Origin of the sequence: Providencia sp. PROV024, from assembly GCF_032709665.1 — a bacterium.
Lineage (GTDB): Bacteria > Pseudomonadota > Gammaproteobacteria > Enterobacterales > Enterobacteriaceae > Providencia > Providencia huashanensis.
Genome location: NZ_CP120545.1, coordinates 3,229,605 through 3,460,290 on the forward strand (window position 1 = coordinate 3,229,605; position 230,686 = coordinate 3,460,290).

Annotated in this window: 200 protein-coding genes, 1 tRNA gene and 2 pseudogenes (2 of these 203 only partly in view); 84 read left to right on the forward strand and 119 right to left on the reverse strand. The window is 39.7% G+C overall.

The window, feature by feature from the left end; all coding sequences use genetic code 11:
- The 11 genes from P3L56_RS14975 to napF form a co-directional block, all read right to left on the reverse strand.
- On the reverse strand, nt 1-1,451 hold the 5' portion of the coding sequence (locus tag P3L56_RS14975; protein ID WP_042845207.1) for a heme lyase CcmF/NrfE family subunit. The gene continues 481 nt to the left of window position 1, outside the view; 1,451 of the gene's 1,932 nt are visible here — the first part of the coding sequence; its start codon is at nt 1,449-1,451; its stop codon lies beyond the left edge, outside the window.
- A complete protein-coding gene (ccmE, locus tag P3L56_RS14980; RefSeq protein WP_042845209.1) occupies nt 1,448-1,936 on the reverse strand; it encodes a cytochrome c maturation protein CcmE in 489 nt (162 codons plus the stop codon). Before ccmE ends, P3L56_RS14975 begins: the two co-directional genes overlap by 4 nt.
- Entirely contained in the window at nt 1,933-2,145 is a 213-nt protein-coding gene (ccmD, locus tag P3L56_RS14985) for a heme exporter protein CcmD (protein ID WP_048607973.1), read from the reverse strand. The genes ccmE and ccmD overlap by 4 nt, the downstream gene beginning before the upstream one ends.
- Nucleotides 2,142-2,882, reverse strand: coding sequence for a heme ABC transporter permease (locus P3L56_RS14990; protein WP_042845213.1), 741 nt, complete (start codon nt 2,880-2,882; stop codon nt 2,142-2,144). The genes ccmD and P3L56_RS14990 overlap by 4 nt, the downstream gene beginning before the upstream one ends.
- Before the next feature lie 199 nt (nt 2,883-3,081).
- On the reverse strand, nt 3,082-3,720 hold the full coding sequence (gene napC / locus P3L56_RS14995; protein ID WP_048607975.1) for a cytochrome c-type protein NapC: 639 nt from the start codon (nt 3,718-3,720) through the stop codon (nt 3,082-3,084).
- Nucleotides 3,721-3,729: 9 nt separating this feature from the next.
- Nucleotides 3,730-4,179 (reverse strand): nitrate reductase cytochrome c-type subunit, encoded by a 450-nt coding sequence (gene napB / locus P3L56_RS15000; protein WP_210831734.1) that lies wholly within the window; start codon nt 4,177-4,179, stop codon nt 3,730-3,732.
- Nucleotides 4,176-5,039 carry a quinol dehydrogenase ferredoxin subunit NapH gene (napH, locus tag P3L56_RS15005; RefSeq protein ID WP_131680664.1) on the reverse strand — a complete coding sequence of 288 codons (864 nt, stop codon included), beginning with the start codon at nt 5,037-5,039 and terminating at the stop codon, nt 4,176-4,178. Before napH ends, napB begins: the two co-directional genes overlap by 4 nt.
- Nucleotides 5,026-5,736: a ferredoxin-type protein NapG gene (gene napG, locus P3L56_RS15010; protein WP_042845217.1), complete on the reverse strand. Its 711-nt coding sequence runs from the start codon at nt 5,734-5,736 to the stop codon at nt 5,026-5,028. The genes napH and napG overlap by 14 nt, the downstream gene beginning before the upstream one ends.
- Nucleotides 5,737-5,742: 6 nt before the next feature.
- A complete protein-coding gene (gene napA / locus P3L56_RS15015; protein WP_048607977.1) occupies nt 5,743-8,229 on the reverse strand; it encodes a nitrate reductase catalytic subunit NapA in 2,487 nt (828 codons plus the stop codon).
- A complete protein-coding gene (gene napD / locus P3L56_RS15020) occupies nt 8,210-8,488 on the reverse strand; it encodes a chaperone NapD (RefSeq protein WP_071548302.1) in 279 nt (92 codons plus the stop codon). Before napD ends, napA begins: the two co-directional genes overlap by 20 nt.
- The gene (gene napF, locus P3L56_RS15025) at nt 8,478-8,969 is read right to left on the reverse strand and encodes a ferredoxin-type protein NapF (RefSeq protein WP_129466237.1); all 492 of its coding nucleotides are present in this window, start codon (nt 8,967-8,969) and stop codon (nt 8,478-8,480) included. The genes napD and napF overlap by 11 nt, the downstream gene beginning before the upstream one ends.
- An 806-nt stretch (nt 8,970-9,775) precedes the next feature.
- On the opposite strand from napF, the gene nrfA reads away from it, so the two are divergent.
- The 9 genes from nrfA to P3L56_RS15070 all read left to right on the forward strand — a co-directional run bounded on the left by nrfA (nt 9,776) and on the right by P3L56_RS15070 (nt 19,983).
- Complete coding sequence (gene nrfA, locus P3L56_RS15030; protein WP_210856177.1) at nt 9,776-11,212, forward strand: ammonia-forming nitrite reductase cytochrome c552 subunit; 1,437 nt, start codon at nt 9,776-9,778, stop codon at nt 11,210-11,212.
- 47 nt (nt 11,213-11,259) lie between these two features.
- On the forward strand, nt 11,260-11,829 hold the full coding sequence (nrfB, locus tag P3L56_RS15035; protein ID WP_042845222.1) for a cytochrome c nitrite reductase pentaheme subunit: 570 nt from the start codon (nt 11,260-11,262) through the stop codon (nt 11,827-11,829).
- Nucleotides 11,826-12,497, forward strand: coding sequence for a cytochrome c nitrite reductase Fe-S protein (gene nrfC, locus P3L56_RS15040; protein ID WP_042845223.1), 672 nt, complete (start codon nt 11,826-11,828; stop codon nt 12,495-12,497). Before nrfB ends, nrfC begins: the two co-directional genes overlap by 4 nt.
- A complete protein-coding gene (gene nrfD / locus P3L56_RS15045; RefSeq protein WP_272686166.1) occupies nt 12,494-13,450 on the forward strand; it encodes a cytochrome c nitrite reductase subunit NrfD in 957 nt (318 codons plus the stop codon). The genes nrfC and nrfD overlap by 4 nt, the downstream gene beginning before the upstream one ends.
- Before the next feature lie 24 nt (nt 13,451-13,474).
- The gene (locus P3L56_RS15050; protein WP_210831892.1) at nt 13,475-15,349 is read left to right on the forward strand and encodes a heme lyase CcmF/NrfE family subunit; all 1,875 of its coding nucleotides are present in this window, start codon (nt 13,475-13,477) and stop codon (nt 15,347-15,349) included.
- Nucleotides 15,342-16,382: a heme lyase NrfEFG subunit NrfF gene (gene nrfF, locus P3L56_RS15055; protein WP_166685703.1), complete on the forward strand. Its 1,041-nt coding sequence runs from the start codon at nt 15,342-15,344 to the stop codon at nt 16,380-16,382. The genes P3L56_RS15050 and nrfF overlap by 8 nt, the downstream gene beginning before the upstream one ends.
- A gap of 324 nt (nt 16,383-16,706) precedes the next feature.
- Nucleotides 16,707-17,105, forward strand: a complete 399-nt coding sequence (locus tag P3L56_RS15060) for a hypothetical protein (RefSeq protein WP_166685702.1) — start codon at nt 16,707-16,709, stop codon at nt 17,103-17,105.
- Between the two features lie 490 nt (nt 17,106-17,595).
- Nucleotides 17,596-18,948, forward strand: coding sequence for a molecular chaperone (gene yegD, locus P3L56_RS15065; RefSeq protein ID WP_048607984.1), 1,353 nt, complete (start codon nt 17,596-17,598; stop codon nt 18,946-18,948).
- Between the two features lie 90 nt (nt 18,949-19,038).
- A complete protein-coding gene (locus tag P3L56_RS15070) occupies nt 19,039-19,983 on the forward strand; it encodes a phosphotransferase (RefSeq protein WP_071548304.1) in 945 nt (314 codons plus the stop codon).
- Between the two features lie 60 nt (nt 19,984-20,043).
- Here P3L56_RS15070 and P3L56_RS15075 read toward each other — a convergent pair whose 3' ends face one another.
- Together P3L56_RS15075 and P3L56_RS15080 are read right to left on the reverse strand one after the other, a co-directional pair.
- The gene (locus P3L56_RS15075; protein ID WP_071548305.1) at nt 20,044-20,523 is read right to left on the reverse strand and encodes a DUF4822 domain-containing protein; all 480 of its coding nucleotides are present in this window, start codon (nt 20,521-20,523) and stop codon (nt 20,044-20,046) included.
- Nucleotides 20,524-20,712: 189 nt separating this feature from the next.
- The gene (locus P3L56_RS15080; protein ID WP_042845235.1) at nt 20,713-21,567 is read right to left on the reverse strand and encodes a LysR family transcriptional regulator; all 855 of its coding nucleotides are present in this window, start codon (nt 21,565-21,567) and stop codon (nt 20,713-20,715) included.
- A 110-nt stretch (nt 21,568-21,677) separates the two neighbouring features.
- On the opposite strand from P3L56_RS15080, the gene P3L56_RS15085 reads away from it, so the two are divergent.
- The 4 genes from P3L56_RS15085 to dmsD all read left to right on the forward strand — a co-directional run bounded on the left by P3L56_RS15085 (nt 21,678) and on the right by dmsD (nt 24,449).
- Nucleotides 21,678-22,148, forward strand: coding sequence for a multidrug/biocide efflux PACE transporter (locus P3L56_RS15085; RefSeq protein WP_042845237.1), 471 nt, complete (start codon nt 21,678-21,680; stop codon nt 22,146-22,148).
- Between the two features lie 33 nt (nt 22,149-22,181).
- Entirely contained in the window at nt 22,182-22,349 is a 168-nt protein-coding gene (locus P3L56_RS15090) for a hypothetical protein (protein ID WP_272659445.1), read from the forward strand.
- Nucleotides 22,350-22,707: 358 nt separating this feature from the next.
- Complete coding sequence (locus tag P3L56_RS15095) at nt 22,708-23,460, forward strand: energy transducer TonB (RefSeq protein WP_306804101.1); 753 nt, start codon at nt 22,708-22,710, stop codon at nt 23,458-23,460.
- Between the two features lie 371 nt (nt 23,461-23,831).
- On the forward strand, nt 23,832-24,449 hold the full coding sequence (dmsD, locus tag P3L56_RS15100) for a Tat proofreading chaperone DmsD (protein WP_042845240.1): 618 nt from the start codon (nt 23,832-23,834) through the stop codon (nt 24,447-24,449).
- Between the two features lie 83 nt (nt 24,450-24,532).
- Here dmsD and P3L56_RS15105 read toward each other — a convergent pair whose 3' ends face one another.
- The 5 genes from P3L56_RS15105 to P3L56_RS15125 are packed head-to-tail and all read right to left on the reverse strand — an operon-like array spanning nt 24,533 to nt 29,725.
- Nucleotides 24,533-24,877, reverse strand: a complete 345-nt coding sequence (locus P3L56_RS15105; protein WP_272686164.1) for a DUF3088 family protein — start codon at nt 24,875-24,877, stop codon at nt 24,533-24,535.
- Between the two features lie 55 nt (nt 24,878-24,932).
- A complete protein-coding gene (locus P3L56_RS15110) occupies nt 24,933-26,075 on the reverse strand; it encodes a trans-sulfuration enzyme family protein (protein ID WP_166685696.1) in 1,143 nt (380 codons plus the stop codon).
- A 28-nt stretch (nt 26,076-26,103) separates the two neighbouring features.
- Entirely contained in the window at nt 26,104-27,099 is a 996-nt protein-coding gene (locus P3L56_RS15115) for a D-cysteine desulfhydrase (protein ID WP_071548307.1), read from the reverse strand.
- 15 nt (nt 27,100-27,114) lie between these two features.
- Nucleotides 27,115-28,539 (reverse strand): Na+/H+ antiporter NhaC family protein, encoded by a 1,425-nt coding sequence (locus P3L56_RS15120; RefSeq protein ID WP_272686163.1) that lies wholly within the window; start codon nt 28,537-28,539, stop codon nt 27,115-27,117.
- A gap of 40 nt (nt 28,540-28,579) precedes the next feature.
- Nucleotides 28,580-29,725: a trans-sulfuration enzyme family protein gene (locus P3L56_RS15125; protein WP_272686162.1), complete on the reverse strand. Its 1,146-nt coding sequence runs from the start codon at nt 29,723-29,725 to the stop codon at nt 28,580-28,582.
- A 551-nt stretch (nt 29,726-30,276) separates the two neighbouring features.
- Here P3L56_RS15125 and dbpA point away from each other — a divergent pair.
- Nucleotides 30,277-31,650, forward strand: coding sequence for an ATP-dependent RNA helicase DbpA (gene dbpA, locus P3L56_RS15130; protein ID WP_206227031.1), 1,374 nt, complete (start codon nt 30,277-30,279; stop codon nt 31,648-31,650).
- Nucleotides 31,651-31,708: 58 nt separating this feature from the next.
- On the opposite strand, the gene P3L56_RS15135 is transcribed toward dbpA, so the two are convergent.
- Nucleotides 31,709-32,152 carry a PACE efflux transporter gene (locus P3L56_RS15135; RefSeq protein ID WP_042845253.1) on the reverse strand — a complete coding sequence of 148 codons (444 nt, stop codon included), beginning with the start codon at nt 32,150-32,152 and terminating at the stop codon, nt 31,709-31,711.
- A gap of 100 nt (nt 32,153-32,252) precedes the next feature.
- Between P3L56_RS15135 and P3L56_RS15140 the strand changes: the two genes are divergently transcribed.
- From P3L56_RS15140 to cfa, 4 genes are all read left to right on the forward strand, one after another.
- Nucleotides 32,253-33,140 carry a LysR family transcriptional regulator gene (locus P3L56_RS15140; RefSeq protein WP_042845255.1) on the forward strand — a complete coding sequence of 296 codons (888 nt, stop codon included), beginning with the start codon at nt 32,253-32,255 and terminating at the stop codon, nt 33,138-33,140.
- Between the two features lie 157 nt (nt 33,141-33,297).
- Entirely contained in the window at nt 33,298-34,545 is a 1,248-nt protein-coding gene (gene codB / locus P3L56_RS15145; RefSeq protein ID WP_042845257.1) for a cytosine permease, read from the forward strand.
- A complete protein-coding gene (locus tag P3L56_RS15150) occupies nt 34,538-35,833 on the forward strand; it encodes a cytosine deaminase (protein ID WP_042845259.1) in 1,296 nt (431 codons plus the stop codon). The genes codB and P3L56_RS15150 overlap by 8 nt, the downstream gene beginning before the upstream one ends.
- A gap of 443 nt (nt 35,834-36,276) precedes the next feature.
- On the forward strand, nt 36,277-37,440 hold the full coding sequence (cfa, locus tag P3L56_RS15155; protein WP_042845262.1) for a cyclopropane fatty acyl phospholipid synthase: 1,164 nt from the start codon (nt 36,277-36,279) through the stop codon (nt 37,438-37,440).
- 312 nt (nt 37,441-37,752) lie between these two features.
- Here cfa and P3L56_RS15160 read toward each other — a convergent pair whose 3' ends face one another.
- On the reverse strand, nt 37,753-37,944 hold the full coding sequence (locus P3L56_RS15160; RefSeq protein ID WP_225832987.1) for a hypothetical protein: 192 nt from the start codon (nt 37,942-37,944) through the stop codon (nt 37,753-37,755).
- A 17-nt stretch (nt 37,945-37,961) separates the two neighbouring features.
- Nucleotides 37,962-38,585, reverse strand: coding sequence for an NAD(P)H-binding protein (locus tag P3L56_RS15165; protein ID WP_166685690.1), 624 nt, complete (start codon nt 38,583-38,585; stop codon nt 37,962-37,964).
- Between the two features lie 445 nt (nt 38,586-39,030).
- Here P3L56_RS15165 and P3L56_RS15170 point away from each other — a divergent pair, with 445 nt between their 5' ends.
- From P3L56_RS15170 to P3L56_RS15190, 5 genes are all read left to right on the forward strand, one after another.
- Nucleotides 39,031-39,786 (forward strand): Slam-dependent surface lipoprotein, encoded by a 756-nt coding sequence (locus P3L56_RS15170; RefSeq protein ID WP_042845264.1) that lies wholly within the window; start codon nt 39,031-39,033, stop codon nt 39,784-39,786.
- 75 nt (nt 39,787-39,861) lie between these two features.
- Nucleotides 39,862-41,316: a porin family protein gene (locus P3L56_RS15175; protein ID WP_048608007.1), complete on the forward strand. Its 1,455-nt coding sequence runs from the start codon at nt 39,862-39,864 to the stop codon at nt 41,314-41,316.
- 25 nt (nt 41,317-41,341) lie between these two features.
- Nucleotides 41,342-44,305: a TonB-dependent receptor plug domain-containing protein gene (locus P3L56_RS15180; RefSeq protein WP_272686161.1), complete on the forward strand. Its 2,964-nt coding sequence runs from the start codon at nt 41,342-41,344 to the stop codon at nt 44,303-44,305.
- A gap of 572 nt (nt 44,306-44,877) precedes the next feature.
- Entirely contained in the window at nt 44,878-46,437 is a 1,560-nt protein-coding gene (locus tag P3L56_RS15185) for a sulfatase-like hydrolase/transferase (protein WP_210831718.1), read from the forward strand.
- 122 nt (nt 46,438-46,559) lie between these two features.
- Nucleotides 46,560-47,279 (forward strand): oligogalacturonate-specific porin KdgM family protein, encoded by a 720-nt coding sequence (locus P3L56_RS15190; RefSeq protein ID WP_042845267.1) that lies wholly within the window; start codon nt 46,560-46,562, stop codon nt 47,277-47,279.
- Nucleotides 47,280-47,495: 216 nt separating this feature from the next.
- On the opposite strand, the gene P3L56_RS15195 is transcribed toward P3L56_RS15190, so the two are convergent.
- From P3L56_RS15195 to agaR, 11 genes are all read right to left on the reverse strand, one after another.
- Entirely contained in the window at nt 47,496-48,563 is a 1,068-nt protein-coding gene (locus P3L56_RS15195) for a glycoside hydrolase family 105 protein (protein WP_042845268.1), read from the reverse strand.
- An 18-nt stretch (nt 48,564-48,581) separates the two neighbouring features.
- Nucleotides 48,582-49,337, reverse strand: coding sequence for a 2-dehydro-3-deoxy-D-gluconate 5-dehydrogenase KduD (gene kduD / locus P3L56_RS15200; RefSeq protein WP_042845271.1), 756 nt, complete (start codon nt 49,335-49,337; stop codon nt 48,582-48,584).
- Nucleotides 49,338-49,413: 76 nt separating this feature from the next.
- Nucleotides 49,414-50,244 carry a 5-dehydro-4-deoxy-D-glucuronate isomerase gene (gene kduI / locus P3L56_RS15205; RefSeq protein ID WP_042845272.1) on the reverse strand — a complete coding sequence of 277 codons (831 nt, stop codon included), beginning with the start codon at nt 50,242-50,244 and terminating at the stop codon, nt 49,414-49,416.
- Nucleotides 50,245-50,282: 38 nt separating this feature from the next.
- Nucleotides 50,283-51,455 carry an N-acetylglucosamine-6-phosphate deacetylase gene (gene nagA / locus P3L56_RS15210; RefSeq protein WP_042845274.1) on the reverse strand — a complete coding sequence of 391 codons (1,173 nt, stop codon included), beginning with the start codon at nt 51,453-51,455 and terminating at the stop codon, nt 50,283-50,285.
- On the reverse strand, nt 51,452-51,883 hold the full coding sequence (gene agaF / locus P3L56_RS15215) for a PTS galactosamine/N-acetylgalactosamine transporter subunit IIA (protein WP_048608013.1): 432 nt from the start codon (nt 51,881-51,883) through the stop codon (nt 51,452-51,454). The genes nagA and agaF overlap by 4 nt, the downstream gene beginning before the upstream one ends.
- 51 nt (nt 51,884-51,934) lie before the next feature.
- Nucleotides 51,935-52,822: a PTS system mannose/fructose/sorbose family transporter subunit IID gene (locus P3L56_RS15220; protein ID WP_042845278.1), complete on the reverse strand. Its 888-nt coding sequence runs from the start codon at nt 52,820-52,822 to the stop codon at nt 51,935-51,937.
- Nucleotides 52,812-53,582: a PTS N-acetylgalactosamine transporter subunit IIC gene (gene agaW / locus P3L56_RS15225; RefSeq protein WP_042845280.1), complete on the reverse strand. Its 771-nt coding sequence runs from the start codon at nt 53,580-53,582 to the stop codon at nt 52,812-52,814. The genes P3L56_RS15220 and agaW overlap by 11 nt, the downstream gene beginning before the upstream one ends.
- Nucleotides 53,583-53,628: 46 nt before the next feature.
- On the reverse strand, nt 53,629-54,123 hold the full coding sequence (gene agaV / locus P3L56_RS15230; RefSeq protein ID WP_042845281.1) for a PTS N-acetylgalactosamine transporter subunit IIB: 495 nt from the start codon (nt 54,121-54,123) through the stop codon (nt 53,629-53,631).
- A 32-nt stretch (nt 54,124-54,155) separates the two neighbouring features.
- Nucleotides 54,156-55,340, reverse strand: a complete 1,185-nt coding sequence (locus tag P3L56_RS15235; RefSeq protein WP_042845283.1) for an SIS domain-containing protein — start codon at nt 55,338-55,340, stop codon at nt 54,156-54,158.
- Nucleotides 55,341-55,348: 8 nt separating this feature from the next.
- Nucleotides 55,349-56,632 (reverse strand): tagatose-bisphosphate aldolase subunit KbaZ, encoded by a 1,284-nt coding sequence (gene kbaZ / locus P3L56_RS15240; RefSeq protein WP_129466363.1) that lies wholly within the window; start codon nt 56,630-56,632, stop codon nt 55,349-55,351.
- A gap of 52 nt (nt 56,633-56,684) precedes the next feature.
- On the reverse strand, nt 56,685-57,461 hold the full coding sequence (agaR, locus tag P3L56_RS15245) for a transcriptional repressor AgaR (protein ID WP_042845288.1): 777 nt from the start codon (nt 57,459-57,461) through the stop codon (nt 56,685-56,687).
- 525 nt (nt 57,462-57,986) lie between these two features.
- Between agaR and P3L56_RS15250 the strand changes: the two genes are divergently transcribed.
- From P3L56_RS15250 to P3L56_RS15270, 5 genes are all read left to right on the forward strand, one after another.
- The gene (locus tag P3L56_RS15250; RefSeq protein ID WP_042845289.1) at nt 57,987-59,222 is read left to right on the forward strand and encodes an anaerobic sulfatase maturase; all 1,236 of its coding nucleotides are present in this window, start codon (nt 57,987-57,989) and stop codon (nt 59,220-59,222) included.
- 24 nt (nt 59,223-59,246) lie between these two features.
- A complete protein-coding gene (locus P3L56_RS15255; RefSeq protein WP_042845290.1) occupies nt 59,247-60,854 on the forward strand; it encodes a sulfatase in 1,608 nt (535 codons plus the stop codon).
- A gap of 64 nt (nt 60,855-60,918) precedes the next feature.
- Nucleotides 60,919-62,394 (forward strand): DUF2264 domain-containing protein, encoded by a 1,476-nt coding sequence (locus tag P3L56_RS15260; RefSeq protein WP_198860844.1) that lies wholly within the window; start codon nt 60,919-60,921, stop codon nt 62,392-62,394.
- A gap of 111 nt (nt 62,395-62,505) precedes the next feature.
- The gene (locus P3L56_RS15265) at nt 62,506-63,360 is read left to right on the forward strand and encodes a tagatose bisphosphate family class II aldolase (protein ID WP_042845292.1); all 855 of its coding nucleotides are present in this window, start codon (nt 62,506-62,508) and stop codon (nt 63,358-63,360) included.
- 29 nt (nt 63,361-63,389) lie between these two features.
- Nucleotides 63,390-63,968, forward strand: coding sequence for a DJ-1/PfpI family protein (locus tag P3L56_RS15270; protein ID WP_048608033.1), 579 nt, complete (start codon nt 63,390-63,392; stop codon nt 63,966-63,968).
- Nucleotides 63,969-64,186: 218 nt separating this feature from the next.
- On the opposite strand, the gene arsC is transcribed toward P3L56_RS15270, so the two are convergent.
- Genes arsC through P3L56_RS15295 form a run of 5 tightly spaced genes read right to left on the reverse strand, consistent with a single transcriptional unit; the run spans nt 64,187 to nt 68,479 of the window.
- Complete coding sequence (gene arsC, locus P3L56_RS15275) at nt 64,187-64,612, reverse strand: glutaredoxin-dependent arsenate reductase (protein ID WP_166685684.1); 426 nt, start codon at nt 64,610-64,612, stop codon at nt 64,187-64,189.
- Between the two features lie 10 nt (nt 64,613-64,622).
- Nucleotides 64,623-65,912 carry an arsenic transporter gene (locus P3L56_RS15280; protein ID WP_272686160.1) on the reverse strand — a complete coding sequence of 430 codons (1,290 nt, stop codon included), beginning with the start codon at nt 65,910-65,912 and terminating at the stop codon, nt 64,623-64,625.
- A 53-nt stretch (nt 65,913-65,965) separates the two neighbouring features.
- Entirely contained in the window at nt 65,966-67,717 is a 1,752-nt protein-coding gene (gene arsA, locus P3L56_RS15285; protein WP_272686159.1) for an arsenical pump-driving ATPase, read from the reverse strand.
- Nucleotides 67,718-67,730: 13 nt separating this feature from the next.
- Nucleotides 67,731-68,096: an arsenite efflux transporter metallochaperone ArsD gene (arsD, locus tag P3L56_RS15290; RefSeq protein WP_071548315.1), complete on the reverse strand. Its 366-nt coding sequence runs from the start codon at nt 68,094-68,096 to the stop codon at nt 67,731-67,733.
- Nucleotides 68,097-68,143: 47 nt separating this feature from the next.
- Nucleotides 68,144-68,479: a metalloregulator ArsR/SmtB family transcription factor gene (locus P3L56_RS15295; RefSeq protein ID WP_042845301.1), complete on the reverse strand. Its 336-nt coding sequence runs from the start codon at nt 68,477-68,479 to the stop codon at nt 68,144-68,146.
- Nucleotides 68,480-68,720: 241 nt separating this feature from the next.
- Between P3L56_RS15295 and P3L56_RS15300 the strand changes: the two genes are divergently transcribed.
- The gene (locus P3L56_RS15300; RefSeq protein WP_048608039.1) at nt 68,721-69,209 is read left to right on the forward strand and encodes an isochorismatase family protein; all 489 of its coding nucleotides are present in this window, start codon (nt 68,721-68,723) and stop codon (nt 69,207-69,209) included.
- A gap of 203 nt (nt 69,210-69,412) precedes the next feature.
- Here P3L56_RS15300 and P3L56_RS15305 read toward each other — a convergent pair whose 3' ends face one another.
- From P3L56_RS15305 to P3L56_RS15315, 3 genes are all read right to left on the reverse strand, one after another.
- Nucleotides 69,413-69,991: a cytochrome b/b6 domain-containing protein gene (locus tag P3L56_RS15305; RefSeq protein ID WP_129466254.1), complete on the reverse strand. Its 579-nt coding sequence runs from the start codon at nt 69,989-69,991 to the stop codon at nt 69,413-69,415.
- A 484-nt stretch (nt 69,992-70,475) separates the two neighbouring features.
- Nucleotides 70,476-71,159, reverse strand: a complete 684-nt coding sequence (locus tag P3L56_RS15310) for a hypothetical protein (protein WP_071548316.1) — start codon at nt 71,157-71,159, stop codon at nt 70,476-70,478.
- Between the two features lie 522 nt (nt 71,160-71,681).
- Nucleotides 71,682-72,119, reverse strand: a complete 438-nt coding sequence (locus tag P3L56_RS15315; protein ID WP_048608041.1) for a hypothetical protein — start codon at nt 72,117-72,119, stop codon at nt 71,682-71,684.
- Between the two features lie 1,528 nt (nt 72,120-73,647).
- On the opposite strand from P3L56_RS15315, the gene P3L56_RS15320 reads away from it, so the two are divergent.
- Genes P3L56_RS15320 through P3L56_RS15330 form a run of 3 tightly spaced genes read left to right on the forward strand, consistent with a single transcriptional unit; the run spans nt 73,648 to nt 76,815 of the window.
- Nucleotides 73,648-74,496: an HlyD family secretion protein gene (locus P3L56_RS15320; RefSeq protein WP_042845314.1), complete on the forward strand. Its 849-nt coding sequence runs from the start codon at nt 73,648-73,650 to the stop codon at nt 74,494-74,496.
- Nucleotides 74,497-74,499: 3 nt separating this feature from the next.
- Nucleotides 74,500-76,134, forward strand: a complete 1,635-nt coding sequence (locus tag P3L56_RS15325) for an FUSC family protein (RefSeq protein ID WP_198861458.1) — start codon at nt 74,500-74,502, stop codon at nt 76,132-76,134.
- Nucleotides 76,135-76,155: 21 nt separating this feature from the next.
- Complete coding sequence (locus P3L56_RS15330; RefSeq protein WP_129466255.1) at nt 76,156-76,815, forward strand: MarC family NAAT transporter; 660 nt, start codon at nt 76,156-76,158, stop codon at nt 76,813-76,815.
- Between the two features lie 389 nt (nt 76,816-77,204).
- On the opposite strand, the gene P3L56_RS15335 is transcribed toward P3L56_RS15330, so the two are convergent.
- Nucleotides 77,205-77,618: a hypothetical protein gene (locus P3L56_RS15335; RefSeq protein WP_071548319.1), complete on the reverse strand. Its 414-nt coding sequence runs from the start codon at nt 77,616-77,618 to the stop codon at nt 77,205-77,207.
- 171 nt (nt 77,619-77,789) lie between these two features.
- A pseudogene (locus P3L56_RS22635) lies at nt 77,790-77,879 on the reverse strand (Arm DNA-binding domain-containing protein); the annotation flags it as partial.
- A 77-nt stretch (nt 77,880-77,956) separates the two neighbouring features.
- Here P3L56_RS22635 and P3L56_RS22640 point away from each other — a divergent pair.
- From P3L56_RS22640 to P3L56_RS15345, 3 genes are all read left to right on the forward strand, one after another.
- Nucleotides 77,957-78,142: a hypothetical protein gene (locus P3L56_RS22640; RefSeq protein WP_369109835.1), complete on the forward strand. Its 186-nt coding sequence runs from the start codon at nt 77,957-77,959 to the stop codon at nt 78,140-78,142.
- Between the two features lie 315 nt (nt 78,143-78,457).
- Entirely contained in the window at nt 78,458-78,994 is a 537-nt protein-coding gene (locus P3L56_RS15340; RefSeq protein ID WP_210832003.1) for a GNAT family N-acetyltransferase, read from the forward strand.
- 38 nt (nt 78,995-79,032) lie between these two features.
- Complete coding sequence (locus tag P3L56_RS15345; RefSeq protein WP_166686111.1) at nt 79,033-79,767, forward strand: class I SAM-dependent methyltransferase; 735 nt, start codon at nt 79,033-79,035, stop codon at nt 79,765-79,767.
- A gap of 484 nt (nt 79,768-80,251) precedes the next feature.
- Here the strand turns inward: P3L56_RS15345 and P3L56_RS15350 are convergent, their stop codons facing one another.
- Complete coding sequence (locus P3L56_RS15350; RefSeq protein WP_210832132.1) at nt 80,252-80,782, reverse strand: GNAT family N-acetyltransferase; 531 nt, start codon at nt 80,780-80,782, stop codon at nt 80,252-80,254.
- A gap of 393 nt (nt 80,783-81,175) precedes the next feature.
- Nucleotides 81,176-82,471, reverse strand: a complete 1,296-nt coding sequence (locus P3L56_RS15355; protein WP_272686158.1) for a hypothetical protein — start codon at nt 82,469-82,471, stop codon at nt 81,176-81,178.
- 866 nt (nt 82,472-83,337) lie between these two features.
- Between P3L56_RS15355 and P3L56_RS15360 the strand changes: the two are divergent.
- A pseudogene (locus P3L56_RS15360) lies at nt 83,338-83,781 on the forward strand (site-specific integrase); the annotation flags it as partial.
- A 312-nt stretch (nt 83,782-84,093) separates the two neighbouring features.
- Here the strand turns inward: P3L56_RS15360 and P3L56_RS15365 are convergent.
- The 6 genes from P3L56_RS15365 to P3L56_RS15390 form a co-directional block, all read right to left on the reverse strand.
- Nucleotides 84,094-84,561 (reverse strand): hypothetical protein, encoded by a 468-nt coding sequence (locus tag P3L56_RS15365; protein ID WP_210844501.1) that lies wholly within the window; start codon nt 84,559-84,561, stop codon nt 84,094-84,096.
- Complete coding sequence (locus P3L56_RS15370; protein WP_210844500.1) at nt 84,551-84,790, reverse strand: hypothetical protein; 240 nt, start codon at nt 84,788-84,790, stop codon at nt 84,551-84,553. The genes P3L56_RS15365 and P3L56_RS15370 overlap by 11 nt, the downstream gene beginning before the upstream one ends.
- A gap of 30 nt (nt 84,791-84,820) precedes the next feature.
- A complete protein-coding gene (locus P3L56_RS15375) occupies nt 84,821-85,669 on the reverse strand; it encodes a hypothetical protein (protein WP_210844499.1) in 849 nt (282 codons plus the stop codon).
- A 183-nt stretch (nt 85,670-85,852) separates the two neighbouring features.
- Nucleotides 85,853-86,152, reverse strand: coding sequence for a helix-turn-helix domain-containing protein (locus P3L56_RS15380; protein WP_264403635.1), 300 nt, complete (start codon nt 86,150-86,152; stop codon nt 85,853-85,855).
- Nucleotides 86,153-86,282: 130 nt separating this feature from the next.
- Complete coding sequence (locus P3L56_RS15385; RefSeq protein WP_270103628.1) at nt 86,283-86,555, reverse strand: hypothetical protein; 273 nt, start codon at nt 86,553-86,555, stop codon at nt 86,283-86,285.
- Between the two features lie 671 nt (nt 86,556-87,226).
- Entirely contained in the window at nt 87,227-87,415 is a 189-nt protein-coding gene (locus P3L56_RS15390; RefSeq protein ID WP_270103629.1) for a hypothetical protein, read from the reverse strand.
- A 961-nt stretch (nt 87,416-88,376) separates the two neighbouring features.
- Here P3L56_RS15390 and P3L56_RS15395 point away from each other — a divergent pair.
- A complete protein-coding gene (locus P3L56_RS15395) occupies nt 88,377-88,796 on the forward strand; it encodes a hypothetical protein (protein WP_036983513.1) in 420 nt (139 codons plus the stop codon).
- Between the two features lie 74 nt (nt 88,797-88,870).
- The gene (locus tag P3L56_RS15400; RefSeq protein ID WP_196231757.1) at nt 88,871-89,563 is read left to right on the forward strand and encodes a tetratricopeptide repeat protein; all 693 of its coding nucleotides are present in this window, start codon (nt 88,871-88,873) and stop codon (nt 89,561-89,563) included.
- A 36-nt stretch (nt 89,564-89,599) separates the two neighbouring features.
- Here the strand turns inward: P3L56_RS15400 and P3L56_RS15405 are convergent, their stop codons facing one another.
- From P3L56_RS15405 to P3L56_RS15510, 22 genes are all read right to left on the reverse strand, one after another.
- The gene (locus P3L56_RS15405; protein WP_036983508.1) at nt 89,600-89,992 is read right to left on the reverse strand and encodes a terminase small subunit; all 393 of its coding nucleotides are present in this window, start codon (nt 89,990-89,992) and stop codon (nt 89,600-89,602) included.
- Nucleotides 89,993-90,405: 413 nt separating this feature from the next.
- Nucleotides 90,406-90,771, reverse strand: a complete 366-nt coding sequence (locus tag P3L56_RS15410; RefSeq protein ID WP_270103630.1) for a hypothetical protein — start codon at nt 90,769-90,771, stop codon at nt 90,406-90,408.
- A 184-nt stretch (nt 90,772-90,955) separates the two neighbouring features.
- A complete protein-coding gene (locus tag P3L56_RS15415) occupies nt 90,956-93,349 on the reverse strand; it encodes a hypothetical protein (RefSeq protein ID WP_270103631.1) in 2,394 nt (797 codons plus the stop codon).
- Nucleotides 93,350-93,523 carry a 3-hydroxybutyryl-CoA dehydrogenase gene (locus tag P3L56_RS15420; RefSeq protein ID WP_080675951.1) on the reverse strand — a complete coding sequence of 58 codons (174 nt, stop codon included), beginning with the start codon at nt 93,521-93,523 and terminating at the stop codon, nt 93,350-93,352.
- A gap of 202 nt (nt 93,524-93,725) precedes the next feature.
- A complete protein-coding gene (locus P3L56_RS15425; RefSeq protein ID WP_036983504.1) occupies nt 93,726-94,178 on the reverse strand; it encodes a ProQ/FINO family protein in 453 nt (150 codons plus the stop codon).
- A 408-nt stretch (nt 94,179-94,586) separates the two neighbouring features.
- Nucleotides 94,587-97,322, reverse strand: a complete 2,736-nt coding sequence (locus P3L56_RS15430; RefSeq protein WP_036983503.1) for a TOPRIM and DUF927 domain-containing protein — start codon at nt 97,320-97,322, stop codon at nt 94,587-94,589.
- Entirely contained in the window at nt 97,319-97,663 is a 345-nt protein-coding gene (locus tag P3L56_RS15435; protein ID WP_270103632.1) for a hypothetical protein, read from the reverse strand. The genes P3L56_RS15430 and P3L56_RS15435 overlap by 4 nt, the downstream gene beginning before the upstream one ends.
- A 12-nt stretch (nt 97,664-97,675) precedes the next feature.
- Complete coding sequence (locus P3L56_RS15440) at nt 97,676-98,272, reverse strand: hypothetical protein (protein ID WP_270103633.1); 597 nt, start codon at nt 98,270-98,272, stop codon at nt 97,676-97,678.
- On the reverse strand, nt 98,269-98,490 hold the full coding sequence (locus tag P3L56_RS15445; RefSeq protein WP_036983501.1) for a hypothetical protein: 222 nt from the start codon (nt 98,488-98,490) through the stop codon (nt 98,269-98,271). The genes P3L56_RS15440 and P3L56_RS15445 overlap by 4 nt, the downstream gene beginning before the upstream one ends.
- Nucleotides 98,490-98,684, reverse strand: coding sequence for a hypothetical protein (locus P3L56_RS15450; RefSeq protein ID WP_036951649.1), 195 nt, complete (start codon nt 98,682-98,684; stop codon nt 98,490-98,492). The genes P3L56_RS15445 and P3L56_RS15450 overlap by 1 nt, the downstream gene beginning before the upstream one ends.
- On the reverse strand, nt 98,684-98,857 hold the full coding sequence (locus P3L56_RS15455) for a hypothetical protein (protein ID WP_165906921.1): 174 nt from the start codon (nt 98,855-98,857) through the stop codon (nt 98,684-98,686). The genes P3L56_RS15450 and P3L56_RS15455 overlap by 1 nt, the downstream gene beginning before the upstream one ends.
- The gene (locus P3L56_RS15460) at nt 98,854-99,438 is read right to left on the reverse strand and encodes an ORF6N domain-containing protein (protein ID WP_270103634.1); all 585 of its coding nucleotides are present in this window, start codon (nt 99,436-99,438) and stop codon (nt 98,854-98,856) included. Before P3L56_RS15460 ends, P3L56_RS15455 begins: the two co-directional genes overlap by 4 nt.
- The gene (locus P3L56_RS15465) at nt 99,435-99,644 is read right to left on the reverse strand and encodes a hypothetical protein (protein ID WP_036983530.1); all 210 of its coding nucleotides are present in this window, start codon (nt 99,642-99,644) and stop codon (nt 99,435-99,437) included. Before P3L56_RS15465 ends, P3L56_RS15460 begins: the two co-directional genes overlap by 4 nt.
- Entirely contained in the window at nt 99,641-99,820 is a 180-nt protein-coding gene (locus tag P3L56_RS15470) for a hypothetical protein (protein ID WP_036983499.1), read from the reverse strand. Before P3L56_RS15470 ends, P3L56_RS15465 begins: the two co-directional genes overlap by 4 nt.
- A complete protein-coding gene (locus P3L56_RS15475) occupies nt 99,817-100,011 on the reverse strand; it encodes a hypothetical protein (RefSeq protein WP_036983497.1) in 195 nt (64 codons plus the stop codon). The genes P3L56_RS15470 and P3L56_RS15475 overlap by 4 nt, the downstream gene beginning before the upstream one ends.
- The gene (locus P3L56_RS15480; RefSeq protein WP_270103635.1) at nt 100,008-101,168 is read right to left on the reverse strand and encodes a host cell division inhibitor Icd-like protein; all 1,161 of its coding nucleotides are present in this window, start codon (nt 101,166-101,168) and stop codon (nt 100,008-100,010) included. Before P3L56_RS15480 ends, P3L56_RS15475 begins: the two co-directional genes overlap by 4 nt.
- Nucleotides 101,168-101,761, reverse strand: a complete 594-nt coding sequence (locus P3L56_RS15485; RefSeq protein WP_270103636.1) for a Bro-N domain-containing protein — start codon at nt 101,759-101,761, stop codon at nt 101,168-101,170. The genes P3L56_RS15480 and P3L56_RS15485 overlap by 1 nt, the downstream gene beginning before the upstream one ends.
- 12 nt (nt 101,762-101,773) lie before the next feature.
- A complete protein-coding gene (locus P3L56_RS15490; RefSeq protein WP_270103637.1) occupies nt 101,774-102,169 on the reverse strand; it encodes a hypothetical protein in 396 nt (131 codons plus the stop codon).
- Nucleotides 102,169-102,387, reverse strand: coding sequence for a helix-turn-helix transcriptional regulator (locus tag P3L56_RS15495; RefSeq protein ID WP_270103638.1), 219 nt, complete (start codon nt 102,385-102,387; stop codon nt 102,169-102,171). The genes P3L56_RS15490 and P3L56_RS15495 overlap by 1 nt, the downstream gene beginning before the upstream one ends.
- Nucleotides 102,388-102,504: 117 nt before the next feature.
- Nucleotides 102,505-103,419 (reverse strand): hypothetical protein, encoded by a 915-nt coding sequence (locus tag P3L56_RS15500; protein WP_270103639.1) that lies wholly within the window; start codon nt 103,417-103,419, stop codon nt 102,505-102,507.
- Nucleotides 103,420-103,637: 218 nt separating this feature from the next.
- Nucleotides 103,638-104,849, reverse strand: a complete 1,212-nt coding sequence (locus tag P3L56_RS15505; RefSeq protein ID WP_270103640.1) for a tyrosine-type recombinase/integrase — start codon at nt 104,847-104,849, stop codon at nt 103,638-103,640.
- A gap of 165 nt (nt 104,850-105,014) precedes the next feature.
- Nucleotides 105,015-105,091 (reverse strand) — tRNA-Arg (locus P3L56_RS15510).
- A gap of 187 nt (nt 105,092-105,278) precedes the next feature.
- Between P3L56_RS15510 and folD the strand changes: the two genes are divergently transcribed.
- The 5 genes from folD to fruA all read left to right on the forward strand — a co-directional run bounded on the left by folD (nt 105,279) and on the right by fruA (nt 110,597).
- Nucleotides 105,279-106,136 carry a bifunctional methylenetetrahydrofolate dehydrogenase/methenyltetrahydrofolate cyclohydrolase FolD gene (gene folD, locus P3L56_RS15515; protein ID WP_042845338.1) on the forward strand — a complete coding sequence of 286 codons (858 nt, stop codon included), beginning with the start codon at nt 105,279-105,281 and terminating at the stop codon, nt 106,134-106,136.
- A gap of 17 nt (nt 106,137-106,153) precedes the next feature.
- Nucleotides 106,154-106,366, forward strand: a complete 213-nt coding sequence (gene ybcJ / locus P3L56_RS15520) for a ribosome-associated protein YbcJ (RefSeq protein WP_071548520.1) — start codon at nt 106,154-106,156, stop codon at nt 106,364-106,366.
- A 411-nt stretch (nt 106,367-106,777) separates the two neighbouring features.
- The gene (gene fruB / locus P3L56_RS15525; RefSeq protein ID WP_166686108.1) at nt 106,778-107,950 is read left to right on the forward strand and encodes a fused PTS fructose transporter subunit IIA/HPr protein; all 1,173 of its coding nucleotides are present in this window, start codon (nt 106,778-106,780) and stop codon (nt 107,948-107,950) included.
- Nucleotides 107,947-108,891 (forward strand): 1-phosphofructokinase, encoded by a 945-nt coding sequence (fruK, locus tag P3L56_RS15530; protein ID WP_042845343.1) that lies wholly within the window; start codon nt 107,947-107,949, stop codon nt 108,889-108,891. Before fruB ends, fruK begins: the two co-directional genes overlap by 4 nt.
- 11 nt (nt 108,892-108,902) lie before the next feature.
- Nucleotides 108,903-110,597, forward strand: coding sequence for a PTS fructose transporter subunit IIBC (gene fruA, locus P3L56_RS15535; RefSeq protein WP_210831715.1), 1,695 nt, complete (start codon nt 108,903-108,905; stop codon nt 110,595-110,597).
- A gap of 1,052 nt (nt 110,598-111,649) precedes the next feature.
- On the opposite strand, the gene cysS is transcribed toward fruA, so the two are convergent.
- On the reverse strand, nt 111,650-113,038 hold the full coding sequence (gene cysS, locus P3L56_RS15540; RefSeq protein ID WP_129466312.1) for a cysteine--tRNA ligase: 1,389 nt from the start codon (nt 113,036-113,038) through the stop codon (nt 111,650-111,652).
- A gap of 269 nt (nt 113,039-113,307) precedes the next feature.
- On the opposite strand from cysS, the gene ppiB reads away from it, so the two are divergent.
- From ppiB to P3L56_RS15565, 5 genes are all read left to right on the forward strand, one after another.
- A complete protein-coding gene (gene ppiB, locus P3L56_RS15545) occupies nt 113,308-113,802 on the forward strand; it encodes a peptidylprolyl isomerase B (RefSeq protein ID WP_042848090.1) in 495 nt (164 codons plus the stop codon).
- A 10-nt stretch (nt 113,803-113,812) separates the two neighbouring features.
- Nucleotides 113,813-114,538, forward strand: a complete 726-nt coding sequence (gene lpxH, locus P3L56_RS15550; RefSeq protein ID WP_042848091.1) for a UDP-2,3-diacylglucosamine diphosphatase — start codon at nt 113,813-113,815, stop codon at nt 114,536-114,538.
- A 149-nt stretch (nt 114,539-114,687) separates the two neighbouring features.
- Complete coding sequence (purE, locus tag P3L56_RS15555) at nt 114,688-115,203, forward strand: 5-(carboxyamino)imidazole ribonucleotide mutase (protein ID WP_048608054.1); 516 nt, start codon at nt 114,688-114,690, stop codon at nt 115,201-115,203.
- Nucleotides 115,203-116,285: a 5-(carboxyamino)imidazole ribonucleotide synthase gene (gene purK / locus P3L56_RS15560; RefSeq protein ID WP_042848094.1), complete on the forward strand. Its 1,083-nt coding sequence runs from the start codon at nt 115,203-115,205 to the stop codon at nt 116,283-116,285. Before purE ends, purK begins: the two co-directional genes overlap by 1 nt.
- A 119-nt stretch (nt 116,286-116,404) precedes the next feature.
- A complete protein-coding gene (locus P3L56_RS15565; RefSeq protein ID WP_129466313.1) occupies nt 116,405-117,643 on the forward strand; it encodes a CynX/NimT family MFS transporter in 1,239 nt (412 codons plus the stop codon).
- A gap of 129 nt (nt 117,644-117,772) precedes the next feature.
- On the opposite strand, the gene P3L56_RS15570 is transcribed toward P3L56_RS15565, so the two are convergent.
- The 3 genes from P3L56_RS15570 to ybbA form a co-directional block, all read right to left on the reverse strand.
- Nucleotides 117,773-119,143 carry an esterase-like activity of phytase family protein gene (locus P3L56_RS15570; protein ID WP_198860852.1) on the reverse strand — a complete coding sequence of 457 codons (1,371 nt, stop codon included), beginning with the start codon at nt 119,141-119,143 and terminating at the stop codon, nt 117,773-117,775.
- A gap of 214 nt (nt 119,144-119,357) precedes the next feature.
- The gene (gene ybbP, locus P3L56_RS15575) at nt 119,358-121,805 is read right to left on the reverse strand and encodes a putative ABC transporter permease subunit YbbP (protein WP_048608057.1); all 2,448 of its coding nucleotides are present in this window, start codon (nt 121,803-121,805) and stop codon (nt 119,358-119,360) included.
- The gene (gene ybbA, locus P3L56_RS15580; protein ID WP_042848102.1) at nt 121,802-122,488 is read right to left on the reverse strand and encodes a putative ABC transporter ATP-binding protein YbbA; all 687 of its coding nucleotides are present in this window, start codon (nt 122,486-122,488) and stop codon (nt 121,802-121,804) included. The genes ybbP and ybbA overlap by 4 nt, the downstream gene beginning before the upstream one ends.
- Here ybbA and tesA point away from each other — a divergent pair.
- From tesA to P3L56_RS15605, 5 genes are all read left to right on the forward strand, one after another.
- Complete coding sequence (gene tesA, locus P3L56_RS15585; protein ID WP_042848104.1) at nt 122,456-123,097, forward strand: multifunctional acyl-CoA thioesterase I/protease I/lysophospholipase L1; 642 nt, start codon at nt 122,456-122,458, stop codon at nt 123,095-123,097. The two genes, ybbA and tesA, sit on opposite strands and share 33 nt — an antisense overlap.
- A 79-nt stretch (nt 123,098-123,176) precedes the next feature.
- A complete protein-coding gene (locus P3L56_RS15590) occupies nt 123,177-123,980 on the forward strand; it encodes an SDR family oxidoreductase (protein WP_210831551.1) in 804 nt (267 codons plus the stop codon).
- A 60-nt stretch (nt 123,981-124,040) separates the two neighbouring features.
- Nucleotides 124,041-124,898: a co-chaperone YbbN gene (locus P3L56_RS15595; RefSeq protein ID WP_042848109.1), complete on the forward strand. Its 858-nt coding sequence runs from the start codon at nt 124,041-124,043 to the stop codon at nt 124,896-124,898.
- Between the two features lie 13 nt (nt 124,899-124,911).
- On the forward strand, nt 124,912-125,856 hold the full coding sequence (locus P3L56_RS15600; RefSeq protein WP_042848111.1) for an SPFH domain-containing protein: 945 nt from the start codon (nt 124,912-124,914) through the stop codon (nt 125,854-125,856).
- Nucleotides 125,853-126,332, forward strand: coding sequence for an NfeD family protein (locus tag P3L56_RS15605; protein ID WP_129466316.1), 480 nt, complete (start codon nt 125,853-125,855; stop codon nt 126,330-126,332). The genes P3L56_RS15600 and P3L56_RS15605 overlap by 4 nt, the downstream gene beginning before the upstream one ends.
- On the opposite strand, the gene cueR is transcribed toward P3L56_RS15605, so the two are convergent.
- Nucleotides 126,286-126,696: a Cu(I)-responsive transcriptional regulator gene (cueR, locus tag P3L56_RS15610; RefSeq protein ID WP_129466317.1), complete on the reverse strand. Its 411-nt coding sequence runs from the start codon at nt 126,694-126,696 to the stop codon at nt 126,286-126,288. The genes P3L56_RS15605 and cueR overlap by 47 nt on opposite strands.
- Nucleotides 126,697-126,813: 117 nt before the next feature.
- Between cueR and copA the strand changes: the two genes are divergently transcribed.
- The 5 genes from copA to P3L56_RS15635 all read left to right on the forward strand — a co-directional run bounded on the left by copA (nt 126,814) and on the right by P3L56_RS15635 (nt 132,259).
- The gene (copA, locus tag P3L56_RS15615; RefSeq protein ID WP_210831550.1) at nt 126,814-129,756 is read left to right on the forward strand and encodes a copper-exporting P-type ATPase CopA; all 2,943 of its coding nucleotides are present in this window, start codon (nt 126,814-126,816) and stop codon (nt 129,754-129,756) included.
- Nucleotides 129,757-129,907: 151 nt separating this feature from the next.
- Nucleotides 129,908-130,489: an HdeD family acid-resistance protein gene (locus tag P3L56_RS15620; protein ID WP_210831549.1), complete on the forward strand. Its 582-nt coding sequence runs from the start codon at nt 129,908-129,910 to the stop codon at nt 130,487-130,489.
- A 170-nt stretch (nt 130,490-130,659) separates the two neighbouring features.
- The gene (locus P3L56_RS15625) at nt 130,660-131,457 is read left to right on the forward strand and encodes a TraB/GumN family protein (protein WP_048608060.1); all 798 of its coding nucleotides are present in this window, start codon (nt 130,660-130,662) and stop codon (nt 131,455-131,457) included.
- Nucleotides 131,458-131,486: 29 nt separating this feature from the next.
- Nucleotides 131,487-131,960, forward strand: coding sequence for a Cys-tRNA(Pro)/Cys-tRNA(Cys) deacylase YbaK (gene ybaK, locus P3L56_RS15630; protein ID WP_042848122.1), 474 nt, complete (start codon nt 131,487-131,489; stop codon nt 131,958-131,960).
- Nucleotides 131,961-131,971: 11 nt separating this feature from the next.
- On the forward strand, nt 131,972-132,259 hold the full coding sequence (locus tag P3L56_RS15635) for a hypothetical protein (protein ID WP_042848125.1): 288 nt from the start codon (nt 131,972-131,974) through the stop codon (nt 132,257-132,259).
- A 42-nt stretch (nt 132,260-132,301) separates the two neighbouring features.
- Here P3L56_RS15635 and ushA read toward each other — a convergent pair whose 3' ends face one another.
- Nucleotides 132,302-133,972: a bifunctional UDP-sugar hydrolase/5'-nucleotidase UshA gene (gene ushA / locus P3L56_RS15640; protein WP_129466320.1), complete on the reverse strand. Its 1,671-nt coding sequence runs from the start codon at nt 133,970-133,972 to the stop codon at nt 132,302-132,304.
- A 256-nt stretch (nt 133,973-134,228) separates the two neighbouring features.
- On the opposite strand from ushA, the gene P3L56_RS15645 reads away from it, so the two are divergent.
- The 3 genes from P3L56_RS15645 to P3L56_RS15655 all read left to right on the forward strand — a co-directional run bounded on the left by P3L56_RS15645 (nt 134,229) and on the right by P3L56_RS15655 (nt 138,394).
- Nucleotides 134,229-135,452 (forward strand): MFS transporter, encoded by a 1,224-nt coding sequence (locus tag P3L56_RS15645; protein WP_042848128.1) that lies wholly within the window; start codon nt 134,229-134,231, stop codon nt 135,450-135,452.
- 287 nt (nt 135,453-135,739) lie between these two features.
- Complete coding sequence (gene ybaL / locus P3L56_RS15650; RefSeq protein WP_042848129.1) at nt 135,740-137,491, forward strand: YbaL family putative K(+) efflux transporter; 1,752 nt, start codon at nt 135,740-135,742, stop codon at nt 137,489-137,491.
- A 111-nt stretch (nt 137,492-137,602) separates the two neighbouring features.
- Nucleotides 137,603-138,394, forward strand: a complete 792-nt coding sequence (locus P3L56_RS15655) for a hypothetical protein (protein ID WP_131680958.1) — start codon at nt 137,603-137,605, stop codon at nt 138,392-138,394.
- A gap of 68 nt (nt 138,395-138,462) precedes the next feature.
- Here the strand turns inward: P3L56_RS15655 and P3L56_RS15660 are convergent, their stop codons facing one another.
- The 4 genes from P3L56_RS15660 to P3L56_RS15675 form a co-directional block, all read right to left on the reverse strand.
- A complete protein-coding gene (locus P3L56_RS15660) occupies nt 138,463-138,813 on the reverse strand; it encodes a DUF1937 family protein (RefSeq protein WP_042848131.1) in 351 nt (116 codons plus the stop codon).
- 108 nt (nt 138,814-138,921) lie between these two features.
- Entirely contained in the window at nt 138,922-139,698 is a 777-nt protein-coding gene (locus P3L56_RS15665) for a DeoR/GlpR family DNA-binding transcription regulator (RefSeq protein ID WP_042848132.1), read from the reverse strand.
- 35 nt (nt 139,699-139,733) lie between these two features.
- Nucleotides 139,734-140,963, reverse strand: a complete 1,230-nt coding sequence (locus tag P3L56_RS15670) for an NAD(P)/FAD-dependent oxidoreductase (protein WP_042848135.1) — start codon at nt 140,961-140,963, stop codon at nt 139,734-139,736.
- A complete protein-coding gene (locus P3L56_RS15675; RefSeq protein WP_206227457.1) occupies nt 140,960-142,360 on the reverse strand; it encodes an NAD(P)/FAD-dependent oxidoreductase in 1,401 nt (466 codons plus the stop codon). The genes P3L56_RS15670 and P3L56_RS15675 overlap by 4 nt, the downstream gene beginning before the upstream one ends.
- 241 nt (nt 142,361-142,601) lie before the next feature.
- On the opposite strand from P3L56_RS15675, the gene P3L56_RS15680 reads away from it, so the two are divergent.
- Together P3L56_RS15680 and eutH are read left to right on the forward strand one after the other, a co-directional pair.
- Nucleotides 142,602-144,041 carry an FGGY family carbohydrate kinase gene (locus P3L56_RS15680; protein WP_042848140.1) on the forward strand — a complete coding sequence of 480 codons (1,440 nt, stop codon included), beginning with the start codon at nt 142,602-142,604 and terminating at the stop codon, nt 144,039-144,041.
- 20 nt (nt 144,042-144,061) lie between these two features.
- Nucleotides 144,062-145,306: an ethanolamine utilization protein EutH gene (gene eutH, locus P3L56_RS15685; protein ID WP_272686263.1), complete on the forward strand. Its 1,245-nt coding sequence runs from the start codon at nt 144,062-144,064 to the stop codon at nt 145,304-145,306.
- Between the two features lie 331 nt (nt 145,307-145,637).
- Here the strand turns inward: eutH and P3L56_RS15690 are convergent, their stop codons facing one another.
- The 9 genes from P3L56_RS15690 to apt all read right to left on the reverse strand — a co-directional run bounded on the left by P3L56_RS15690 (nt 145,638) and on the right by apt (nt 156,514).
- The gene (locus tag P3L56_RS15690; protein ID WP_048608064.1) at nt 145,638-146,951 is read right to left on the reverse strand and encodes an inosine/guanosine kinase; all 1,314 of its coding nucleotides are present in this window, start codon (nt 146,949-146,951) and stop codon (nt 145,638-145,640) included.
- 105 nt (nt 146,952-147,056) lie between these two features.
- Nucleotides 147,057-148,178 carry an LPS O-antigen length regulator Wzz(fepE) gene (wzz(fepE), locus tag P3L56_RS15695; protein WP_225832991.1) on the reverse strand — a complete coding sequence of 374 codons (1,122 nt, stop codon included), beginning with the start codon at nt 148,176-148,178 and terminating at the stop codon, nt 147,057-147,059.
- A gap of 123 nt (nt 148,179-148,301) precedes the next feature.
- A complete protein-coding gene (gene hemH, locus P3L56_RS15700; RefSeq protein WP_166685766.1) occupies nt 148,302-149,267 on the reverse strand; it encodes a ferrochelatase in 966 nt (321 codons plus the stop codon).
- A gap of 173 nt (nt 149,268-149,440) precedes the next feature.
- Complete coding sequence (gene adk / locus P3L56_RS15705) at nt 149,441-150,085, reverse strand: adenylate kinase (protein WP_004913624.1); 645 nt, start codon at nt 150,083-150,085, stop codon at nt 149,441-149,443.
- 192 nt (nt 150,086-150,277) lie between these two features.
- Entirely contained in the window at nt 150,278-152,146 is a 1,869-nt protein-coding gene (htpG, locus tag P3L56_RS15710) for a molecular chaperone HtpG (protein ID WP_210831665.1), read from the reverse strand.
- Between the two features lie 805 nt (nt 152,147-152,951).
- The gene (gene recR / locus P3L56_RS15715; RefSeq protein ID WP_042848149.1) at nt 152,952-153,551 is read right to left on the reverse strand and encodes a recombination mediator RecR; all 600 of its coding nucleotides are present in this window, start codon (nt 153,549-153,551) and stop codon (nt 152,952-152,954) included.
- Nucleotides 153,551-153,880 carry a YbaB/EbfC family nucleoid-associated protein gene (locus tag P3L56_RS15720; protein ID WP_004260403.1) on the reverse strand — a complete coding sequence of 110 codons (330 nt, stop codon included), beginning with the start codon at nt 153,878-153,880 and terminating at the stop codon, nt 153,551-153,553. The genes recR and P3L56_RS15720 overlap by 1 nt, the downstream gene beginning before the upstream one ends.
- 48 nt (nt 153,881-153,928) lie before the next feature.
- Nucleotides 153,929-155,851 carry a DNA polymerase III subunit gamma/tau gene (gene dnaX, locus P3L56_RS15725; RefSeq protein WP_166685765.1) on the reverse strand — a complete coding sequence of 641 codons (1,923 nt, stop codon included), beginning with the start codon at nt 155,849-155,851 and terminating at the stop codon, nt 153,929-153,931.
- Nucleotides 155,852-155,962: 111 nt separating this feature from the next.
- Nucleotides 155,963-156,514: an adenine phosphoribosyltransferase gene (gene apt, locus P3L56_RS15730; protein WP_042848155.1), complete on the reverse strand. Its 552-nt coding sequence runs from the start codon at nt 156,512-156,514 to the stop codon at nt 155,963-155,965.
- Between the two features lie 143 nt (nt 156,515-156,657).
- Here apt and priC point away from each other — a divergent pair, with 143 nt between their 5' ends.
- Complete coding sequence (priC, locus tag P3L56_RS15735) at nt 156,658-157,206, forward strand: primosomal replication protein PriC (RefSeq protein ID WP_042848158.1); 549 nt, start codon at nt 156,658-156,660, stop codon at nt 157,204-157,206.
- 27 nt (nt 157,207-157,233) lie between these two features.
- Complete coding sequence (locus tag P3L56_RS15740) at nt 157,234-157,410, forward strand: DUF2496 domain-containing protein (protein WP_042848160.1); 177 nt, start codon at nt 157,234-157,236, stop codon at nt 157,408-157,410.
- Here the strand turns inward: P3L56_RS15740 and mscK are convergent.
- The 3 genes from mscK to acrR form a co-directional block, all read right to left on the reverse strand.
- Nucleotides 157,407-160,787 carry a mechanosensitive channel MscK gene (gene mscK, locus P3L56_RS15745; protein WP_166687292.1) on the reverse strand — a complete coding sequence of 1,127 codons (3,381 nt, stop codon included), beginning with the start codon at nt 160,785-160,787 and terminating at the stop codon, nt 157,407-157,409. The two genes, P3L56_RS15740 and mscK, sit on opposite strands and share 4 nt — an antisense overlap.
- A gap of 106 nt (nt 160,788-160,893) precedes the next feature.
- A complete protein-coding gene (locus tag P3L56_RS15750; protein ID WP_042848163.1) occupies nt 160,894-161,247 on the reverse strand; it encodes a DsrE/DsrF/TusD sulfur relay family protein in 354 nt (117 codons plus the stop codon).
- Nucleotides 161,248-161,259: 12 nt separating this feature from the next.
- Nucleotides 161,260-161,910, reverse strand: a complete 651-nt coding sequence (gene acrR / locus P3L56_RS15755) for a multidrug efflux transporter transcriptional repressor AcrR (protein WP_042848164.1) — start codon at nt 161,908-161,910, stop codon at nt 161,260-161,262.
- A gap of 134 nt (nt 161,911-162,044) precedes the next feature.
- On the opposite strand from acrR, the gene P3L56_RS15760 reads away from it, so the two are divergent.
- Nucleotides 162,045-163,232: an efflux RND transporter periplasmic adaptor subunit gene (locus P3L56_RS15760; RefSeq protein ID WP_042848165.1), complete on the forward strand. Its 1,188-nt coding sequence runs from the start codon at nt 162,045-162,047 to the stop codon at nt 163,230-163,232.
- A gap of 15 nt (nt 163,233-163,247) precedes the next feature.
- Nucleotides 163,248-166,406: an efflux RND transporter permease subunit gene (locus P3L56_RS15765; protein ID WP_042848167.1), complete on the forward strand. Its 3,159-nt coding sequence runs from the start codon at nt 163,248-163,250 to the stop codon at nt 166,404-166,406.
- Between the two features lie 59 nt (nt 166,407-166,465).
- Here the strand turns inward: P3L56_RS15765 and P3L56_RS15770 are convergent, their stop codons facing one another.
- On the reverse strand, nt 166,466-172,873 hold the full coding sequence (locus P3L56_RS15770) for a TcdA/TcdB pore-forming domain-containing protein (protein WP_306804114.1): 6,408 nt from the start codon (nt 172,871-172,873) through the stop codon (nt 166,466-166,468).
- Nucleotides 172,874-173,110: 237 nt separating this feature from the next.
- Between P3L56_RS15770 and P3L56_RS15775 the strand changes: the two genes are divergently transcribed.
- Entirely contained in the window at nt 173,111-174,049 is a 939-nt protein-coding gene (locus tag P3L56_RS15775) for a filamentous hemagglutinin N-terminal domain-containing protein (protein WP_042848169.1), read from the forward strand.
- A gap of 75 nt (nt 174,050-174,124) precedes the next feature.
- On the opposite strand, the gene P3L56_RS15780 is transcribed toward P3L56_RS15775, so the two are convergent.
- From P3L56_RS15780 to mazG, 5 genes are all read right to left on the reverse strand, one after another.
- The gene (locus tag P3L56_RS15780; RefSeq protein ID WP_272686214.1) at nt 174,125-175,510 is read right to left on the reverse strand and encodes an SLC13 family permease; all 1,386 of its coding nucleotides are present in this window, start codon (nt 175,508-175,510) and stop codon (nt 174,125-174,127) included.
- A 299-nt stretch (nt 175,511-175,809) separates the two neighbouring features.
- Nucleotides 175,810-181,764: a TcdA/TcdB pore-forming domain-containing protein gene (locus tag P3L56_RS15785; protein WP_198860867.1), complete on the reverse strand. Its 5,955-nt coding sequence runs from the start codon at nt 181,762-181,764 to the stop codon at nt 175,810-175,812.
- A gap of 230 nt (nt 181,765-181,994) precedes the next feature.
- The gene (gene eno, locus P3L56_RS15790; protein ID WP_042848174.1) at nt 181,995-183,296 is read right to left on the reverse strand and encodes a phosphopyruvate hydratase; all 1,302 of its coding nucleotides are present in this window, start codon (nt 183,294-183,296) and stop codon (nt 181,995-181,997) included.
- 65 nt (nt 183,297-183,361) lie between these two features.
- Nucleotides 183,362-184,999 carry a glutamine hydrolyzing CTP synthase gene (pyrG, locus tag P3L56_RS15795; protein ID WP_042848176.1) on the reverse strand — a complete coding sequence of 546 codons (1,638 nt, stop codon included), beginning with the start codon at nt 184,997-184,999 and terminating at the stop codon, nt 183,362-183,364.
- A 569-nt stretch (nt 185,000-185,568) separates the two neighbouring features.
- Nucleotides 185,569-186,363 carry a nucleoside triphosphate pyrophosphohydrolase gene (gene mazG / locus P3L56_RS15800; protein WP_129466331.1) on the reverse strand — a complete coding sequence of 265 codons (795 nt, stop codon included), beginning with the start codon at nt 186,361-186,363 and terminating at the stop codon, nt 185,569-185,571.
- A 649-nt stretch (nt 186,364-187,012) separates the two neighbouring features.
- Here mazG and P3L56_RS15805 point away from each other — a divergent pair.
- Nucleotides 187,013-187,357, forward strand: coding sequence for a hypothetical protein (locus tag P3L56_RS15805; RefSeq protein WP_198860868.1), 345 nt, complete (start codon nt 187,013-187,015; stop codon nt 187,355-187,357).
- 60 nt (nt 187,358-187,417) lie between these two features.
- Here P3L56_RS15805 and relA read toward each other — a convergent pair whose 3' ends face one another.
- From relA to dgt, 3 genes are all read right to left on the reverse strand, one after another.
- Nucleotides 187,418-189,649, reverse strand: coding sequence for a GTP diphosphokinase (gene relA / locus P3L56_RS15810; protein WP_042848182.1), 2,232 nt, complete (start codon nt 189,647-189,649; stop codon nt 187,418-187,420).
- A 16-nt stretch (nt 189,650-189,665) separates the two neighbouring features.
- Entirely contained in the window at nt 189,666-190,997 is a 1,332-nt protein-coding gene (rlmD, locus tag P3L56_RS15815; RefSeq protein WP_166685760.1) for a 23S rRNA (uracil(1939)-C(5))-methyltransferase RlmD, read from the reverse strand.
- A gap of 173 nt (nt 190,998-191,170) precedes the next feature.
- On the reverse strand, nt 191,171-192,697 hold the full coding sequence (gene dgt, locus P3L56_RS15820; RefSeq protein WP_042848185.1) for a dGTPase: 1,527 nt from the start codon (nt 192,695-192,697) through the stop codon (nt 191,171-191,173).
- A 244-nt stretch (nt 192,698-192,941) separates the two neighbouring features.
- On the opposite strand from dgt, the gene mtnN reads away from it, so the two are divergent.
- Together mtnN and btuF are read left to right on the forward strand one after the other, a co-directional pair.
- Nucleotides 192,942-193,634, forward strand: a complete 693-nt coding sequence (mtnN, locus tag P3L56_RS15825; RefSeq protein WP_048608086.1) for a 5'-methylthioadenosine/S-adenosylhomocysteine nucleosidase — start codon at nt 192,942-192,944, stop codon at nt 193,632-193,634.
- A 71-nt stretch (nt 193,635-193,705) separates the two neighbouring features.
- Nucleotides 193,706-194,536, forward strand: coding sequence for a vitamin B12 ABC transporter substrate-binding protein BtuF (btuF, locus tag P3L56_RS15830; RefSeq protein ID WP_131680967.1), 831 nt, complete (start codon nt 193,706-193,708; stop codon nt 194,534-194,536).
- A gap of 226 nt (nt 194,537-194,762) precedes the next feature.
- On the opposite strand, the gene erpA is transcribed toward btuF, so the two are convergent.
- Nucleotides 194,763-195,107 carry an iron-sulfur cluster insertion protein ErpA gene (gene erpA / locus P3L56_RS15835; protein ID WP_042848258.1) on the reverse strand — a complete coding sequence of 115 codons (345 nt, stop codon included), beginning with the start codon at nt 195,105-195,107 and terminating at the stop codon, nt 194,763-194,765.
- A 212-nt stretch (nt 195,108-195,319) separates the two neighbouring features.
- On the opposite strand from erpA, the gene hemL reads away from it, so the two are divergent.
- Nucleotides 195,320-196,609, forward strand: coding sequence for a glutamate-1-semialdehyde 2,1-aminomutase (gene hemL / locus P3L56_RS15840; protein WP_042848260.1), 1,290 nt, complete (start codon nt 195,320-195,322; stop codon nt 196,607-196,609).
- Nucleotides 196,610-197,466: 857 nt separating this feature from the next.
- Here the strand turns inward: hemL and mrcB are convergent.
- Both mrcB and hrpB read right to left on the reverse strand, forming a co-directional pair.
- Nucleotides 197,467-199,989: a bifunctional glycosyl transferase/transpeptidase gene (gene mrcB, locus P3L56_RS15845; protein WP_048608088.1), complete on the reverse strand. Its 2,523-nt coding sequence runs from the start codon at nt 199,987-199,989 to the stop codon at nt 197,467-197,469.
- 188 nt (nt 199,990-200,177) lie between these two features.
- Nucleotides 200,178-202,658 (reverse strand): ATP-dependent helicase HrpB, encoded by a 2,481-nt coding sequence (hrpB, locus tag P3L56_RS15850; protein WP_198860870.1) that lies wholly within the window; start codon nt 202,656-202,658, stop codon nt 200,178-200,180.
- 95 nt (nt 202,659-202,753) lie between these two features.
- Between hrpB and sfsA the strand changes: the two genes are divergently transcribed.
- From sfsA to panD, 7 genes are all read left to right on the forward strand, one after another.
- Nucleotides 202,754-203,464, forward strand: coding sequence for a DNA/RNA nuclease SfsA (gene sfsA, locus P3L56_RS15855; protein ID WP_166686053.1), 711 nt, complete (start codon nt 202,754-202,756; stop codon nt 203,462-203,464).
- A gap of 195 nt (nt 203,465-203,659) precedes the next feature.
- Complete coding sequence (dksA, locus tag P3L56_RS15860) at nt 203,660-204,115, forward strand: RNA polymerase-binding protein DksA (RefSeq protein ID WP_042848193.1); 456 nt, start codon at nt 203,660-203,662, stop codon at nt 204,113-204,115.
- Between the two features lie 742 nt (nt 204,116-204,857).
- Nucleotides 204,858-206,201, forward strand: a complete 1,344-nt coding sequence (gene pcnB / locus P3L56_RS15865) for a polynucleotide adenylyltransferase PcnB (protein WP_206074972.1) — start codon at nt 204,858-204,860, stop codon at nt 206,199-206,201.
- Nucleotides 206,202-206,221: 20 nt separating this feature from the next.
- Nucleotides 206,222-206,713, forward strand: coding sequence for a 2-amino-4-hydroxy-6-hydroxymethyldihydropteridine diphosphokinase (gene folK, locus P3L56_RS15870; RefSeq protein WP_042848194.1), 492 nt, complete (start codon nt 206,222-206,224; stop codon nt 206,711-206,713).
- Nucleotides 206,714-206,771: 58 nt separating this feature from the next.
- A complete protein-coding gene (gene panB / locus P3L56_RS15875) occupies nt 206,772-207,563 on the forward strand; it encodes a 3-methyl-2-oxobutanoate hydroxymethyltransferase (RefSeq protein WP_042848196.1) in 792 nt (263 codons plus the stop codon).
- A 31-nt stretch (nt 207,564-207,594) separates the two neighbouring features.
- Nucleotides 207,595-208,458, forward strand: a complete 864-nt coding sequence (panC, locus tag P3L56_RS15880; protein ID WP_048608094.1) for a pantoate--beta-alanine ligase — start codon at nt 207,595-207,597, stop codon at nt 208,456-208,458.
- A gap of 141 nt (nt 208,459-208,599) precedes the next feature.
- Nucleotides 208,600-208,980 (forward strand): aspartate 1-decarboxylase, encoded by a 381-nt coding sequence (gene panD / locus P3L56_RS15885; protein WP_042848200.1) that lies wholly within the window; start codon nt 208,600-208,602, stop codon nt 208,978-208,980.
- 57 nt (nt 208,981-209,037) lie between these two features.
- Here panD and P3L56_RS15890 read toward each other — a convergent pair whose 3' ends face one another.
- The 8 genes from P3L56_RS15890 to P3L56_RS15925 all read right to left on the reverse strand — a co-directional run bounded on the left by P3L56_RS15890 (nt 209,038) and on the right by P3L56_RS15925 (nt 217,532).
- Nucleotides 209,038-209,580, reverse strand: coding sequence for a fimbrial protein (locus P3L56_RS15890; protein WP_166686052.1), 543 nt, complete (start codon nt 209,578-209,580; stop codon nt 209,038-209,040).
- A 9-nt stretch (nt 209,581-209,589) separates the two neighbouring features.
- On the reverse strand, nt 209,590-210,138 hold the full coding sequence (locus P3L56_RS15895) for a fimbrial protein (RefSeq protein WP_198860871.1): 549 nt from the start codon (nt 210,136-210,138) through the stop codon (nt 209,590-209,592).
- A gap of 17 nt (nt 210,139-210,155) precedes the next feature.
- Entirely contained in the window at nt 210,156-211,178 is a 1,023-nt protein-coding gene (locus tag P3L56_RS15900) for a fimbrial protein (RefSeq protein WP_166686050.1), read from the reverse strand.
- Nucleotides 211,179-211,193: 15 nt separating this feature from the next.
- Nucleotides 211,194-213,668 (reverse strand): fimbria/pilus outer membrane usher protein, encoded by a 2,475-nt coding sequence (locus P3L56_RS15905; RefSeq protein WP_233102466.1) that lies wholly within the window; start codon nt 213,666-213,668, stop codon nt 211,194-211,196.
- A 129-nt stretch (nt 213,669-213,797) separates the two neighbouring features.
- Nucleotides 213,798-214,475, reverse strand: coding sequence for a molecular chaperone (locus P3L56_RS15910; protein ID WP_233102467.1), 678 nt, complete (start codon nt 214,473-214,475; stop codon nt 213,798-213,800).
- A gap of 50 nt (nt 214,476-214,525) precedes the next feature.
- On the reverse strand, nt 214,526-215,071 hold the full coding sequence (locus P3L56_RS15915) for a fimbrial protein (protein WP_166686048.1): 546 nt from the start codon (nt 215,069-215,071) through the stop codon (nt 214,526-214,528).
- A 752-nt stretch (nt 215,072-215,823) separates the two neighbouring features.
- Entirely contained in the window at nt 215,824-216,594 is a 771-nt protein-coding gene (locus tag P3L56_RS15920) for an ABC transporter permease (RefSeq protein ID WP_042848215.1), read from the reverse strand.
- Complete coding sequence (locus P3L56_RS15925) at nt 216,591-217,532, reverse strand: ABC transporter ATP-binding protein (protein ID WP_198860873.1); 942 nt, start codon at nt 217,530-217,532, stop codon at nt 216,591-216,593. Before P3L56_RS15925 ends, P3L56_RS15920 begins: the two co-directional genes overlap by 4 nt.
- A gap of 257 nt (nt 217,533-217,789) precedes the next feature.
- On the opposite strand from P3L56_RS15925, the gene can reads away from it, so the two are divergent.
- Together can and P3L56_RS15935 are read left to right on the forward strand one after the other, a co-directional pair.
- On the forward strand, nt 217,790-218,443 hold the full coding sequence (gene can / locus P3L56_RS15930; RefSeq protein ID WP_166686046.1) for a carbonate dehydratase: 654 nt from the start codon (nt 217,790-217,792) through the stop codon (nt 218,441-218,443).
- 427 nt (nt 218,444-218,870) lie between these two features.
- Nucleotides 218,871-223,031 (forward strand): filamentous hemagglutinin N-terminal domain-containing protein, encoded by a 4,161-nt coding sequence (locus tag P3L56_RS15935; RefSeq protein ID WP_272686215.1) that lies wholly within the window; start codon nt 218,871-218,873, stop codon nt 223,029-223,031.
- Nucleotides 223,032-223,110: 79 nt separating this feature from the next.
- Here P3L56_RS15935 and hpt read toward each other — a convergent pair whose 3' ends face one another.
- Both hpt and cueO read right to left on the reverse strand, forming a co-directional pair.
- Complete coding sequence (gene hpt / locus P3L56_RS15940; protein WP_042848219.1) at nt 223,111-223,647, reverse strand: hypoxanthine phosphoribosyltransferase; 537 nt, start codon at nt 223,645-223,647, stop codon at nt 223,111-223,113.
- A 127-nt stretch (nt 223,648-223,774) separates the two neighbouring features.
- The gene (gene cueO, locus P3L56_RS15945; RefSeq protein WP_042848220.1) at nt 223,775-225,409 is read right to left on the reverse strand and encodes a multicopper oxidase CueO; all 1,635 of its coding nucleotides are present in this window, start codon (nt 225,407-225,409) and stop codon (nt 223,775-223,777) included.
- A 240-nt stretch (nt 225,410-225,649) separates the two neighbouring features.
- Here cueO and P3L56_RS15950 point away from each other — a divergent pair, with 240 nt between their 5' ends.
- Complete coding sequence (locus P3L56_RS15950) at nt 225,650-225,997, forward strand: YacC family pilotin-like protein (protein ID WP_042848221.1); 348 nt, start codon at nt 225,650-225,652, stop codon at nt 225,995-225,997.
- Between the two features lie 104 nt (nt 225,998-226,101).
- Here the strand turns inward: P3L56_RS15950 and P3L56_RS15955 are convergent, their stop codons facing one another.
- Nucleotides 226,102-227,142: an AbrB family transcriptional regulator gene (locus tag P3L56_RS15955; RefSeq protein WP_166686044.1), complete on the reverse strand. Its 1,041-nt coding sequence runs from the start codon at nt 227,140-227,142 to the stop codon at nt 226,102-226,104.
- A 185-nt stretch (nt 227,143-227,327) separates the two neighbouring features.
- Nucleotides 227,328-227,954 (reverse strand): TetR/AcrR family transcriptional regulator, encoded by a 627-nt coding sequence (locus P3L56_RS15960; RefSeq protein ID WP_042848223.1) that lies wholly within the window; start codon nt 227,952-227,954, stop codon nt 227,328-227,330.
- Nucleotides 227,955-228,334: 380 nt separating this feature from the next.
- Between P3L56_RS15960 and P3L56_RS15965 the strand changes: the two genes are divergently transcribed.
- Both P3L56_RS15965 and P3L56_RS15970 read left to right on the forward strand, forming a co-directional pair.
- The gene (locus P3L56_RS15965; protein ID WP_166686043.1) at nt 228,335-229,555 is read left to right on the forward strand and encodes a Tm-1-like ATP-binding domain-containing protein; all 1,221 of its coding nucleotides are present in this window, start codon (nt 228,335-228,337) and stop codon (nt 229,553-229,555) included.
- A gap of 12 nt (nt 229,556-229,567) precedes the next feature.
- A complete protein-coding gene (locus P3L56_RS15970) occupies nt 229,568-230,395 on the forward strand; it encodes a phosphoenolpyruvate hydrolase family protein (protein WP_042848226.1) in 828 nt (275 codons plus the stop codon).
- A gap of 56 nt (nt 230,396-230,451) precedes the next feature.
- On the opposite strand, the gene P3L56_RS15975 is transcribed toward P3L56_RS15970, so the two are convergent.
- Nucleotides 230,452-230,686, reverse strand: the end of a protein-coding gene (locus P3L56_RS15975; RefSeq protein WP_198860874.1) for a hypothetical protein. Its footprint extends 461 nt past the window's final position; 235 of the gene's 696 nt are visible here — the last part of the coding sequence; its start codon lies off the right edge, out of view — the gene reads right to left on this strand; it ends in the stop codon at nt 230,452-230,454.

The window sequence follows — 230,686 nt, forward strand, 5'->3', positions numbered from 1 at the left end:
TAACTCGGCGTTAGTTTGATTTTTTTGCTTATACGAACTTTCATTTCAGCAAAAGCTAAAATTGCAATCCAGCACGCCATCATCAAGCCAACAACGGTTAACGCCTCAATACGATCTTCCATTAATAGCGGTAAAACAAATGACAACACTAATGTCATTATCGTTGCAATAATAAGCATTTTTTTGATAGCAGCAGGGCGATCTCGCCCCCAGCGTACTAACGGCCCAATCCCCAATAGCAAGGCAAACGGCACCATCAAGGCGATAAACATAGTATTAAAGAACGGCTCACCAATCGAAATCGTCCCCAAACCAATTTGCTTATGCACTAAAGGTAATAATGTCCCTAATAAAACAACCAACATTGCTGCCGTTAAAATAACGTTATTCCCTAATAGCATGGACTCACGTGACCACAATGCGTTGTTGACCCTTGAACGAACCTTATGCCCCCTTAATGCGAACACTAATAAAGAGCCACCGACCACCAGTACCATGAAGGCAAGGATAAATAGTCCTCGGGATGGGTCTGAGGCAAAGGCGTGTACAGAAACTAGAACCCCAGAACGCACTAAAAATGTGCCAAGCAAGCACAAGGAAAAAGCAAAAATCGACAATAATAATGACCATGCTTTAAATGTGGCTCGCTGCTCAGTGACAGATAATGAGTGGATCAGAGCTGTCCCCACTAGCCATGGCATGAATGAGGCATTCTCAACTGGGTCCCAGAACCACCAGCCGCCCCAACCTAATTCATAGTAGGCCCAAGCCGAACCTAGCATAATGCCAAGGGTTAAAAAGAACCATGCCGCCATCGTCCATGGGCGTGCAAAGCGAGTGAAAGAGCTATCTAAACGCCCGCTAAGCAATGCCGCAATGGCAAAGGCAAATGCCACAGAGAAACCAACATACCCCATATACAACAATGGAGGGTGAAAAATTAGCCCAGGGTCTTGTAATAACGGGTTGAGGTCTCGCCCTTCAATCGGGAAAGCCGGCAACGTACGTGAAAATGGGTTTGAGGTGAAGATAATAAATAACAAAAAGCCAACACTGACCATCCCCATTACCGCGAGTACTCTAGCCACAATATCAAGTGGCATACGATAACTTCCTATTGCTACGGCAAAAGTCCAACCGCTCATCAACAATACCCATAGCAATAAAGAACCTTCATGAGCCCCCCATGTTGCGGCTATGCGGTACCAAATGGGTAATTGTGTGTTGGAGTTATTAGCAACATAAGTCACAGAGAAGTCGTTAACAATAAAGGCATTGACTAATACTAAAAATGCCCCTGTGACACATAAGAAAAGTAACCATGCTAATGGACGAGATGATGACATTAAGCGTGCGTCATTACGTGCCACTCCCCATAAAGGGTAAAACGACAGTAAAACCGCAATACCTAATGCTAAGCAAAGCAGAATGCTACCAATTTCAGGGATCATGATGCATTGTCCTTATAGGCAGCTGCTGGCCTGCGGTGATTTTCTTGCATCGCTTTTTCAACTTCTGGTGGAGTGTAGTTTTCATCGTGTTTCGCCAAGACTTCTTTGGCTAAAACATGGTTGTTCGCTTGTAATTCGCCTTGAACAACAACCCCCTGCCCTTCTTTAAATAAATCGGGCAAAATACCGTCATAGCTCACATCTACCTCACCTTCAGCATCATAAACCGTAAAGGTGATTTTTAATGAGTTTGGGTTTGAGTCATCGCGTACAACACTGCCTGGCATTACCATTCCACCCACACGTAAACGCTGCCCAACCTCTGGAATTTGATGGGTTTCCCGTTTACCATAAATAATTTCACCGGGTGTATAGAAGAGGTCAATACTGGAGCGTAGCGCATATAGGATCAACGCCAATGTTAAACCGACACCGACAAGTATGGAACAAATTAACCAAAGCCGGTTACGACGACGAATATTCACATCCCCTCCCTACGCGCTCTTGCCGCTTTTTGCCTTACTTCACGAGCTTGCTGTTTAAGAATTGCATTTATAATCATTTTTCTTTGAAAAAATGTATGCAAACAGAGTAACAGAATCGGTATTAAGGTTAGCGCAACAGCCAGCCATACATAAAAACCATAGCCCCCCATCGCAAAAAAATCACTCCAAGATGCAAATGCGGATGTCATGACTTGCGGCCTCCCTTATTAACTATGTCTAATACCCATGGGCGATTGCGTTCTAGAATCAATAATTGATTACGTAAACGAATTAATGTCAAAGAAATAAATAAAAATAAGTAACCCAAGATAGCTAAACGGAGTGGTGTGCGCATTGCAGGGTTAATACTTTCTTGCATACGAGTAGAAGGCTGATGCAGCGTTTGCCACCATTCAACAGAGTAATGAATGATAGGTAAATTTATCACCCCGATTAACACTAAAATAGCCGCTGCTTTGCCCGCCATACGACGATCATCAAACGCATGCCATAAAGCAATAATCCCCACATATAGAAAAAGTAAAATCAGCTCGGAGGTTAAACGTGCATCCCATACCCACCACGCGCCCCACATTGGTTTACCCCATGTTGCACCTGTCACTAATGCAATAAACGTAAACACTGCTCCTATGGGAGCCATTGCTGCTATGGCCAATTCCGACACTTTCATTTGCCAAACTAAACCCACAAAGGCCGTGATCGCCATGGCTGCGTAAATCCCCATTGACCACATTGCAGCTGGAACATGGATATACATAATGCGATAACTTTCACTTTGAACTTTATCTGTTGGTGCGAAACCAAAACCCCAAATCCAACCGACAGCTAAACAGACTACACTCAATATAATAAACCACGGTACTAGACGACCGCATAACCGGTAAAGGTTGACTGGAATGGCAAGTTGATGAAGCTTTTTCCACATAGTTTAGTTACCTTGATTTTTTATATTGTTAGTAAATTCTGCATAACAGCACATCATACAATACACGTTAAAAAAGCAAATATATTGATTTAACACAAATATAACTTAGGCTGATCATACTCAGATGTATAACCAGCCTATTTGTTAACCATTGTTTACAAATCATAGTTATAAGCAATGGTAAAACGACTCTCTAAGGTTAAAAGCCCGGTTCAACTTCACGCATATCCGGTAATTTATGTGCGATCCCTTTATGGCAATCAATACAGGTTTTACCTTCAGTTAAAGCTTGGTCATGCATTTTTGCCGCGACCCCTTTTTGCGCAGTAAAATCCATATACTCAAAGTTGTGACAGTTACGACATTCCTGAGAGTCATTATTTTTCATCCGGCGCCATTCGCTTTGTGCCATTGCCAAACGGTGGTCTTCAAATTTTTGTGGTGTATCAATAATGCCAAAAATCTTACCGTATAATTCTTTACTGGCTTGAATTTTGCGTACCATTTTGGGGCCAAATTCATGGGGTACGTGGCAGTCTGGACAAGTCGCCCTCACACCACTACGGTTCGTATAGTGAATGGTATCCATATATTCTTCATAGACATTTTCACGCATCTCATGGCAACTAATACAAAACTCTTCTGTATTCGCCATTTCCATCCCCGTATTAAAGCCTCCCCAGAAAATCACGCCACCCACAAAACCGATCAGCAATAAGGTGCCTAACGCTAAGCGACTTGGTCTACGCCACCAACGCCATATTCGTCCAATTAAGCCAAAGAGCCCTTTACGCGGCTGTTTTTCGCCATTGACCTGCTTATCATTGTTATTTGCCATGTCTCCCCCTTATTTCCCAAAGCCTTTGGATGGGGTAAATGTGTTATCAATGATAGGTGCCGTATCTGACTGCGGCACATGGCACTGTAAACAAAAATAGCGATTTGGTGCGACTTCACCAAGCACTTTACCTGTTGCATCCATAAAGTGTGTTGGACTCACTCTTGGCGCACCTGTTGTCCGGTAATTCTCAACACCATGGCACTGTAAACAGCGGTTAGTATTCGTCGTAATTTGGTAACCTTCAACGCTATGTGGGATCATCGGCGGTTGGTTCACATAGTTTAGCGCCATTCTTTCCTGTTCTTTCGGAATATGAATGCTTCCCTCTGTCGTACCAGACACTTCCGGTGATTGAGACAAATCGACACCATTAGCAGCCCAAACAAGACTACTAATAACAAGGGCCATACCTGCAATTGCGCGGCTTAGCGTCTTTTTCAGGACAGGATTTTTCATGATTTAGCTCCCGAGCTCCATCGTAGTGTTATTTTAAAAACATCCTCAGAACAGACATCAATACAACGACCGCAAGTAATGCAGTCTTTATCTGTAATCTGCGCTGGGGCTTGCTTATCTAAGACCGGGGCACGCAGTACTTGCGGCTCCGGACAAATGTGGAAACAATCCATACAGCGGCTACAATTTTGTTTATTTTCCGCTGTAACAACTAATGCGCCTTTACAACCCGCGATGCCATACAGGGCACCCAGAGGGCAAAGGTGACCACACCATCCATGTTCCACAACCAATAAATCGAATAAAAACAGTGCAACGAGGACTAATGCACCGCTACCAAAACCAAAAATTAAACTGCGCCCCATTAATGAAACTGGATTTAACCATTCCCAAAGAAGAGTCCCTGTCACCGCTGAACCAATGAGGATCACTCCGAGCAATACATAGCGGATATAACGCGGTATTGTTGCGGACTGGTTTAACTCAAACTTACGGCGCAACCAAGCTGCCGCATCCGTGATCGGATTCACAGGACAGACCCAACTACAGAAAATACGCTTACCTAATAGTGCATATACCCCGAACACAATAACTGCACCTACCAGTGCCGAAATACCGGGTAAATATCCACTTGCTAAGCTTTCTAAGGTAATGAGTGGGTCAGTCAAAGGCACAGTATCTAGCAATAAGCTGCTACTGTAGTTCCCATGTAAAACCCAAACACCGAACCATGGCCCACTGAGAAACATAGCGAGCACAAGCAATTGGCTCACACGTCGAAATACCAACCACTTATGGCTATGCCACCAGCCCTTTTTAGTCTGAGCTTCACGTCCGGCATCACGCTTACGATTTGCCATTGTTGCCCTCCAGCCAGCCAAAACGGTAATGATGACCTAATTCACCTTTCGCTAGCGACCTTGGTAATACCTTGATAGCAGCTTCTTCCAGTACACAAGCCTGTTCACACTTACCGCACCCTGTACAGTAATTGCTATTGACTGTTGGTAAGAACCTCGCATGTTTACCTGTTCGGTGGTTTTGTTCCAATTCCAAGGTGATTGCTTCATCAATAAGTGGACATACTCGGTAACAGACGTCACACCTTAACCCTTGAAAATTAAGACAGTTTTCCTGATCTAACAAAACTGCCAATCCCATTCGTGCATCATTAATTGATTCAATGTCTTTATCCAGCGCACCACTTGGACATACCTTGGCGCACGGAATGTCTTCACACATTTCACATGGGTTTTCACGGGCGATGAAGTACGGGGTTCCTGCTGCTAAGCCTGATGCTAATGTTGCTAGTTTCAACATGTCATAAGGGCAAGCTTGCACGCATTGACCACAACGTACACAAGCACTTGAAAATGCCTTTTCATCAAGAGCGCCCGGTGGGCGGAGCCTAACTCCGCTGGCCCGAGACGTTTGTTGCTGAAGCCCCAGTACCACACCAACAGCCGCTAACCCGCCCGCTGCGCGAGCAACATCACGCAAAAAACGACGGCGACTGTTCTGGGACTTAGCCTTTTGAGCTTTCGCTTTCTGGGGCATTAGCTATTACACCTTTTCTAATTTAACGGCACATTTTTTGTAATCCGTTTCTTTTGAAAGTGGGTCCGTTGCATCCAGTGTTAAGTTATTCACTAGCTGCGCAGCATCGAAGAACGCCATGTACACTAAGCCTTTCGGTGGTCTGTTACGGCCACGTGTCTCCACAATCGTCGTCACATCACCACGGCGTGAAACCACTTTGACTTTGTCTCCACGACGTAACCCTCTGTCTTTCGCATCTAATGGATGTATAAAGACTAATGATTCAGGGAAAGCTCGATGTAATTCGGGAACACGGCGAGTCATACTTCCAGTATGCCAATGTTCTAATACACGTCCGGTTGATAGCCACAGGTCATATTCTTTATCTGGAGACTCTGCCGCAGGTTCAAATGGCAATGCAAAAATAACCGCTTTACCATCTGGCTTACCGTAAAATTGATAACCAGCACCGGCTTTAACGTATGGGTCGTTCCCTTCGCTATAACGCCACATGGTTTCTTTGCCATCGACAACAGGCCAACGAATACCACGTGCTTTATGATATTCATCGAAATCAGCAAGGTCGTGACCATGACCGCGTCCAAAGCCTGCATATTCTTCAAACAAGCCTTTTTGCAAATAAAAACCAAGTTCACGAGATTCGTCGTTTAACTGGTCTTCAGCGAGTTCGCTAACAGGGAATTTAGTCACCGCTTCATTGGCAAATAACACGTCATATAAGGTTTTTCCACGTAGCTCCGGTTTTTTCGCCAATAGCTCTTCAGACCAAACCTCATCCGTTTTAAAACGTCGAGAGAACAACACCATCTGCATTAAATCTGACTTTGCTTCACCCGGTGCTTTAACTTGTTGGCGCCAAAATTGAGTGCGACGCTCTGCGTTACCATACGCCCCTTCTTTTTCTACCCACATCGCCGTTGGCAAGATCAGATCGGCGGCTAACGCACTGACTGTTGGATAGGGGTCAGAAACAACAATAAAATTACGCGGATCACGCCAGCCTGGCATGCGTTCTTCATTAATATTTGGGCCTGCTTGCATATTGTTGTTGCACATTACCCAATAGAAGTTCAGCTTACCGTCTTTGAGCGCTCGGTCTTGAGCAACAGCATGTAAACCGACTTTTTCAGGAATAGTGCCAGCAGGTAAGCCCCAAACACCTTCCACTTTTTCACGGTGTTTTTCGTTAGTAACCACCATGTCAGCAGGTAAACGGTGAGAGAATGTTCCAACCTCACGCGCAGTACCGCATGCTGAAGGCTGGCCAGTTAAAGAGAAAGGACCGCAACCAGGCTGAGAGATTTTGCCGGTCAATAAATGTAGGTTATACGCTAAGTTATTTGCCCAAACGCCACGAGTATGCTGGTTAAAGCCCATCGTCCAGTAAGATACCACTTTGGTATTCGGGTCAGCGTAAAGTTTCGCTAACTCTTCTAATTGATCTTTTGGCACACCGGTCATTTCTGCCGTTTTATCTAACGTATATTCTGCGACAAATGCCTTATACTCATCCCATGTCATTGGCTCTGATGCATCGGAACCCGCATTTTTTGCACTTTTTTCTAATGGGTGAGTTGGGCGTAATCCATAACCGATATCTGTTGCACCACGACGTAAATTCACGTGTTTATCGAGGAATTCCTGATTAACTGCATTATTTTGAATAATGTAGTTTGCGATATAGTTCAGGATCACAAGGTCAGATTGCGGCGTAAATACAATCCCGTTATCCGCCAATTCAAAACTACGATGCTTAAATGTGGAGAGTACCGCAACACGTACATCTGGATTAGATAGACGGCGGTTAGTAATGCGTGACCATAAAATTGGGTGCATTTCTGCCATATTCGAGCCCCACAGAACAAATGCATCTGCGTGCTCAATATCATCATAACAACCCATAGGCTCATCCATACCAAAAGTACGCATGAAGCCAACAACCGCAGACGCCATACAGTGGCGAGCATTCGGGTCTAAATTATTCGAGCGGAAGCCCCCTTTAAACAGTTTCGACGCTGCATAGCCTTCCCAAACTGTCCATTGACCTGAACCGAACATTCCGATGCCTTCAGGGCCTTTATCCTTCAATGTGGTTTTGACTTTTTCTTCCATAACATCAAAGGCTTGTTCCCAAGTGATTGGAGTAAACTCACCATTTTTGTCATATTCACCGTCTTTCATACGCAACATCGGCTGTGTTAAACGGTCTTTTCCATACATGATCTTCGGTAAGAAATACCCTTTGATACAGTTCAGACCACGGTTAACAGGAGCCTCAGGGTCACCTTGACTTGCTACAATACGGCCATTTTGCGTTCCCACCAGAACGCCACAGCCTGTACCGCAAAAACGGCAAGGCGCTTTGTCCCATTTGATACTTTCCTGTTGACCAACAACAGCTTTCGCAATGCTGGGTGCACCAATACCGGCCGCCGCAGCAGCGGCCGCTATCGCATTGGCTTTCATAAAGCTACGACGACTGAGTTTCATAATCTTCCTCACCTTGCTCATCCTGCTGGTGATACACCAGCGAAACATCTAGTACACCATCAATATCGCGTACTAAATCAATAGTATCTAACAATGCTCTGCTATCTTGACCTTCAACCACAACGATCAGTTTTCCGTTGTCTGGAGAACTTAACGCAACTTCACAATTCGAAAATTGTTCTATTTTTTCGGTCACAGCAGACATTCGTTCACTTTTTACTTGTACGATTAAACTGCACACTTGATAGTTACTGTGCATGTTCATGCTCCACGGTAATGGCTGATACTGGGCAACTTGCAACACAAGCTCCGCAGCCTGTACAGCCTTGCGTTTCTATTTTTGGCTGGTAAATACCTGCCAGTGACGGACGAAAAGAGATGACTTCTGGCTCACAACTGTCTTGGCAACGACGACACTCGATCGAAAGATACGCAAGGCAATTCTGGCCAATCGAAATTGAGATATCCCAAGGTTGGGAATGTTTTGATAGGAAAATAGGTTCAGGGCATGATGCCGCACATGCGTAACAGAAAGTACATTCTCCGCGTTTAAAATCAACAACGGGATAGCCGCCCGCGCCTGGTCGCAAAATTGCAGTTTCACAACTTTCCACACACGCGTTGCAACGGGTGCACAATTCGATAAATTGCACTTCACTACCACTCCATGGCGGCCGAACCACTGGAGCTGCGTTACGCCACGCACCAGTTAATACTCCCCGACGGGTGAGATCAACCATGTTTTTTCCTTTACATTGCCAACAAGAAAACTAAAAAGTACTAATAAACCGCATTTTTTATATGTGTATTTATGAGAAATATTAACGAGAGAGGTTATAAAAATACATACTACCTAGGAGGTAACAGGAGTAATAACACGACTTACGCCCTAAAATGATGACATTGGTTTTATTGATGGGATTGACCTTCAAAATAGAGCCAAAAGAGGTAATTAAGACAATTTATTAATTATTTTTTAACAATCATTCAATATGATTTTTTAAATTAAACCTAACTTTTAATGTTATGGGTTTAAATTAACACCAAAAACTACTACTAAAGTGGTATATGCAATGTCATTTTGCAAAAAAATATATGCGATATTTTTGATATTACGCACATTTTACTTTTACTCTTTTATTATAAAAATAATACAAGAGTAAATAAAATTTAAAAAACACATAAAATCAACGAATTAAATTAAAATTAATTTTATTTTAAAAAATAAGAATCATTACGATCCATTTCATTTAAAACAGTTTGAAAACTAGTGACTAATAACTATATCAGATTTAACAGTACCTCATTTTTATTATTTCTCTGCATTCTATTCCTTTAATACAAATTATCTTTTGATCAAAAACAATATTTTTAGTGTGGTTTTTTGTTACACATATAAGCTGGCAATGTCTTGATAGCATCTGTGCGCTTACTATCAAACTTATATAACAAAAATATATCCAAATTCGTCCGAGTTACAGGCTACATGAAAAAAAACAACTCGAACAATGAAGGGATGGCTGGCTAACATTACTCGAGGCCCTTTATGGCAAACATAAGAAATAATGCACTATACTTATTGAGTTTGGTGGCAGGAATATTTCTATTTACCTCTGTGCATGCACAAACCCCTACCACTAAAGATACGACTTCCACTATTAATGCTCGAAATGAAACTTTCGAGGTGGCTCACCCAGATCAATACCATTCATGGAGAGCAACTTCAGAGCAATCCAACCGCGAAGATGCGCTCGCTGAAGATCCTCGCTTAGTGGTACTTTGGGCAGGATACCCATTCTCTCGTGACTATAACAAGCCACGAGGCCATGCTTATGCAATTATCGACGTTCGTGAAACGTTACGAACTGGTGCGCCAAAAGATGCTCAAGATGGCCCATTGCCTATGGCATGCTGGAGCTGTAAAAGCCCAGATGTTGCTAGGTTAATCCAAGAACATGGCGAAGATGGCTACTTTGAAGGCAAATGGGCAAAAGGCGGTCCTGAAGTTGTGAATGTTTTAGGTTGTGCCGACTGCCACAAAACAGATTCACCCGATTTTGCTAAAGGCAAACCGGAGTTAACTCTCTCACGCCCATATGCAGAACGGGCAATGGAAGCCATTGGTAAACCATTTGCTACAGCCAGTCGCTTCGACCAGCAATCCATGGTCTGTGGTCAATGTCACGTTGAGTATTATTTCTCTGGCGATAAAAAATCAGTGAAATTCCCATGGGATAACGGGACAAAAGTCGAGGATATGGAAGTTTACTACGATAATATCGGTTTTTCTGATTGGACAAACTCCTTATCAAAAGCCCCCATGTTAAAAGCACAGCACCCTGAGTATGAAACCTGGAGTGCGGGTATTCATGGTAAAAATAATGTGACCTGTATTGACTGCCATATGCCTAAACTGCAAAACGACAAAGGTGAGCTGTATACCAGTCATAAAATCGGTAACCCATTCGATAATTTCGAACAAACCTGTAGTACTTGCCATACTCAAAGTAAACAACAACTGCAAGATGTTGTCGCTGAACGTAAACACGCTATCCAAGAAATGAAAATCAAAGTTGAAGACCAGTTAGTTCGTGCTCACTTTGAAGCAAAAGCAGCTTGGGATGCAGGTGCAACCGAAGATGAAATGAAACCAATTTTAACCGATATTCGTCATGCGCAATGGCGCTGGGATTTATCTATTGCCTCTCACGGTATTCATATGCACGCACCAGATGAAGGTTTGCGTATGTTAGGTGGTGCGATGGATAAGGCTGCGGATGCACGGACTAAATTAGCTCGCTTGCTAGGTTCCAAAGGGATCACCCATGAAATAGCTATTCCCGATATTTCGACTAAAGAAAAAGCACAGCAAGCTATTGGTTTAGATATGCAAAAAATTAATGCAGAAAAACAAGAGTTCTTAAAAACAGTCGTGCCACAGTGGGATGACCAAGCTCGTAAAAATAACCTATTAGCCAAATAAACTAGATTCGCCCGCAACCTAAGGGCGATTTAACCAATGGAGTGAATATGAGCGTACTACGTTCGTTATTAACTGCTGGGGTGCTGGCAACAGGCTTATTATGGGCAGCGGCTGCATCCGCGACACCTCAGATTGCACAAGAAAATGCAGAAGGCCGTTGGGTTGTTACACCGCAGCGTAGCGCAGATAGCGCTTGCATCGACTGCCATAAACCTGACAAAGAAGGCATGCACGGCACGCACGCAGAAGTTATTAACCCCAATAATAACTTACCGGTAACTTGTACCAATTGTCACGGGAATCCTGGACCAAAACACCGTGAAGGCGTTAAAGATGTTATGCGTTTTAACGACCCAATGTACGGTGTGGAACAGCAAAATAGTGTGTGTTTGTCCTGTCACTTACCCGAACAGCTACAAAAAGCGTTTTGGCCACATGATGTCCACGTCACCAAAGTAGCCTGTGCTAGCTGCCATGACCTTCATCCTAAACAAGACACTATGAAGGTACTGACAGATAAAGGGAAAGTGAAAATTTGTGTCGACTGCCACTCTGATCAACGCAATAACCCTGACTTTAACCCAGCAGCGGTAAAATTGCGTAAGGAGCAACCATGAGTTGTTCTCGTCGTCAATTCATCATCTACTCAGGCGCACTGGCGGCGGTGGGGGGGATAGCGAGTCATACTCTAGCGAATACAATGAAAATAGACGGGGTTCGCTACGGCATGATCCACGATGAAAACTTGTGTATCGGCTGTACGGCGTGTATGGATGCGTGTAGAGAAGTTAACCAAGTCCCCGAAGGTGTTTCTCGGTTAACGATTATTCGTAGTGAACCTATTGGTCAGTTTCCTGATGTTAAATATCGTTTTTTTCGCCATTCCTGCCAACATTGTGAGAGCGCCCCTTGTGTTGATGTATGCCCTACAGGGGCCTCTTTTATCGATAAAACAACTGGAATTGTGGATGTAAACCCTGACTTATGCGTAGGTTGTCAATATTGTATTGCAGCCTGTCCTTACCGTGTCAGGTTTATTCACCCCGTGAGTAAAACCGCCGATAAATGCGATTTTTGTCGTAAAACCAATCTAAAAAAGGGTAAACAACCCGCTTGTGTCGAGTCTTGCCCAACCAAAGCACTGACATTTGGTAATTTAGATGATCCTAATAGCGATATTTCGTTAATGCTAAAAGAAAAACCAACATACCGGTTCAAAATAGCGCTCGGCACACACCCCAAAATGTATCGAGTTCCCTTCAAATATGGGGAGGTTAGCCAATGACAACAGCTTCAGCTTTCCATTTTGAATCTCTCGTTTGGGATTGGCCAATTGCTGTTTATCTATTCTTAATTGGTATTTCGGCAGGGCTAGTCGTACTGGCGGTATTACTACGTCAGTATTACCCCAAAGCGGCAGGCAGTGACAGTACTCTAATGAGAACGACACTGATACTTGCGCCAACAACCATCATATTTGGGCTACTGATTTTGATCCTCCACTTAACTCGTCCGTGGACGTTTTGGAAACTGATGTTCCACTACAGCCTAACTTCAGTGATGTCGATGGGGGTCATGCTATTTCAGCTATATATGGTAGTTCTGGTTATTTGGTTAGCAAAAATATATGAAAAAGAGGTGATTACATTACAACAAAAATGGCTCCCTAAATTCAGTTTTGTTCCTCGTATATTAAGCTTATTTAATCGCGTTGTGCGCTTTCTCGATATCATCATGTTAGTACTCGCGGTACTACTTGGTGCCTATACTGGCTTTTTACTCTCAGCGCTAAAATCGTACCCTTTCTTAAATAACCCGATTTTACCCGCTTTATTCCTATTTTCAGGGATATCGTCGGGGATCGCAGTCGCGCTAATTACTATCGCCCTACGTTATCGTAAAAATGTTCATAACCCTGAAAGTGCATTTCTACATAAAGTTGAAGGCTATGTGATTTGGTTAGAAATATTCCTATTAGCTGCATTTTTTGTTGGGTTAGCACTTGGCGATGACGGGAAGATACGTTCCTTAACTGCGGCGCTGGGTGGCGGTTTCTGGACCACTTGGTTCTGGATTGGTGTCGTCGGTTTCGGCTTCATTATTCCTTTAGCATTAAAAAAATGGGCTGATAAAGGACTAGGGGCATCTCGAGTGTTGATTATCAGTGGTGCCAGCTTATTAGGTGTATTTTGCTTACGCTTTTTTGTGTTATATGCGGGGCAATTAACAGTTGCATAACTCATTCAATCATAAAGGTGATAATTGGAACTAATACTCCCTGAAATCGGCTTTCTCTGCCTTGTATTGGCTTTATGTATCGCTAGCTTTCAGGCTTTAAGTGGAGTTATTGGTCTCATCCAACACGTTCCGAGGCAAATGCCTCAGAACGTGCTTTGGACTTATTCACAGTTTTTTCTGCTACTTACTGCCTATATTTGTTTGACCATCAGCTTTATCCAAAGTGACTTTTCCGTAGTATATGTTGCACAGCATAGTCATCGTTTATCCCCTTTATATATCAAGATTGCCGCAGTATGGGGAGGACATGAAGGGTCAATTTTCCTTTGGTTACTGTTTATATCGGCTTGGAGCGCATTATTTGCTTGGCGCTATCGCCAGCAAAATCATCTTGTCTTCCCACTGACATTAACCTTTCTTGCCATGATCAGTGGCGCTTTATTATGGTTCATTATTTTTTATTCCGACCCTTTTGAGCGGATTTTCCCACCCGCAATTGAAGGGCGTGATCTCAACCCAATGTTGCAGCATTGGGGGCTTATTTTACATCCTCCATTGCTGTATTTAGGCTATAGTGGGTTAATGGTTGTGACCGCCTTAATTCTCGCATCAATACTCACAGGCCAATTTAACCAAATCACGGCTTGGTTGTGTTGGCGTTTCACCGTACCAAGTTGGTGTATACTGACTCTCGGAATTACGCTGGGTTCATGGTGGGCATATAACGAATTAGGCTGGGGGGGTTGGTGGTTTTGGGACCCTGTTGAAAATGCATCACTACTTCCTTGGCTAAGTGCCACTGCCCTGCTTCATAGCTTATCCGCATCGAGGAAAACTGAAGGATATCGGCACTGGTCAATATTACTTGCCATTCTTACCTTCATCTTATCTTTATTGGGTACATTAATTGTACGCTCTGGCATTTTAATGTCTGTACATGCTTTTGCCCTTGATAATGTGAGAGCCGTTCCCCTATTTTTACTATTTAGTATCTTAAGCCTTATCGCTTTGTTTATTTATGGCTGGAAAGCAAAAAATGTAGAAAGTAAAACCGCTAAGGTGAATAAACGTGATACTTACTTATTATTAACATTAGTCCTATTTGCTACAGTATTATTTATTGTTCTTACTGGTACGCTTTATCCAATGATTTATGCCCTCTTTGGTTGGGGGAAAATTTCTGTTGGTGCGCCATATTTTAATCAAGCATTACTCCCATTCGGCATTTTAATGTTACTTATTATGGCATTAAGCGTGCTTAATCTACCGAAGAAAATCCCTTTCATCACCCAATGGCGATTTCCGGTTATATTGCTCCTCAGTACATTACTCAGTATTGTTCTATGGTCACACGGAATAATTATCGCCATTTCGTGTGGGTTTTTAATGGCTATTTTATGCATTTTTTGGTTACGTCCAATTCGTGTAATTAACCAACAATTACCCTCTCTTCTTGCCCATACTGGGGTAATTATTTTTGCTGCGGGTATTGCCCTTTCCGTTGGTAGCCGGCAAGAAATTAGTGTCAACCTTTCCATTGGGCAGTCTGTTTCTTTAGCAGATTATCAGTTCCAATTTAAACAGCTTAAACTCCTTGCTAAGGGGAATTACACAACTGAAAAAGCCGTTATACAAGTTGCCCAAGCCAACCACCCCTTACACCAATTAATTACTGAACGCCGTTTTTATACGGCACGTCAGCAATTAATGATTGAACCAGGAACCTATTGGGGCTGGGTACGTAATTGGTATGCTGTTTTAGGGGAGAAAACAGGTGCAAATAGCTACGCAATCCGCTTTTATGTGCAAGATGGCATTCAATGGATTTGGGGAGGTGCGTTATTTATGTGTTTTGGGCTGCTAATTGGTTGGGTAAAGGGAAGAACAAAGCATGAATAAAGCTTTAGTCACTTTCATTTTCTTATTTGCTTCGTTTATGGCTAAAGCACAAATTGTAGACGTGTGGCAATTTAATTCGCAGGAAGAACAAGACTATTCCTTGCAAATTGCCTCATCACTACGTTGCCCACAATGTCAAAATCAAAATTTATTAGAGTCAAATGCCCCTACTGCGGTCAGTATGCGGCATCAAGTATTCAAAATGGTAGCTGAAGGTAAAAATAAGAGCCAAATCCAACAATATATGACTGATAGATATGGCGAGTTTGTTCTTTATAACCCACCGCTAACGCTAGGAACTGCTTTATTATGGGGATTGCCCATCATTGCTCTGGCGGGGATTTTAAGTTTAACATTCTACTTAACTCGCCGACAAAAATATCATTATCGCCATGATAGCCCCGAAGTAACCCAAACTACAAAACAACTTTTAGTCTCCGTGACTGATGAATCGCCTTCTCAACAGAAACAAAGCACGGTGTTTATCATTGTATTATTCTTCGCCATTATGGGTTGTTTCTTTATACCCCGCTTTGAACTGACGTATCGCGAATATTTACGTATCTCTGATCCTCTTTTATCATTCACTCCGTTACAACAAGAACAAAATGACTTGTTACGTTTACAAAATGATATTCGTCAGTCACCTGAAAATAGTGAACTATGGGCAACACTTGGTGAATATTATTTATATCAAAATAGCTATGACAACGCGCTAATCGCTTATTATCGAGCACTAAAATATGGCGGTGAGAATGCACAAATATACTCCGCAATTGCAACTGTATTATATTATCAAGCAGGGCAGCACCTGACTCCAGATGCTCATGCTGTAATTAATAAAGCCCTAGCTCTTGATAACAATGAGGTCACAGCCTTAATGCTAGTTGCTTCTGATGCATTTATGAATGCAAATTACGAGCAAGCAATTGATATTTGGCAAAAACTATTAGATAGCAATAGCTCCCGTATTAATCGTTCACAACTAATTGAAGCCATCCAAATGGCAAAAATAATGGGAAATAAAAAATAATTCAAATATATAAAATTAATATCTTTGCATTAAGTGTTAATACATACTAAATTATCACTATAGTAACAAATATACTCCCCCTAATTAATGTCAATTCATTTAAATATGTAATTTTTCGTTTCTTACTGCTCATCATTATTTCATCTCTATATTACATTAAATAATTTTATGCTACATTCACCATATTAAACTCCTAAAATTGAACCTGTGTATAATAACGTAAGTAAAATTAACGCTCTTAATTTCACTTATATACGATTAAACATTTTTCTTTTACGACGTTATTTTTAGGAATGTAAAACAATCACATAAGAAATAAAAAACATGAAAAATAAAATATTTTCATTCTTAGTTGTTGGCCTTATTGCTGGTGCTTCCTTTATTGGCGGTGTCGCAAGTAACTATACACCTGATCTAGATATTATTGAAAAATCACAAAAAGCAGTTGAGGATTTTTTAGCTGACCCTAAAACAGCAGAGTATAAAAATGTTAAATATCATGAGATAAGGGAAACCCTTGACCATGGAATGTTAGGTTATGTTTGTGGAGAAGTACTCATTTTCACCAGCCAAACACCATATTCATTTAAACGTTTTATCGTTAAAACATATCTTCATGACGATGGTCGTAATGTTGTCTCTATCCCAATTATTGATGATAAAGACAAAGAGTTCCCTAATGATGATTTTAATATAATATGGGGTAAATATTGTAATAATTAATCCACCGGATAAAAATACAATCAAGGTTAAATTTAACACATTAATAATATAAAAATAATATTTAAATTACGTCTAAAACCATCACTCAATCTTACACATTTCAAACGAAATAAAGTATGTTGTTTTTATATTGATTCAATTACATATAATAAAAATATAATAAATGGTCGAATAAACCAGCATAAGCAATATTCTCATATTCTCAACTTGTTTATTTCTGCATTCAAGATAAGTTAGAATTAAGATGAGCACTATATGTTAATTTTCTATCTACCTCCATATACTATAGTGCATACATCTGCTTAAGAAAGGTTAAAAATAGTTCCATAACCTTAATCACACAACTGACTTTGAGAAAAGCGAAGTCATGCCTATCTTATCATTTTCTAATCTTGCAACGTTAAATTAACTAGCTATTTTGGTAGTAATTCTTGATTGCTTGATATAAAGTCACAACCCTTTTTTTCAAGGTTACTATTTTGGAGGCGAGATGTTTATAGGCTTTGATTACGGTACATCCAACTGCGCTGTCGCAATCATGAAGGACGGAATACCGACACTATTACCATTAGAGGGCCATAGTAAATATATTCCATCAACACTGTGTGCGCCAACAAGAGAATCTGTATCTGAACACCTATTTCGTCATTGCAAAATCACACCTTCAGATGAAATTGGGCAGCAAATATTAAGAAGGTCGATAACTTTTAATCAAGATGAAGGGGTCGATTTAATGCCTGAAGATATTGTTTTCGGGCAAGCTGCCTTAGATTTATATTTAAGTGACCCAAGAGATGTTTATTATGTAAAATCACCTAAGTCGTTTTTAGGCGCTTCCGGGCTTCATGAAACACAAATTAGTTTTTTCGAAGACCTTGTTTGCGCCATGATGAAAAATATCAAAGATACTGCTGAACATACCTTACAACAAGTTATAGACGATACAGTGATTGGACGGCCAATTAACTTCCATGGTCGCGGTGGAGAATTAGCTAACCAGCAAGCAGAATCCATATTATATCGTGCCGCAAAACGTGCAGGCTTTCATCATATTACATTTCAATTTGAACCTGTCGCTGCTGGCCTTGAATATGAATCAACTTTAAATAGTGACCAAATAATCCTAGTTGTTGATATTGGTGGCGGAACAACTGATTGCTCATTAATTCAAATGGGGCCAAGTTACCGAACCGCACAAGATAGAACCCCTTCCTTATTAGCCCATAGTGGCCAAAGAGTGGGTGGAAATGATCTTGATATCTATATTGCGCTAAAACAATTGATGCAACTTTTTGGGATGGAAAGCCAGTCGCTTTCAGGTATTAAAATGCCATTTTTACAGTTTTGGAACCCAATTGCGATAAATAATGTTGAAGCCCAAAAAGAATTTTATTCGCGGCAAAACCTTTCAGCGCTGACTCGATTAAAACAAGAAGCAAAAGAGCCTAAAAAATTGGCTCGCTTACTAGAAGTATATAACGAAACTCTTGGGTATAGCCTTGTCCGTAAAGCTGAAGAGGCGAAAATTGCCTTATCTGAAGATGCTAATTATTTAGCTAAAATTGCGCTATTGAATGAAACGCTTGAAGTTAATATTCAACGAGAGCATTTAATTGAATCAATAGAATCACCAAAGAATAAAATGATTGAACTAGTTAAAGAGGCTGTCAATCAAGGGGGAGTGCAACCTGATGCTATTTACATTACGGGGGGAAGTGCTCGCTCACCCATATTGCATCAAGCTATCTCCCAAGAATTGCCTAATATCCCTATCGTACGCGGAGATGATTTTGGTTCCGTTACCGCAGGGCTAACTCGCTGGGCTGAAACCTGTTTTAAATAAAAACACATTATTTTCTAAGTGACTACTTACAATAAAAGGTAATGTTTAACATTACCTTTTAACCTTACTTCTTCAGTTGCTGCTAGTCACATGAAAATTAATAATATTCTCAAAAAATTTAAGCTAACAGATATTAGTCAGATCGAAAGCATCTATCCTTATTCGCCAGTATATAAAATACATAAGAATAATCATGACTATGTACTAAAACAGACTTGCTCTAATATTGATGATGCCAACAGATTAGCAAGCTATTTATCCAATTTAAATAATAAGAAAATAAATATTGTCACACCAATTTCAGTAGTTACCCCAAATCCACAAGAAATAAATAATGATGTTTGGGTGCTCTATCCGTTTATTAAAGGAAGTAAATATAGCGCTTCTACACATGAAATTATTGAAGCAGGCCGTTTACTGGGGAAAATACACTCGGTTTCCTCTATCAATAATCAAGAAAAACTCAGTGAGTATAATGAATATGAGCTTGAGGATAGCGATATAATCAATGATATCAATATCATACATGACCATTGTATAAAGCATAAATTAGCTATAGATATAAATCAGTTTAAAAGATTAATGCTAGAAACTATTGAAAATCAATCGGTTTTAAGAAAATATAATTTACCCGCTGTTGCTACGCCTTATGACTACAAAGCTGATAATTTAATTTATTTAGAGTGCAACCAAGCCTTTATTATAGACCCCGATAATGCAACTTATATTCCTAGGATTTTCGATTTAGCCTTAACATTGTTACTTTTCCATAATGTATTAGAAACAGCACCAAATCGTATTTTTACTGTAGATGAATGGGAATTGTTTAAACTCGGTTATTCTGAATTCATTACAGTTACCCCTTTTGAAAAGTCTTGTTGGCAACAAGCTATCAAACATTTATTTTTAGATGAAGTGATTTGGTTAATGTCTGATTTTGAACAAGGATGGGAAAATACACGGCAACGAAATTTATTTATTTCATTGTTATCATTAATATTAGATGAAAAATTGTTAAAAAAATACACGCTATAATTTAAAACAGCACGTTGCTAGATAATATGGATGCCGCTCAAAGCGGCATCCATAAGAAAATTATTTTTTAACTTTATGTACAATATCAAAGTACTTATCTTTGTTATCCTGCTCTGGATAAATACGATAAGTATATTCTTCAGGTGTTACAGTGACATTTTCTACAACACGAGTAAATAACACTTCCCCTTGATCATTTTTTGCAGTTAATGAACGGGTTTTTCCATTCTCATCAAATGACCAATCACCTTTCATTTTTGGTTTCCCATCAAATGTAGTCATATTAAAGGTGCCATCTGGATAATATTCAGCTAAGCCAAAGAAGTTAGAAACTTGCTTATCATCAGCACTGACTTCTTTTTTGTTTTGGTCTAAAGCTTCCGTTGTTGTCCAGACTTTACCAACCATGATTTCTTCATAAGCATTTAATTTATGCTCAGCATTTTGTGATTGCGTTGCTGCTGGAGCCGTAGCGGCTTGAATACCAAATGACATTGTAGATACAACAGCAAATAATGTAGGTACTAATAGTCTTTTCATTTTATTTCCTTTAACTAACAAGCTCAAACAAGCATTTGATTTAACTTAAGGGTAACTACATAAGACTTATTATCATAATGTTATTACGTTTATTTACATGGAAATGTTTTGTTACATACGAGGAGGAGTTCTAAATAAATTACAGTTATACCAACAATTACAAATTAATTAGAATAAATATATTCAATCCTAACTATTTAACAATTTATTGATCAACCAATATCCCGCTTTACCCGGTGGATTATGCTTAGACCACACTAAATCTACATTAATTTTACGCGGCCATAGGTCATAATTAAGGCTCACTAATAGGCCATGACCGAATTGCTTGACTAACCAAGTGGGTAGTATTGCCCAGCCAGTCCCTTGTTCAGCCATTTCTAGTAACAACAAATAATTGGGAGCCAGCCAGTTTTTTTCGCTGTTAATGACGGTTTCACTGCTGCTACTTAACCGTAGTTGACGTGTCGTCGTGAGATGTTGATAGGTAATTTGTTTTTCTTTTGCTAACGGATGGCTAGCTAACACATACAACCCTAGCTCCCCTTGAACAGGTAAACGTGAAAATGAAATATCAGCAGGATATTCGATTCGTGACTCCATCATGCCAACATGAGCCTGCTGATTTTGGATCATTTCAATGACATCATTGTTTTCGGCTATTAAGAATTCAAATTCAATATGAGGAAATTGTCTATCTAATATTGTTAATACATGCTCTGCGTGTGGAGGTTGATAAATATCTGAAAAAGCACAACTTAACCGTGGTTCAATATCAGGTGACAATTCAACTCTCAAGGCTTGTAATCGTTCATCAGCTGATAAGATATCCTCAACTAGACTTAATACCTTTCTTCCAGCAAAAGTCAGTGTTGATTCACGCCCTTGCCTATCAAATAAAGCAAACCCCATATCATCTTCAAAACCACTAATAGTCGTACTCACTGTCGATTGGCTTTTATTAAGCTTTCTCGCTGCCGCAGAGAACGATTTCAGTGCAGCGGCTTCCACAAAGGTACGCAATGTTTCTATAGAATAGTTCATAAGGTATCGATTTTTCCGATGGCTGCCATTTTGTATATATATATAAAATAGCAAATAATTGCACCTGTTTTTTTTATAACATATTAGATAGCTATATATTTGAGGTAGTTATGAGCAAGCAGACAAAAACATTAACTGAACGAATTTTTCATGCAGTTTCATTTGAAATCATCGCAATCGCGATAACTGCTCCGGTCAGTGCATGGATTTTAGGACGCTCAATTTTCCAAATGGGTACCGTCGCGATTATATTATCGACACTCGCCATGTTATTAAACCTATTCTATAACATGCTATTTGACCTCTACTGGCCTCTTTCTAAAGGGCTACGCCCAACTAAAGTACGTATTGCCCATGCTGTTGGTTTCGAATTAAGTTTTGTGATCCTCGGCCTACCGATACTGGCAGTACTCCTAAAAATGACTTTATGGGATGCATTTTTACTTGAGATTGGCTTCTTTGCTTTTTTCTTATTTTACACTTATGCATTTAACCTACTCTATGACATTTTGCGTGACCGTTGGTTTACTAACCAAGAAAACCAATCAAACTCGATTAAACCAGCCATAAAACGTACATAGTTCAGCAACGACACCGAACACGAAATATGTTCGGTGTCGATGTCAAATAGTGACCCGATATTAGCTATCATTGCAAAAAACTTTGGAGAAATGGATAGCCATGAGAAAGCAGCGGTAGCGCTTAGTTTTACACAGAATAACCAATCCTCTGCGACAATTTATGCCATGGAACAACATTTAATCCGGAGTAAAACTAAATAAGATAATAAGATACTATTAACAGTCATAATTTATCATATAAGTCATTTCATCAAGGTTTAGTTATTTGCTAAGCCTTTTTGTTTTAATAGAGAAATAAATATCCCCACTTTATCTGCTGTTAATTACTTTAATGACACTATAAAACTGAGAAACCACGACGTACCTCACGATAATGACAACAACTTGCATTTGCAATTGATAATCATTAACATAAAATAAAACATCATATTATCTTATGATTTATAACCAAATGAATTCTTTTACCCCTTATAACCTTAAAGCAATGTTAGCAATTACTTATCTTAAACACGTTTAGCCGTTACCTTTTTGGCTTTAACTGAAAGAATACCGAGGTCTTATGATGAGTCAAAAACTACTTACTTTTATTCTGTCGATAACATTGCATATTTTAGTTATCGGGTATTTTATTTATATAACGACTCAATCATTATCTCAATCTCAGAAAAACCAAGCGTTGCAGGATGCTCCAGTTATTTCTATTGCACTGACTCAGGCCGCTCAAGAAACTCAACCTGAAGAAATAGCACAAGCCCACGCTATCCTTAGTAAAATAAAGTTAGACACTGTGGTGGAAAAAGCCACTATTGCCGTCCCTAAAAAACAAAAAGAAATAAAAAAAACCGTCAAAGAACCGGTTAAACCAACAACATCTACAATGGTTAAAAATACAGAGACGCCTAAGAAGCCAGTAGAGAAAAAAACACCTCTACACACTGAAATTGCCCAACAGCAAAAAGCAGGTAGTCAAGTGACGTCCTTATCCTTGGGAAATAAAAGCCACAAAACACAACAAGCCCCTAGTAATATAGACAATCAATTAATAAGTTCCTATCGTGAAAAATTACGTCAAGAAATTGAACGCAATAAACAATATCCACGTAGAGCTAAAAAAATGAAAAGTCGAGGTGTCAGCACAGTTCAGTTCCAATTAAGCCAAACGGGAGAAATTAGTTTAGTACGCTTAGCGAGTAGTTCTGGAAACGAATTATTAGACAATGCCGCATTAACAGCGGTACAAAAAAGCCGCTCAGTAGGTAAGCCACCAGCGGGCTTTGCTCAATCAATTACCCTTAATATTGAATTTAATTAACGCTAAATAAAGCTAATAACCCGCTATCGTGATATGAGTTACTATGCTGTTAATGCCTGCAATATATTGAATAGTGAACAGCCTGATTATCATTGGGTTTAGCTGTTTGGCTTTACTATACATAAAAATGAAAAAACCGTTGAGAATAGGCTTTCTAATGCTGTTTTATTAATCGTGTATGATGAACTAATCAGTAGTGAAATTCTCTACAGGCTACAGATGATTGTTGCCAAGGCTATTGCGGGGTAATCATTACCTAATACTGTTTATATAGGACGAGAAAAAGCTTATTTCTTGTTATCATCGACAAAAGCCTGATGTTTGGTTACGATCGGCTTAAAAAGCGAAATCAATATATCAAGTGGATCAATATGGAACAAAAACTACTGGCGGATTTTTCACTTTGCGCACAAACTCTTGGCGCATTATTTAGTTATAACCCTTCTGATGCCCGTGTAAATAAATTAATTCACTTATTTAGCTCAAGTGAATGGCAATCTGAGTGGCCTTTCAATAATATCTATGATTGCCAACGTATTGATAAACGCTTTCAAGATAGCTTAAATGAGCAAGAAACATTACAAGAAGCTTATCAGCGCTTATTTATTGGCCCTGATGCGCTTCCCGTACCACCTTGGGGCTCTGTTTACCTTGATAAGGAAAATAGTGTTTTTGGTATATCCACCCTTGAACTAAGGGCTTGGCTACGCAACAACCAAATTAATATTGAATTAAATCAAAATGAACCAGAAGATCATATTGGTTTATTATTGTTACTCACTGCTTGGGTTGTTGAAAATAAACCCGAGCTATTACGGGGCCTATTAGAAATGCATTTGTTACCCTGGGCTTATCGTTATTTAGAGAAAATGCAATTACAAAGTGGCCATGCTTTTTATGAAGCAACTGCACTATTAGCGAATGAAACTTTAAAATACATACAGCAAGCTATCCAATTAAATCCGATAAATAAAGAAATTTACCTTTAGTTGTTTCAATAGCTATTTGAATAGAAAATAAATACGTGTGAATAATAGCCCTAAATCAGGGTATATTTAGGGCTATTATTATACTATGGGTGTTTTTTAGGTATATGGTAGGCATCATTTAAGAACAGGATAATTTTGTCCAAGTCAGAAATATAAGCAGTATTATTGTAAACCCCCGTTTGATGTACCGAACTAATCCCTTCAGGCAATACCAACACAGGCAAAGATTGGTTCACATCCCCGATAACAGTGATCAGTTCTTGTCTAGGTTTTTCAAAACCAATATAGACCACATCAATAAATTCCCTTAAATTAGTGTTCTTAGCAAGAATGCCTTCTAACATTGTGCAATCAGGGCAATAAAATACTTCACCTTCATAATTTTTATCTGAAAAACCCATATTTAAAAGATATAACTTATATTTCATAATGTTACCTAATTGAACTGATGAGTAAACCAAAATAAACTATTCGGCATTATTGTTACTTTATTTGAGCAAGTGCAATATCAACATCTGCAATAATGTCTTCAATATCTTCACAACCTAATGAGAAACGCAAAAGCCCTTCAGTAACACCTTGTAATAGGCGTTCTTCTTCAGGTATGCAAGCATGAGACATGATCCTAGGATAAGAAACGATAGATTCTATCCCCCCTAAACTCACGGCAACTAATGGTATGCGAATTGTATCTAAAAATAATTTCACATTCTCATAACTGCCTAAATCAAAAGAAACAACCATTCCCCCATTTTTAGATTGCCGCATATGAATATCATAATTTGGATGAGAGGGTAGACCTGGATAAAATACTTGCTCAACTTTAGGATGTTCATGCAAATATTCAGCAAGCTTTTGTGCGTTTTCACTGGATCTTTCAACTCGCATCGCCATCGATTTCAACCCACGCATGGTTAACCAGCTATCAAAAGGTGCAGCAATACTACCAATAGCTACCGCAGATTTATGTAGCAATTTAGCATATTCGGGGTTGTTTGTTGCTGCCGTTCCTAAAATCACATCGCTATGGCCATTAATAAACTTTGTAGCGCTATTAATCGAATAATCAATACCTAATGAAATCACATCAGACAATAACGGTGTCATAAACGTATTATCACAAATTGTGATGAGTTGCTTTTCTTTTGCAATACGGATCACTGAGATTAAATCTGTCACCTGTAATGTTGGGTTTGATGGAGTTTCAATATAAAAAGCCTTGGTATTCTTTTTAATTGCATCCGCATAATTTTGCGGGTTTGTTGCATCAACAAATGTCACTGAAATACCATATCTTGGTAAAAATTCAGTCATTAATTGAAACGACCCGCCATAAATACTTTTGCAAGCAACAATATGGTCACCATGGCTAAAACTCAACAAAATAGCACTAATTGCTGCCATTCCGGAGGAAAAAATTTCAGCATACTTGGCATTTTCAATCGCACAGATAGCATCACTTAATGCATCTCTAGTAGGGTTAGAAAAACGTGAATAAATATAAGAATAATTTTCTTCAATATCCGATTGAGAATAAGTCGATGATTGATATAACGGAATAGACGAACTTCCAGTATATTTATCTGTCATCGGGTAACCATGTATAACTTTGGTATTAATTTTCATAAGTAAATCGCATTATTAATAAGTATATTTAAATACTTGCCACATTAATTTCAGAGTAAGCAAACATAGCGGGTGAACCGCCAGTATGAATAAAGAGTAATGGCTGATTGCCACCAATCGTTTCTTTTAAAATATTATCAATTAACCCTGCCATTGCTTTGCCTGTATAAACAGGGTCAAGTAAAATCCCTTCTTTTCTCGCCAATAGTTCAACTGCTTGTTGGCCTTTATCATTAGGCATTCCATAACAAGGGGCAAAATATTGATCCCATAATTTAATTTCAGGTAATGCTGAAAGATTAAATTGCACGGCAAGTTGATTAAGTAAATATTCAACTTTAGGTTTTTGTTGTTCTACCGTGCGAGAAACTGTAACCCCTATGACTGGGGTATGTGGTAAAAACGCTTGTAAACCAACTGCCAACCCCGCATGTGTTCCAGCACTCCCTGAGGCCACAATTACAGCCGCAAACTCGATTTCTTTTGGTTTTTGCTGCACAATTTCTAAAGCACAATTGACATAACCTATTGACCCTAATACGTTTGAACCACCTACAGGAATAATATAACTACCTTGCAAATTTAGTTTTTCAATAAGTTCCTGCAGTTGTGTATTTGGGTCTGTCAGTTCATCACAAAAATAACAATCCGCATTAAATAAGTCGGTTAGCAGCTTATTTCCATTATTCAAAAATAGTGAATTATGGCTTCGTATTGGGTTTTCTAATAGTGCAACACACTGTAAGCCATACATTGCAGCAATAGCTGCTGTTTGGCGAACATGATTAGATTGAATAGCCCCCGCGGTAACGATAACCTTGGCTTTTTTACTCAATGCATCTGCAAAAAGATATTCTAATTTACGAAGTTTATTTCCCCCCATAGCAAGGGGGGTCATGTCATCACGTTTAATATAAATATCACGGCCTAGATACTCTGAAATATTATGTAATTTCATTAAGGGAGTTACCCCATGAAGTAAATCTATTTTGGTAATAGCCGAGATTTTTTCTTGAAAATTCATTTTTAACGTATCCCGCTAATAAGTAAAACCTAAATAGAGATAAACCATTAACGCAAAGACAGCTGTTACGGTGGCATAAGGCATTTGAGTACGAATATGTTCAATATGGTCGCAATCCGTTGCCATTGAAGCCACAATCGCATCACTGGATATTGGAGAAGTCATATCGCCATAAATAGAACCAGCAATAGCTGCACCAATCATATATTCAATAGGCATACCGACGGAAATCCCTAGTTGAACGCCAATCGGGATCATAATGGCAAATGTTCCCCATGATGTTCCCGTTGCAAGAGACATCACCGCACTAATTAAGAAAATAAACCCTATTGAAAATGCAGGTGAAATAACCCCTGATGTAATTTCTGCAATATAGGCCCCGGTATTTAAATCTGAAGATACGGTCCCCATTAAAAATGCCAAAATCATCACAGAGCTAATTTTGACCATGCTGGCATAGCCGATATACAGTTCTTTAAAAAAAGTCTCAATGTTCAATACACGACGAGCTAAGAACCAAACAAAAGAAACTAAAGTTCCAAACATGACGCCCCAATATACCGAAGTTGAGCCACTACCTTTGCTAAAATCGCCATTACCAGTGATATAAAGCGCAAGAGGTACCATTAATACTGTAGATAGAATAGGAATAAAGAAATTAAGGGATGTATGGCAGTTAGGGTGGTCAATAATATCTTCATCATCCTGTTCTGTTTCTTCTGCCGCCAACATTGTCAAAGCCTGTTCTTGCGCACGTAAATCGGCTTTTTTCATTGGCCCCCAAGATGTATTAGAGAAGATATAAAACAATACTGATGCTAAAGAAAGCCACGCCATGATATTAAATACCATTGAGCTTGCTAAAATTTCAAATGGTTCTCCTGTGATGAAACCTTTGGATATTTGTACGCCAATCACCCCCATCATTGCCGCCCCCCAACCGTTAATCATGGCTGAAGAACAAACTGAAACACAGGATGTTTGAACAATATATGACATTTTCTCAGGCGATACGCCGTATTTTTTAGCCAGTGTTTTAGTTGAAGCCCCTGCGATTAATTGATTAATCGAACTTTCGATAAAAATTAATGAGGTTATAATCATCGCCATTAATTGAACGGCTTTTTTATTTTTAATTAATTTTGTTTTATTCGTTAATAATCTAACCAGTGATTTTACGCCCCCAGTAACAACAACCAGTCGCATAATACCGCCAATCATTACCATAAATAGAATTGTTTTTGTATTCCCTGGTGAAGCAAACGTATTAATAATACCATCAAGTGTCCCATTCACACCTAATAATATATTGTGATCATGTATAACGGTAAAACCGACTAATATTCCCAGTAATAATGATAATATAACTTGTCGTGTAAAAATGGCTAAAAGTATTGTCACCATTGGCGTGACAATAGTCCAAATCCCATAATCATTCATTAGATGCTCTCTTATTATATTTTATTGTGATTTTAATAAATTAAGATAATGCGTTTTCTAAATCATTTAATAAGTCAGTAATATCTTCAATACCTACAGATAAACGTAATGTCGTATCATAAACACCAATACTTTCTCTTTCTTCTTTTGTCATTGAGCCATGGGACATAGTTGCAGAATGATTCACCATACTTTCTACACCACCAAGAGACTCAGCTAATACAAAGTACTTCACTTTAGATAAGAAATACTTTGTATCTTCAATATCACCTTTTAATTTAATCGTGACGACCGCCCCACCAGTACGCATTTGTTTTTTACATAGTTCATATTGTGGATGCGAAGACAGCCCTGGGTAATAAACTTGTTCAACTTTTGGGTGTGTAGATAAATATTTTGCAACTTGTTCTGCGTTACAGCATTGTGCTGACATGCGAAGTGCTAATGTTTTAAGTCCACGTAAAGCTAGATACGCATCAAAAGGAGAAGCAATCGCGCCTAGTGTGGTTTTCAAAAAATCTAGACGATTCGCTAGCTCATCACTCTGAGTAATCACTGCACCACCAATTAAATCAGAGTGGCCACCTATATATTTACTCGCCGATAGCATCACTAAATCAGCACCTAATTCCAACGGTTTTTGATTCCATGCCGTAGCGAATGTATTATCAACACAAGTTAAAATATGATGCTTTTTAGCTAATGAACAAATTGCTTTAATATCAACTAATTCTAATAATGGGTTTGTTGGGCTTTCTATCCAAATTAAACGGGTGTTTTCTTTTATTTTTGCTTTAACTTCTTCCAGATTATTAAGGTCAACATAGTCTATTTGGTGCCCACAATTTAATGTTGAGACGCGTTCAAATAACCTAAACGTTCCACCATAAACCCCTTTCATCGCAATAATATGCGAATTTTTAGGTAATAAGTTTAATACTAAGCTCGAAGCGGCAACACCTGAGGCGGTTGCCGTTGCATAAACCCCACCTTCAATTTCAGCTAGTAAGGTTTCATATGCATAACGTGTTGGGTTACTACAACGTGAATAACAATATTCTCCATGATCTGTTAAGCTTTGTTGAACAAAAGTACTGGCCGTTGTAATTGCAGGGAAAATAGCGTGATTAACTGCATCTTGCTGCTTTCCACCATGAATTAAAATTGTAGCGATATTCTTAGTCATTATCTAAACCCAGTAATAGTAAAATAAAGAACGATATATTTATATTTGTTGCTAAAAGGAATATGCCACAGAGAAATAGAAAATTTTTTCTAAAAATTGATGACATGTTGCAAATTAAGAGAAAATTTTTCTAAACTGAGTTTAATAACATTAAAAATCAATAAATTACTATAATTACAATAAATGAGTTCAGCGTCACAATATTATTATTTAGTCACTTAACGAATAGAAAAAAGGCAGCAAAGAAGCTATAACCAATTAAAAATAAACAATAAATGTATGTGAGAAGTTAAATATATCAGTGTCACATGTAATCAATCAGTATCAATATTTAAATAAATTTAACTTATTTCTTAGGGGATTTGCTTATTCCCCCTCTATCAATACTACTGAACATGGGTTTAAGAGAATTTTATTCTCTTTGCTTTAAAATTAAAATAGATCATTGGATTAACTATTCTAGTTAAGTATTCAGAATTAAAAACAGACAGCGCAACGCTAGGATAGTATCATTAGCATCATTAGCCTTTTATTCTATTTGAGATTTTATAGTGACTTCATTTGCTGACCTTAACGCTCTTTCTGCTGAACAACTTTCTAACCTACAAGAATTGGGTTATCTCAGTATGACCCCTATCCAAGCCGCCGCCCTTCCGCCAATCCTTGCCGGAAAAGATATTCGAGCACAGGCTAAAACGGGGAGTGGCAAAACCGCAGCGTTCGGTCTGGGGTTATTGCAACATATCGATGCTAAGTTGTTTAAAACACAATCATTAGTCTTATGCCCTACTCGTGAACTCGCAGAGCAAGTGGCAAACGAACTACGTCGGCTAGCACGTGCAATTCCTAATATTAAGATTTTAACCCTGTGTGGTGGCGTCCCATTTAGCATACAACGGGATTCCCTCGCCCATGCTGCACATATCATTGTCGCAACGCCGGGCCGTTTACTTGACCATTTAAACCGTGAAACCGTTCAGTTAGATGCTTTGCAGACTCTAGTGTTAGATGAAGCTGATAGAATGTTAGATATGGGTTTTATGCCTGACATAGAAACCGTGATTGATTACTCCCCAGTGAATCGTCAAACCTTATTATTTTCAGCAACTTGGCCAGATGAAATCGCACGTATCAGTCAGCAAATCCAGCACGAACCACAAACTATTGAAATTAATAGCATTGACGAATTACCCGCTGTCGAACAACAGTTCTATGAAGTTTCACGTCATGGGAAGATAGCCCTATTGCAAAAATTATTAAGCCGTGAGCAACCTGCATCCTGCGTAATTTTTTGCAATACTAAAAAAGATTGCCAAGCCGTATTTGACGCTCTAACAGAGAGTAAACAGAGTGTTTTAGTACTACATGGTGACATGGAACAACGTGACCGCGACCAGACTCTAATACGTTTTGCCAATAGCAGTAGCCGCGTTTTAGTCGCAACAGATGTTGCTTCCCGTGGGTTAGATATCAAAGCACTAGAAATGGTGATTAACTATGAATTGTCATGGGACCCGGAAGTGCATATTCACCGCATTGGCCGAACTGCAAGAGCAGGAGAAAGCGGCCTAGCAATTAGCTTATGTGCACCTGAAGAAGCTCAACGCGCTAACGTGCTCGAAGAAATGCTAAATATGAAGCTCAATTGGCACGCTGAGCCTGAGGGGCTTCATATCACACCATTAGAAGCAACAATGGCAACATTGTGTATTGATGGCGGCAAAAAGGCCAAAATGCGCCCAGGTGATATTTTAGGAGCACTAACTGGTGATGTCGGTTTAGTAAGCGATGATATTGGTAAAATTGTTATCCATCCTACCCATGCCTATGTTGCCGTCAAACGCTCTGTTGCTCAACAAGCATGGAAACAATTACAACAAGGGAAAATTAAAGGCAAAGCGGTTAAGGTTAGGTTACTAAAATAATATTGGGCAATCTGTGTTTCCTTCCGCAATAAAAAAGGAAGGAAACACGCTATTTGTTTTATGATACGGCTTTATTATCTTGTGGCAGAGCTGATTTAGGCAACCCAAAAATTTTATCGAAAGCCCAATTAAAAAAGAAAGTATAAATTGGGATAAAAATAATTAATGCAAAATCAAGTATTAACGCCTGTAAAAGACTAATCGAGAGCCACCATGCAATTAACGGTATTAAAAAAATTACCAATGTTAATTGAAATAATATGGCATGCACAAACCGGCGCCTAAAGGTTCTAATTCGTGATTTTTGTTTTGACTCCCAATATTCAAACCCTGTATTAAAAATAAAATTCCAACTAACAGCAATCGTAGTTATCACCAATGCTAATGGCCCTGTTGTTCCCGCTGAATTCCCTGAAAGAAAGGCCAGTGCTAGCGCTGAAATCACCCACCCAACAACTTCATAGATAGTAACAAACACAATTTTCCGTTTAATTCCCTGCATATCTCCACCTCTAAATATATCGTCATCAATAGGTGGTAAAATAAATATAATTCAATGATAATAAAAGTCAGCTACTATCAATTTTATTGAAAGGTCTACCATGTCATTCAATAGTGACAATCTTATTATTTTCCTCACTGTTCTAGACAAAGGCTCATTTTCTGCCGCTGCAAGATCATTACAACGAGTCCCCTCGGCAGTCAGTATGGCAATAGCTAATCTTGAAGCAGAATTGGGTTTTGAGCTATTTGATCGTCACTCCCGTGAGCCCAAACCGACAGAGAAAGCCCTTTCATTAGCCCCCTATGCACGCCATATTATTGAAAACTTATCACAACTTAATACATTTTCCAGAGAGTTGACCCAAGGGGTAGAAAGCACTCTGGCTATAGGTGTTGCGGCAGGTATTAATTCAAATATACTCTTTGATGCTCTACGTGTTTTGAGCCAACGATATCCCTTGTTACATATTGAACTTGTCACCGCGCCCCAAGATGACCTATTACCACTACTACATAAAAAACAACTCCAGCTCGCTATTGTATTTGGTGGAATACATGTTAACTCTCAAGAACAATTTCATTATATTGGCGAGGAGTCTATTATTGCGACTATTTCGACAAAGCACCCTTCTTTGCAAGAAAGAACTTCACTTTATATTGAAGACCTCGTCGAAAGCCGACAAATTATTATTGGTAGCCGGCAGCACGAGCTCAGTGATATGCGCATTGTTGTTTCCAGCAACTATTGGAAAACAGATAGCTTTTCCCTAGCACTAGGCTTAGTCGAAGGGGGCATGGGCTGGGGGAATTTTCCCTTGTCCCTGATTAAAGATAAGCTAGCGACAGGGACTTTAAAGCCGTTACAGTTTAAAAATACGCCTAATGGTTTGAAGCTCCCTATTCATGTGGTTAGCTTAAAGAGCCATGCACTTAAACGCGGCGCACAAGAATGCATTGAATTACTGAAAAAAACACATCTTACATAAAAATTTTCATGGCCCCTTCTGACTTATTTCCTTAAATTAAATTGCTTTTTAATAGATTAATTATTTTAATACCACCAACGAAAACGTTTGCTTTTTATTTTTCTGGCTATAAAATGCGTCGGATTTTTTTGCCCTGAAAAAATAATTGGAGACTATCGTGAGCGAAGATAAAAATTATAGTCATGGCCCCGTGCCCATATCCGCGCGAAAAGGCGGGCTAGCATTAACCTTTGTAATGCTAGGATTAACCTTCTTTTCCGCCAGTATGTGGACCGGAGGCGCTCTTGGTACCGGTCTTGATTTTCATGATTTCTTCCTCGCAGTACTCATCGGTAATCTTCTTCTTGGTATCTACACCGCATTTCTTGGTTTTATCGGTTCTAAAACTGGCTTAACAACCCACCTCCTTGCACGCTATTCTTTTGGTATCAAAGGTTCTTGGCTTCCTTCTTTCTTATTAGGCGGCACCCAAGTCGGCTGGTTTGGTGTTGGAGTTGCTATGTTTGCAATTCCTGTCGGGAAAGCTACTGGTTGGGATATTAATTGGCTAATTGGTATTTCAGGGGTCTTAATGACGGTGACTGTTATTTTCGGTATTTCTGCACTTACGGTTCTTTCTGTCGTTGCTGTCCCTGCTATCGCCATACTGGGCAGCTATTCCGTTTATCTTGCGGTTACTGATATGGGGGGCATGAATGCTTTACAATCAATTACCCCGACAAAACCAATTGATTTTAACCTTGCATTAGCCATGGTCGTAGGGTCTTTTGTGAGTGCAGGCACATTAACTGCTGATTTTGTTCGCTTTGGTCGTAGGCCAAAAATCGCCGTCCTCGTCGCCATTGTTGCCTTTTTCCTTGGTAATTCATTAATGTTTATCTTTGGCGCGGCAGGAGCCGCTTCATTGGGTATGGCAGACATTTCTGATGTTATGATTGCTCAAGGACTTTTATTACCCGCAATTATTGTTTTAGGGCTAAATATATGGACTACCAATGATAATGCCCTCTACGCATCTGGCTTAGGCTTTGCAAATATTACGGGGCTATCCAGCAAAACCTTATCTATCATCAACGGCTTAATAGGTACTTTATGTGCTTTATGGCTATATAATAATTTTGTTGGTTGGCTCACTTTCTTATCTGCCGCTATTCCTCCAATTGGGGGAATTATCATTGCAGATTTCTTAATGTATCGTCACCGTTATAGCACCTTCGATAGCAATAAAATGCGTGATGTTAACGTTAGTGCATTATTGGCCGTTGCTGCTGGTGTCATTGCAGGTAATTATTTACCTGGGATTGTCCCAGTTAATGCCGTGCTCGGTGGCGCATTATGTTACGCTGTTCTTAACCCATTATTAAATCGCCGCCGCACAACAGACTCGGAGATGACACGTGCTTAATCAAACTTTCAAACATATTCATAATGCCCATTTAGCAGAACGTGATGGACTATGGCGCATTGATATCGAAAACAAAAAAATTCAAGCCATTGTGCCACAACCCGCCGGGGAAATATTGCCTGAAAGCTTGGATGCTGAAGGTGGCTTAGTGACTGCTCCCTTTGTTGAGCCACATATCCATTTAGATACAACGCAAACTGCTGGGCAACCTAGCTGGAACCAATCAGGCACCTTATTTGAAGGTATTGAGCGCTGGGCTGAACGTAAAGCAATGTTGACTCACAATGATGTTAAAAGCCGAGCGTGGCAAACATTAAAATGGCAAATTGCTAATGGAATTCAACATGTTCGTACCCATGTGGATGTTTCTGACCCCACATTAACAGCCCTGAAAGCCATGTTAGAAGTTAAGCAAGAAATCGCCCCTTGGGTCGACTTACAAATTGTCGCCTTTCCACAAGAAGGGATTTTGTCATATCCAAATGGTGAAGCCCTATTAGAGGAAGCATTACGCTTAGGCGCAGATGTGGTAGGAGCAATTCCACATTTTGAGTTTACCCGCGAGTATGGTGTTGAGTCGTTACATAAAACCTTTGCACTGGCTCAGAAATACGACCGCTTAATTGATGTGCATTGTGACGAAATCGATGACGAACAATCACGCTTTGTGGAAACCGTAGCCGCATTAGCGCATGCACAAGGGATGGGGGCTCGTGTGACTGCTAGTCATACAACTGCCATGCATTCCTATAATGGCGCTTACACTTCGCGTTTATTCCGTTTATTGAAAATGTCAGGGATTAACTTTGTCGCGAACCCACTCGTCAATATTCACTTACAAGGCCGATTTGATACTTACCCTAAGCGCCGTGGTATTACACGTGTTAAAGAGATGCTAGCAGCAGATATTAATGTTTGCTTCGGTCACGATGATGTATTTGACCCTTGGTATCCTCTCGGTACAGCAAATATGCTGCAAGTGCTACATATGGGGTTACATGTTTGCCAGTTAATGGGTTATCAACAAATCAATGATGGGCTGAAGTTAATTAGTGAATACAGTGCGCGTACATTGGCTTTAGCTGACTATGGTATTGGTGAAGGGAAGCGGGCTAACCTGCTAGTTTTACCTGCCGAAAATGGTTTTGATGCGGTACGCCGACAAGTCCCTGTTCGCTATTCTATCCGTGATGGGCGTGTGATAGCCAATACTCAACCTGCGGTAACACAAATCCAACTTGAGCAAGCCGAAATTATCAATTACGGTTATTCAGATCGAACTAAATAAGTTATTTAGCCGTTTAAATGGTTCTCTGTGGCCAACAGGTGAACCATTTAAGCTGTCTTCCTATATTTCATTCCCCCCATTTTAAATTTGCTGTTCATCTTTCATACCATTGCCATATTTATATACTAAGCTTATTATTTACATAGTTGATTTCTATAAAATATTGACAATTTTTGATAAGCAATAAACGTCTAGTTACCCCTTATTTTTGGTTATAAGTGCCATTTATAAAAATTAAGTGCAATTTTTATTGAAATTAAACCTGAAGGTTTTATATTTTTTAAAGAGTTATCTAAAACTGGATTTGAGCTTTATTTATAGCAACAATAACGCTAATACACTGACTGTCATACCGTGGTGGTCAATATTCCTGTTTTGCTGTACCGCGAATACGTCACAAATAAAGTTCTCTGAATCCCACTTTGACAAAAATTGGAGATCAGATGAGTACTGAAAATGTAGTTAACCAGAAAGCCTCTATCGACTCTTGGCGGCGTATTGCTTCAGAGCTATTAAATGAAGCAGGCATTGAAATTAATGGTTCCCGCCCTTTCGATATACAAGTTCATAATAACCAATTCTTTAAACGTGTCCTACAACACGGTTCAATAGGGTTGGGTGAAAGCTATATGGATGGCTGGTGGGATTGCGAGCGGTTGGATATGTTTTTTCAGCGCGTTTTACGCCATGGGCTTGATAACAAATTACCCCATCATTTCAGTGATACGTTGAAAGTCGCTGTAGCACGAGTGCGAAATTTACAAACCCTAAAACGGGCTCGTATCGTTGGTGAAGAGCATTACGATCTAGGTAACGATTTATTTTCTTTGATGCTAGACCCTTACATGCAATATTCCTGTGGTTACTGGAAAGGCTTAGACCATAGCCCTGAAAACCTCCCTCTAGCTCAAGAACAAAAATTAAATTTAATTTGTGAAAAATTACAATTAAAACCAGGTATGCGGTTACTTGATATTGGCTGTGGTTGGGGAGGTCTTGCTGCCTATGCAGCTAAACATTTTGGCGTTTCCGTCACTGGTGTCACAATTTCAGCTGAACAGCAAAAATATGCACAGGCTCGTTGTGCTGATATGGATGTCAAAATTTTATTAGAAGATTATCGAAACCTTAATGACCAATTCGACCGTATTGTTTCAGTGGGTATGTTTGAACATGTTGGGCCAAAAAACTACGCAACCTATTTTGATGTTGTCCAACGTAATTTAGCCTCCAATGGTTTATTTCTCCTTCACACCATTGGGTCTAATCGCAATAAAGTTAATGTTGATGCGTGGATCAATAAATATATCTTTCCAAACGGCTGTTTACCCTCAATACAAAATATTGGCGAAAGTAGTGAAGGCAAATTAGTGATGGAGGATTGGCACAATTTTGGTGCGGATTACGACCATACACTGATGGCGTGGTACGCTCGTTTTCAATCCGCTTGGCCTGAGCTTGAAGCTAATTATACACCTCGTTTTAAGCGTATGTTTTCTTATTACCTCAATGCGTGTGCTGGTGCATTCCGAGCTCGCGATATTCAATTATGGCAAATTCTCTGGAGCCCACAGGGTGTTGAAGGTGGCTTACGTGTTGCCCGCTAAATGTTGAAATTGAATTAGGATTGCAAAAATAAGCTAAAAGAAAGTTCTGTCATCAGAGCTTTCTGGCTTATACCTATTTTACCCATTCAACCATTGTTCAACCAGTTGCAAGCTTTGTTGTATATTCTTCCTTATCATATTGCACTTTAATGACCAGTAATGCCTAAAACCCTACTGTAATGAAACCAGTACTTGACAGCTTAACCCCGTGCTTTCCATAATAATTTCTAGGCTAATGCCTTGTTTAAGTAGCTTACTTGCCAAAACAATTGTTGCCTCTTGTCGTTCTTTTTCTCGCCCTCGCTCAATGCCTTAAAGTAGACCTTCTTGGCGGCCTTTATCCTGTAACCGCTGTGCAATATTCATTATAGTTTCCTTATGTTTTTCGGTTTGCTCCCCCAATGCCTGCACAATATGTTCGAAATTAGTGGAGTCCAACACAATGAACAAATAATTCACGATAGTCACGATATCATTATCACTATTACAGTGTTGAGTGACCAAGCAAGGCCACTATCTGTTTAAGCTAATGCCAGCTCTGGCTGAATTATGCTATAGATTTGATTTTTAAGCGTAGTTTGTTGGGCTAGAAGATAAACATGTTCTGCTACGTCTGCCCGCATCACTAAACCGTGAACATCATCTACTTGTTGTAATATCGCTTTTCCTGTTGCTTGTCCGTGCAGTAAACCACCAGGGCGAACGATGACATAATCGAGAGAGCTCGTTTGTAACCATGATTCAGCAAGGGATTTTTCACGCACGGCTTGACCAAAAGCGGTACGTGCCCGTAAAGACAAATATTGCCATGAATCACCGCATCCAAGCGATGTCACGAGAACCATGCGAGATATACCAGCCTGCTCGGCACAATCAATTACAGTGCGGTGAGCTAAATAATCCTGTGTTCCCCCCATCGTAGAAATAACCGTTGCTGAGGCGCCAGCTGCTTGGCAAGCTGCCGAAACGACGGCCTTATCACAAGCATCACCCCTAAACACCTGTATGCCTTGATCTTCTAGCATTTCGGCTGATTGAGAATTACGCACTATTGCGATAACAGGACGTTTATCCGTAACTGCCAGTTTAACAACCATATTACCGACGCCTTTACCACCAGCGCCCAAAATTAACCAAGGACTCATTCTTGTACCCCTATCAATCTTTATGCCTGTAACTCATTAATATGCAACTTTGATTTAATCAAATTATCAACCTACTGCTCCTAGCCCGTCTATTTCATCCTATCCCCCACAATAAAACATTACTTATTTTAATGTTTTATTGTGAAATACTATTTTTTACATTCATTAAAATGTGACTAATCTAACTTTTTTATTAAAAATTTTTTAAGTGAAAAATAAATAAAACAACAATTAATTTACAAAAAAATTTTTAATATCAATAGCTAACACACCAAATACCGAGTCTATCATATTGATACCCATAATAATATCAATGTTAATGCGAAGAATTATCATTTGCATTTATATTTTTATTTGATTTAATGACACCCGTTATATATCAGAAAAATGATAATTACCATACTAGTAATATCATTATTATCTTTAATTAAAATGGAGTATTCCGATGAAAAAGTTAAATGTTATTGCTCTAGCATTCGCAGCATGCGGAATGTCTTTTAGTACCTTTGCCGCTGTCGGTTCTGATCAAAGCCAGCCTTTTGATCCATCGGGCCCTTCCGTACAAGTAGGTGCCACAGAAGGTACTGCTGGAGGCCATGGTGGCGCAATTGGTGACCCTGGAATAGGAGTTCAAGCTGTCTATGGCGGCAAAACTATTTCTTTTTCTGGTTTAACAAAAATGGCTCCAAAACAAGCTGGAAATGAAGCCCATGTGATTTCAATGCCTAATACTCCTGGCAATCCAGCCACACACAACAAAATGGGCGTATTCAATTTTGCACAAGTTGCCAACGCTGAAATTTACTTTGGTGAATGGTCATCAACAGGCCAAGTCAATGACACCACACATACTGCTTATTACTCAGGTAAAGATGTTACTAGCAATATGCCAACGGCAGGAACTGCGGAATATTCAGTGAAAGGGATTAGCCAATACAACGGCGGTGCACTAGCGACGGGAACTTTGACGGCTAACTTTGGTAGCAAATCATTAGCAGGGAATATCGGTAGCACAAATATCGATGCCAAAATTAAAAATAACGCAACCTTCGCAGGGGATGCAACGCTAAATGGCGCTGTCGGTGAAGCTCGCGGTCACTTCTTTGGCGACCAAGCGAAACATATAGCGGGTGTGACTAAATTTAACGACCAAAGTAAAGATATGGCCTTTGGTGGGAGCCGAGGAGATATCTCCCAGTAACGTGTAAATCAATTTAGGTGGTCAACAAAGCATGATTGACAGTTGGCTGCCTACCTTTAATGCCGAAAACAACCTATGCAATATTTTTTACTTTTTTCCGTCACAACTATATTAGTACTTTCTTTCCCTACATTCTCAGCAAGTCTGGATACAGACCGCGAACAATTATTATGGCAGAAAGACAAACAAAACTATCGTGATAAAAGCGCCGTTGTTCCCGGCAAAGACCAACAGTTACTCCCTGATGACATGTCTATTAATCTTAGCGGTAAAACTTACACGCTGAGAAACAATGCCCAAGATTTAGGGCAAGCAATTTATTTAGCCATTAACCATCGGCAATTTCAGGATGTACAGCGTTTATTAAAACGCTATCAGGCTTTGTCTGACGCTGATCCGTTATTGATTTTATTTGCTAAAGCCGAAATAGAAAAATCGCAAAATCACTACCCTCAAGCCATTGCGTATTATCAACAGATATTAGCGTTATCCCCCCAATTTCTACGAGTCAAGTTGGAATTGGCTCGTGCCTATTTTGAAGACAACCAAAATAAAGAATCATTAGCGTTATTCCAAAGCCTAATTAACGATGAGACCCTCGCTTTGCCTGCTGGGGTTCAACAAACTATTCAACAGTTTATTGGCGCGATTGAAAACCGTACGGCTTGGACAGGAAGTTTATCTTTTGGATATAAATACAACAGTAATATTAATCAAGCCCCTAATAAAGATAAAGTTTGGCAAACGCCGGGCGGCACATGGAAAATGGCCAACCCAATCGCGTCTTCAGGGCTTACTTATGATGCTAGCCTCAGTAAAATTATCCCAATAACAGGAAACCATTCCCTTCAAATCAAGGGAACATCCTATGGTGATCGCTATCCACATTATGCTGAGTATAGTGAAAACACCTCATCTTTCGCTGCCTTATATCGCTTTAATAATGCAAATACAACCGTATCTTTGGGCCCGCAACTCGAACTAAAAACCGTCAATGAAAAGCGTCGATATTTAGGAATGGGGGGACGAATAGACGCAGATTATCAATTCACCCCTCAAGTGATCCTGACAACTTCAGCTGATTATCAACAACTTCATTATCAGAAACCCTATGACAGCGCTGATGGCTCGCGAACAGCACTTCATATGACGGGGATTTACGGTATTACACCTAATAGTTCCATATTTTTAGGTGCTGATGCCACTCGCGTAACCACTGAAGTTCGCAGTGACAACTATGACCAACTTGGCGCACGGGCTGGCTTTTATACGGTATTAACACCCGATATTCATTTCTTAGCATTAGCAACTTATCGAGAAAGCCAATTTGGTGCCTTCAACTATTTGCTAAATGTTAAGCGTCATGACCGTGAAACTATGTATTTTGCGCGATTAAATTTTCCAAATTACACACTACTAACCTTCACGCCTTATACCAGTTACCGCTTTCGAAATAATAAAAGCTCGGCAGATGGGATCTATTCCTACCATCAGCACGAGGTTTCAGTTGGGTTAGAAACCCGCTTTTAAGTGTTATGGCATAGAGAAAAACAAAATGTACAAATACAAATTAAAACCTATTACTACTGCAATTATTACCACCCTCTTTTTCCCAGCAACGACTCAAGCGGAAAAGAAAGAACATATTGGCACTATTACTGTTCAGGACTCCGCAAAAACCATCAAGGAACGAGACCAACAAGGCTACGATGATCAATATGATGCCAAGGGTTCTAAGATATATTTAGGTAAAGATCTAGTTGAACGCTATAAAGGAACCAGCACCGCTGACGTACTAAATAGTGCAATTGGTGTATACAGTGGCGATGCGCGTAATAGTGGAGCATTAGACCCTAATGTCCGAGGTATTCAAGGTCAAGAGCGCGTCCCCGTCACAGTCGATGGCACAGAACAATCTTTAACGGTCTATCGTGGTTATAATGGCGCCAATAACCGTAATTATGTAGACCCTAACCTCATTAGCAGTATTGATATTGAAAAAAGTGGTTCACTGGTTAGCGATATCAAAACATCCGTTGGTGGTGGGATAGCAATTAGAACTATAGGAATAGATGATGTTGTCGCCCCCGATGAGAAATTTGGCTTTAGTTTAAAGCTAGAAACCAGTAGTAATTCGACACGAGAACGAGTACCAAACTTTGGATATGGTAGCGATTATCGAGATCACCCTGAGATCTATAAAAACAATAACTATGTTTTTTCAGACCCCGTCGTTAATATCACCCCAAAATCTCGCGGTAATGCGCAATTTTTCAATTTTAAAGATAACGGTGGGAGAATAGCAGTAGGTACCCGCCAAGAAAAATTTGATGTTATGGCGGCCTATGCATACCGCCGACAAGGCAACTATTTTGCTGGCAAAAAAGGCGCTCATCGCTACCAAGAAGCAATTCAGCTCAACGAACAACAAACAGTGCAACAGCAGCTAGGCCCAGACCCATACCTCCCTTTCGCAGCCAAAATATATGGTCCCGGGAAAGAGGTCACAAATACATCTAATGAATTAGAATCTTATTTAGTTAAAACAAATTTGTATCTCACTGAAAACCAAACATTACATTTAAGTTTTAGGCGCAGCGAAAGTACCTATGGTGAAATTATGCCTTCGCGTATCGGCTTTAAAGAAATTGAAGGGAAACAAGTGCTTCCTCAATGGCCATTAGCCCACTTTACGGTAAATGCCTATAATGCAGAATATGCATGGAAACCTGATGACAATCCATGGATTGATCTAAATGCCAATATCTGGATGACACACTCTGTTGGTGATACAAATACCTCAGGGGGTTACCCTCGTGAACCTAAAGAACGTGATTGGGGGTTTGAATACGGCTATGGAAACGGTAAAGACCCTAATATTGACGGTTCTTTAATTAATACTGCCGCAACAAACTCTGAAAATGACCGCATCGGTTTCAACTTGCGAAATACAATGGCACTTACACCAGATCTGGACTTAACGCTACGCGGGTCAATGCTTAAAGAAAAATTAGACTCTAATGATGTGCCCCCCTCCCAATCGGCTAGCCCCTTTATTGCTCTCCCCCGAAAAGGGCATCGGCAAGAGACAACCATTGCTTTTAACTTTAACTATAGGCCAACAACATGGTTAGAGCTTGATGCAGGCGCAAAATATATTGATGGTTGGACAGAAGATGATTACTTAAAAGAGCAAATGAGAAAACGCATCAATGGTTTTCAAAACCCTGATGAACGCCTTGCTAGAAGGATCAACTACAACCGAATTTTGACACAAGAAGAATATGACAAAGCCGTCGCTAAAGGTTATCAACCCTTTGGCGGTTCTTATCGTAATAAACAAATTTTAACTGAGGTATTAGGGCTTGATGATGTAGATTACCATGTTTATATCACCGAGAGAAAAGACCCTCAGCGACCAAACGAAAATGGCGTTTTAGACGTCAGTTTCCGTACTGACTGGAAATCGGATAAAGATGGCCGTTACACAACAAAAACGAACCCTTTCCACAATGGCACTATCGACCCACAAGCACGCGCAATTGACCCCGTCACAGGTAAGGAAGTGTTTGTTTATAATAAAGCGTATGAACATCCAGCAAGCGAACTTAAGCGAAAACTCACAGAGGAAGAAAAATGGCAGTTTCCCGGCAAACAAAAAAGTCATGGCTGGGCCCCTGCTTTTGGTGCAAATATCTGGTTATCGGATAATGACCGAGTTTATGCACGCTATATCGAAACAATACGTTTACCAAGTATTTTTGAAAACAGTATCGGCTTTGCAGGCTCAAGTGAAGCCCGCAAAGAAAAAATGGTTTTTAAACCAGAACGAGCTAAAACCATGGAATTTGGCTATTCTCGTAACCTTCAAAGCTTATTAGGCGCTGAACGCCATGCAGATATAAAAATAGGTTACTACCACACTGTAATCGAAAATGCGTTTGACCGTGATGGTCGCCTTAACTTTATTCAAGTAAAAGAACATAAAACCGCAGGGATTGAAGCCCTCGCTCGTTATGATAATGGCGGGGTATTTATGGATATAGGTATTGATTACCGCTTGAAAAATGAAGTTTGCGATGACTCCGAGCCTGCAAAAGTAGACATTGGTAATCAATATAATATTTCCCAATGTACAACAGCTGGATTTCCCGGCGGCTTCTTGAGAACGCAGTTACAGCCCAAATATGCGATTAACTCGAACCTTGGGATGCGTTTTATGGATGAAAGCCTTGAAGTAGGAACTCGTTTACGTTACACCAGCAGCGTGCAAAATAAAGATGAAAAGAAAATGATGCAGCGTTACCCCGGTAGTTATTCAATGGCGAATAATAGCCCTATGCACTGGACTCCAACATTAACCGCCGATGCCTACGCTCGCTACCAAATAGATAAAAACATCAATGTTGAGTTTTTAGTTACCAATTTAACTGACCGTTATTATATCGACCCATTGACTCGTAGTATGATGCCAGCGCCTGGGCGCACATTACGCTTAGGATTAAATGCACAATTTTAATATTGGTTAGTTATTTATCATAAAAGGATACCCGTATTAATATGTAACGGATATCCTTAACTTATTTAAACGCCTTAACTCAAGTATCAATCTTTTTATCAAAGACCTGATATACCTTACCGCTCTATTATTTCTCTTATTCTAAAACGCATCATGATTCGACAGTAAGCCAAAGCCATCTTTACTTATTATTCTCGATCACCTAGGCGTTATTTAGTCTCTATAACCTTGAATAAACACACTTCATACTCCCCTCACCAGAACCAATGAAAGCAAATGAAAAACAAAAAGCTCACCTTATGCCAAATGAAAGTAAAAATGTAAAATTTGCAACCCTTATCACAAAATATCAATTAATAGTTCTAAATCATATAGATAAATATAAATCACCACACTTACACTATTTTGTTTTTCTTTCGAAACAAATCACAGTAGCTTTCGATTGGTCATTTTTTGTGATCATGACTTCAATTTCGACATTTTCGATCACTTACTTTTTGATATTATGCAAAAGTATAAATAATATATAAAAACACAAAACGAAAGAAAACGTAAATAAAGAGGAAGAAGCAATGACTGTTTCGCGCAGAAGCTTTATCAAAGGATTAGCAGCCAGCGGTGCAGCAATGTCGGTTTCTAGTCCCATTTTAGCCAACTCAGGGAAACCTTCTAATGGCATGCCAGCCCGTCCTGATAATGCTCCAAATTTATTGATCATTTTCCCAGATGAAATGCGTGCACATGCATTGCAATTTATGGGAGAAGATCCTTCGATTACACCTAACCTAAATAAGTTTGCCAAACAAGCTAAAGTAATGACACAAATGGCGTCTAACTACCCATTATGTTCACCATTTCGCGGCATGTTTATGACGGGTCAATATCCTGTTCGTAACGGCATAACAGGTAATGCTCATGACTATGGCGGTAAGGTCGGTATTGATTTATCTCCTTATTCGAAATGTTGGTCCGATGTATTGAAATCACTCGATTATAGTACAGGCTATATTGGAAAATGGCATTTGGATGCACCTTATGCCCCTTTTATTGAAAGTTATAATAACCCGATGGAAGGCCGTTATTGGAATGAATGGGCAGCACCTGATCGCCGCCATGGCTTTGATTTTTGGTACTCCTATGGCACTTATGACCTACATATGAAGCCTATGTATTGGGGGAATGATACACCACGTGAGAAGCCAATTTATGTCGACCAGTGGGGGCCTGAACATGAAGCTGATATGGCTATCAAATTTCTACGCAATGAAGAGGGTAAATACCGAGATACATCGAAGCCATTTGCTTTAGTGGTTTCCATGAACCCTCCTCACTCCCCTTATGACCAAGTGCCACAAAAATATTTAGACGCTTACAAAGGAAAAACCTCACAAGAACTTAATACCAGACCAAATGTAAAATGGGATACTGAATATCAAGAAGGCTATGGTCCCCAATACTTTAAAGAGTATTTAGCGATGGTAAACGGCGTTGACGACCAATTTGGTCGCATCGTTGACGAACTAGAAAAACAAGGTCTTGCAGACAATACGTTAGTCGTCTTTTTCTCTGACCATGGTAGTTGTCTTGGGGCTAATGGGCAGGCAACTAAGAACAACCCTTATGAAGAGTCTATGCGCGTACCAATGATGTTCCGTTTACCCGGAAAAATCAAAGTAGGACAAGATGATGCATTGATGTCTGCGCCAGATATATACCCAACAATATTAGGGCTACTAGGGTTAGAACACTGGATCCCCGGCTCAGTTGAAGGGAGTAATTTAGCGGAGCGTATAACAACAGGTGAAGGCGATACCGCTAATTCACAGCTATACCTGTTTATTCCTTATGGCGAACCTTCATTTGGTAAACGGGGGGTACGAACTAAAACCCATACATTAGTTATTGATCGCCAAGATGGCCAGCCTCTGAAATATACTCTTTACGATAACGTAAATGACCCTTATCAAATGAAAAATGTCGCTGATGAGAATAAACCGCTTATCGATAAATTAATTAAAGAAGAGCTAGTTCCTTGGTTAGAAAAGACAGGTGATTCTTGGAGACCAAGTGAATTTATTACAGCAACAACAAATAAATTAAACAAAAAAGTCACAGAATGTGAAACTAAATAATTAATATTAATTTGCCACCTCTCCTTAGGTGGCAATTTCATAAAAAATAAAACAATAAATTCTCTAATAAAACAGGGAACTACTACCATCATGCTTAAAGCATACAGCTTGGAATAAAGATAATGAAAAAACTATTTATCACTAGTGCCGTATTATTTGCAGTTTCTTCACAATATGCACTCGCTAATAACTATAAAACGACAATTGAATACCGTCATCAATATTTAGATGCTTCTGGGAAAAGTGGCGACCGTATTAAAGCCTTTTTGGATACTGGGAAAAATATTGGCTTTGAGTTAGATGCTCGCTATGGAAATAAAGATGGCGCATATGATGCAATGAAAATTGATGGTTCTGAGTTTTCTGCATTTTATTATAAAAAACTCAATCCAAACCTCGTTGGCCTTGTTGGTGCATCTCTTGATTTTGATAAGCTCGGTCTAGTTTATGTTCCTTACGTCCGCTTAAACTATACGTTTGATAACGGTATTCGCTTACAAGGTCGTTATAAATGGAAGGTTTGGGATTATGGGCAAGTTGGTGAAAACGGCAGCAACTACCACTCTAAAGTTCAAGAATTTGATAGCTGGATTGGTTATAAATGGAATAATTTAGACTTACAATATCAATTAGACTTAATGTGGGAAATGGCTGATAACGCACAACCTATGTATAACAATAAGAAATTTGATTATCAACATAACGTGCGCCTACGTTATGATATTAAAGCTGATGATGGCGCATTATGGCGACCATTTGTTGAAGTAGGTAACGTGAAAGAAAATCGTTTCTCAAGCGACCGTCAAACCCGTTTCCGCGTTGGTATTCAATATACTTGGTAATTAAGCAGCGGTTATTATTAATCTAAAAACATTAAGACCTATTTCTGAAATATTGAATAGGTCTTTTTATTTAAAAAAACATTGAGCACCCTACATTCTACAGTAATAACAATAAAAAAAAACGGTTATGTTTTATTACTAAAAACATAACCGGTGAAATAACAAATATAGTATTAAAAAGTAATAACAATGAGCAATGCTAAATGAATTTATAACCTAACAAAATAAATTGATAACTTCACTACCCGCTAATAAATAAGCTCCCGCACCATAATCCATATTATGTTCAAAATTAACATCTCTCGGGTTAAATGCAGGTAATTGTACATAACCTAACATACCATTAGGGTGAATACAGCCGCGTAATGCGACCCAAGCCTTTTCTAATACTGGGTAAAAAGTCTTTTCATCTAAAATATTATGATTAATTCCCCATGCTATTCCATAACAAAATAACGCTGCCGCACTACTTTCAGGCGCCGGGAAACTTTGTGGGTCAAGCAAACTCGTACGCCAAAAACCATCTTCTTGCTGATAAGGAATGATTGCAGCCAATAATTCTGTAAACAAATCAATATAACGTTGACGATCGGGATGGTCACTCGGTAAGTGTGGTAAAATCCGAGGAATTGATGCGATAACCCAACCGATCCCTCTGCTCCAAAACACTTTCTCGCCATTCGCCTCACGTAGCTCACTACCTTGGCCATCTGGGATATAACGATAATCACGATAAACAAGCCCAGTCTCAATATCGCGTAAATGCTCAATTGCATCCCAATAAGCTTGATTCATGTAGTTTAAATAACGTACATCTTTTATTTTTGCCGAAAGCGCGGCAAATGCTGGGGGCGCCATAAATAAGGCATCACACCACCACCAATCTTCGCGACCCGCTTTGGGCTCTGCTAACATCAAATCAAACGCTTTAATCGTTGGCTCAAGAACTTCCGGTTGTAAAAATTGGCTACTCGCCACTAAATAAGCTTGCGTACAAACATGGTCATCCGCAAAGCGTGCATTAGGGCCTGGGCGAAACCCAGTATGAAGTGTGTAATTCATCACACCATCAAGGTATTCCTTATCTTGTGTCGCTTGCCATGCCGCAGCAACACAAGACCACAGAACGCCACGCTCCCAATCCGTATCTTTAATAAAACGGGTTTTTCCACTACGGCGGATCACACTACGTACCTGATTCGCAGACTGAAAACGGTATACTCGTTTCATATCCTGCAAAACAGTATTTCGTTGTAGCGATTGAGGTAATAATGATTGTTCCATTCTTATTCTCCTGATGGATTAACGGGCCAACCATCCACCATCTACCGCAATGGTATAACCATTAATATAGTCACTGGCTTTTGAAGCTAAGAAAATGGCAGGCCCTGCGAGATCATCTGGAGTTCCCCAACGGCCGGCAGGTATGCGCTCCACGATTGCTGCATTACGAGCCGCATCAGCGCGCAGTGCCGCCGTATTATCTGTTGCCATATAACCAGGTGCAATGGCATTAACATTAATATTATATTGAGATAACTCTGTTGCCAGTGCGCGAGTCAGCCCCATTACCGCGGACTTACTGGCCGTATAAGATGGCACCCGAATACCACCTTGGAAAGATAGCATTGACGCAATATTAATGATTTTGCCACCATTGCCTTGTTTTACAAACTGACGGGCAACGCGTTGTGATAGGAAGAATAATGTTTTTTGGTTAATGTTGATCACATCATCCCAATCTTTTTCACTAAACTCTAATAAGTCTTCACGGCGAATAATTCCCGCATTATTAACTAATATATCAATATGACCCATTGCCGATACTGCTTCGTCAACTAAATCTTGTAAGCCTGATTGTTCCATTAAGTTCATGGTAATGTAATGAAATTTGCGCCCTAATGCTTCTATCTGCTGTCGTGTTTCAGGTGCATCTTGTACACCAACCCCAACAATATCAGCTCCTGCTTGTGCCAAACCAATAGCCATACCTTGCCCTAACCCAGTGTTACACCCCGTAACGATGGCAACTTTCCCAGTTAAATCAAATAAATTCATGATGAGTTCCTCTAACGATGTGGGAATATCCCACATCGTTTTACTGTATAAGAAAAAAAAAGAGTGAAAGGAGTAACTATTTCAGATCTTTCATTGCGACATGGTCCATATCATGGAAAACTTGATTTTCCCCAACCATGCCCCAGATAAAGGTATAAGCCGCGGTACCTACACCGGAGTGAATCGACCAGCTAGGGCTAATCACCGCTTGTTCGTTGCGGACCACAATATGGCGAGTTTCTGTTGGTTCACCCATATAGTGGAAAACCACATTATCTTCTTTCATATCGAAATACAGATAAACTTCCATACGGCGCTCATGGGTATGACATGGCATGGTATTCCACAAACTTCCCGGCTCTAATACCGTCATCCCCATTGATAACTGACATGTTGGTAGGATTGACGGGTGCAAAAATTTATAAATAGTACGGACATTGCAGTTTTCAGCATTACCCAGTTTCTCAGGCGATGCTTGGTCAATCGTAATTTTACGGCTTGGATAAGCATGGTGAGCCGGTGCACAATTGATATAAAAACGAGCAGGTTCTTTCGCATCAATACTCATAAATTCAACTGTTCGAGTCCCCATACCAATATAAATGGCTTCACGCGGGGCTATCTCAAACACATCGCCATCGATAATAACTTTACCTGCCCCACCAATATTGATTGCGCCTAATTCACGCCTTTCTAGAAAAAAATCAACACCTAAGGCTTTCCCCGCCATTAACGCTAATGGCGCACTTGTTGGAACAATACCACCGACAATAATACGGTCGATATGACTATAAGTGAGATTCATTTCCCCTTCACGGAACAGATCCTCAATCAGAAACTGTTGACGTAACCCTTCGGTATCGAGCGTTTTAGCATGCTCACTGTGAATTGGTTGACGAATTTCCATTATAAATACCTCATAAATTTACTGATGGGTTAACCATCTTAGTGATCGGCTTTCCCGAATACAGAGTGAACGTGTTCACCTCTGATGAATGTGTCTGTTAAATAAAAATTGTTATCAACAACAGCAAAATTGGCTTGAGCACCTTTACGGATATAACCAAATTGCTCGCTAATACCGAGATATTCAGCCGGTATTGCGGTTGCCATCTGAACGGCTTCCCATTCAGGTATGTGAGCTAAGCGCACCATATTGCGCAATGCACTATCCAAGCTACATGTACTCCCCGCTAAAGAACCATCGACAGTTCGAGCTTGGCCATTCGTGACTTTGACCATTTGTGCGCCAAGGGCGTAGTCACCATCAGGAAGCCCCCCTGCCCGCATGCAATCAGTAATCAATGCAATCTGTTGGTAACCTTTTAGGCGATAAGCCAGTTCCATCATGACAGGGTGGACATGAATACCATCGGCTATCAATTCAGCGAGTACATTGTGATATAACACGGCACCACAGCAGCCAGGTTCACGGTGATGTAACCCCGTCATCCCGTTATAAAGATGCACGCCACAATCTGCGCCACGCGCAAAAGCTTGGCTAGTCTGCTCATAATCCGCCGCAGTATGTGCAACACTGGTTTTAATTTTATGTTCAACAAGCCAATCAATAGCTGAAGTGGCGCCTTCGGCTTCAGGGGCTATAGCAACACGCAGTAAAGAACCTTCTGCACATCGATAAAGCTCATCAAGCTCAGCAACTGTAGGCGCTTTAAGGTATTTCACTGGATGCGACCCACGATGCCTTTCTGTGAAATAAGGGCCTTCAAGGAAGCTTCCTAGCAGTTGTGCACCGGATGTTTGTGGTTTGGAGGTAAAGTCTCGGATGCTGGTTAACGCTTGCTGGATATCATCCATTGGGGCTGTGACCGTCGTGCCGACCCACGCCACAACTCCCGTTTGGACTAATTCATCTGAGATAGTTTGCAAAGCAGATTGACTTGCATCCATCACATCACAGCCAGCTCGTCCATGAATATGAATATCGACGAATCCGGGTAGCAAACTGCGGTCTTTAAGATGGATAATCGGGCAGTTTTCAGGCGCGATATTCGTAACTTCCTGTACAATGCCATCATTTATCACCACATACTGCTGGTAACGGATGCCCTCTGGAGTGAACGTCCTATCCGCTAAAATTGCATATTGCTGGTTCATAAACCATCTTCTTCATTTTCAGGTTCAGACGACATAGCAAGCTGCTCACGGAGGTCTTGGATACTTGTCATACCAATCTCTCTCAGAACCGACAGTAACTCACTGGCGGTGGTATCTTCACGTTCAAATGCAGCATTAACTATCATAGGAAGGTTGACGCCAGCTAAGACTTCAACAGAGGGGTTTTCCATCATAATTGCCATGGCACGATTACATGGAGTGCCACCCGGAAGGTCGGTGAGGAAAACAACTTGCTCACAAGACATCGATTGAATAGCGGCACGCATTTGCTGCTCTAATTCATCGGGCGATATTGATTCAATGAAATCAATAAACACCATATTCTCCTGTTCACCTGCGATAGCTTTTACTGCCGATGCCATACCACTTGCAAAATTGAGGTGACCCGAAATAATCAAACCAATCATTCGTATACTCCTAAGCGGGCAAACCTATTTGCCCGCAAATATCTAACTTACTTACAGAACACCCAATACGTGACCAATCACACCGAATGCCAACATTGAAAAAATAAGTACAGGAGGTTTAGCCCAAAAGCCTGTGCCCTTGACCATTTTGAACATCAGGAAAACCAAGCCTAGCGGTAGTAAATTCGGCATAATTTTGTCGAATAATGCACTTTGCAGCTCAACAACCTTGCCACCTAATTCAATCGAGGCCGTTGTTTGCACCTTTATGAAAGTAGCGGATAACGCACCGATAACAAAAATCCCCATAATGTTGGCGGCTTTCGCTAATTTTTCAGTCGCATCACTCATATTGACCATCGCAGCTGTACCTGCGCGATAGCCCATAAACATCAAACCGAAATACACAAAGAAGTGGATTATTTGATAGAGAAAGAAAAAGACAAACGGCCCTGCAATAGACCCTTCCATTGCAATAGAAGCGCCTAATGCTAACGTCAATGGCATTAATGTCATGTGGTCGATAGCATCACCAATCCCACCTGTAGGCCCCATACCTGCAACTTTCATCACGTTGACCGTTGAAGGCTTCTCTTTGTTTTCCTCCATAGCAACCGCTGTGCCGAGCAAAAACGTAAACAACTTTGGACTCGCATTGAAAAATTGCAGATGGTTTTTTAGTGATGTCGCATAGTCCCGCTTGTTGTTTCCATGGATTTTGCGCAAAGCAGGGATAATTGAAAAAGCAAATCCACCACCTTGCATGCGTTCGAAGTTAAAATTACCTTCCATAAATAAACCACGAAACGCACATTTCCAAAGATCGCCTTTCGTTATTACCTTACGAACCGTTGTATCCTGATACTCATCAACACCATCAACATAGGACTCAACAGGGAGGTTTTTCGTTTGTTCGATTGCTTTGTTATCAGATACCATCTTCAAAATCCTCATTTTTCTGTGAGTTATTGTTGTTACTGTTACCGCTGAAGAAGTAATACAGTGCTGCTGCGGATGCGCCAAGTATTGCTACCGCCATGATGGGAAGCTTCAAGTAAGTTGTCATAACAAATCCAACGAAGAACACGCCCGCCACTTCTTTTGACCACATGATTTTTAGCAACATAGCAAAGCCAATTGCTGGTACCATTTTCGCGCCAATACCTAAACCTTCTAGCAATACTTTTGGCGTGTTTTGATCTATCCATTCCGCAGCATGTTCACCAAAATAAACCGTGACGAATGCAACAATGGAATACAGTAATGAACGAACAGTAATAGTGGCTATCAACAGTCGAGAAATACCCGATGCATCGGCTTTTTCTGCATAACGGTCTGCTTTACCCATAGTAAATGCAGTCATGGCGAAGAAACCGATAATGATCATTTGCATTAGCACTGCGATAGGCATCCCAATCCCCATCGCAACTGCAGGTGATTGATTAGTCATGATGGCAAAAGCAACGGCCGCTATAGTCCCTAATGTGACATCTGGTGGCTGAGCCCCTGCATTAGGAACTAACCCTAACCATGCAAGTTCCAGCGTAGCGCCTGCAATCAAACCGACTTGCATATCACCCATAATCAACCCAACAACAGGGCCTGTAATGAGTGGCCTGTGAATGTTTAGCGCAACATCATACTTATCTATACCGCAAAAGAAGGCCCATAAAGCCACAAGAGAAGCTTCATAAATCATAATAATTCCTTAAACACAGTTGTTTTAAGTTATGCCTCAAGCAGCCTTAAGCCGTTGCAAGCGCTAACACATCCACTGGAGATTGGTCAGGTGTATTTTGCACGGTACAGGTGACGCCTTTATCCACCAAACGGCGAAATGCCTCCAAATCACGTTCATCAACAGACACCGTCTTCGCAATCTGTCTTTTCCCTTCATGGAAATGCATATTGCCAACATTACAGTGCGTTATAGGAACACCACCTTCAACTAAACGAGCAACGTCAGTTGGGTTATTGCAAAGTACAAAAATTTTCTGGCGAGGAGATGCTTTACTAATCACATCAATGGTTTTTTGAATAGAGAAAAAGCGGACCGCATATTCTCCACCTGCTGATGCTTTCATGCCAGCTTGCATAAAAGCAGAATTGGGTCCATCAGCAGCGTCATCATTCGCAACAAGAATTAAATTTGCTTCCGTGTGTTTACCCCATGTAATACGAATTTGCCCATGTAATAAACGTTCATCGATTCGGGTCCAGACAATATTTGGTGTGTGCATAACTTGCTCTCTTATTATTTGTTGTGTTTATCTCAAGATAGCGATTCGCCATCTTTTTGATATGAGAACGGGTAAATAGTAACACCTTGAACAACCCGGTTAATTTCTCCTGTTGGAGAAGGGTTATCCGGTGTATTCCCCAGTGCAATAGAGCTATGAAAAGCAAATGCTTGCGCTAACATTAGATAAGGAAAAAGTAACGCTGCGTCAGAACAATGCTCCAGTTTTGAAATATAAATGAAATTATCTTTCAAAAAAATATCTTCAGAGGACGCAGTGATCCCGATCACCTTGGATGATGCATTATCGTGAATTACCTCTCGTAATAAGTCAGTTTCATACTGTCTGGTATACGGGTCATTCGAAAGAAATAAAACGACTAGCGTGTCTTTGTTAACGATTGATTTAGGGCCATGACGAAATCCTAATGGGGTATCAAAACTAGCCACCACTTTACCTGCGGTAAGCTCTAACATTTTCAAAGCCGCTTCCTGTGCAAGCCCCTGAAGCCCCCCACTACCTAAATAAATCACACGTTTGAATTTACCTGCATAGCTCTCACGAATTATTCGGTTAAACTGCTGATAATTCTCATGATATTGAGTGAAAAATGGTAAGATTTGTTTATTAAAGAAAGTATCATCTAAGAAAATGGATAGTGCGGCCATCATCATAGATGAAAAACTTGATGTCATGGCTAAAGAGCGGTCATTCGACTCTTCTGGCATCAAAAGAGCCAATGCATTAGGGTTATTTTGGCAATATTGGAATAATTGCCCCTGTGAATTGCAAGTCAGCACTAAGTGGTAACATTGAGATAAACACTTTTCAGCGACATCAAGAGCTGCAACACTTTCAGGGCTATTTCCAGAGCGAGCAAAAGAAACTAACAAGGTCGGCACATCTTCAGCTAAATACTCTTTCGGGTCAGAAACCAAATCTGTTGTTGCTATTGCATCAACACGACGCTTAAGATGCCCAGTTAATATAGGGGCCAGTGCACGTCCGGCAAATGCAGAAGTGCCTGCTCCAGTCATAATAATACGAGCATCTGGTGCTGATAAAACTTTAGCTAAAAACGCATCAATTTCAGTACGTAATGCTTTCACTGATAACGCCGTTTTTTGCCAACATTCAGGTTGCTGCTCAATTTCTTTTGCTGTCCAGAACGCATTAAGTTGTTCTAGTTCAGCCGGTTGATAACTTAAATATTCCATGTCAAACCTCAGTGACTGAATTTACACGCATCGGCGTACACCGATAACACATCGCGAATTTTTGCGAAAACAAACGACTTAGGTGAGCCATCAATCAGACCTTCTCTCAATTGTTTAAATTGATGTGGCAGATATTGGCTAAGTAAAGGTAATGGGATTGGTTTAGCAGATAAATTATTCATTAGCTTATCTATTGCATCGCTAATTTCTTTATCCGGCCAATAGTAACGAATGCGGTCGCTGAAGCTATATACCCGAGCAAATGCTTGTTGGTGAATATCGCCATGATAATACTTCTGCCAGAAATGCGGCTCGCTACACATCAAGCGCTCCATTTTTTCTTTTAAATGAGAACATTGCTTGGCAGGAAACATTTCATTCTCAATTTCGCACAATGAATACAGCGCTTCGCGCATTGCAAACGTCAATGCGGGGCCTACTTTCAAAATAGCAAAATGGTCACGAACCAATTGTTTATAAGCATCTTCTGTTTGGTAATCAGTTGAGTGAGCTTCGAAAACCAGATGTGAATAATCATCAACTACTTTACTCAATGCCTGTGCTTTTTCGGGTTGATAATCAATCACACCGGTATGATCAAATTCCACTCCAGGTTGAACGACCAATCCGATAACCCGTTGCCAACAATCCCCCACACCTGCTTTTTCGAATGCTTTCGCATGACACTCTAAGGTTTTGCGAGCGGCATCAGGGGAAGTGACCTCCACCCCCTCTAGAGCTTCTGTGGCTCCGCCGGGAACAGGAACTTCAGTACCAATGACATACACAATATCGCTACGACCGAATTGTTGTTTAGCTGTTTTTTCTGCGATAACCGCAAGGCGAGCCGCCCGCTCAGCAACAATTTCATCGGTTAAAGGAACAGGGTCATCAGCGCAAGACATGCTGCAATCTAAATGAATTTTTTTAAATCCAGCGGCAACATAAGCTGCGATTAAAACATCGGCATTATCCATGGCATCTGCAGCAGGGAGGTCTTGCCAACGGTTAGGGCCTAAATGGTCACCACCAAGAATTAGCTGATTGAGAGGAAAGCCAACTTTCTCTGCTTTTTCAGTAACATAATGATAAAAATCAGCAGGTGTCATACCGGTATAACCACCGAATTGATCAACCTGATTAGAAGTGGCTTCAATAAGAAGAAAGGAATTATTGTCCAACGCTTGCTGCAATGATGCTTCAATAACAAAAGGATGAGCAGAACAAACAGAATAAATACCGTTCTGTTGACCTAACTTATTTTGCTGAACAATTTTTTCTAAAGGATGCATTAATACTAACTCCACAATCAACACCGGCAGTGCTGTTAATGGAGTTAGTCAGCTATAAATCTTTATCGACGATAATGACTTCGATTTTATGGTCCTTTAACTCTTGGACATATTCATCAGGAATACCAGAGTCTGTTACCAAAATATCAATATCACCAAACTCACGGATCATATGACAGCTGCGTTTACCGAATTTCGTAGAATCAGCAACTGCAATAATAGTCTCTGAGATATCACACATTAAACGGTTGAGGCTCGCCTCTTGTTCATTGTGTGTCGTGATACCAACACGTAAATCGAATCCGTCAACCCCAAGAAAAACCTTATCAAATCGGTAATTTCTTAGGCTGCTTTCTGCTTGAGAGCCAGAAAACGATAAAGCATTCTTTCGCAATGCACCGCCTGTCATTAATACATCAACGCCTGCGGTATTCGCCAACTCCATTGCAACATCTAAACCGTTAGTCATGACCACTACGTTTTCACGCGATTTTAAATGTGTCGCGATTTCACGCGTAGTTGTCCCCGAGTCTAAAATAACGGTATCCCCATCCTTAATTAGCGTGGCGGCAGCTTTCCCTATTAACGTTTTTGTTCCCGCATTTTGCCCACGTTTTTCGTGGATACTCAGTTCTGCAATAAACCCTGTATTCGGTATTGCAGCGCCATGAGAGCGAATAACATAACCATTTTTTTCAAGAAAACTTAAATCGCTGCGAATGGTGACACTTGAAACTTTAAAAATTTCGGCTAGATCCTCAACTCTGGCTTTACCATGTTGGTTAACCATGTCGAGTATTTCCATACGCCGCTCAACTGCCGCTTTCACTTTCGTCTCCTTACGAAACCAAACAAAAGACTTTCATTTGATTTCGAAATTAGTTTACTACGCCAAAAATTACCGACAACGTAAAAAAACAAAACTTTTGATCCCTTTCACAAAGTTTCGATTTGTTCACTATTTGCTTACGGATATTTTCATAATTGAAATATCATAGCTTCGAATGAGAAACTATCCAATATATAAAGTGTTAATCAGTGTATTTTAATTAATCTAATCGTCAGACTGTCGTCTCTAAGCCCAGATTCGTGAAATTTTAGTAATGAAATGACTCTAAAATTAGCAAAACGTGCTGAAAAAAATTTTTCTATTCGAAAGATGTCGGGTTCCGTTTAATTAAAAAGTATATTTTGGAATTTTAACGACAAAATACTTTATCGTGAATCCCCCATTTATTCCCCTCCCCCACCTTTCAAAATCTTTCATTTTCCATTTTTGTGATTTCAATCTCTTTTGATTTTACGAAAATTGCGTAATGCTATAAAAATAACCTGACTTCTTTCGGATAAAAAAATGGCTTCTAACCAACCAACTAACTTTCATATGATGGCGAAACCCACTAGCTATCGCTGTAATATCAAGTGTGAATACTGTTTTTATCTCGAAAAAGAGAATGTATTTAACGAAGAAGTAGCAGATAACCATCATGACGTGATGCCTGACAATGTATTACGTCGTTACATTAAAGACTATATTCAGTCTAACGCGAGTGACCAAATTGATTTTTCATGGCAAGGCGGAGAACCAACACTCGCTGGGTTAGCGTTTTTTGAGCGTGTTGTGAAGTATCAAAAACAATACGCACAAGGAAAAACGATCACAAATAGTGTCCAAACCAATGCAATTGCAATAAACCGTCAATGGGCACAATTTTTTGCCGATCACCAGTTTTTACTCGGGGTTTCTATTGATGGACTTGAAGCGGTGCATGATAAATATCGTATTTCAGTCAATGGTAACCCAACCTTCGAACGCGTTAAAAAATCAATTCAGTTACTCAACGAATATGGTGTTCAATTTAATACACTTACCGTCGTGAACGATCAGAATTGGCGTAAAGGAAAAGAAACGTATCAAGCACTAAAAGATATCGGCTCGACATTCTTTCAATTTATTCCAATTGTTGAAGTAGACCGACGTTTTCCACATATGCAAGGGGGGCACTATGCGCCCGGTCCGAATGCTGTTATGGCGTCTTTCTCAGTTTCAAGTGAAGGATACGGACAATTTATGGCTGATATTTTCGACGAATGGATACGCCAAGGTGATGTAGGAAAAGTATACATCCGTTTGTTCGATAGCTTACTTGGTACATGGATGGGTTATCCTGCGTCCACTTGTATTCAATCCAAAACCTGTGGACAAGCATTAATCATTGAATCTAATGGTGATGTTTACTCCTGTGACCACTACGTTTACCCTGCAAACCGCTTAGGTAGCGTCCAAGAAAACACCTTAGCTCGTTTAGTTTCTTCTAAGCAACAGACACGCTTTGGTCAAAATAAATACGACAAACTCACCAGTATTTGCCAACGTTGTGAAGTCCAAAGCTTATGCTACGGTGGCTGCCCTAAACACCGAATTGTGGCAATTGATGGAGAAAAATATCGCCACAATTACTTGTGCCGTTCTTATAAAAAAATATTTCATCATACCGCACTAGGCATGCAGTTAATGCAGCAAGCTATTTCCCGCGGGGGATTGGCTAGCGATGCACTCCCTGCCTTAAAAAAAGCTTATTTTCAATAAATTAACCTTTCTGGAGAGACTTTTGTGATCTTACCTACTGTAAAAAAAAGCCTACTTGCTGGCCTTATAGCCACTAGTTGCTTAAGTTTTCCCTTAGCTGCAACTGCTGGAGGGACCCCTGAAAAACCCAATGTTTTACTTATTGTTATGGATGATTTAGGGACTGGTCAGCTTGATTTTGTGTTAGACAATCTTGATGTTAACGAGCTAGCAAAACGCCCTACCGCCCAACGTTATGATGGCGACATAAATAAAATGGTCGAAGCCGCGAAAATTGCGATGCCAAATGTCACTGAAATGGCAGCCGGCGGAATTAAAATGACTAACGCCTTTGTTGCTCACCCAGTTTGTGGGCCGTCTAGAGCAGGGATTTTTACTGGTCGCTCCCCTGCAAGCTTCGGTACCTATAGTAATGATGATGCTATGTTAGGCATTCCAGAGGACATAAAATTATTACCCGCTTTATTCCAAGCCGATGGTTATGCAACTGCCAGCATTGGGAAGTGGCATAATGCGAAAGTGATCAAAAAGCCCAAGATAGCTGAAGATAAACAAACTCGTGATTATCATGACAACATGATATCAACACCAGAACCTGGGTTTGCCCCCCATGAAAGGGGTTTTGATTATGCCTACAGTTATTATGCCTCTGGCGCAGCGTTGTGGAATTCACCAGCGATTTGGCGTAATGGGGAAAATGTCCCTGCTTCTGGCTACCTGACTCATTTATTGACGGATGAAACTGTCAAATTCATAGACAGTCATAAAGATAAGCCTTTCTTTATTAATTTGTCGTATAGCGTGCCTCATATCCCACTTGAGGAGGCTTCACCTGCCAAATATATGGATAAATTTAATACAGGTAATGTTGAAGCTGATAAGTATTTTGCCGCTCTGAATGCCGCAGATGAAGGGATCGGAAAAATAATTGCCACGTTGAAAGAAAATGGAGAATTACAAAATACGTTAATTTTCTTTATTTCAGATAACGGGGCTGTTCATGAATCCCCAATGCCAATGAACGCAATGGATAAAGGCTTCAAAGGCCAAATGTTTAATGGCGGAGTGCGTGTCCCTTTTGTTGCTTATTGGCCGGGCCATATCCCAGCAGGTAAACAGAGTGACATCATGGTTTCAGCTATCGATATCCTGCCGACGGCGCTGAAAAGTGCAGGAATAACTATCCCAGATACCCTGAAAGTAGAAGGGAAAGATATTATGCCCGTACTAACAGGCAAAGACGATAAATCTCCACATCAATACCTTTATTGGACAGGCCCAGGGACTAAACACTACAGCGAAGAAAATCAGGCATTCTGGCACGGTTACCATGAATGGATAACATACCAACGTAAAGAAATCCCTAATAACCCTAACCTAGAAAAACTATCAAAAGGCTCATGGGCGATCCGTGATGGCGAATGGGCTCTGTATTTTTATGACGATGGCTCAAACCAACCTAAGCTATTCAATGATAAACAAGACCCTGCTGAATCAATTGATTTAGCACGTCAGTATCCAGAAAAAGTTAAACAGCTAAAATCTGCTTATTATCATTGGGTTAAAGACAAACCAAAACCTGTTGTATGGGGACAAGACCGTTACCAAATACTTGTTGATTCTGCACGATAGAATCGGATCTTTGGCCAATTAAGTGAGCATGGAAGCTCGCTTTTTCTAACAATCGAGAATAAATATGACTACACCTATTATTCCTACTGAACGTCCAAAACTCCCCTATGAACACCCTAATATAGCCATCTATCAACGACTGTTTAAAGAAAATATTATTAGAAGATGTATCCGAAAACGGGCTTACCACCACCATGACCAACTTATTGCCGATACCTTTCGCGATAATCAAAAGCCATTATTATTTCTTTGCGAAACACTCACTCGCTATGTCACGGAGGCTTTTCATCATTATCAAGTTTGGGATTATACCTATGCTTATTACCCCGGAAGCCCCGGACAACAAACCGTCAAGACAGATGCTATGGAAGGTGTTAGCCGAGTATTACCCCTGCTTGCAGCATGGTTAGTTCATCATCAGCAACCGATAATCAAAGGGCTAAACCAACAACCATTTAATATTGCAGAGATGATTAAAAGCGCATTTGTGAATGGGACAAACCCTTCCCATAAAGGCTATTGGGGGAAGCTTGAAAACTACGACCAAAAAATATGTGAATCTGCAGACTTAGCTCTCACCCTTTGGCTCAGTCGTAAATGGGTATGGGATCAGCTTGATATTAGCTTACAACACCAAATTATCACGTGGTTCGAACAAGTTAATCACTGCGAAATCGTTGATAATAACTGGCATTTATTCCCACTCACCGTCCAATTTGTTATCAAAGCATTGACAGGAACTGACCATATTGCCCATTGGCGTTATAACAGAATTAAACAATTTTATGCTGGCGACGGTTGGTTCCGTGATGGTGCAAAAGGGAATTTTGATTATTACAATGCTTGGGGTTTTTACTATGGGCTTTACTGGCTAAACCAAATTATTCCAGGCTTCGATCATGAATTTATAAAGCAATCCCTTAATCAGTTTAATCGCAGCTATCTACCATTTATTACAACCAAAGGTATTCCATTTTTTGGGCGCAGTGCATGTTACCGTTTAGCGGTGTCAACTCCATTAATCGCAGGTGTTGATTTAGGTTGTGATTCCGTCAGTATCGGTCAAGCCAAACATGCCTTAGAAAGCACACTTCGCTACTTTATTAGTAATGGTGCATTAAAAGCGGGAGCACCAACGCAAGGCTTATTCGCGCAAGACTCTCGTCTTGTCGATAATTACAGCGGACCTGCAAGCAGTTTCTGGTCATTACGGTCTGTGGTCATCGCTTTATATTGTGGTGAACGGCTTCAGCTTTGGCAAACTCCCACCAGCGAACTTCCAATCGAAAAGGCCGATTTTCGTTTCGAAATTCCATCGATTCATGCTTCGGTAATAGGAGTTAAAGATACGCAGGAAGTTACGGTGATATTTCGGCAGGAGTATACTCAACAGCAGTCTCCTTTAAGTCGCCGCTTAGATAAACAACCTCTCACTCAAAAGGTAATTGAAACAATTATAGGTCAATCAAAACGTCCTAAAAACAACCTATTACGTAAAGGTGTGACAACTTATAGTTCTAAAATGAGTCATTTTTTTTAGTTTTCTTTCATTACCTTTCGGTGTGAAACAAATAAAATGTGATTTAGATCTTTTACCTTTCTTTATCTTTCGATTATTATAAATCGAAATTAAATGAAAGAAGAGGCAACTATGTTTCTCGTATCGACCCGTAGTATGTTAAATAAAGCCCAACAAGGTGGCTATGCTGTGCCTGCATTCAACATCCACAATCTCGAGACTATTCAAGTTGTGATGGAAACTGCCGCAGAAATGGGGTCTCCAGTGATCCTCGCAGGAACACCAAGTACCTTTGCCTATGCGGGGAGTGATTATCTTATTGCTATCTGCCAGCAAGCGGCTGAACGCTATCATATTCCTGTCGCATTACACCTAGACCATCATGAAGATATTCCTGATATTTTCCAAAAGGTGGTCTCAGGAGTGCGTTCCGCAATGATAGATGCATCCCACTTTCCTTTCGAAGAAAATATTCAAATTGTTAAACAAGTTGTTGATTACTGTCACCAATGGGATTGTACCGTAGAAGCGGAACTTGGACGCTTAGGGGGCCAAGAAGATGATTTGGTCGTTGATGCTGCAGATGCTTTATTTACAGACCCAGAGTCTGCCGTAAAATTTATCCAACGCACTGGTATTGACTCACTTGCGGTCGCAATTGGTACAGCTCATGGTATGTATAAAAGCGAGCCGCACTTAGATTTTGACCGTTTACAAGCAATCCGTCAAAAAACAGAAATACCACTAGTATTACATGGTGCATCAGGGATACCCGATGCAGATGTACGCCATTGTATTGATCTAGGTATTTGTAAGGTAAATGTGGCAACTGAACTGAAAATAGCCTTTTCCGATGCCATCAAACACTACTTTCTTGAAAACCCAGATGCTACTGACCCTCGTCACTATTTAGTTCCAGGCAAAGCTGCAATGAAATCGGTTGTCATGGATAAAATTCGCGTTTGTAAAAGTGATGGAAAGTTATAATTCATTGAAATAAATAATAAAGGAATGACATGAAACAAGTTGCTGTATTACTCGCAGATGGCTTCGAAGAAGGTGAAGCCGTCGTTTTCATTGATATTATGCGTCGATTAGATATTCATGTTGATGTTCTTTCATGTATGAATACCCTGACACTAAATACTTATTTTGAAACTAAAATTAGTGCTGACTACTTGTTAACAGAAAAACTATCTCACAGTTATGACGCAGTAATGATGCCTGGCGGCCCAAAAGGCACCGATCGCCTTAGTAGCTCACCACAAGTTATTGAGTTTCTTCGCCGTCATATTTCTGAAGATAAATATATTTGTGCCCTATGTTCCTCTGGTGCCAAAGTACTCGCAGCTCATCAGTTACTTGAAGGTAGACATTATAGTACTGGTGATAAACTTGCTGAAAAATATAATGATGGGCACTACGTTGATCAAGACGTTGTTGTGGATGGTAAATTTATTAGTGCAAAAGGGCTAGGTGTCAGCTTTGAATTTGCATTTACTGTCGCTCGCTATTTACTTGCAGACAATACTGAGAAAGTAGATTGGCAAGCAAAGCATATCTACTTTAAGCACTGGCCATTGCCTTATTTGTAATCCCTTAATTAACGGGATAGTGCGCTGTAACCTCAACTCGCACTAAAGGCGGCCTTCAGCCTTTAGTGCTTTTTAAGACCGAGCAATATAAAAAAACCGTTTTCACTGGTAATCGCAGGGGGTTTTATCGCCCATTTCATTGAAATAGAGCTTATTTTTCTCATTATTTCAGACGCATTCACGTAAAAGAAAACATAATAAAACCACTAAATAGTTACCTACTTTAGTCTGTTCCCCAGTTTATCAACGATAACCTCACCATCTTCTTTGATAAACACCTTTTGCTGCGGATTTGGCAATATGCCTAATACCACCTCAGATGGCCTGCATAATTTCACACCTAATGGCGTTACCACAATCGGCCTATTAATCAATATTGGGTACTGCAACATAAAATCAATTAATTGGTCATCGGTATAAATCGTTTTTTCTAAGCTTAGTTGCTCATACGGTTCCACATTTTTGCGTAATAGCTCTCTTACCGTAATGTTCATATCTATAATCAGTTGAACTAATACATTTTTAGTGGGTGGCGTTTCTAAATAATAAATAATCGTCGGTTCAATGCCACTATTGCGGATCATCGCTAGAGTGTTGCGTGAAGTACCACAATCTGGGTTATGGTAAATTGTAATTTCATTCATGGAGTTGCCCTTAATTTAGCAGTGAAAGCCTTAGCACTAAAGCAATCAATGTGACGGTGAGTACAGGAATAGTCATAATGATCCCCGTTTTAAAATAATATCCCCATGTAATGGTCATATTTTTTTGTGATAACACATGCAGCCACAGCAATGTTGCTAGACTCCCTATAGGGGTAATTTTCGGGCCTAAATCAGCACCAATGACATTGGCATACACCATCGCCTGTTGAATAACTCCCGTTGCTTGGCTACCTTCAATGGAAAGAGCGCCGATTAATACTGTTGGCATGTTATTCATGATGGATGATAAAAACGCAGTGATAAACCCTGTTCCTAGTGTTGCTACCCATAACCCTTTATCGGCAAGGTAATCAAGCGTTTCAGAGAGGTAATCCGTTAACCCTGCATTTCTTAAACCATACACGACCAAGTACATACCTAACGAGAAAATAACAATTTGCCACGGCGCACCACGCAACACTTTTTTGGTATTAATCGTATGACCTCTAGCTGCAATTCCCCATAAAATTAAAGCACCAATCGCAGCAATCACACTAACAGGAATACCTAATGGTTCTAAGACAAAAAAACCGATGAGTAATAGCGCTAGCACAAACCAGCCTGCTTTAAACGTCGTCATGTCCTTGATAGCTAAAGCTGGTTCACTCAGTTTAGTGACATCATATTGTTTAGGAATATCTTTACGGAAAAACCAATGTAACATCACCAGTGTCGCAATAATCGCAGCAATATCCACCGGCACCATAATTGACGCATACTCAGTAAAACCAATATTAAAAAAGTCAGCTGAAACAATATTAACGAGGTTAGAAACAATAAGTGGCAGGCTCGCTGTATCTGCAATAAAACCAGCAGCCATAACAAATGCTAATGTCGTGCCTTTGTTAAAGCCAAGTGCAAGTAACATTGCAATCACAATCGGCGTTAATATCAATGCCGCACCATCATTGGCAAATAAAGCCGCAGCAGTCGCACCGAGTAACACAATATAGCTAAATAATAGTTTTCCTTGGCCACCACCCCACTTGGCAACATGTAATGCCGCCCATTCAAAAAAGCCACTTTCATCTAACAGCAAACTGATAATAATCACGGCAACAAATGTCGCGGTGGCATTCCACACAATATTCCAAACAACGGGAATATCTTGAAAACTAATCACCCCAAAAATAAGGGCTAATACCGCCCCTGCCGTTGCACTCCAGCCAATACCTAGCCCTTTGGGTTGCCAAATAACGAACGTAATGGTCAAAATAAAAATTAATGCGGCAATAAACATAACAACCTCGTTTAAAAGGTGCTTTTCTATGCACCTTTTTCCAAAAGTAGAACTTATCCTGCGAGCTGACTTAATGCGGATATCCCCACAGGCTCTGTCTCAAGTAAAGGGACAATAGCAACACGCTTTGCCAATGTTGATGCCACCTTTTCAATCTGAGAAACCTCCTGCTCAGCCCTTGAAAGTAACAATGGTGAGGTTGTTTCTGTGATAGATAGGCTATTATTAATCACCCATGCCCACGGATGTATATCTGCACGTATTAAATCATTTTGTAAGTTTTCCGCCTCAAGCACAGGTGTTGTTTCAGCAAGTGTCGTAATAATCACTTTTGTCCTTTCAGGATCTTGCAATTGCATCATAGGGGTTAAGAAGTGGCCCTTCCCTCCCATTTTCTTAGCAATTTCTTTATGGTATGCCCCAGTTGCATCAAGGAGTAATAATGTATGCCCTGTTGGAGCTGTATCCATCACAACAAAACGTTTTCCAGCATCCCTAATAATGCGAGAAAAGGCCTGAAATACCGCAATTTCTTCAGTACATGGGGAGCGCAAATCTTCCTCTAGTAATGCCCGCCCCTCTGCATCTAAATCTTTCCCTTTTGTTTCTAAAACATAACTACGATAACGTTCAGTTTCGGCGATAGGGTCAATTCGACTAACTTGAAGGTTGGGTAAAACACCATCGAGTGTTGACTCAATATGAGCAGCAGGGTCGGATGTGGTCAGATGAACATCTAACCCTTTTTCTGCCAGTTTCACCGCTATTGATGCTGCAATCGTTGTTTTCCCTACACCGCCTTTTCCCATTAACATAATCAACCCATGCTGTTGTTGAGATATTTCGCCAACCAGTTCTGACAAAGTAGGTAAAGAAATAGGTTGTTTTATCGGGGTAGTAGTTGGAACTTGTGGCATGTCATTAGATAACAACTGCTTCAGTGCATCGACTCCAACCATATTGATATTTTGTAAATAAAGAATATCGACAGGTAACGAGCGTAGTGCTTCAGGCATAGACGCTAATGCGGCTTGTTCACGAGAGTAGAGCGCATGGGATAACTTATCATTGTCAGTTATCGCCGTTTCGGGGAAAACACCATTAACGATCAATTGCTGATTTTTAATCCCCAGAGAAGATAACTCATTGTAGGTTCTCGCAACTTCTCTTAACGCAGCTGACTGAGGACGTGCAACTAATAGTAACCTTGTTAGCGAGTTATCACTCAGCGCTTCCACTGCCATGCTGTACTGCTCGCGCTGTTTTTCAAGGCCAGACATTGGCCCTAAACATGTCGCTCCGTCAGGGTTATCGCTGATAAAATCACTCCATGCACTCGGGAGTTGTAGTAAACGAATGGTATGCCCCGTTGGTGCAGTATCGAAAATAATATGGTCAAACTGACGGGTAATTTCTGTATTAGTCAACAACCCAGTAAATTCATCGAAAGCAGCAATCTCTGTTGTACAGGCACCTGATAGCTGCTCCGTAATACTTTGAATTACCGCTTCAGGTAAACTTTCTTTGATGGGATTAATAATTTTATTTCGATATTCTTCGGCAGCGGCTTGCGGGTCTATTTCAATCGCAAATAGGTTTGGCACTAATGTTATTGACTTAATGTGGTTTCCAATTGATTGAGAAAATACTTGCCCCACATTAGAAGCCGGGTCAGTACTTACCAATAAAACTTTTTTTCCTTCCTCTGCCAATTTGATTGCTGTTGCGCATGAAATCGAGGTTTTACCGACCCCACCTTTTCCTGTAAAAAATAAATAGTTAGGTGCGTTATCTAAAAATTTCATTGTATATCCCTCGTTAACAACATGTTTTATCGTTACCACAGCACGGCTTAATGACCTCAACCTTCTCAATATTCATACGAATTCCAAACCATCTAGCAAGCTCATGGCGTTTAGGATATCGACCAGTCAACACAATCTCACCATCAAGAATAAATAGAGGGAGTGATTCCGCCCCCGCGGTTTCCAAAAATGTTTTCACTTTTGTATTGTCAACAAACGCTATAGGTTCTTGTGCTAAGTTAAAACGCTTTACATTCGCCCCTTGTTTTTTTAACCAATCTACATCTGTTGCGAAGTCTACTAATACTTGGTCGACTTCTGTTCCACAAACACCAGTGCTACAGCATAGCGCTGGGTCAAATACTTCTAATCTTTTCATATCTCAACCTTATATATGTTTTTTCGAATATGTTAATTTAAAAAATTTTATGCCGAACAATGACCCACTGACACTTTTGTCTCTAGGCTCTTGAGCAAATCTGCGATTCTATTTTTCTCGGTTGCATAGGTGACATCAATGATATTTTTTACCCATGGAAGTAATGTTGGAGATAAGCGATAGTGAACCCATTTACCCTGTTTAGAATCAAGCAAAAGACCGTATTCTCTAAGCATCGCTAAGTGACGAGATGTCTTGGGCTGTGATAAATTTAATGCGGTATAGATATCACAAACACACAATTCACCTGATGCTTTTAAAAGCAACACGATATTTAGCCTTGTTTGATCGCCTAAAATTTTAAACAGTTGTAATGGTTCCATACATGCTCCTTTACTCTCTACTATGTATAATATATACACGCCAAACACATACGTCAAAGCATATGTGTTTTTTAACTATAGGTTATCCTAATCCCCCCTTCAGGCGATGAGCCACCACGCTATGGCAATATTTCATACAGAATATGATTAGCATCATTGAGAGTTAATACTAAAAGTTGTTGTAATTCTTTTTACTTTATTTCACACTCAACTCTAATCTAACCTAAATTAACGAGATATTATGAAAAAGGCATTAATCGTTATAGATGCACAAAATGACTATCTTACTGATGGGCGGTTTCCTTTATGGGATATTGAAACGACCTTAATGCGTATATCTGATAAAATTTTAGAATTCAAAAAAAATGACTGTGCCATTATTTTTATACAACATCTATCACCTCTAGGCTCGGCCTTTTTTGACGAAACAACAAAAGGTTGTGAACTTATATCTCAACTGACTAACCTGTCCCAAGATCATTTCGTTGTAACTAAAAGACATGGCAACTCATTTGATGAAACGCACCTTGATGATTTGCTTATAACGCATAATATAGAACATATTGAATTATGCGGAATGATGACTCAAAACTGCGTACTATTTACCACGATTGCTGAACAAGCAAAGAAATATAAAATAACAGTATTAGGGAATTGCTGTACAAGTGTTTCACCCGTGATTCATGCTGTTGCACTAAAAGGCTTATCGAGAATAACAAATGTGATTTAAAGCGGTAATTGGGTTATTTTTTCTATAGATATTATTGCTAGCAAAAGTGTCAAAAGTAATAACCTATACCTATGATTTATTTAACTTTATTAAATATCATAGGGAATAAAAATAACCCTCACCAACTTCATTTAAAATGGAATTGTTTGTTTTTATTAGTATTTAGAGATTCATAAAAAATCATTAAATACATAGGAGCAAAACTAACCACCCATTTTATTATTTTTTTTCCAAATTATAAAATGGATAACCCCTAAACCACCATGACCATAAATATAAATCTCAATTAAAATAGTGAGTGACTTATGAATACTCCTAGCCTCTAAAGCAAATGGAGACTGCTGTAGCCATAAAATAAACCATGTTATACCTGACAAAATAACAATTGATAAAGCCCCCAACCCCAACCCTTGAACTGTTGCAGCAAGTCCTTTAGGAGAGCTATCTGGTAGCTTTTTAGCTAAAAGAGAATTTATATCTTCTTTGATTTGTTTAAAATCCCCCCAGAGATAGGGATAAAAATATTTAAAACCGCGTTGATTAAAACAAGATACGACTAAAAAGAACGTTAAAAAAAAGAGCACAAAACCAGAAATAATATGAATCCAAGTGAATAAATAAGCCATATCAAAAAAAGGAGGAACGACTGACTTTGTTCCTGTCATCCAATTACTAACAATGATTTGCGATATCACTAAAACTAAAATTAATAAATGTAAAATTCTTATTTTTTTAGTCTGATACAGGCCAAAAAAATCCCAAATCGATTTAAATATGCTCACAGTATCTCACCTTTCTTTTTATAATATTTCATTTACACAAAATTTATTAGTTTATAACTCGACTACCTCGTACTGCCAAACCTTGACTGCAGAATATTGTATATGAAAAATAACATACATCTACTGTTCAATTATGACTCTCTTTTTGTGATAATTATATTTATCATTATAAGGGTGATTCAATTAGACAAGGGTTTACAGGCTTTTTACTAAAATTTCAGAAGATAATAAATTACAGAGAAAGGTGTCATTCGCTCAACAAAAAAAACACCTTATCTTATTGAAATTTCATTGAAATATATTTTCACCATAACTATTTTTTATAGTAAAACTATAAATAGTTTACGATTTAAATTATTACAAGATTTTTATGCGCGGGAACTATTAGCTTTGATATTTCAAAGTTACGATAGTAGCGTTAAACAAAGAATGACTTTATATGTTTAACGCTATATTTTGGAAAAACCATCCATTTCCGATAGTTTTAATTACCCGAGAAATTACTTATAACTTCATACGTCAATGAATCATTAGAACTATTTATAATTTTTAGTTTTACATTCCCATAAGAAATAACATTGCTTTTTTTAAGGTTATATTGAAGATTGTTTCCAAATCCTTGATTTTCAATGTTTGAGCCTATTTTTCTGTAGCTAATATCTACTATTTGATTATTTATCCCATTAAAAATCAAAGCCTGCTCAAATGAATTACCATCAGGGTTATTTAACTCAAGATATTCAATTTGGGCTTTATCACTACAAACAGCAACATTTAAGTCAGTTACAATACAAATTTCATTAGCATTGGCTCCTTTCTTTATTAAAATTGAACTCCATGGCTGACCAAGAGCCTCAACGACAACAGAACCGGAGTCAATGGTTTGAGCTGGCATATAGAAATCACCTTTGTCACTTGAACCAACTTTTTTGAACACACCAGGAATAATTTTATAAGCCAGGTCTATTTGTATTGGGTTCAATACCTTAATCGCTTTCAGCTCGCTTATATCACCTTCCCTAACTAAACTTTGACCTATGATGGCACGATTAACACTACCTACTTTCGGCTCACTTATTTTATGTGAATCTGGCGTGTAATTATATTCGGTCACTGCACACCCAGATAATGAAAGAATACAACTAACAGAAACTAACAAATTTTTCATTTAATAAGACCCGTGGAAAAAAACATATGTGGACATCAAAGGTTACATTTATAAACAAGTTCTAACAAGCAATTCTCTGCGCTCCTGTTAGCGGATAACCACTAAATCACTCATAGTAACCTGTAACTTTCTTCCTTTCTGGCAGGTCACCCGCTACAACGCGTTAATTTAGAGGTGGCTTGACTTTTTCAGCATCCTGAATAGCTCTGATTCTTTCCATTTGAGTCATTATTACCATTACAGGTTTTAAAAATTACTGGTAAGAAGTTATCCCACCTTATACCTATAATGAGTCTGTCGTCGTTTCAGTGATCAATTTAGTACTATCATAAGGCATAGATAACGGGCACATTATCGCTGTACGAATTCATGGGCTTAGCTATCAAGCTAAAGGCGGTAAAGTATGGGATAAGGATATTGTAGGTAAGCTTATTTAATTATAAAACAGGTAGAGGGGCGGTTTTAGCTAACTAACTCGCCCTTCTAACAAAAAAGGATTAGGAGAAACTATATTAGCTATGTTTAATAAAGGCAGTTAGAAGATGACCAGTCTTTAATTAATCCATTTTTATCGGTAATAAAGTTATCTACGCATAAGCGAGGGTTATTAAGGTACGGGTCATTAGAACTGTTTTGGGTTTTCTTAAAGGTATACTGAGATCCCCCATCCTGTCTCTTATGAACCCCAAAAGGGCTGCCCCTTTGCATTATTAGGTCATCTATAGATTTACCAATCCAACTTTGGCGGCGATTTTTGAATTCATACTCCTCTTTTTCTCTTTCTAATTGTGCTTTTGATTTCATTGCAGTGGTGTTATTTCCATTGTTTTTGTGCTTTGCACCAGGGACACCCGTTAATGCATAAGTTATATCTGATATGGTATCTCTATGTTTCTGAGTACAACCACTTAATATGATCAGTGAAACTAAAATTATACTTAAATTGAATTTTTTATTCATCGAAGATAGCTCAAAATTAATAATTATTAATTATTTCATGTAGATATGAAATTTAAGTGTATCTTATACTAACTATAGTAATTATTAGACATATGAGAATCATCCGATATTGAAATAAACACAACCTAACCCCCAAATATTGTGCCGTTCAAAACGGTACGAAAGATATCGCATGGCTATTTTTTCGCTCTACCAATTACAATCTCTTACTAAAACTTTTGTATCATAATAATCTATTGACCTAATCATTTTTATACATCTGATATTGTGAGCGATAATTAATTTCAATCTGAAGTTTTCTGTGGTAGTAAACTGAGAACAACAATTAATAGTAGGCAATTATTGGATAAATACAGCCATTAATAGGCTTCAATACTCTATTCCCCTTCAAGACCAACTACGAATTCACTCTTTTTCTCGCGATTTAAGCACGGTTTTTCTTGGTGATATTCACGATCACATACTGTGATTACTCAATCCTGAACGCTGTGTCAGTCGTTCTATTCTTATCCACGTTTTGTGGTTACGAGAACCATTCAGGATAGTCGGTTATCTCCATGAGATATCCATAAAAACGCCCCCTATATGTTGAATGATATGTCCAACTTTTTGGGTGCAATTCATAAGCGGGTTAGTTTTTGATGGCTACTGAGCTCTTCCTAAATGAACCCCATCAACCCTATCAATACGTATTCTCCATAAGAATAGTGGCATATCTGCGGATGGGTGGCTTAGTATTTTAACATCTTTCATGTGTAGTGTTGTTACTATTTTTAATGGATTTGCGTCAAGTCAGCAATTAAATGGTTGTAATAAACTGAATAATTTCACCACATTAAGAGGTAGTTTATCCATAGGATATATTATCATTACCAATTTAAATTGTATTTCTGATTAATTGCACCAATGTAAATATCTATTTAGTAAATTATATCGTGTTCTATTTAGTTGTCTTGTTATTAAAATAGTACAGACTTAATTAATAAAAATGCATGAAATTACTAGTTACAATGCACATAATTAAGATAAATTTATTTATCTGCACAATAACCAATCATGATTAATTTTGGCATTTAACTCTGATAAGTTAACTTTTGGTGCTTTCAAGTTGTACATCGGTATTTATTGGTAATATAATCGGCTAAATTCATTATTCCTATCATGTAGTAAAGTAGAAATAAGAAAATCGTAATATTTTACAGTTTATATAATTAAAGCAATTTTTTGGGTTTGTTATATTTTAAAAATTATACTGCGATGTAAATTTACTACCTACAATAGTTAATGTCGCAAAATATCTCTTTATAATGGGATAGTCGTATGAAAGATTTAATTCTAGGGGGTACGGTTTTTATACCCGGTATTGCTTTGGTATTTTTTTTAGGTTTCTTTTTTTGGTTATTGATTAGGGTGGTTTATGCAAATTTAGTGTGCAAATATGAATATGCGGGGAGTTTATTCGATATTTCCATACTATTTTTCTGCGTTTTGGCCGTTCATTCATTATTAATTTATAGTTGGTAATATAATGAATATAAAGAAATACTTATTAATTATTATATCTGTTTTTATCATCATTTCGTCTATATATTTATTATGGAACCATTATGCATTAAGTCCATGGACTCGTGATGGTAGAGTGCGCGCTGAAATCAACCAAGTGACAGCTGAGGTTTCAGGGAAAATTGAACAATTGATGGTCATTGACAACCAAGAGGTCAAACAAGGTGAATTGTTACTCATCGTTGACCCTACTGATTATGAAATTAAACTACGTCAATCTGAATTAGAACTTAATGATTTAGTAGTTCAATACAATTTTGCAAAGAACCAATTAGCAAGGCGGACTAAATTAAGTCAAGTTGCAATATCTAAGGAAGAGCTAGATGATGCTAGAGCCCGCCAGGAAAGCTTAGCTAAGAAAATTGAATTAGCAAAAGTGAAGATTGAAAAAGCTAAACTTGACCTATCAAGAACACAAATTCATTCACCAGTAAATGGTTTTATTACTAATTTGAATTTACGTTCAGGGAATTATATTAATGCAGGTTCCCCTTTATTTGCGATCGTTGATAAAGACTCTTTCTATGTGATTGCTTATTTAGAAGAAACTAAAATGACCAATGTTGTGGTTGGTGATAGTGCAAGTATAAAGTTATACAGCAACAATCATGAATTAAAAGGCAAAGTACAAAGCATTGGTAGAGCAATTGATGATAACAATTCCACGACAGGGAGTCTGTTACTTGAAAATATACAGCCTAACTACCCGTGGGTTCGATTAGCGCAAAGAGTACCAATTAAAATATCATTAAATGGCACTCAAGGAGTTACACTTATACCGGGTACGACTTGCACTGTATTTATTGAAGACTAAGTGATGAAACTAAACTGGATATTCGCAGTTAAATATATGCTAGCGATTTTATTGGCTTGGTATATATCTTCATATTTTGGTTTTGATAAGCCCTATTGGTCAATGATGACGGTCGCAATCATTGGCTATCCAGACCCATCATTAAGCTTGGCTAAAATGGTGGCACGGCTTGCGGGAAGTTTTATTGGCGTTATAGCAGTAACATTAATCGCTAATATTAGTATCAGTGACCACTGGCTGTTTACCGCCCTGATTATTATTTGGCTGTCAGTATGTTTATTTATGGCGCTGACCTCACGTTATATGATGCCTTATATGTTTTCACTTTCAGGGTATACTTCTGCAATTATTGCTTTTGGTACTTCAGTTTATCCATTGCCTATGACTATATTTAATTTGTCTCAAGAAAGGCTAATGGAGGTCATGATAGGTATCATTATTTATACATTTATTAGTTATGCTTTGCCAAATAGAACGAATAATCTACAAACAGTTCTACTGAAAAGAAAAATAAGTACGGATAGAAAAGATGTGTTATCAAGTGTGTTCAAAGGAAACTATGATAATACGATGAAAAATCTATCTATTATCATTGCTGATAGTATTGCCCATGATGAAGTGAGTAAATATGAAAGTCATTTTTTATCTTTTAAAAAGGCACACAGTAAGGTATTAAAATTACCTATGCTGGTCACTATATCTATTATTGGTTTAGTCGATCGAGCATTTTTACAGTATGAAAAATATAATCAAATATTAAGCTTGAAGAACAAGGTTGATAATCCCTCTACCTCTCAGTTTTATGTTTTTTTTGATTGGAAAGATGCTTTTTTAAATACATTAAGGTTAGTTGTAAGCCTAGTGATTAGTGTCATGTTTTGGCTTAATACTGGTTGGGAATATGGCTACATATTGCCTGTGCTAGTGAGTATTTCTTTTACTTTTGGGGTTACTATTCCCAATGCTAATAAGCTTGCTTTTATTGTATTTATTGTTGCTCTGTTGGTTATCGCACTTAGCTATATATTGAAGTTTTTCTTTTTAATACAAGCATCAAGCTTTATGCAAGCAGCTTTGATTATGACCCCTGTTTTCATCCTTTTAGGTGTCCTGAAAACAGTCGGTAAATTAGCATTTCTGATTTCACATATTATGTGTATTTCATTAATATTTTTAATTAATTTTACTAATCCAATGAGCTTTGATTTTGTCTTTTTTGCTAATACAGCCATAGCACTTATTTTTTCTATCATTATAGTGATCTTGATGTTGTATATCATCCCATTGAGTAATACACAGCAAATAGAATCTCGTAAAGTTAATTTTATTTTACAGAAGATAAATAAAATACCGTTAAATGAATTGGCTCTCATAAAAATCCGTAATACCTTACTAATGAATGTGAATTCATTATATGAACATAAAAATATTAACCAATTTTACGTGTTAATTGCATTGATTAGCCTATATGAATTATCGGAATCTGAGCAGGTAAGAAAGCTGATAGTAAGTATCATTAATGCAGTATCAATAAAAGATGATAAAGATAATATATTGAAATCTCTTAATGGTACTGAAAAATTTTATTCTGATATTAATGTAAAGTATGCCAAAGACGTTATTGGCTTGTTGTTATAACCATAAATATATGAGGTGGTCATGTTTGAATTATTAACTGCAATAGGTATTGGGTTAGTGGTATTGTTGCCATTATCAAATCCACTAACTACAGTTGCATTGTTTCTTGGTTTATCAGGTGGAATGACAATTGAGGCTCGTAAAAAAACTATAAAAATGACGCCTGTATATGTCTTTTTTATTATGTTGGCCTCATGGTATTCAGGGCAAGCGATCATGAATACCTTTGGTGTTACTATTCCTGGTTTGAGGATTGCAGGTGGTTTTATTGTTGCCTACATTGGTTTTCGTATGTTGTTTCCTATCGCTGAAAATAGCCGTAATGTTGAAGGGGGAAAAGCGGTAGATAATACATCTAGTATTGCATTTGTTCCTTTAGCTATGCCAAGTACTGCAGGGCCAGGTACTATAGCGATGATTATTAGTATGGCTTCATCAGTAATCACCAATGAAAGCGCTTACCCACATTGGGTTGTTATTGTCGCGCCACCGCTGGTATTTTTAATTTTTTCTGTGATCCTGTGGGCCAGTCTAAAAAGCTCAAATCTTATTATGAAGTTTTTTGGTAAAAGCGGTATTGATGCAATATCTAGGCTGATGGGATTTTTACTGGTTTGTATGGGCGTGCAGTTTATCATCACGGGTATAGGAGAACTCACACGTTCTGGTTTTTTTAGCTAGTTTTGATCAATGTTATCGTGTATTGCTCTGATTTAATATATAAATAACACCTTATTCAGCTCTTACTCCTCAACTGAATAAGGTGTTATAGCGTTTTATTTTTCATCGCCAGTCAACAAAGGTGATAAATTAATATCGAATAGTATTAATTATCTTTACCATCTCTAAATCCTTTTAGAATATACAAAAAATACATTAGTGAATATGTTATTACTTAATTTTTAAATATAGTTACTAACTATTTGAAATTACAACGCCTTTTCATATTTACATGAGAAGTGGATATAATTTAAATATAATGTTAAAAAACTATCTAACTACCTTTGTTAACGAGCCCGAAAATCATCATTCTTATTCCCCTACCAATAATCAACTATTCCCCATAAAAACTAATTACTTTTAGGTTTGTATTTAGCCCTGTAAACCCGTTTTTCATCATTAACACACTCCAAGGTAAACACTTCATCTATTGATCCGACTCTTACTTTAAAGTGTGTGCTGCTATCAACATCAATTACTGTTGGGTAGGCGTTACTGAAATTAGAAATTACAATCTTTGCTATTGATTTACATTCATTAAATAGCATTTTAGAGCTATCAGACTTATCCAAAACGGGGGTTTCGCTATTCGGGATTTTATTGGTAACAGTCATCTCTAATAGCTCTAAGGGAGTATAAACAACGGTAGGCTTCTCCTTAGCGATACCAAAAACTGGAATTAACATACATAACCATATTATTTTCTTTATATTTTTATATCCATTAATGTTACCAATAAATGATTTAATCAAAATCGCTATCATGTTGAACGGACCTATTTTTTGTCTTATAAAAAGGTATGGTCGACACTACTCGATTGTTATCCACTAGAAAACAGAAAGCACTGCGCCCTATGGTGTGTAAGAATCTCACGCTATCAGCTCTAATGTGAATATCTACCATATCAATGATTGGCTTCTCACACATTACAATTATACATATAAAGCCAGCCTTTTATCTTTACCAGCATATCTATATTTTATACGCCAATACTTAGAGCCATTCGGGGCAACTTCTAAATACATGGCTAAAGCCGCGACAGAAAAACCCATCAATTATCTACAAATATCTTTTCAGCAAGACTGATACAGTAAGTATTGATATCGTATTTGAAAGAGCACTAATTCACCACACTAATGATTACAATAGTAATTATAATGAAATCCATAGAATTCTAAATGATTATGGGTATTTTATTATTCAGGATAGAAGCATGAAAATGTTGCCCTATCGGGTGGAGAACAACACTTACGTGGTTTCCTCTTTGAATGCTTTCCAAACTGATTGAAATTGGAGCTATACGCAGTCCAATTCAGCAACAAATTGAAACTGTATTACAGCAATATGGCTTCAAACTTGTTTCCTCACAGTTTTTTTGTGAGGCGCAACGTGTTTATGAAAACTTTTCTTCCCTAGAGCGAGATATTAGCGCTCGTACAAATCGCTCCATTTGCATGAGTTAGATAATAATGAAATTACCTTTTTAACAAACACATTAACCCAACTTATCCAAAAATTATTAAATAATATTATTGGTATATTTGGGGCGCCAAAAAAACTATTGATTCTATTTACTTTTATTTCTAGCACTTCAAGAGACTCTATGACTATCCAATATTTCAGTCGCCATACATCGCAGTTATCTAATGACCAAAAAGAGGTTATCTACACTTTGTTATATCAAAGCTTTGACTGTGATTTTTCTCGAGATGACTTTCAGCATGCTTTAGGCGGCATGCATATTTTAGCTTACGACCAAAAACATGTTGTTGCCCACGTATCCATTGTTCAGCGCAATATGGCATTAGGTCATCACCCAGTCACTGTCGGTTATGTTGAAGCCATGGCAGTATTAGAAAGTTATCGCCGCCAAGGTATTGGTCGACAGCTCATGCAGGAAACCAACAAAATTATAGAAAACTGTTATCAACTCGGCTTACTTTCTGCATCTGAAGAGGGTTTTCCTCTATATCAATCAGCAGGATGGCATGTTTGGGAAGGAAAGCTGTATGAACTCAAACAAGGCTCTTATATTCATTCCATTGATGAAGAAGGCGGCGTTCTTGGGTGGACAAAAGATAAAACGATTGATTTTTCCCAACCACTCTATTGCGATTTTCGCAGTGGTGATCAGTGGTAACAGCTTGAAGATAATTTATAACGATACTGAGACTATTTATGAAAGAACAGAATATTTATGATAACCCCATTTTTTTTAAAAATTATCAAACATTAAGGGTCAATGATACGGGCCTTAATGGCATCATAGAAGAACCTGCATTAAGGGCTCTATTACCTGATTTAAAAGGTAAAATAATTCTCGATTTGGGATCTGGCTTTGGTGATTTTGCACGGTACGCACACAGCAAAGGGGCGAAAAAAGTTTACGGTATTGAGCTTTCAAGTAACATGATAGAACAAGCCAGAAAACTGACCCAAACCGATGATATTGAATATATTCATGCGTCAATGACTAACCCTATGACTTTCGATGAACGTTTTGACTTTATTATTTCCTCCCTCGCAATCCACTATATCGAAAACTTTAATCAGCTCGCAAGCGAAGCATATTCTCACCTCAAAGAGGGTGGGAAATTTGTATTCTCTGTGGAACATCCGATGTGTACCGCACATGCTTCTTCATTTATGAAAAATGAATCTGGTGAATTTATCTGTATGCCTGTCGATAATTATCAGAATGAGTCTATACGTCATACCTCATGGTTTGTCGATGACGTTATTAAATATCACCGAACAGTCGAAAGTTATATTATGGGATTACTCAATGTGGGATTTGTGATTGATGCTCTTAAAGAGCCTAAAGTCATCAATGACGCCCTATTGGAAAAACCGGAAGCTGAAATTTTTAATCGATATTCACCTTTTTTAATTATTAGTGCACACCGTTTGTAATAGCAAAGTTGTAATATCCGCTCTGAGTTAAGTTAAGGTGTCCATCACGTAGGATCACCATCAAGGGGGTCACATGACGGCTTATAGAGCGGAGTTTTTTACATTGGAAGATGAACAAAGAAAGCGTAAAATCAGTTAACCCACTGAATTTTAGGCATAAAAATAGACATCATTTGAAGTCTACAGGATTCAATATAAAGACATACCTCATTAATTATAAACATTTTATATTCATTCAATTTCGTATCATGCTTCCAATTATGTCCCCTTTTTATTTTGTGACTCAAAAATTAAGAGGTTCAGGCTTCAGTTTTCCCAAAGCCACCAGCATTGCAAAATATCATCAATTGGTAATTTCATTGCAGATAATGAAATACCAACCGGAAATAGTTCTACTCGTGTTTTCCACGACTTCGTTTCAAACGGAACTGTAAAATTAACACAGGTACGACTTCAAATTTAATCAGCTATTAATCAATCTTATTTAAACTTTACTTTCAGGGTTTAGCTTGAACATGATGGTTGTTGATTCAAGGTCGCCATGAATTGATTGAGCGAACTCAGGGATTTCACCACTAACCTGCCATCCTAGAGAGGTATATAAGCTAACAGTTATTCCTTTGGTATTTGTATCTAATGTTAGAAGTGTCAATCCTATTTCCCATGCTATTTGCTCAGCCGCTAGCATTAATCTCCTTGCGAGACCTTTGCGCCTGTAATCAGGTAATACCAATAATTTACAAATTTCTCCTCGGTGTTTGCCATTTGGCTTTGTACACAAATCAAGTCCAACAACACCAACGATTTTCTTATCTACCTCTACTGAGATAAGCTTAAAATTGTTTGTTGATAAAGAGTGATTGACACCAACCCAATAATTTTTCATATCACCTATTTGATCTTTTGCGTCAGTATATCCAACACTAGCCCCACCAAGGACGCATCTATACAATAAATTGGTCAGCTCATCTATTTTGTTATCGCTTATTTTGTCACTATAACAACGTATAATCATATTTGCGCCTCAATAAGGGTCTCATTACACAATAAGTTAGTAGATTAACTATGAATTAATTGAGCACACAAGTAACTAAAATTTTATAGATATATTTGAAACTCCTCGGTAACTTCGGAGCAGCTGAACTGGTCATCTTAAAGAGGAACAATGAAAGGTAGGTAACTAATTGTGGGTTAGTCTAAAGATGTGAAATGTCCTCTTTAGATTTTCCGATTTCAAATCAGCTTATGATACTAACTTTTACTAAGTAGTAACTATCTGTACCCCTGTTAGCTGATAGCCATTAAACCTCTGTAGCTTTATGAGTAAATTATTAAAATAATAGTTCGTAATTAATTGTTAAATATCAGACTAAGAGGATATTATAATTTTAATTACGAACTATAGTAACTATTCTAAGAAAAATGAAACATCAATACTCCCTCGATAGCTTCCCGCTTTGATATTTCCATTATGACAAAGGTTGAAATATAATGTTTCTTTAGTACTACTATTTGACATATTCCCTAACTTAATACGGTCATAATATGGAATAGCATCACCATTTCCATTTCTACAAATATCTGGGGTGGATGCTGCTCTTGAGGTTACAATATATGGCCTTTCTGTTGAATCCGCTGTATTGCCACTAAGTGAGTCCAAAGCCATTCCAGCCAAATTTGTGCCTGAATTATTTCCCGAACCTGTTTGCCCATGTAATTGCTGATTAGCTGAAACTACCATTAAAAGCTTACCTGCTGTTACACAATTAACATGTATGCTCGCAAGTTTAGTTTCAAGCAATTGGTTCTGTTTTCTCCCCGCAAGTTGATTACCAAATTTAATATCAGTCGAGCTAAGAGGTGCCACGGTACAAGAGTCTAATGCCTCAACACTTAAACTGTCGTTATCTAAAAAGTAGGGGAATAAAAATGACCATCCTGAATTATTTCCATATAAATCATCTTTATATCCAAAAGCGATAGACTCACCAGGCAATAATTTATATTTACCTTTAACCACTGAGGCATTTCCACCTGAGACTGAACTTGCATAAGCAGAGAGGCTGGAAATGCTTACTTGATTAAGACCGTCATTTCTTTTTGCATTCGGATAAAAATAATTTGGCCTATTTATGCTATTATTTTCAAGAGCCCAAGTCAGAATACCGCTTGGTACAAGATTTCCAGATATTTGTTTCGATTTTTGTAAGACAGCAGTTTTTGTTACATTATTGCCATTATACTCTTTATATCTTGTAGTTACCGTACCATTAAATAACAAAACTATAATTCGAGAATTATCATTCTCATTAACTAACTTTATCCCATATGCTGAATTATATTCAGCAAAAGCTCCTCCATTTGTAGTGAGAAACTTTATATAGTCATTTGTTTTAGGCAACATTGGATAATTGACATTTAGATCTGAAGGATACATAGTTTTCTGGGGATGCCTGTCATTATTAAAAATTTTTACTGATGGATATAGCTCCCCTAAATATCCAGTTTGACCTGCCCTTACTGTTAATTTATCAGTTGCTCCAAATGCTGATAATGACATTCCAAGCAGTATGATAGCGGATAGCTTTCTAGTTACTCGTTGATAACGCATTAAGTTTGATTGCTCTATTTTCATAATGATGTTCACACCAAAAAATAAGTTTTTTAAATATTCGGACACTAATTCTCTATCAAGCTCAATCATTGTTTTAAATAGTGTCCCATCTATACCTTATATAAATTCTATAAGGATCATACCTCATTACTCTGTACTTGAGTGTTAAATAAATGCCATAAATGTAACAATAGATTACTCATATAATGAGTTTACTTGAGATTTAATACTGAAAGTCCATATATTGGAAAGGTAATATAAAACCATAAAATTATAACTTTTATCGCTAAGCACTATCTCAAAACCAGATTAATGCTCATTGGTCATCGTTTCAGTGACCATTGGTAAGGGGTGACAACGCATTGTTTTTATTGCGAGAGGTCACAGTGACCACTAACCATGTCACAACTCATTGATGTAACTACAAACGGTCAATTTGACCGCCTAAAACATTAGGGTAACATTAGGGTTAATACCTTACCGTAACCTTACCGTTATCGGCTTAATCCTCCCCGTAACATCCCCGTTTAACCTTGCCGTAATCTTGCCTTTCAATCGCATTATACGGACCGTAATAGGACCGTTATTTTAGCTTTGGTTATTCATGTTCTGAGTAGATAACCCATTGATTTAATCGGTAACGCATATTTGCGTCACGGTAACTTATTGATATTTAGTCAGAGTGCTTATTTGCATTGTGGTATTAATCACCATCGGTAACCATTCCTGAGTGGTTACTTTTAGTGGTTACCAGTGTGGTTACTTTTATCTCATGACCATTATTAGAAATATTGCCAGCCAGTGACGAGCCTCCAATTTCAGAGCCTCATGACTCCTTAATATCAAGGAGTCCTATTTAACCGCCTTAAGTGCCCTTGATTCCAAGGCAACCTATAGCCTGTATACCAGTGAACACTGGTGAGACAGGAGAAAGGAAACCATGTCAATATTCCAAAGAGAAAAGCAAATCAGGTCAGGCTATCGGTGTTGCATTGAATGATACATCTTGTCAGGTTCTTAAGGAACAAATAGGAAACCATCACAAATGGGTATTTGTTCACACTGAATCCAAAAAGAGACCAGACGGAACATTAACGCCAAGCGTTAGAAAAATGCGCGTTGATTCTAACACAGCATGGAGAGCTGCACTAAAAAGAGCAGGGATAGAAAACTTCCGCTTTCATGATTTGCGGCATACATGGGCTAGTTGGTTGATTCAGTCTGGCGTCCCGCTTTCAGTTTTACAGAAAATGGGCGGCTGGGAATCAGTTGATATGGTGAGAAGATATGCACACTTAGCACCTAATCATTTAACTGAACATGCGAAGCAAATAGACACTATTTTCGGTACTTGCGTCCCAAATACGTCCCAGTTAGCAAAAGTGGAGAATTTTAAATGATGGTAAGTGATTGAAAATTAATGGTACGCCCTACAGGATTCAATATAAAGCCATACCATATTGATTATAAAGACCTTAAATTCATTCAATTTCGCATCATGCCCCCAATTATGCCCCCTTTTTATTTTGTGACTCAAAAATTAAGAGGTTTAGATATCGATTTTATTTGAATGATATTATTGCAAAAATATCATCAATCGTTAGTTATGTTGCAAAATTTGGCATACAAACAAGTTTATAGGCATTGAACCATTAGAAGTAAAATTAGAATATTTAAGCGAGCAAAGCGAAACAAATACAAAGAAATATGATTTAATCTATCTGAGGTGGGTTTTCTTCAAGTTTTTGGAGATCTCCTTCTTGATCTTTTCTCAATGCTGTCATTGAAGCCTTTGATAATAAAATATCATCTTGCATAGCAATCAGTAACTCATTTTCTAGCATTTCTTTAACTCTCGGAGGAAGGTTTTTATCCTTTAATCTATTTTTAATTCTTTTAATCGTTTTGTCACTTTCTGACAAAATCCCTCTTTGTGACGCCCCAACCTTTTTGATCAACCACAATTTTCTTATTCCATAAGATAAAGACAGAGCAAAAACAGGGAGTGAAGCAAACGCAAGAGGCTTAAGTGAAGAAAAATCTATACCGTAAATTATAAAACTCCATTCAGCCAAAAACACCGAAGCCGCACCAGATATGAGAGTTGCAGATAAATTGGGTAACGTTTTCTCCATTTTTGAAGTGGCGTTATCAATGGAATCAGAGGAGCTAGTCACCATTATTAGCGCTCTTACTTCTTACAGCCTTAGCTGCTTTTTCATATAATTCTTTTTGTGTTTTACCAGTAATAACGAATCGCTCTATTTCACCATTAGAGCTTTCAAATTCAACTAACACTTCTTTCTTAGGTAAAAGCTGGTACGCGATCCAATCAAATGAAACTCTAAATATTAGATAAGACAAGGGAAGACAGCCAAAAAATAACAGCCAAATAGCAAGTGATTGCATTTTCTCCTCCCTTATTTCACCTAAATTAACTTAGTTATAGACCTTTTCTATAACATATGATTTTTCGCCGGTATTTAATTCTTCCAGTATTTTCAGCTTGACTAAGTAAGTAGAGCTAAAAACTAAGGACTCAATACCTTTGATCATTCTAGTATAAAACTCATCATCATTCATAGTAATAGTTACTGCAGAGCCATCATATTCTGCCCTCCAGTTGGTATTCTTGTCTCGATGAACGGTAAGAAATGTAATGGCAGCGTCATCGATAACTAATTCATTTATCAATGGATCTATTACTTTACTTCTATTGTTAAATTTAAATGCCGAGCTATCTTCTTTGGTATACTCAATGATGCTATTCCCTTCATTATCATTTATTTTTATCAAGTCATAACCATCATGCTGGAGTGGTGTATAAATCACTTTATCTAAACTTTTTCTAATTGTTTTGCTAGTGAGTAACTTACCGAAAAATGATGGAGTTATAATTGATTCGTCATCATCAAGGATGATCTTACAATCCCCTTCTTGAGTAAATGACATTCTTCTTATTGGTCTGTTATTGATTTCTTTGACATAATTTATCAAGGTATCCTTCAAGGCTATGCCTGAAGTTACTGTTAAGCCAATCACTGCTAATACATCTAAGTATTCTGATGGATGCTGAATTACGTCTAATATATATTCAAATGACCCCTCTTGAAATGGCTTAACCTTCACGTCAATTTTATCATTAGTCCCATTAATTATTAGGTTAACCTCACTTATTAATAATTGGAGACCTGTTAATGATTCAGCTAGAACACCAAGATCAATTCTATGGTCTACTAATGCTTCTCCATCGTACTTAATAGTTAGTAATTCACTTCTCTCATCCATTACTCCTCCTTACTAAATATATTTATATCTGGTAGTAAAATAGAAATTTTTTATCAATGTTGCTCACTAACACGATACCTAAGCTAAATACTTGAAATATTTTATCAAGATAAATGAAACTTAGAGAGCTGGTTATTTAACCAGTCAATGTATACATGTTAAAGTAATCATCATATAAAGACATTATTGCTTCTTTCTCCCTGCTAATCGGCGTTCAAACTCTATCTCAGCGTCAACTTGTGACATTAAAGTATTAAAACTTCGGCTAGTTGATTTATTGCTTTTAATTCTAGAGCCTATTGATGAACAAACGTCATCCTGAAACAGTGCTTGTTCAAACCGTTTCAAGCTTTCTTTACTAGCGCGCCATGACCTGCCAACACGGAACATATGATACTTAGCTGGGTTTCTATAAACAGTGGACTCAGACAGCTTAAGCAACGCAGCATATTCCTTTACTGTGAAAAGTGAATCATCTTCCATAGCTATCCTCTGAATATGTAAGAGTTACTTTTAATTTTCAGGATAGCTTAGCTGGATTATTAATTCTGGGATAGCGATTCAAACTACGTTCATTTATTTTGAGCTTTATTTTTATCATAGTGCTCATTTACTAACAGGTAACTATCTGCGCCCCTGTTAGCTGATAACCATTAAACCATTCATAGCGACCCGTAGCAGTTACTTTGTTTCCTTTCTGGCAGGTCATAAGCTCCAGCGCATTAATATCGAATGCCACTATCTTTAATGGGTACGGGCTACGCTTGTCACTCTCAGCCTGAATAGTCATTGTGGCCATAACTTTACCTGTGGCTGTTTTAACTCGCTCAGGAGCTTTTATTACCGTTCCTGATGTGGTGATCTTGATTGATTTTGCTTTTCTCATTTACTCACCTTCATACCATGATAGTAAATACTGTATACCTGCCTTAATTTAAAGATACTAGTGTACCTAATGCATACGCACTACATACCCGCACTGATATTCATAAAACATGAATGATAACAAGGATATTAATCAATCCAGTGTAATTTTTGGTAGTACCAAGCATTAGGTTTTATATAGTCCAATCAATAGTGCCACCGTGGTTTACCTACATGCCATTTTGGTACGTTATTATATCCAGTCATTTTGACATCAAAATAATTACACCGTGATTTCTATTATGACTAGCATTGCGAGGCGCAATTTTGGGCTTTGGTTATTCATGTTCAGAGTAGATAAGCTATTGATTTACTCGGTAACGCATATTTGCGTCATGGTAACTCATTGATATTTATTCAGAGGACAAAATTGTCCTGTGGGTATCGCAATGCTTATTTGCATTGTGGTTACTTTTGGTGGTTACCAAAGTGGTTACTTTTATCTCGTGGACATTATTGGAATATTGCCAGCCAGTGACGAGCCTCCGATTTCAGAGCCTCATGACTCCTTAATATCAAGGAGTCCTATTCAGTCGCCTTAAGTGCCCTTGATTTCAAGGCAACCTATAGCCTGTATACCGTCGCACTTTTTCTTGCATCGCTCAATATTTGACCATTGCGATTATCTTCGCATCACCGTTTCGGTGCTGGCTTCGTCCATTGGTAGGTAGGTGCTGTCATTCTTCGTCTGTGACGCTCTTTACCCTGCATTGTCTGGGCTACACCCGTTCTAATCGCCAGCCTATCGAGTCCATTGAGTGATTGTCCTTGCTGGTGGGCTAATTCCATCATAACGGCTTGTATTGCTTCACGTTGTAACATGGCTATACCTCAAAAGGCGTTGTGATTATCGCTATACCTTGATTGTGCCAAAATGGAACAATCAAAGCCCATCATTCCACTAGCATAAAACATGCTGTTTTGCTGGCAACCAGAGTGGCAACCGTCAAAATGGCAACCAAGTTAAATCCGTCAAGACTAGTCAAAACTTATTACCCTTGTTTTGCTGCGTACCATTCTGCGTACTTTTACACAACATCATTATTTTATTTGATTATAGCGAAATGCGAGAATTAAGCACATACCTACTGCGTACCTATTTAATTTTGGACGGGGCTTATAAATTTACTTGGTGTGATGACAAGTTTTGACAAGTTTTCTACCACAACAACTAGCAACATTTACTTTGTTCTCATGTCTGGTTTTGTCTGGTTCTGATGTCAACAATTGTCAACATTCAGCGGATAGAGTATCCAGTAAAATATAGCCTTTTCGGTGGATACCAAAACGGATACCTTACAATCATCATGGCAACATCATAGTACCACCGCGGTTTATTACAGTGCTATTTCGGTACGTTACTACCGAGATTCTTTTTGATATCAAAATAACCACACCGTGATTTTTGAGTGGTTGGCTGTACTGGCTAATATTTATCTGCTTTGGCTAAAGGTACTAATTTGTGGTTTTGGTGTATGGGGTAGCATTTCAACTGTCCCCCCTTCCGACTGTCACGATAACCATGGCGGTTGATACAGGCTCAAAAATGAGCCGATTGATTCTATTAGTAAAATTAGACTGTGATCAAATTTGAGCTTTGCCATGTATTCAGCCAGTTACAAAGCGCAATAATACGGTTTGCTTGTTTTACAGTAAGTTACTCTAACTTTAAGTTATAGAATTAATCATTAAATTCACCAGCAATTTTACATTTCCTAATCTGTATAACACTGTTATACGCTGATATAATAAGCACTCATTGAGTTAATAACGGACTATTATCATGAGTAAATCTAATCTTATTGCCTTTCGTTTACCTGCTGAACTGCAAACCCTGTTTAATGATGCTGTATCGAACTCTGGTACTGATAAAACAGCGTGGATAGTCTCAGCTATCAAAGAGAAACTAAATCGACCAGACAGCAATCCTGACGCTCGTATGTTATCGCTGGTGGAACGCCTAGAATCGTCTGTGGCATCTTTGATTGCTGGCAAGGCGGATATCCCACCTTATACCTATAATGAGTCTGCTGTCGTTTCTGTGGTTAATTTGGTGCTATCAGAGGGTATAGATAACGGGCGCATTATCGCTGAACGGATTAACGAGGCTGGCTACCAGACGAAAGGTGGTAAAGCGTGGGATAAGGATATTTATTCAGCATGGAAGCGGCACAAAGATATCCTAGCTAAATTACGAGCATAAGATCTAGTATATTGCGTTGAATAATTATTTCATTACACATAAACGGGATGGTAAAATTCCTAAATGAGGGTCACGTGAAAAAAATAGCACTTTGTATATCTCTATTATTTCCGCTTATTGCTTGGTCTAATACTTGTGAGATTCAAGAAGTTGCGTTGTGCAAGGCTGCCGATCAGGGGAATGAGGATGCTCTGATAATGTTAGGAACATTGTATTATGAGGGGAAAGGAGTAAAGCAAGACTTTAAAAAAACTGCTCAATTAATCTCCCAAGCAGCTTTAAAAGGCAACGCAAGAGCACAGACTTTATTAGGCGCAATGTATTATGAAGGTAAAGGCGTAGGACAGGATTACGCGGAAGCAGCTAAGTGGTATAAATTAGCGGCAGATCAAGGTTACTCTATGGCTCAAGGGCAATTAGCCACCCTGTACTACATGGGTAAAGGGGTTCCTCTTGATTACCAAATAGCATCAAAATGGTTTATGGAGGCCGCGGAGCAAGGAGATTCATATAGCCAAGCCTTACTGGGTGTCATGTACTATGAAGGTAAAGGTGTAGATAAAGACTCTAAAATCGCAGCAAAATGGTTAAAAAAAGCATCAGAACAAAATAACCCTAAAGCGCATTTTATTTTAGGCTTCTTATTCTTAACAGGAGATGGAGTTAGAAAAAATGAAGCCTTAGCAAGTAAATATTTTAGAAAAGCTTGCGATTCAGGTCTTCAAGATGGCTGCCATGCCTATAGTAAATTATCTAAAAAAAATTAATAGAATGAGTAAGGTAGTATTATTATCTATTGATATTTAATCAAAAATATCCTTGATTGAGCGTGTCTCTACTTTCACATTGGCACTTAAATCAACCAGAACCTTATCCAGCCCTGTCAATCTGGCTTTCCCCATCGTTGCCGCTACTGCTGCCGATGCTTGAGGCGTGTCAGCATTCAGGGCTTTCAATCTAGCCGCTTCCAGCTCATCCAATAACATCATAACGGTAATATCGTGCTTTGTTCTAATATCTTGCTGTAGCTCGTTCACCCTTGCCGTAATCTTGCCGTTGTCCAATAGCTCTTTAGCTTTCCTGTTGATTGATTCAGGCTTCATTTTTGCCGTGTCGTATGCCGTTCTATAGGCTTCGCTTGCGTTGCCCGTCTCAATATAGGCAAGGCAGAAATTTTCTTGTTTAGTTGTTAGCATCTAGCCCCCTCATTTAATGTCTATATTTGTCGCTAATTCAGCCCTTTTTTATGGACTCCATTAATCATCAAAGTTACTTTTTACGATACGAATAAATAACCGCTAACGTGCCCGAAAATCATCATTCCCTCGCGCGCGCGTACTGGTCTCGAAAGTCTGGATTTTCTCGCGCGTGCGCGTACTTCTCCATTAATCATCAAAGTTCACGCTGTAACTTCTCAATTATCGCCTGTCTCACGAACTCTGCACGATTGCCAGCCCTGATATAGTTTATCAATATATGCTCGTCTACTGCGTCAATAACGGATTGCTCACACGTTACGATTAGGCGCGTTGTTGGCGTACCGTTAAAGTAGCGATTGCGTTTTTTCTTAATACTTTGCTGCATGTGCTCAATCTCTATAACGTTATATTTACTGTGGGTCTGCTGGGGCTGGTTCTTCCTGATTTCGGAGTAAGTTACACCCGCCAAGCAAAACGCTAAGTTCATTCCCTTTGCGCTTATCCTGGATAGCAATTAGCGCCCCATCTTCCGCGTTAAGAATATACATCATTGTAAAAGTGCTGTTTTTCTTTCCATAGATAGTTCCTGATGATCCCTTTTCCAGCAATGGCAATAAAGGCGTATTAAGTTCTTTACCATTATTTAGACTTACAAAAACATGCTTTCCCGTTCCGCCTTCTTGGTTTTCAACAACTACATTCGCCTGTCCAATAACTTTATCTGTATATTCTGACCAATTAGTTATGTCATTTGGCATTGGGTATATATTGCACATATACGCCCCTTGATATGAATTCAGGTTAAAGTTTTCATCTCGATATAACCCACTACCAGCGTTCGCAATTGTTGATGTTGTAATGCTGAATACTATCCCAATGAACAATCGTTTAAACATTTTACATTCTCTCTGAATTTGGTTTAATTAATTGTGCCATTGGGTATAGGTTATTTAAAGTTAATTAGTTCATTGTTGGAACTAGTTGATAAACTCTCCGCGTAGCTTCTTCAGCTGCCGATTCATTAACCCCTGATAATGTTGAAGCAGTGGTGTGTACTGTTATTCCCCCTACGTTAACATCCGTTTTGTTATTTGTGATTGTTTGGGCTTGTGATTTAAGCGCATTTGATTGATCTAAAAACCCCTTAGCCAAACCACTCACACCCGCTGCAAAAGGCGTTGATATCTGTTTGTTGAATGATTGGATATTGCTAATAGCGTTCTGAATAGGATCGCCAGTACCTTGAATGGCAGCCATTGATAGAGCATCCGAATATGGATATTTATTGCTATTTTCTACTTTCGACATCTCTTTGATCAAGGAATGCATGACAGTCGGATTATTCAAGTCTAAAACAGAGTCCACACCAACCCCCATTCTATCAGCGACAATTTTTGAATATCCAGCAGGGTCATTATCACCGTGACCTTTTGGTGCCCATTGATGGATAATATCCCAGACAGTTTGTAACTTTTTATATTCCGCTGCTGCTGATGTTCCATTGTAGTACATCATTAGCTGTCTAGAACTGGCTCTTATTCCATCATAAGGACTATCAAATTTAGCCCATCCGTTACCGTCATTTGATGCGCCTTTCTGTTTTGCATAGGCTAGGTTTAATGGACTGTTATACCTTAATCCTCTATCCTTATATTTTGATGAAACGTTTATATCATCACTCTTGCCACCAACTAACTTTTCATTAGCCTGATCTAATGAAAGTTCTCCTCTAGTAACTCTGGCAGCTAAAGAATCCCTTGTTACATCTCCTGTTGGTATATCCAATGTATCACTAGATAATAACTGACCGTTTCCTTTACCTCTGTTATCAATCCACTTGCCATCTTTCCAGTAAGCATCTCCGCCACCTCCTGAAAATGAATCCCAGAAATACCCCCACGTTGGCGCGGTTCTGGCACGCTGATATGCGTCATATTTGCCAAACAGTTTATTCAGCCCTTCATCTACTAACTCAGCACCAATATATGTCGCGCCTATCATTCCAGCGCCTTTTGCGAGCTTTGATGCGTTACCTGCCGCAACCCCAACGCCTTTAATGCCTTTGGTTACTTTACCTAGCGTTGCTAATAGGCTAGCAGCCCATTTAGTTCCGAACCACAAAGCAAACCCGCCTAGCGCCACTTTCCAAGTATCAAGATTTCCCTCTTGGTCGGTAAACCACTTGCCAATCTCCGTTTTTTTGAACCATTTTTCGAACTCTTCCAGTTTTTTCAGTATTGGGGTGATCGTGCTATCCCACTTTTTCCAATACTCACCAAGTAATGATTCGCCGCCTTCTTTCCACTTCTTGAAGTCATCATAGAGCAGCCATAGCCCCCCAGCCAACAGAAGTAGTGCTGCTGGCATAAGTCCGATAGCCCCAAACATGCCTAGGAACGCTGTCGCGGCTTTTAATACCAAGGGTATGAGGGTGATGCCTATCACTGCCCCCATAGCTTTAAACACCATGACGGCGGTATCTCGGTTCTTATTCAGGTAATTCAGGAAGCCAGACACTAGCTCAGAGAATTTCAGCGCATAAGGGATAACATAATTAGCCAGTAGCGTCTTTAATCCCTCCCATTGCTGACCTACTAGCGCATTTTGCTTATTCAGTTGCCGGCTAATCTCTAGCTCTTGTTCAGACGAAACCACGATGTCTTTTTGTAAGGCTAGATATTCCTCTACCTCTTTCCGCCCCTGTAGCAACATATTTATCGTGCCTTCGTCAAAGCCCATATTCTTAGCGAAGTTATAGGCTTGAGGTCTGGACATCTGAGACAGGCTATCGGCGACATCCAGCAAGATATCATCGAGGTTTCTTAGCTCTCCGCTATTTTTCATCACCCCCACATTCAGCGCGTTAAAGTACGGAAGGATTGAAGTATCCCCCATTGTAGCCAAATCCCACAATGATTTGCTTAATCCGCCCATACTGGCAGCCATGCCCTCTGCGCTGCCTCCTGCCATTTCTGCCGCACCTTGCCAGCGTTTAACAGTCGTCGCATTAACGCCTAGATTTTTACTCATGAAATTAAGCTGATCGTTAGCTTTGGCGGTATCGTCGATGAGTTTTTGTAGCCCTGATGAAACTAAGATTGTGCTAAATAGTGTAGCGAGGGCTTTAATTCCGTTATTGACTGACTTGGCGAACTCGTCTGTTTGCTCTTTCGCTTTTTTCTGCTGCTCTTTTGTACCCTTGAGCGTTTCGTTAACGTCGCCTAGTACGTCGTTTAATGAATCGATAGATTTCGATAACCGATCATTCTCATTCGTCGCATTCTTCGCATCGGCGGCAAAACTCGCCGAATCCAGTTTCAGCGATACCAGCAATGTATCTATTAACGTTGCCATTTATACCCCCTCACGGCGTAAAGCCTCATTGAGTAGCCCTCTAATTAGTTGCGTCATCGGAGCTTCATTAATTAAATAGTCCTTTTCCGCACGTTGTTGGCGAAACTTCTCTATACGCTCCAAAATCTCGCTATCAATTGATACAGCTTTGAACGTTCTTTTTTGCTTGCTCATGGTTATTTATCCACCCTGTTTTTATATACACTGCAATTTTAATTCAGATTAAAAAATAAACAATAAATTATTGCTATAACTGGACGTATAAATAGAAATATTTTCTACTCGCGCTCAATATTATGGAAATAAGACAACAAAAAAACCGACTATTTGAGTCGGCTTTTGTCTTGTATGTGATGATTGATTTTGAATTGCGGTATTACTTTCCGTTCCATTCCGCCAGCGTTTGTTCTGCTATGGCTTGCTGTTCTGGTGTGATTTCTCCGTTAGGTTGCCCGTGCATATCAAACCGATTGCCGCCCAGAGTAAGGGCTTTCAAATACGCCTTGCGACTGATGTATGAGCGTAATCCCTGTTTAATGTGGCACTCTGGGATATCCAGCCCTTTATCTTTAATCTCAGCAATCATAGCTTCCTTGATGCCAATCATTAGCGGCTTGGCTTCTGGCTCACTGAATAGCGTCCAGTGCTGCGCTATGCGGTCGATACGGTGCTGTTTCTTCCTCGCATGAACATCTACCTTATTTTTCTTTTTCGCTTGCTGTGGGGCTTCCTGTGGCATTTTAGCTTGTATGCTTTTTGGTGTGTTCGTCGCTGGTGGATTTGTTACGTTATTGTTATCTTTTCTTAATGATAAAGTCGCTCGGCTCATTCTCTCTTTTTCCTCAAAAAAACTTTTCTATTAAATACGCGATCAGGTGTTGGTTCAGTCGGTTCAGTTGGTTCAATTTGTAAAGATGATTGTTTTTAAAGTGTTTATTTAAAAATACTGAACCAACATTACCCTTGTTTGAACCAACATTTTTAACGGATGAACCAACATCAAACCTAAACATGCCAACCAGTGAAGAAATTCTCCAACCTTGAGTGTCGGTTCAAAATGTCACTTTGTCGGTTCAAAACAGCCCTTTGTTGGTTCAGTGTTGGTTCAAAAAATGGTGTTTTTTCCTTATAAATCAGTAAAACTTATCTACTGAACCAACTGAACCAACACTAAAACGATAAAATCACGCACATGAAAAAAATATCATGGGATTTTCATCCCTCCGCTAGTTGTTACTCAATTGTTATCTTCTTCGGTGCTGTCTGGTGCGAATTGCAAAACGTAAACATTAAATTGCCGTCCGTCTATGCGTGGGCTTTTTCGTTGATAACCTCTCCCACTGGTGGGCGGTGTTAACATGCCAGCCATTTTTAACGCCTCAGCAAATTGCTTGTAGTTAAACCCTGCCGCGATTTCTTTCTCAAAGGCGGATGGGAAGGTATAAAAGATTATCGGGTCATCCTCGTTACTGCCTTTCTTCCTATATCCTGCAAGGTCTCTAATCGGCAGATCCCGAACGTCATAAGGAATGGGCGCAAAACGGCTTAATCCATGAGCATTTAAAAACGCTTCGGCTTGCTCTTTGATTTGCTCAAACTCTTTGTTGCCTGTACCGAATTCTGCAACCCACACGTTGAAGATAGCTTGAACCACATCCCGACAATCCTGCTCATTCCAGCCTGTGATAACACTCCCCATTAACAAGGCAGCTTCCAGCGTAGCAAATCGGTCACTCGCTCGGTGTACTTGCTCCCCGTAACTGCTAGGGATTAACTTACTCCAGCGTTGCTGCGCGGCTCGGTAGGTTTCTTTGGCTTCGTCTTTATGGCTTGATAGATATTCAATCCAGTAACGCCCTGCTGCCCCGTAGCTATCACGACAATTCACCTTGATTAAATCCGCGTGGGCTTTCCCTGTTTCACAACCGTGTAATTCAGTGGCGCGTTCCATTGGAATATTGAGTAATCGCACTAATTGCCCTGCGTTGACCTTAATCCCTGCCATCGATAAAAAGGTTTCAATATCCTTCTCGCCAGTGCTAATCGCTACCGTTTTCCAGTTCTGAACCTGACGATTGCCACCCTCTTTCGCGCCTTGTATCTTGCCTTTGCCATTAAACAGGGTGTAAGCCGATTTGTAGACGTGTTTAGGGTCAGCCCCTTGTCCGACTTCATCTAAATATAAAAGCCCGTCATTGTGCGCTACCGCTTCGTTGGTCATGCCGTATTCAGTGCCATACCACGTTAAACGCTGTAAATCGGGTTCGCCATATAAACTCACTGCCATATCTGCGGCGGTGGTTTTCCCCGCGGTAGACTGTGCGTATAAGTGAAGCCCAAAACTGTCAGCCCCGACAATGCTTGTCATCGGCGCGGCGAGTGCTGCCCCAATCGCTATCATCATAAAACTGTTTCCGTTAGCTAATCGCGCTACGCCATTCCGCCAGCTTTCTACTGTTCCGCTTGTCTGGTAGGCGGTAGCGGCTGCGCTTTGTCCGTTAAAAAATATGGGTTGCTCGGGCGTGCCAATAATTGAGCCGTCTGGCATGATGTACGCGCCTTTGTGCCAACCTGATTTATTAGTGATACTCCAATTCTCTTTGAATGGCTGCCGCAATAGCCAATCAGAAAACGACTGCCTTAGCCCTGACTTGGTTGTGACAAATAACCCTGCGTTTTTCAATGTGCGCCATCCCTCACGCTCTCCAATGTCGCCTGTCGGTATTGCCTGCACGTTGTTATTCCCCCATTCAATAATCAAATACTCATGCCCCAAATCATTAACGCCTTTTGTAATGCGTTTTATGGCATTTGATAGCCATTGTTCATGATTGATGATTTCCCCTGTTTCCTTGTCCGCTTTAGGTGTAACTAGAAATACACCATCGTCACGTGACTCAATACGGGTTTTCATTGGATCGGTTGGTTTTACTGTTTCAGTAACGTTTTCCTTTGCCGTTTCAGTCAATGTCATCTCACTCATTGCCTCGTCTCCTTGTGGCTGATATATTCCCTCGCTGAAAGCAGAGGCAGTAGCTTTCCTCTCTCTGGATTGCAGGTAATCGTTCCAATCTCCCTGACAAGGTGGAATTGAAACATAGCCACTCACTTCTCTCGCTGCGGCTTCTGCTTTCACCTTCCCCGTATTGACCTCATTTTTACTGTCATTATCTCCAGCAATGATAATTTGGCTCTCTGGGTACTTCGTCCGCATCACCTTAGCCACATGAGTTAAGTTACCCGCATCAATTGCCGCGACTGTGTGCGCTTCTGGTTGGATTAACTGGCACGTCATGGCGGTTGCCAATCCCTCGGCAATAATCACCGTAGAAACGTTTACAGGCTCATTGATAGGGTAATAGCTGCCATTCTTCGTACTATCGAGTAATAGCCGTTTCTCGCCATTGGGTTTAATGGTCTGTGCGGCGGTTATTGTGCCGTCAGTGTCTATCAATGGAATAATCAGCGAACCATCGGCTAATAGGGTCACGGTGGTACTCTCAAAACCTTTCGCTTTCAGGTATTCAGATTCGCCCTTTTTAGCGTTGGCAATAGTGCGGCTGTATCGCGCTGTAAAGCGTTTATGCTTCTCTATCTGCTCGTTAGCTTGGTTCTGGGCTTGCTGCGCTTTCAATGCGTCCTGTTGCGCCTTTACCTCATGGCTACGGTAGGCTGGTGGATTATCTGAACGGGTATCAATACCAATCATGCCAGCCACCTCATAAGCGGCTTCTGTCACGCTACCACCCAGAACACGCTGAACTAAGTCCAACCCATCACCCGAGCCGCACTGACTACAAATAAACGTGCCGTTGCCGTCTTTGTCATCAAATCTAAAACGGTCTTTACCGCCACAATGAGGACAAGCCGTGTGCGTGTTTAGGGGCACTTCCGCCCCAAGGTTAGATAATATGTTTTGCCATTGCCCGTTGGCTTTCAGCTTCACATCACGGATAACATCAATCGGCTTCATTGAAACTCTCCTTGTTCGGCTAAAGTATTACCCATGTCATTAATCATGCTTTTCCATATTTCGCGCCCGTAGCCTGTAATAACGCCATTTATCACACAAACTTTTAAGACTTGTACGGCGGCTTTTTTCCATGCTTTTTTTTCTTGTTTCAAGGCGTTCAATAAGTAACTGTCTACCAGCAAGCGAACACTTTTCGCACCGTCGCTAATGGCGACCTCAATCACTTTATTACCCACGTTCATTGTGAAGTAATCGCCACCATTACGGGCTTTAATATCCTGATAGATTGCCTCTGCGTACCGGTTTGCCAGTGAATTAACTTTAAAGGTTGTGATTATCATGTCATTGGCTCCCTAGTGAACGGTGACGGTGTCTTTAAAGTCACCATCTTCTATCATTCGAATGAGATCATCGTGAAGCATCGATAGCCCCTCTCGACCTCTATCTGATAGCCGACAGCCTTGTTTTGGCTCAAGATTGATAAAATCACGATACATACGTAAAGCCATTGCAGGAGCATACTTAGGCTCATAATGTTCATAAGCAATACTCTCAACATGATTTGCTAATAACATTCGCTCACTGGAGGCATAAATAGTTAAAGCGGCGTGCTCATTGCGATACACTGCGGCGGTAACCACTCCGCCTTTCCCATCGTCAGCATAATGAAACCCGTTATGATCGGCTTGTTCCATAACAAATGAGGCTGCGACAATCCAACGCCAAAGAATGACCGTTTGCTCAATCGTAGATTTAAAGAAGCCGTTAACCTCTCCCTTACTAATAGCGAGAACTAACTCAAAACCCAAAATCAAATTGCCATCAAAGATGCCATTATTCAGTGCGTCCAATGCTTCGCTGTAGCTGATCGCCTCTTGATTCGCTGCGGTAGTAATGAGAATTACGCCCTGTTCGCTGTGCTCAAATGCGTTAATGTTTGTAATATTCATCGGTTCGCCTCCGCTACTGCTACCTTGTAAGCTCTCAACACATGCGAGGACTTACCTGTAATCACTGTTTTAATCACTAACCCGCGCTTTGTGCTGGCTGTTACATGGGTTTTAAGTAGTGCCGTTTCCACAACGCGACGATGTTTTTTATATTGAAATAGATTGCTGGTTACGGTGATTTTGGCGACTGCGCCACTGTCAAAATAATTAAGTTTCATTATTTTCCCTCTGCCGCTTCGTTCATTTCATCCCTAATCGAATAAACAACGGTCAATACCGCCCAGATCATGTTTCTGGTTTCTTCGCATCCCTCTGCTTCCAGCCACGTAGAAAGTAAAGTAATCAGCATTAATACTTTTGCTTGGTGCGGCTCTAGTAACATTTCTACTTCACGCTTTTGTTCCTGAGTCATTACTTCACCTCACGCACATAGTTAATTCGGATATCGGTTAAACCGTCACGTTGCGCTTCTCGCATCACTTGCGATTGTGCGTCTTTCTGGGTGGCAGATATCACCTGCTTACAAATACCTAGCGTTAACCCTTTCGGTGTTGTGCCATACCCTGCTATTTGAAACGTTCTCATGAGCGGTAATCCCCCATATCCTGAATGTGTAGCTGTGAGGCTTGTTCAATGGCTATTACCATTGGTTTAAGTGCTTTCTTCTCCTTGCGGCGTAGGTTCATGGCATAACTGCCGCGCCTACCGTGACCTTGATAAGAGTCAGCTTCTAAACTGCTAATCAAGTTTTGAGCCTCACTAATTGGCATGGCTTCAAGTTCCGCCAGCGTGGGGATTTGAATGTGCTTAATTTCGGGGAACTCAGACAAACGAAAGTAGCTGTTAACCATTGAGCGTTGAACCTGCCACGACAAATCATCGGTAAATGGCTTGGCAACCATCAAATAACCTGACTCAGTGATAAGCATTAACTCTTTTGCCTTACCGCCTATCTCTAGTTCGGGTAACTCGGTACGTATTACGTACTTAGTGAGCAAAAAGTAATCTACCCCATCAATGAAGTGCTTTTTATGTGTGTTGAATGTGCGCTTTGCTGTACCTTTCGGGCGTTGGTGTACCTCGTCAATCATGGCAAAGGTCACAACTCGCTTACCTTGATACATGAATGGGCTTAGGCTGGTGGCATTGATAGTGACCAGTCTCATTTCATCACCTCCGCTAACCTAGTGATTTCTTTCCCTTGAGCACATACAAGGCGATTAACTGCTCTTAGTAGAAAATGTGTATCTGTATCAGCTTCATTCTCTACAGCCGTTAATAATGGGATTAATAATGCTTGGAGTTCTTCGTTGATGTGTTCGACTTCTTCTAAGGTAGATAAGTGACCAACTTTTAATTTGATTGTTTTCATTTGGTCGCCTCCTCGAGGGATTCGGATATTTCACAGCTTAAATCGCAAGCAATAGAAATGAGATCCACCAACTCACTCGAACAGTTCCCTTGAGCCTGTTCTAATATCGTTGTGATTAATGAATTGGCTTGCTGTGCCTTGTATGCGGCTACATCTAAAGAAATTGGTTTGCTCATTCCTTACACTCCTGTGCTGCCACATCGTTCAAGAATGCCGCTACATCACCGGATAATTCCGTCATAAGTGAGGAAATAGCGACGATATCGCTTGGTGTAAAATTGCGAGGATAATTAGGAAGCATCAGGCTAATCAGTTCTAGCTGTTGTGCTTTTTCAGCTGCTTGATGGATAGTGATATCTGCGCTCATGCTGTCACCTCCTGAGCGGGTAAGCGCCCAGCGAATGACAGAATGTAATCACGTACAAGCATGAGTCTTGCATCGTGTTCGTTCGATGCTGTAACAGCAATGCGACAAGGTTTAGCGGTAGTATCTGAGCGTTTAATGCTCAAAAACAGGAATTTAAATTGAGTTTGGGTAGGGGTTGCCATCATAACGATGATCTCCAGTAACTTTGTTAAGGAGTCACCACTAGAAACGCCAATTTCGGGGGTGGTGACGACAGTAGAGTTGGCGTTACTGGAGTTACTGGAATCCAGCCAACCTTGCGGTTGCTCTGCTGCCGCCACCATAGATTCAGCGCGATATAATACCGCATTTAATGGGTGTGCGTAGGCATGGACACAAAAAAAGACGCAAGGCGCGTCATGTGTCGCCAGTAACTGATTCAGAACGCCAATTCCGGCACTAGATTTTGCTAGTGCGTTTTTACTATAGCCAACAATCACCCATAAGCGCAAGTGATGTATTGCACATTTTTGTATTAACTCAAGGTTATTACCTTTACCAATAACAAGATGAATACTATTCTCATAGTTCTCACTTGCTCGATATTCAATATCGACGTTCCCGAGGGTAGCCGATTGGCTGCCCTTTTTTATGGACTCAAAAAACTCTTCGTGTTCCTTTTTTATGGACTGACAAAACTCAATTCTGCCTTGTGTAGTGACCCCGATTAAACCTTGCCAATGAGGATAATTAGCCTCTTTAGAAAGGTGAGAAAAGCCACCTTTAGCAAATGGTGTAAATTCTCCACGTTTTAGATTGGCAAAATGTTTTGCTGATTGACCTGAGAAATATTCCCCAAATTTATTTCCCGTAAATTTGGGTGATTGATTGGCGTAAATTTTCGCTGATACATCGGCTAAAGTTTTAGCCAGTTGCTGAGCCAAAATATTAACCGAGTAACCAGACGAAAATTTGTCTGATTGGTTGCCGGTAATACCGTAGTTTAAAGCTACGGTAATCGGCTGATTAGTGTACGTTGAACTTACGTTATTACCTGCCAGTAGGGAATCACTCTCTTGGTAGGCAATATTCACCCAATCGGGTGTTAATTGATTAATATTTGAACTTTGATACAGCGCTTTGGGTGTACCAAACATTTGTAAGTTAATAGCCATCATTAGTGGATTTCTCCATCAAGAAAATCAGGCTGGTACTTTTTCCACAACTCGCGTTCTTCACGCTGTAAATCAGCTTTCTTTTGCTTACAGGATTGCAGATCACGCCCATGTTTTGAGGCTGTAATTTGGTATTGTTGCTGACGCTTGGTAAAGTCATTTAACGCTGAGAATGGCACACCATACGCGCCAGTTTTACGGATAGATGGGATTACGTCACGGAATACCCAATTAGTAAAACGATGCGCAAATGTGCCTTTAGTGGTTGCCTTACGGCTACGGGCAATCAGTTTATAAAATCCAGACTCAGAAATAATATTCAACTTCTGATTACCGCCAAGGGTGTAAATTAAACTTACATCCTTTTCGTCCTCATCTAGAGCCAGCAAAGCAGCCCTTGAGTTAGTTAATTGTAGAGCATCACAAACATCTTTAGCGACGAACCACGGCTCGTTATTAATTTTAACTATCCGTACCTCTACCCCCTCAAATCGAATAACGGAAATATCATCTGAGTTGATATTTAAAATAGTCTCGTCGCTGAATTTTGGATGAGCGAATCCACCAGCATTTAAGCTGTTATTTTTTAGTTTCATTTTCTTATTCCGTTATTTTGTCGGGTAGAGGCTTAAAATGTTATTTACGAGTGCTTTATCTAGCGTCTGGTAATTACCTTGTTCAGCGCGCTCATTGATTAAATTGATAACCTTCTGCGCATCCTGAGCCGTCTTAAAGCGGTAACGGTAGTGTGACCCGATACCATCAGGATTGGGCTCATCAATGCGTTCCAGTTCGATATTTAATAAACGTTCCAATTCATTTGGATAATTACGACCTGACGATAAACGACAATGAATTAATATTTCATTCTCTGTAAATCCATTAATGCCTGTACCTAACATATATAAACGGGCGCGGTGTTTTTTCGGTGGGTTCTTTGGTAGAATAGACGATGCTACGTTATTCTGAGAAGCCGCCTGTGACGGGTGGTTTTTCTTTTCCATTATGCCACCTCGCCAGTACGTGATTCAGCAATCTTATTTGCTACCCACTCATCCACTTCTGACTCAACGAAAGCAATAGAACGAGTACCGATTTTTACTGATTTCGGGAATTGTCCTGTTTCGATAAGGCGATAAATCCACGCTTTACCATAGCCAGTACGACGCATAACTTCAGGTAAACGAATGAGGTTTTCTTTTAAGGTTGTTGCTGTTGGCATTATGCCCCCCTGTTATCTAGTTAATGATACGCCTTAGTAGACGTTCGTAGATCTCAGGATGGAATATACTTCGTTGAATTAGGTGTTTTCGTAATATTACAAAAATAGTTCGTAATATTACGAGTCAATATTTTTAAGCCAGCCAGAAACAGCGTTTCCGCTAGGTAATGAGAGGTTCAATGAGTCGAATTCTGTTCTAATTACTCCTCTTGGATTTTCAATATGAGGACGGGGGTTATCAGCAACATCCTTGCCATACTTAGTAAAAAGTAAACCGTAAATAAATTGAGCTTGTGCGTTTTGTGTTTTTAATGAAATCTTTTTTTGGGGATCTCGACTCTCAGAGAAAAATGATTCTATATCTTCCATCTTAATTGCAAAATATGCATTCTGAGGCAAGCTCGTGCAGGGAATAAAGCTATTTTCCATTTTGCCATGGCGAACTTCATCTCGGATATTTTTCAACTTTTCTATATGCCCAGAAAGAAAACCACTTCCCTCACCATCCTGTGATTGACTTAATTTGATTAACTCCAGCAACTCTTTTTCAACATCAAACCCAGTGATTAGTTGATATTTTTTTGTTGGTTCAGCGATGACGATCCCTTTTATGTCATATAACGAGCGTGTTGGCATAGGTAATTGTTCTTCTTGCGAATATATTCTTTCCGCTTCATGTTTTGCTATACCTGTAGGCAAAGCTGACCATAAACTAGAAACTCTCATGATTTGATTATCAATAGGTGTGGCGTGAGGTACTAATGTATTAGGCAATATTGGCTCTTGGCTTAATAGCTTACGATTATCGGAAAGAGCAGTTTCTGTTTCAGACAAAACATAAGAAAGTGGTCTGTCTGTAATATCAACAGCTCTAACAAAAACTGGGGTATGAAAAAAAACTGAGGGTCTAATTACGCCATCAGCAATCAATCGCGCAACATCAGATAATCTAATTTCATTTTTTAATTTCTTACTTAAAAAACGAGATGTTTCTTTAAGTGTTAGCCATTTTCGGCTAGCTAATATATCCACGCCTCATCTCCCTGAGTTTCCATGTGGTCTATTACCGTCTATCAAATAATACTAAAGTAAAGTGTATCGTATATCTGCGTATTATCAAGTGTACTAATCAGATGGTAATTGTGGATAACTTCTGTAAAATTTTAAATATTTATTGCAATAACAACTAGTTCCAGCATAAAAAAAACCAGACATTTTACTGTCTGGTTCAGTATGCGATCGCTGGCTACTTAAGCACGTTTAAAGTTACCGTGTACAACATTATCGCCGTTCTCTAATGCGTCCATGTAATCAGAGTACCATTGAAGCATTTCTCTACGTCCATCAATATACTGAGCATGGTTATACGTTCCACGAATAGAGTTCTTATCAACGTGTGCTAGCTGTGTCTCAATCCATGCAGTGTTATAGCCTTGTTCGTGTAGGATGGTGCTCATTGTATGCCTGAATCCGTGGCCTGTGGCTCTACCATCATAACCAATACGCTTTATGACCTGATTTATTGCTGCTTCACTCATTGGTTTAGAAGCATCATTCCTGCCATGAAAGATATATTTAAACTTTCCTGTTATGGTTTGTATTTCTTTGAATAACTCTAACGCCTGTGTAGATAATGGCACCATATGAGGTCGACGCATTTTCATACGTTCTTTTGGTATTTCCCAAATAGCCTTATCGAAATCTATTTCTGGCCATTCAGCAGCTCTTAGTTCAATAGTACGAACACCTGTTATCATCAATAGCTTGGTCGCAATCTGAGTGATCTTACTTCCACTACATACAGATAGTGCCTGTAAAAAATCAGGTAATTCATTAACGTTTAAATGGGGGAAGTGTTTTGCTTTTGGTGTAGACAGTGCGCCAGCTAATTCTGATGCAGGGTTATACTCTGCCCGCCCCGTCACAATTGCATAACGGAATACTTGGTTACATGCCTGTCTTATCTTTTTTAGTTTATCCAACACACCGCGCTTTTCTAGCTTTCGAAGCACTTCTAACATGTCTAGTGGCTTAATTTCCGTAATGCTAGCTTTACCAATGTAAGGGAAGATATCTTTCTGGAAGGCTTCTAATAAGTCATCAGCATAACCTTGCGACCAATTCGGCTTTTTATAGTCATGCCATTCAAGTGTGATTTTCTCAAAGCTATTGTTGACCTGAGACTCTTTTTCTCGCTTTTCGGCTTTCTTTACCAACGATGGATCATCACCTAACGCTAATATGCGCTTGGCTTCTTCTCTTTTCGCCCTAGCCTGTGCAAGTGATATTGATGGATATACACCTAAAGCCAGTCTTTTCTCTTTGCCGGCATACCTATATTTCATACGCCAATATTTAGAGCCATTCGGAGCAACTTCTAAATACATGCCACCACCGTCAGACAGTTTATACGCTTTCTCTTTTGGCTTGGAAGTTTCGACTTGTCTGGCTGTTAGCTTCATTTGGGGGCACCGATTTTCATTGAACGGGGTAATGCCCCCAATTATGCCCCCACATAGCTGTAGATTTCAATAGACGAGAGTAGACCTTGGGATACTATGTATTCTTGCAGATACTGATTTTATAAGGGTTTTATGGGCTATTGTAGACGTTGAAATACTTGAGAATGGTACGCCCTACAGGATTCGAACCTGTGACCTACGGCTTAGAAGGCCGTTGCTCTATCCAACTGAGCTAAGGGCGCATTGATAATGCAGGTAGCCTATATGGCTGATGGCGTTGAATTATACGGTTGCTGAGCGCCGAGTCAATGGCTTTTCGCTACTAAAATTACTAGATGCTCAATTTATGTAACAGTTTGAACTGACAATAGTGTGAAGTTCTGACAAAATAGAGATATTACCGTGTCTCATATATGGATTAAGTTACAGATGTTAGCAAAAATTATTGATGGGAAAACGATTGCGCAGACAATTAGGCAAGAAGTTGCCCAAAAAGTACAGTTACGTTTAGAACAAGGAAAACGCGCTCCAGGGCTTGCCGTTATTTTAGTCGGTGCCAACCCTGCCTCGCAAATCTATGTTGGCAGTAAGCGTCGTGCTTGTGAAGAAGTCGGTTTTATTTCGCGTTCCTATGATTTACCTGATACAACGTCAGAAGCGGAATTACTAAAACTGATTGACGATTTAAACCAAGATACCCAAATTGATGGGATCTTAGTTCAATTGCCATTACCTGCGGGCATTGATAACGTTAAAGTTATTGAACGCATTCATCCAGACAAAGATGTTGATGGCTTCCACCCCTACAATGTGGGTCGCCTTTGCCAGCGAGCACCTCGCTTACGCCCTTGCACACCAAGGGGCATCGTTACGTTGCTAGAACGCTATAATATCAATACACACGGTTTAAATGCCGTTATTATTGGCGCATCTAACATCGTTGGTCGCCCAATGAGCCTAGAGCTACTATTAGCAGGTTGCACCACAACCGTTACCCATCGTTTTACCCAAGACTTAGAACAACATGTGCGCAATGCGGACTTACTTGTTGTTGCGGTTGGTAAGCCTAATTTTATTCCAGGAGAGTGGATTAAACCTGGTGCTATCGTTGTTGATGTTGGTATTAACCGTTTAGAAAATGGTAAAGTAACAGGGGATATTGATTTTGATGAGGCGTCAAAACGCGCATCTTGGATAACCCCCGTTCCCGGTGGAGTTGGGCCAATGACCGTAGCAACCCTGATTCAAAACACGTTACAAGCGTGTGAAGAGTACCACGATATTTAATGTAATCTGGAGCAACAATGGAAATTTTCAATCTTGATGGGCATCCGCACGTCGAACTGTGCGATTTGCTAAAAATTCAAGGCTGGGCTGAAAGTGGCGCAATGGCTAAAGCAATGATTGCTGATGGCTTAGTACAAGTCGACGGCGTCGTTGAAACACGTAAACGCTGCAAAATTTTGGCTGGAAAAACCGTTTCAATGGGTAGTGAAACAGTCAGAGTTGAAGAATAGTTTATTTGGGTAAGCTGAGCCATTCAGCTTACCCACCTCCCTCTTTACCCCCATCATAACAACCCTTTATCTGTTAGCTCATTTCCAAGTAAACCATCAACAATTTATTTTGAGATATTTTTTACCCCCTGCCCCCTGCCTTTTAAAAAAAACATTATTCTTTGTTTCTGATAATAAAATAATTTCAGCAACACTTCAGCTCGCAATAAAACTCTCCTTATAAAACGTATTTATTTAAGTTAAAAAATTTAACTTAGATCTCAATTTCAACATAATTTTCTTCTATTCCATAGACAAGACTAAACGATTCAGCTATCGTTGTTAACGATAACATGATTAACAAACAATCAGATCTGCTCGTAAGCATTCTTTCTGGCTGGTCCGGTTATCACTAAATAATCAGGAGAAATTATGTTTAGCCTATCAATTAATGATATCCATCTTGCTGCATCAGCAACTGACAAAAAGAGTGCCATTGAACAAGTGGCTCTAGCATTAGAAAACTCAGGTTATGTTAAAAGTGGTTATGTACAAGGGATGCTTAATCGAGAACTGCAAGCCCCCACTTTTTTAGGCAATGGGATTGCTATTCCCCATGGGACAACAGACACTCGAGACCAAGTATTAAAAACGGGTTTCTCTGTATTCCAATTTCCTCATGGTGTTGAATGGGGCGATGGGCAAACTGCTTACATTGTCATTGGTATTGCTGCTCAATCTAATGAACATTTAGAATTGCTTCGCCAATTGACCCACGTTATTAGTGATGAAAATATTGCGCAAGCAATGGTAAAGGCAAATACACCTAAAGCACTAAAGCAATTATTAATGGGAGAAAGCCAAATTCAGCCATTAAAATTTGACGATACGATGGTTACTATTAATGCCCATGCAGATAATATTAATACACTGAAGATACAAAATATTATTAACCTACAAAATGCCCAAATAGTGAGTACTGACTTTATTACGCAAGTGCTCACTGAAACACCTTATTACCTTGGACAAGGTATTTGGCTAAGTGATAGCCCTGTTGGGAACATTCAAAATGGTATTGCGTTATCGGTCGCCAAAAACACCTTTCATTTTCAAGAGCATCCAGTCAAAGCCTTAATCACCATTTCTTATGCGAATAACCAAGTTGAGTCATTTCTATCAAAAGTAAGTCAGTTATTACAAAACCAACAAATCAGTCATATTTTAAAAAATGATAACGTTAACTCTTTAGTTTCACGCTTTACAAATGAACAAAACACAAACTCCCCTTCCCCCTCCGATTCACTTATAGAACCAAGCCAGTCTGGGATCACTCAAGATTTTACCATTATGAATCCACATGGCTTGCATACTCGTCCAAGTACCCTGTTAGTCAGCACTATTAAAAAATTCGAAAGCACAATCACCGTCAGTAACCTTGATGGGACAGCTGTACCTGTTAATGGGCGTAGTTTAATGAAAATAGTCAGTTTAGGCGCTAAATGTGGCCATCGTTTACGAATTCACGCAGAAGGAGTTGATGCACAGCAAGCGATAAGCACGATTGGCGAAGCCATTAATTCCGGACTTGGAGAACAAATTCCATGAGTAGAAGAGTTGCAACTATCACTTTAAACCCAGCTTATGACTTAGTTGGTCTGTTAACTGATATCCATCGTGGTGATGTGAATTTAGTTAAAACTGCAGGTCTTCACGCAGCAGGAAAAGGGATCAATGTCGCCAAAGTACTTAAAAATTTAGATATTGATGTCACCGTCGGTGGTTTTTTAGGAAAAGAAAACCAAGATGGCTTTCAAAAAGTCTTTAGTGAAACGGGTATCGCGAATCGCTTCCAAGTCGTTGAAGGACGTACACGAATTAATGTGAAACTCACAGAGCAAGCTGGGTCTGTGACTGATTTCAATTTTTCAGGTTTTAGCATTACCAAAGCAGATTGGCAGCGTTTCGTAACAGACTCACTAAGCTGGGCTGGGCAATTCGATATGATTTGTGTTAGCGGAAGTTTACCTCAAGGCGTCGACTTAAATGATTTTACCCAATGGATGCGCCGCCTGCGTGAACAATGCATGTGTGTGATTTTTGATAGTAGCCGCGAAGCCTTTGTCGCAGGCTTAAAAGCATTACCTTGGCTAGTCAAACCCAATCACCGTGAATTAGAAATTTGGGCAGGCAGAGCACTATCTACCCATCAAGAAATTGTTGAGGCCGCGAATCAGCTCCGGCAGCAAGGTATTGCCCATGTTGTCGTTTCTTTGGGTGAAGAAGGTGCTATGTGGGTTAACGCATCAGGGGCTTGGTTTGCAAAACCACCTAAATGCGAAGTTATCAGTACTGTTGGTGCCGGAGACTCCATGGTTGGCGGGCTAATCTATGGCTTATTAATGAGCCAAACTAGTGAACATACCTTACGTCTTGCTACAGCGGTATCCGCACTCGCAGTCTCACAACCTAATGTCGGTGTTACTAACAGAGCTCAACTTGCACGCATGATGGCTCAAATTGACTTACAGCCGTTTACAGTAGAATAAGGGTAAACATGATGAAAATACTAATCGCTCCGAGTCATCAACAAGGTCCTGCTATTGTCTGGCTGGCTATTGATGCCTTAAAAAAAATATCTGCTAGCCAAAATATTACGTTTACAGAACAACTTTCAGATGCCGATATTATCATTTGTTTTGAAAATCAACTACCTGATAACTTTCCTTACATTGATAAAAAAGTTTATTTTGGCCTTCCTGAGCACGCAATTAGGCAACCTGCTGAATTTCTTTCAGCAGCTCTTAGCCAAGCTATATTCTTAACAGAAAATGCTTCAGCACCTTCTCATTCATCTCCTCTATCTGTTCTGGCAGTTACCGCCTGCCCTACAGGGGTTGCACATACCTATATGTCAGCAGAAGCTCTTGAAACTGAAGCCAAAAAACGTGGCTGGCATATAAAAGTAGAAACTCGAGGTTCCGTCGGTGTAGGAAACGAAATTACACCAGAAGAAATAGAACGGGCCGATCTTGTTATCGTCGCGGCAGACATTGAAGTCAATGTTGATAAATTTGCGGGGAAAAAAATGTACCGCACCTCCACCAGTGCGGCATTGAAAAAAACAGCTCAAGTAATGGATAAAGCTATAGAAGAAGCGAGTCTATTCACGCCACAATGTGGAACCCCCTCCTCGCAATCACATAAAACCAATGAAAAACGTGGAATATATAAACACTTACTCACTGGAGTGTCTTATATGCTTCCGATGGTTGTTGCCGGAGGTCTGTGCACCGCACTCTCATTTGCGTTTGGTTTGGACGCTTCCAACATTGAAGGGTCACTGGCTTGGGCACTTAGCCTAATTGGTGGACAAACAGCTCTCGCGTTGATGGTGCCAGTGCTATCCGGTTATATCGCCTACTCTATTGCTGATAGGACTGGTTTAACGCCAGGTCTAGTCGGCGGTGTACTTGCAACCACTTTAGGTGCTGGGTTCTTAGGTGGAATTATTTCTGGCTTCCTTGCGGGTTACAGTGCTCATTTTATTAGTACTCGATTAAAATTACCGCAAACAATGGAGGCACTAAAACCAATTTTAATCGTGCCACTAATTTCTACCTTAGTGACCGGCCTAGCCATGATCTATGTAATAGGGCATCCCGTCGCTTGGTTAATGGATTGGCTAACAAACTGGCTAAATACGATGGGAACCACCAATGCCGTGATCTTAGGGGCGATTCTCGGTGCAATGATGTGCACTGACATGGGAGGCCCGGTCAATAAAGCTGCCTATGCTTTTGGTGTGGGACTGTTAAGTTCACAAACTTATGCGCCAATGGCAGCGATTATGGCAGCAGGAATGGTTCCCCCTCTAGCAATGGGTATTGCAACCTTTTTGGCTCGTCATAAATTTGTTCCAGCGGAACGTGAGGCAGGCAAAGCTTCATTTGTTCTAGGATTATGCTTTATTTCTGAAGGAGCCATTCCCTTTGCAGCAAAAGACCCTATCCGTGTTCTCCCTGTTTGTATCATTGGTGGCGCAATAACTGGAGCGTTATCCATGTACTTTGGTATTCAGTTGATGGCACCTCACGGGGGTCTATTTGTGCTGTTAATACCCGGAGCCATTAATCATGTATTGATGTATTTATTCGCGATAGTAGTTGGCACAGTGGTTTCAGGTGTGCTTTATGCCATTGTCAAAAAAGCAACCCCTAAAGAAGCTCAACAAGAAATGGCAAGTATCGCTTAGTCATACCAATTTAAGTTCCATTCCTAGTCCCTGTTGGTAGTCTTATTCCCCCCTTAATTGGGGGGCTTTTATCTAGAACAAAATAAAAACGGTTAGATATCACTACCTAACCGCTTAAATATCTAACGCTTTATTTTTAACTCAATTTATATTTGAAATAAAACTTATATTAATATGCTGAATATTTAATGTTATTGCTAGGCACCGAACGCGGATAACTTGGGGAGCATACAAAAGTATGTGACCCAAGTAGCCAAGTGATGGCAACACCGCCACAACGTGAAGTTGATTCTTATTAATACGCTAAATAGTTCGTGTTGTGGCTAGGCGCCGAACGCGGATAACTTGGGGAGCATACAAAAGTATGTGACCCAAGTAGCCAAGTGATGGCAACACCGCCACAGCGTGAAATTAACACTTATTAATACGCTAAATAGTTCGTATTGTGGCTAGGCACCGAAAGCGGATAACTCGGGGAGCATACAAAGGTATGTGACCCAAGTAGCCAAGTGATGGCAACACCGCCACAGCGTGAAATTAACACTTATTAATACGCTAAATAGTTCGCGTTGTGGCTAGGCGCCGAACGCGGATAACTCGGGGAGCATACAAAGGTATGTGACCCAAGTAGCCAAGTGATGGCAACACCGCCACAGCGTGAAATTAACACTTATTAATACGCTAAATAGTTCGTATTGTGGCTAGGCGCCGAAAGCGGATAACTTGGGGAGCATACAAAAGTATGTGACCCAAGTAGCCAAGTGATGGCAACACCGCCACAGCGTGAAATTAACACTTATTAATACGCTAAATAGTTCGTATTGTGGCTAGGCGCCGAAAGCGGATAACTCGGGGAGCATACAAAGGTATGTGACCCAAGTAGCCAAGTGATGGCAACACCGCCACAGCGTGAAATTAACACTTATTAATACGCTAAATAGTTCGCGTTGTGGCTAGGCGCCGAACGCGGATAACTTGGGGAGCATACAAAAGTATGTGACCCAAGTAGCCAAGTGATGGCAACACCGCCACAGCGCGAAATATGACGCGTATTATTTGCGACGCCACGTAGTGCCAGCCGCACCATCCTCCAACACCACCCCCATTGCAGTAAGTTCATCACGCGCCGCATCCGCTTGTGCCCAATCTTTATTCTGACGCGCATCTAAACGTTGTTGAATTAATGCCTCAATTTTTGCCACTTCTGCATCATCTTCAGTCTGTGCGCCACCTTTTAGGAAACTTTCTGGGTCTTGTTCTAACAAACCTAGAACACCGGCTAGCTCACGAAGTTGTGCCGCCATCCCATTGGCCGCTGACATATCTTCTGATTTCAAGCGGTTTACTTCACGTACCATATCAAACAATACAGAATAGGCTTCTGGAGTATTAAAATCGTCATTCATCGCTTCAATAAAACGAGCTTTAAATTCTTCACCGCCAGCTGGTACAGCTGATTTATCGGTGCCTCGTAATGCGGTATACATGCGCTCAAGTGCTGTACGAGCCTGCTTTAAATTTTCTTCGGTATAATTGAGTTGGCTACGATAATGACCAGATAACAAGAAATAACGTACCGTTTCTGCATCGTAATACTCAAGCACATCACGAATAGTAAAAAAGTTATTGAGAGATTTAGACATTTTCTCTCTATCAACCATCACCATCCCTGAGTGCATCCAATAATTAACATATGGGCCATCATGGGCACAGGTAGATTGTGCAATTTCGTTTTCATGGTGTGGGAACATTAAGTCAGAGCCCCCACCGTGAATATCAAAATGGTTACCTAACGTTTTGCTATTCATCGCGGAACATTCAATATGCCAGCCTGGGCGACCTAACCCCCAAGGTGACTCCCAACTAGGTTCACCTTGTTTGGACATTTTCCACAACACAAAATCCATTGGATTTCGTTTAACATCCGCAACTTCAACGCGTGCACCCGCTTGCAGTTGTTCTAAATCTTGGCGCGACAATAAGCCATAATTCGGGTCAGTTTTTACCTCAAACATGACATCGCCATTACCTGCAACATACGCGTGTCCACGTTCAATTAAACTTTGGGTTAATTCAATAATTTCACTAATATGGCGTGTTGCACGTGGCTCGCTGTCTGGGCGCAAGATATTTAAAGCATCGAAATCTTTATGCATTTCAGCCAGCATACGCGTTGTCAGCGCTTCAACGCTTTCATTATTTTCCGCCGCACGTTTAATGATTTTATCGTCAATATCAGTCACATTACGAACATAATTCAAGTCATAACCTAAATAACGTAAATAACGGCTAATTGCATCAAACGCTACAAATGTACGGCCATGACCGATATGACACAAGTCGTAGATAGTGATGCCACACACATACATCCCAATCTTACCTGCGTGGATGGGCTTAAACTCTTCTTTTTGACGACTTAGTGTATTAAAAATTTGCAGCATCTGAACTTTTCCATTTTATTTGAAAAATGATTATCGATTTCTATCGATAAAATATCATGTTATTGAACCCCGTTCACCTTAAGAATGCAAGGGTTTAACCGACCTTTACTATCGGTTTTTTCATTGTATTTAAGACGCACCTATTATGCTATAAAACAGCTACAATGCGTACTGCTGCTTCAAGTCAGGTTTTATCTGTGATATAAACTTGCTGATCTCAACGCTTTCGCAAGATAGCGCATAAAAAACAATTATTCAGGATAGCTATTATGGTTACATTTCATACCAATCACGGTGACATTGTTATCAAAACCTTTGACGATAAAGCCCCCGTCACAGTCGAAAACTTTTTAACTTATTGTCGTGAAGGTTTCTACAATAATACCATTTTCCATCGTGTTATTAATGGTTTCATGATCCAAGGTGGTGGTTTTGAGCCCGGCATGGAACAAAAAAACACTAAAGCTCCTATCAAAAATGAAGCTAACAACGGTGTCAAAAACAGCCGTGGTACATTAGCAATGGCTCGTACCAACGACCCACATTCTGCAACCGCACAATTTTTTATTAACGTTGTTGATAATGACTTCTTAAACTTCCGCTCAGAGCGCCCTGATGGCTGGGGTTACTGCGTATTTGCAGAGGTTGTTGAAGGCATGGACGTTGTCGACAAAATCAAAGGGGTATCGACTGGTCGCAGTGGGTTCCACCAAGACGTTCCTCGTGAAGATGTAATCATTGAGAAAGTGACAGTTAGCGAGTAAGCCTGAGCGCATGTCCACTTATATCATTGCAGATTTGCATTTGAGTGAAGATGAACCGGCGATCACCGCCGGTTTTATTAATTTTATTCAACAGCAAGCCATCCACGCCGATAGCCTGTATATCCTCGGTGATTTTTTTAATTATTGGGTGGGTGATGATGATCAAGGCCCGCTTCATCAACTTGTTGCTAACGAATTAAAAACACTGACAAGTCAGGGAGTCCCTTGCTATTTCATTCACGGAAATCGGGATTTTTTGATGGGTAAACGTTACGCCAAACAATGTGGCATGACTATTTTGCCCCAAGAAACATTGCTGGAACTTTATGGTAATCGCATTTTGATTTTACACGGTGATACTTTATGCACTGATGATGCCGCTTATCAAAACTACCGTAAAAAAGTCCATACTCCATGGGTTCAACGTATTTTTCTTGCACTTCCCTTATTTATTCGCCGCCGCATTGCCCAAAAAATGCGCCAAAATAGCCAGTATGCAAGCAGTATGAAAGCAGAATCCATCATGGATGTTAATCCTCAAGCGGTTATTGACGCACTAAAAAGGCACCAAGCCCAATGGATGATCCACGGTCATACCCACCGCCCTGCTATTCATGAAATCAATATTGGTGGTAAAGTTCATTTTCGTGGCGTGTTAGGTGCATGGCATCATGAAGGTTCTGCCTTTGTTATCAATCAACAAGGTATCGAACTCATTTTCTTCCCATTCGAATAACGCTTCTGCAACTTCTTGGTTGTAAACACAACTGATTGCCTATTTATTAATCACGCAAACGTTTTCCTTGCTGCTTTGTCGTGATATGATCGACACAATTCAATTCTCCGCCTTCGGGTGACGTTTTTTTCAATACAGGAAAGCACCAAATGACTGCCCAAGCTTCTGATCAATCTGCGGCAAAAATCGCCATTGTTATGGGTTCGAAAAGTGACTGGACAACCATGCAGCATGCTGCTGATGTGTTAACCGAGCTCCAACTCCCTTTTCATGTCGAAATAGTCTCAGCACACCGCACCCCAGACAAACTGTTTTCTTTCGCTGAAAATGCGAAAGAAAATGGCTTTGATGTGATTATTGCCGGTGCTGGCGGAGCCGCTCATTTACCGGGTATGTTAGCAGCGAAAACCTTAGTTCCTGTATTTGGCGTTCCTGTACAAAGTGCTGCACTCAGTGGCGTCGATAGCCTCTATTCTATCGTACAAATGCCCAAAGGGGTCCCCGTTGGGACCTTAGCTATAGGCAAAGCAGGCGCTGCCAATGCGGCTTTATTAGCCGCTCAAGTACTCGCAATCAGTGACTCCGTCGTTTTCAATCGCCTCGCTGCATGGCGTGCGACGCAAACTGATGATGTGTTAAACAACCCAGATCCGAGGGAAGCCTAATGAAGCCCGTCTGCGTTCTTGGTAATGGCCAATTAGGCCGAATGCTTCGCCAAGCGGGCGAGCCATTAGGTATCGCTGTTTTTCCTGTTGGCCTTGATGCGGAACCTGAGGCGGTTCCTTATCAACAAAGCGTGATCACTGCGGAAATTGAACGCTGGCCTGAAACCCCATTAACAAAAGAACTCGCACGTCATAACGCTTTTATTAATCGTGATATTTTTCCACGCCTAGCGGATAGGTTCCCACAAAAAAGCCTATTTGATAGCTTGCAGCTTGCAACGGCGCCTTGGGCACGGCTTGAGTCACCAGAACAATGGCCTGAGCTATTCGCTACGTTAGGGGACTTTCTCATCGTCAAGCGTAGAACTGGCGGTTACGATGGCCGAGGGCAATGGAGAGTGCGCCCCGGCGATGAAACTCAATTGCCCGCAGAAATTTATGGTGAGTGCATCGTTGAGCAAGGCATTCCCTTTGATGGCGAAGTGTCTGTGATTGGCGCACGCAACCAAGCAGGGGAGTCCGTTTTCTACCCAATCACCCATAACCTCCATCAAGAAGGGATCTTGCGTACCAGCGTCGCTTTCCCTAAATCTGCTACTCCATTACAAGCGCAAGCGCAGGCGATGTTAAGTGCAGTCATGGATGAATTAGGTTATATCGGTGTCATGGCAATGGAATGTTTCGTGGTTGGCGATAACTTACTTATCAATGAGATTGCCCCTCGCGTTCATAATAGTGGGCATTGGACTCAAAACGGTGCCTCCATTAGCCAATTCGAATTACATTTAAGGGCAATTTTAAACTTGCCGATGCCATCCCCTGAGGTTTATAGCCCTGCGGTTATGGTCAACCTTATTGGCACTAATATCAACCTTGACTGGCTTAAACTACCGCTTATTCACCTACACTGGTATGAAAAAGAAGTACGCCCTGCCCGTAAAGTTGGTCATTTAAATTTAGCCCATAATGATTACCAGCAACTTATTTCAACCCTTAATAGCCTAATTCCGCTTTTACCAAATGAGTACAAAAGTGGCATTGAGTGGGCAAATGCAAAATTAGACTGGCACTCTCAGCAATAAATAGCGAAAATAACGCTTAATCGATGCCCGAACATGTTTTCGGGCATTCTGCTATTTTTGGCCGTCACCCAATCAATACGTATCCTGGTTTCAAGGTGTGCGGCATTACCGGAGTTAATATGTCCTCGCAGCCTTTTAGTCCGCTTTATCAATGGTGCATTCTCATCCTTTTAGGGCTGGTTTACTTTTTAGCCACCGCAACAACCTTTACCTCTTTGGGTGTGGTACTACCGGAGATGATAAGCGAACTTAAATGGAGCTGGAGCGAAGCAGGCTTCGGTTTTACTTTACTCGGGTTAACCTGTGGTCTCGCCAGTTTTCTCCCTTCACTTCTTATCCGTAAAATGGGGGTACGCACCACTTTACTGTTGGGAACATTGGTCTTTATCACGGGTTTTTATAACTTATACTCCACACATACCATCAGTACTTATTTTCTTGGCACAGCACTAATTGGGATAGGTTTTACCCTACTGGCTACCGTTCCAGGGACTTATGTCCTCTCACGGTTATTTGAAAAACAATCTCTCGCCTTTGGGATGTATTTCACCATAGGCGGGTTAGGTGGCGTAGCAGGCCCATGGATCTACTTTTATGCCTCTAATCAGCTCGGCTCATGGCGTATGCATTGGGTACTTTGCGCCGTTTACCTGAGCATTGTTACTTTAATCACGATTTTTATGTTGCGCGAAGGCAAACAAGAACAAGCTCATGCAAAAAAAGTGATGCAAAAACAAGTGAGTGATGCCAATAAACCCATTTATCGTACTGCTGAAGTATGGACTGTCGGCAGAGCACTGCGTACATGGCAATTTTATTTAATTGCAGCAACCTACACCTCTTTTTTATGGTGTGGCATTACTGTCAACAGCTTTGCCGTGGCACATATTGAGGAACGCGGGTTTGGTATGACCGTTGCAGTTTCATTACTTAGTACAATGGCATTTGTTAATGCATTCTCAAGGTTTATTGGTGGAGCTGCTGGTGAATGGTTAGAACCTAAAAAACTATTAATTGGTAGTCTAATCATTATGGTACTTGGCGTGGTTTTCCTAAGCATTGCGACATCTTGGTTATGGCTCATTTTATTCGTACTGTGTGTCGGTGTTGGGTATGGTATGACCTTCCTTGCATCGAGTGTTCTGCTGTCTAACTATTTTGGTCGTGGCCCTTATTTAGAATTGTTTTCCGTGGTAAATTTAATTTCTACTATTGCCTGTTTGGCCCCTTTTATCGCTGGCGCAATAAAAGATTTTACAGGCAGCTTCACCCCAGCATTTTTAATTATTGCTGCCCCTGTTGTCGTTATTTTACTGCTAACATTGATGATGAAGCCCCCTGTACTCAATACTCAATAAAAAATCCCGAGACTCTAGCTCGGGAAAGATTAAAACCAAGGGAAAATAAGCTAAAAGACCAGATATTGGATCAACACATGCGTATCAGTTTATGCCACCCAACATCGTGTTAAAGTGGCATAAAATAAATTAAGGTTTTAGTAACTCAGGGACTTTCAGTAAAATAAATTCGTTGTCATCCGCTTTATTCGGGTCACGGCTCGATGAGAATGGGAAATTATTGTCATTCCCCACAATAATATGTTCATCATCCACAATATCCACATTTTCAATAGTAAAGAATGGGAAGGTAAATACGCCCTCGTTTAACGCTTTTCTTGCTTGGTTATTCGGGTCTTTAATCTGCATCAAATCTATATATGCTTGCTTATCGACCGCACCGCCTACATTTTTATCCGAGAACTCAATGCGATATACGCGTTTAAATTTCGCTAAATGACTAAAACAATTTTCAGTCTTACTACTACCCGCTGCACATGCCTTGTCAGCTGTCCCCTCGCCATTATCACGCTCAATAATTAAACCGTGGGTATCATCAATTAAATTGAAATCACCAATCGCATTTTGGTTATCTTCAAAGACATACAACCAACTTCTGCCTGTCCAACCTTGTTTCTTGACATCAAATTCCAAAATGCGACCGGCTCGCTTACCATCCACACTTTCATAGTCTTGCTTTTTATCGTCCCAAATTGCCCCTTCTAGCATCGGATATAATTTTGAGCCATCCGGTGATGATGCCATCCCTTCGAAACCTTTTGAGCGATTAACTTGAAAAGCCACTGTATCAGATGGTTTGCCTGGCGTTGTTACTTGGTAGTGATCTGGAGAAATCACTTTTTCCCCATTCACTTGGGTTTCAAACAATGCCAAGACTTTACCATCAAGGTCCATCTTGATTAAATAAGGGCCAAATTCATCACCTACCCATAACGCACCATCAGCAAACTGAAAGCTTTCTGGGTCGAAATCACTTCCCGTCAGATAACGTTCTTTTGAGTCTTCATTAATAATATGAAAAGGAATAATTTTATTTGGGTCATGGAAGAAAACGGTTTTCAATGGTGTCGTTTTACCTGATTTAAAATCAATATCATATTGCGTGATATATAACATAGAATCTGGTGAATTTACTTTGTTACCAAAGCCGTTATCAGTCAAAACCCAATAAGTACCATCAGCCATATGCTTGATACCTGAATGACCTTGCCGCGGTTGACCTTTAATTGGAATAGACATCCCTGTTGGTCGATCAGCAGATTTACCCTCGACTTTACCGAGAGTATCAACACGAGTCCCCGTAGTAAATTTACCGCTAACTTGTAAACCTGAAGGCGCATTGTGTGGCGCTGAAACCGTTGAATCAACAGGCAAAATAGAATGCCCAGCCAGCGTTGCTGGTACTTCCTGTTGAGCGAACCCTGAAATGCTAAAAGTAATTAAACTTGCCAACAAAGATAAAGAACCGAACTTACGCTTAATAGAATTGTTATATTGCATTGTTATATTTCCACTGTATGACCATCAATAATAGACAGCGGAATCATAACTATAGTGAATGACAATTTTGTGATGAATTAAAGACAGTTATTTGACTAGAGACACCAACAAACGGCCTGCTATGATTAAGGGCAAGCAAACAGCACTCATACTTGCCCCTTTATTTAAGTTAACCTTTAGCATTACAGACCGCCTAACGCTAAAAATCACCCTGTTAACTATTTGGTAGCCGCCTGTGCTGGTTTCCTGTTCCAACCAGACGCAGCCCCAGCCACCCGCCACAAATAGATAACAATAAGGCGGCACTTAAAGGGAGTAATACCCACATACGCCACTCGGGTTGCCATGGAAAATCAAATACTTTACTTTGCAGTAACCATAACGCGATTTCTGCGCCAAATGCAGCCGCAAGACCCGCCATTAAACCAAGTAAAGCAAATTCACTCCACAGTGTTCTTCGCATCAGTTTTTTACTTGCACCGAGGGTGCGATAAACAACCAACTCACGTTCGCGCTGGCTCATTCCCACTTGGATCTGCGCTAATAGCAACAGTATTCCACAGAAGATAACCAACACAACCATTACTTCAAGAGCTTGGCTGACTTGCTGAAGAATTTGCTGGATCTGTGTGATTATCGCCCCAGTATCAAGGACATTAATAGTTGGATACTGACGACTAAGTTGTGTCAATAACTGACCATCGCCTTCGTAATGGAAGCTACTTAGCCAAGTTGCTGGCATGGCCGATAACGTTTCTTCTGAAAAAATAAAATAGAAGTTTGGCCGTAAACTTTCCCAATCAACAGTACGAATACTGCTTACTGTTGCCGAAAACACCTGAGCACCTGCGTTAAAAGTAAGTTTATCGCCGATTTTTAAACCTAGCTCTTTAACCACCGTCTGTTCAATTGAAACTTCACCCGCTTTAGGTGGCCACGTCCCTTCATCCACTACATTCGCAGGGGCTAATTCCGATTGCCATGTTAAACTTAATTCACGCCTAACCGTATTATTATTGGGATCTCGCTCATCTGCCCATTCAATAGCAGATTGATCGTTAATATCCGTTAAGCGTGCAAGTACCACAGGGTTAAACTCTGTCGGTTTAACTTGGTACTGTGCAAGTAATTTTGTCACAGGCTCAAGCTGTGAGTGATTCATGTTGATCAAAAAATAATTAGGGCTATCCGCAGGAAGTTGCTGCTGCCAACGATCAAGAAGATCACCGCGCACTAAGATCAATAACGCCAATAACATAAACGATAATGAAAATGCACTCATCTGAGTAATCGTTTGTAGTGGTTGCCTTAGTAACCGGCTCACAGAAAGACGTAAGCTAAGCTGGCGGAATTTAATATGTCGAAGCCCCCATAGCCCTAGCCAACCAATTAAAGCCAATAAAATAGCAACAACCACAATCCCTGCTAGAATCGACCATAACAGTGGGTTTACCCCCGCAAAGATAAATAAACCACCAACAACAATGAATACTACGATAGGTAAATAATAATATAGTGGCCAAACAGGAGACTGAGCATCATCCCGTAATACCCTTGAAGGCTGAGTTGCCATAAGTTGGTAATAAGGCCGGCTACCAACAATAATAGCAATAATAAATAGGGTACCTACAGCCCAAACCCAAGGCATTAAGCTTGCTGATGGAAGTTCTTTCGGTAACATGGCCCCAAGGATTTGCATTAAAATGCCTTCAAAAGCCAACCCTAATAATGAGCCGAGTAGTGCCGCAGCAATTAAGATCACCAACCATTGGCCAATAATCCATTTCCGTAACGCATTTCGCCCTGCACCTAAGGTTTTAAGCACTGCTATTAACTGGTGACGGCTGCGACAATAATGGGTCATAGAAACCACTACCGCGGCAATGGCTAACAATAAGGTTAATAAAACTGACAGTAACAAGAACTGTTGCGCCCGCTGGAAGGTTTTTCCGACCGCCCCGTTATTCTCACTTAAAGTATACCAACGTTGGTCACTTCGGAGCTGTTGATCAAATTTTTGTTGAAAACTGCTGACCATGTCGGTATCACCAGCAAACATATCGCGATATGTTAAACGGCTCCCCAATTGAATTGCCCCTGTTAATGGTGCATCTTCAATCGCAATTAATACCCTTGGCGCTATTTGAAATGGGTTAAAACCGCTATCAGGTTCTTGGAGCAATTTACCTGAAATTTTAAGTGTGGCATCACCAATATCGAGGCTATCTCCAACTTTAAGTCCCAATAACTCAAGTAGCCGTGGTGCAACTAAAACCTGCCCTTGTCTAGGCTGTAAGCCTTCAGGTTCAGTTACTAACCCACCATAGAGTGGGTAAGCGTTATCTGCGGCTTTGACTAGTACCAGTTGCGGCCTTGCATCTTCATCTTCGGTTGCATATGCCATCGTCGAAAATGAAATCTGCTGGCTCAGCTGTAGCCCTGTATTTTTCGCTTCTTGCAACCATTTTGGGTCAGCGGGGTGTGAAGAACGTAAAACTAAATCACCAGCCAGTAACTCACGGCTTTGGTAACTCATACTATTTTCAATACGATCACTAATGCGCCCCAACGCTAATACGCAGGCAACAGCAAGCGTCAATGCAAGCCAAACAATAAGTAGCGATGGTGTTTTCCATTCACGCCAAAACCAACGCCAAATCATATTTCTTCCCTCAATTGCCCATCAACTAACCGTAAACGACGCTGGCAACGAGCGGCTAATTCGTTATCATGAGTGACTAAAATTAAGGTTGTGCCATGGTCTTTATTCATAGCAAATAATAAATCAGCAATTTTATCCCCAGTATGGCGGTCTAAATTCCCCGTTGGCTCATCTGCAAACAAAATTTTCGGGCGCCCATTAAAAGCGCGAGCTAATGCAACCCGTTGCTGCTCCCCTCCTGAAAGCTGAGCCGGCATATGATTAAGGCGTTTCCCTAGCCCTAATTCAGCCAGTAAATCAGCGGCTTGTTGGTAGCTTTTTGATTCAGATTCACCACGTAATAAGGCAGGTAGCTGCACGTTTTCAACCGCATTTAATGTTGGAATAAGCATAAAAGACTGGAAAACAAAACCGACACTTTCAGCACGTAAACGCGCACGTTGTTCTTCATCCATGCGGGTTAGCTCTTGCCCTAGTAAACTAACCGTGCCACTAGAACCATCATCTAAGCCTGCGATGATCCCCAATAGGGTCGATTTTCCAGATCCAGACTCGCCAATTAAAGCAATTGTTTGACCGGGCTCGACAATTAGCTCAACACCTTGCAATATAGTCAGTTCATGTTCACCTTGACCAACACGTTTAATGAGATGATGAACTTCAAGAATATTATTCGCCGACATATATTGGTTTTTCTCCTGTTACTAACCGCGAGTGGACACGCACTGGCGTCAACTAAGTTATTGATCTTAGGGGATAGCCTGAGTGCAGGCTACCGTTTACCGGCTGAGCAGGCTTGGGCCTCGCTACTTGCCGACCGTTGGCAGAAACTGTCACCGCCCATTGCAGTTATTAATGGCAGCATCAGTGGGAATACCTCAGCACAAGGGCTTGAACGCCTTTCTACCTTACTTACACAAAACAAACCAAACTGGGTTCTGATTGAATTAGGTGCCAATGATGGCTTACAAGGCCTCCCTGTTGAGGATCTCGAAACTAATTTACAGCAAATTATCGACCAAATAGAGCAATCTGGTGCAAAACCGCTCTTAATGCAAATTCGTATTCCACCCAATTATGGAAAACGTTATACAACAAGCTTTGAAAAAGTTTATCCCAAACTTGCTGAAAATAATAAAATACCTTTATTACCATTTTATATGGAAACGGTGATTACAAAGCCTGAATGGATACAACAAGATGGTATTCATCCTACAGTAGAAGCCCAACCATCAATTGCTGATTTTATGGAAAAGCAACTTTCTGCGCATATTTTACCGCCTAAGCAGTAAAATAATGGCTAAACTCAGAGTATAAAAGCCCTCTTTTATACTCGAAATAATTTAAATTGCATGGAATCAAGGTAAAGTTATGCAAACATCAGCACGAAACAAAAAATCAATCTTGGTTACCGGAGCATCGAGTGGTATTGGCTTTTGTGCTGCACAAACCCTACGCCAGCGTGGTTACCATGTTATTGCCGCTTGTCGAAAAGAAAGCGATATTTTACGCCTTCAAGCACTTGGCTATGACACGGTCTCCCTTGATCTTAATGATAACAATAGCATAGATGCTGCGGCACAAACTGTATTATCTCTCTGTAACCATCGGCTTTTCGGATTATTCAATAACGCAGGGTTTGGCGTATATGGGCCTTTAAGTAGCATTAGTCGCGAGCAACTCGAAGCGCAATTTTCCACCAATTTTTTTGGTGTCCACCAGCTTACCTTACAATTACTCCCTTCCATGCTAGAGCACCATGAAGGCCGAATAATTCAAACTAGCTCCGTAATGGGCATTATTTCGACCCCTGGCCGCGGGGCCTATGCAGCCAGTAAATATGCCCTTGAAGCTTGGTCAGATGCATTACGATTAGAGCTAAAAGGTAGCGGTGTATTTATCAGCTTAATTGAACCCGGCCCTATTCATACTGCATTTACCCAAAATGTCGAACAAACTCAAAAAGATAAACCCATTAAAAACCCAGGGATTGCTTCTCGCTTTACATTAACGCCAGAGCATGTGGTTGAGAAACTAATCCATGCTTTAGAAAGCCCACACCCCAAAGTACGCTATTCAGTCACATTATTAACCGTTGCCGTGCGTATACTTAAACGTATTCTACCCGACAAATTAATGGATAAAATACTGGCAAATCAGGGGAAAAAGGCTTGAAAAAAGCAAAATCAGCCCCACTCTACTATTAATGTTAAAAAAATTCTAAAGAGATACCTTATGTTTGCTAACGCTCAAATTATCGATATCAACGAAACTAACCTGCATCAAGTCATTGAACAATCAATGAACTTACCTGTCATGTTTTATTTTTGGTCCCCTCGCAGCCCACACTGCCAAGATTTTGGTACCCTGTTGGAAAAAATCACCAATGACTATGCAGGTTTATTTATTTTAGCTAAAGTTAATTGTGATGAAGAACAAATGATTGCAGGTCAATTTGGCTTAAAAGCAATCCCAACCGTCTATGTATTGCAAAATGGTCGCCCCGTCGATGGCTTTGAAGGGCCACAACCTGAAGAGGTTGTGCTAGAAATTTTATCTCGGGTACTCCCTAGCCCAGAAGAAATGAAAGCGGCACAAGCCGCGGAGCTAATCGCGGAAGGTAAAGCACAAGAAGCATTACCATTATTAAAAGAAGCTAACCAACTTAACCCTAAAAATAGTGACATCACACTATTATTGGCAGAAACACAAATTAGCTTAAACTTAGTTGATGATGCCCAAATCACCCTAAATAGTGTTCCATTACAAGATAAAGACAGCCGTTATCAAGGTTTAGTTGCTCAGATTGAATTGCTGAAACAAGCTGCAGATACCCCAGAAATTCAACAATTGCAGGATGAATTTAACCAAGAACCACAAAATACAAATTTAGCAGTACAATTGGCATTAAAACTCCATGAAGTGAACCGTAATGAAGAAGCACTGGAATTATTATTTGGCTTCTTACGTAAAGATTTGGGCGCTGGTGAAGGTGCCGTTAAAAAAACTATGATGGATATCATGTCAGCAATGGGTACTGGCGATGCGTTAGCAAGTAAATATCGCCGCCAAGTTTATTCATTACTTTATTAATTAAGAGGTCGATATGGACTTGTTCGCCTATGGTGCAATACCGATTATCATTTTTGTCGCTATCGTTATTGTTTTTACCTGTGTTAAAACAGTGCCTCAAGGTTTCCAATGGACTGTAGAGCGCTTTGGTCGTTACACCCGTACCTTACAACCAGGCTTACATATCATCGTGCCATTTATGGATAAAATAGGCCGTCGTATTAATATGATGGAACAAGTCCTTGATATCCCATCTCAAGAAGTCATTTCTCGGGATAACGCCAACGTCACTATCGATGCCGTGTGCTTTATTCAGGTCGTAGACCCTGTTCGTGCAGCTTATGAGGTCAGTAATCTAGAGTTATCCGTACTGAATTTAACCATGACCAATATTCGTACTGTATTAGGTTCAATGGAACTTGACGAAATGCTGTCTCAACGTGATTCTATCAATACTCGCTTATTACATGTCGTTGATGAAGCAACTAACCCTTGGGGGGTTAAAATCACCCGTATTGAAATTCGTGATGTCAAACCACCAAAAGAACTTATCAGCGCGATGAATGCACAAATGAAGGCTGAACGGACTAAGCGTGCTGATATTTTGGAAGCTGAAGGGGTTCGCCAAGCGGCTATTTTAAAAGCCGAAGGTGAAAAACAATCCCAAATCCTAAAAGCAGAAGGTGAACGCCAGTCTGCTTTCTTACAAGCAGAAGCGCGGGAAAGAGCCGCGGAAGCCGAAGCGAAAGCGACTCAAATGGTGTCCGATGCTATAGCCGCAGGGGATATGCAAGCGATTAACTATTTCGTTGCCCAGAAGTACACTGATGCGCTAACCAGTATTGGTTCCGCTGAAAATAGCAAAGTGATTATGATGCCATTAGAAGCTAGCAATCTAATGGGAGCAATCGGCGGAATTACAGAGCTAATCGGCGAAAGTAAAAAAGCCAACAATACCAAAAAACAGGTCGCAGAATGATAGAGCTTATCAGTGCTCAGCCGGCATGGTTTTGGCTGTGTCTTGGTGGGCTATTGCTAATTGCCGAACTACTTGGTACTGGCGGCTATCTACTATGGTCAGGAATTGCCGCTGTTGCCGTCGGGTTACTCACTTGGTTACTGCCATTTCTTGGTTGGGAATGGCAAGGAATTTTATTCGCCGTATTAACGGTTGTGTCTGCCGTTTTATGGCGTAAGTGGTTAAGTGGGCGAAAGAAAACGACTGCCGATGACGTCAATCAAATTAGTCACCAACTGGTTGGCTTCAAAGCACGTTTATTAACCGATACTGAAGAGGGCTATAGCCGCATACGCCTTGCCGATGGCAGTTGGCGTGTTTATAGCGACGTCCCTCTTTCTGTAAACACTGAAGTGGTCGTCGTTGCCGTTGATGGTATCACTTTGAAAGTTAAGCCTTCTGATGGTGACAACAACTACGCGCCAAATGGTCAATAATTGGGCAGTCAGCACCATCATCCCCGGGGCACACATCGACAAGCTCTTGTAATGTATCTCGAATAGCAGACAATTTTACGATTGTCTGCTCTATTTCATTTATCTTAGCAATAGTTGTGCTTTTTACATCCGCACTATGTCTGCTGGGGTTACGGAATAACCCTAACAGCTCGCCACATTCATCCAGTGTAAAGCCAACGTCTTTTGCTTGTTTAAGTAACACAAGTTCATTCAAGTGCCTCTCTTGATAATAGCGGTAGCTATTCTCCCCCCTTTCTGGTGGAGTAATTAGCCCTTTCTCTTCATAAAAACGAATCGCTTTTGCAGTTAGGCCAGTTTTTTTGGCAATTTCACTAATATTCATAATTCCTCTTGACCTTAACCTTGCTGGAAGGTGTAACCTTTGCATATCGACGAATTATAGACCAAATTAAAGATAAAATTATAGACCCATTTACTAAAAGGGTTTGGAGGCTGGAAAATGAGTAATAAAGTTATATTGAAATTACAAGGGCTAAGCTGCATGCATTGCGTCAGTTCAGTCACTAAAGCATTGGAAAGTCGTGATGATGTGGCTAACCTTAAAGTTACCATCGACTATGCTGTTTTTGACAGTGATACCGATGCAACTGATTTTATTCCTACAATCACCGACGCTGGCTATGAAGCTACAGTCGCAACAACCCCTGACGTACAATTACAGCTTTCCGGTCTAAACTGCATGAAATGTGCAGCTAAAACCCAGCAATCACTTGAATCCGTTGATGGTGTTGCCGTCGCAATTGTTGATACCACGCATGCAAAAGTCTATGGAACCGCTGATCCACAAACTTTAATTAGCGCGGTTCAGCAAGCCGGTTATCATGCGGAGCTTGCACTACCTAATACAACAACACTAGCTCTTTCTGGCTTAAGTTGCATGAAATGTGCAGCGAAAACGCAACAAGCTTTAGAAGCCGTTGAGGGGGTTGAACGTGCTGAAGTTGATACTAAATCGGCTGTTGTTCACGGTCATGCTTCCGTTGATGCACTAATTAGTGCAATTGAAGGGGCAGGATATCAAGCATCCCTCAGTCAAGAAGGTTCTGAATCCCCAAAAACTGAGCCGCTGACGATAGAAACTGAACAGCCGGAAGCTGATTCAGCGGCAATATGTGATATTCCGGCACAGCAGTCTGATTTAGATGAACAACCTAACATAACACCAACCGATGACAGTGTTCAATTATTATTAGACGGGATGACTTGTGCCAGTTGTGTCAGTAAAGTGCAAAAAGCATTAAATAGCGTCCCAGGTGTTGAGAATGCACGTGTAAATTTAGCTGAACGCAGTGCGTTAGTTACAGGAACCGCAGTCCCTGAAGACCTGATTAACGCCGTCATAAAAGCCGGTTATGGCGCTGAAATTATTCAAGATGAAGCAAAACGCCGCGAACGACAGCAAGAAGTGGCGCAGGGAAATATGCGTCGTTTTCGCTGGCAATCAGCGTTAGCACTCGCTCTTGGTATCCCAGTGATGGTCTGGGGGATGATGGGCGATAATATGGTGCTCACTGAGCAAAACCATACTATTTGGCTAACCATTGGTCTGTTAACCCTTGCCGTCATGGTGTTTGCAGGCGGCCACTTTTACCGTAATGCATGGCAAAGCCTAAAAAATGGCAGTGCCACAATGGATACCCTAGTTGCACTAGGAACAGGTGCAGCTTGGCTTTACTCTATCGTCGTCAATATTTGGCCAGAGTGGTTTCCTGATCAGGCAAGGCACCTTTATTACGAAGCCAGTGCAATGATTATCGGTCTGATTAACCTAGGCCATGCGCTAGAGCAACGTGCTCGTCAGCGTTCATCAAAAGCTCTCGAAAGGCTATTGGATTTAACGCCCCCCACTGCCCGTGTCGTCACAGAGCAAGGCGAAGTCGATATGCCATTAGAGCAGGTGACAAAAGGGATGGTGTTACGCTTAGCGACGGGCGACCGCGTACCTGTCGATGGTGAAATCATTGAAGGAGAAGTCTGGCTAGATGAAGCAATGCTAACTGGTGAGCCAATCCCTCAGCAAAAAAGCAAGGGTGACCAAGTCCATGCAGGTACTGTAGTTCAGGATGGAACTGTGCTATTTCGCGCAGCAGCTGTGGGGAGTCAAACTACCTTAGCTCGTATTATTTATCTTGTTCGCCAAGCACAAAGCAGCAAACCACAAATCGGCCAACTTGCTGACCGTATTTCTGCGGTGTTTGTACCTATCGTCGTGGCTATTGCTTTGATTTCAGGTGCCATCTGGTACTTTGTTGGCCCTGCCCCACAAATTACCTATGCACTGGTCATTACCACCACGGTACTTATTATTGCTTGTCCTTGTGCCTTAGGTTTAGCGACGCCTATGTCCATTATTTCAGGCGTAGGTCGAGCTGCTGAATTTGGTGTCTTAGTGCGTGATGCAGATGCGTTACAACAAGCCAGTGAATTAGATACCATAGTATTCGATAAGACAGGTACATTGACTGAGGGTATGCCACAAGTTACCGATATCCATGTATTTAATGGTTATGAACAAGATACCGCCTTACAACTGGCGGCCTCATTGGAAAATGGTTCTAATCACCCATTAGCACGTGCGGTATTAGCCCGAGCAAAAGGCTTAACATTACCAACCAATGAACAATTTAGGACTCTCGCAGGCCTTGGTGTCAGCGCCATCATTAATGGGCAAACCATTTTATTAGGCAACCAAAAGCTGTTAACACAAAATAATATCGACACCCGCGATATTGAAGAGACATTGCATCAACAAGCAACTCAAGGTGTAACACCTGTCATGTTAGCGGTGGATGGCAAAGTCGCTGCACTATTATCTATCCGTGACCCATTACGTGAAGACAGCATAAGTGCGCTGTCGCGTTTACATAAACAAGGTTTCCGTTTAGTCATGTTAACCGGAGACAACCCAGTAACCGCCAATGCGATAGCCAAAGAAGCGGGTATTGATGAAGTTATCGCCGGCGTAATGCCTGACGGTAAATCAGCAGCAATCGAAGCCTTGCAAGCCAAAGGCCACAAAGTGGCGATGGTCGGTGATGGTATCAATGATGCCCCTGCTCTAGCCCGAGCTGACGTTGGTATTGCGATGGGTGGCGGTAGTGATATCGCGATTGAGACCGCATCCATTACCTTAATGCGCCAAAGCTTACATGGCGTTGCCGATGCAGTGTCTATTTCAAAAGGAACACTGCGTAACATGAAACAAAACCTGTTTGGTGCCTTTGTTTATAACACATTAGGCATTCCAATCGCGGCGGGTATTTTATACCCAATTACGGGGACTTTACTTAACCCTGTCGTTGCAGGTGCAGCAATGGCCTTATCATCCATTACCGTGGTCAGTAACGCCAACCGCTTATTACGCTTTAAACCTGAGAAATAACCCTGTAAGGAGAGGAAATTGATTTCCTCTCCTTTTATCCATTCTCACAGAAAATGCTTTATGCAGTAAAATCTTATTATCTTATATGTTATTAATTGAAAGCGAAGTCTATAATGTTAAATATCCCGTTATTTAATATTTGGAGTACAAAATGCTTAATATTGATAGTGATAAGCTCGCAAAACTCGCTAGTGAAGAGTTTAAAAAACAGCGCACCATTTTGTTAATATTATCTTTTTTACTATTAGCAGGTGGGATTTTTTGTATTATTAACCCAATGATATCTGGTATCGCCGTCAGTACAGTACTAGGTGTTTTGCTTATTATTGGTGGTATTGGCGCAATTGTGAGCATCTTAAGCACCGTTATTTACACGGGGTGGTCACGCTTATTTGGCTTTATTATTGGGCTAATCTATATCATTGTTGGCTATTCCTTTATCAAAGACCCGCTCCAAAGTCTAATTGCTCTCGCCATTTTTGTAGCCGCTCTTTTTATTATTGGTGGTGTTATTCGGCTATATGTTGGCTTCCAACAAATCAGCTCCGCTAGCGGTTGGTTGCAAATTATTATTGGTCTTTTAGATTTCTTTATCGCCTATTTACTCATCGGAAACGGCCCAATTACGTCAATCACTTTACTAACAACATTAATTGGTATTGAAATGGTATTTAGTTCCTTTAGCTTATTTACGTTGTTAAGCGTGTTTAAAAATATCAATAAGCAAAGTTAATCACTGATAATGCCTCTATTATAGAGGCATTATTTCCTCGGTTTTATCCACCCTTTATTTAATCACTTTTAATGACAAACACACTAAAAATGCGCAATTGACGTTCAACATTCGCAAAATGATCAAAGATTGTTTAACCTAGTTGTCTAACTAAGAATTGGGTAGGGAACATGGGAAAACTTATCGAAAATTTAAAAAATTGGCTCCATATGGAAACTGCGCCAGTCTATCCTTATCCCGCCATTGATGTTCGACTATCAAAGCACCTCAAACTGCACATAGTGGGCAGTATTCATATGGGAACAGAAAATATGTTTCCCTTATCTAGCGTACTATTAGACAAACTTAACCAAGCAGATGCATTGATTGTTGAAGCGGATATTACTGATACCCACTCACCTTTTTCTGACGGTAATACTGAGCTACCTCCAGTCCAACAGCGGTTAACTGATAAAGAGTTCAGTCTTTTCTTACAGTCTTGCCAAGAAATACACCAATCACCTGAACGCTTTGACGCACTACCTTCATGGCAAATCGCATTGATCTTACAAGCAACACAAGCCCAAGAACTGGGTTTGCGCGGTCATTATGGCATAGACTATCAATTACTCCGCAGTGCCCAATCGCAGAATAAACCTATTATCGAGCTTGAGGGAACCCATTCCCAAGTTGAATTGTTGCTTTCCTTGCCTAATAATGGGCTTACGTTATTACAAGACTCACTGGTTCACTGGCGAGAAAACGCACGTTTACTGCAAACCATGATAGGTTGGTGGCTAGATTACCAACCCAATAATCGAACGATTCTCCCAAATACCTTTAGCGAAGGGACATATCAAGTATTAATGAATCAACGTAATGCAGATTGGGGAAAGAAGCTCAAAGCGCTCCCTGATGGAAATTATGTTGTCGCCGTGGGCGCATTGCATTTATTTGGTGAAAATAGTCTTGTTGAATATTTGCGTTAGTAAGTCATAACTCAATAAAAGGCAAAAGAATGACTCCAGCCGTTAAATTACTCGAAAAACAAAAAATTCAATTTACACTGCATCCCTATGAACATGACCCCAATGAAAGTAACTTTGGTGATGAAGCCGTGCGTAAGCTCGGGTTAGATGCCAAACAGGTATTTAAAACACTCTTAGTCGCCTTAAATGGTGACCAAAAAACATTAGCCGTTGCTGTCACCCCTGTTTCAGGTCAATTAGATTTAAAGTTAGTCGCCAAAGTATTTAAAGTAAAAAAAGTTGAAATGGCCGACCCTCAGATAGCCCAAAAAACAACGGGGTATTTGCTTGGGGGGATTAGCCCATTAGGCCAAAAGAAGCGTCTGCCCACCGTTATCGATGACCAAGCACAACAATATGCGACGATGTTTATTTCCGGGGGAAAACGTGGATTAGATATTGAACTCGCCCCCACAGACCTCGCTAACGTACTGAATGCCACCTTTGCTGAAATTCGCAAGTAGCTGCTGATTTAATGTTTCCCGTTACTATTGAATGGGTATTAACTAAAAATGGTGGTAGAAAACAACTACCGCCAATCGGGCTCTATTATGCAGTCGCTCACTTCGATATCCCTAACAGTAAAAATTGGAGTGTAGTATTTCAACTTGAAATCCACTTAATAAATAGCCATCAGTTGTGGTTAACACAAGGAAAAGTTCGTTTCCTTGTTGACCATGCACCTAATGACTATTTTAAGCACTTATCTACTTTCAAGATCTTTGAAGGACCACGTTTAGTGGCAAATGTATTTTTGCGATAAAAAAGCCCCATATAAATGGAGCTTTTCTACTGGTTTTATGAATTATTTATTGTTGTAAATAATTTCACCTTTAGGTTCATAGTCCGCGGCCTTCAGAGGGGAATGTTTTTCAATATACCCCTTGAGGACTTCTGCATCGACAAAACCTGTATTGACGTAGTTTGGATGGTTGTCGATTTTCGGATAACCATCTCCACCGATAGCATTGAAGTTTAATGTTGCCATGCGATAAGTTTTGCTAGGGTCAACAGGCTTACCATCAATTTTAACATCACTGATAGTGCCATCTTTATTCAGTGTTAAATTCACATTATAAAACTGACCATACGCACCCGCATCAGGCTTCATATTTGCCACAGCTGTCAAATAAGGGATCACTTCATCCCCTTTAAAATCAACATACACTAGCTCATTAGCAAACGGTTGAACTTTAAGGACATCTTTGTAGGTAATATCACCACTTTCAATAGAATCACGAACACCACCACCGCTCATGATGGCGAAATCGGCCCCTGCTCGCTCTTTTTGTGCAGCTAACAGAAGATGCCCCATATTGGTTTGAACAAAACGAACTTTACTGCGATCACCTTCAAGTTTACCTTCAACTGACCCCACCTTCACACTAAGTTGCTTATCACCTTTTTCTTGGTAAGGCGTCAGAAGCTTGGTCATTTCAGGGTTGTGAGCTATTTCTTGCGTATAATAAACGCGCTCACTCGTGCCGTCTTCTTTCGTGATTTTTTTCTTTAAGTTAATTGGAATTAACTGGTAATGTTTCAGGGTAAACTTACCATTTTTAAATTCAAAATCAGCACGTCCGACATATTTACCCCATTCGTGTGCTTGAACAATCCAAGTCCCATTTTGGTTATCTGGCGCACAAGGCGTGCCTGGCACATAATCAGCTTGCTTGTAGTTTTTATTTTCTTGAGACATACAAACAGGGTCTTGTGAATGCCCCCCAACAATCATATCTAAATAACCCGCGGGTAAACTACGAGCCATTTCTACATCACCCGGCGCATTTGAACCATGATTGCCATCATCATAGTGCCCCATGTGGGTTGCGGCGATGATGATGTCTGGTTTTTCTGTTTCTCGTAACTCTTCGACGACTTTTTTCGCTTCATCAGCAGGTACGCGAAACTCAACGTCAGGGAAGTTTGCTGGGTTACCGATACGAACTGTATCATCGGTTGTTAGCCCCATCACGGCGATTTTTACGCCTTGCTTATCGAAAACTTGGTAAGGCTTAAATAAACGCTTACCTGTGCTTGCCTGATAAATATTGGCAGATAAGAAAGGAAACGTTGCCCATTTTTCTTGCTGGCGCAGAGTTTCCAAAGGATTATCAAATTCATGGTTACCCAATGCCATTGCATCGTAACCTACAAGGTTCATACCTTTGAAGTCAGGCTCTGCATCTTGCAGATCTGATTCAGGAACACCTGTGTTTATATCACCACCAGACAGCAATAAAACGCTACCACCCTGCTTTGCTACTTCATCGCGAATTTCATCAACCACTGTTTTCTGAGCTGCTAGCCCGTATTCGCCATGGTCATTATGCCAAAAGTGCCCATGATGGTCATTGGTATGCAAAATAGTGATATTATAGGTTTTATCTTTTTCCCACGCATTTGCCATAGTGGCAGGTATTAACGCTAATGATACCGTCAATGCACATGCGGATGCCTTAAATGTAAACCTCATACATTTCTCCCTGCTGGTATAGGAATTTTAATTGACTAATATTAGATTATAGCTTGTCACGACCCTCAGTTTTATAGCACAAAAATATGAACAGGATTTGATACCTATTGCAGAATAAGAAATTCGTTTCATAAAAATGAGATCGCCATCAAATAAATCACTGGTGTTATTTTTTCATGTGACTTATTTATTCATTTAAATAAATTGTATTTCAGCTATATTGATAACAATTATGTAACACAGAAAGTTGATAATTATGAGTGAGCAAACCACAACCCCAAATAACACGAATCCATCAAAACCACTGAATAAAACTGGGAAAACTGTTTTTAGTATTCTAACTGCTATCAGTGTTTCTCATTTACTCAATGATATGATCCAATCGTTGATATTAGCGATTTACCCTTTGTTGCAAGCTGATTTCTCATTGAGTTTTGCCCAAATAGGGATGATCACCTTGACCTATCAGATTACGGCTTCATTATTGCAGCCTATCATTGGGTACTATACCGATAAGCACCCACAGCCGTATTCATTGCCGATTGGAATGACCTTTACCCTAACGGGGCTTATTTTGCTCGCAATGGCTGAAACTTTCCCTACCATTTTGCTCGCTGCCGCTTTAGTCGGAACCGGCTCTTCGGTCTTTCACCCTGAGTCTTCGCGTGTTGCTCGTATGGCATCAGGGGGGCGTCATGGCCTCGCTCAGTCCTTTTTCCAAGTTGGCGGCAATTTAGGCGCTTCTTTAGGACCATTACTCGCGGCTTTAATTATAGAGCCTTATGGGAAAGGGAATATTGGCTGGTTTTCATTAGCGGCATTACTCGCCATCGTCATTTTATTACAAGTCAGTAATTGGTATAAGCAACAGCACCGTGCTGCAAGTAAAAAACCCGCTTCTACCGCTGATATTAACGTGTTACCACGTAAAGCGATTATTGGTTCACTAGCAGTATTGTTAGTGTTGATTTTTTCCAAATATTTCTATTTGGCCAGTATTAGCAGCTATTACACTTTTTATCTGATCGATAAGTTTGGTGTTTCTGTGCAAAACGCCCAGATCCACTTATTTGTTTTCTTATTCGCAGTTGCAGCAGGCACCATGATTGGCGGCCCTATTGGTGACAAAATAGGGCGTAAATACGTTATTTGGTTCTCAATCCTCGGAGTTGCACCTTTTACCTTAATTTTACCTTATGCCTCACTGTATTGGACTGGTATCCTTACCGTGATTATCGGGATGATTTTAGCCTCCGCTTTTTCTGCTATTTTGGTCTATGCGCAAGAACTAATCCCCGGTAAAACAGGCATGGTGTCAGGGTTATTCTTTGGTCTCGCTTTTGGAATGGGAGGCGTCGGTGCTGCCGTCTTAGGGCATATCGCTGACTTAACCAGTATAGAACAAGTTTATCATTATTGTGCTTTCCTACCATTACTTGGCATTTTTACAGTATTGCTGCCGAATATCGGTCATAAATAGATTTATTTTGTTATATTTCCCACACTTACCTAAAAAATAAGTGTGGGTCTTTCTCACCACATTAGAGATAAATTCCAGATAAAAATCCCATAATCTTATCGTTTGTAACGATTTAGCACCCTTAAAGTGTCTTTTTTTTAAAAACATTTCATTTTTTTAAGGAAATTTTTCTCAAAAAAAGTTAAAATATAAAAACATCGCATTTGCATTTTAAAATGAAGGCCTCATTTTAAAAGTCAACGGCATGTACCCACCTATTATTATTTATACTAATCAGAGGAGACTAAATGGAGCATTCAACGCCCTTAATCACAACCATTGTTGGTGGTCTCGCCCTTGCATATGTGTTAGGTATGATCGCACAGCGATTAAAAATCTCCCCTTTAGTTGGTTACCTTGCAGCAGGTGTTCTCGCAGGCCCATTTACGCCAGGGTTTGTTGCGGATGCGGCTCTTGCACCCGAGTTAGCTGAAATCGGTGTTATTTTACTGATGTTTGGGGTTGGCCTACATTTTTCACTGAAAGATTTACTCGCCGTTAAATCCATCGCCATTCCTGGGGCAATTGCACAAATCGCAGTAGCCACCTTACTTGGTCTTGGGTTGTCCCTATTGTTCGGCTGGGGGATCTTTACGGGTATTGTTTTTGGTCTTTGTCTTTCGACCGCCAGTACTGTGGTATTACTTCGTGCATTAGAAGAACGGCAACTGATTGAAAGTCAACGTGGGCAAATTGCGATTGGCTGGCTGATTGTGGAAGACTTAGCCATGGTATTAACCTTGGTCCTACTCCCCGCAGCCGCTGCCATCATGAATACCGATGACGCAAGCTTTAGTGAATTAGCATTAGGCCTAGCTTGGACTATTGGGAAAGTTGTTCTATTCATCTTCATTATGATAGTGATTGGCAGAAAGGTCATTCCATGGATTTTATCGCGCACCGCTTCTACGGGGTCTCGTGAACTATTTACCCTTGCAGTACTTGCGCTAGCATTAGGTATTGCCTACGCAGCAGTCGCGATTTTCGACGCTTCATTCGCTCTTGGTGCTTTCTTTGCTGGGATGGTATTAAACGAATCAGAATTGAGCCACCGCGCAGCACAGGATACCTTACCATTACGTGATGCATTTGCTGTTCTGTTCTTTGTCTCCGTCGGGATGCTATTTGACCCAGTCGTACTTATTGAACAACCTTTAGGCATTCTTGGTGTACTCGCCATTATTATCATTGGTAAATCTGCGGCGGCATTAGCACTAGTCAGGATGTTTGGCCATTCACGGCGAACCGCCTTAACCATATCAGTTAGCCTTGCACAAATCGGTGAGTTTGCATTTATCTTAGCAGGTATGGGCTTAACACTCGGTGTCATGGATAAAGACGCGCAGAACCTTGTGTTAGCAGGGGCAATTGTCTCTATTATGCTTAACCCTGTGTTATTTACTTTATTAGATAAATACCTCGAAAGTACCGAAACCATTGAAGAACAACTTCTGGAAGAAACGCTGGAAGAAGAAACTCAAGTGCCTGTCGATATTTGTGGCCATGCCATCATTGTCGGTTATGGGCGTGTAGGCGGTATGCTAGCAGACAAACTACGTAGAAAAGAAATCCCTGTTGTTGTCGTTGAAGATACTCGAGCAAGGTTTGAAGAGCTGGCCGAAAATGGCTTTAGTGCGATTTTAGGTAATGGCGCGAATAAAGACATTATTAGCCTTGCCCGCATCGAATGTGCCAAAACGTTACTGCTAACCATTCCTAATGGTTATGAAGCAGGTGAAATTGTGGCAACAGCTAAAGAAATGAACCCTAACATTACTGTGATTGTTCGTGCTCACTATGATGACGAAGTCAGCTTTATCAAAGAACGCGGTGCTGACCATATCATTATTGGTGAACATGAAATTGCCAAATCAATGGCGACACTCATGTGCCACGATGTAGAGGAATTTGGCTGTTCTGTCGATGATTTTATTGATGGTGACAACGATAAAAAAGGTGAAGGCAAGAATTTAGCGGAATACCTAAAACCTAGCCACTAGAGCCTTATTCCCCCTTTAAAGCCGTAACTCGAGTTACGGCTTTTTTACACAAACTTTTTGATTACACCTTCTATATTATTTCCTACTCGTTAAAATTCAGGAAAATAATAAATGAAAAAAAACCACCTGCTTTGCTTATTGTCATTATTTATTTCATCGGCTTATGCAGTAGATGACTGTCGTGATGAGTTACGAAACACACATCGTGAAAACTTGCATTTAATGACTCAAAAGATAGTCTATGGCCCTATTAAATCAATAAAGTCAGTAAGCTATGCATCAACTCCCACAGGCTCGCCTCTAGATACAAAAACGCTACAAATGCAGTTTTCAACTTGTGGTGCTTTAGAAAGCTATCAAAGTGAGTCAAAATGGTTTTTAGACAAAGAACTAAACTCATCACTAAAGAGAACCATCCAAAAAAATCCAACCTATGAAATGGTAAATATTATTTCATTCGGCCAGCCAATACAGAGTATCGAAGGTAAGTTCACCTTTGAGCAAGACCCATCCGGGAAAATATCCACAGTCAAAACCCATGACCAAGCAGGTAATGACTATACAGTCAGTACCACGTACAAAAATGGCAAAATAGATTCCACAAAGGGCTTTACTGAAGGAGTCGAGGTATTTTACCAATATTCCTATGATGACCAAGGAAAACTGGTCTCAATGGTCGGTAATTCAGGGCAAGATATCCGCCAGTTTAGTTATGACACTCACGGTTTTTTTAAACAAGAAATACGTAAAATCAAACTCAATAATGAGGAAGTCTCCACCACTATTGAGTGTTTAGAAACTGATAAATTTGGTAACTGCCTAACAGAAAAGTTAACGAATTCACGTAGTAATCTACCTGATACTTTAATTGAAACGTTCAAATATCAGTACGAATATTATTAAATAATTGGCATAAATAAAAAGTCCATAACAACAATAGGTTATGGACCGATTTATTTTATGGCTGGAAATTATTTTTCCATTTGTGCCTTAAACTCGTCGCCAGTCCAAACAGGCAAGCCTTTATCTTTAAAAAATTGAATTTCTGCCGCAACACCACCACTCTTTTCCCAGCCGGGTAACGTCAATACAATTAACCCATCACAACGTTTCAAGAATTCCATATCGATGGAAGACCAAGCCACTTTTTGTCCTTGTGTTGCAAGAAATTGATTTATTGGATGAGTCATTGTGATCTGGCTATAAGTTGCAATCCCTTGAAGGGCGAGTTCAGCGGCAAATTTTGTACACTCCTGAAAGCGCATTTCCACAACATTGCTATCAGGGTCTGAGTAAGGGCAAGCAATAAAATAAAGGCTCATAATAATTCCTAGTGTTGGCAATAACGTATTTTGGATAAAGTAACCCTATAAAAAATAATTCATTATTTTCCATAGGGAGAACTAAAATTTAATTTTTAAAACTACAGCTTATTCAAGCTCTGCAATAATAATCTTTGTTTTTGGTCGTTTTTTATTTTCAGGTAATTTAAAGTCTTTGCTGGTTGTCACTAAATAATCAATATTATCCCAACCTGTAACAAAATTAATGGCATGCTTATTGGCTTTTGTGCCGTCCGCTAATACCATTAATTTGTCACTATTTTCCATCATTTTTTGCGCAATAGCAGCCTCATCAACATGTTGATCCATAACCCCATGTAATGAATGAATAGCCCCTGCACCTATAACCGCATAATCAGCAAAAAATTCAGCAATATTCTTTAGCGCAATAGCCCCTAAGCAGGCATTTTGCGCTGCATTAAATTGCCCACCAATTAAAATAGTTTCAATTGTTGGGTTTTCCTGCAATATATTCGCTAATAGCGGTGAGTTAGTAATTATTGTTAGGTTATCAATTAGCTTTACTCGCTGGCTAAATTCAAATGTTGTTGTACCAAAATCGATAAACAACGTATCACCCGGTTTAATAAATTCAGCCGCTTTCGCTGCAATCGCTTTTTTTTCATCAACCGCGGCTTGAGCCCTTTCAGTAAAATTACGTTCAAACTTTGACTGAATATTAACTGCGCCACCATGAATTTTCTTAAGTAATTTTTGAGTTTCGAGCTTACTCAGATCTCGACGGATAGTTTCTTGCGCGACATTAAAATGCTTTGCGAGCTCTTGTACATACACCTGACCCTGAGTAGAAAGTAACTCAATGATGGTTTGATGACGTACTTTTGAGGAACGCCCCTCACACATAGTTTAACCCTTCTTGACCATTTACATTTCTAGCACTATACAACAGCGATACTAATTTCAGTAGCATCTCGTTGTATTTTTGTTAAATCGATATTTTTCAGCAAAATACGCCTAGTTGGCAAACCTCGATGGTGCTTTTCATATAATAATGTACTGCCAGCCATAACCTTAATAGTGCCATTCACCGCGTGCTCGACTTTAATATTAAAATTAATTTTATTTATTGAATTATCATTAATATCAATGCAAGCAGGCACACTAAAGCAAATTTTATCATCCAGATGCACTGGGAGCCGTTGAGTCTCTTTTAGTTGCTGTTGGTGATGATTCGCCAGTAGGTCATCTGCAATCTGTTCACCTACCCAAAGCCCCTCTTGGTAACACTGATCACCCATATCTGCAGGGTGTAACATATTACCAGCAGCATAGTAGCTCGTATCAGAGCAACGACCCCGTTGGTCCGTTACAGGTTTGCCTGTCGCCGCATCATAATCAAGGTGGCTTTTGCGAATTAATGTATTTTCCCCAACAAATTGCCCAGTAAAAATGACCGAATCACACATAATTTTGTGAGTTTTACCGGCACTTTCAACTACCACATACTCTACACGCTCTAATCCACCAATTTCAGTAATTTGGCTATTAAGAAACACTGGCGTTCCCATTGCTTTGGCAAATAATGTGGCTGGCTTAAAGGCCAAAATGCGATCACCACTTTCAATCATAGCCTGCGCTTTAACGCCTGCATTTTTTAGTGTCCATAAAGCAGAAAAGCTTACCAGTTCGCTCCCCACAATAACTGGGTTACGACACGGTTTTTTACCATTAAGATACACAAATTGCTGTAATGCACCCGCAGTGATAATACCTTGGGGACGCAACCCTGATACCAAGCGTGGATGCCTTGGTGTCTCCCGCACTCCTGTTGCAATTAAAACACGTTTTGCTTGCGCCTCTACAAGCCCATCAGGAGTAGAAATGGTTAAATGCCCATTAGGGTGAAGCTGAGTCACCGTACTACGGGTAAAGATAGGAGTGTCTCCCAGTTGAGCTACAATCTTTTTAGCAAACTGGTTCCCTTTCATTGGGCGCTTAAAGGCAAGTACCCCAAACGTTGGGTGCTGACAATGACGCGGAACCCCGCCAGCATCAGCTTCACGTTCAATGATAGCAACACGTTGAATACCGCGACGGCGCAACGAATACGCAGCAGCAACCCCAGCAGGCCCTGAGCCTATGATAACCACATCATAATTCAAACTCATTTTACTGCCTCCACTGCTAATGTATGGTCAAACCGGCCATTGATTATTTCTGCTACCTGACTGCTACAATAAAACCCATTACAACGCCCCATCATCACGCGCGTTCTACGTCGCAATGCCCCTAAGCATTCAGGCGGAATATCGGAGTCAAACGCAGCTTCAATTTCTCGCTGCGTAACAAGCTCACAGTGACATACGATGCCACCATTACTTTTACACTGATAATCCCGTTGGTGATATTCGGATATCATTGGCATTGTTGGCCAAATTAGCGTTTCTGGAGGAGAAAGCTCAAATAATGGCGTAAAGTGTTGTTGGTATAGTTTTGCCAAGTAGTTAGCAACACCTAAAGCAGAGGTTAACCCCGTTGAGCGGATCCCGCCTGCGCATATCCAGTGTTTTTCAGGATAATCATTTATACGATAATGTTTTTCTTCTGTTGCAGGGCGCAGTCCCGCATAAGTTGCCGTTACACTATAATTATGTAATGAAGGTAACATCTGAGAGCCTTGGGAGATTAAACCCTCTAGCACTTCTTGTTTCACTTCCGCTTTCCAACGGTCATCCTGTTCTTCTGCTGTTGGGCCTAATAATAAGTTACCAAAAATAGTTTTTGATAATAGTACGCCTTTAGTTATTGCGGTTGGCACTGGTAAAATGATCGCATTAATATCGGCAGCGGCGGCTTTGTCATAAACCAAAAACTGCCCTTTGCGTGGTTTTATTTGGAATGGTGATGGGTGGCAGATCGACTCCACAATATCACCGTTAATACCAGCACAATTAATTACCAAACGGGCAGAAAACTCACCTTTTGATGTGGTTAAATCCCACACCCCATTGTTTAGCGAACCGTTTTTTACTTCACAATGAAAACGATATTCAGCACCATGTTTCACTGCTTGAGTTAAATAAGACAGTGGCGTACTCCAAGGGTCGATAACCGCTTCACCGGGGACATGAACCGCAGCCAGCGCGCCCTGAGCCAAATGTGGTTCTCGGCGATATAACTCCTCTTTATTGATGATTGCCACATCTAATACATTGTTAGTGTGTGCTTGCTCAACAATCGCAGGGAGTTTACTCAATTGCTCTTCATTCCATGCAACAACTAATGCTCCGGTTTCGAGTAACGGTAAATTCATTTTTTCTCTGATTTCAATGAATTCACGATACCCATCTTGCATACATTCAAGTTCCAGACTCCCTGGTGTGGCGTCAAAACCCGTATGTAATAGTGCACTATTTGCCTTACTTGCTCCCGAAAGAATGTCTCCACCACGCTCTAACAGCAGTGTTTTGGCACCCATTAGTGTAAATTTACGTGTCACAGCACAGCCAATGACACCACCGCCGATGACAATGACATCCCAAATTTTTTTATTATTAATATCCATGGCTGAGATCCTTAATTTCTAACTTGCACACATAAAACCACATAATTCCCACAACCACAACAAATAAAACAACACAAACCACAACATTAACAAAAATATTATTCACATTGTTACAATATTGTGAGTTTTATCACATTAGTGAAACTTATTGTGAGTTTTTTGTGGATTTTATTTCCGATTAAACGATAGTAAGCAAAAAAACAGACTAATTTACAACATTTACAACACTGGGAATATTGCGATGCTCAATCAACGTTATGCGGCTATCGATCAGGGAACAACGGGAACCCGGGTCGTTGTCTTTGAAGAAGGCGGCCATTATCACTCCCCAATGAGCATTCCTCATAAACAAATCACGTTGAACAGTGGTTGGGTAGAACATGACCCTGAGGAAATCTTGGCAAATATTATTAAATGCTTAAATAGCTGCGAGGTTGTTGATGCGATTGGTCTTTGTCATCAAGGTGAAAGCATTGTCGCATGGGATGCTCAAAGTAAGCGCCCTTTATACAATGCGATCGTTTGGCAAGATTTACGCACTGAAAAAACCATTTCACGACTGAAAGAAGCAGGCTTGGAACCACTAGTGCAATCTAAATCAGGTTTGCCACTAGACCCTTATTTTTCCGCCAGCAAAATGGGATGGATTATTGAGAATGTGGTGGGAGCGAAAACGCTAGCGGATAAAAACCAGCTACGGATAGGCACAATGGATGCTTTTTTCCTCGACCGTTTATGTGGTGTATTTGTCACTGACTATAATTCCGCATCACGAACCTCACTACTCAATATTCACACTTTAGAGTGGGATCAACAACTATGTGACATTTTTGGTGTGCCTATTCATTGTTTGCCACCTATTAAAGACAATATTGGTGATTTTGGTGCCATCAACCTCGATGGGCATTTAACCCCTGTCACGGCAATCATTGTTGACCAGTTTGCCGGCACATACGGTCATGGCTGCCGTGAAAAAGGGGATGCAAAAATTACTTTCGGTACAGGCGCTTTTTTACAAGCACTGACAGGGGCTGATATTCCTAAAACTCACGAAAGTGGGTTATTACCAACCTTGTGCTGGAAATTTCCGGGTACACCTGCCGTTTTCGGATTAGATGGTGGGGTATATAACGCAGCATCAGCCATTAATTGGGCGCGTAAAATTGGCCTTTTCGACTCATTCGATGAACTCACCGATTTTAGAACTGAACCAGCAATTAAACGCGGCCTTGCATTCGTACCTGCATTATCTGGCTTAGGCTGCCCTTACTGGGATCGGAGTGCCGCGGGGTTATGGGCGGGGCTTTCTCTAGATACCGATAAAAAAGATATGATGCAGTCCGTTCTTGAAGGAATAGCAGCTCGTTCAGCGGAAGTTATTTTTGCAATGGAGCAAGTTTCACCTTTAGGTCAGTCAATTTCAGTCGATGGAGGGTTATCTTCAAATCAATACTTTAAGCAGTTTTTAGCCAATTTATTACAAAAAAATATTGAAGCACCAGCAAACCGTGAAGTAACAGCATTAGGCGCAGCCTTATTGGCTCGTAAAGGCCTAGGTATCACTCACGAAATGGCAGTTAGACGCAATGCAACCATAACACGCCCAGATGGAACCAACATGCAAGGCGTGATGGAACAGTATCGCGACATCATTGCCCGTTCTCGCCAATTAAGACACTAAAATAATAAAAGGACCCTACCATGGCTGAATTCGGAAATTACATTATCTATTTAATCATGTGCGGTGCGATTATAGGCGCAGTCGCATCTATTGTTAGACCAACAAGTGACCTCGGAAAAGAGTTTGTTAATGGTATATTCTCTATTGGTCCCGTTTTCCTTGCACAAGCAGGGATTATGGCAGCCGTACCGTTACTATCACAGTTAATATCCTATGTGCTTGGCCCTGTTTTTTCATCTGTAGGGTCAGATGTTTCAATTGCTGCATTGTCAATTATTGCAGTCGATATGGGTGGCTATCAATTAGCTGATGCACTCACAACAAACCGCGATATGTGGATCACGGCCATGTTGATCGGCTATACCTCTGGTGCCACCATTGTTTATTTGATCCCTGTTGGTTTAACCATGTTAAATCGTAAAGATCATAAATATCTAGCACTGGGTGCGATGGCAGGTCTGATCTCGATCCCCTTTGGCGTACTGGCATCCCTGTTGTTAATTACATTCAATAATATTCCAGTTAGAGACATTATTTCGACTAACTCACCCGCAGCGCATCAATTAACCTTAGACTTCTTCACGATGTTGCAATACTTGATGCCACTGTTTGTATTCTGTTTCTTACTCGCTGCTGGGTTAAAATATCGCCCAATGCTAATGGTTACCGGTTTTTTAATTTTCGGTAAGATTATGGATGCATTTGTGAAATTAGTCTTAGCATTCTCTATTGTTGAGCATTTTACTGGCGTATTTAGTAAAGTCTTCGGTGCATGGGGCTTTGACCCACTGTTTGCAGATCAAAATGAGCTATTCCGTGCAATCGAAATTGCAGGTTATATTGGTATCATGCTGGCAGGGACATTCCCAATTTGTTACCTGTTCCAACGTTACTGTAAACCATTAGTTCGCGCATTAAGTAACCGTTTAAAATTGAGTGATACCGGTTCGTTAAGTTTTATTATGGTAATGGCAAACATCATTGCAACTTATCACTTATTCAAAGATATGCGTGCAAGAGATAAAGTATTATGTGTTGCATTCGGTGTTTGTGCACAGGCTACCATTGGTGATCACTTAGCCTTTACCGCAAATTTCCAACCCACGCTTGTTCTCCCCATTTTACTTGGTAAATTGGTCGGTGGGGCCTTAGCCGTATTTATTGCAATCAAAATATCAGTCCCTCAAGCTATGCGCTATGAAGAGGAAGATGCAAAAGAATCTGAAAAGGTGGAGGTAGAGCACCAACTTGCTACCACTAAATAAAAATAATTCACATTAGTTATGTTTATATAATTATTATTAGAGATTAGCTGCATTTGAAATGTCTATACCCATAAAGTAGGATGCAGCTTTTATTTATTCGTCGCTTTTAAATGCCAAAATTCATCCATTAACTACATTTAGTTAATGCCCCATGATTTATTTCTTGTCATCATTATTCACAATTTATCTCATAATTTGTTACTAATTAATTAATATATTAATCAATTAATATATAGATATTATATATTGATATAAAAAACCCCAATATTTATATTAGGGTCAATTAACTTAACATACTTCAATAATATAAATATTGAATATCATTTTTAACTTAGCGGTCCCAGTAGGATTCTTCCAAACTATCTTCTTTTTCAGGTAACCCGCGAGTTAACCGTGGTGAATGCTGTGTTAACACTTGATAACTAACACGATTAGCATACTTACACACTTGAGCTAAAGATGAATATGTTAAGTATTGGCGTTCATGTTTACTGGAGTTTGGGACGTTTGAACGATGATAAGAATTTGCTGTGATATCATGGAGTAATGCAGATAATGCGCCGTCTCCTGCACCATTCGTATTCATTATTTTTTCCGGCCCCCCCATATAAGGTTCAATATGAGAAAAAATCCGTAATGGTACTTGGCAATCTTGCTGGCGCATTGCACGACTAAACTCATACAAATTAAACTCTGCAATCGCCCCTGGTAACAATGGGTGCTGTGTTGTACGTTTATAGCTTTCTTCTGTGTACCCAGCCATATACAACCCTGACGGCCCAGCGGTACAAAGCACTAAATCAACCCAATCTAAAGCCATATTCGAGGCTAATAGAGGGTCACTTAAACCGGTTAGTTCTTGTGCTTCATCTTCGTTCATCGCGACTACTGAAATATGTTCGGCGAGAAAATCACGCCAAAACTGTGGGTCCTGAGCAATAACGAATTTAGTCCCCAAAGTTAATACCACTGGCACATTATGTTTTTTCGCATATGTAATGGCTTGCATCGTCGCTTCAGGCATGGTCTCACCTGGCTTACAACGTACTAAATAGGCCGTTAATACTAATGCAGAAGCCCCTGCAATAATATCTTCAGGGATACTACTAGGCTGTAAGCGGTTCATATGGCCAGGGCTAATAGCAAACGTCCGCTCACCATTTTCAGTAATTAGCGTGAAACAACGCCCAATAGGGCCATCAACACCTTGCAAGAAATTTAAATCCATACGGCTAGAGGTATGACATAAATAACGATAAGCATAACTGCCAATTTGGATATTGTTACACATTGTGCCTAACAGGACAGAGCGATCATCCGCTAAGACAGAATAATTATGCAATGTATTACCAATCGTACCACCCGCAAATTCATGTGTAATCAATGCGTTATCTGTTAATTCTTTATATAACGCCTCAGCAATAGCATCTTCTATAACCAGTGAGTGCCCTTTGCTTAATTGATAGCGTTGAATAAACTCATCATCCACTTTTGCTTCGATGTCGACCAAAGTTTGGTCGATACCAACAATATAGGATTTACAGTTTTCTTCATCAGCCAACGTTTCTTTTAGGGGCTGTAAAAGCGGATCTCTGAGACTAACAGGGAAGTAATGTTTTGACTTACGCTGACCGGGGAATTTCATAATTAGGAGATTAAAAATGGAACATCTCCCTATTCTAACACGATAAAGCTAAGCCAGCACCTCAAAAGAAAGTGCTGGCTTGATTACTATCATCTAGCTGAATAATTACACATTTTGCTGTTTATAATCACGATATAACTGGCGACTCAATACAAATGAACAGCTCAATATAAAGCCGAGAACTGCGCTCAATGCCACAATAAGCGATGATTTAGGGGAATCTTTTTGTAGTGGGAAATCCGGTGTCAAAATAAACATCACGGGTGCAAAGTCTAACTCCTTGCTCGTTAACGCATTAAGTTCATCAATATAAATTTGACGGTTCTGCAAGGTTTCGCTCATTAAAGCTAAATCACGGTTTTGTGTCTCAATCAGTAATTTCTTTTCTAAGGCTTCTGTACCAAGCGCAATTGGGTAGTCAGGGTCATCGTTGATCGTTACAGAATCACTCGCAATCGGTTTTTCTATCCCAGCAGCTTTCGCGATGTCAACAGCTCGCTTTAAGCGTTCAACTTTAACATCATATTCCGTTTGGATTTTACTGACTTCGCGTTTCAGTGATTCGCTAGCAAAGATCAACCGCTGAGAAACAGTGTTATCTATCTCAACTTTAATTTGCTGCCTCACTTTTGATGCACTATAGCGAATATACCCCTCAAGTAAGTCTTGTGCTTCGATAGGTAAAGACGCCGTAAACTTTAAAACAATGTCATTGGAGGTACTGTTTTTTTCTTTCGATTGGTCTTGAATTTGGATATCGTTGGTAATGATTTGATTCACTAACCGTTGTTGACTAGCAACATCATCTTTCGGTTCGATATTTTGCGCTAACTGCTGAAAATACCGTGTACTTTTTACATATTCGCTCTGGTTAACTTTTGAACGAAACTGATCAACAAACACGCTAAAAATGCGCTGAGCACTTAAATCAATAGGGATTTCTAGTGCGTCTAATTGCGCTTTTAATTTGTTTACTTCTTGGATGTTTTCAGATGTAGGAGGAATAACAATTGCTGTACTACTCCATTTTTGGGGTAAAAAGCTGACAATCCCCGCGCTCAACACAATACAGAAAGCAGTAAAAATAATAATTAAGAGCTTATGCTTTAATAAAATCGAAAATAATGCCATGAGGTCAATTTCATCATTCTGCTGTAAATGAAACTGAGGAGCAGTATTTGATTTCTGCTCTATATTATTGCCTCGTGGCGGTTGCTCATTGCTCATATTAATTCCAAAAGACATAAAATTTGTTTAATCGTTTTTAATTTCAGATAAGTTATTATAGTCTATAATCGAATTTTTGATATATCGATAAGCTAACTTTTTTGTATTAATTGTATGCATTGACTACTTTAATACATCTTCAATTATTAAATTAATCATGCTAATACTATCTTGATTATCATTTAAAGCCGATATGTAATTATATTTATGACCACCACTGCTAATAAAGAACTCTTTATTTTGTTCGCTTATCTCTTCTAATGTTTCCAAACAATCAACTGAAAACCCAGGACAAATAACCTGAACTGATTTTACACCTTGGCTGGGTAATTCATGCATTGTTTTATCCATGTAGGGCATGAGCCAAGGCTCTCGTCCAAAACGTGACTGGTAAGTGAGTAACACGTTATCACTTGGATAATTTAAGGCTTCACGCAATGCCTGAGCGGTTTTTTCACATTCTTGCTGATAGATATCACCTGTATCACAATAACGCTTAGGAATGCCGTGGAAAGACAATACCAGCCTATCTGGTTCACCGTGCTTGGCAAAACTAGCTTCAATAGAAGTTACCAGTGCTTTAATGTACGCAGGATGAGTGGCATAACTCCGAATAAATTGAACTGACGGAATAGTACGTCGACCTTGAAATGCCCTTGTAACTGCATCATAAACCGCAGCAGTTGTGGTACATGAATATTGTGGATATAAAGGTAAGACCACTAAATCAGTAACCCCTTGCTCCATCAGGTTATCAATCGCAGTTTTAATTGATGGTGAACCGTAGCTCATCCCTATATCTACTGGAATATTAGGCAACAAAGCGGCTAATTTTTGCTTTTGGCGTAAAGAGTAAACCAATAATGGGGAGCCGTCTTCTAACCAAATAGATTGATATAATTTCGCGACTTTCGACGACCGAATAGGCAAAATTGCACCATATAGAATAGGTTTCCAAATTAGACGAGGTACATCAATAACGCGAGTATCACTAAGAAATTCTGCTAAATAGCGTCTAACTGCTGAGGTTGTTGGGGCATCAGGTGTTCCTAGGTTAGCCAATAAAATGCCGTATTTTTTTTCTGACATGAAACAACTCCTAATTGATAATCATTCCCAACATTAACATAGTTAAATAACTATTTTTATCACCAAGTGGTATAACAATAAAGGCAGCGATCTCGCTGCCTTATACTTGGTTTACACCCTTAATAACACAAGTTACTGTTATACAGTAACAAGAAGCATAAGGAGTGCCAATATTAACCTAAAATTTTTGCTAATTCTTCACTAACTTCAGAAACTTTACGTGTACCATCCAATTTGAAGTACTTCGTATTACCTTGTTTTGCTTCATTTTGATAATAAGCAATTAAAGGAGCCGTTAATGCATGGTACTCAACTAAACGTTTACGTACGGTATCTTCTTGGTCATCTTTACGTATCGTTAATTCTTCACCGGTTACATCGTCTTTACCTTCCACTTTCGGTGGATTAAAGTTGATGTGGTAAACACGACCAGATGGTGCATGTACACGACGGCCAATGATGCGCTCAACGATGATTTCGTCTGGTACATCAAATTCAAGGACGTTATCAACGGTAATACCCGCTTCTTTCATGGCATCCGCTTGCGGGATTGTGCGAGGGAACCCATCTAACAAGAACCCATTACGGCAATCATCTTGTTTGATACGCTCTTTAACTAATGCGATAACCAATTCGTCAGTCACTAATTTACCGTTATCCATTAATTCTTTAGCTTGCAAACCAAGTTCGCTCCCTGACTTAACAGCTGCACGTAGCATGTCACCTGTTGAAATTTGAGGGATCCCAAACTTTTCCATAATAAATTGAGCTTGAGTGCCCTTACCAGCGCCTGGAGCGCCAAGCAGAATGATACGCATTGCGTAAACCCCTTGCTATTTAGATTTTTATAATTTGAAAAGAAAACAAGCTACCATACCATTAGCATGGCGCTTTACTCAAGAACACACGTAAACGTTTTCGCATTTATCTTTTTTCGCAAAAGAAAAAAACCACGCTAAAGCACAAGCAAAAGCGTGGTTTATGTTCAAAAACGAAAGTACAAAATTAACTTATTTTAAAAGCAATTCGTTGATTTTCCGTATAAATAAATTTGGATCTTCCAATGTACCACGCTCGGCCAATAATGCTTGATCCAATAACACATCAACCCAATCAGCAAATACAGACTCATCTGACACTTCAGACGCTTTTTTCACCAATGGGTGTGCTGGGTTTAATTCGAAGTTGTATTTCACTTCTGGCGCAGCTTGACCAGCCGCAGCGAATAATTTCGCCATCTGAGTGCTCATTTCATCAGCATTTGTGGTGACAATCGCTGGAGTATCGGTTAAACGATGCGTCAGTTTGACGTCTTTAACCCTTTCACCCAAGAATGATTTTACACGCTCAACAAATGGTGCTAATTGTTTATCCGCTTCTTCTTGTTCAGCTTTGTTTTCATCCGCAAGTTTATCTAATGACTCATCAGCTTTACTGACTGATTGGAATTGTTTGCCATCAAACTCAGACAAATAGTTCATCATCCATTCGTCAATACGGTCGGATAACAACAATACCTCAATACCTTTTTTACGGAATAATTCGAGGTGTGGGCTACCTTTTGCCGCCGCATAGCTATCTGCGGTGATATAGTAAATTTTATCCTGCCCTTCCACCATACGGCTAACGTAGTCTTCTAAAGAAACATTTTGCACGCTGCTATCTGTTTGAGTGGTCGCGAAACGCAGAAGTTTAGCAATGGTTTCACCATTTGCCATATCTTCCGCAGGGCCCTCTTTCATCACTAAACCAAATTGTTGCCAGAAAGTTTGATATTTTTCCGCATCTGTTTTCGCCAATTTTTCAAGCATTTGTAGAACACGTTTAGTCAATGCACTACGTAAACTGCGTGTTAATGCGCTATCTTGCAATATTTCACGAGAAACGTTCAATGGCAAATCATTGGAATCTAATACACCACGAATAAACCGTAGGTAATTTGGCATAAACTGTTCAGCGTCATCCATAATAAATACGCGTTGAACGTATAATTTCAGGCCATGCTGTTGGTCACGATTCCATAAGTCGAATGGTGCTTGAGAAGGAACATACAGTAAACTGGTATACTCTTGTTTACCTTCAACACGGTTGTGCGTCCAAGTCAAAGGGTCAGCATAGTCGTGGGAAATATGTTTATAGAATTCAACATACTCTTCATCAGAGATATCAGACTTACTACGTGTCCATAGTGCTTTAGCTTGGTTAATCTTTTCCCACGTTACCGTACCGTCTTCTTCATTTTTATCTTCAATTTCAACAGGTAGGGCAATATGGTCTGAATATTTACTAATTACTGAGCGTAGACGCCAGTTATCAAGGAATTCTTTTTCATCGTCACGTAAATGCAACGTAATTTCTGTACCGCGTTCCGCTTTTTCAATATCGGTAATAGTATACTCACCTTCACCCGCAGATTCCCAAAAAACACCTTCATCCGCAGGGGCTCCTGCTGCACGGCTACGTACTGTGACTTTATCTGCGACAATAAAAGCTGAATAGAAACCAACACCAAATTGACCAATCATTTGGCTATCTTTTGCCTGATCAGTACCTAGAGATTCTAAAAATGCTTTCGTACCTGATTTTGCGATAGTCCCCAAGTTATCAATAACTTCTTCACGGCTCATACCAATACCGTTATCACTAATCGTTAATGTACCTTGGTCTTTATCTGCGCTAATACGTACACGCAATTCACCATCATTCTCATACAGTTCTGGTTTAGATAACGCACGAAAACGCAGTTTATCCGCCGCATCTGATGCGTTGGAGATCAATTCGCGTAAGAAAATCTCTTTATTCGAATAAAGAGAGTGGATCATTAATTGGAGGAGTTGCTTAACTTCTGATTGGAAACCACGCGTTTCCTGTCCTTTCATACTCATTAATCGCCTCTATTTCATCAATCTAATTGGATAGGTTTGACTTATCGATGCAGATTAGTTGGGGGCGAAAAACAAAAATTCAAGCGATAAAGACAAAAAAATTTACTGAAGAAAAAACCAAAACCAATGATTAGAAAGGAAATAATAACAACCGCAATCATTTTAAAGATAGTTAATGAAAGAAATAATTCTACTCATCTCCAATCATATACTCTAAATAATTTGTGCTGTAGCTAGGCATCAAATACGTTAATCCCCAGGAGCATACACCAGTATGTGACCCAAGTCACCGAGTGTAGCCCCCACGACTCAAATTAGTAACTGAATTCTGTAGGGTGATTTTAAAAAAACGAAATCAATACTACCCTCTAAATAGTTCAAGTTGTAGGTAGGCGGCAAATGAGGAGATCTCGGGGAGCATACATCAGTATGTGACCCGAGTCGCCGAGTGCAGCCCCCACGACTCAAATTAGTAACTGAATTCTGTAGGGTGATTTTAGAAAAACGAAATCAATACTACCCTCTAAATAGTTCAAGTTGTAGGTAGGCGGCAAATGAGGAGATCTCGGGGAGCATACATCAGTATGTGACCCGAGTCGCCGAGTGTAGCCCCCACGACTCAAATTAGTAACTGAATTCTGTAGGGTGATTTTAGAAAAACGAAATCAATACTATCCTCTAAATAGTTCAAGTTGTAGGTAGGCGGCAAATGAGGAGATCTCGGGGAGCATACATCAGTATGTGACCCGAGTCGCCGAGTGTAGCCAACACCCCTACAGCTTGAAATATGACGAGGATATTACAATCGAGAGCGGCCGGAGAGCGAATGAGACAGCGTCGTACTATCGACTAACTCTAATTCCCCACCCACAGGCACCCCATGAGCAATTCGGCTCGCTGCCACCCCATATTGTGCGCACATTTCCCCAATATAGTTTGCTGTTGCTTCACCTTCTACCGTCGGGTTTGTCGCTAAAATCACTTCTGTGATCGTCTCTACCGCTAAGCGTTCTTCTAACCTATCAAGGCCAATATCTATCGGACCAATACCGTCCAATGGCGATAAATGCCCCATAAGAACAAAATAGCGCCCTGAAAATTGCCCAGTTTGTTCAATGGCATAGATATCTGCTGGGCTTTCGACAACACAAACTAAACCATTTTGCTGACGACGCGGATTCGCACAAATATTACAAACCTCTTGCTCGGTAAACGTTCTGCAATCACGGCAATGACCAATTTCAGACATTGCACTTGTGAGAGATTGCGCTAAACGCATCCCACCGCTCCGGTCACGCTGTAGAAGATGGAAAGCCATACGCTGCGCTGACTTTGGCCCAACGCCGGGAAGACAGCGCAACGCTTCCATTAATGATTCAAGAAGCGGACTTGTTTGCATTAGAATGGCATCTTAAAGCCTGGTGGTAATTGCATACCACTAGAAACGCTCGCCATTTTCTCTTTTTGTGTCTCTTCAATGCGTCGAGCCGCATCGTTAAATGCCGCTGCAATCAAGTCTTCTAACATTTCTTTGTCATCTTCTAACAAGCTAGGGTCGATCTCAACACGGCGGCAATTATGCGAACCATTAATTGTCACTTTCACTAAGCCAGCACCAGACTCGCCTGTAGCTTCAAGTTGAGCGATTTCTTCCTGAACTTTTTGCATTTTATCTTGCATTTGCTGGGCCTGTTTCATCAGGTTACCCAATCCACCTTTACCAAACATAGTTTTCTCTCACAACTGAGGCTACAGATTAACCAATATACTGTAGCGTTAAACGGGGCGAATACTTTCTTCATCCAACTGCGCATCAAACATAGAGCGAAGTTTTTGAATCGTCTTATCCGCAATAATTGACTGACGAGCTTGCGCCAGTTTCTCTTCATAAATCGCCTGTCGCCATTCTAGTGGTGTTTTCACATCACTATTATCATCATGAACGATTTTCAGTTCAACAGAACGACCATACTGCTCGCTCAGAGCTTCCTCTAGCGCTTTATGCGCTTGGGGCTTATCGAGGTGCTTCTGAGATGAACGCAAATGTAAAACAATTTGCGACTCACTTAATTCTTCTATATATGAATTCAAAGCTAATTGTTCAACCAGCTTAGGAATATTTAATTTTGCTATTGTCCCGGACCAGCGGTCTCGCTCCCGCCCTTCTTCAATAATTTTTACTGCTAATTCAGGGGTTTTCTCATATTCTAACGCTTCTTTGATCTCACTTGGCGTCGTAACGGCATCTTTTTGAGCCATTGTTTCTTTGTTCTGAGCTTTCCACTGATACGGCTTTGGTTTCTGAGCTTTCACCCCTTGTGAAGCTTTGTTTTCCACATTTTGTTGGTGTTTGCTGGTCACGGCGGCCAGCCTTTCTAGTGCTGATACCGCCGGCTTAGCCTTTTCAGACGTCGCCGGTTTAGCCTTTTTTAGGCCAGGGTCCTCGCTTTGGGGTGATTGCAGGGTCTGCCTAGCTTTTAATAACTGCAAGGTTGGGCTATTTTCTGGCAAATTCTCTGCACGAGTTTGTGGCGGCGCTCCCCTTTGAGGTGCACTCTGTGTTACCGTTTGTGTGATCACCCGAGGAGGCGCTTCAATTTCTTCGATTACACTTTTAGGGTGAAATGCCAGTGCTCGCAATAAGGCCATTTCTACCCCCATACGCCGCTCAGGTGCATAGGGCAATTCTTTTCTTCCTACCAACAAGGTTTGGTAGAAAAGCTGTAAATCTGCTGGAGAAATAACCCTTGCAACTTGCCGCAAGCGCCCGTCTATCGAAGATGGGTCTGTTTCTTGCTCCGCAGGAAGAAGTTGGATCATCGCGATGCGGTGTAACTGGGTTAAAATTTCAACCAGTAAATTCTCCCAGTCCGCACCTCGGCTAGCCGCTTGCTCCACTTGGCTCATCACGGCGATGCTATCAGCACGGACTAATGCCTCAATGATAGCTAATGGTTGCTCATCATCCAGTGTGCCAAGCATTTGACTCACTATGTCAGCAGTTACCTTGCCTTGCCCCATCGCGATGGCTTGGTCTGTTAAACTTAATGCATCACGTAAACTACCATCAGCGGCTCTCGCTATCAGCTGGCGAGCACGCAGGTCATGTTCAATATTTTCAGCATTAAGAATTAATTCAAGTTGTTCGCTAATTTGAGTGACATCTAACGCTTTTAGATGGAACTGCAAGCAACGTGACAAAATAGTCACGGGAAGTTTTTGTGGGTCAGTCGTCGCCAAAAGAAATTTTACGTGTTCTGGCGGCTCTTCAAGGGTTTTCAACAAGGCATTAAAGCTATGACGTGACAGCATGTGGACTTCATCAATCAAGTAGACTTTGAAGCGACCGCGTGCTGGTGCGTATTGGACGTTATCGAGTAATTCGCGGGTATCTTCCACTTTAGTTCGTGAAGCTGCGTCAATCTCAATTAGGTCGACAAACCTGCCCTGTTCAATTTCCAAGCAGTTGACACATTGACCACAAGGGGATGCCGTGATCCCTTTTTCGCAATTAAGACCTTTGGCAAAAAGGCGAGCAATCGTCGTTTTCCCTACGCCTCGTGTGCCCGAGAAAAGATAGGCGTGATGAAGCCGCTGGTGCTCCAGCCCATTAGCAAGTGCAGTCAAGACGTGTTGTTGGCCAACAACGTCTGAAAATTTTTGAGGTCGCCACTTACGGGCAAGTACCTGATAGCTCATGGTTCCCACAGTAATTTAACATGATACGTGAATAAATATAATCTTAGTACATGCTACCACAGCCTCAACCCTTACGGCGAGGTTGTGATAAAAATAGAGGGAAAATAAAGATTAGTGCCCAGGGAATTCAACTAAGCTGTAAGAAGATACGCCTTCTTTTTGTAGCCGCTCCACACCACCAAGGTCAGGTAAGCTAATGATAAATGCGGCTTCAACCACATTAGCACCGAGCTGCTTGATCATTTTAACTGTTGCTTCGACAGTGCCACCAGTTGCTAATAGGTCATCAACAACCAATACATTATCATTTGGGGTAATGCTGTCTTTGTGGATTTCAAGGGTATCGGTACCGTATTCAAGGTCATAAGTCATACTTAATACTTCACGCGGTAGTTTCCCTTTTTTACGTACAGGAACAAAACCAACACCTAAACGTAATGCGACAGGTGCACCGAATAGAAAACCACGTGCTTCAGTCCCTACAATTTTAGTAACCCCTTTATTTTGGTAATGCTCAACTAACATATCAATGGTTGCTTGGTATGCTGCTGGGGTGTTTAACAAAGTCGTGATATCACGAAAAATCACACCTTCGATTGGATAATCTTGAATAGATGCGATACTTTCTTTAATCAATTGCAGTTGTTGCTCTTTAGCGGTCATAATAAAAGCCAATATAGTAAACACGAAAGTGTAGAATTTATGTAAAGTACCATAAAAATGCAACAAGAAGCCGACTATTTGCAGTTGCTTTTGTTGCTGAATATCAATATTACGCTATTTTTCACATTTAATGAGAATAAAAAATGAAAATCCCCGCTCTTTTAGATGCGTTAAAAAAGCAGATTGATGAATTAGAGACGCGAGTGAGCCCAATAAAGGACCTTGAGTTTTCGCATTCCCGCTTTGATGTGCAATTATTTAATCGTAAGTCGACGCGCCTTGGTGATTGCCAAAACGAGTTAAAAGCGCTTTATCTACAGCTTTGCCATAGTGTCACGCTAAACCATGCAGAGCAGGTCAATTTCCTCACAGAAAAAATCGTTCACCAGATACAGGCAATTTCTCGTGAGATTTCGACACAACCCTTGCGAGAGAAAGAATCAACATTTACCAAGAAGAAAGAGCAGATTGATTTATATGAACGTTTATCACAACATCAAGACTACGAACGCCGTTTGCAGTCAATGGTCAGTGAAAAAGAACTTCACCTAAGCCAACTAACGGATCATCGTTTACAGCACCAATGCCAAAAAGAACTTGCCGTATTGGCAGGCCGTTTATACCGTTGCCGACAAGCACTGTTACGGATAGAAAAAGCTATTGAGCACCAAGAAAACCAATATTTTGATTAATCAACATTAACGACAAAAGGAATTGCCATGTCTTCGCTTAAAGATGCACCGCTAGAAATACAGCTTGCCGTTGATTTGATTTATTTATTAGAAACCTCAGAAATAGACACAGATATCGTACTAAAAGCCCTTGATATTGTTAGAAATGACTATATTTCGAAGCAAATGCAGGCGGCCCAAGCCACCTGCACGAAAGACCGCTAATTAGCTAAGTTGCCATCACCGTCTTTTAATGTACGCTTGACTTCTTGCACTTCATCCCCTTGGCTATTATGCAAATGAACTTCTAGTTGGTTGAAGGCAATATCAATATCATTTTCTCTACATAGTTTGTCTATCGCTCGGTTTATTTCATCATTCGTTACAGACCGATCACCAATTTGGCGTACGTAAAAACGCAATTCGTGATCTAAAGTACTCGCGCCAAAACTAGTAAAATAAACATTCGGTGCAGGTTCTGTCATTACTTTGCTGTTACTGGTCGCCGCAGATAATAAAACTTGCTTAACTTTGTCGAGATCTGACCCATAAGCAACACCAATTGCTATCGTTACCCGTGTGACGGTGTCTGAAAGCGACCAGTTGATCAACCTTTCAGTCACAAAAGCCTTATTGGGAATAATGACCTCTTTACGATCAAAATCAACAATGGTAGTCGCTCGGATGCGGATCTTACTCACCGTCCCTGAATATTCGCCGATCGTCACCGTATCACCAATACGAATTGGCCTTTCAAATAATAAGATGATCCCAGAAACAAAGTTAGCAAAAATTTCTTGTAAACCAAACCCTAAGCCAACGGTTAAAGCAGCGGCTAACCACTGTAATTTATTCCAAGTTACGCCAATCATCCCCAGCGAAGCAATCGCTCCTATACCAATAATACTGTAAGTTAATATGGCTTTAATGGCGTAGGTTGAGCCCTGACGCAACTTCAAACGAGATAATACCAGGACTTCCAATAACCCAGGTAAGTTATGCGTCATCACCCATGACACAACAATAATCACTAACGCTAAAATTAAATTGGCAAGCGTCACGTATTGTAAAATATTGCCACCTTCCGCCGAAGTCGCCGTGTAGCCCCACAAATTCACGCTGTCTAAGAAGGAAAAAATCGTAATAAAGTCAGACCAAATAGCATAAAACGCTAGTGCAAAGATAATAAATAAGACCATTGTCATTAAGCGCAACGACTGTTGGCTAATTAAATCAATGGCCATAGGGGGTTCTTTAATTGGCTCATTTTCTGTCTCTTCTTGCTTAGACATCGCACGTCGTTCAATAGCTCGTTGATACGCAAGCTTTCGAGCGACTAATGTCAACCCCCTCAAGCAGGCATTATAAGTGATATGCCACAGCAACAATAAATATAAGCTGTCTATCCAACGATTCGTCAAACGTAATGTGGTGTAGTAGTACCCCGCCATCATCAACCCCACTAAAATCAATGGTGAAAATGTCAGTAGTGCCACAACAATACTCCGAGTTAAATGACTGCCCCTTTCTTGCCAAACCCGCTTACAAAATGGAGTGGTAAAAATACACAGTAGCACTAAGGAAATTAACACTACTAGCTGACCAATCACATCTTCTGACACTTTTAATGGATTGCTAATTCCGTAAGTCGAAAAGAAAATAAGCGGTAACAAAGGGATAGATAATCTGAACAGACCACGTCGAGCAAGTGTTATTTTCTCTTTTTCGATAGCAAAGTGTTTTTGCGCGATACCTTGGGGTTTAAGTACCCGATAAGTTAGCTCAAATAACACCCAGAAGATGGCTAATTGCTGACAAAATTTCCAAACAAAGGGCCCTTGAGCATTACCTGTTTTCAAAAACCAATAACCAATAGCTAATAAAAACAATGATACGGGCAAGGTCTGCATTAACGTTAATAATAAGGCAAATGGTGTACTTAATACGCTGTCACTACGTAAACTTGAAAGGTGCTGGTCGATATCCTGTAATCGTCGATTAATCTTACGGTTAAACCAAATAAAAATTAGCGCGACTAACACTAACGGAATAACCACCAGCAAAGAGTTACTGACGCCCTTCATAATGCTACGGCTTGAAATGGATAAATCAACATTGTCGAATTGTGCAGTCGCCGCTTCGGGAAAGGCTTTCAGCCATTCTAAATCAATCGGTTTATTACTGTTCACCCAAAATATTTGCTGTGCCAATATGTTTTCAAGAGAACTCACAACACTCAATAATTGGTTTTGATCTAACTCTAAATTAATTGCTTGTGAAATTTGCCCTCCGAGTTGTTGATTCAGCTCATCTAACAACCCTCGGCGAACTTCCAACAGTTTTATTAAAACCGCTTTGTCTTCCTCTGATAATAAGGTTGACGCTTCTGGGTCATCCCCCGTTTTAACCTCTAATTGCTGTTCTAATTTAGTGATGTAATCACTGGGTTGGTATAGTTCATCACGCTGCTGATTAATATCAAATTGTTCAAGGCGCAAATCAGCAATTGTCGTAGGTAAGTTTTTAGTTAAAATATTAGCGGGTAAATCAATTTGTTGTTGAAATAAAATTCGAGATAACAACAAACTACCTCGTAATACATTGATCTGTTCTTTTAAGTTTCGCTCTGATTGTGTCGCTCTTTCAAGCCACGTTTTAACTCGTATACCATTTTGTACTAATTTATTACTGTCTTCTGTCACCGCAATAAGCCGATCACTTAATGTATTATTAATCGCAATTTCTTTTTGAATAATCGGGTTTTGTTGAACGTTAATATCTGTTTCAGAGGTACTCAATGCTTCACGTACCGTCGATTGGGAATCATTAAGCCGACGGTGGCTAATTTCAGCTTGGATCTGTTGAATGTAGACTTCGAGCTGTTCAATATAAGCCGCGGTATAATCGCGTTGTTTTTGCAATACATCTTGCAATTGGGTATTGCTTTGTAGAATGCGTTTTTGATACTCATTTTGCTGCTGTAATAGATATTGTTCTACCAGTAGCATATTGATTTGGGTTGGCCTTAAGCTCACCACATCGTCTTGTGTATTATTTAATTCATTACGAATATCTTGCAAACGCTTCGCATTTTCTAGCATCAGCGCTTGGGCTCGTTCAGGTTGAGTTTGTAACCCTATCAATTGACTACTGTAGGTAGCGAGGTCACTGTGTTCAACTTGAAGGTTTTCTAGGTAAGATGATTTCAATGCTTCTAATTGGGAAAGTGTGCTTTTTTGAATTTGTTCAGCGAAGTTTGCTGCAAGTTGTTTATTTTCTTTTTTTATTTGCTGTAAACCTTGAACCGCTTTTCTCGAATCTTCACTGGTATTGTTGAGTTTTTCTTGTAGTTCTTCAGTTCGTTGTTCTAATTTACTCAGTTCCTCATAAAAATCAGATGTTTTTTCTAAATCCGCTAACGCTAATTTATCATCTTCATTCAAGGCACTTTTTTTATTCAATGCATCGAGTGCACTTTTAATCTCATTTTTACTCGGTAAATGACTCGTGGTTAATGCGTTAACAGGATAGGAAAAAAGCACTGTGGCAAATAATAAGATTATGCTAATTAAATGTAGCCAATTCCGTTGTTGTTTCATCATAACAACATCCCTATATACTCATAATAAGCTTTCACATATTGTTTTATTACACAAAGTGCTGATAAACAACTATCAGCACACTAGGTAAATATTGCACGACCCCAGACTAGAACGTTAATACTTTCTCAGCACTTAATGTCCAACTGGCGAGTTCAACAAGCGTCCCAACCTCAACACCGTCCGCTAAAGCAAGTTCGCTAATTCCTCGTGCATCCGTACATGTTTTACACAATTTCACGGGAACATTTTGTGCGGTTAAAATTTCTAACATCTGTTGAAGATTATAACCTTCTTTGGGTTTTTGCGCAGCCAAGCCCGCAGCCACTGCATCTGACATTAAGAAAACTTTTAAATCCAACTGTGAATTTTGCTCTTTTAAGGTGATCGCCAAACGCAATGAGTTAAATAATGTTTCACTGCCGTAAGGTGCGCCATTGGCAATAATCAGGATAGATGACATTTTACACTCCAATTATTCAGTTTGAATTGGTTTAAGCCGTATTGCGGCATTACTTTTTAAAGTCTCTAATAGTGTATCAACCAATGTAATGGTGTGTTGATTTATATTGAAGTTTTCTGTCTGGAGTAGCCAGTTTTCCAATAAACCTGACATCAAAGAACGGATCATAATAGCAGCGCAGTCGACATTTAGGTCTGCCGGTAATTGCCCTGCCGCAATACACGAGTGTAAGTTTTCAACAATTCGACATTGGCTAGCAACATAATTAGCCCGTTTAAAATCAACTAGCGCCGCCATTTCACCGACTAATTCGCACTTCAAAAAAAATATTTCCATCAGAGCGCGGTTTTTAGGGCTTTCAATGAAATCAGTTAAAATAAAAACTAACAATTCTCTTAGTATTGAAAGTGGATCATTGGTATATTTAGAACGATAATATTCTTCAGCTTGTACAATTTGGTTATCACCAAACTCACAGGCTTGATAAAAAAGATCAACTTTATTTTTGAAATGCCAATATATCGCCCCACGGGTAACCCCGGCGGCTTTTGCAATATCGGCTAATGATGTGGCAGAAACGCCTCGTTCAGAGAATGTTTTGATAGCAGCATCTAATATTTCCTGGCGAGTTTCTTCAGCCTGTTGTTTAGTTTTTCGTGCCATTGTGACCCGTTTCTATCGAAAGCTGATTTACATACAATCGTGTATGTTTGTACTATAGCACAGTGATAAATCATATTGTTTACCATTTTTCTTATTTTTGTTTTGAACTCATATTGATTAATTGAGGTTAACTTATGCGAAAAAACAGAGGGGTGTTACCTCTGGCTCTGTTGGTTCTTTCAGGTGGCTTAGCTTTATCCGGTTGTAACGACGAACAACAAGGTGGCGGAGAACGCCCGGCGCCTGAAGTAGGAATTGTTACGCTTAAAGCCGAACCTCTGACGCTCAAAACCGAGTTACCAGGTCGTACATCTGCATTTCGTGTTGCTGAGGTTCGTCCTCAAGTTAGTGGCATCATTTTGAAGCGCAACTATAAAGAAGGTAGCGATGTCGAAGCTGGCACATCTTTGTACCAGATTGACCCTGCACCATTCCAAGCAACCTATGACAGTGCAAAAGCTGAATTAGCGAAAGCGCAAGCAAATGCAAATTTAGCAGGATTGACAGTTAAACGTTATAAACCATTGTTAGGCACTAATTACATTAGCCGTCAGGAATACGACCAAGCAACATCAACTTATGCACAAGCTCTTGCTGCTGTTAAAGCGGCTGAAGCCGCAGTTGAAACTGCACGTATTAACCTGAACTATACCAAAGTAACTGCGCCAATCAGTGGTCGTACTGGTAAATCGAATGTCACTGAAGGGGCATTAGTTTCTACTGGTCAAGCAACTGAGTTAATGCGTGTTCAGCAACTAGACCCTATCTATGTAGACGTCACTCAATCAAGCGATGATTTTTTACGTCTAAAAAATGAGATAGCCAAAGGTGCTGTCCAAAGAGAATCTGGTCAAGCCCCTGTAAGCTTAATCAGTAATGATGGCCTAGAATACGCACAAAAAGGTGTTCTCGAGTTCTCTGATGTGACTGTTGATGAAACAACAGGTTCTATCACAATGAGAGCCGTTTTCCCTAATCCGAACAAAGAGTTACTTCCAGGTATGTTTGTTCGTGCGGTATTAGAAGATGGCATAATTGAAAAAGCGATTTTGGTGCCACAACAAGGGTTATCCCGTACAGCTCAAGGGACTTCTCAAGTTATGGTCGTCAACGCTGAGAATAAAGTTGAAGTCAGGGCGGTTAAAGCTGGTCAAGCTATTGGCAATAAATGGCTGATAACTGATGGCTTACAAGAAGGTGATCGCATCATTGTCATCGGCTTACAAAAAATCAAACCAGGAATTGTTGTGAATCCTAAGGAAGCTAACTTAGAAACGCAATCCATAGACAATCAGGCAAAACCTGAAGAAAAGTCTAAATAAGGGAGCGGCTGATTAATGCCTAAGTTTTTTATAGAAAGACCAATTTTTGCGTGGGTAATTGCAATTATCACCATGCTTGCTGGTCTGTTGGCAATTATCCAGTTACCTGTTTCACAGTACCCAACCATCGCGCCACCGGCTGTTTCTATTTCAGCTAACTATCCGGGAGCGGATGCTGAGACTGTACAGAACACCGTAACTCAGGTTATCGAACAAAATATGAACGGTATCGATAACTTGGTATATATGTCATCGAGCAGTGATTCATCAGGTTCTGCTAGCATCACAATAACGTTTGAAGCAGGTACTGATGGTGATATAGCGCAAGTACAGGTACAAAATAAATTGCAACTGGCAATGCCATTGCTGCCACAAGAGGTTCAGCAGCAAGGTATTAGTGTTGATAAATCAACTAGTTCCTTCTTAATGGTTGCCGGTTTCGTTTCTAATGATGGCTCAATGGGGCAATACGACATTGCTGACTATGTTGGGTCAAATATTAAAGACCCACTTAGCCGAGTAAATGGTGTCGGTGAAACGCAACTATTTGGTACGCAATATGCGATGCGTATCTGGTTAAAACCAGAACAGCTCGTTAAATACAACATGACCACAACGGATGTCATTAATGCTATCAAGGTTCAAAACAACCAAGTAGCAGCAGGGCAACTCGGTGGTTCACCTTCAATTGCTAACCAGCGTTTAAACGTTTCTATCATTGCACAAACACGTTTAAATAATGCTGAAGAATTTAGCAATATTTTGCTGCGTGTAAACCAAGATGGTTCACAAGTACGCATTAAAGATGTTGCTGATGTCGAATTAGGTGCAGAAAACTACAGCACGATTGCCCGTTTTAATGGTAAACCTGCTGCTGGTATTGGTATTAAGTTGGCGACAGGTGCAAACGCATTAGATACCTCTAATAACGTGCGCGCAGCTCTTGAAGATATGAAACCTTTCTTCCCTCAAGGGTTAGAAATTGTTTATCCATACGATACAACCCCATTCGTTAAAATTTCGATTAACGAAGTGGTTAAAACGTTGGTTGAAGCAATCATGCTAGTTGTTGTGGTAATGTATTTGTTCCTACAAAACATTCGTGCAACCTTAATACCTACAATTGCCGTTCCAGTCGTATTATTGGGTACTTTTGCTATTTTATCGGCATTCGGATACTCGATAAATACCCTGACGATGTTCGCCATGGTTCTTGCCATCGGTCTTCTGGTCGATGATGCCATCGTTGTTGTTGAAAACGTTGAGCGGGTAATGCAAGAAGAAGGCTTGTCACCAAAAGAAGCGACCAAAAAATCAATGGGTCAAATCCAAGGTGCATTAGTCGGTATCGCAATGGTACTTTCGGCAGTATTTATCCCAATGGCTTTCTTTGGAGGGTCTACGGGGGCTATTTATCGTCAGTTCTCAATCACGATTGTATCATCAATGGTATTCTCAGTTCTGGTGGCAATGATTTTAACGCCAGCACTGTGCGCAACCATGTTGAAGCCGATTGAAAAAGGCAGTCACGGTAGCCAGAAAGGGTTCTTCGGTTGGTTTAACCGAATGTTTGAAAAGCAAGCTCACCATTATACTGACAGTGTAAGCCGCATGCTTAACGGTACAGGCCGTTATCTTGTCATCTACCTGATATTAGTGGCGGGCATGGCCTTTATGTTTGTGCGTTTGCCGTCTTCTTTCTTACCAGCAGAAGACCAAGGGGTATTCCTGTCAATGATCCAATTACCACCTGGATCAACCCAAGAACAAACGCAAGCGGTATTGGATGAAGTTAACAACTACTACCTTACCGAAGAAAAAGCAAACGTTGAGTCAGTCTTTACCGTTGGGGGCTTTAGCTTCGCAGGTCAAGGACAAAATATGGGTCTAGCCTTTATCGTTCTGAAAAACTGGAGCGAGCGTAAAGGTGATGAAAACCACGTCGATGCGATTGTACAACGCGCTAATATCGCGCTGTCACAAAAACAAGAAGCGCTAATCTACGCATTTAACCTACCGGCAATTGTTGAGTTAGGTACCGCCGACGGGTTCGACTTCGAGCTTGTAGATAAAGCTAACTTAGGGCATGAAAAATTAATGGAAGCCCGTAATCAGTTACTTGGATTAGCAGCTCAGCACCCAGAAATGCTGCAAGGTGTCCGTCCAAATGGTCAGGATGATACCTCACAGTACCGTATTTATATCGACCAACAAAAAGCACAGGCACAAGGTGTTGCGATTAGTGATATTAACGCAACATTAAGCTCGATCTTCGGTGGAGCCTACGTGAATGACTTTATCGACCGCGGTCGTGTGAAGAAAGTTTACGTACAAGGTGACGCAGAAAGCCGCATGCTGCCAAAAAATATCAGTAACCTGTATGTTCGTAACAACCAAGGTAAAATGGTTCCATTCTCTGCATTTTTGGACACATCCCAAGACCCTTGGAAGTTTGGTTCACCACGTTTAGAGCGTTATAACGGTGTCCCATCAATGAACATTCAAGGTCAGGCTGCCCCAGGTAAAAGTACCGGGGATGCTATGCTGCTAATGGAAAAACTCACGACTGAAAACCTGCCAAAAGGAATTGGTTATGAGTGGACGGGGATGTCTTATCAAGAACGTTTAGCAGGTAACCAAGCCCCTGCTCTATATGCGATTTCCTTGATAGTCGTCTTCCTATGCTTGGCAGCACTGTATGAAAGTTGGTCAGTTCCGTTCTCTGTTATGTTAGTCGTTCCGCTAGGTATTATCGGGGCATTAATCTTCACCTCAGTTCGAGGCTTAGATAATGACGTTTACTTTAAAGTAGGTCTACTAACAACCATTGGGCTCTCGGCGAAAAACGCAATATTGATTGTTGAATTCGCCAAAGACTTAATGGAAAAAGAAGGGAAAGGGTTAGTCGAGGCAACACTTGACGCAGTTAAGATGCGTTTACGACCAATCCTGATGACATCACTGGCATTTATGCTAGGTGTTATTCCACTGGTATTTAGTAATGGTGCAGGTTCTGCATCTCAGAACTCAGTAGGTACGGGTGTTCTGGGTGGTATGTTCGCAGCAACTTCACTGGCTATTTTCTTTGTCCCAGTCTTCTTCGTGGTGATCCGTCGCCGTTTCTCTAAGAAGTCTGAAGATATTGAACACAGCCATCCACCAGCTTCGCATTAATTACCTATAAGACTTAAAAAGAGCCACTTACGTGGCTCTTTTTTCAACCTGATCACTATTTAATGTTGATTCACTGTATCGAATAATAATGTATCGGAATAACGTTGCCCTTGCCCTAAGGCTAATTTCTGCAACGTATTGACTCCATCATCCACAGCCATTTGAGTTGTAAATCCCCCTAATAGCGCGATTTCGTCATTTATTCTTAGCTGCTCATTAAAATAAGCGGATAAATACATTAAGCCATGACGAACCTGAGGACGTTCAGCAAGAATACTAATATCAATAAATTGTTCAGTTTCACCAATTTGAATTTGTAGGTGACGGTAGGAGTCAGCCTGTGAGCTATAAGCTTTATATATACATAACGATGTATTGTTTATTGGGTCCGTAATGATTAAATCCTCCCCTTGGCGACTAGCATATATATCCCCCAGTTGAGCTTCTATGGGGAGAACTAGCCGATCAACAACCCGATCTGCCGAGTAATTATTGATAATAATCGCTTTATAATACTGCCAATCTGCTTTCTCGAAATTATACGTATCTGAGCCTTCACCTAAGCTAATAATCAAAACAAATGTATTTCTGAATTCCTCTAACTTTAAATTATCATCACCCCTTGTTCCTTTTATAATTAACGATGAACTTAGCTGTTTATTATTCTGCAAAATTGGGTGATATATAATTTCATCACTATCTATTTGTAGCATTAAACCACCCGCTATTTTTTTTACGGACTTAAAGCTGAGGTTTGGGTATAAATCCATATATTCAGGTAGGTTCTCAGGGTGTATCATAACCCTATTCTGATCAAAAATGCGGTCAAATTGAGCAGAGTCAATTGCCTTTACTTGATATAATTTCTTTGATTTTGTATCAAAAATTATGCCCTGCTGTTTAGCATCATCAAACCCCATGATTTGTAATTCACTCTCCGGTGAAAATGATGGTGATATGATAATTTTACCTTTTAAATACCATGCAGGTAATATACGTTTCCCATCAGCACCTTTTAACCCAAATAACGCAATAGGGTGTTTTTCATTTGAAAATTGGTTGAAATTACTCCACTTAAAAATTGACTTATTAAACCAATTTTTATTAAGGGCAACTGTATCAGCAGTGCCATCAGCATTAAGTTGCTTTACTGTGCCATCATATTGAATAATTAAAATATTATTCTGCCAGTTAATAACGTTCTCTATCTGGCGGAAATTTAAACGTAAAGCCGTTGGGTTATTTGGTTCAATAATATCTTGCCCAAGCCCCTCTTGGTAAAAAACTACATCTTCTTTTCGACTATAAAAAAAGAATACTTCCTGTCCACTTTGATTAAACAGGCTACCAACCAATATTAAATCTTCAGGTGATTGCCATACCCACTGGTCGCTTCTCAAGTCATAGAGATCGTGAACTACCCCCAAAACCTTGGCTAAGGTTGCTTTCTTTCCACTAATTTTAAATAAATTCTCAGCTCGTATTAAGTGTTCTTGTGATATACCAAAATGAGAACTTTCCATAATTGTTTTTAGTGGTATACCTGGTTTAGCTAATAGCAAATCAATTTCGACTTGTTTTTCTGCCGTTATGGAATATCGCCGTAATAACTGTGAACTTAGCTGGCTATCATAATTATCAGGTCTGGCTAAATTACACTTAATTAATGTCCCACTCTCACTTCGTAACCAATAACGGTAAGTAAAACCTTTGTCTGTCCCTATTAGCTTTACGATTTTCCCAACGGAAGTTTCGGTCTGTGAACTAGGGTTTCCAATATGTTCAGGATGATAAGTAAAACCTTGTTCCCTTTCGTGGTTTTGCTCCTGTTCTGTGAGTATGACGACTTTCCTAACATTTGGCTCAATAGGCATGTATAAATCTGAACTAGATTTTATTACTTCATCAGAAAAAACTAAGTAGTCATGTTGTAACAGTTTTTGACGTTGTTCTTGAGATAATATAGTCGGGGTATTATGAAGCATATTAATTAACTTTCTATTATTAAATACCTTTGTTAGCTCTAATTTATCTCTAAGCACTCGATAAGTGCTATCTATTTTCTGCCCCAGATAATTTTGACGTAATGTAATATTAAATTGATTATATTCTAATGAAGCATGAACAATTTCTGCTCCACTACCTAAAACTGATGAAGCCTCTATTTTATGGGTAATATCGCCGGTCTTAACATTGGCTTGCCAAGCTATCGCTTTTTCTCTCGAATAGAAATAAACCACATCACCAATAACGCCGATTAATTCTGCTGTTTGGTTTTCTTCTGATAATGAATTCGTAAATAACATACGTTTTGTTGCAACGTCATAAAAAGCACGCCCAACATCTAAGCCATTATGCTGATAACCATTAACTACTACATATTGCCCATGTAACTCATGTTTATCCGCTAATTCATTAAGGTGTTGTTCAATAGATTGGCCTTTTACACTCCATCGGTGTCCATCTAAACTAATGGGTTCAATTGTTTGAGCACTAAAGTTAATTATATTAAGCTCATTCTTACTATTAATAATTTTTATCAGGCTTGATTTAGCTGTAGCATCAATTCCAATCGTAAACCCATTTATTTTAATATGGTCATCATAAAATGAAACGTTAAGTTCTTTACCATCATCAATCAAACTTGTATCAAGTATCCATTGGGATAGCTTATCACTGCTTAAGTCTTCCATTAGCCGCAAGGAAGCACCATGGTTAACTGTAATTTGATATTCCCCGCCATTCCCTTTAACAACATGTTCTATATGACCTCGCCATGGTTCAGGCATTAGTGGAACAACCAAATGTTTATTTTCAGTGTTAAGCGTAACTTGAATTTTAGTATTGACATACTCATGCACTAATTCTGAGATTATGTACTCGGCACTACAATAGAGAAAATCAAAATAAAATTGGTAGTCTTCCTCCATTTTCCGCAATATTGAAAAGCCATTATCATTACGTACTGTTCCCCCGAAAAGAACACTGTAGTTATAACGAATATAAGATTGCGGAACGACGGGCAACACAATAATATGAGACTGTCCCCCATCAAAGCTGACCTGATTATCTACAACACCAACCGCTTCCCTAATATTAATGGCATTCTTTCTATCAATATCTGCTCGTGGCGCTGACTGAAAATCACTCATACAACAATGCGGAATAGTCCATGTCATGTTTTCACCACGGTAGATATATTGACTCCCCAGTTTAAAAAAACCTCTTTGAAAGTTAATTTCTTCTATTACTACTCCATAAGTTGGGATTAAAAGTTTTTTTTCATCATCATAAGCTATTGCCGCATTCTGGTAACTTTGCTGATAAGCCGTAAATTCCAGACCAACAGCAGTTGCTTTTTGTGCGTGGCGTTCATTAATATTGATTAAAGCAGTAAAACCAATCCCTACCCCCATAATCGGTACAGATAATGGCCCAGTAATACCTGCGACGGTTTCAGCACCGAGTATAGAGGCACCTATACCGACAAGACCAGCTCCGAGTGACGCTGAGTCAAAAGCCAATTGCGTTCCGAACACGGCTCTTTGTGCTTCATTTTGTGCATTAGCTAACTCATAAATATCAAATACAACCATTGCTCCTTGGAAAAGAATACCAAGCCCTTCATTTGCCATACGTACTAACGATAAAGAAAAATTGTTCATCATTGTTTTAGCCGCTACGCTTCCTTCTCGCCACAATGAGTAAGCTATTTTCCCTACTTTAGCAGCATCATTGATCACCCCATGTGCCATCATTGAATAACTAATGTAAGTATGAATACGTAATGCTGTTTCTAGATTTGATGGCTGTTCCGAAGAAGCCGCTGCCTTGCGATTTCGATTTGCAGACCATTGAATTATTGCTTGTATACCCATTGCTATATTGAGGCCATCTACATGTTCCGCTTCCCCAATACCACTTTTTCTTTGTAACTCCTTACCATTAAAAGAATAATTTTTCTTTAGTATTGCTATCTGTTTATGAAAATATTCTTTAAATTCAAAAAATGTTGCGTTTTCTGTTTCAATCCACCGTGTTTTTGCTTCTACGTCTTGGTGAATAAATTGAATGCGGTATCGGTCATCGCTCAATTTCTCAACATTTTCAAAAACGGGTAACCACTTTTCATCTAATTGATGTTTATTAATCACTTCATAAAGAGCCGATTCAAGGCGTTCTCCCAACCGCTCTGACTCTAAAATGGCTAAGGAAGCCTGTATTTGCTTGTCTCTTGCGATTAAGTCTTGACGAGCAATTATCTCTGCTACCTCCTCGCTTTGGTGAATAGACTCCGTTAAATCATCCGACTGAACTAAATCGGCAACAGTTAAACGGCTACCAATTTGAACATCAGACATTTGCTCTGTATCAATTGATACCATTTCAAATTGACCACCGACAACTGAATAATGCTGAGCCATGTTATTTTCAAACATAAATTTATTCAAAGCAGAAAATAATTTATCAGGATCATCAAAAGCATAAATACCAAAGTTAGGATCATAAAAATAATAATTTGTTTCATCATTAATTATCGTTTTCCCTAATAGCATCGAGTGTGTAACACTATTAAGTGCATACATATTTGATCCTTTAGAATCAACCAGAATTTCTTTTACCTTATTTAATTCAAATGTACCAAGAACTGTTGATGCCTGAGTCGCCTCTATATTTAAATGGAGATTCTCCAGTGCAAATTTTAATAAAATTGAGTTTTTATCTTCAGGTGATGCTGCTGCAAAAAACATTTTATTAAGAAATTTATTTGCACCTATCATCCCCTCTGACTTTAATGCAACAGACATCGTCCTAACTAAAGGATAACAACGCCCCCCCGAATTATCCCCCATTAAAGGCAAGTAAAAATCTTGGGGAGCAATTCGTTGGTCAATCCTCCCCGCGTCTCGAAACAATGAATTAGATTTCAAAGTGAAGCTTAAAATATTACTTTCAAACTCTGCTTTCTCCTTTCTAATTATATGTTGGTATAAAGCCCCCCTCTGTTCAATACTTAATTCACTCTTAATATATAACTCTTTCATTTTTAATGATGACATATCATCATTAAAGCCATCAATAACTATCTGATCATATTGTTCAATACCCTCATTAAATTTAACATTATGTTTTACTATGTCATTATATAACACCAGCTCATAAAGCTTTTCAATTGGCTGGGTTTTAAAATTAATTCCACTCTGGATACTCGGGTCTTCCATTTGAATAATTGAAGATTCCCCATGTTGTTTTTTTATTTGTAACCATAACCAATTGCGTTCAACGACTAATGCTTCTGCCAAAATAGAACCATACTTCTGCCTATAGTATCCACGTGTAATCTTATGTTCCTCAATAGATTTTTTAAATTGTGCAATTCTAATCGAATCCTCATTACTATGTGTTTCTTTTCTATTTAACGCTGTCAATTCTAAATTTATTTCTTCTATTTTATTATTTAGTATATTAATATTTTTAGCAATTTGAATTTTTATCTCATCACGTAAATTTAACCAAGGCGTAATAGCAGGATGCTGTAATGAAAACTCCCCTTCAAAATACACGCCATCTAAAATATTATCAGTATCAATACCAAATTCACTTGCAATTTGTTTTAATTTTTTATGTATTTCATTACGATGAAGGTTAAATTTATCTAAAACATCATGAGAAAGCCGCTCATTTGGGTATAAAGCACTAATCGAGGCACTATTTCTACGCAATATGGGGGTGGGAGTGCCATTAATGACTTCATATTCTTGGCGTTGTAGTAATAATTGCCACCCACCATGATTAAACTGCATATAAGCAACGGCAAGCCCTTCTTCAGTGCCAGATATTTGATAATCTTTAAAATCAAATGCCATTACTACGTTATCATATAATACTGAACTGTTTACTCGGCCATCATGATAAACACGGTATGTTGTCTCGTTTAACTTTGTGACAATAACAGAGCACCCTGTCAAAGACCCTGTAAATAAAAAGCTATTTTCAGTTGCTTGTATAGGTATATCAACATAAGCAGGTGTTTTAATTGACTGATTAGCCCCATTATAGCCTAAAAAATAGGCTTCAACGGCTAATTTAGGGTCCATTCTTGAAGGCTCATACAGATATTCAGCTGCATAACTGTTTGGTGCTAGCTTGACTAATTGAGCACGGCCGTGTGGAGGAAGCTTCCCCATTTTTGTCATGTTATCGCCACTAATGGCATTCAGTCTAATAAAGGATAATGGGTCTGTGGCTAATTGCTGAATATCATGGCTTGCAAGACCATTTTTTGTTTGTATCCTTCGCCCCAAAAGGCCCGTTTTTAAAGATCTATCCCGCAATACTTGAGCTATTAATTCGGGGCTAACTTGCATTATTTCCTGCGCTAATACATTTCCTACATATATTAGCTTAATCCCAAAATGTTTTTTTATAATTAAAAAATCTAGCAAACTATATTTATCATTCAACATTTATATCATTCCTTTGATGTAATAATCTATTAATTAAATAATCATTTATTAATTAACACTATAAATTTAAATAATTCAACTAAAAAACAAAAATAAACAAATAAACCCCATACAGTCACCATGGGAAATAACTGATATTTTTTATTATAATGGCGTTTTTTTTGTTATTTTAAAAACCTTACTTTTAAGTATAATCAATACTGTTCAGGAGTCATTATAATAGCAAGGAAGTTATATATGAAATTAATAATTGTAAAAACCGCCACATATCTAAGTTTATTTCTACCTTTTATTTCTAACTCAACCCCTCCCAACATCGATAAAGCAAAAGTCATTAACATTGAAGCTCCACTTAAAAACCATATTTCATTCAATACTTTTGAGAGTTTATCTTCCAATGAAGACGGTTTAGTTTTTAACAATGATATAAACAGCAATAGCAATCTTAATAATAAAGCTGCCAAGCTTATATTTGCTGAAGTAACAGGAAATGAAGAAAGCCAATTACAAGGAGTTTTAGGCATAAAAGGCCAACGGGCTAACCTAGTTATCGCAAACCCAAATGGTATTTCATGGAAGAATGGCATAACTAATAATATAAATAGTTTGTCATTAGTAGCAGGAAAGTTTGAAAGGCAATATATCAAAAATAAAGAAAAAGATAACCAACTTGAACCAAAAAAATTAGAGGACTACAGCCAACTAAAGTTTTCAACCCAGCCAGATAGCCTTGTCACCATTACTCAACAACAAGGTAACCCTATATTATTGTCAAAAATAAATGTATTCGCTGACCAAATAAAGCTACAAAACACTCTCAATATCAATGCAGCTATACAAAATTATATTAGTGCATCCGGTATCGGTACACTGTCACCTAGTGAAGCAGTCATTAAATATAGCTCAAAGTTTAAAACAGACATTCCTTACATCCAAGGAAACCAATTTGAACTGGACGAACAAGCAAAATTAACTGGGAGAAATATTACACTTGAGAGCCATCAGTACCAATGCCAAGATAACTTCCTTTGCCCACAAAATAAAATTGATATTAAAGGCCTTATCAGTGCAATGAGTCTTTCAGTACGTGGAGACGGTGATATTATGCTTTCAGATAAAGGTGCTATAAAGATAGGTAAAAACCAACAAATACTCATCGCTCAGCCACCCCAGTAATACCAATCTTACGAAATAACAAACAAAACGGCCTCCGAATAAGAGGCCGTGTGTTAATTCAAATTTGGGCTTAAGTTACATCCAAACGAACCATGCAAACAGTGAAATCACTATGATACAAGCAACGTTCAACACTGCCCCAACCCGCACCATTTCGATTTGCCTAATATAGCCAGAACCGAACACAATCGCATTTGGTGGTGTCGCAACTGGTAACATAAATGCACAAGATGCACCAATACCAATGATCATCGTTAATACAATAACTGGCATACCTAATGCCTCAGCAACTGTCGCAAAAATAGGCACTAATAATGCCGCACTCGCTGTATTACTGGTAAATTCGGTTAAAATGATGATAAAAGCTGTGACGGCGATAATAATCACAAACCAGTGACTTTGGCCAAATGTTAATTGCATCCAATCTGCCATGATGCGGCTCGCACCTGAAGAGCTTAAAATTGCGCTCAGGGTCAAACCTCCACCAAATAACATTAGCACGCCCCATTCAGTATTCTTTTGAATTTGCGCCCAACTAGCTACGCCAGAAATACCAATTAGGATCGCGGCACTGACTGCAATAATAGTATCTAAGTCTTTAACACCACCGAATGCATCACTGATAAATGTACTGGTGATCCAACATACAACAGCTAATAAGAAAATAACCATTGTTGTTATGCGTTTACCATTCCATTCCACGTGTTCTAATTCAATTTCAAAACGGTGTTTAAGATTAGGACGCAGCATCATATACATCAATACAAACATCATTGGCAGTAATACCATCATGATAGGAATACCGTATTTCATCCATGATAAGAAATCTAACCCTAATGCAGCAGCTGCGATCGCATTAGGTGGGCTACCAACAATGGTTCCCAAACCACCAATACTGGCACTATACGCAACACCCAATAATACAAATACAAAAGTGTTACGTTCATGGCGAACATCTAGGTTAGATAAAATACCCAACACTAACGGTAGCATCATAGCAGCAGTTGCAGTGTTACTGATCCACATCGACAGTAAAGCTGTAACGCCAAATAATAATAAAACAGCAACAGACAAGCGACCGCGAGCTGCCATCAGTAAACGATTAGCAATTAGCCTGTCAAGACCTTGAATGTGCAATGCTGTTGCTAATGCAAACCCACCAAAAAATAAAAAGATAATTGGGTTCGCAAAAGATTTCAGCGCATCACCTGTATTCATTAACCCAAGCACTACAGCGAGAATTGGAATACATAAAGCAGTGATTGTAACGTGAATAGCTTCGGTCAACCAAAGCACGCCAATAAAGACCATCATAGCGAGGCCTGCATTAGCTTTGTCATCAAATGGCAAGTATTTCAACAGTAACAGCAATAGTACGATATCAACCGCTAAGATTATCCAACCCCGCTTGTTTGATGGACCAGGCCCTACTGCTGGTGTTAAAGATTCAGAAGCATCCATGTAAACTCCATAGCTCGGAAGCAAATTCAGTTTCGAGTTTTATTGTTAATATTTATTTACGAGAAGTGAAATATAGAGTTAATTTATTAGGATGAAAATGTGGATACTCCAAAATTGCGATCTATGTTGTGTAATTTAGCTATTTTTTCATTGTAATGACAATAAATAATCGACTTTATCGATTAAAGTAGCTTAGATATGCTGCCCTAAGTCCCCGATAGAAACAAGCCTCGCTAAGCTTAGCATCTTATGTCAGCCAGCCTAACAACACTGGCTGTATTTTAATCCATAATTAACAATTACTGTTTTTCATTAAATAAAGAAAAAACCTGTTCAGATGTATGTTTTTGAAGATGTTGATTTGTTGCGTCACTGGTTAAAAATGATTTCTCACTGCTAAAAGGCGCCATCACTTCAGTTAACCTAGATATACTAAGATCACTAAACTCCCCTTTATAAGGGGCACTCTCAAGCTTTTTTCTTAAACTAACTTCAGTACTCAATCGACTTTCAAATGATGCTTTCTGAATCAGTTCATCCACGTTGTACGAAGCAAACTTATTAATACAGTTTATCTGTAAATGTTTATGAGTTTGAGATTGTTCTCCGAAAACTTGGCGTAACATTAATATTGTCCCCGTACTGGGGTCAGTTAAAAGCAGATCATCATTGTACTGATTTACTAGTAAAGAATCTAAATCATCAACAGGCAAAGAGATTGTATCTATTAAAGAGTCATTTGCGTAATTATCAATAACAATTACCTTATAGTGCCGCCAAACAGATCTGATTAATACATACCTACCTAGTCCCTCACCTCCGCTCAATACTAAATTTTTAACATTAGAAATGACTGGAGGAATAAGTATTCCATTCTCTTTTTTTGCTTGGATAATTAATGATGTCCCCACAGGGCTAGGTTTATCCTCACCATTTAAAATTATATCATGATAAAGTATTTCATCATTTTCTGTAAAAAGAAGCACCCCTGAATTGACTCTTTTGACACTTTTAAACTTAGTATTAGGATGTAATTCAATAATAGAAGGCAAGCTAGAAACCTCCTTAATTTGGTAACCGGAACCAAACGAGTCTCTTAACTGCTCAGGAGTTGCGTACTTTTGTATGTAAATTTTACGACTAACTGTATCAAAAATAAGTACACCGGAGTCGTCCTTATTTCTACCTAATAATTTTAGTGTGTTTCCTGTTAACAATTCTTGGGCGATAACAACTTTGTTATCTACATACCATGCAGGTACCGTATCCTTACCATTTGACGATTTAATACCGAATAATGTCAGTATAGGCAAGTCACTGAATAATTCATTCAAACTATCCCACCAAAAAGGGTGTTGCTCAAACCAAAAAGTATTAAGTGCGACTTGATGTGATTTCCCATCTGCATTTATTTGATAGACTATTCCATAAACATCTATGGCTAAAATACTTTTTTCCCAAAGAATAACATTTTTTAAATCAGGTATCTCAATACTCTCCATGACTGATGACGTTGAGTTTAAATTTTGTTTTTCAAAACTTTCTTGGCGATAGATTATTTTATTCTTATCATTATAAAAATAAAATACTTCATTTCCTTTTTCATCTAACAAGCCCCCCACTAAAAATAAATTAGAAAGTAGAGATGTATCCTCTTTAGTCGGATTTAATGATAAACCACCTCTTTCTCTTATGGAATTATAATTAGGAATTATTATTTTATCATTTTCTATAAAATACCAATAACGCTGTGATACCTTACCTTCACTTTCTTCTGATATCATAACTATCTTTGCTAATTCAGAAGTAGTATAGTTTGATATCCGACCATTGTCTGTAATACCTACCATATGTTCAGCTAAAAAAGACACCGTTTTATTTGATGATATCTTATCAAATAATTCAGAGGGATTTTCTTGTGATATCACATCAATGGTAATACTCAACAACTGTATTTTATTATTATAAAATAAGTGGGTAGTTTTAACTAAATTACCTTTTACCATTATTTCACATGAAATATAAATACTTTCATCCTCTTGCCATATATCAATAATTTCAATTGAAGCAGTTTCCGGATAGGTCATTTTATACTCAGACAGAATATCTCCGGAGCTAATATCAACCCCCAACATTACATTACTTTTTAATACATAAAAGTATGCCACTTCGTCAAGTGCCGTTCCAAGGACCATATTATTATTTTTATATTTTTCTGAATTAATGAATATAAATCGTTCTTTATCCATTTCAAAAAAAGCACGCCCGACGTTTATCTCATTGTGTTTATAATTTTCTATAACTATATATTTTTCATATAATTTATTTTCATGAGATAATTGCCTAAGATGACTAACAAGCGTTTGCTGACTATTTCCCCATTGACTCGCATCTTCACTGACAACACTCACTGTTAATGCTTCAAAATTTACTTTGCTCAACTCATTATTTTTATCTAATACAAAAATATTATCTTTATTTAAATAAGATGAAATTTCTATTTCAACACCACCGATATTCAGGCCATTTTCCAGAACCTTAATGCTTGGGTTATTCAGTTGCTCTGTATTTATCACCCAACGAGATGCCTTCCCATCATCATCCATTAACTTAATTTTAACGCCTTCTTGTATGCTTATTTGATATTCACCCCCACCACCTTGGATTTCATATTTTATATACCCATGCCATTCCTTGGCTAATTTTGGAACAAATAAATACCTATATTGTTTATCTAACCTAACTTCAATTGGTGTATCAACATATTCATGGTAAATTTGTGTAATTGTATTCTCACTCGGGAATATATAAAAATCATAATCAAAGTTATCTTCATTTTCTAGGCGCCTAATCACATCAAAACCGCAATCATGGCGCATTGTTGCTCCTGGCCATAAGTTATAATTATATTTAATATACGATTTAGGTATGACTGGCAAAATTAGCGCTTCTACATTTTCGGTCTCTAATTTATGTACCTTATTTTCATAGCCTATCCCATCACGAATATTAATCGCTTTATCTTTATCAATTACCATTGTAGGGAAATTGCCACCCCAAAAAATATAATTTCTCCTTCCACCACCGGCTGATACTGAACTGGTTCGATAAATATATTGGCTATCAAACTCAATTTGCTTCGACCTTAAATCAATTTTTCTAAATACCGCACCAAAACGAGGCACTAACGCTTTTTTGTCACTTAAATAATCATATCCATTACCTTTATAAGCTTGATCAAGAGCATAAAAATAACGACCAACTGCTTTTGCATTATCACCTATAATAGCAAAATTACGTGCTAGCCCCGCAAACCCAATGCCAAGTCCTGCGAATATAACACTCGCACCTCCCAAAGCCATCGAGGTACTCGCTGCACCTAAAAAACCTGCCCCCGCACTACCAGCCCCTGCAATTAGCCCTACTGAATCAAAAGCTAATTGAGTACCAAACACCACTTTTTGAGATTCATTTTCTGCATGTTCTAGTTCATAAATATCAAAGCCAACAACTGCACCATTAAAAATTAGCCCTACACCTTCATTTGCTACATTAGCTAAAGAAAAAGAAAAATCACTAATTACCATCGCCGATGTATTGGATTCTTCGATTAATACTGTTTTAACTAATTCCGTTATTTTCACTGCATCGGTCATTGTCCCATGAGCCGTCATCGTATAGTTAACATAGCTATGCAATTTAAGTGCTAATGATAAATTAGAGGAGTTCTCGTTATCTTCACTCAACTTTTTCGTTCTATTTTCAGCCCATTGAATTATAGATTGTATTGCTATTCCCGCATTTAAGCCTTCAATAGGTACTGTATTGATATCCCCCCCTTTTGGAACCACTTTATTTTCATTAATATAATAATATTGCTCAAATGCCAGCATATTTTTTTCATAGTAATTTTTAAATGCCATTAATGAGCTGTCTGTTGTTTCAGCCCAATAGGTTGATTGTGGATCATCTTTATTAATGAATTGAATCCGATAGTGGTTATCTTCAATTTCCTCGATATTTGAAAATAAAGGAAGCCAACTTTTCCCTAACCGATGTTCAGATGATATTTTTTCTATCGATTTACTTAGTGATTTCCCCCACTGCTGTGCATCTAAAATAGTAAGTGATGTTTTTAACTGAATATCTACTTCGACTATATCCTGTCGTTCAATTAGTTGAACAACCGATTGTTGGCGCTCTGAAGCTGTACTGAGAGACTCTACATCACTTAAATTGTCAACATTTAAATAATTACCAACAGGAACTAATGCCATATCATCATTGACAATTGTCAGCACTGAAAAAGTAGGCGTACTATCTGTACCAAAGGCAGAATAATACTTCGCCATTTGGTTATCTATCATAAACTTATTTACCGCAGAAAAAAGAGATTTGCTTTTATCAAAAGAGAATAACCCAAAGTTAGGGTCATAAAAATAATATAGTGTATAACCATCCGTAACTGTTTTACCAATCAACATGGAATGTGTTCTTGTATTTACTGCAAACATCATATTTTTTTCTTTTAAAGTTAATAAATTTTTTATGTCATTTAAGTCCATATATCCATGGGGAATTGAAGCCTCTACTGCACTAATATTAGAATGTAATTTAGCTAATGCTGATTTAAACAAAACAGAATCCGTTTCGTTGGGGGTTGCTGAAGCAACAAATAACCTATCAATTAATAAATTAGCGCCCTTTGTTCCTCGGTTTGATAATGCAACTGACATGGCCCTAACTAATGGATAACACCGCCCATTAGATGTATCATCAGCTAGCATCAAATAGAAATCTTGTGGTGCAAGGCGATTTGTTATACTACCATTTAAATAAAAAAGCTCGCTAATTTTTTCCGTTTTATTTAATATATTATCGATATATTCTTTATGCTCAGACTCTTCTATTTTTTTATATAACGCCCCTCTATCTAATGCAGTTAAATTTTGATTTACATATATTTCTTTCATTTGTAGAGATGTCATATCATCCCTAACTAAAGCTATGCTAATCTCACTAAATTTTTGCATCCCATTATTAAAATCTATTTTGAATTTTATATTAGCTGAGTTTTTGTGGATATAAACCAAGTTATGATAACGGTTTGTAATTAAAAGATCAGACTCGATATTTCGTCGTTTAATTGACTTACGTTCAATAACCCAATCCATCCCTTTTTTTTCTTTGACTTGATACCACAGCCAACTCCGCTCCGCATCCCGAGTTTCTAAAAGAAGCGATTCATATTGTTCTGTTATAAATAATAAATACATTCTATTTTTGGCTGTTTTTGTTTTTAAAACATTAATTCTATTTCTTTCTTTTACCTTGTTAAGACTTAATGATTCTAAATGTTTTAATTCAGATTCCCATTTTTTTAAAAGCTGTTTAAGTAAGATTGAGTCAGACTTAATTTTATTGCTTATATTATTTATTATTACCACCCAAGGATTAGATGCTAAGTTATCTAATGAAAAATCGTCAAATTCAAAATTATCTTTATTTATATCATTTGTAGAAATATTATATAGCTTTGCTAAATTCAATATTCTCTTGTGTAACCTACCCCTATATTCTATAAATTTTCGCTTTTTGTATGATAGAAAATTAACACTTGCATGATAGCTATCTAATGGTTTGTTTTCATCTCGAAAAATAGGGATAGCAATATTGCCCTCTATTTTATATTTTTGCTTTTGTAATAAAAGTTGCCATTTACCGTTAATATATTGCATATATGCTGTGGCAATTCCTCCGTGACTCCCTTCTACTCTATAGTCATTATAGTCAATAGCCATAACGACATTATCATAGAGGATAGAACTATTAGTTCGCCTATCTTGATAAACCCGATAACTCTCTGAATTTAAGTCAGTTACTATTATTGAGTGACCTGAAAGCGTCCCTGTAAATAAAAACTTTATTTCTTTTGCATTTTTAGGGATATCTATATAAATAGGTCGCTTATTATTATCGTTTATTCTGTTACACCCTAAAAAATAACTTTCAATACTTTCTCCATTCCTAAGTACGTCAGAACCACTGACATATTCCATACTATAAGCGCCATCCGCAACCTTAATGAATTGTATTCGACCTTCTGTAAATTGCTGCTCAAAATGTGTTATGCTATCAGTATTAATGGCATTTCTTTGAGTAAACTCGATAAAATTAGACGTAATTAAATTAATATCATTGCTTTTAATTAGTTCTTTTCCTATTTTTTTTTGCGCATCATTTATTACAATCATTAAATACCCATCCCTATTGAATACAGGTTAAAATTAATATAAAAACAGTTAAACACTATTAGTTATAAAAGATTTAAGCAATAACTCATTAGGTAATAGAACTAAAATAAGAACTAATTCAGCTGGTAGAAAATAATATATTAATTATTTAAATTTATTATCTATGAATAGTAGATAAAAAAGGGAAGCCTAAGCTTCCCATGTAATAATATTATTAAGGTCAAACTAAATTAAGCTTGGCCTTTCACTTCTTTCAGGCCATTGAATGGCGCATTTTTGCCTAATGCTTCTTCAATACGAATCAGCTGGTTGTATTTAGCAACACGGTCAGAGCGGCTCATAGAACCGGTTTTGATTTGGCCTGCTGCTGTACCTACAGCTAAATCTGCAATAGTTGCATCTTCAGTTTCACCTGAACGGTGAGAAATAACCGCAGTATAACCGGCATCTTTCGCCATTTTAATTGCAGCCAAAGTTTCAGTTAACGAACCGATTTGGTTGAATTTGATCAGAATAGAGTTAGCAATACCTTTATCGATACCTTCTTTTAAGATCTTAGTGTTCGTTACAAATAGGTCGTCACCAACCAATTGGATTTTGTCACCAAGTACTTTAGTTTGGTATGCGAAACCGTCCCAGTCAGATTCGTTCAGGCCGTCTTCGATAGAAACGATTGGATACTGTTTAGTCAGTTCTTCTAAATAGTGAGTAAACTCTTGTGAAGTAAAGGTTTTGCCTTCACCTTTTAACTCGTAGTTACCCGTTTCTGCGTTATAGAACTCAGATGCTGCACAGTCCATCGCTAGAGTAACGTCTTTACCTAATACATAACCAGCTTGTTCAACGGCTTCTTTAATTGCGGCTAAAGCTGCTGCGTTTGATTCCAAGTTAGGAGCATAACCACCTTCATCACCAACTGCTGTATTCATACCTTTAGATTTAAGTACTTTAGCTAAGTGATGGAAGATTTCAGAACCCATACGAACCGCTTCTTTCAGTGTTGGTGCACCAACAGGCTGGATCATAAATTCTTGGATATCAACGTTGTTATCTGCATGCTCACCACCATTGATGATGTTCATCATAGGTAAAGGCATAGAATATTGACCATGAGTACCATTCAGATCAGAGATATGCTCATACAGAGGCATGCCTTTTGCTGCTGCTGCTGCTTTTGCGCTTGCTAAAGAAACAGCCAGAATTGCGTTTGCACCAAATTTAGATTTGTTTTCTGTGCCATCAAGGTCAATCATGATTTGGTCGATATTGGCTTGATCTTTTGCATCTTTACCAGTTAGGGCTTCTGCGATTGGGCCATTTACAGCGGCAACTGCTTTCAGAACACCTTTACCCAGAAAACGTGCTTTATCACCGTCACGCAGTTCCAGTGCTTCACGAGAACCTGTAGATGCACCTGATGGTGCAGCTGCTAAACCAACAAAGCCGCCTTCTAAATGAACTTCAGCTTCTACAGTTGGGTTACCACGAGAGTCAATGATTTCACGGCCGATCACTTTAACAATTTTGGACATTAGGTTTTCCTCAGTACAAGTTAAATTTCGGGAAGCTGGCACACCTGCACCGACTTCCCCATATCTTATTTCAACTCACCTTTCTGGTACTTACCAGCGGCTTTAACAAAACCTGCAAACAATGGGTGACCATCTCTTGGAGTAGAAGTAAATTCAGGATGGAACTGACATGCCACAAACCATGGATGATTTGGATTTTCAATAATTTCCACCAATTTGTTATCTACTGAACGACCTGCAATTTTCAAGCCTGCATTTTCAATGCGTTTCAACAGTAAATTATTTACTTCGTAACGATGGCGGTGGCGTTCAATAATGGTTTCTGAACCATACATATCACGCACTAAGCTACCATTCACTAAGTGACATGGCTGACCGCCGACTCGCATGGTACCCCCAAGGTCACTCTCCTCAGAGCGAACTTCAAGGTTACCCTCTTCGTCACGCCATTCTGTAATCAACGCAACAACTGGGTATTTACAATCTGCTTTAAATTCTGTTGAGTTTGCATCTTCCATATTGGCAACGTTACGAGCAAATTCAATCAACGCAACTTGCATTCCCAAACAAATACCTAAATAAGGGATGTTATTTTCACGTGCATATTTTGCCGTCAGAATTTTCCCTTCAATGCCACGTTCACCAAAACCACCTGGAACTAAAATAGCATCCAAGCCTTTTAGTAATTCAACACCACGAGTTTCAATATCTTGTGAATCAATTAATTTAATGTTCACTGTTAAACGGTTTTTCAAACCACCGTGTTTTAGTGCTTCAATAACTGACTTATATGCATCTGGTAACTCAACATATTTACCTACCATCCCAATAGTGACTTCACCTGCAGGATTAGCTTCTTCGTAAATAACTTGTTCCCATTCAGATAAATTCGCTTCTGGGCATTCGATACGGAAACGGTTACAAATATATTCATCCAAACCTTGTGATTTTAACAATGCTGGGATTTTATAAATAGAATCAACGTCTTTTAAGGAAATAACCGCTTTTTCTGGTACATTACAGAATAACGCAATTTTTGCACGCTCATTCGCAGGGATAACACGGTCTGAACGACAAATTAATACGTCAGGCTGAATTCCAATTGATAGTAACTCTTTCACAGAATGCTGCGTTGGCTTAGTTTTCACTTCACCCGCTGCTGCAAGGTATGGCACTAAAGTTAAGTGTAAGTATAAAGTACGCTCACGACCTACTTCTGCCGCCATTTGACGAATAGCTTCTAAGAATGGCAATGATTCAATATCACCAACAGTACCACCAATCTCGACAAGAACGACATCATGGCCTTCGCCACCACGGATAATTCGGTCTTTGATTTCATTAGTGATATGCGGGATAACTTGAATTGTCGCACCTAAGTAATCACCACGGCGCTCTTTGCGCAGAACTTCGGAATAAACACGCCCAGTCGTAAAGTTATTGCGACGTGTCATTTTGGTACGGATAAAACGCTCATAATGACCTAAATCTAAGTCAGTTTCAGCGCCGTCTTCTGTAACGAAAACTTCCCCGTGTTGGGTAGGGCTCATTGTACCTGGATCTACGTTGATGTAGGGGTCCAGTTTCATAATCGTCACATTGAGTCCACGGGCTTCGAGTATAGCCGCCAAAGAGGCTGCGGCAATGCCTTTACCCAGAGAGGATACGACCCCGCCGGTCACAAAAATATAATTAGTTTTCATGCTGAACCTGAAAGTTTAGGTTTAAAAGATGATGGATATAACAGGACGGGAAAACAGTATACCCGAACCTTAATTTCGCTACAAATGTTCTAAGCATAATAAGGCTAAATTTCATCAATACTCTAATATTATCAGCAAGTTAAAAACGAAAATTATTTATCGCTTTAAAAGTAGTCATCTATGTCTGTTTTTATAGATTAACACAGTTTAAAGGCAAAAGCTAAATCCTTTCAGCTGATTATATGGCGAAAAAAATGCGATTCTGCACTAACTTTGATTTTGAATAACTATTTACTCTATCACCCGCTATTTAACGCCCAAAAATGCCACGTTATTCATTGTTTTTGAAGCTTTGTTTGGGAATGTTGAATAAATTACTTTTAGAATAAACCAACAATATCCAAATCTTAAAACGACAGATAGTTTCAATACTTACATATAATGGCTCTAAATAGTTCGCATTACAGCTAGGCAGCAAGAGAGGATATCTCGGGGAGCATACATAAGTATGTGACCTGTGTAGCCGAACGCAGCCAACAACGCTGTAGTGCGAAATATGACGAGACATTTTATTCTTGGCGCTTAACCTGCTGCCAAAGTGCTTCCATCTCCTCAAGTGTAGCACTTTCTGTAGATTTACCACTTTCAGCTAAACATTTTTCAATTTGACGAAAACGAGATTCAAATTTGTTGCATGCTTTTTGTAGCGCTATTTCAGGTTTATGCCCCAAATGGCGAGATAAATTTACTGTGGCAAATAATAAATCACCAATTTCTTCTTCAAGGCGCGTTTCATCGACAACAACCTGAGTTGCTTCCTCCATAACCTCTTCTAATTCTTCATGAACTTTACCAACTACAGGACCCAGTGTATCCCAATCGAAACCCACTGATGCACATCGTTTTTGAATTTTATACGCTTTCATCAGCGCGGGTAATGAGCTTGGAATATCATCCAGTACAGAAAACTGGGATTTCTCAGCTCTCTCTTTCGATTTACGTTTTTCCCACCCGTCAATCACCTCTGTACTGCTCAGCGTATTATCAGCATCAAAGATATGGGGATGGCGGTGCTCAAGCTTATCACTCACGGCTTGGCAGACATCATTAAAATCAAACAATGACTTTTCATTCGCCATTTGTGCATAGAAAACCACCTGAAATAATAAGTCCCCTAATTCACTTTTTAAGTCAGCAAAATCTTCACGCTCTATTGCATCTAACACTTCATAAGTTTCTTCAAGTGTGTATGGTGCGATAGTTTTAAACGTCTGTACTTTATCCCATGGACAACCGCTTTGAGGGTCGCGTAGCTGTGCCATAATAGACAATAAGCGTTCTATCTGAGGATTGGCCTGACTCATTTTTATTCCCTTTTTTCTTTGATTTTGTACGCGTTGGTTTTTATCACTGACTGATTACAAGATAGAACCAACTGAAACGATTTTTACAATGGCAGTTTTATACTTTAATTAATGCAAATTGCATGTAGACGACAAACAAAAATAGTCTGATAGGCATACACCAATGCGTAATGCAGTTACCTGAATGCCCGTTCCATGCAACTTGAAGTATGACGAGTATAATATGGGAATTCAATAAGCTATCTCCCCTTCATCAACTATCAATGACGATAAAAAAAACAAATTCGACATTTTTACCTTCATTTATGAAAAATACTGTCCAAAAAATAAGTATGGTAAGAAAAACATTAAAGAGCTAATAGCATGTTTAATAAAATTACGTATCCAGTCAGTGAACTAAACACAACGGATATCATACCAAAAAATCGCCTTAAATCTTTGTTTTCAAAAAAAAGTAAAATTAATTAGCAACTCTTCAATCAACCTTCATCCGAAAGGAGTTGGTAAAGGGTATGAAACTTGCAAAGCCTTTAGCTTTGAGAAAAGTACTCGATCAGATATCTACTTTAAAATCGGTTATATCAGTGATTTTAAAGGAATGAAGGAAGAGGCTCTAACCATACACGGAACTCCTAATGGACAAGTTTCAATGTATTCGAATAATACGGCCAATAGAAAATACTTAACGGTAAAAGAGGCGATATCTCCTATAAAATCAGTTCACAATGTTGACCTTACGGTTTCCCAAAAACCACTGCATGTCCTATCATGCTTTGGTGTTACTAATGGTGTCTATCAATCATTTGCGAATGAATTAAACAGAGAAGTCATAGGATATGGGGATGGAGGTGTGCTAAGAGGTAATGATACCTCTGAATATTTATCTAATCCCAATGTTGACCCTCTACTTTCGGTCATTGACCACAATACACCACAAGAAAAAACGATGATCGCGAGTGTTCATAAGTATTACCCTGCTCACGCAAAAAAATAGTATTTGGCTAAAGTAAAAGACCGCAGCCAACAACGCTGCGGCTCAATATCTGACGACAACCTATGATGAATGGCGTTTTGCTTCTATCACATCAGGTAACTGATTTAATTTTGCGAGTACCCTGCTTAGTACCTCAATGTTATAAAGCTCAATTGTCATATCTATTGTCGCTAGTTGCTGTTTAACATCACTACGACTACTGACACCAAGGACATTAACTTTTTCGTTCGCTAAAATTGTCGTAATATCGCGTAATAACCCACTACGATCGTTTGCGACTACCCTGACGACTAAAGAATAACCACTTGAATAGTTTTCCCCCCATACGGCATCAATAACACGCTCAGGGGCATGGCTTTGCAATTCAGCCAACTGTTCACAATCCGCACTGTGAATGGAAATCCCTCGCCCTTTGGTAATAAAACCGACAATTTCATCACCCGGGATTGGCTGGCAACAACGCGCAATATGGTGCATCAGGTTACCCACCCCTTCGACGACCACACGACCACTTCCATGAGATGGTGCCCTTGGAACTGAAGACTTACTTTCCAGCGTCTTCATCGCTGCACGGTCTTCTTCTTCTGCTGTCGCCTTATTAAACTTACTTTGTAGGAAGTTAACTAATTGGTTGATACGAATATCACCACCACCAATACCCGCTAAAACTTCATCTAATGAATGAACGTTATACCGCGCTATCAACAGCTTTTCTGCTTCTCTAAGACTAATATCGAGGTGAGATAACTCGCTATCCAATATTTGGCGACCCGCAAGGATATTTTTGTCTCTATCTTGCTTACGGAACCAGTTTTGTATTTTCGCTCGTCCACGGCTAGTGGTAACATAGCCAAGGTTAGGATTTAACCAGTCACGACTAGGATTTGGATGCTTTTGCGTAATAATTTCAATTTGATCACCCATTTGTAGTTGGTAACTAAATGGCACGATGCGACCACCAATCTTAGCCCCTATACAACGGTGACCCACATCACTGTGGATATGATATGCAAAATCAAGTGGCGTCGAACCCGTTGGCAAATCAACGACATCACCTTTAGGTGTAAAGACATAGACTCGGTCATCAAATACTTGGCTACGCACCTCATCCAGCATTTCACCAGAATCGGCCATTTCTTCTTGCCATGCAATTAACTTACGCAGCCATGCAATGCGGTTTTCATAGCTACTGCCCTTGCCAACACCCGTTGCGCCTTCTTTATACTTCCAGTGCGCTGCAACCCCTAACTCTGCATCTTCATGCATTTGACGAGTTCGTATTTGAATTTCAAGGGTTTTACCATTTGGCCCAAGTACCACCGTATGAATCGATTGATAACCATTTGGTTTTGGATTCGCCACATAATCGTCAAACTCATCCGGCAAATGACGAAAGTGGGTGTGTACAATCCCTAGAGCAGCATAACAATCTTGCAAGCGTTCGACGACAATACGCACTGCACGCACATCGAACAGTTCATCAAACGCTAAAGATTTTTTCTTCATTTTGCGCCAGATACTGTAAATATGCTTAGGGCGACCGTAGATATCAGCTTGAATACTCTCTTTTAACATATACTTTCGTAATGTCCCTACGAAGTTATCAATGTATTCTTCACGATCGATACGGCGCTCATGGAGTAATTTAGCAATTTTTTTATACTCATCAGGGTGCAAATAACGGAAACAAAAATCTTCTAGTTCCCATTTTAGCTGGCCTATCCCCAAACGATTCGCTAAAGGCGCATAGATATTTGAACATTCTTTAGCGGCTAATACGCGCTCATCTTCTGTTGCATCTTTTACCTCACGTAAATGTGCGATGCGTTCAGCTAATTTTATGACAACACAGCGGAAATCCTCTACCATCGACAGTAACATACGACGGATATTATCCACTTGTATCGAGCTTGTTTCACTCGACTGCGTGGCTTTGAGCTGGCGAATTGCGTCCATTTCCAACACGCCCTTAACAAGTTCGTTAATAGAATTACCAAACTCATCAATCACATCTTGCTCTTTTAGCTCCCCTTCTTCGACTAAAGGGAAAAGCAAAGCTGCTTGTAAGCTACCGATATCCATACTCAATGTAGAGAGTATCTCGGTCATTTCAATGCCGCGCCATAGCAATAAAGGCGCTTTTTCTTGTCCAGCTAATTTGTCATGACAGTATTGCCAGGTATGGATGAGCTTTTCTTCTGATTGCTTATTGCCCAAACCTAAACCATTAACCCAATTTTCTGGGGCAAACTCACCTGCTGGGGTAAGATGTGCACTTCTTACTGCAACCATATATTCTCCCTACCGATTAAACCTCTGGGCGACGGATAAATAACGCCATTGATTCTAAATGGCTAGTGTGCGGAAACATATCCAACATCCGCAAATGTAATAATTGATAACCCCCACCAAGCAAAACCTTGCTGTCCCTAGCTAATGTTGTAGGGTTACATGAAACATAGACAATTTTTTCTGGCATCAGTTTAATTAAATGTTCCATTACACCAGCAGCTCCGGCCCTTGCAGGGTCTAATAACACTTTATTAAACCCTTGAGCTGCCCATGGCTGTGTATGAATTTGTGCTTCTAAGTTCTCATTATAGAATGCTACATTATAAATAGTATTGAGCTGAGCGTTGTTTCGTGCTTGTTCGACTAAATTTTCAACACCTTCAACCCCAACGACAGATTTCGCTAGCCGAGCAATAGGCAGTGTAAAATTACCCATTCCACAAAACAGGTCTAATACCCTGTCTTCACTGTTGATATCCAACCATGCTAACGCCTGCTCGACCATTTGTTGGTTAACTTGCGCATTAACTTGAATAAAGTTTGACGGATTAAATCTCAACCTTTCCCCTGCGACTTGATATTCAGGTAATGGGGAAGCCTCAGTCAGCGTATGTAAGTTTTCATCATTACCTGCTAACCAGATAGACACTCCGTGCTGATTTTCAAAATCAATGAGTTTTTGTTTATCTGAAGATAGCAAAGGAGCCAAATGCCGGATCAATACAACTTTGCAGTTATCCGCATAAATTAATTCAACATGCCCCAGTTTCGCGGCAATACTGAGTTGGTTGAGGCATTGTGAAAGCGGCTCAAGCAATATGTCTAGATCGGGTGATAAAACAGGACAATGTTTTATATCAACCAAAGTATTCGATTGAGTTTTTCGAAAGCCCATGACTAACCGATGGCTTTTAGAATGGTATTGCAAACCCAAGCGTGCTCGTCGACGGTAGCCATATGACTCACCGCTGATAACCGGGGTTGCTGGTTTATCTACCCCCGTTTCGCGTAACATTACATACTGTAAAGCAAGGGCTTTACTCTCCCTTTGTAGTTCAATATCAACATGCTGTTGTTGGCAACCACCGCATTGTTCAAAGTAACCGCAGCGTGGCTTAACCCTTTGTGGATTGGTACTCAACCGCCTAATAACCTTCGCTTTTGCAAAATGACGTTTATCTTCTGTTAATTCAATCTGAGCTTCTTCATTAGGCAATAAGCCTGCCACAAAAATCGTTTTGCCATCGACACGAGCGACACCTTGCCCAGCAGCATCAAGGCTTTCAGCAATAACCGTTATTTGACGGCGTGAAGTAGTACGGCGGTTCGGAGAGTAAAATTGAGCCATAAGTAGTCACTACGGAGTATTAAGTTATAAAAATAATGATTGCCGTTTTTCCCGTTTCAACACGTTGCTTTTTCCGCCTATTAATAAGGAAAAACCTGTCCCCTTAGTATACCTGTTTTTCCTATCATTTTATTGAATACTTTGCGAATTTATTACATAACATCAATATAATGTTAGTTGCTGACCATAAATTTTCTATATTCTTCATAGGCATAGTGATCTGTCATCCCACTAATATAGTCTTGTATTAAACGTGCCCGGTAATAAAACTCGAGGATTGAGCGGTCAGACTCATTGGTCGCAGAAATTTTTTCAAGCGCTTCAGTATAAGATAAGCGGTGCTTATTAGATAACTTATGGAATAAACGAGTTTCAATAAAAAAATGCTTATGATAGTTTTTGTCCACTAGTTCCGCAAAATCTGTTCTGCTCATCATTAATAATGGGCTATAGAAATCGAGTAACCCACTAATAATGCGATACCCTTGAAGTTCTAGTTCCTCAACTTCATGGTGGTTAAAAACATGCTTAAATGCCACTGTTTTTAATACTTTCAATAACCTATGCTCAGGGCTTTTATCTTCCAGTAATGCGCTATTAAAATTACCATGGTAAATTTCAGGTAAGTTTTTTATAAACTGTTGAGCACTGTAATGGCATAACTTACTCGTAATATTGACGCGTAAGTACATAAAAAACTGATCTTGTTGAATGCGCCTTGTGTGATTATCACTAATATTGTTATAAGCACGCATAATGGTTTGGTCAAACAAATCGTTTGGTTCAATAGGACCCCATTCTGCCTTTAAATAATCGATTAATTTTTCGACGGTAAAAATACCTTTTTCAGCAGCGTCATCCAGATCAGCAATGCAATATGAAATATCATCAGCCGCTTCCATAATATAAGAGAGAGGGAAGCGACAATATTTCTCCATATCGAGTTTTTTTGTCAATTCACTGACAAAATCTGATTCAGACCAATAATAACCCGGTTTTTTCATTAAATAGTCAAATTCTGCAGGGATCGGAGCTAAATCATAAGCCCCGCGAGTATATTTCAAAATTGAACCAATCTGTGCGTAGGTCAAATTTAATTTGAGCAACCGATGAGCCATACGCAACCCTTGAGCATTGCCTTCAAATGAACACAAATCGTGCTTCAATTGACGACGAAAAAGGTCTTGCTTTTCATTACCTGTCAATTGTAAGGCGTGTATTTGGCATGGATCAGGAGAGTCTGGTGTATAAAGATAGCCGGGAGCCAATAATTTACTGAACCAACGCTGTATTGCAGCTTCACCAAAATGACCAAAAGGTGGGTTGCCGATATCATGCATTAAGCAAGCCATTTCAACGAGGCTTTCAAAGGCGTCACACCTTTCATCTAACCCATAGGTTTCTAATAACTTTCTCTTTTTTAATTCACCCAAAACGGTTTTACTAATGTAACGCCCCACTTGCTGAACCTCTAGTGAGTGAGTCAATCGGCTACGTACAGCAGAATTTTGTTCTAACGGAAAAACTTGTGTTTTTTGTTGTAAGCGACGAATGGCAGCAGAATTAATGATACGCCCCCGATCACTTTCAAATAAGCGATTAACGGCGTCTTCATCTTTTTCCGAAACTTTTTGATTCTTTGCGCTACTCGTATAATTACGCTGAAAGCTTAGCTTTTTAAGAAAGTTAATCTCCCCCATTCTTTCCTCTCCCTTATCTAAATTTATTAGTCATTATATAACCAAAGTGCAGGAAAAATACTTCACGCCTCAACTTTCAATGCTACACTTCGTACAGCTTTGTAATTTCATTGCTTAAACATGAGATATTGCAATATTAGTTGCGATAGCGCTCGAAGATCAAAGCAATAACACAACAAAATTCTATTTTCCCTAAATAATGTGTTGTAAACACTAAGTAGGGGAATATGGTGAAGGAGACAAAATGAAAGTTGGGGTCATTGGTGCAATGGAGCAAGAAGTTGCTATTTTGCGCTCACAAATTGAAAATTGCCAAACGATCAGCCGCGCAGGCTGTGAAATTTATACCGGAAAAATTAATGGTGTTGACGTTGCTTTATTAAAATCAGGTATTGGTAAAGTTGCGGCTGCAATCGGTACAACATTATTACTAGAACATTGCCAACCTGATGTAGTTATCAACACTGGGTCCGCAGGTGGGTTAGATCCTCGTTTAAATGTTGGTGATATTGTTGTCTCTACTGAAGTTCGTTATCACGATGCCGACGTCACCGCGTTTGGCTATGAGCCAGGCCAAATGGCACAATGCCCACCAGCTTTTGTCGCGGATAGCAACCTGATAAACGTTGCGGAACAATGCATTAATTTATTGGATATGAATGCAGTACGTGGTTTAGTCTGCAGTGGTGATGCTTTTATTAATGGAGCAGAACCATTAGCTCGTATCAAAGCCATGTTCCCTCAAGTTGCTGCAGTTGAGATGGAAGCGACTGCGATAGGGCAAGTTTGCCACCAGTTTGGCGTACCATTTGTTGTCGTTCGCGCCATTTCTGATGTAGCCGATAAAGAGTCTCATACCAGTTTTGATGAGTTTTTACCTATTGCTGCTCGCCAATCTTCACTGATGATCAACGCGATTTTAACAAAACTCGCTTAATTTTCTCCTATGAAAAAGCATAACTAACATTTCGTTATGCTTTTTCATTGCAGCTAAGATAAATGATAGTCATGAAAAGAATTCCTCATTTTTATTCCTTCACTGTTACCTTGTTATGTACCTTGTTGGTTACTTTTTCTGCTCTAGCTACCCCCAAACAACGGGTTATTAGTTTATCACCAGCAAACACCGAACTCGCCTACGCTGCTGGATTAGGTGATAATTTAGTTGCAGTTAGTGCTTACTCCGACTATCCAGAACAAGCAAAAAAAATAGAACAAGTTGCTGATTGGCAAGGGCTAAATGTGGAGCGTATTATCGCACTTAAACCGGATTTAATTCTTGCATGGCGAGGAGGAAACCCACAGCGCCCTCTCGAACAACTCGCATCTTTTGGTATTCCTATTATTTATTTCGACCCGCAAAGCATCGATGAAGTGATTAATTCAGTAACTGAATTAGCACAATACAGTCCTAACCCCAAAATTGCACAACACAATATTGAAATGATGCGGGCAACCTTAGCCTCTTATCAAAATAAAAAAGCCTTAATCAACAAACCAAAACGTGTGTTTATTCAATTAGGTATCCAGCCTTTATTTAGTACTGGTAATCAGACATTGCAAAATGATGTTGTGGAATTTTGTGGTGGTGAAAATATTTTTGCTAATAGTACAGTGCAATGGCCGCAAGTCAGCCGTGAGCAAGTACTCACCCGCAAACCAGATGTGATTATCATGACAGGTTCAGCAGAACAGGAAAAAGCAGTGAAAGAATTTTGGCATCCCCAACTCAATGTCCCTGTTATTCGGTTAAACGAAGATTGGTTTCATCGAGCAGGCCCAAGGATTGTGAATGCAACCGAACAACTGTGCGAACAGCTAAACTCACTATCTAATTGATAATTAGTAACTAAAATCCGAGAATTATAGGTTACAGATTACAGATTACAGATTACAGATTACAGATTACAGATTACAGATTACAGATTACAGATTACAGAAATTTTCTAAATAGTTCGAGTTGTGGCAAGGCGGCAAATGAAGATACCTCGGGGAGCACACACAAGTATGTGACCCGAGTAGCTGAATGAAGCCAACACCGCCACAGCTCGAAATATGACGAAAATTAGACGCTAAAGGACGACCCACACCCACAAGTAGACTTAGCATTCGGGTTCGTCACAATAAAGCGCGAGCCTTCTAAACCTTCAGTATAGTCAACACTTCCGCCAACTAAATATTGTAAGCTCATTGGGTCAACCACAAGAGCAACACCTTGCTTCTCAATGGTCATATCACCTTCATTGATTTGGTCATCAAATGTGAAACCATACTGGAAACCACTGCATCCGCCACCGGTAATATAAACACGTAAACGCAGATTTGGGTTATCCTCGTCAGAAACTAGATCTTTAACTTTTATTGCTGCCGCATCAGTAAATTGTAAGGGCAGAGCTGAATCATCACTCATTTTTAGCTCCAAACCGGTAACCGGTAAATTCATGGGAAGCAAAAGCCGCCCCAGATCAATTAATCTAATTATCCGCCACTTGACTAAATCGTTCAAGTGTTGTTACACAATTAGACACATTGTGCATATCTTAGGATCAACATTTGGTTTAATTGAGACAGTGCTTTAGAATGGAGGCAAATTTCTATTTAGCCTCTTTTTGGAGCCCTGCCATGTCGCAATCTGAAAAACTTTATGCACTAGCAAAAGAACAAATTCCTGGTGGTGTAAACTCACCAGTTCGTGCCTTTAATGGTGTTGGCGGAACCCCTTTGTTTATAGAAAAGGCTGACGGTTCATATATTTATGACGTCGATGGCAAAGCCTATGTGGATTACGTTGGCTCATGGGGGCCGATGGTCTTAGGGCATAATCACCCAGTTATTCGTGATGCAGTAATTAAAGCTGTGCATAAAGGTTTAAGTTTTGGAGCGCCAACCGCAGCGGAAGTTGAAATGGCTGAACTCGTCTGTGAACTAGTGCCCTCTATGGATATGGTACGTATGGTGAATTCAGGAACAGAAGCTACCATGAGCGCTATCCGCCTTGCTCGGGGCTACACTGGACGTGATAAAATTATCAAATTTGAAGGTTGTTACCACGGCCATGCAGACTGCTTATTAGTAAAAGCAGGGTCAGGGGCACTCACTATGGGGGAGCCGAATTCTCCAGGAGTCCCTGAAGATTTTGTTAAACACACCTTAACCTGTACTTATAACGATCTTGCCTCAGTTCGCCAAGCATTTGAAAACTACCCTGAAGATATTGCTTGTGTGATTGTTGAACCTGTTGCTGGCAATATGAACTGCGTCCCTCCTACAGCTGAGTTTTTACCGGGTTTACGTGAGCTTTGTGATGAATTCAATGCTGTATTAATCATTGATGAAGTCATGACAGGCTTTCGCGTAGCTCTGGGCGGCGCACAAGACTATTACGATGTTCAACCTGACTTAACTTGTTTAGGTAAAATTATCGGTGGCGGTATGCCTGTTGGCGCGTTTGGTGGCCGACTTGAGATCATGGAAAAACTCGCGCCAATTGGCCCTGTTTACCAAGCTGGTACATTATCGGGTAACCCTGTCGCGATGGCAGCGGGTCTCGCTTGCTTAAAAGAAGTCGCTCAGCCAGGCGTCCACTCACGTTTAAATGAGCTAACAGAAAAATTAGCCCGTGGTTTAAAACGCGTATCCCAAGAACAAGGTATCCCGATGGTAATCAACCATGTGGGCGGTATGTTTGGGGTTTTCTTTACTGATGCACCGACTGTAACTTGCTACCAAGACGTGATGAAGTGCGATGTAGAACGGTTTAAGAAATTCTTCCATTATATGTTAGAACAAGGCATTTACCTTGCACCTTCGGCTTTTGAAGCTGGTTTTATGTCTATCGCTCACAGTGATGAAGACATTGAAAAAACGATCAAAGCCGCCGAAACTGCACTGATGAAAATTAAAAACAATTAATTTACACTAACATTATAGAGGTGAAGCTATCTCCACTTTCACCTCTATTCTTCTTATAGTTAACGATAGATAACTATATCCTCATGCAATAACTCAAACTGTACTTAGTAATTCTCTCAATAATTCAGCCTGTAGCTAGGCGGTAAGTGAGCTAGAACTTAAGGTATACAACTGTGTGGGGCCAAATCTAGTGAATACAGCCAACAACGCTAAAAAGTGAAACTTTACGCGGCAATTCTCTCAATAATTCAGCCTGTAGCTAGATGATTAGTGAGCTAGAACTTAAGGTATACAACCGTGTGGGGCTAAATCTAGTGAATACAGCCAACAACGCTAAAAAGTGAAACGTTACGCGGTAATTCTCTCAATAATTCAGACTGTAGCTAGGCGGTAAGTGAGCTAGAACCTAGGAGCATACAATAGTATGTGACTAGGTCTAGCGAGTGCAACCAACAACGCTAAAAAGTGAAACGTTACGCGGCAATTCTCTCAATAATTCAGCCTGTAGCTAGGCGGTAAGTGAGCTAGAACCTAGGAGCATACAATAGTATGTGACTAGGTCTAGCGAGTACAACCAACAACGCTAAAAAGTGAAACGTTACGCGGTAATTCTCTCAATAATTCAGCCCGTCGCTAGATGATTAGTGAGCTAGAACTTAAGGTATACAACTGTGTGGGGCTAAATCTAGTGAATACAGTCAACAACGCTAAAAAGTGAAACTTTACGCGGCAATTCTCTAAATAATTCAGCCTGTAGCTAGGCGGTAAGTGAGCTAGAACCTAGGAGCATACAATAGTATGTGACTAGGTCTAGCGAGTGCAACCAACAACGCTACAGGTTGAAGTATGACGAGAATTTAGGGATTATTGCCAAACATATCCTTAACCCAATCCGGTGCATCATTTTGTGGCTCATCGTTATTGCCATTTAGGTTCCAAACTGGGTCTTGGTTTTCTGATGCTTGGCATAAAGCATCGGGGTTATCCGTCCAGATTGGTAGCATTCTACCCCCACCAAAATTTGAACAGCTTAATTGCCCATCGGCAGTCACTTGCATATCTACAACCCCTTCTGGGGCACGATTGATTAATGCCAAAGGTGTTTGATTATCAAGGTAACGTTGATATACCTTCAGTGCTCCTGTTGCACCAGTTAATTGCGTAGGACCATTGTTATCACGACCTACCCATACAATCGCGACTTCCTTACCGTCAATGCCGGCATACCAGCTATCACGCAAATCGTTAGTTGTCCCTGTTTTACCTGCTAAGTTATATTTGCCATATTTAGACAATAATACACGGCCAGTCCCTTGCTTAACCACTTGTTGCATACCGTATAACGCTAAGTAGGCAGCTTGTGAAGGTACAGCACGCTCTGCAGATGGATAGCTTTGATAAATCTCTTTACCATCACCATCAATCACTGAACGCAGCGCAGATAATTTAGCGCGATTACCGCCGCCGCCAATGGTTTGATAAACTTGTGCGACTTCAGCTGGCGTCAAATTTACCGCCCCTAGTAGCATCGCAGGCACTTTTTCCATTGCTGCAGCTGGCGCTCCTAGACGTACAAAGGTATTAAATACCTGATCTAGACCAACTTCCAACCCTAAGTTTACTGTTGGGATATTCTGTGAGCGAGCAAGTGCATCGACTAACATCATACGGCCATTAAAATTACGGCTATAATTCCTTGGGCTCCAATTTTGATTACCCACCTTAACAGTGAGTGGTTCATCTTTTAACCATGTATTTAAACGATAGCGATCAGGCTCACTCAGTGCAGCAAGGTAAACAGGAGGTTTCGCTAACGAACCAATACTACGGCGTGCATTCAATGCTCGATTGAAGCCAGAAAACTGAGGTTGAGAGCCACCAACCATGGCACGAACTTCACCATTAATACGGTCAACGACCACCATTGCGCCTTCGATATCATCTAACTTACGAGCCTTACGTAAATCAGCGACTCCATTTTCCACCGCATTTTCCGCAGCCGTTTGAGCGACAGGGTCTAAGGTTGTAAAGATTTTTGCACCGGATAACTCTTTAACTTGATCACCCAGTTTTTGATTTAACTCTAAACGTACCATTTGCATAAAGGCAGGCTGAGAAGCCACCAACCCTTCTTTATTTTTCACGCCAAGAGGCCTTGCACTGAGCACTTGGTACATTTCTTGGTCGATTACGCCACGTGTTTCCAAGATTTTCAACACAATGTTACGGCGTTTAATTGCATTTTGTGGCTTAGTCCATGGGTTATAAGTTGATGCCCCTTGTACCATACCCACTAACAGTGCCTGCTGGTCAAAACTTAACTCATTAATTGGGCGACCGAAATAATACAAACTTGCTAGCGGGAAGCCACGAATTTCATCATTACCATTTTGGCCTAAGAACACTTCGTTTAGATACAGCTCTAAAATACGTTCTTTGCTGTAGTTATAATCCAGCAAAATAGCCATGTAAGCTTCATTGGCTTTACGTTTTAATGTGCGTTCATTAGTTAAAAATAAGTTTTTTACTAACTGCTGCGTCAGGGTACTGCCCCCCTGAACCGAACGCCCAGCCGTTAAGTTGGCAACAACAGCACGGCCAATAGAGTATAAACTGACCCCATCGTGCTCATAGAAGTTGCGATCTTCGGTTTCCAGTAAAATTTTGACCAACGATTCGGGGAAATCAGACAATGGCAATACTAAACGTTGTTCATTATTCGCCGATTGCATCATCGTGATCAGTTTAGGGTCTAACCGGAAAAAGCCAAATGAACGGCCATTTTCCATATTTTCAATTTTACTTAACCCATTATTTTCAAACACCATACGCGCTAATATTTGCCCTTCTTTTTGATCAGGGAAATTAAAAGGACGGCGTAAAATTTCAATGCTATTACCGCGAACCACAAATTCGCCGGAGGTGGTGATTTTACTCACTTTTCGGTATTGCATACCTTCGAGCAGGCGAACCATTTCAGCTTGGCTATAGTCCATTCCCGGTTCAAGGTTAACCATCCTGCCATATACTGCCGCAGGTAAATCCCACACCTTGCCATCGAGACGTTCTTTAATTTGTTGATTTAAATAAAAACCGTATGCTGCTAATAAAACAGCAAACACAATCATTAGTTTGACTAACAGCCAGAACCAACGCCATTTGCTTTTCACTTTACGTGGTTTGTTATTTTTCGAGCCTTTTTTAGCCATTTGCTCTTCTTCGTCTTCATCATCGAGATATTGTTGGTCAATATCATCATTTTCGAATAAATCTTCATCGTCATAATCATCGCGGTCTCTGCGACGGCGGGATGAAGATTGTTTTTTCCCAGCAGATTTTTTGTTGCGTCTGCCTATTGGTTCAAAATCTTTACCTGACATGGTCGCTCCATATCACCTTACAAAATAACTTAACAACATAATCATTCACTATTTGAATAGCTTAGTGGTTAATTTTGGCTCATAACCTTAGAGATTTCACCAAAGAAAGCTCTTAATTACATTTCCTTACTCACATTAAGCAGGGATAAGCCATTTTTATGAACCTGCTATTAGAGCATAAAAATAGTTTATTTCGCACCCATCATCGCTTTTTTTGTTTGCCGCGTTGGTGCTGTATTTGCTGGGTCATCGGGCCATAAATGTTTTGGGTAGCGACCTTTCATTTCTTTTTGTATTTCTTTGTAGCTTCCATGCCAAAATGCGCCGAGATCTTGTGTAATTTGTAATGGGCGCATCGCAGGGGAAAGCAAACAAACCGTTAACGTGATTTTCCCTTGCGCAACAGTTGGATTCGTTTTCTCACCATACATTTCTTGCATACGAATTTCTATGACAGGCGGCTTATCCAATGCATAGTGAATACTCACATCATGTGAAGAAGGTGCGCGGTAAGTTGTAGGGAACATGTTCGCTAGCCACTGCTGTTGTTGCCAATCTAACCGGTTTATTAGCAATTCTGCTAAATTAATTTGCTGCAACTTTTGTTTATTGGTTACCTCAATAAGATAAGGCTCAAGCCATTCATCTAATGTTGATAACAATGTACTTTCATCAAAGGATGGTAATTCAAACTCAGGGAAATATTGCTGTGCTAACGTACAACGAATACACAGTTGCAACGCATCCTCTTGCCAATTCAATTGTTGCAGCCCATTTTGTTTTAGCCAATAAACCAACGCTTTACTGATATCAGCTTTATCTGGGTTACTCATGCGTTCTGATTTCACCACTAACTGGCCGCACTGCAAGCGCTTCCATGCTAGCAATGTCCCTTTTTGCTCATCCCATTCAACGGTTTCTTGCTCATTAAATAGTTCAGTACAATCTTTTTGCAATTCTTGTATATCAATGGGGTACGCAAGTGCCACTCGTGCATCTGCGCTATTTTCTGGTTGCCACAACAATGGCACGATTAACCAAGAAGTTCCCAATAGCCTATCCATTTCGTGTAGCGATGCTCCAAGCCCACTGGATAACTGATAACGCAATTGATTGTCCCTCGTTTTTGCTATTTGGTCGGGAAAACCGGCTGCTAATAATGTTGGTAACCACTTACTTATCAGTGCGGTTTGCTGCCCTATACTCGCGTTAACTTTTCGTCCACTTAAAATGGTCGCACGCCGGCACCAGCTTTCGCTTGGCCGGTCTAAGTAATAACGTAAGTCGCACTCACCACCTCTTGGCGGCTCTTCAATAATAGCCACTAATAATGCGGCTAATTGCAAAACTGACTCATCTTTAGCGACTTGTGCTTTATACAATATCGCGGCAGTACGTACTGAGCTACCTAGTTCTGCCATCTTCTGTCCCATGATAGACAGTTTCCCTTGTGCATCAATCGCGCCAAGTTTAGCAAGTAGATTTTTTGCCGCCCCAATCGCGGGGGCTGGGGGTAAGGTGAGCCATGATAATTGTGTCACATCATGGCAGCCCCACTGTAGTAAAGAAAGCCATAGCCCACTGAGGTCACTTTGGTTGATTTGTGCTTCACTAAATTGAGCCGCACGCTCCGCTTGCTCTTCACTAAATAGATGCCAACATACCCCAGCTTCTAAGCGCCCCGCTCGCCCAGCCCGCTGTGTCATTGATGCTTGGCTAATGCGTTGCTTAACTAATTTTGTTATCCCTGAACGAGGGTTAAACTGCCCTACTCGCTCCAGGCCGCTATCCATCACTAAGCGAATACCTTCTATAGTTAAGCTGGTCTCCGCAATATTAGTCGCTAGCACAACTTTACGTTTCCCTTCAGGAGCTATTTGGATTGCTTGCTGCTGTGCTTTAAGAGATAAAGCTCCATATAAAGGACACAAAAGTATGTCCTCACTCACTATCGAAGCTAATTCAGCTCTTACTTTTTCTATTTCTCCCACGCCCGGGAGAAATAATAATAGTGACCCTTTCTCTTGCTGCAAAAACAGCCATGCTGCTGCCGCGACTTCTTTATGAAATAATTTATTAGGATTTATGGGATGATATTCACGAATAACGGGGAAACTGCGTCCTTGTGAAGTGATCACTGGAGCATTAGGGAACAACTGGGAGAGCCCTTGGTTATCAAGGGTAGCAGACATCAATAACACCCGCAGGTCATCCCGTAGAGCTTGTTGTGAATCAAGTAATAATGCAAGGCCAAGGTCTGCTTGTAAGTTGCGTTCATGAAATTCATCTAAAATCACCAACCCAACCCCTTCAAGCATAGGGTCATTTTGTAATAACCGTGTTAAGACGCCTTCCGTTACGATTTCTAACTGAGTATCACGACTAACTTTAGTTTCTGAACGCATACGTAAACCAATGGTATGGCCAATTTCTTCCCCAAGTTGCTCCGCTAAACGCGCGGCAACTGCTCTAGCCGCAAGACGCCTAGGTTCCAACATAATAATCCGCCCATTAACCACCCCGCTTTTTAAGATTTCTAATGGCAAAACGGTGGATTTACCGGCTCCCGTCGGTGCATGTAATAGCATTTGAGGGGATGATTTTAATGCGGTAATTAGTGATTCTCTGACGTCTAATATGGGGAACACTTTGGTTATCACTCCATGCATTTAACTTTTACTATCAGACATTGTAGCATTAGCCACTTTCAATCATATTAAAATCAGTGTATTGACAACTCACCTCGTATGACAGCGGAGAATATATGGAGTTTAATCCTTGTTTAAAATCGGCCACGCTAATTAAGCGCTATAAACGCTTTTTGGCTGATGTCACCCTGCCTAATGGTGAAGAAATCACTATTCATTGTGCTAACACCGGCGCAATGACTGGCTGTGCGACACCGGGTGATACTATTTGGTATTCCACATCTGATAACCCAAAACGTAAATATCCCTACAGCTGGGAACTTACCCAAACAGCTAATGGCGATTTTATTTGTATTAATACGCTGCGTGCGAACCAATTAGTTGCTCAAGCTTTAGCCGAAAAACACATTCCAGAATTATCCGAGTACAGTGTAATAAAGCCAGAAATGAAATATGGTTCAGAAAATAGCCGAATTGACTTTTTTCTCTCAGACAGTGAATTACCAGATTGCTTTATTGAAGTTAAATCAGTAACTTTACTTGAAAATGGCCACGGTTTTTTCCCTGATGCCGTCACGCTAAGAGGGCAAAAACATTTACGCGAGCTATCACAGATTGCTAAAGAAGGAAAAAGAGCCATACTATTGTTTGTTGCTTTACACACAGGTATTCACGTAGCATCTGCGGCTGCACATATTGATAAAAAATATGCGCAGTTATTAGAGGAAGCGCGGCAAAGTGGTGTTGAAGTACTTTGTTATCAAGCTGATATAACTGTTCAACAAATGGCGTTAGGGAAGCAGATTCGCTTTAACTCTATTAAATAAAGTTTTTTTAACCAATTTTTATACGAGGCCGCTGAGTTCTGGGCGCTAGAAAGGGAATAAACACGCTCGCCCTCACAGCATTACAAAACTCATTGCAGGAACGATTGCCAAGAGAGCTCTCTTCTGCTATTTATAGCGACCTTAATTTTTCCCCTTTGGGGTTTTTGTAAAATTTGCGTGTGTAGGAGAAGCATTATGCAAGAAGGGCAAAAACGTAAGACATCGTCCTTAAGCATTCTCGCCATTGCTGGGGTTGAACCCTATCATGAAAAAGCTGGCGAAGAGTACATGAACGAGGCCCAGTTGGCGCATTTTAAGCTCATTCTCGAAGCATGGCGCAATCAACTCAGAGATGAAGTGGACCGGACTGTTACTCATATGCAAGATGAGGCAGCTAACTTTCCAGACCCCGTTGATAGAGCCGCTCAGGAAGAGGAGTTCAGCCTTGAATTACGTAACCGGGATCGTGAGCGTAAACTGATCAAGAAAATAGAAAAAACCCTGAAAAAAGTTGAAGATGATGACTTTGGCTTTTGTGAATCATGTGGCGTAGAAATTGGTATCCGCCGTTTGGAAGCCCGTCCTACTGCTGATTTATGTATCGACTGTAAAACATTAGCTGAAATTCGCGAAAAGCAAATGGCAGGCTAATAGCTCAGATGGAGTCCTAAACGGCGCATATTACGTGCGCCGTTATAAGGTTTTGTCACCGTGAAAACTTGCTCTCCCAGCATTCTCCTCCCCGTTAGTCATGGTTTATATTGGTTACCCCCTGCATTTTTATGGTATTTTTAAGCTATCTTGCTGTTTTATCTAAATTTAGTATTATCATTAATACTAAATAATACTCATCCATTACACCTAAAATTTTAGAGGGCTTAAAATTAGCCATTTTTTTGGCCAATGATTAAAAAAAACAAATAACCTAACGCCCTAAAATAGCTTAAAATAAGGCATTGCAGGTCATATCTTACGAAAGCAAAAATAAATTATGCTATTTTTTGAGTTAATTTTATTGGTAAAATTAATGATTAGACATGACTTTTATGCGTTTAACCATTCTCAAAGAAACTTCTGTGAGCTATGATTAGCCGCTTATTTTGTTTAATGAATATTGGTAATCACATCGAGGTGTACTATTTTTAACCGTGTAGCAAATTTCTGCCGTAATATTTTATCTCGCAATACAAATGCATCAGATGAAGATGCATCACAGCATCGTGACATTTTACGAGATACTCAGGCAGCCGGTAAAAGGCCAGTCACTCATTCTGCTGATGCGCAAACTGCATCAAAAGAACAGAACACTAAGCAAACTCATAAAACAGCGCCTATTAAAAAAACGGTTCGTCAATCTCAACGTGCCGACCCTACGCCTGAGAAACACACCATAATGACAACCGTTAACGACGAAAACATTACTGTTATTCCCCGTGCGGAGCACTCTATTTCCCGTAGTGATATTAGTGATAATGCTCTAAAAGTCCTCTATCGATTAAATAAAAGTGGCTTTGAAGCCTATTTAGTCGGCGGAGGGGTTCGCGATTTACTTTTAGGTCAAAAACCTAAAGACTTCGATATCACCACCAATGCAACACCGGAACAAATTCGTAAGCTATTTCGTAATTGTCGCCTAGTCGGCCGCCGATTCCGTTTGGCTCATATCATGTTCGGTCCTGAAATTATTGAGGTGGCAACGTTCCGGGGGAATCATGACCAAAATGCTTCAGAAGATAAAAACCTGTCTTCTCAAGCACAAAACGGCATGTTGCTGCGTGATAATATCTTCGGCTCTATTGAAGAAGATGCGATTCGTCGTGACTTCACAGTGAATAGTCTCTATTACAATATTGATGATTTCTCCGTACGTGACTACGTTAATGGGTTAAAAGACTTAAAGGATGGGGTTATTCGCTTAATTGGCGACCCTGAAACCCGTTACCGTGAAGACCCAGTTAGGATGCTAAGAGCGGTACGCTTCGCATGCAAACTCAATATGAGTATCGAGCCAAAAACCGCAGATCCTATTTATTCACTCGCTCATTTATTAAAAGAGATACCGTCGGCAAGGCTGTTTGAAGAATCACTTAAGTTGCTACAAGCTGGGCAAGGTTATACCACTTATATGATGCTCAAAAAATATGGTTTATTTGAGCAGCTATTCCCTGTTGTTGCTAGCCGTTTCACTGAAAACGGTGACTCACCAATGGAAAAAATCATTGAGCAAGTCCTGAAAAATACCGATTTCAGGCTTAAAAATGATAAACGCGTTAACCCTGCTTTTTTATTTGCGGTTATGTTATGGTACCCCGTAACCGAGCATGCTGAAAAGCTTACTCAGGAGGGCGGATTGGCTTATTATGATGCCTTTGCGCTGGCCATGAATGACATTTTAGACGAACAATGTCGGTCGATTGCAATACCGAAACGTATCACAACCACAATGCGTGATATTTGGTTATTACAACTTCGATTACCTCGTCGTCAAGGCCGCCGTGCAAATAAACTAATGGAGCACCCTAAATTCCGTGCTGCGTTTGATTTATTAGAACTAAGAGCCAATGTCGAAAACCGGAATGAACTACAAGAATTAACATTGTGGTGGGCGGATTTCCAACAAGCTAATAATAGCAAGCAGCGTGAGATGATTTCCGAATTAGGCAATATGCCAACGCGTCGGCGTCACCGCCCACAACGCTCATCAAACGCTGGGGCTCGCAAGCCTAATAAGTCATAGTAATACATAGAGAGAGTACCATGGAACAAGTCTATATTGCTGTAGGAAGTAACCTTGGTAAGCCACTACAACAGGCTCAGCAAGCTATTGCAGCATTAGATGCGATCCCTAACAGTCGTGTCGTTTCAATCTCTTCTATTTATCGAACTAAGCCTTTAGGGCCACAGGATCAGCCAGATTTTCTCAATCTGGCTGTATTACTAGAAACAGATCTCGAGCCCGAAGAGCTACTTGATCACACACAAAAAATCGAATTAGATCTTGGACGAGTGCGTAAAGAAGAACGTTGGGGTCCTCGCACTCTTGACCTTGATATCATGCTTTTTGGTAACCGAGTTATCCATACCCCCCGGTTAACCATTCCACATTACGGGCTAAAAGAGCGGGAATTTATGTTGTATCCGCTCAGTGAAATTGCCCCCACCCTAGTTTTTCCTGATGGCGAAACGCTTTTGGAAAGACTCACACAAGTTCCTCGCAATGGCCTGACGCTTTGGGACATTACCCCTTAAAGTGTGCAACCTCTTATGAGGTATGGTCGCAAGGAGATCATTTCCGGAGGTTATTATAATGAAACCAATTTCTCTGGCTGATTTATGTCAGTTTAAACAAGACAAACGCAAGTTCGCAACCATGACAGCCTATGATGCTAGTTTTGCTCAATTATTTTATGAGCAAGGAATTCAAGTCATGCTCGTTGGCGATTCACTTGGCATGACTATTCAGGGCGAGTCTTCCACATTACCCGTTACCGTTGAACAAATTGCTTATCACACACGTTGTGTTCGTAAAGGGGCTCCAAACGCCTTTATCATCGCTGATATGCCTTTTATGAGCTACGCCACACCAGAACAAGCTTGTGCAAATGCCGCTATTTTAATGCAAGCAGGCGCCAATATGGTAAAAATTGAAGGCGGCAGTTGGTTGTGTGACACCGTAAAAATGCTATGTGAACGCTCCGTTCCTGTTTGTGGCCATCTTGGTTTAACACCACAAGCCGTCAATATACTCGGGGGCTATAAAGTCCAAGGGCGTGATGAAGTGACTGCTAATCAAGTCTTGAAAGATGCAATCGCCCTCGAAAATGCAGGAATGCAATTATTAGTACTTGAATGTGTTCCTACTTCATTAGCGAGTCATATCACTGAAGAATTACTGCTCCCCGTTATTGGTATTGGCGCAGGAAATGAAACTGATGGTCAGATTCTCGTTATGCATGATGCACTTGGTATTACAGCCCGCCCACCAAAATTCGCTAAAAACTTTTTAGCGCAAGCGGGTAATATCAATGATGCTATCCGCATGTATATTCAAGAAGTGGAAGATGGGATTTACCCAAGTGAAGCTCACTCCTTTTCCTAATTGACTACAAAAAACCATAAGGAACACACGTATGCTTATCGTTGAAACGGCACTTATACTACGCCGTGAAATCCGTCGCTGGAAACAAGAAGGCAAACGTATTGCACTTGTGCCAACAATGGGCAATTTGCATGATGGTCACTTAACACTCATTGACCAAGCTAAACAGCAAGCTGATATTGTTATTGCCAGTATCTTTGTTAACCCAATGCAATTTGATAGGCAGTCTGATTTAGCAAATTACCCGCGAACGTTGCAAGAAGACTGTGAGAAATTAAAACGTCTTGGTATCAATTTAGTTTTTGCACCTTCTCCTCTCGAATTTTACCCTGACGGGATGGAAAAGCAGACATATGTTGAAGTCCCTGAACTATCAACGATACTAGAAGGCGCAAGTCGTCCGGGGCATTTCCGTGGTGTCGCAACTGTTATTACTAAGCTGTTCAACTTAGTACAACCTGATATTGCGCTGTTTGGTAAAAAAGATTATCAGCAATTACAATTGATTCGTAAATTAGTTAATGATTTATCATTCGATACCCAAATCATCAGTATTCCAACAGTTAGAGCAAAAAATGGGCTAGCCTTAAGTTCTCGCAATAATAATTTATCTGCTGAAGAGCAAAAAATAGCCCCTCAGCTTTATCAAATTATGTTACAAGCCGGGCAAAAATTAGCAGAAACCCCTAGCATTGCAAATGACCTTGTCAATGAAATGGAAGAGTCTTTACGCCAAGCTGGTTTTACACCAGATGAGCTATTTATTCGTGATGCAGAAACCTTGTTACCCCTTAATGGGTCGAGTAAACGAGCCGTCATCCTGATGGCAGCATGGTTAGGGCAGACTCGACTAATTGACAATTTGCAAGTTGACCTTCCCGTCGATATTGCATAAAAACAAAGTACTTATAACAATAAAACAACACACTGCAATTACAGAGTTTACAGCTAGGCGTTCAATAAACAAATCTCTAGGAGCCTAAGACTAGGGAGGGAGAACGTCAACAACGCTGTGGGCCGAATGAGGAAGAAAAAAATGTTAAGAAGAATGTTGCAAGGAAAACTACACCGCGTCACTGTTACTCAGGCTGACTTACACTACGAGGGCTCCTGTGCTATTGATCAAGACTTCATGGATGCAGCCGGTATCCTTGAATACGAAGCGATTGATATTTATAACGTTGATAACGGGGAACGCTTTTCAACTTACGCGATTTCAGGTGAACGAGGTTCGAAGATTATCTCTGTGAATGGCGCGGCTGCACGTCGTGCCGCTGTTGGGGATAAACTTATTATTTGTTCTTATGTACAGATTGAAGATGAAGATGCTCGCCTTCATAAGCCTAAAGTCGCTTACTTTGATGAAAATAACGTTATGAGTCGTGTGGCAAAAGCGGTACCCGTGCAAGTGGCTTAACATAAGACTAAAGCGTCATCATATTAATGGCGCTTTAGTTTATTCAATATCTATTATTTATTGATAGGTCACTTCTATATCCATCGAAGCATTCGCCGTACCTGGGGTAATCGCTTTATCCATCTGTATATAAGATGATTCAAAATAGATAATTGTTTTCCCATTTACATATGATGGTGATACTGATGTCTTCCCCCCTAGCCTCATCAAGTTCCAACTAGTATAATCGTTACTGTATGAGGTTCTTATCCCAACCCCTTTGGCGCTATCTGAAGATGAAGCTAACCTTAATGTCGTCTCGCTACCTGAATAATTATTACCCCGAAGATAGAGATAAATCACTGTCCCTTCATTACAATCAAAATCAAGTTGCCATCTGACAGCTTTACTTTTCGTATTTACACCGCTCCCAAAGCCAGACGACCCTATTACGTGAACACCAAGATCAATGTCTTGTGTTCTTGAAGATTGAATTGAACATGTATTGGAAGATACACGTCCTGAAATGTTAAAAACGGCATCATAACCGATAGACTGAGCTGAAAAAAAGCACACTAACGCAGTAAGACAATGAGTCGTATATTTGATATTTTTATTCATTGCTTATCCTTAATTATTTCGCACCACAAATGTAATAGAGGCATTTGCAGGCCCAGCTGTTGCGCTATTTGCGAGTTGCTTATAACGTGCACGTAACCGAACTGTATTGCTTCCTGATGTCGTTCCCGATGAACTAACTAACGTGCTCACTTCATTTGCGTTTTTCTCTTCCCAACGCTTACGCTCATCGGAATAAGCTTCAACTTGAATAGCCATTCCACTTGCTGAACCATCTGATTTATCTATCTCAAATAATTTTCGGTCTAGCTCCGCAGGTGTACCTTCTAACGCACCGACTATTTGCCGATTTGCTGTAAAACAACTAAACACTAAGTCAAACTCCACCCAATCTGTTACTGAGTTACGAGGAAAATTACTCCCATTACCTTCAAGAAACCACATACCTAAATCCACACTCTGTGCAGCTGAGGATACACTACATGTTTGAGCTTGAATTGACCCTGTAAAATTTACCTTGATATAAGCATCCGCAGATATTCCATTCTTCGAGACCAGAAATAACAAAAATGCTATTACTAAATTTGGTATATGTTTCATATTGTATTTACCCTTTATCATTTATACACAAGGGTAACTGTGACCTGTGCATTACCATTAGTCGCTTTGACTTCATTAGACGTTTTGACATACTTGAACTCAAATGTCTTTGTAATGATTGGGCTTAAGCTCGTTTTATCTAGCAAAGAATAGACATAATTAGTGGATAACGAGCGATCTCCCCCCAATCTCAACGGCGATGATTTCCCAGCTTCGTAAACACGAACAGCAAATCCAGGGTTCTCATTGTGATTTTCTAAATAAATAATATCTGTATTAACATTGCTGGGATGCAAATTATCTGCAACTGTATAAGCTACGGACATTATTGTTGGGCAATTAATCGTAATCGACTGCTGAGCATGACCAAAAGTATCCCCGATATTTAAGGAACGAACTTTAGCTATATCATGGACCCCAAGATCAACAGACTGCCGAACAGATGAAATTGAACACGTACGCTGTGCCCAAGAAATTAATGTTGATGTAGGTAATATTTCCCCTACAGATGTTTTCCAGTCCATATCGCCGCTACATTGCACTTTTATTGGGCTAAAGTGTGTTGCCGCCGTATCGGTCCCTTCAATATCCCCTTGAACTGTTTTGATATACATCATTCGTGTTTCAAGTTGTAGAGTCGATGAGCCATCAGCCGCACTAATTTCACTATTATTTCCTGTTAGTGGATACCATTGGCTTGTTCCTTTTTGCCTTACTCCAACGACATAACCCACACCACGAATATTGGTGTTAAACACAGGGTAACTTCCGGAACCATCATTAATCACTATTCCTGTAGGCTGACTATTCACTTGTGGGGTAAACTTAAAATTCCCCGCCATGTCAGCAGCACACAACTCATGATTTGAACTAGGATCAAATTGTTTCCATCCATTACCTAATATGGATTCACGAGGAAGTTTATGCGCTGCAGCGTCAATTTCTAGATCCCCTAAATTGATACGAAATTGACTAATACCGGATGCGCTAAATGAAAAAAATATAATGCCAATCGAAGCAACAATCTGTTTTATATTCATATTAAAAACCTATTCTCATTGGCAGTTAACAGGCAATATAGGTAAATGCTGTTTTAATTGTTCTGCGGTTAATTGATAATCTACAACGCATTGTTCTTGTAAACTTTTACCCCACTTTATCTGTAATCGCCCATGTTCTGGCATTCCACTGAGATAAACATCGCCATTATCGCCAACAATTCCTGAGCTAGTATTTTGGTCATCATTTTGAGCAAATTGCGCCATTGCACCAAAAGGTACAGGTTTGCCATTATGCGTTACAGTGAATAAGAGTCGGTACCCCACATGCGTTTGATAATTAGCTAAGATTGCTGCGCCTTTCGTTGGTACAACATTGACGGTATTCGTTTTTAATTCAATATTGTCAGGTAATGAGTCAATATTAAGCGATATTTCATTTTTAATATAAGGGTTTAAATAAGGAACAATCGCATAGCCACGCGAGTCTGTTGAGATGTTTGCTCTGTTTGAAACTTGCACATTTTCTGCCCCAGGGGTTCGAATAATGGCAAAAGAATCATAGGTAGGTTGAGCTAAGGTTATGCCATAGGGGTGAGCAACAATTGCCCCTGTTAAACCGTAGTTTGCCCTTTGTGAATACTTATTATAACCATAAGCCGCATTGGCAATACCATAGCTTCCTCGATAAGATGCAGAGGCATTTCCGCTCGCACGCGTTTTTTTATTTCCATAAGATTGCTGAACGGTATAATTGAAGTTGTTTTTCTCACCTAATGTTCCGCTCACGCCCATCATTGCATCTGTATTACCACTATTATCCGCGGTAATACTACTGTTTATGGAGGTGTAATTACCCGATGAAGTCTGAAGAGGGATCGTGACCGAAAATGAAAAATAGTTATCTGCTTTACGTTGATAAGCGCTATCAGAATAACTGTAATTAAAATTGTAAGTGACCCCGCCAGTGTTATTGTTATAACCCGCATTCAATGAACGCTCTTTACCTGAACGGTTCCAATAATCTTGCTGATAACTTGAGAAATAGATATTACCGTACTCATTTAGTGATTGGTTAAGTGAAACTTGAAAACGGTTCTTTTTGTTATCGCGATAGAGTTTCGGCTGATTGCTATTTGCTTCACTAAATGAATAAAAACCTTCTGTTGAATAACGGTAGTTCGCTAAAGTCACGGAAGTCCCTGTAGACATCACGTTTTTAGAATACTGGAAACGGTATGATTGCCCGCTATCTGAATCTTCTTTTCCTAATAAATTTTGACTATTCCCTTGTGTAATATCAGCCGATAGTGCACCAAAATGACCTAAATTAACGCCCATACCGACTGCATAGGATTGATAATTTTTTGATAGTAAAACCCCTGTATACCCTGTTATACCTTTAGGTAAACCATAAATAACCGTGCTTTGAAAAAAATCAGGCTCCACTTCACCAGAGGTATTAGATTTATATTTCCCCCCCGTTAACGAGTATTTTAATTGCCCTTCACGCTGCATAATGGCAATCGATGAAAAAGGAACGACAAATGAACGTTCCGAACCATCCGCTTCTTTAATCAAGACAGTTAAATCACCACTGGTTCCTGTTGGGTATAAATCATCAATCTCGAATGCCCCAGGCGAAACATATGATTGATAAATAACATAATTATTCTGTTTAACTGTGACTTCTGCGTTACTTTGAGCTATGCCTCGAATAATAGGAGCAAAACCTCTCTTGGAGCTTGGTAACATAGACTCATCACTTCGTAACTGTATGCCTCGGAATTGAAAACCATCAAAAATCTCATTTGGTGTCGCTGTATCACCGATTACGAGTTGTGATTTTAGAAAGTTAATCCCTCTTTCTAAACTAGTCTCAATGTTCTTCCACTGACGCAGTCCATCATTATCAGTGTAAGTAGAATAATTTTTTAAACGCCATGGACCTAAATTTCCAGCACTTCGAAGATTAAAATAATGGGAATTGGTATCTTTAGACTCATTGCGACTCCAATTATTTGAACCACTATAATAATAATTTAAGACCAAAGCGGGAACGCCATTTTCCCACTGACTAGTTGGCACAGTACCTAAGGCTTGCTTATCCATCGCAATTTGAGGGATCGAAATATTTAACTTTTGTTGATTCAATTCCAATATAGATTTTGCATCAGGTATATATTCGCTGATAGGAACAATTTCTTGTTTCTCAGGAAGAGCTTTTAACGCAGGAATCGCATCAACTTTAACGCCCCAAAGTGCTAATTCTTTTTTCGTTAATAGGGGAATTAGCTGATTTGACGACTTATCCTTAACGAACTCAACAACCTTCGACTCCATTAAAATACCATTTACAATTACATCAACATGGTATTCCCCTGCAAGCTGGCCACCCGGATTAGCAAATTGATTTAAATTCGGTAAATCTGCAATATTTTGACCATCAACCACACTTAATGAGCTTGGGCTAAAATAGTCATCAGCAAATGCATAATTAACATTCATACCAGTGAAAATAATTGCAGCCACTGCCTGACATACTTTCTTTAACCGAAAATACATTACCCAATTATGCGAACAGGTTATAGAATTATCACAACGAATTGATAGGAGTTGTTTTCTTGGAATACAGCGCATAATGTATATTCTTCCAACGAATTATTTTAATGTCTGAGTTTTTGTTTTTGTTATCGTTCCATGATCATTAACAGCGCTCCAAGTCACTTGATTTGCTTGAACCCCTGAAATATTCCAAGATGCCTCTCCCATTGGCGGTACCATACCTGGATCTGTTATTTCTTTATTACCCACTTTTAGTTCACCAAAAGAAATATAATAAGGTGTTGGATTTTTAGCCTTTAAATTATCCCCTTGCTTTTCGAAGTTTAATTGTTCATAGGCAGTCAACGCCTCTCCTGTAGGCAAACCTGCAGGGCGGTAAATTAACTTAATCTTGTTATTAATTGAAATCGTCAAATTATTTGTTGCGTTAGGGTCCGAAGGCGGAATTGACTTAACATTTAACCAATAAATAGACTCTTTATCTGATGGTAATTTAGGATCAGTTAAAACAATTCGTATAGCATTTGCTGATTCTGGCTCAATGCGAAAAAGAGGCGGAGTTACTGTAAAGGGTATTTTTTGTTTCTCGCTATTGTCAAAATTATTGACCCACGATTGAACAAGAAAAGGGGTTTTATCATCATTTCTAACGGATATAGAGGCTTCTTTTTTATTACCTTCATAAATAACGCGCGTACCACCTAAAACCACACTTGCATTTACATTAGTTGCAGCCATGCATAAAAGTGCGAAAAAAATAAGAGATTTTTTCAAAATTTTCCCCTATCAAAAAGAGGGAACAATCCGTTCCCTAGTTTAGTTAATTATTGGTTATATTGAATAGTGACTGTGACATCAGCATTCGCTTTACCTGCTGTAACCTCATTAGCTGTTGTAACGTAACGCGCATAATAAGTTTTTTCACCACTGTTACCTTTTAGATCAATACCATCGGCTTCAGTGTCTGGAATATAAAAATTTGTTCCATTTACATCACCAGAAATACCAATACCAACACCTTCAGCCTCACTCACCGCGTATAGTTTGTTGTCATCAGCATGTGCGGTCCCGCCAAAAGTCACTCGAGCACGGCTTAATGTTGCAGGACAGCCACTCAAACCAATTGTTAAAGGCACGGCATCTGTTAGCTCACCAACGTTGTCAAAGGTATTTGTCATCCAAGTACCTAGCTGAACAACACCTTCATTTTTATTTGTATTATTAACTTCAATAGTACAAGTTGTATCAATAAATTGACCTTTGAAGTTTATCGTCCCTTTAGCATTACCACTATCAATAGCTGCATGCGCCATTCCTGATAGTGAACCAGCAATAATTGATATTATTAGTACCGATTTCTTTAAAATCATAGAGTCCTCTTATATATCAGCAAATATTTATTAATTATGTACAGACTTGGTCGTTAAATTAATTTAAAACAATTATCACCCTGTATATTTAATTCACAAAAAGTATATGGCTTTTTTTAGATAAAATCCATATGAGGAGTAAAGCCATTAATTTAACTTAAGGTGCTATTTTTAGTTAAAATTAAACTAATGCATCCTTTTAATTTAGAAAGTTATATTAATAAACAAGTTAAAACCAGCCTGTTATCGTTAACAGACCCATCATCATAAATTTAAATATAATTTAATTAGTTATAAAAGTTAATTTACCCAATTCCTATATATATATAAAATTAAATAAATACTTTAATTACATTTTAAGACTTTAAGCCTTACACACTATAGGATTGCAGATAAAAACCATATATTTAGAGGGGTAAAATCATATACTACGATTATTTATATTGAAAAAAGAGAGAATTTAAGTTCAAAATCAGTCTAATGTGATTTTCCAAAACTATTTATTTCACAGTGAAACTATTACACATATAAATAAAAACCAAATTCACACCTTTCTCCCACTTATTTTATGTTAAATTCACTTTTGTATTTATACTTCAGACTTAGCGGTCAATAAATTAAGTATTTATACCTAATGCACCTTATTTATATATTACGTATTTTCACTTAAAATCATACCTAATAAAAAGCCATATCTAATAAATTGAATAACAAATTTAGATATGGCCTTAAGAAAAATAAAATATGCTAAGTTAGCTGCGTAACCCTCTACCTTGCTCAATTAAATACCAAGTCAGCAAATAGAAAACAACCAAGAAAATCATAAGCACCCCAAGGGTAATTCCGATAGAAACATCAGCAATACCTAAGAAACCGTATCTAAAACCACTAATCATATAAACGATGGGATTCAGCTTGGATACTGCTTGCCAAAATGGCGGTAGTAATGACAATGAATAAAAAACACCCCCCAAATAAGTTAGTGGTGTTAATACAAAGGTAGGAACAATGCTAATATCATCAAATGTCTTGGCAAAAATAGCATTCAATAACCCAGCTAATGAAAACACAATTGCAGTTAATAGAAGTGTCACTATGACCATAACCCATGAGTGAACCTGTAATGGAATAAAAAATAGTGATACTAAAGTAACCAAGAAGCCAACTAAAATTCCTCTTGCAACCCCCCCACCAACAAAACCAGCAATAATAATATGGGTTGGAACTGGAGCAACAAGTAATTCCTCAATGTTTTTCTGAAATTTAGACCCAAAAAATGAAGAACATACATTTGAGTATGAGTTAGTGATCACTGCCATCATTATCAGACCTGGTACTATAAATTGCATATAGTCCACGCCCCCCATATCGCCAATTCTTGAGCCAATCAGATTACCAAAAATAACAAAGTACAATGACATTGTAATAACTGGTGGTAATAATGTTTGTACCCAAATACGGCCAAATCGGGTAACTTCTTTTATCCAAATGGTTTTTAATGCAACCCAATATAATGAGATCATGGCACTATCCCCTTTTCAGTCACATTACTTTCTTTTTTGACTAAGTTAACAAATAACTCTTCTAAACGATTAGCTTTATTACGCATACTTAAAATCTGAATACCTTGCTCACTAAGTTGGCTAAAGACGCTATTCAACCCTTGCTCTCTTTTAACATCGACTTCAAGGGTTGATGTATCGATTAAACGAGACTCATATCCTAGTAACTGAGGGATAGGGCTTTTTGGCACTAAATCAAAAATAAACGTTTCTGATTCCAGTTGGCTTAACAGTTGCTTCATACTGGTATTCTCAACTAATTCACCATGTTGAATAATACCAATATTGCGACATAACATTTCGGCTTCTTCCAAATAATGTGTCGTTAAAATAATGGTTGTCCCTTGCGCATTTAAACTTTTCAAAAATGTCCACATTGAACGACGTAGCTCAATATCAACTCCAGCGGTTGGTTCATCCAAAATTAATAATTTCGGTTGGTGCATTAATGCACGGGCAATCATTAAACGGCGTTTCATGCCCCCAGACAAATTGCGCGCGCGTTCGTTACGCTTCTCCCATAAATCAAGCTGCGACAAATATTGCTCGGCCCGTTGTACGGCAACAGGACGAGAGACGCCATAATACCCCGCTTGATTAAGCACTATTTGTAATACTGTTTCAAATGGGTTGAAATTGAATTCCTGAGGGACTAAACCAAGTTGCTGCTTAGCTTGAACAACTTGTTTTTCTAAATCGTAACCAAAAACTTTTACAGAACCACTTGTTTTATTAACTAATGAACTGATGATGCCAATTGTTGTTGATTTACCCGCGCCATTTGGCCCTAACAATGCGTAAAAGTCTCCATCTTCAACGCTTAGGTCTATTCCTCTTAGGGCTCTCACTCCACCAGGGTAGGTTTTGGTTAACTGTAATAACTCAAGTGCATATGTCATATGTAAAAAAAACCTTTATTCTTAAGACGGTTTAGAGGCAATATAGTCTTATGATGCCATTTTTTTCTGTTCTATGTTATGCAGAAAAGAGATAATTAATTTATGTAATATAATTCAACATGTTAGTAATTAATGGTTGTCTTGTCTAAATGACAGGTTCATCATAAGGGGGTTGGAATTAGTATAACTAATTATTAATTAATCAATAAATGTTGTATAAAATTTTATCGCAAAGTAACACAACTAGGCTATAAGTCATGATGAGAAAAATCGAAGAACTGTTTGCTAACAATGAAGCATGGTCAGCATCAGTAAAAGAGCAAGATCCTGAATTCTTCAAAGAATTATCAAAAGCGCAAAAGCCAAGGTTCTTATGGATAGGCTGTTCAGATAGCCGAGTACCTGCAGAAAAATTAATTAACGCAGCACCGGGTGATCTTTTTGTTCATCGTAACGTCGCCAATTTAGTTATTCACACCGACCTCAACTGTTTATCTGTTATCCAATATGCTGTTGATGTACTCCAAGTTGAACACATCATTATTTGTGGGCACTATGGCTGTGGTGGTATTGAAGCCGCTGTTGATAATACTGAACTGGGTTTAATTAATAACTGGCTATTACATATACGCGATATCTGGTATAGGCACAGCTCAATGTTAGGCGAATTAAAACCTTGTGAACGCCTCGATCGCTTATGTGAATTAAACGTCGTAGAACAAGTATATAATTTAGGCCATTCCACTATTATGCAGTCTGCATGGAAACGTGGTCAAAATGTTATGATCCACGGCTGGGTATACGGTATTAACAATGGTCGTTTGCAAGATTTACATATTACAGCGGATAGCCGAGAAAAACTTGAACTCTGTTATAGAGAAGCTATTGCAACATTAACCCAAAAAAAATAATTTAAATTGAAAGCTCTCATCTGAGAGCTTTTTTCTTATTTAATCCCAAAATAGAGTAATACAAAAACAAAATAAAATAGATTTCCATTAATAATAAAAACAACAAAACAAAATATATATATTCAATGAAATTTAACATTAGCTCTCAATAAGAATAATTATGTAAGTATAGATTTTTAGGTGTTAATACATAGTTATCCCACCATAGAGTAAAGCTTATTTATTGATACTAAAGGACTTAGTAAAAAAGCCTACATTTTAATCCATATTTCGTTTATTAATGAGATTTTATTTTATCAAATAAAAATCAAAGTCAGTTAAACACTTTTAAATATACTTATTTTTTAATTCCATCATAATTTACTGGCTATAATGGAATATCATTAACTTAAAAACATTAATTTCAATTCATCTTAGGGATATCTCTATGAGTCAGCCTATTAAAAATAAATCTTATACTCCCACATTAAAACTGAAGCCAATTGTTCTATGTGTTTCTGCAATTTTAGGTGTTAGCTTTGTTGCCCATGCCGAGATTATTAATACTAACGGTGCTGGTGTAATGAATCAAAGCAATGGACCAACAATTGTTCATATTAATAAAGCAAGTGATAAAGGCGTTTCTCACAATATATATAGTAAGTTTGTCGTTGATAATAAAGGCGTTATCCTAAACAATAGTAAAAATAATGTTAATACCCAATTAGGTGGGCTAATCAACGGAAACCTTAATTTATCTGGTGGGGAAGCAAGTGTTATTCTTAACGAGGTTAACTCTAATAACGCAACCACTTTAAATGGTATGATCGAGGTTGCAGGTAAAAAAGCACAAGTTATCGTCGCTAACCCATCTGGTATTACATGTAATACATGCGGCTTTATTAATACTGAAAGTGCAACGCTCACAACCGGTAACCCTCTAGTTAGCAATGGTGAACTTCTTGGTTATAATGTCGCCAAAGGCCAAATCATCGTTAATAAAAATCTAACTTCTGACTCGCCAACAGAACTTATTTCTCGTTCTGTATTCATCAATGGGAAATTAAACGCAGAAGAAATTAAAGTTGTTACTGGCAATAACTTTGTTGATGCTAAAGGAAATGCTGTATCATCTATTGCTGGTACTGGTAACAAACCTTCTGTCGGTATTGATGTTTCCGCATTAGGTGGTATGTATGCAGATAAAATTACTTTAGTTTCCACTGAAAGTGGTGTCGGCGTAAGAAATAGAGGAGTTATCTCAGCTGGAAATAAAGGATTATCCATTAATACTGATGGGTTTCTGACTAATTATAATAATAAAATTGAATCTTCTGGCAATATTAATATAAATACAAACACCTTTACTAATACAGCACTGATTACTGCAAAAAATGACCTTAACATTATCACTAATGAAACTAATGATGATCCTCTCGCTTTTGACAATAATAAAGGTCATCTAATTTCAACCGCTGGCGATATTAATTTGCAGAGCAAAAACAGGATACTGAATCGTTATGATTCTTTAATTAGCGCTAAAAATAACATTAATATTAAAACGAAAGATATTCATAATGAAGAAGGTTTGATCAAAGCTGAAACAGGTGATGTTAATATTGATGCTAGAGGTGCGGTTTATCAATGGCGAGGCAATTATAACTCTAAACCTCAAGATAGACTTATTGCAGGTAGAGATGTCAATATTACTGCCCATAGCATTACTAATGAAAAAGCAAAAATTGAATCAGGTAGAGATGTCAATTTAAATATAACTTCTGATGTAAAAAACACTAACTCAGTCATTACTGCTAAGCGAAAAATAAATATTGAGGCTGATACTTTAACTAATAACTCGTCATCAATCACTTCTACGAATGCAAAATCCGACTTAAATATTGCACAATATATTACTAATGATGCAAATTCTGTTATTAGTAGCGGTAGAGGATTAAATATCACCTCGGCTAAACTGACTAATACGGGTAAAATTATTTCACCAACAAATGTCCCTAATACTCCACCAGTACCAACTTATGTTTCCAATCTCAAAGTAGGTTTTCTTAATAATAAAGGAGGATCTATTTCAGGTGATACACTAAATATTACATCAAATAGCATTCACAATGGTGAAGGATTTATTGATGCCAAAAACCTTCGTATTGATGCTAATTACTTAGATAACTATGGTGGATATATTCGTTCGTATGGCAACATAGTCCTCAATACCAATATACTAGATAACTCACATTCTAGTTTATTTTCTAAAGTATCATCTAAATTTGGTTTAACCAATAAAACTGGTGGTATTGAAACTTTAAATGGCGGGATCACCGTCACTGGCGATAATATTTACAACGAGATAGGCGTATTTAAAAGCGCAGCAGAAGAAAGAACTGCGAATGTAGGAGGAATGGAGTTTAATTTATCTGGGACATTTAAAAATTACCTCGGTGAACTGATAAGTGATAGTAATATCACAGTTGATGCAAATAACTTTTATAACTATAAAGGTAAAGTTAACTCTGGAGGAGGATTAAAAATAAAATCCGCAGAGGCAATCAATAATAGCTATGGTAAACTTAATTCACAATACGTAACTGAGATTTATACTCCTAGTATTTTCACTGATCACAATGATCAGAAAACCTACAGCACTGATGGCACTGGGATTATTTACAACCCTAATGGCCTAAATATTGTTCATATTAAAAAACCAACCAATAAAGGTATTTCACATAATACTTACCAAAGTTTCAATGTGGGCGAAAAAGGTATAATTTTCAATAACAGTAGTTCCATGACTACAACCCAGTTAGGTGGAAATATAGTTGGTAATGAAAATATAACCGCAGGCAAAGAAGCAACAGTTATTTTAAATGAAGTTGTTGGTAACAATATCAGTCTCATTAACGGCATGATGGAAGTTGCTGGTACAGCCGCACAAGTCATTGTAGCTAATGCTTCCGGTATTACTTGTAATAGCTGTGGATTTATTAATGCATCACGTGGAGCCTTTGTAACTGGTACGCCACTGGTTGTTGGTGATAACTTAATCGGATATAACGTCAACAAAGGTCAGATTACTGTTAATAAAAATCTAACATCTAACAATGCTGTTGATTTTATTGCTCGCTCTGTGTTGATTAATGGTGATGTCAAAGCCAATGAGTTAAATATATCAACAGGCTATAATCTGTTTGACCAAAGTGGCAATGTACTTTCTAGTTTATCTGGTTATTATAACCAAAATCACTATGGTGTAACCGTTGCATCTGGCGGCAGTTTAACTGCTGAAAAAATGAATATCAATGTCAATGAATCAGAGCGTTTTCTAAGCAATTATGGCTTAATTTCGACTGGAAATGGTGGGTTAACTGTTAATGGTAGTGGCATAAGAAACAGTGGAATGATCCAAGCTAAAGGCAACATTGATCTAACGTCGACTAGTCGCTTCTCTTTTGATAATGACAAAGGAAATATTATTTCTAGTGCTGGTAATATAAGTATTAACTCTAACGGAGGTTTAACAAACCGTTATAATGGGTTAATTAGCGCAAATAATAACATTAACTTAAATATTTCTGGAGATATCCATAATGAAGGCGGTTTAATAAAAGCTGAAAAAGGCGATATTAATGCGAGTGCCGATACGATCCATAATCGTGCGGATAGTCGTAGCATACATGGAAAAAATAGATTTATTGCTGGTCAAGATATCAATTTCACCGGTGATAGGATTTATAATGAGCAAGCAATAATATCTGCCGGTAGAGACTTTAGCTTCACTGGTCATACAATTGAAAATAAATCATCTAGCACAATCCAAGCTAACCGCCGTGTAACTATTGATTCTGATATTATCAATAACCTGTCTTCGGTTATTCAAGCAGTAACAGGCAGAATGGATATTACTGCGCAAAAAGAAATCACTAATGATACAAGGGGTGTTATTAGTAGTGATAAGCTAATGAATATCACATCACCAAAACTCACTAATAGCGGTATTATTATTTCTAACAACGGTAAATCTACATTTAAAGTTGATAATTTAACTAATAAATCTGGCTATATTAAAGGCTTTAACCTTAACTTTATTTCTAAGTACTTAACCAATAGCAGTGGGTTAATTAAAGCTGATAATAACTTAGTGATGAATGCTGATTATATTAGCAACACTAATTCATCTGATTTTAGCAAAAACACTTACTACCTTGGTTTACCAAGTCAAAAAGGTGGTATTGTTGCCAATAATGGTAATATCAAGCTCAAAGGAGTTCAGTTGAATAATGCTTCTGGTATGATTCAAACCAACGCTATCTTCCCTGCTGCAGGGCAAGCTGACATTGATATTACAATGGACAATGAAATCAATAATAACTATTCTCAAATCAATAGTACAGGAAATCTAAATGCGAGTGCGAACAGAATTTCTAACTATGACGGTATTATGAGTGCAGGTCTTGATTTAACGGCTAAAGCGGATGATTCTATTTACAATTATTATGGGAAAATCAGTTCAGGAAATACCACTAAATTAATTACGCCTAACCTTAATAATAATAATGGAAAAATTACTGGTTATCCTGTCATTATCGAGAATAACTAAAAATAATTCACTGAAATTTCAATGAGAATAAACAAAAGGACAGCATTGCTGTCCTTTTTAGTTATTCGTTATTTATACTTTAATCTTCAAGTAAGGTTACATGACCAATATAAGGCAAATGACGGTACTGTTGAGCGTAATCGATACCATAACCAACCACAAATTTGTCTTCAATTGAATAGCCAATCCACTCGACAGGGACATCCACTTCTCGACGTGAAGGCTTATCAAGTAATGTACAAATTGCGACTGATTTGGGGCCACGTAATTCGAAAATCTCACGGACTTTATTTAAGGTATTGCCTGAATCGATAATATCTTCCACGATCAAGACATGTTTATCACGAATATCTTCATCCAAATCTTTGACAATTTTCACATCACGACTCGATGTCATTGCATTGCCATAACTTGAAACAGTCATAAAATCGACTTCATGGGGAACATTAATTTTACGGCACAAATCAGCCATAAAAATAAAGGAACCTTTTAGCAGACCAACAAGGACTAACTCACCATCAACTTGTTGATAATGAGTGCTAATTTTATCTGCTAATTCACTGATTCGTTGTGCAATCTCTTCTTCAGAGATCATGACTTCAAGGGTATGTTTCATCTTCAATTACGCATCTATGGAAATGGAAAGCGCGTAATTTTAGCATAGGCAGAACCTAGATACTAATAAAGGAAAATGCAGTACTAAAATTTAGTACTGCATTTTGTCCTAAAAATTAGGATATCGCTTAACTTACAGTAAAGCCCATCATCATGCCGGTGTCTTCATGCTCAAGTAGATGACAGTGAGCCATAAAAGGATGCTGCTGTGTTGCAGGGTGATTAAATTCCACCAAAATTTCACTCACTTGCCCTTCAACTTTAACGATGTCTTTCCAACCTTGCCGGTGTGGCGCTACCGCTTGGCCATTTTCTTTTAAAATACGAAAACGCGTTCCATGCACATGGAATGGGTGTAACATCATGTCACCACGCCCTGAAACAACCCAAATCTCTTGCTTACCTATTGGGGCATTAAATGCAGGATGCGTCATTGAGAAAACTTGTCCATTAATAGTATTTGCATTGTGAATGTCTAAATCACCTGAATTAGTTCCACAATGGCCTCCATTCCCCATCCCACCACGTTTATTTCCTTGTCCCATGTTCCCATGGTTCATTTCTCCATTATTCATCATCGCCCCATGACCCATATTTCCCATCATAGCGCCATGTCCGCCCATATTGCCCATTGCTTGCGGACCATATTTTTCACGTAACATCATCATACCTTGCATATCCAAACGCATATCCATCATTAAATGGAACCGGCGGCGATTTAAACCAGCAAGAGAAGGGATAGCCGGTATTGCAGCAAGCGTTGAAGGCAGTTTTCCTTCACTCGGTGTTAATGTTGTTTCGATACGTAAAACAGGTAATGGCTGGTCAAAAGGTGCGATAGTCATACCCATTTGCCCAACAGGTAAGGTCACAAGATCAAAAGCGCGACCATCTGAAGCATCAATAAGTACTTCGAAGCGTTCGCCCATTAAAATAGGTAATTCAGTTAGAGCAACTGGCTCAGCGAGTAAACCGCCATCACTGGCAACAACATACATTTTACGCCCATCACTGGTCGAAATATTTAAGCTACGAGCATTACAGCCATTCAGTAATCTCAAGCGCAGCCAGCCTTTAGGTGCCACATGTTTTGGATAAACAGCCCCGTTAGTTAGCATCATATCGCCAAACCAACCCACCGCGGCACTCATCACATCGAGTTGATAATCAATCTGACCATCATCTTTTAAACGTTTATCTTGTAAAATAACAGGAATATCATCCACTCCCCAAGAACTTGGCAGCCCCTGCTTGGTACTATCATCGTCTTTAATTATCACTAAACCCGCTAACCCCATCGCCACTTGGTGGCCTGTTTTTCCATGAGTATGAGGATGGAACCAGCAAGTTGCTTCGCTTTGATTAACCGTAAAATTGACTTTACGGCTTGCTCCTGGTTGGATAATCGCTTGCGGACCACCATCTTGTTCACCTGAGATTTCTAAACCATGCCAATGAACAGTGGTTTCTTCCGGTAGCTGGTTAATAATATTCACATTCACACTTTGCCCGTTTTTCAAACTAACCGCAGGCCCCAGTAAATTTCCGTTATAGCCCCATGTTGTCGTTTTCTTTCCAGGGACAAATTGAGAAACACCTTGCTGAATTGCTAACTGAATATTTCCCTGCTCATCAGGCTCTAGTAATGGCGGAATAGCAAGAGTTGGGTAATTTTCGGCTGCGACCGCGATGCGGCTCCAAATAGGCAGCGCACTTGCAGCGTATGTGATAGCACTTAACTTAAGAAAATCGCGACGTAGCATTGATAACCTTCCTTTTGTTTATCAAATAAATAATCATTATCAGAGTAAGTTATGGCAAATTACCCTTTCTATGCAAAACATGGTTTAATAAAGGAATGATAAAGCCTCCCCTTACAGGAAGGTCAATAAATCCACTCTGTAATTGTGGGTTTATTACATGGATTTAAGAAAAATATAGTTGACTAACAATTCTATTCTTATGCTAACGTAACTTGACATAGAAAACAGATAGAATAACGAATGCGCAAATTTATATTGATGTCATGCCTGATGACTCTGTTAGGGATAACCAATTCTTCCAGAGCACTTTCTAACAATGAAGCTGAAGATCTCGCTGATCTGACGGCTGTTTTCATTTATCTAAAATATGACTGTGGGTACTCCCAAATCCCTGACAGGGAAATCGAACGGGCTATTGTTTACTTCGCTAAAAGTAATAAATGGGATCTGAGCAATTATAATTCTGAAAAAATGACCGTTCTCAATAAAGAAAGTTATAAAGACTTAAAAGGAATACCACTGACAACCGAGTTTAAATGCCAATCACTTGCTCGAGATTCCCTCGGCCTTTTTGCTTATGTTAAATAACCCTAAAATGAATTAATACAGGTTGTTTAAAACCAAGTATAACAAAAGAAAGAAAACACACCCGTACCTTTTCTGTCTGTTTTCTTTCTTTTTACCACGCTACATTAACCTTGCCTTTTAGCCTTTTTTTCCTGCCAAAATAAAGCAATCGATGGAATACTTTGGATAATAACCATTCTGATAATATGGTTTGACATAACAAAGCCAGCATCAAGGTTCATCGTAATCGCAGCAAAGGTCATTGCTTCCATACTACCTGGAGCCCAAGCCAGTAAAAGTACAGAAATATCATAACCCGTTACCCAAGAGGCAAATACAGTAATCAGGAAAGTTAATGCGATATTAATGATAACTACTTGTGCAGAGGAGTAAATATTTTTAATCAATGAGGAAAGTGGGAAAACAATAAAATGATTACCAATGTTCATCCCAATTAATACCATACTCAGTTCAGTTAACATCAATGGGAAACTTAATGGGGTATCTAGAAAACTTTGAATCAACGTTGCTGCAGCTAATGACGTTAGCATAAATGGAGCTGGAACCCTTAAACGCTGCAAAATAAGCCCTGCCCCCAAACCAACCGCTATAATCACCAATAACCATAGCGTTGAGGTTAAAGTTAGTACTGGTAATTCTATGATAGGTTGCGGATCACCATCACTACCTACAACGATCCCTGCTAATAAAATCAGGATAATTAAGCGAATTGTATGTGAAATAACAATTTTTTGTGGCGGCGTATGGGTATGGTCAGTTAAGGCTAAAATAGCGGCCATTGCCCCAGGCACTGAGCCAAGCATTGCTTCTTGTTTCGTCCAACCAACTTTTCGATAAAACCAAAAAAAACTAAATGAAAATTGTACCGCTAAACATACAACTAACATTAATAATAAAAGAAATAAATTATCTGCCTCATTAAGGGAAACCTGATTAAACATCAACCCAACAGAAGTCCCTAAGGTAACTTGAACGAAAGTAATCGTATGCTTAGGTACAGCAAAAGAAACACCAAAACGATGAAAAATAATAACAGCGATAATCGGCCCAAACATAAGTGCAAGTGGGATACCTAGGTAAGTAAGCCCACCGCCGATCAATGAACAGATGGCAATCCCACCTATCATTTTCAATAACTTCATCATATGGCATTAACCGTTCAGATTATTTATAGCCTTAGTTTATATCATATTAACGATGCCATATGGGGCTAGTATCGATTTAATTATCACCATAGTAATTATTCACTACTAATTGATTATTTATCAGACTTTGATTTTATCTTTTTGACTTCAGTCGATAAAAACCAGTTAAGTCCGTTAACGAATATTTACTTATTCGCATTATCTGCAACGGCTTGGTTCATGATCGCTTTTGCCATCCACTGCGCTAATTCGGTGACTTGGGAATCTTCCATTTTCCAAATATCTTTCAACACTAAAAATATTTCAGAGCCGTAAATAACAGAAAAAGCACGGATCACTTTATCAATAATTTCTTGCGGAAATTCTGATTTCATTGGTGACGTCACCATCGTTAGGATATCTTTACGGTTACCTCTTTCCAGCCGTTTGTCTTTTATACTGAGTGGGGTAGACCGACCTTGAGCCCATTGTTGTAATGATGCTTGTAACGCCGCTCGCAATACTCCTTCATGTTCAAACATTCGAGGAAAAGCATATGTTAATAGCTCATCAATGCGCTCTTCCGTTTTTACGCTTTGTGGGCGCCAAGTTAAAATAGGCCCTAAACTCTCATTAACTACTGCGGTAATTAAATCAGTTTGTGTTGGAAAGTATCGATATGCAGTTGCACGAGAAACTCCTGCTTCTAAAGCGAGTTCCGAAACAGAAGGCATAGCTCCCTTTTCAAATAAATCTAAAGCCGTAGTGACCAATAGTACATAGGTACGTTTTCGAGTGCCCTTATATTGTAGTTCTGAATTAATCTTCGGCATTATTTACCCTTAAAATACTGTTTCTTACCACAAGTTTAGTCAATGTCACTAATAAAGCACAACAACAAGCAAGTAACCATCTCTATTAAAAAGATGAATTTACGCTGTCACCTCGAGCTTTTCCCTGCTCTCCATAAAACAAATTATCATTCATGATAAATTATACTGTAACTTTGTATTACCAACCTAATCATTGATTCACCATCATAAAAAACAATTACTAATATTTATCAATAAGATATAGATACTAACAACTATTTACCTCTACAACAAACCTAAAAATGAGACGGCAGTCTCATTTTACATTTATCCAAAATGATACTATAGTCTCATTATGATGGGAAATTCAACGACCCGCTTCTATCTGAAAGGATTTTTCAATGAAAAAAAATCAGGGTTTTATCTATGTTGCAACAACACTTGATACCAAAAGCGCTGAAGTTTTTTATGTCAGTGAATTAATAAAAAGTGCCGGATTAGCTGTGCGTACTGTTGACCTGACAACACAAAAGACTCAATTAGAAAAAAATGCAGATGTCAGTGCAAGTACTGTAGCAAGTTTTCACCCTCTTGGTGCAAACGCCGTATTCTGTGGCGATAGAGGTAAAGCAATAGAAGCGATGGCACAAGCCTTTAGCTTATATCTTTCAGCCCAAACAGATGTAGCTGCAATTCTTGGTTTAGGCGGCTCAGGCGGTACTGCGCTAATCACACCAGCAATGCAAGTATTACCCGTTGGTATTCCTAAGCTCATGGTATCCACTATGGCCTCAGGAGATATTTCTGGCTATATCGGAGCCAGTGATATTTCTATGATGTACTCCGTAACAGATGTATCAGGATTAAATGTAATTTCCCGTAAGGTATTAAAAAATGCCGCGAACCAAATCGCTGGGGCTGTTTGGTTTGATCAAGACACCGAAGAAAACATTGATTTGAAACCAGCAATTGCCTTAACTATGTTTGGTGTCACCACCCCATGTGTTCAGCAATTAACCGCGCAATTAGAAGAACAATATGACTGCCTTGTATTCCATGCAACGGGCAGTGGCGGTAAAGCGATGGAAAAACTGATTGATAGTAAGCTACTTCATTCCGTATTAGATATCACGACGACTGAGGTTTGTGATTACCTTTTTGGCGGCGTGTTAGCCTGTGATGAGGATCGCTTTGGCGCTATCGAACGCACTCAGACACCTTGCGTTATGTCCTGTGGCGCTTTGGATATGGTCAATTTTGGCCGCCCTTCTACGGTTCCCGAACATTACCAAGGCCGCTTATTTTATCATCATAATGCCCAAGTCACATTGATGAGAACAACAAAAGAAGAAAACCAACAGATGGGCCGCTGGATCGCCGAAAAATTAAATCGTTGTGAGGGAGAGATCCGTTTTATTGTTCCAACAGCAGGGTTTTCAGCATTAGATATCGATGGGGCTCCTTTCTGGGACCCAATTGCTGACCAAGCCTTTATTGATGCGCTCAATGAAAATTTAATTAAAACAGAAAAAAGACAGCTTATTTTGAGTCCTTATCACATTAACTCCCAAGAGTTTTGTGAGCAGGTTATTCAACTACACCAGGATATTTTGAACAAATAATAGAGGTTAATTATGAAACATAACCGCGCAGATTTATTAAAAAAATTCAGAGCAATGATTGCTCGCGGCGAACCAATTATCGGCGGTGGTGCTGGTACGGGTCTATCTGCTAAGTGTGAAGAGGCTGGCGGTATTGATTTAATTGTTATTTATAATTCAGGCCGTTACCGTATGGCGGGTCGTGGGTCACTCGCAGGCTTACTCGCTTACGGCAATGCCAATGAAATTGTCATGGATATGGCAAAAGAAGTATTACCAGTAGTTAAGCACACCCCTGTTCTTGCTGGTGTAAACGGTACTGACCCATTCTGCCAATTTGATAAGTTTTTAGATGACATCAAAACAACAGGCTTTGCGGGCGTACAAAACTTCCCAACAGTTGGCTTAATCGATGGTAATTTCCGTGCTAATTTGGAAGAAACGGGAATGGGTTATGACCTAGAAGTCGATATGATCCGTATGGCACATGAAAAAGACCTCCTGACAACGCCATACGTATTTAGCGCTGAAGATGCTGTAGCGATGACTGAAGCAGGCGCTGATATCATCGTGCCACACATGGGGCTAACAACAGGTGGTAATATTGGTGCAGAAACCGCACTGACACTGAAAGATTGTGTGCCACTAATCAATGAATGGGCTAAAGCCGCTAAAGCAGTACGTGATGATGTTATTGTGCTTTGTCACGGTGGCCCTATCGCAACACCTGAAGATGCCGAATATATTTTAGCAAACTGCCCTGACTGCCATGGTTTTTATGGCGCAAGTTCAATGGAACGTTTGCCTACCGAAGTCGCACTCACAAAGACTACACAGCAATTTAAAACAATAACACGTTAATTTTTATTATTTTTTTGTTTTGCCAACACCAGGCGCCTATTTCGATAGGCGCTTTTTTATTTTTTATGCCGTTTTAAAAAACGCCACAACACCCAAAGCAGAGAAGTAGAATAGTACAAAACGCCAAATTGAATAATGATTAATGGGTTTTCTGTCATGCCTGTCATTTTTAACATGCCATAATAATTATTCTCTTCAAGGTATTGCTCAGTGAGCCCCCCTTGGGGTAAATAATGCGTTAGAAATACAGCAATGATAAAACACGCAACATAATGGCGTAATTTTGCAATC

What these genes read in the sequence shown, in the direction of transcription:
- recR (WP_042848149.1), bottom strand. Translation starts at nt 153,551, where the DNA reads ATGCAAACAAGTCCGCTTCTTGAATCATTAATGGAAGCGTTGCGCTGT.
- P3L56_RS15350 (WP_210832132.1), bottom strand. Translation starts at nt 80,782, where the DNA reads ATGATTATACGTTGTTATAGTGACAAAATAAGCGATAACAAAATAGAT.
- can (WP_166686046.1), top strand. Translation starts at nt 217,790, where the DNA reads ATGATGAGAAAAATCGAAGAACTGTTTGCTAACAATGAAGCATGGTCA.
- ccmD (WP_048607973.1), bottom strand. Translation starts at nt 2,145, where the DNA reads ATGACATCCGCATTTGCATCTTGGAGTGATTTTTTTGCGATGGGGGGC.
- P3L56_RS15195 (WP_042845268.1), bottom strand. Translation starts at nt 48,563, where the DNA reads ATGGAACAATCATTATTACCTCAATCGCTACAACGAAATACTGTTTTG.
- P3L56_RS15775 (WP_042848169.1), top strand. Translation starts at nt 173,111, where the DNA reads ATGAAATTAATAATTGTAAAAACCGCCACATATCTAAGTTTATTTCTA.
- napA (WP_048607977.1), bottom strand. Translation starts at nt 8,229, where the DNA reads ATGAAACTCAGTCGTCGTAGCTTTATGAAAGCCAATGCGATAGCGGCC.
- P3L56_RS15625 (WP_048608060.1), top strand. Translation starts at nt 130,660, where the DNA reads ATGGGAAAACTTATCGAAAATTTAAAAAATTGGCTCCATATGGAAACT.
- kduD (WP_042845271.1), bottom strand. Translation starts at nt 49,337, where the DNA reads ATGAATTTATTTGATTTAACTGGGAAAGTTGCCATCGTTACGGGGTGT.
- nagA (WP_042845274.1), bottom strand. Translation starts at nt 51,455, where the DNA reads ATGAACCAGCAATATGCAATTTTAGCGGATAGGACGTTCACTCCAGAG.
- copA (WP_210831550.1), top strand. Translation starts at nt 126,814, where the DNA reads ATGAGTAATAAAGTTATATTGAAATTACAAGGGCTAAGCTGCATGCAT.
- P3L56_RS15490 (WP_270103637.1), bottom strand. Translation starts at nt 102,169, where the DNA reads ATGGAAAAGAAAAACCACCCGTCACAGGCGGCTTCTCAGAATAACGTA.
- P3L56_RS15570 (WP_198860852.1), bottom strand. Translation starts at nt 119,143, where the DNA reads ATGCAATATAACAATTCTATTAAGCGTAAGTTCGGTTCTTTATCTTTG.
- P3L56_RS15925 (WP_198860873.1), bottom strand. Translation starts at nt 217,532, where the DNA reads ATGACATATGCACTTGAGTTATTACAGTTAACCAAAACCTACCCTGGT.
- panD (WP_042848200.1), top strand. Translation starts at nt 208,600, where the DNA reads ATGTTAAGAAGAATGTTGCAAGGAAAACTACACCGCGTCACTGTTACT.
- P3L56_RS14990 (WP_042845213.1), bottom strand. Translation starts at nt 2,882, where the DNA reads ATGTGGAAAAAGCTTCATCAACTTGCCATTCCAGTCAACCTTTACCGG.
- sfsA (WP_166686053.1), top strand. Translation starts at nt 202,754, where the DNA reads ATGGAGTTTAATCCTTGTTTAAAATCGGCCACGCTAATTAAGCGCTAT.
- P3L56_RS15260 (WP_198860844.1), top strand. Translation starts at nt 60,919, where the DNA reads ATGACTACACCTATTATTCCTACTGAACGTCCAAAACTCCCCTATGAA.
- folK (WP_042848194.1), top strand. Translation starts at nt 206,222, where the DNA reads ATGGAACAAGTCTATATTGCTGTAGGAAGTAACCTTGGTAAGCCACTA.
- P3L56_RS15750 (WP_042848163.1), bottom strand. Translation starts at nt 161,247, where the DNA reads ATGTCATCTATCCTGATTATTGCCAATGGCGCACCTTACGGCAGTGAA.
- rlmD (WP_166685760.1), bottom strand. Translation starts at nt 190,997, where the DNA reads ATGGCTCAATTTTACTCTCCGAACCGCCGTACTACTTCACGCCGTCAA.
- P3L56_RS15665 (WP_042848132.1), bottom strand. Translation starts at nt 139,698, where the DNA reads ATGTGTGAGGGGCGTTCCTCAAAAGTACGTCATCAAACCATCATTGAG.
- apt (WP_042848155.1), bottom strand. Translation starts at nt 156,514, where the DNA reads ATGACCGCTAAAGAGCAACAACTGCAATTGATTAAAGAAAGTATCGCA.
- nrfF (WP_166685703.1), top strand. Translation starts at nt 15,342, where the DNA reads ATGAATAAAGCTTTAGTCACTTTCATTTTCTTATTTGCTTCGTTTATG.
- relA (WP_042848182.1), bottom strand. Translation starts at nt 189,649, where the DNA reads ATGGTTGCAGTAAGAAGTGCACATCTTACCCCAGCAGGTGAGTTTGCC.
- agaW (WP_042845280.1), bottom strand. Translation starts at nt 53,582, where the DNA reads ATGATTTATGAAGCTTCTCTTGTGGCTTTATGGGCCTTCTTTTGCGGT.
- napH (WP_131680664.1), bottom strand. Translation starts at nt 5,039, where the DNA reads ATGGCAAATCGTAAGCGTGATGCCGGACGTGAAGCTCAGACTAAAAAG.
- ybcJ (WP_071548520.1), top strand. Translation starts at nt 106,154, where the DNA reads ATGGAAATTTTCAATCTTGATGGGCATCCGCACGTCGAACTGTGCGAT.
- eutH (WP_272686263.1), top strand. Translation starts at nt 144,062, where the DNA reads ATGGCTGAATTCGGAAATTACATTATCTATTTAATCATGTGCGGTGCG.
- arsA (WP_272686159.1), bottom strand. Translation starts at nt 67,717, where the DNA reads ATGAAATTTTTAGATAACGCACCTAACTATTTATTTTTTACAGGAAAA.
- P3L56_RS15785 (WP_198860867.1), bottom strand. Translation starts at nt 181,764, where the DNA reads ATGATTGTAATAAATGATGCGCAAAAAAAAATAGGAAAAGAACTAATT.
- P3L56_RS15495 (WP_270103638.1), bottom strand. Translation starts at nt 102,387, where the DNA reads ATGCCAACAGCAACAACCTTAAAAGAAAACCTCATTCGTTTACCTGAA.
- P3L56_RS15595 (WP_042848109.1), top strand. Translation starts at nt 124,041, where the DNA reads ATGTTTGCTAACGCTCAAATTATCGATATCAACGAAACTAACCTGCAT.
- P3L56_RS15315 (WP_048608041.1), bottom strand. Translation starts at nt 72,119, where the DNA reads ATGAATAAAAAATTCAATTTAAGTATAATTTTAGTTTCACTGATCATA.
- P3L56_RS15645 (WP_042848128.1), top strand. Translation starts at nt 134,229, where the DNA reads ATGAGTGAGCAAACCACAACCCCAAATAACACGAATCCATCAAAACCA.
- nrfC (WP_042845223.1), top strand. Translation starts at nt 11,826, where the DNA reads ATGAGTTGTTCTCGTCGTCAATTCATCATCTACTCAGGCGCACTGGCG.
- dmsD (WP_042845240.1), top strand. Translation starts at nt 23,832, where the DNA reads ATGGAACAAAAACTACTGGCGGATTTTTCACTTTGCGCACAAACTCTT.
- P3L56_RS15270 (WP_048608033.1), top strand. Translation starts at nt 63,390, where the DNA reads ATGAAACAAGTTGCTGTATTACTCGCAGATGGCTTCGAAGAAGGTGAA.
- P3L56_RS15600 (WP_042848111.1), top strand. Translation starts at nt 124,912, where the DNA reads ATGGACTTGTTCGCCTATGGTGCAATACCGATTATCATTTTTGTCGCT.
- cfa (WP_042845262.1), top strand. Translation starts at nt 36,277, where the DNA reads ATGAGTACTGAAAATGTAGTTAACCAGAAAGCCTCTATCGACTCTTGG.
- P3L56_RS15460 (WP_270103634.1), bottom strand. Translation starts at nt 99,438, where the DNA reads ATGAGACTGGTCACTATCAATGCCACCAGCCTAAGCCCATTCATGTAT.
- P3L56_RS15450 (WP_036951649.1), bottom strand. Translation starts at nt 98,684, where the DNA reads ATGACTCAGGAACAAAAGCGTGAAGTAGAAATGTTACTAGAGCCGCAC.
- P3L56_RS15655 (WP_131680958.1), top strand. Translation starts at nt 137,603, where the DNA reads ATGAAAAAAAACCACCTGCTTTGCTTATTGTCATTATTTATTTCATCG.
- cysS (WP_129466312.1), bottom strand. Translation starts at nt 113,038, where the DNA reads ATGCTGCAAATTTTTAATACACTAAGTCGTCAAAAAGAAGAGTTTAAG.
- P3L56_RS15675 (WP_206227457.1), bottom strand. Translation starts at nt 142,360, where the DNA reads ATGGATATTAATAATAAAAAAATTTGGGATGTCATTGTCATCGGCGGT.
- P3L56_RS15410 (WP_270103630.1), bottom strand. Translation starts at nt 90,771, where the DNA reads ATGTGCAATATATACCCAATGCCAAATGACATAACTAATTGGTCAGAA.
- P3L56_RS15395 (WP_036983513.1), top strand. Translation starts at nt 88,377, where the DNA reads ATGAGTAAATCTAATCTTATTGCCTTTCGTTTACCTGCTGAACTGCAA.
- P3L56_RS15565 (WP_129466313.1), top strand. Translation starts at nt 116,405, where the DNA reads ATGTCCTCGCAGCCTTTTAGTCCGCTTTATCAATGGTGCATTCTCATC.
- P3L56_RS15760 (WP_042848165.1), top strand. Translation starts at nt 162,045, where the DNA reads ATGCGAAAAAACAGAGGGGTGTTACCTCTGGCTCTGTTGGTTCTTTCA.
- fruA (WP_210831715.1), top strand. Translation starts at nt 108,903, where the DNA reads ATGAAAATACTAATCGCTCCGAGTCATCAACAAGGTCCTGCTATTGTC.
- P3L56_RS15805 (WP_198860868.1), top strand. Translation starts at nt 187,013, where the DNA reads ATGTATTCGAATAATACGGCCAATAGAAAATACTTAACGGTAAAAGAG.
- P3L56_RS15325 (WP_198861458.1), top strand. Translation starts at nt 74,500, where the DNA reads ATGAAACTAAACTGGATATTCGCAGTTAAATATATGCTAGCGATTTTA.
- ybaK (WP_042848122.1), top strand. Translation starts at nt 131,487, where the DNA reads ATGACTCCAGCCGTTAAATTACTCGAAAAACAAAAAATTCAATTTACA.
- ybbA (WP_042848102.1), bottom strand. Translation starts at nt 122,488, where the DNA reads ATGTCGGCGAATAATATTCTTGAAGTTCATCATCTCATTAAACGTGTT.
- P3L56_RS15780 (WP_272686214.1), bottom strand. Translation starts at nt 175,510, where the DNA reads ATGGATGCTTCTGAATCTTTAACACCAGCAGTAGGGCCTGGTCCATCA.
- P3L56_RS15590 (WP_210831551.1), top strand. Translation starts at nt 123,177, where the DNA reads ATGCAAACATCAGCACGAAACAAAAAATCAATCTTGGTTACCGGAGCA.
- P3L56_RS15080 (WP_042845235.1), bottom strand. Translation starts at nt 21,567, where the DNA reads ATGAACTATTCTATAGAAACATTGCGTACCTTTGTGGAAGCCGCTGCA.
- lpxH (WP_042848091.1), top strand. Translation starts at nt 113,813, where the DNA reads ATGTCCACTTATATCATTGCAGATTTGCATTTGAGTGAAGATGAACCG.
- P3L56_RS15415 (WP_270103631.1), bottom strand. Translation starts at nt 93,349, where the DNA reads ATGGCAACGTTAATAGATACATTGCTGGTATCGCTGAAACTGGATTCG.
- P3L56_RS15770 (WP_306804114.1), bottom strand. Translation starts at nt 172,873, where the DNA reads ATGTTGAATGATAAATATAGTTTGCTAGATTTTTTAATTATAAAAAAA.
- agaF (WP_048608013.1), bottom strand. Translation starts at nt 51,883, where the DNA reads ATGATTGGTTTGATTATTTCGGGTCACCTCAATTTTGCAAGTGGTATG.
- P3L56_RS15165 (WP_166685690.1), bottom strand. Translation starts at nt 38,585, where the DNA reads ATGAGTCCTTGGTTAATTTTGGGCGCTGGTGGTAAAGGCGTCGGTAAT.
- P3L56_RS15740 (WP_042848160.1), top strand. Translation starts at nt 157,234, where the DNA reads ATGTCTTCGCTTAAAGATGCACCGCTAGAAATACAGCTTGCCGTTGAT.
- hemL (WP_042848260.1), top strand. Translation starts at nt 195,320, where the DNA reads ATGTCGCAATCTGAAAAACTTTATGCACTAGCAAAAGAACAAATTCCT.
- P3L56_RS15170 (WP_042845264.1), top strand. Translation starts at nt 39,031, where the DNA reads ATGAAAAAGTTAAATGTTATTGCTCTAGCATTCGCAGCATGCGGAATG.
- P3L56_RS15690 (WP_048608064.1), bottom strand. Translation starts at nt 146,951, where the DNA reads ATGAAATTCCCCGGTCAGCGTAAGTCAAAACATTACTTCCCTGTTAGT.
- P3L56_RS15430 (WP_036983503.1), bottom strand. Translation starts at nt 97,322, where the DNA reads ATGAAGCCGATTGATGTTATCCGTGATGTGAAGCTGAAAGCCAACGGG.
- purE (WP_048608054.1), top strand. Translation starts at nt 114,688, where the DNA reads ATGACTGCCCAAGCTTCTGATCAATCTGCGGCAAAAATCGCCATTGTT.
- napD (WP_071548302.1), bottom strand. Translation starts at nt 8,488, where the DNA reads ATGCACAGTAACTATCAAGTGTGCAGTTTAATCGTACAAGTAAAAAGT.
- P3L56_RS15280 (WP_272686160.1), bottom strand. Translation starts at nt 65,912, where the DNA reads ATGTTTATTGCCGCATTAATTTTTATTTTGACCATTACGTTCGTTATT.
- P3L56_RS15405 (WP_036983508.1), bottom strand. Translation starts at nt 89,992, where the DNA reads ATGCTAACAACTAAACAAGAAAATTTCTGCCTTGCCTATATTGAGACG.
- ushA (WP_129466320.1), bottom strand. Translation starts at nt 133,972, where the DNA reads ATGAGGTTTACATTTAAGGCATCCGCATGTGCATTGACGGTATCATTA.
- yegD (WP_048607984.1), top strand. Translation starts at nt 17,596, where the DNA reads ATGTTTATAGGCTTTGATTACGGTACATCCAACTGCGCTGTCGCAATC.
- acrR (WP_042848164.1), bottom strand. Translation starts at nt 161,910, where the DNA reads ATGGCACGAAAAACTAAACAACAGGCTGAAGAAACTCGCCAGGAAATA.
- P3L56_RS15960 (WP_042848223.1), bottom strand. Translation starts at nt 227,954, where the DNA reads ATGCCGAAGATTAATTCAGAACTACAATATAAGGGCACTCGAAAACGT.
- fruK (WP_042845343.1), top strand. Translation starts at nt 107,947, where the DNA reads ATGAGTAGAAGAGTTGCAACTATCACTTTAAACCCAGCTTATGACTTA.
- P3L56_RS15345 (WP_166686111.1), top strand. Translation starts at nt 79,033, where the DNA reads ATGAAAGAACAGAATATTTATGATAACCCCATTTTTTTTAAAAATTAT.
- erpA (WP_042848258.1), bottom strand. Translation starts at nt 195,107, where the DNA reads ATGAGTGATGATTCAGCTCTGCCCTTACAATTTACTGATGCGGCAGCA.
- P3L56_RS15970 (WP_042848226.1), top strand. Translation starts at nt 229,568, where the DNA reads ATGAAACATAACCGCGCAGATTTATTAAAAAAATTCAGAGCAATGATT.
- P3L56_RS15250 (WP_042845289.1), top strand. Translation starts at nt 57,987, where the DNA reads ATGGCTTCTAACCAACCAACTAACTTTCATATGATGGCGAAACCCACT.
- P3L56_RS15070 (WP_071548304.1), top strand. Translation starts at nt 19,039, where the DNA reads ATGAAAATTAATAATATTCTCAAAAAATTTAAGCTAACAGATATTAGT.
- P3L56_RS15890 (WP_166686052.1), bottom strand. Translation starts at nt 209,580, where the DNA reads ATGAATAAAAATATCAAATATACGACTCATTGTCTTACTGCGTTAGTG.
- purK (WP_042848094.1), top strand. Translation starts at nt 115,203, where the DNA reads ATGAAGCCCGTCTGCGTTCTTGGTAATGGCCAATTAGGCCGAATGCTT.
- agaV (WP_042845281.1), bottom strand. Translation starts at nt 54,123, where the DNA reads ATGCACACACCAAATATTGTCTGGACCCGAATCGATGAACGTTTATTA.
- P3L56_RS15635 (WP_042848125.1), top strand. Translation starts at nt 131,972, where the DNA reads ATGTTTCCCGTTACTATTGAATGGGTATTAACTAAAAATGGTGGTAGA.
- P3L56_RS15470 (WP_036983499.1), bottom strand. Translation starts at nt 99,820, where the DNA reads ATGAGCAAACCAATTTCTTTAGATGTAGCCGCATACAAGGCACAGCAA.
- cueO (WP_042848220.1), bottom strand. Translation starts at nt 225,409, where the DNA reads ATGCTACGTCGCGATTTTCTTAAGTTAAGTGCTATCACATACGCTGCA.
- P3L56_RS15115 (WP_071548307.1), bottom strand. Translation starts at nt 27,099, where the DNA reads ATGAATTTTCAAGAAAAAATCTCGGCTATTACCAAAATAGATTTACTT.
- arsD (WP_071548315.1), bottom strand. Translation starts at nt 68,096, where the DNA reads ATGAAAAGATTAGAAGTATTTGACCCAGCGCTATGCTGTAGCACTGGT.
- P3L56_RS15135 (WP_042845253.1), bottom strand. Translation starts at nt 32,152, where the DNA reads ATGCAGGGAATTAAACGGAAAATTGTGTTTGTTACTATCTATGAAGTT.
- P3L56_RS15060 (WP_166685702.1), top strand. Translation starts at nt 16,707, where the DNA reads ATGAAAAATAAAATATTTTCATTCTTAGTTGTTGGCCTTATTGCTGGT.
- P3L56_RS15300 (WP_048608039.1), top strand. Translation starts at nt 68,721, where the DNA reads ATGAAAAAGGCATTAATCGTTATAGATGCACAAAATGACTATCTTACT.
- P3L56_RS15125 (WP_272686162.1), bottom strand. Translation starts at nt 29,725, where the DNA reads ATGACTAAGAATATCGCTACAATTTTAATTCATGGTGGAAAGCAGCAA.
- pyrG (WP_042848176.1), bottom strand. Translation starts at nt 184,999, where the DNA reads ATGAAAACTAATTATATTTTTGTGACCGGCGGGGTCGTATCCTCTCTG.
- arsC (WP_166685684.1), bottom strand. Translation starts at nt 64,612, where the DNA reads ATGAATGAAATTACAATTTACCATAACCCAGATTGTGGTACTTCACGC.
- ybaL (WP_042848129.1), top strand. Translation starts at nt 135,740, where the DNA reads ATGGAGCATTCAACGCCCTTAATCACAACCATTGTTGGTGGTCTCGCC.
- P3L56_RS15390 (WP_270103629.1), bottom strand. Translation starts at nt 87,415, where the DNA reads ATGTTACAACGTGAAGCAATACAAGCCGTTATGATGGAATTAGCCCAC.
- dnaX (WP_166685765.1), bottom strand. Translation starts at nt 155,851, where the DNA reads ATGAGCTATCAGGTACTTGCCCGTAAGTGGCGACCTCAAAAATTTTCA.
- napC (WP_048607975.1), bottom strand. Translation starts at nt 3,720, where the DNA reads ATGGCAAATAACAATGATAAGCAGGTCAATGGCGAAAAACAGCCGCGT.
- P3L56_RS15095 (WP_306804101.1), top strand. Translation starts at nt 22,708, where the DNA reads ATGATGAGTCAAAAACTACTTACTTTTATTCTGTCGATAACATTGCAT.
- P3L56_RS15920 (WP_042848215.1), bottom strand. Translation starts at nt 216,594, where the DNA reads ATGATCTCATTATATTGGGTTGCATTAAAAACCATTTGGATAAAAGAA.
- P3L56_RS15330 (WP_129466255.1), top strand. Translation starts at nt 76,156, where the DNA reads ATGTTTGAATTATTAACTGCAATAGGTATTGGGTTAGTGGTATTGTTG.
- dksA (WP_042848193.1), top strand. Translation starts at nt 203,660, where the DNA reads ATGCAAGAAGGGCAAAAACGTAAGACATCGTCCTTAAGCATTCTCGCC.
- P3L56_RS15480 (WP_270103635.1), bottom strand. Translation starts at nt 101,168, where the DNA reads ATGATGGCTATTAACTTACAAATGTTTGGTACACCCAAAGCGCTGTAT.
- htpG (WP_210831665.1), bottom strand. Translation starts at nt 152,146, where the DNA reads ATGAAAGGACAGGAAACGCGTGGTTTCCAATCAGAAGTTAAGCAACTC.
- P3L56_RS15660 (WP_042848131.1), bottom strand. Translation starts at nt 138,813, where the DNA reads ATGAGCCTTTATTTTATTGCTTGCCCTTACTCAGACCCTGATAGCAAT.
- ppiB (WP_042848090.1), top strand. Translation starts at nt 113,308, where the DNA reads ATGGTTACATTTCATACCAATCACGGTGACATTGTTATCAAAACCTTT.
- P3L56_RS15420 (WP_080675951.1), bottom strand. Translation starts at nt 93,523, where the DNA reads ATGAGCAAGCAAAAAAGAACGTTCAAAGCTGTATCAATTGATAGCGAG.
- mrcB (WP_048608088.1), bottom strand. Translation starts at nt 199,989, where the DNA reads ATGTCAGGTAAAGATTTTGAACCAATAGGCAGACGCAACAAAAAATCT.
- P3L56_RS15445 (WP_036983501.1), bottom strand. Translation starts at nt 98,490, where the DNA reads ATGAAACTTAATTATTTTGACAGTGGCGCAGTCGCCAAAATCACCGTA.
- tesA (WP_042848104.1), top strand. Translation starts at nt 122,456, where the DNA reads ATGATGAACTTCAAGAATATTATTCGCCGACATATATTGGTTTTTCTC.
- P3L56_RS15965 (WP_166686043.1), top strand. Translation starts at nt 228,335, where the DNA reads ATGAAAAAAAATCAGGGTTTTATCTATGTTGCAACAACACTTGATACC.
- P3L56_RS15105 (WP_272686164.1), bottom strand. Translation starts at nt 24,877, where the DNA reads ATGAAATATAAGTTATATCTTTTAAATATGGGTTTTTCAGATAAAAAT.
- napG (WP_042845217.1), bottom strand. Translation starts at nt 5,736, where the DNA reads ATGCCCCAGAAAGCGAAAGCTCAAAAGGCTAAGTCCCAGAACAGTCGC.
- P3L56_RS15605 (WP_129466316.1), top strand. Translation starts at nt 125,853, where the DNA reads ATGATAGAGCTTATCAGTGCTCAGCCGGCATGGTTTTGGCTGTGTCTT.
- P3L56_RS15895 (WP_198860871.1), bottom strand. Translation starts at nt 210,138, where the DNA reads ATGAAACATATACCAAATTTAGTAATAGCATTTTTGTTATTTCTGGTC.
- hemH (WP_166685766.1), bottom strand. Translation starts at nt 149,267, where the DNA reads ATGTCAGAAAAAAAATACGGCATTTTATTGGCTAACCTAGGAACACCT.
- hpt (WP_042848219.1), bottom strand. Translation starts at nt 223,647, where the DNA reads ATGAAACATACCCTTGAAGTCATGATCTCTGAAGAAGAGATTGCACAA.
- P3L56_RS15320 (WP_042845314.1), top strand. Translation starts at nt 73,648, where the DNA reads ATGAATATAAAGAAATACTTATTAATTATTATATCTGTTTTTATCATC.
- hrpB (WP_198860870.1), bottom strand. Translation starts at nt 202,658, where the DNA reads ATGCATGGAGTGATAACCAAAGTGTTCCCCATATTAGACGTCAGAGAA.
- P3L56_RS15680 (WP_042848140.1), top strand. Translation starts at nt 142,602, where the DNA reads ATGCTCAATCAACGTTATGCGGCTATCGATCAGGGAACAACGGGAACC.
- P3L56_RS15955 (WP_166686044.1), bottom strand. Translation starts at nt 227,142, where the DNA reads ATGATGAAGTTATTGAAAATGATAGGTGGGATTGCCATCTGTTCATTG.
- nrfB (WP_042845222.1), top strand. Translation starts at nt 11,260, where the DNA reads ATGAGCGTACTACGTTCGTTATTAACTGCTGGGGTGCTGGCAACAGGC.
- cueR (WP_129466317.1), bottom strand. Translation starts at nt 126,696, where the DNA reads ATGAATATTAGTGAAATTGCCAAAAAAACTGGCCTAACTGCAAAAGCG.
- mazG (WP_129466331.1), bottom strand. Translation starts at nt 186,363, where the DNA reads ATGAGTCAGGCCAATCCTCAGATAGAACGCTTATTGTCTATTATGGCA.
- P3L56_RS15175 (WP_048608007.1), top strand. Translation starts at nt 39,862, where the DNA reads ATGCAATATTTTTTACTTTTTTCCGTCACAACTATATTAGTACTTTCT.
- P3L56_RS15475 (WP_036983497.1), bottom strand. Translation starts at nt 100,011, where the DNA reads ATGAGCGCAGATATCACTATCCATCAAGCAGCTGAAAAAGCACAACAG.
- P3L56_RS15380 (WP_264403635.1), bottom strand. Translation starts at nt 86,152, where the DNA reads ATGGAAGATGATTCACTTTTCACAGTAAAGGAATATGCTGCGTTGCTT.
- eno (WP_042848174.1), bottom strand. Translation starts at nt 183,296, where the DNA reads ATGTCCAAAATTGTTAAAGTGATCGGCCGTGAAATCATTGACTCTCGT.
- kbaZ (WP_129466363.1), bottom strand. Translation starts at nt 56,632, where the DNA reads ATGCATCCTTTAGAAAAAATTGTTCAGCAAAATAAGTTAGGTCAACAG.
- P3L56_RS15075 (WP_071548305.1), bottom strand. Translation starts at nt 20,523, where the DNA reads ATGAAAAGACTATTAGTACCTACATTATTTGCTGTTGTATCTACAATG.
- P3L56_RS15335 (WP_071548319.1), bottom strand. Translation starts at nt 77,618, where the DNA reads ATGATAGCGATTTTGATTAAATCATTTATTGGTAACATTAATGGATAT.
- P3L56_RS15900 (WP_166686050.1), bottom strand. Translation starts at nt 211,178, where the DNA reads ATGAATATAAAACAGATTGTTGCTTCGATTGGCATTATATTTTTTTCA.
- P3L56_RS15180 (WP_272686161.1), top strand. Translation starts at nt 41,342, where the DNA reads ATGTACAAATACAAATTAAAACCTATTACTACTGCAATTATTACCACC.
- pcnB (WP_206074972.1), top strand. Translation starts at nt 204,858, where the DNA reads ATGACAACCGTTAACGACGAAAACATTACTGTTATTCCCCGTGCGGAG.
- P3L56_RS15385 (WP_270103628.1), bottom strand. Translation starts at nt 86,555, where the DNA reads ATGAGAAAAGCAAAATCAATCAAGATCACCACATCAGGAACGGTAATA.
- priC (WP_042848158.1), top strand. Translation starts at nt 156,658, where the DNA reads ATGAAAATCCCCGCTCTTTTAGATGCGTTAAAAAAGCAGATTGATGAA.
- ybbP (WP_048608057.1), bottom strand. Translation starts at nt 121,805, where the DNA reads ATGATTTGGCGTTGGTTTTGGCGTGAATGGAAAACACCATCGCTACTT.
- mscK (WP_166687292.1), bottom strand. Translation starts at nt 160,787, where the DNA reads ATGATGAAACAACAACGGAATTGGCTACATTTAATTAGCATAATCTTA.
- P3L56_RS15085 (WP_042845237.1), top strand. Translation starts at nt 21,678, where the DNA reads ATGAGCAAGCAGACAAAAACATTAACTGAACGAATTTTTCATGCAGTT.
- P3L56_RS15950 (WP_042848221.1), top strand. Translation starts at nt 225,650, where the DNA reads ATGCGCAAATTTATATTGATGTCATGCCTGATGACTCTGTTAGGGATA.
- fruB (WP_166686108.1), top strand. Translation starts at nt 106,778, where the DNA reads ATGTTTAGCCTATCAATTAATGATATCCATCTTGCTGCATCAGCAACT.
- dgt (WP_042848185.1), bottom strand. Translation starts at nt 192,697, where the DNA reads ATGGGGGAGATTAACTTTCTTAAAAAGCTAAGCTTTCAGCGTAATTAT.
- P3L56_RS15435 (WP_270103632.1), bottom strand. Translation starts at nt 97,663, where the DNA reads ATGATAATCACAACCTTTAAAGTTAATTCACTGGCAAACCGGTACGCA.
- P3L56_RS15425 (WP_036983504.1), bottom strand. Translation starts at nt 94,178, where the DNA reads ATGAGCCGAGCGACTTTATCATTAAGAAAAGATAACAATAACGTAACA.
- P3L56_RS15310 (WP_071548316.1), bottom strand. Translation starts at nt 71,159, where the DNA reads ATGAAAAATTTGTTAGTTTCTGTTAGTTGTATTCTTTCATTATCTGGG.
- P3L56_RS15670 (WP_042848135.1), bottom strand. Translation starts at nt 140,963, where the DNA reads ATGAGTTTGAATTATGATGTGGTTATCATAGGCTCAGGGCCTGCTGGG.
- kduI (WP_042845272.1), bottom strand. Translation starts at nt 50,244, where the DNA reads ATGGAAATTCGTCAACCAATTCACAGTGAGCATGCTAAAACGCTCGAT.
- mtnN (WP_048608086.1), top strand. Translation starts at nt 192,942, where the DNA reads ATGAAAGTTGGGGTCATTGGTGCAATGGAGCAAGAAGTTGCTATTTTG.
- adk (WP_004913624.1), bottom strand. Translation starts at nt 150,085, where the DNA reads ATGCGTATCATTCTGCTTGGCGCTCCAGGCGCTGGTAAGGGCACTCAA.
- P3L56_RS15465 (WP_036983530.1), bottom strand. Translation starts at nt 99,644, where the DNA reads ATGAAAACAATCAAATTAAAAGTTGGTCACTTATCTACCTTAGAAGAA.
- panC (WP_048608094.1), top strand. Translation starts at nt 207,595, where the DNA reads ATGCTTATCGTTGAAACGGCACTTATACTACGCCGTGAAATCCGTCGC.
- btuF (WP_131680967.1), top strand. Translation starts at nt 193,706, where the DNA reads ATGAAAAGAATTCCTCATTTTTATTCCTTCACTGTTACCTTGTTATGT.
- P3L56_RS15295 (WP_042845301.1), bottom strand. Translation starts at nt 68,479, where the DNA reads ATGGAACCATTACAACTGTTTAAAATTTTAGGCGATCAAACAAGGCTA.
- P3L56_RS15935 (WP_272686215.1), top strand. Translation starts at nt 218,871, where the DNA reads ATGAGTCAGCCTATTAAAAATAAATCTTATACTCCCACATTAAAACTG.
- P3L56_RS15440 (WP_270103633.1), bottom strand. Translation starts at nt 98,272, where the DNA reads ATGAATATTACAAACATTAACGCATTTGAGCACAGCGAACAGGGCGTA.
- P3L56_RS15485 (WP_270103636.1), bottom strand. Translation starts at nt 101,761, where the DNA reads ATGAAACTAAAAAATAACAGCTTAAATGCTGGTGGATTCGCTCATCCA.
- panB (WP_042848196.1), top strand. Translation starts at nt 206,772, where the DNA reads ATGAAACCAATTTCTCTGGCTGATTTATGTCAGTTTAAACAAGACAAA.
- P3L56_RS15765 (WP_042848167.1), top strand. Translation starts at nt 163,248, where the DNA reads ATGCCTAAGTTTTTTATAGAAAGACCAATTTTTGCGTGGGTAATTGCA.
- P3L56_RS15190 (WP_042845267.1), top strand. Translation starts at nt 46,560, where the DNA reads ATGAAAAAACTATTTATCACTAGTGCCGTATTATTTGCAGTTTCTTCA.
- folD (WP_042845338.1), top strand. Translation starts at nt 105,279, where the DNA reads ATGTTAGCAAAAATTATTGATGGGAAAACGATTGCGCAGACAATTAGG.
- P3L56_RS15140 (WP_042845255.1), top strand. Translation starts at nt 32,253, where the DNA reads ATGTCATTCAATAGTGACAATCTTATTATTTTCCTCACTGTTCTAGAC.
- P3L56_RS15355 (WP_272686158.1), bottom strand. Translation starts at nt 82,471, where the DNA reads ATGATTGAGCTTGATAGAGAATTAGTGTCCGAATATTTAAAAAACTTA.
- P3L56_RS15120 (WP_272686163.1), bottom strand. Translation starts at nt 28,539, where the DNA reads ATGAATGATTATGGGATTTGGACTATTGTCACGCCAATGGTGACAATA.
- P3L56_RS15505 (WP_270103640.1), bottom strand. Translation starts at nt 104,849, where the DNA reads ATGAAGCTAACAGCCAGACAAGTCGAAACTTCCAAGCCAAAAGAGAAA.
- nrfA (WP_210856177.1), top strand. Translation starts at nt 9,776, where the DNA reads ATGGCAAACATAAGAAATAATGCACTATACTTATTGAGTTTGGTGGCA.
- napB (WP_210831734.1), bottom strand. Translation starts at nt 4,179, where the DNA reads ATGAAAAATCCTGTCCTGAAAAAGACGCTAAGCCGCGCAATTGCAGGT.
- P3L56_RS15365 (WP_210844501.1), bottom strand. Translation starts at nt 84,561, where the DNA reads ATGGTGACTAGCTCCTCTGATTCCATTGATAACGCCACTTCAAAAATG.
- P3L56_RS15720 (WP_004260403.1), bottom strand. Translation starts at nt 153,880, where the DNA reads ATGTTTGGTAAAGGTGGATTGGGTAACCTGATGAAACAGGCCCAGCAA.
- P3L56_RS15620 (WP_210831549.1), top strand. Translation starts at nt 129,908, where the DNA reads ATGCTTAATATTGATAGTGATAAGCTCGCAAAACTCGCTAGTGAAGAG.
- P3L56_RS15265 (WP_042845292.1), top strand. Translation starts at nt 62,506, where the DNA reads ATGTTTCTCGTATCGACCCGTAGTATGTTAAATAAAGCCCAACAAGGT.
- P3L56_RS15185 (WP_210831718.1), top strand. Translation starts at nt 44,878, where the DNA reads ATGACTGTTTCGCGCAGAAGCTTTATCAAAGGATTAGCAGCCAGCGGT.
- P3L56_RS15375 (WP_210844499.1), bottom strand. Translation starts at nt 85,669, where the DNA reads ATGGATGAGAGAAGTGAATTACTAACTATTAAGTACGATGGAGAAGCA.
- P3L56_RS15455 (WP_165906921.1), bottom strand. Translation starts at nt 98,857, where the DNA reads ATGAGAACGTTTCAAATAGCAGGGTATGGCACAACACCGAAAGGGTTA.
- P3L56_RS15110 (WP_166685696.1), bottom strand. Translation starts at nt 26,075, where the DNA reads ATGAAAATTAATACCAAAGTTATACATGGTTACCCGATGACAGATAAA.
- P3L56_RS15915 (WP_166686048.1), bottom strand. Translation starts at nt 215,071, where the DNA reads ATGATTTTAAAGAAATCGGTACTAATAATATCAATTATTGCTGGTTCA.
- nrfD (WP_272686166.1), top strand. Translation starts at nt 12,494, where the DNA reads ATGACAACAGCTTCAGCTTTCCATTTTGAATCTCTCGTTTGGGATTGG.
- napF (WP_129466237.1), bottom strand. Translation starts at nt 8,969, where the DNA reads ATGGTTGATCTCACCCGTCGGGGAGTATTAACTGGTGCGTGGCGTAAC.
- P3L56_RS15370 (WP_210844500.1), bottom strand. Translation starts at nt 84,790, where the DNA reads ATGCAATCACTTGCTATTTGGCTGTTATTTTTTGGCTGTCTTCCCTTG.
- P3L56_RS15340 (WP_210832003.1), top strand. Translation starts at nt 78,458, where the DNA reads ATGACTATCCAATATTTCAGTCGCCATACATCGCAGTTATCTAATGAC.
- P3L56_RS15235 (WP_042845283.1), bottom strand. Translation starts at nt 55,340, where the DNA reads ATGGAATATTTAAGTTATCAACCGGCTGAACTAGAACAACTTAATGCG.
- P3L56_RS15220 (WP_042845278.1), bottom strand. Translation starts at nt 52,822, where the DNA reads ATGGTATCTGATAACAAAGCAATCGAACAAACGAAAAACCTCCCTGTT.